The organism is Dyadobacter sp. BE31 (genome assembly GCF_031457695.1).
Taxonomy (GTDB): Bacteria; Bacteroidota; Bacteroidia; order Cytophagales; family Spirosomataceae; genus Dyadobacter.
This window is the reverse complement of record NZ_JAVDXA010000001.1, coordinates 459813-690498: the sequence shown is the minus strand read 5'-3', so window position 1 is coordinate 690498 and position 230686 is coordinate 459813. Positions and strand designations below refer to the sequence as shown.

The window sequence follows — 230686 nt, the reverse complement described above, 5'->3', positions numbered from 1 at the left end:
TATCAGGAATGGGAGTGCAAACAGGAACAAACCTGCCAGTACCGCGGCCCCTATTGATTTTAGAATGACGATGAACATGATCTTTTCTGGTTTTGATGAATGTTGGCGCATCGTTTGCACCTACAATCATGCAGACGTGCAGTTCGAAAAAATACTTTAACTCAATGCAAAAAAATAAACCCGGCTGTCGGGCCGGGTTGGGTATAAGTTACATATTCTCAGGGGGCTTTCTCCACCGGTTTCGCATTTCCTGGCGGAAGCGCCGACGCTCCTCGTCGGTCATTTGCATCCATTTATTTTTCCACGCCAGCATTTCCTCGCGCCCCCCACGACCAAAGCGCCGGTTGAACTTTTGCCATTTATGATGATGCCGGTGTTGACCCGGCCCGCCGCGAAAGCCGCCGAAAAGTATTTTGCACAAAACAAACAAACCTACTGCCTGCCAGTAGTTGATCGTGTTAAAGTTCGCGGCAGCAGGCAGAATGGCGTTCCAAAGCCATTGTACAATTGCTCCGAGTCCGAGGGCTGCGATCAGGATAAAAACCGGTAGCGCAAGCCGAAATCTCCTACCTCTGTTTTGCGGGTTCATCATGGTCAACAAATTTAATAATTTACAAACTCCCGGTACACGCTTTCGAGCCGTTCACGAAGGTGACGGACCGCATAGCGCTTACGGGATATTAAGGTTTTGATATTTTCTCCGGTACGGTCGGATATCTCCTGGAATGTCTGGTCTTCAAGCTCATTCCAGATGAACACCTGGCGCTGGTTCTCAGGCAGCTCGTCCAGGGCAATGTTCAATTGCTCCCAGAAGAGATCTTTCAAATAGGCGGTTTCGGGTGTATTGTCGTCGGCTAGCAGGATGTCTTTGAAATGAAACTCGCCATCCTCGTCTTCGTACCCGAAATCTTCCAGCGATTCGGGCTTTTGCTTGCGGTATTTATCGATGATCCTGTTGCGGGCCACGCGGTAAAGCCAGCTGCTCATCTGCTCGATCGCCTCAATCTCCGGCACTGTACTCAGCTGGTACCAAACGTCCTGCAAAATATCCTCCGCATCCTCATCGGTATTCACGCGCTGCCGGATGAACCCGAGCAATTGCTTACCATAGGATGTGACGGTTTGGATGATATTTGGCTTTTTCTGCGACAAACGGACTTTTAAGCTATTATAGATTGGCAGACGGCTGGACTTTGGAAATACTTTAAAGGGTAATAAGTTTTTTTAGCCACGAAGACACCGCAGCGGCGGACCGCGAAGATACACGAAGTCAGAGTATTCGCGGTCCGCCGCTGCGGTGCCTCTTCGTGCCTTCGTAGCAAAACCCACTAACTAAGTATACTATTTAAATATATAAAAATAGTACAACAATATATAATTTGTACTATTCTAATAGAACTGGCAAATTTCAAACGACTTGCTGTACTTTTCCTATAAACATATGATTATTCCAATATTTATACATCAATGAAAAAGGAACTTTGCCCAGTCTAAATCGTTCTTATTGACTTTTAAACACAACGTTGGGTACCTTTGTAATGTCCAAAGAGCAAAAAGCGGAAACGTAAAGCTGCTCAGAGAACTTGATCAGGGAAATGCCTGAAAAGTACAAATTGGTAACATTGAATCAGACATTAAACATTAAGAATAAAATGAAAAAGACTATCTTGGCAATCGCAGTATTGGTGGGAGTATCAACTGCAAATCTTTCAATCGCTGCTGATAAAGTAAAAGAGAACAACGCTTCTATCGAGCTCGTTTCAGGTGCAGAATTGAAATTCAAATTGTCTCTTGAAAACGTAAAAGAAAGATCTTCACTGGTTATCAAAGACTACACAGGAACAATCGTTTACAGCACATCGATCCCTAAGTCTGAAAACTACACTAAGATCTTCGACCTGTCGAACCTGGCAGACGGCAATTACAGCTTCATTATCAACAATGGCAGCGAAATCTCTACAAAGCCATTCGCGATCTCGACTGAAACAAAACGCCAGGTAACAGCAGTTATCAAATAATATAAGCCCCTTGCGGGTATGAAAAAAGGCAGTCTGGATATTCCGGACTGCCTTTTACTATTTTACGATGGCCGTTTAGTAAGCCAATACTTTCTTTTCGTTGCTGCTCTGGAATGCGAGGTCTATCACCCGGCAGGTGCGCAGGACCTCTTCCGGTTTCACCGCCAGTTCGGCACCATTAACGATCGCATCATACACATTCTGGTAGAACGGCATATAATCGCCTGCTTCGCTTTTCACAACTCCGGTAAATGCAGCGCTGTACAGCTTGCCCCAGCGGTCTTCGGGTTCCACACCCCAGGGTTGTTCGGTAGGCAACACATTTTTGCGTAATGTCTCTTCCTGCGGATCCAGGCCACCTTTGATGAATGAGCCCTTGGTGCCGTGCAATACGTAACGCAAATGGTTTTCATACACCATCAGGCTCGATTTTACGATCACCGACTTGTCGGCATAACCCAGGCGAATATCAAAATAATCGTCGATCTCGCTGTTCGGACGGACGATGCGGATGTCGGCTGTGACGGTTTGCGGTTCACCGAAGAGTACCAATGCCTGGTCGATCAAATGCGGGCCGAGGTTGTACACATTACCGCCCACGGGTACTGCACGTTCTTTCCATGAGCCGGCCACAGCTTCGCGGTAGCGGTCGTAGCGGCATTCGTATTCGATAACATCGCCCAGTTTTCCTTCGGCAAGCAATTTCTGAATCGTCAGGAAGTCCGAATCCCAGCGGCGGTTTTGGTAGGCGGTCAGTATCAGGCCTTTTTCTTTGGCTACTTTCACTAGCTCGCGGGCCTCTTCTTCGGTCGCTGAAAACGGCTTTTCGATCACGACGTGTTTCCCGTTTTGAAGCGCATCCATTGCGTACTCGAAATGCGTGTCGTTAGGCGTGCATATGAAAACCAGGTCGATTTCCTCGTCGCTGAGCAGCTCTTCCACCGACCGCGCATTGCCAATGGTAGGGTCAAATTCCTGCGCCTCGTTTTTGGACCTTTCGACCACCGTTTTGATCTTGAAATTCGGATTGGTACTCAGGAACGGCGAGTGAAAATACCGCCCCGACAAACCGAAACCGATTAAACCGACATTGAGAATTTTTGAAGGCATAGTTTTAGATTTTGCTTTGTCACAAAGGTAGCCTTCCTCGAAAACTGAGCAAGGAACCATTGCAGGATGTTTAGGATTGATAGGAGATTTGACTCATTAAACATTATATTCGACTAGTATCAAGGTGTTTTGCCATGACAACCTAGGAAAAGAAAATCGAGATTATCCGGAAATCGCGTAGCGATGCAATATTGGTAGCAATATCAAATAGTATATCATGCCAAATCCGTCAGGGATATAACAACCGAGGCAATCAATGCGCTGTTGTTACATGCCCAAGGGCATTTACCGAACGTTGCCGCCGTGTTTTTGCTACCTACGTTGCATGCCTAACGGCATTTTCTTACACTGAATACTTTTATGGCAAAGCAAAAGCCACATATTTATCCCCAGACTTCGTATTCAACTTCCCGCCGCCGCAAGCTATGACGACATATTGCCGGCCATTCACTGAATAGGTACTTGCCGAGGCATAGCCGGCTGCCGGCAACGGGGCTTGCCATAAAATCTTACCCGTTTCCTTATCGAATGCCCGGAATTGTTCGTCGCGGCTCCCTGCAATGAATAGCAAACCACTGGCCGTTACCAGCGGGCCACCGTAGTTGTCGGTGCCGGTAGGTGGGATGCCTTTGGCAGTGAGTTCCCGATATTCTCCCAGCGGTACCTGCCATTTTCGTTGTCCGGTGTTAAGGTCAATGGCCGTCAGGGTGCCCCATGGCGGCCGACTTACCGGATAGCCGTTTCGGTCGTACCAGCGGTTATAGCCGGTGTGCTGGTAGGGAACTTGTGTTTTAGAATCGACTTTAATGCTTCCCTTGCTGTCCTGATTACTGAGGTAAGCGATGATCGACTTTCGTTCCGCCTCCGAAATGTGCGTAAATGAAGGCATCATGCCGCGGCCATTTTGCAGTATAGCCTCGATTTGCGCCGGTTTTAACCTCTTTTCGAGGTTGGCGAGCGAGGGATAGGAGCCGTCGTGGTTGCCCATTTTGTCAGCGCCGTGGCAGGCCGCACAGTTCATTTGGTACAATTGCGCGCCGGTTACGCTCGCCGCGTTTTGGGGGACTTCTTTTTTTACGAGTGAAGTATAAACAGGTATTTCCTTGGCAGGAACATACATAACGCCACTTGGATCCGTTGCTGCGCCGCCCCATTGTGCGCCGCCGTCGGTACCGGGGTAGAATATCGTCATGCTGGAAGTAATAGGAATGTAGGCGCTGCCGGTTTTGGCTTTGGAAAGCAAATCGACAAGCGAATCCCGGTCGGCAACGAATGCATTGAAGTCACTTGCATTAAATGTCTGTCGCGTAAATGGGACCGGCAATGTGGGAATAGGCTGCGTGGCGCTGACTTTTTCACCATCAACGCCCGGGAAATTAAATGTCGTTTCCTTGATCGGGAACAGCGGCTTTCCGGTGATCCGGTCGAGAACGAAGACATAACCTTGCTTGGTCACCTGCACGATCGCATCCATGTGCTTGCCCTTGTGCGTGACGGTCACCAGGTTCGGAGGGCAGGGAGGATCGCGGTCCCAAATGTCGTGATGCACGAGCTGGTAATGCCAAAGGCGCTTGCCGGTCGCGGCGTCGAGGGCAATGAGGCAATTGGCAAAAAGGTTGTTACCCGGCCGGTTACCGCCGTAAAAATCATAGGCGGCCGAGCCTGTCGGGATGTAAACGATCCCGCGGCGGCGATCGACGGCCATGCCAGCCCATGCATTGGCGCCGCCGAAACGCTCACGCGCGTTTACGGGCCACGTTTCGGCTCCGAACTCCCCTTTGGCGGGAATAGTGCGAAACGTCCAAACCAGCTTGCCCGTGCGCACGTCATACGCGCGCACGTCCCCGAGCAAGGCAGTTTCGTTTTCATTGACGCGTGCGCCGGTAATCAGCAGGTTTTTGTAAATGGTATTCGGCGTGTTGGGTGTGACGTAATCGTCCGCGCCGGGCCGTTCTATGCCGGTTTTAAGGTTGATGCGGCCGTTTTCACCAAAGGCTGGTATTAGTGAGCCATCGGCCGCATTCAATGCATAAATCCACTTTCCTGCTCCGAAAAATATACGCTTCTCCCTGCCGTCCGACCAATAGGTGACCCCGCGGCTGGTGGTACCACCGTTATCGGTGATATGGGTTTGCCAGATTCGTTGCCCCGTCGCGGCATTCAATGCAAATGCCTGCGTCCCTGCCGATACGCCGTACAAAATGCCGTCGATTACGATCGGGTTGCATTGCATTTGCGTGCGGTTACGCGTCGTATCCGCGCCCCCCGACGCGTACGTCCACGCGACTTTGAGCTGGGCTACATTATCCTTGGTAATCTGATTCAGGGCGGAATAATGGCTGCGCGCGCCGTCCCCGTTGTATTCCGGCCAGTTCTGGTCGGCAGAATGCGTGCTGATCACAAAACCGCATAAAGCGGCAAAGGAGGCCGATAAGAGGATGGGCGTTAGCTTCATGGATGCACGATTGTTATGCGGCTGCCCAGAGTTCTTTCAGCTTCTGCAAATCACGTTTCATCGCATCGAAAACCACTCTTTTATCCACAGTAATCTGAAATGCGCCCTGATCGGCACCGCCCAGCGGATATTCCAGGTGCAGGCAGATCGGTACATCCACTTTCAAGTCTTTGAGCAGTTTGAAATAGGTTTTAAAATCCACCATTCCTTCGCCCAGCGGCACGCTTTTCACCGCCCATTTACCGCTGCTGTTTTTGTCCCAATAAAAATCTTTGATCACGATCGTCTTGATATGAGGGCGGATCAGGTTGAAACCGGTTTGCCACGAAAGACCACCTTCGACAGTGGCGTGGCGGATATCGTATTGCGCGCCCATTGTTTTTGGATTCGCTTTTTGCAAAATCTGCCAGATTTCGAACATCGAAGCACCCACCATCCGCCCCGAATGGTTCTGATAGCAGCCATGAATGCCCAGTTTGTCATTCAGCTGACTTAATCCAGCCATTTTGGAGCTGAACTCATTGAGCTGTTCGGGAATCGCTTTTTGCTCATTGTAGCGGTACCAGTTCATGCGGTAATATTTGAAACCCAACTTGGCTGCTGTTTCGAGCAGTTTTTTGTCAACCGGGTTTGTGGCGTCTTCAACCGCTGTGCAGAACATTTGTGGTGCTAATCCCACTTTTTTCATCGCTTCCACGGCTAATGGAAGGTCCGTTTCGACTTTTTCGGGCAAAACGTGGCCTTTGGGACGCACCGTGAGGTCGATACCGTCGAAACCGAGCTCTTTGGCCACTTCGGCCATGTCCTGGTAGTTCAGGAATTGCAGGTGTTTGGAGAAAATATTGACCTTCAAATCATCTGCGACCCTGTTCGCGGGCCTTGCGAATGTCTCCTGGGCCAAAGTAGGTATAATGCTGCCTGCGAGGGCGCTGTTAATGAGGAAATCTCTGCGGGATAAGTTCATGAGGAATAATCAGGATTTGGTGATAACAAAACTGTGTTTGCCTTTGGCTTTCAATGCCTTACTGGTGAGGATAATGCGGGTAACCGGAGCGCCGTCCCATTTGGTTTTGAAACTGTTGTATTCCATGCCCTCGGTAGACGGCAGTTCCGTTGAAACTGTCCAGCTCTTTGGGTCATAAGAGAGCGAGACCGTTTTTTTACCAGAAGTCGTCAGGATAATTTTGCCTGGTACGCTGGTATCGACTTTACAGACGGTCATGAATATTTGCTGCAATGAGTCGGGCTTCTGTTTCAGGATGTAGTCGTCGGAGACCTCTACGATATTTTTACTGCGATTGAGCTTTACCAGCCGGTTCCAGTTTTGAATGCCGGCTTCCTGCGGATATGCCGGCGCGATGTCCATGGAGAGCGAAACTTCTTTTTCAGAAACATTACTCTTAACATTCCTCGCATTGAACTGCTTCCCGGCCGGTTGCCCGAGTCCGTTGATTATCGGGAGGTTGTGGTACTTCGATTGTGTAAACCAAAGCTCATATCGTTTCGAAGAAAACGTCCGCGCCGTATAGTTGCCGCGGCCGGCATCGACTATCACCGGTTCGCCGTCTGCATATACAATGAAATCGCCCACGTCATTATGGTTGTGGCTTTCGGCATTGTGGCCGGCGTGGGTTGCCAGGTACAAGCCATTGTCGGAACGGGCGGTGAGTACTTCAATATCCGAAAGCCACGATTGCGCTACTTGCGTGTAGGTTTTGGATGGATCTGGCTTCAACTCGGAGGTTGTGAGCAGGTTCCAAACCTTTCTGGGGCGCTGGTAGCCATTGCCGCCGGTTACCGCACCAAACTGGCCGTAGGCCCATTCACCAAGCGCAACCAGTTCCGGGTCCTTAACTGCCTTGCCGAAGCGGTAAAGCATTAATCCATCCGGTTTTAGTTTGGGGTCCGCATCGGCGAAGTTGACAAAATAGTCGTTCGCAATGTGTACTTTATAAACATAGGCGGCCATTTTACGGATCAGATCATTGTCATAAATATTAACGCTCCCGGCGGTGGCGCTTTCGAGGATCGCGAGCGCGTCATAGGCGCTCGCACCCGCAGCGAACCAGTAGCTCGGGCCTTCGTCGCAGCCACCGTCGTCGCCCAGGCTATTGAAATACCGGTCGAGGAACACCATATACTGATAGGCATTATCTCCACGCTTCTGGGTATCTTTTTCGAGCAAGAGATCGGCAATAAGCAGGTTTGATACGATCCAGGGGTTCCAGTTATTAACAGGGTTTGTGGTGCTCAGCCAGCCGTACCGTTTGGCATCTTTTAGCGGCTCGAATATCTTTTTGTTGGTTTCAAAGTAAATGCGGGGACGGATCAACGGCGATATTTTATCCAGCTTTGTTCCCAGGAAATAATCGGTAAGCGCGAGTACTCCCGCGGTTTCGGCGCCGAAGAGGTCGACGGTTGGATCTTGGACATCGGGCAAGCCGTTTTTGGCCTTTTGCACGCTCAAATGCGCGGGTACGCCCCAGTAAGTTTCTTCACAAATAGCCCATACCGAGTTGAGGACAGCTTCCATGAATCGGTCTTTGCCTTCCGCTGCTTCGGCAAGGACAAGGTTCATCAACTGGCTTCTTCGCCCGAACGACGCTGTTGCATGTCGCTCACGGTCGCCGCTGCGGGTGAAATCGAGCAGAAGGCTTGCCGTAACCATTGGGATAGGCTTTTCTAATGCCTCTTCACCAGCTTTGATAATCTTCGCGAGCTCGGCCGGGTCGGTTTTACTGCGCCATTCTTCCGGGGTTCTGGGATAAGGGGCCCATTTGTCGAGCGGTATGAGGGCTTCTTTAAATGCATTCTGCGTGTACTTCTGTGCGAGAATGTTTCGCGGTGTGATTTGCGCGCTGGCAGGCCGGGCGGCCCCGGACCACGCGATCGCCAGGGCAAATGCCAGTAGTAGTCGGATCATAACGGCTGTGGTTTAGGAAGTTGAATGTAACCGAATATAAGACTCCAATATCCAGTAGAATCACTGACTCCGGTCTTTAATTTAAATTCAATTAGTATAAATTCCTGAAAAAATATGAATGCTAAGCGTCTGAACCGCCGCGATTTCCTGAAAGCAGGTGCTGTTGTCTCTTCTTTTATGATCGTGCCCCGGCATGTGCTCGGGCGTGGGTATCAGGCGCCCAGCGATATGATCGCCTTGGGTTTCATCGGTTGCGGGCGCCAGAGCGGAGGCCTGCGAAACCGCTTCCTCGATACTCAGGAAACACGCATTATCGCTGCTTCGGATGTATATGTGGTCAAGCAGGACGCTTTTGTGAATGCTGCCAATAAATGGTATTCCGAAAAGCTTGGGCAGGGCACTTACAAGGCTGCGGCTGGTATAAAGGACTTCCGGGAATTGCTTTCGCGAAAGGATATTGATGCCGTGGTGATCGCTGCGCCGGACCATTGGCATGCCGCCATGGCCGTACGTGCGGCCGAGGCGGGTAAGGATATTTATTGCGAAAAGCCGCTTTCACTAACCGTGAAGGAAGGGCGGGCGATGGTGAATGCGACCAGAAAGCACAACCGGGTTTTCCAGACGGGCAGTATGCAACGTTCGGCTCCGGAATTTACAAAAGCTGTGCAGCTGGTGCGCAGCGGTGCCATTGGAACCATTAAGAAGGTGTATGTCAATGTAGGCGGCCCGCCGAAAGTCTGGGATTTGCAAAGCGAAACCAAACCGGAAGGCCTCGATTGGGATCTATGGATGGGCCCTAACACCATCGAAAGGCCTTACAACAATGAGCTCGCGCCGGCAATGGATGCGAAATTCTGGCCAAAATGGCGCGATTATGTGGAGTTTGGCGGTGGCGGTATGACCGACTGGGGCGCACATATGTTCGATATTGCGCAATGGGGGCTGAATATGGACGCCGGCGGCCCTACTGAGCTGGTATATTCCGAACCAGGCAAAGGTTTGATTTACAAATATGCCAATGGTGTCGAAGTCGTTCACCGTCCCATGGAAGGCAAGCAGTATTGCCATTTCGTGGGCACTGACGGCGAAGTATTCGTAGCACGTGGCGAGTTGAGAACTACGCCGGAACTGTTGAAAGACAAGGTTTTCAATGCGGGCGAGGCTGGCGTTTACGTCAGTACCAATCATTATAAAGACTTCCTGGATGCGATCCGGACGAGAAAGCCGCCTATCTGCGATGTCGAGACCGGCCATCGCACGGCATCTGTCTGCAACATCGGGAATATCGCGTACGGTTTGGGGCGTTCGCTGAAATGGGATCCGGTGAAGGAAGATTTTGAAGGGGATAAAAAAGCCAGTCAACTGCTGGGCAGGCCGATGCGAAAAGAATGGAAAGTCTGATGTTGTCGGACACATAAAATTGTCACGGGTTTTTCCAAATTGTGTATTTTTGTAACATGATTGGACAGCCCACGGTTATTCGTTTTAAAGAACTCAGCGAGCTCGGAAATGTATCCGAAGCACTTCTGAGGCTTGGTGCAGAAACGCCCGTCTGGCTCTTCGAAGGTCAGATGGGGGCAGGTAAAACGACGCTCATTAAGGCACTATGCAGCCATCTCGGGGTTACAACCCATGTGCAGAGCCCCACTTTCTCGCTGGTGAATGAATATGATGCGGGGGGCAGAACAATCTATCACTTTGATTTTTACAGGATTAAGGACGAAACAGAAGCCCTGGATATGGGCGTGGAGGAGTACTTCGATTCGGGGGACCTTTGTTTTGTCGAGTGGCCGGGTAAGGTGGAGAACCTTTGGCCGCTGAAATATATGCAGCTGCATCTGGAAGCGGATGAAACTGGCATGAGAATATTGGAAGTCACCAAGGTATAAGAGGTCACATTTAGTTAGTTACAGTTTCACTTTCATTTTGCTAGTCAATGGCACAACCTCAGATTACCGGTTTTGAAGAGCTCGCCAAGCAGTCGGTGCTTTACCCCCAGGAATCGTTAATGGCGGTCCGGAAGGACCAGAATTCGCTGCATATCGGCTTGCCGAGGGAGGTTTCGTTACAGGAAAACCGCATAGCGCTCACGCCCGACGCGGTCGCGATACTGGTCAGGAACGGGCACGAAGTATGGGTAGAAAAAGACGCCGGCAAAGGAGCCAATCTGTCGGACCATGAATACAGCGAAGCCGGTGCGAAGATCGTGCACAGTCCCGAGGAAGTGTACCAGGCCAATGTGATCCTGAAAGTGGAGCCGCTGGTGGAAGAGGAGTTTCGTTACGTGAAAGCGGGGACGACGCTGATTTCGGCGCTCAATCTCCCTGCGTTGGAAAAGCAATATTTTGAAAAGCTGAATGAACTGAAAGTAACCGGCATTGGCTACGAACTGATCGAGGACAAGGTAGGAGGGAAGCCGATCATCCGTGCCATGGGCGAGATCGCCGGAAGCACGGTATTGCTCATCGCTGCCGAGTACCTTTCGACACCAAATGGCGGCCGGGGCATTATCCTGGGCGGGATTACGGGCGTACCGCCAACCAAAATCGTAATCCTCGGCGCGGGTACCGTTTCGGAATATGCCACACGCGCAGCCCTTAGCGTGGGCGCGGACGTGAAGGTTTTCGATAAGCACATTTACCGCCTGCAAAGGCTCAAATACTCGATCGGGCAAAACCTGTACACATCCATTATAGAATCCGAAACGCTGGCGGAAGCCATTGGCAGGGCGGATGTGGTGATCGGTACCATGCGGGCCGAGAATGGCCTGAGCCCGATGGTCGTAACGCGTGAAATGGTGTCGAAAATGAAACCCGGCTCGGTGATCATCGATGTTAGCATTGATCAGGGCGGGTCGTTTGAGACCTCGCGGATGACGACGCATAAAAACCCGACGTTCAAATACAATGAAGTGATCCATTATTGCGTGCCTAACATCCCCTCGCGCGTGGCGCACACGGCGAGTACGGCGCTCAGCAATGTATTTTTGCCCTTTTTGCTCCAAACCGGCACAATAGGCGGCATTGAGGAAATGATTTATGCCAATCGTTGGTTTATGAAAGGAGTGTATTGCCACAAAGGCACGCTCACCAACTCCCACATCGCCCGGAGCTTTAATATGAGATATAAGGATTTGACGTTGCTTTTGGCGGCGAGGATGTGAGGGTTACTTCGGCTGTCGGCTATCGGCTGTCAGCCTTTTTGAGTTAGAATAATATTATTTATAAAAAAGCCGATTGCCGAAAGCCGACAGCCGAGGTATAATTTAAAAAAGGCCGACCGCCGAAAGCCGACGGCCGAAGTACATTATGATTAACAACAGCAATGAAAACACCCTGATGGACGATGCGAATTCTCCGGATTTGAATCAGAAATTGATGGGTTATATATCGCAGGATTTTGTCAAGGTCGCCGACCAGTTGAAAGAAGCTTCATACCAGATCCGTAAACGTGGCTTTTCGGAATACCCGATTTTCGCGGTTACTAACAACGAGCTCGATCTGGGCGTGTTGCTGATCGATGCGAGAGAACTTACAAATAACTATATTTACAAGGCGTCGTACATGCAGGAGTTTGTCGATCGCAAACTGATCGGACCGGAATCGGTGCTGCTTTTCACGGAAAACTATAAAAACCCGGAAGAGTTCTGCTGCCTGTTTGCATTGATCGGCGAGTTTTCGGGTTTTGTGTACGTGCCATATCCCGAAGATTAGCGGCTGGATGTCGTTTGGAAAGTTGCGTAGGGCCGCTTAATAAACAGTTGGAACGCTTACTAGGTCGTGGGGATCGGGTTCCTGAATTTTATTTTAGTTTTAGAAATTAATTGTTTGAAATTCAGCTAAAAAATCCCCAGTCTATGGAATCTAAACTACTTCTCGAAAAGGAACTCGAACCCATTTTCCTTCAAAAATTCCCGCCATTTTCCGAGAGCGTCAAAGAATTTCTCGTGCAGTATGGCCCTTACATTATCCTGGTACTCTCTATTCTCGGGGTGTTGGGCTTGCTCACGGCGCTGGGCGTAGGTGGTGCGGTTTTGGGTGCGGGGGGACTTACGGCAGGTATTGGGTTCAATGCTTACATTGGGATTGCGCTAGGGATCGTCACGCTGGTGATGTATCTGATGGCGTTTTCGCCGCTTAAAGCACGCAAAAGAGCGGGATGGAACCTGCTTTACTACGCACTGTTGATCGGCCTGATCAGCAACCTGATCCAGTTGAGCATTTTGGGCTTTATCATCGGCGGGATCATCGGTTTCTGGGTCCTTTTCCAGATCCGGGAGAAATACGCATAAATATTAACCGGCCTGTGCCGCGTAAAGCGGGCGGATTATTCCGCCCGCTTTTTATTTTTGCCATTGGTCAGTCAAATAAGGCTTTTATACCTGCGGTTACCGCGACCAGGAAAATTACTTCGCATATTTGCGACTACATCGTTTTGAGATTTATGAACATCATAGAGGTAAGGAATGTAACGAAGGAATATTCCAGCCACACCGCCCTGGACAATGTCAGTATATCTATTCCCAAAGGCTGCATTTTTGGGCTGCTGGGGCCAAATGGCGCGGGGAAGACGTCGCTGATCCGGATTATTAACCAGATCACCGGTCCCGATAGCGGAGAGATATTGTTCGATGGCGTGCCGCTAAATCCCAATCACATTTCGCGGATCGGCTATTTGCCGGAGGAACGGGGACTTTATAAGAAGATGAAAGTAGGGGAGCAGTTGCTCTATCTGGCGCAGCTTAAAGGGCTTTCGCAGAAGGAGGCAATGGAAAAGCTCAAAAGCTGGTTCATTAAGTTTGATATTAAGACCTGGTGGGACAAAACAATCGGTGACCTCTCGAAAGGAATGCAGCAGAAAGTGCAGTTCGTTTCGACTGTCCTGCACGAGCCCGACCTGATCATTCTCGACGAGCCATTCTCCGGTTTCGACCCGATTAATGCCAATCTGATCCGTGATGAGATCCTAGAATTGAAACAGAAGGGTAGCACGATCATTTTCTCGACCCACCGGATGGAAACCGTGGAGGAACTTTGCGACCATATCGCATTGATCCATAAGTCGCGCAAGGTGCTCGACGGTGCGAAAAGAGAGATTAAAGAGCAATTCAAGACACATACCTATTTTGTCGAATACAAAGGCCATCTCGACGAACTGGACCCTATATACCAAATCCTCGACCAGAAGATCCTCGAAGATGGCTACCTGCGCTCCAATATCCATCTGGACGGTGAAGCGAATTCCAATGCGTTGTTGCTCAATTTGTTGTCGAAAGTGGAGATCCGCGCGTTTGGAGAGAATATCCCGACGATGAGCGATATTTTTATGAAGGCGGTCAATGAAGTGCCCGAGGCATAACCCGGGCGCATTCCATTCACAGTTATTAATCCGATTCCCATGCGAAATATATTTCTGGTTATTAGAAGAGAATACCTGGTAAGGGTCAAAAAGAAGTCGTTCCTGGTGATGACCGTGCTGGGGCCGTTGCTTTTTGTGGCTTTCTATGGGACGGTATTCTGGGCCGCGGTGAGCTCGGTGGATATCAAAACGGTGCAGGTACTCGATGAAAGCGGATTATTCCGGAACAAATTCAAGGATTCGGAAACCTTAAAGTTCGAACTGACAGATACGAGTATCGACTCCGCCAAAGCTGCATTTCCAAACAGCGATGCCAATGCGCTGGTTTATATTCCGGCCAATGTGATCAAATCGCCCAAAAGCGTCCGCATTTACGCAGCCAAAAATGTGAGTTTAGAACTGAAATCCGAGATCGAAAAGGTGATCGAGAAGGAAATCGAAGACATCAAACTCGCGGAGGCGGGTATCACGCATAAGATTCTGGAAGATTCACGCGTGAATGTCAATTCGGAAACGATCAGCCTGAGTGAAGAAGGAGAGAAAACCAGCAGCTCGGGCGCGGCCACTGTTATCGGTGGGATTTGTGCATTCCTCATTTATATGTCTGTATTCATCTACGGAACTCAGGTAATGCGCGGAATCACCGAGGAAAAAACCAGTAGGATCGTGGAAGTGATCATTTCTTCCGTGAAACCGTTCCAGCTGATGCTCGGCAAGATCATCGGCGTAGCGTTGGTCGGGCTCACCCAGTTCGTGCTCTGGATTTTACTGACTACCGCATTGACAAGCGCCACATCGGCTGTAATTGCCAGTAAGATGTCGAAAGAATCGGCGCAGATGGCGCAGGAAATGAAGAAAGCGCAAATGCCGAACCAGGGCCTGCCTGGTGGCAATGTCGATAATCCTGTTGCGGAAGTACTCGGCGCAGTGTCCAGCCTGAACCTCCCGCTGATCATCGGCTGCTTCCTGTTCTACTACCTGGGTGGATATTTACTGTATAGCGCGCTATTCGGCGCCGTTGGGGCGGCCGTCGACAATGATGCGGATACACAGCAATTTATGCTACCCATTACATTGCCCATTATATTCTCCTTTGTATTTGCCCAATTCGTCCTCCGCGACCCTGATGGTACGCTGGCGTTCTGGACATCCATTATCCCATTCACCTCGCCAATCATCATGATGGTCCGCATTCCGTTTGGCGTTCCGGCCTGGGAAATCGCATTGTCGATGGTGCTTCTGGTATTAGGTTTCATGGGTACCACCTGGATCGCTGCCCGCATTTACCGCGTAGGTATCCTTATGTACGGGAAGAAAGTTAGTTATAAGGAATTGGTGAAGTGGATATTTTATAAGTGACGTCGGCCGTCGGCTTTCGTACTTCGGCTTTCCGCTATTGATGGATTATTCTTTTAGGTAATTAAGCCGACTGCCGATAGCCGAAGGCCGACAGCCCCTTTAACTTTTTTTAAGATTCACAAACCGTTGCCGTTGTGGTTATTTTGCTAATTTTGGCCGATCATTGATAGAACTGCTCAAAAAGAGTCGCCATCTTTGCGCATTGTGCATATAACTTTTTCAAATTTACCGTCTTTCAGATGACCCGTTTCAGCCGTACAAACAACCTTACGGGTTGGATTGTCTTTGCTATTGCATTCATCACCTACGCCCTTACCGTCGAACGTACCGCCAGTTTCTGGGATTGCGGGGAGTTTATTGCCTGTGCATTCAAATTGCAGGTTCCTCACCCTCCGGGCGCGCCTTTCTTCCTGCTAATCGGCCGTATTTTCTCCCTTTTTGCCATGGGGGACCTGCTGCAAGTAGCGTATTGGATCAATATGGTATCGGTGCTGAGCAGCGCATTTACCATCCTCTTCCTTTTCTGGACCATTACCCTGCTGGTTCGTAAACTGGTTGCCAAAAATGACGAAGAGCTGACACAAGCTGATACGCTTCTTGTAATGGGAGCCGGTATCGTTGGTGCATTGGCCTATACTTGGTCCGACTCCTTCTGGTTCTCGGCAGTGGAAGCTGAGGTTTACGGTTTGTCGTCCTTCTTCACAGCGATTGTTATCTGGGCGGTATTCAAATGGGAGCGCATTCAGGACCCAGCTGCGGAGAACCGCTGGTTGATCCTGATCGCCTATCTGGTAGGATTATCTATCGGTGTTCACTTGTTGAACCTCGTTACGATTCCGGCGCTTGCACTGGTTTATTATTTCAAGAAGTATCAGAAAGTCAGTGTTTTCGGAGGTATTATGGCTTTCGTTGGCGGTCTGGTGGTTTTGGGGATCATCAACTCCGGTATCATCCCGGGCTTGCCGAGCATTGCAGGTAAATTTGAGATATTCTTTGTAAATACTTTGGGATTGCCTTATAAATCAGGGGTGATCTTCTTCATTATATTGTTCATCGGCGCGCTGATCTGGGGAATCCGTTTTTCTCAAAAGAAAGGCAATGTGCTGCTCAATACGAGCTTGCTTTCATTGGCATTTGTATTGATCGGATATGCCAGCTACCTGATGGTACTGGTGCGTGCCGAGTATAACCCGCCGATCAACGAAAATAACCCGAATGACGTATTGAGCTTCGTGTCCTACCTGAAACGCGAGCAGTATGGCAGCCGCCCGTTGTTGTACGGGCCGTCGTTCGTATCACGTCCGGTAAGCCAGAAACGTGGTGCGCCGATGTACCGCAAGCAGGATGGTAAGTACGTGATTTACGACTACCGCCCGGAGTACGAATATGAGCCAGGCGCAAATATGCTGCTGCCACGTATGTATAGCACGCAGCCGGGGCACCCGCAATTGTATATGCAAATGACCGGTCTGGCGGAAGGTCAGAAACCCACCATGTCGCATAACCTCTCTTTCATGTTCTCGTATCAGATCGGGCATATGTATTGGCGCTATTTCCTTTGGAACTTTGTTGGTCGTGAGAGTGATGAGGAAGGCGCCGGTAATATGACACCCTGGGATGTTTCTACCAAATATCCTGAGCCGATCGCCAATAATAAGGCTCACGATAACTATTATATGCTACCGTTCCTCCTTGGATTGTTCGGTATTGTGATTTGCTACTTCCGCCAGAAGCGCGACCTCCTTGTATTAGGTTTGTTGTTTATCCTGACCGGTGTGGCGTTGGTGGTTTACCTCAACTCCCCACCTACCGAGCCGCGTGAACGTGATTATATTTATGTAGGTTCGTTCTACATTTTCTGTATCTGGATTGGCTATGGTGTCATTGCCATCGCGGATGCAATCAGCAAGTTTGTGAAAAGCGGTACCGCCCGTGCCGGCGTTGCTACTGCATTGGGTTTGGTAGCTCCGGTTATTATGGGTACAAAAGGCTGGGATAACCACAACCGCGACCATCGTTACCACTCGGTTGATTTCGCTAAAAATCTCCTGAACTCTTGTGCGCCGAATGCGATCCTTTTCACAGGGGGGGATAACGATACATTCCCGTTGTGGTACGTGCAGGAGGTAGAGGGCTTCCGTACGGATGTGCGTGTGTGTAACCTGAGCCTCCTCGGTACCGACTGGTATATCGACCAGATGAAGCGCAAGACTTACCTGTCGGAAGCGCTGCCGATTTCACTCGACAAGAACAATTACGCATTCGGAAAGAATGATATCGTGCCTTTCTATGAAATCCCAAGCGTGAAGGCAGGTATCAACCTGAAAGAATATCTTGGATTAGTAAAACAGGAAAACAAGGCTATTCAGGTGCCGTTAACAAGCGGCGATATGACGTCCATCCTGCCATCGTCGGTATTGTTCCTGCCGGTGGATGCAGAGGCTGTTAAAAAGATGAATATCATCAAAAGCGACCTCGTTCCATTTGTGAGCGATTCGATCAGCTGGACGATCGGTAAAGGCGATTTGTACAAATCCGACCTGATCATGCTCGATATCATCGCCTCCAACGATTGGAAACGCCCTATTTACTTCTCGTCGACCCTGGGCGGATCGAGCTACCTGAACTTGAAAGAGTACATGCAGCTGGAAGGCTACGCTTATCGCCTGTTGCCGGTGAAAGTGCCTGGCGCCAGCGACGGCTACGTGAATGCCGATGTGATGTACAATAATATGATGACGAAGATGTTCTGGCGCGAGCTCGACAATCCGAACACTTATTATGACAATACCTACCTCGGCTCACCGGTAGCAACGGCACGCATCGCATTCCTGCGCCTCACCGGCCAACTCATCGCCGACGGCCGTAAGGAAGAAGCGAAAAAGGCTATCGAGCGCTCGTTGACCACCATGCCGGATAAGAGCATTCCATACGATCAGTTTTCAGCCAATTTCATAGGCCCGTTGTTCGACTTGGGTGAAACGAAGAAAGCGCTGGAAATAGCCGAAACAATGGCTAACCGCGCCGACGAAGTGCTTACCTGGGCGAAGAACAATTCTACGACACGCCGCCGCGACAGCAATGTGTACCTGTACATCATGCAAGTGATCGTCCAGGAATGCCGCGACGCGAAACAGGAGGCCGCCGCGAAGAAATACGAAGCGATTTTCCAGAAGCATCTGGCTGCGTTTAATATGTATGGTGGAGGGCAGTAAGATATAAAAAAGAGAAATACGAAGGGCGGCATTTGCGAGAGCAGATGTCGCCCTTTCTCTTTGTGCCTTTGATATTTATTAACTTCTTCTACACATTGAGTGGCAAGTAATTATCAAGCAACGGCAAAAATTAGTTGCCGGTGGGTAGATTCTATTGGTTGAAAATCAGATGGTTATGGTGCCATGTGCCGTAGGGTAATGCTATTGCCGCTAGAAGTTGCCAGAGCGCCCGTTTTTAAGGTGAATGTCATTTGTATATCTCTCTTCGAATCCCAACATTCACCAAAATCAAAACCCCGCCGTAAGCTTGGTACCTGACGGGCGGGGTTGCGGTTTGAGTCAAGTTTTCAACCAAAACCTTTCAAATTTATGAAAAAATGCATTGTCCGGCGCTCCGCGCTGGTGATTGCTTTTGCCTTTGTGTTTGGGTGTAAAGACACCGGTGAAAAAGCGAATGTGTTGCCCTCTGATGACTTCACCGTCGGGCAAGCTCAGAAATGGTATTCTGACTTTCGCAAATCATCCCGAAGCGTCGGGCAGCCTTATGACAAAGTGATTTGGGGAGCTGCGACGCAGCGGAAAGTGGCGGAGGACGATGAAATCGTGGTAGTGCCGGTGTTATCGGGCAATTTCCTTGGTTGCCGCATTAAAGACGGCCGAAAGGATAAGCGGAAGCCTGACGAAGAGAATGTAGCTGGAAGGATCCAGCGAAGCCTCGTTGTGCGCAAGGTACGCGGTAAAATGGAAGCCATGGAAATGCGGACGGTATTCGATGCAGATTATGAGCCAAGAATAAAGAACGGCCAGGTCGACCCCTCCAACTTTGAAGGGAAGGTTTACTTTTTTGACATGAATGGCAAGCTCGTGAATGGGCTGATTTACGAAGCAGGAAAGCAGGTAGCCACATTCGGGCCAAATAAAGGCGGCCGTACGTCGGACATGGTGGAAGTCTGCACGGACTGGTACCATCAAGGGTGCGTGGCTGGCTATGGTTGCTCGGGTTGGGTTTATCAGGAGACTACTTGTGAGATGGTGTATATAAGCTCGGGTTCTAGTGGTAGCGGAACAGTGTGGTCGAATTCTCTGGATGTATCGCTGAGCAGCGGAAGCGCCGTGCTCTTCAATGAATTGATGCAGTTGCCCTATATATCCAGTTTTTGGGGTGGGATCAATGACACGGAGAAAGATTACTTCTTGAATAGAATATGGATGATACCGCAGGCCGCCTCCGCAACGGCTGCGGCAATGTCCTTCGCAGAATGGTTTTACTGCAATCTTTCGGACGATGGTAACTGGAATGCATATAAGCATGCGGTGTTGTCCGCAATCCTGTGCATGGAATTTGGAGTGTCAACTGCACTTCAAATCACCAATAACCACGAACTGGAGTCGCCGCCGAATCAGATGGAAATGGATTTGCATAATAATGATCTCGGGGTTAAGATATACAAGAGCGTCAGCGCTTCTTTGGCGACCATACCCATACACAATCCCGGCCTAAAACTAGCCTTGATAGCAGATACTGCTCTGAAAAAAATCGCGGCTGGGGAGGGCAAGAGGCTAATGCCTGTAAACGTGTCCATTGGTACACCTCAAACATTTTTTTGGACAAACGGAGCCAACAGATGCCATTGAGCTATATGAATCAATTTCAAATCGTTAAAAAATATGTGGCCGACAGGCTGTTTCCAAGTCTGCTAGCCACAATAACGATCACTGGATGTTTATTTGAAAGAGGAGAATTTCAAATAGCTGACGTATCTCAAAACCATTATTTTACGGATTCGGCGTGGTTTCACCCCAGATGCTGCGTGGCAACATTAGTGACTGGTAAGTTGGATGCACCAGCCCTGGTGGTTGTTCAGAGCTATTTAATTGGTGGACTCAACGATAGTCTGTATTTGCCGAAGGGTAACGTGTACGTCAAGTCACAGCAAGATCTCTATGTGTATAGGAAAATCGTGATCAAATATTTCCCCGGCGAAGCGAAGAAAGGAAGTCTGACAATCAAAACATCAATCTATTGAGATGAAAGGTTTTAAGGCGTTTGCCAGCTTGCTGTTCATCGGAATAGCCGCCGGTTGCTCATATGAAAAGGGAGAGTTTTACATCGCGGACGTGTCGAAAGAGCACACATTTACCGATTCCACTTCGTTCCATCCCGACTGTTGCGTTTCCACTTCCGTGACCGGCATGTTGGACGCGCCGGCCTTGATAATTGTCGAAGGTTATTTGATCGGTGGGTTTATCGATAGCCTGCATTTGCCGAAGGGTAAGGTGAATATCGAGAACTCGCACGGAGATTTCTATGGGTATAGAAAAATTGCTATCAAATATTATCCGGGCGAAGCGAAAAAAGGTAGCCTAAAAATTAAGACTTTGATCTTTTGAAATGACGCAAATGAAGATGGAAAGGAAGAGATATTTGGATAGTAGGTTATTTATCAGCCTGTTGTTTATCCATATAGCCGTAGGTTGCTCATTCGAAAAGGGCGAGTTTCACATAACGGATGTATCAAAAAGCATTACTTCACAGACTCGGCTTCTTTCCACCCTAGCTGCTGTGTCGCAACCACCGTGACAGGGACATTGGACGCACCTGCGGTGGTAGTAGTTCAGAGTTACTTGATCGGAGGGCTTAACGATAGTATTCATTTGCCCAAAGGCAAGGTAAATGTCAAGTCGCATCAGGATCTCTATGTGTATAGAAAGATAGCCATCAAATATTTCCCGGGGGAGGCGAAAAAAGGGAATCTCACAATCAAGACTTCAATCTTTTAAAATGAAATGGCAAAACATATTTAACGTCCATAACATAGCCAAAGCGATCATCCTGTTCTTCATTGGCTTTGCCCCATTTCTGCTAATGTGGCCGTACTGGATGGAAGATGAACGCGTATTCGAAGTTCCCGATCCTTCTCAGATATATATGTTTGAGGATTCTTCCCGCTCCCGCCATGCGGACGTCGTAGAAGCATCCATCAGCGGATATTTGGATGGTACGGCCACGGTGGAGATCTACTATCCGGATACGATACACCGCGTATGGACCTTTGAGCTTCCCGCCGGGCGCATTGATTCATCAGGCCGTTGGGATTTCTATGACAGGGAGGTTCGGATTGACTATATTCCCGGGACGGCCAAAAAAGGTCATCTAACAATCAAGACAAAGGTCTTTTAAAATACCAAACGGCCCGGAATAGTTCGGGTCGTTTGGTTATTGATATTGTTGCTTTAACCGGCTCCCCTTGCTGAGGATGCGCCCATCACTCAACCTTCACCCTAACCCAAACCAACCTATGATCCGAGCTCGACTCCCGCTTCTCCACCAACTCCGCCATCGGCTCGCCTTTGGCAGGCCAGAAAACGCCGCTGTCGATGATCTTAAAGCCCTTGCGCGAGGGTAGCACGTAATCCGCGCGCATGCGCCAGAAGGCAGTGTGGTTCTTGGCAAATGCATTGGCTGGGGAATGTTCGGTACCGCCCTTGCTGGCTGGGGCCGTGGTACCGTTCACAGCCGGGTTAGCGATGAGCTGGCGGATGCCGTCGGGGATGGCGTTGCCTTCGTCGGGGGAGGCATTCTGGTCACCAAGGATTACGAACGAGGTATTGGAGGCGAGGCCGCCTTTTTTGCCTTTGTCGTCGTAAATGTAGTTGCCTCTGCCAGCCGTTATATAATCGTTCCAGAAGCGGATTTCGTCGTGGTTACGCTTGCCATTGCGGTCTTCCTTGCCGTCGAACGAAGGCGGGGTAGGGTGGCTTGCGAGTACGTGGATGGTTTTGTTCCCGACTTTCACCGGAATATCCCAATGCGATTTGGAAGAAAGGGGGAATTGGGCCCAGGCTTCCGGGGCGTACCAATCGGCGCCGTCCTCGGTGGTGGTTTTCAAAGCATCAGGCATGTCCTTCCATTTGAAGTGCTGGAATGTGCGTATGGCCTTGGTGTCGATTGGGAAGCGGGATAAAAGTACCATTCCATACTGGCCCGGATAGTTGCCGAATCCCCAGGCGTCGGAGCCGTATTGCTCTGTTTTGCCGTTCCTGTCGAGGTCATAGGGCGTCGGCTGGCCGGTGTTCACGGTCGAATAATAGTAGTAAGGGTAGTCGATGCCCTTCGCGCCATTCGAATCCGCTTTGAGATAACCCTTTATAAACTGGCCGACGCCTTCCGCGGGGTTTTTCACATAGTCGAACTCATTGAGCAGAATGACATCGGGACGGACGGTTTTGATGATCTGCGCGATATTTTTGATCTGTTGGTTCGCGCCGGAAGCAAGTTCCTTGATCAATACCTTTTCGGAGTTCCCCGGCGTGCCGCGAGGGATGTAGTTCTCGGCTTCCATACTCACATTGTAGGTGGCGAATGTGATTTCGGAAAGTGGTCCGGCGGCCGGCGCAGTTTGTGCCTTAAGAAGTCCCGGACTCGTTAGCCCGAGGCATAGCAACGAACCGGAGAGCAATAGCGATTTCATTGAGTAATGTTTTTGGTTATGGAATGATCGATGATGAATGGCGGTAACCCGCTATTGGTGTCAAGCAAAAAGAGCCGCTCCGGCGATGGAGCAGCTCTTTTGGAATATTTATTGAACAGGCATGATCAATGGAAGAAATCTTTCATTTTATCAAAAAAGCCTTTCTCGTTCTTGCCGGGCTTCGGCTGGAAGTTCGGCGAGTGACGGAGCGATTCGAGGGTCGAGCGCTCGTCGGAGGTCAGCTGCTGAGGTGTCCATACATTGATATGTACGAGCTGGTCGCCTTTTCCATAGCCATTCAGGTCTTTGATGCCCTTGCCTTTGAGGCGTAATATCTTGCCTGCCTGTGTTCCTGATTCGATGTTAATGCGGGCTTTGCCGTCGATGGTCGGTATTTCAACCGATGTGCCGAGCGCCGCATCGATAAAGCTCAAATGCATATCAAATACCACGTTGTTACCGTCTCTTTTGAGCAATGCATCCTCCTCTTCTTCGATGACGATCAGCAGGTCACCTGCAACGCCTCCGCGTGCGGGAACGTTTCCTTTGCCCGACATCGAGAGTTGCATGCCTTCGGCCACACCGCCCGGAATGTTGAGGGTAATCAGGTCGTCTTGCAGCAAGCGGCCTTCGCCTGCGCAGGAGTCGCAGCGTTCGCTGATGATCTTGCCATCGCCATTACAGGTAGGACAGGTGGTGGTTGAAACCATCTGACCAAGCATGGTGCTCACTACTTTGCGCACCTGGCCTGTTCCGTTACAACCGTTACAGTTGGTGAGGGAGGTGCCGTTTTTAGCACCGTTGCCGCCGCAGGTATTACAGGTAACGTGTCTTTTTACTTTAATTTTCTTCTCAACCCCGTTTGCCACCTCTTCAAGGTTCAGTTTCAGCTTGATCCGAAGATCGGAGCCTTTACGTACCCTGCGGCCATTTCCGCCCTGGCGGCCGAAAATATCACCGAACGGGCTGCTATCCCCGAAAATATCCCCGAATTGCGAGAAAATATCGTCCATGGAGAAACCGCCGCCGAAGCCGCCTGCTCCGCCGCCTGAAGCACCACCTACACCGGCGTGCCCGAACTGGTCGTAGCGTTGACGCTTGTTCTCGTCGCTGAGTATGCTGTATGCCTCCGCTGCTTCTTTGAACTTGTCCTCCGCCGTAGGATCGTCAGGGTTCTTGTCTGGGTGGAACTTGATCGCGAGCTTGCGGTAAGCCTTTTTAATATCATCCGCGGAGGCGCCACGATCCACGCCAAGGACTTCGTAATAATCTCTTTTCTTTGCCATTTTTAATTACTGATGTATCCTGTAAGGAAGGTTGAGAGCATTAGGCGCCTACGATTACTTTGGCGTAACGAATGACCTTGTCGTTCAGATAATATCCTTTTTCAATTTCATCGATCACCTTGCCTTTCAGGTCTTCCGACGGTGCAGGGAACTGCGCGATGGATTCGTGGATTTCAGCGTCGAAGTCGGTGCCCTTGGATTCCATGGCTTTCAGGCCTTTGGATTCGAGGGCTTTATAAAGTTTGTTGTAAATCAGGTCTACACCTTCTTTCAATGCTTCGGTATCGGTAGAAGAATCAAAAGAAACCTTGGCGCGTTCGAAATCGTCGACAATCGGAAGGATGAGCTTTACCATGTCGGCACTTGCTCCGGAGATCATTTCCAGCTTTTCCTTGGCTGTGCGGCGGCGAAAGTTTTCAAAATCTGCGTAAAGGCGCAGGTATTTGTCTTTCAGCTCGGCGATTTCAGCTTTTGCAGCGGTCAGCGGGTCAGCAGCAGGTGCTTCTCCCGTAATCTCCTGGCCTGCATTATCTAACGGCACATTGTTAGAAATTTCGGAATTTTCTTCGTTTACCAGATTGTCAGTTTCCAATGAAGCTTTATCCTCGTTCATTTCGTAATTTTTGTCTTGATCTATGTTGAATTCTGTATTTTCCGGCATAATTCTTCGCGGTTACGTGACTTTTGCAACAGCCATTCTTCTCCTAAATTACTTTGCCAGGGCTAAATTACTGACAAGATGGCATTTTACAATCAATTTGTAACTTTGCAATATGACGGCAGCAGATATCGTAAGGCAGGAGCGAAGCAGGTTTATCAAGGCGAAAGCACTTGAAAACGGCTTTGATTTTTGTGGTATCTCTAAGGCGGAATTCCTCGAAAGCGAAGCCCCGCGCCTCGAAAAATGGCTTTCGCTCAATCACCACGGCGCCATGGCCTACATGGCCAACCACTTCGATAAACGCCTCGATCCCACCAAACTGGTAGAGGGTGCGAAGAGTGTTATCTCCGTGTTATTAAATTATTATCCCGAAGAACGCCTCCCGGAAGGCGACGACGACCTCAAACTTTCCAAGTACGCCTACGGTACCGATTACCATTATGTCTTAAAGGAGAAGCTTGGTGCGCTGCTCACGGCCATTCAGGAGGAAGTAGGTGAAGTGAACGGTCGTATTTTCGTCGACTCGGCACCGGTAATGGACAAGGTTTGGGCTGCGAAAAGCGGACTGGGGTGGATCGGCAAGCATTCCAACCTGCTCAATCGCGAAATGGGCAGTTTTTTCTTCATCGGGGAGATCATTTGCGACCTCGACCTCGCGCCCGACAGCGCAACCGGCGACTACTGCGGCACCTGCACCAAATGCATCGACGCTTGTCCGACGGACGCCATTACCGGCCCGTTTGTAGTGGACGGCAGCAAATGCATCAGCTATTACACCATAGAGTTAAAGGACGCCATACCGGAAGAAGTGCGGGGGAAATTCAATAACTGGATATTCGGCTGCGATGTTTGCCAGGACGTTTGTCCGTGGAACCGCTTCGCTCGCCCGCACACGACCCCGCAGTTCAATTTACCGCAGGAGCTTGCCGGTTTTTCAAATGGCGACTGGCAGGAGATTACGGAGGAAATATTTCGCGAAATATTCCGCCGATCACCCGTAAAAAGAGCCAAATACGCCGGTTTAAAGCGAAATATCGAATTTGTCATATCCGATGGATAAAAAGCACAATTATATCTGAAACCTCTTATATTTGGGCCGGGGAGTTCCTTTCGATGACTGAATAAAACACTCAATACAATGAGAAAACAATCTGTCAATCTTTGGGCCGTGCTAGTATGCGTAGTGATAGGTCAGATAGTACCAGCGTTGTGGTACAGCACATTTTCAGAACAATGGATGGCTTTGAATGGCTTCACCATGGAGCAGATTAAGTCAGCCACCAGCCCGATCCCTTATCTTGCCAGCATTGTCTCCACTTCCTTCATGGCCTACACCATGGCCTGGGTATTCACCAAAGTCCCCGTCAAATCCCTCGTCATGGGTTTTCTCATCGGATTGCTGTTTGGTATCGTCTTCGTGTTGTTCGAAACGATCGTTAAGGACATGTTTTCGATGCGCGCGCTGGCGCTCTCGCTGATCAACGGCGGCGTGAGCGTGATCGTATACGCACTCACGGGCGCTATCCTCGGCGCGTGGCGGAAGTACGAGTAGGCGCTTATCCGCTATCTTGCTTTTATACTAGTTGACGGCCGACGTTACCATCGGTGTGTAGTACTTTTTTGTCGTCGCAATTCTCTTTTTTGTCGACAAGTGATTGGGTTTCTAACATTATCTGCAAAAAAATAAAAATGCCGAATATGCAATTGTGTTTCGAGCACGCAACCAAATCTTGTGCCGTTAGATAATTGTGCTTTCGACAAATAATATTTCAAAATTGTGTAAAATGTGCATTTTATATGCTTTTAAAAGCCGTTTATCCGAAATATTAGTTTAGTGCAATTAAAAAAGGTAGAATAAGTTGCTTATTTGTGTGAATAGATTTAAATTTCTTGGAATTCCAAAATAAACCCAACTTACCTATGCGCAAAACTTTACAGTTCGTGCTGCTGACATTTCTGTCGGTAGTACTATTAGTTAACACATCGCACGCCCAGGACCGACAGGTCACCGGGAAAGTGAATGATGAGAATGGCGTCGGTCTCCCCGGAGCCAATGTCCTGGTCAAAGGGACCACGAGGGGAACAAATACGGATGCAGACGGAAATTTCAGTTTGAATATCAATGGAGCGGCGACACTCATTATTTCTTCCGTGGGCTACACATCCAAGGAAGTGGCGGTATCGGAGAGTATGACGAGTATTACGGTGTCTATGGACGCTGATGTCCGTAACCTCGGAGAAGTAGTAGTTACCGCGCTGGGTATCACCAAGGAGCAGAAAACGCTCAGCTACGCTACCCAGATGATCAATACCGACAACTTTTCGAAAGCGAGGGAATTGAATGTAGCGAATTCCCTGTCCGGTCGCGTGGCGGGGTTGGATATTGTGCGGTCGTCGTCCGGTGTGGGCGGTTCAAGCCGGGTAGTGTTACGCGGTGATCGCTCTATTACTGGTAACAACCAGGCATTGATCGTCGTAGACGGGGTGCCGATCGATAACTCCAATTTCAGCCCTACGACTGCCAATGGTGGCCGCGACGCCAGTGACGGGCTTTCGAGCATTAACCCCGACGACATCGAATCAATCAACGTATTGAGAGGTGCGTCTGCGACGGCGCTGTACGGTAGCCGCGCGGCAAACGGAGCATTGTTGATCACCACCAAGAAAGGTGCGGTGAGAAAAGGAATCGGTGTGAACATCAACAGCACCTTCCAGGTCGAGAAGGCCATGGAAATGCAGAATTTTCAAAACGTATACGGACAAGGTGTAGAAGGCAAGTTCTTTCCGAACAGCGAATTTAGCTGGGGGCCTAAAATGGATGGTCAGCAAGTAGCAGCCTGGGGGCCAGATCCTGCGAACAAAGGCAAAACTTACGCATATTCCCCGAACCCTAATTCTTATAAGGATTTCTACTCGACGGGTACTTCACTGGCCAACTCGGTTTCGCTAACGGCGGGTAATGAAAAGGTACAAACCTACTTCTCCTACACCAACACGCATGCGAAAGGCGTTGTATCAAACAACAAATTGGATCGCCATAACTTCAACCTGCGCCTTTCCAGCCAGGTTACCAGCAAGCTGAGCTTCGACGGAAAAATCACTTACCTGAACGAAAACATCGAAAACAGGCAGCAAACCGGTGAGGCATTTGCCAACCTGCAACGCCATATCCTGCGTTTACCAAGAAGCATTTCCCTGGAACAGGCTCAGGATTATGAGTATGTGGACCCATCGTCGGGTAAATTGCTGCAAAACTACTGGAATCCCGGCTCAAACGGCGGCCAGAACCCGTACTGGATCAAAAACCGGGTTTTGGCGGACGATACGCGTGACCGTATTTACGGATTTACCCAGTTGAGCTACAAATTCATGCCCTGGTTGACTGTCATGGGACGTGCAGGATATGATAAGTACATTGATAAGTTTGAAGGTAAATGGTATACCAATACTTACACCATTGCCGATTTCGGGGACTACCAAACCAACTGGCGCGACAACAGTGAGCTGAACCTGGACTTGTTTGCATTGATTAATAAGCAAATCGGAGAAGATTTTAAGATTGATGCGACAATAGGAGGTAACGTGCTGAAACGCGATTACCTCAACCACCAGACTTTGAACAATGGCTTGAACCGTGACAACCTGTTTGTAACAACCAATGCAAGAAACTCTGTTACCAACCGCACGGTAACGCAGACGCGTAAACAAGGCGTATTCGCGCAGGCGGACTTTATCTGGAAAGATGCGTTGACGCTTTCTGCATCGGCACGTAACGACTGGTCTTCGACATTGCCTAAGGCGAACCAATCGTACTTCTTCCCATCAGTAGGTGCATCGGCAGTGCTTTCGAGCCTGTTCAACATGCCGCAGGCGATTTCTTTCATGAAAATCCGGGGTAGCATTGCACAAACCGGTAACGACGCGTCGCCTTACCTGCTGACGCAGACCTACTCCTACATCGCGGGTGGTGCGAACGGGTACATTATCCGCGACGACACAAAGCCGTTCCCGGATCTGAAACCTGAGCTGACCAACGCGCAGGAAGTCGGTTTGGAGGCGAAGTTCCTGCAAAACCGTATCGGATTTGACCTGACATTGTATAACAGTAATTCCAAAAACCAGCTGTTCCGTGTATCGATTCCACCAGCATCGGGATGGAGCTTCCAGTATATTAATGCGGGTAATGTTAATAATAAAGGTATCGAGCTGACTGTGAATTTGGTACCTGTGAAAGCTTCGTCCTTTACCTGGAACCTGGATTTCAACTATGCAAGAAACATCAACAAGGTGATCACGCTGGCGCCTAATCTTCAGACGTTGCCGCTCGCTAATGACTTCATGAACTTCATGCGTGCAGAAGAAGGCAAGGCGTTGGGTCAGATTTACAGCCGTGGTTTCCAACGCGATGATCAGGGACGCATTAAAGTGGGTAAAAATGGTATCCCGCTCGTAACATCTGGTACCACTGTGCCTTTGGGTACATCACGCCCGACCTGGACAGGTGGTGTTACTAACCGTTTCTCTTACAAAGGCATTAATCTGAGCTTCCTGGTCAGCGGACGTATCGGCGGTGTGGTGACATCTTTCACCAATGCGGTCATCTATGCCGATGGTGTGACAGAAGAAACGCTGGCTGGTCGTGACGGAATGGTGGTGGACGGTGTGCAGGAAGACGGAAGCAAAAACACGGTTTCGACCACTGCTGAGGCTTACTGGAAATTCGTAGGAGGCCGTAATACGCCAATTGGTGAGGTATTCACTTATAGCGCGTCCAACATCAGGCTGCGCGAGCTGACCTTGGGTTACAGCCTGCCACAGAAATTGATCGGCAAATCGCCATTCCAGAATGTGTCGCTGTCGCTCGTGGGACGTAACCTGTTTTTCATCATGAATAAGGCAAAAGGTTTTGATCCTGAATTGGTTGCCGGGTCTGGGAATACCACTGTTGGTTTGGAGTCCTTCTCTATGCCGACCACCCGTTCGCTGGGTTTGAATCTTAACTTATCCTTCTAATTGCTAAAATTCTGATACAAATGAAACGGAGATATAAAATACTATCGCTGGCTTTGATCACCGCATTGGCGGGGAGTACCTACTCCTGTACGGACAACTTCGATGAGATCAATACCAACAAAACAAAACTGACGGCCCTGGACGGTTCTGCGATCGGTAACGCCTTCGCAGCGGCCCAATACCGGTCGATCCAGGCAAGCTGGCAGACATTCCAGAGTTTGTTCGCCGACTTGCAAGGGCAGTATTTCGCGAACATCGCGCAAAACTTCTCGTCCGATCGTAATGTGATGGTAGGTAACTGGCTGAACGGCGCCTGGAATGGCTTCTATGGAACGGCCATCCCGCCATTGCTCGGCGTGTTGGAGAATACCAAACCCGGAGGACCGAACGAAAACGCGGCCATGTACGCGATCGCCAGTATCTGGAAAGTGTATATGTACCTTCCGCGCACCGACTATTGGGGCCCGATCCCTTACAGCCAGGTGGGGAATGGAGAAGCTAGTGTAGAATACGATACGCAAGAGGCCATTTACAAGGACTTTGTCAAAACACTGGCTGCATCTACGGCGTCGCTGCAAGCTTTTAAAGGAACCAACGTATTCGGCAACAACGATCAGATTTACGGCGGAAGCGTTGATAAATGGATTCTGTTTGGGAATACCCTTCGGCTGCGCGTAGCAATGCGTATGTCGAAAGTAGAGCCTGCGCTCGCTAAAACGGAAGCCGAAGCGGCTGTGGCAGGCGGCGTACTTTCGACCAATGCAGACGATGCATTTCTGAAAGTGACGGCCAACTCATTTAACCCGATGAACCAGGCTACCGCCTGGAATGAGTTCCGGATGAGTGCGGCCATGGAAAGTGTACTGAAAGGTTATGTCGATCCGCGTATCAGTAAATACTATGCGCCGGTACCGGGAACTGTAAACAATTTCAAAGGTCTGAGGAATGGATATACGCAGGGTGAGTTGGGCGCTCCTGAAAACAATGCGAATGCAACCTCCAACGTAGCCGACCAATTCTTGCCGGCTGTTCAGGCGACCAACCCATTCGCGATCATGTATGCTTCGGAGGCTTATTTCCTCCGGGCGGAAGGCGCATTGAAGGGATGGAACATGGGTGGTACTGCCAAGGAATTCTATGAAAAGGGGATTGAAACTGCATTTAAACAATGGGGCATCGCAGATGCCGCGGTGATTACAGCCTACACCAATGGAACCACCACGCCGGTCGCACTGAATGACATGGTGAAGACGCCTGCACTGTCGGATATTCCGGTTAAATTCTCTGCGGATCCGGCGAAACAGTTGGAGCAGATCATCACGCAGAAATGGCTGGCGAATTATCCGAACGGCCACGAGGCTTGGGCCGAATACCGTCGTACAGGTTATCCGAAGTTGTACGCTCGCATTAATTCCGACAACCCGGACTCACCGAAGGATGCGGTTGTGAGAAGGACGCCTTTCGTGATCGGCGAATTTCAGGCAAATGCGACGGCGGCGAATGCGGCCATCGGGAAACTCGGAGGCGAAGATAAGTCCAGCACCCGCCTGTGGTGGGATAAACCGTGATCCGGAGTTTTTTGGAGTAAAATATCTTTATTAAAAGCAAAAAGGCAGACCCCGCGTCTGCCTTTTTGCAATACCGTATTTCATATCTTTAGCAAAGCATTATCCCGTTCCATCCATGCGAAAAATTCTACTGCTGCTAATCCTCATTTCGGGCTGTAAACAAGATAATACCCTATTTACTTTGCTCGATTCGGGCAAAACGGGTGTCGATTTTAACAACTATATCGATGAGGACGAAGAGAACAATGTGCTGCGATATGGCTATTTCTACAACGGCGGGGGTGTAGCGGCGGCGGACTTTAACAACGACGGGCTGATCGATCTGTATTTCACCGGCAATATGGTGGCCAACAAATTGTACCTCAACCGGGGCGATATGGAATTCGAGGACGTTTCGGAGAAATCGGGAACGGGGCTGAACGAGGGATGGAAAACGGGGGTGTCGCTGGTGGATATCAATGACGACGGATGGCTGGATATTTTCGTGTGCCGCGCAGGCGCAGCCGACCCGCGCTTACGCACGAAGCTGCTTTACGTCAACAATGGCAAAACCGCCGACGGGATCCCGACTTTCACCGAAAAAGCAGCCGAATACGGACTGAATGACGCTTCCTACACCACGCAAGCCGTGTTTTTCGACTACGACCGCGACGGCGATACCGATTGTTTTTTGCTTAATCACTCATTGCAGGAATATGCGGGGTTCAGCAACTTACTGGCCAACTACCGTCAGCAGCGTAATGAAGCCTACGGCAACAAGCTCCTGCGGAACGATAGCGGCCGTTTTACGAATGTTACCGATTCGGCAGGGATCGTTTCCAATGTGCTGAGCTTTGGGTTAGGGGTGAATGTCAATGATTTCAACAATGACGGCTGGCAGGATCTCTATATCGCCAACGACTACAATGAGAACGACTACCTCTACCTGAATGAAAAGAACGGCAAGTTTAAAGAGGTAATCCGCGAGTCGATGGGGCATGTGTCGCTTTTCTCGATGGGTACCGATGCCGCCGACATTAACAACGATGGCCTGATGGACGTCCTAACACTGGATATGCTGCCGGCGAGCAACGAGCGCATTAAACTCACTTCGGGCGACGACAACTATGACAAATACCAGCAATTGCTCCGGGCAGGTTTCCACGACCAGAGCATGCGCAATATGTTGCAACTCAACAACGGTGTGAACCAGAATGGCGTCCCCGTTTTCAGTGAAATAGGACAGCTGGCAGGTGTTTCGAACACCGATTGGAGCTGGGCTGCATTAATGGCGGATTTCGACAACGATGGGTGGAAGGATATTTTCATTTCAAACGGCTATGCGCGGGATTATACCAACATGGAGTTCCTCAAATACTCGGCCGATAAGCAGGTACAGAGCAATCGGGGAAGCGATGCACCGAAACAAATGGAGATAATCGCCCAGATGCCGCCGATCAACGAGCCGGATTATATTTTCCAGAACCAGAAAAACCTCACGTTCGCGAAAAGGACCAAGGAATGGGGATTTGAGAAAAATAACCAGTCGAACGGGGCGATTTACGCAGACCTTGATAATGATGGAGACCTGGACCTGGTGACGAGCAACGTCAGCCAAAAGGCATTCATTTACCGCAACAATGCCGAGCAAATGCGGGCGGGTAATGCCTCGCTCCGCGTTAGACTGGACTCTCCAAAGTATGCCCATCTGGCGGGAGCGAAAGTGACGGTATACGGCGATTCCATTACCCAAACGCAAAATTTCATTCCCGTGCGCGGGTTTCAGTCGGCCCAATGGGACGCGCTGCATTTCGGCCTGGGCGGTAATTCACGCATTGACTCGCTGAGCGTAACCTGGGCGGACGGCAGCCGGCAAGTGTTAAAAGGCGTGAGTGGGAAAGAGGTAACCCTTCACTACGCGGATGCGCGCAAGGGAGACGATAGTCCGGCCGCTTTGCCGGCATTGTGGGAGCCGACCGCGCTGATAGACTTCACGCACACGGAGGATCCGCGCAACGATTTTCGGATACAGACATTGCTGCCGACCATGCTCACCTACCAGGGGCCGCATATGGCGCAGAAGGATATCAATGGCGACGGTGTCGACGACTTTTACATCGCCGGTGCGCGCGGCCAGGCGGGGGCGTTGTTTTTGAGCAGCAACGGCACCTTCCGCAAGTCCGGACAACCTGTATTTGAAGCCGATGCTGCATTCGAGGATGCCGATGCCGTGTTTTTCGATGCGGATGGTGATGGGGACCAGGATTTAATGGTTACCAGCGCCGGCTACGAGCTCAATGCCGGCGACCCGCTGCTGCTGCCGAGGTTATACCTGAATGAAAAAGGCGGCTTTAAAAAAGCATCGTTTCCGGCTGTGGGAGCTAATGCGTCTTCGGTTGCTGTGGCTGATATTGATGCAGATGGAGACCTCGACATTTTCCTTGGTTCACGCGTTACACCGGGTCGTTTTCCGGAGAGTACGGGAGGTGTACTGATGGTTAATAATGGTAAAGCCGGATTTTCAGATCAGACCGCCGAACTCGCCCCTGGACTCAGACAGGCCGGAATGGTGACCGATGCGGTATTTGAAGATCTTGAAAAAGATGGTTTTCCGGAGCTGCTGCTAACAGCGGACTGGATGCCTGTGCGGATTTTTGACAATAGTAAAGGAAAATTGATCGATGCGGGTGAAAAGTGGGGAACTGCCCATTTACATGGCTGCTGGAATGTGATCCGGCCTGCCGACCTCGATGGTGATGGAGATACGGATTTCGTCGTGGGAAATATGGGCGGAAATTGGCAATGGAATATCACTTCTCCGAACGGGTTAGTACTCTATGCGGCTGATTTTGATAATCTTAACAGGATTGTGCCGGTTGTGGCAGTGACCGAGAATGGCAAGCAGTACCCTTATGCCAGCCGCGACGAACTGCTCGATCAGATACCCTCATTAAAAAAGAAGTACACCGACTACGTCAGCTATTCCAAAGCGACATTGCCGGAGATGCTCCCCGCTGAAAAATTGAAGGATGCTAAGCAGTTCACTGTCAATGAGTACCGGACGGGGATGTTGGAGAACGCGAACGGGAAATTCGTGTTTCACGCATTGCCTGTTGAGGCTCAGTTTGCGCCGGTGTATGCCATTGCCGTACATGACATGGATGGGGATGGCAAACCAGATGTTGTTTTGGGGGGCAATACCCGGCAGACCCGAGTGAGGATGGGTAAAAACGACGCCAGTCTTTTACAGGTATTTTCCAATAAAGGTGCGTTGAAGTTCAGTCTTTTACCCCAGCATAGGACGGGCTTTTATGTACAGGGCGACGTGCGGGCTTTGGCTGTTTTCCAAGCCGGGGGCACGAAGTATTTAGTAGGTGCGATTAATAATGCGCCCCTGATCAGTTATAGATCGAAAGGCACAAGTAATTAATTTTTCATTAAAATATTCTGCTGCCCGGAAGGCCCTTTTTGGCGCTTTTCGGGCATTTTTTGTGATGTTTTAGAAATAAAACGAGGGCGAATTGCATTAATCGACTGTGTGTGCGCACCCCTAAACCTAACGGAGTAGAAGGCAGTCATTTGTAAAATGCATTTCATAACTTATTAAAGAAATATTAAAAAAATAAGGTAAATACAAATCGTTTTTAAAATTATTTAATTATAATTTATTTTATGATATTTGCTCAGAACGGATTTTGGCTTCGCTAAAATTCGGTATTTACCAAATTTAACCTATTTAAAATTTACTAATTTTTCGACCTATGAAAGAAAAGCTACGCATGGTCCTGGGGAAAGGGATTATCCCCCTAGGGCTATTTCTGCTTTTTGCATCGTTGACCTCCTTTGCTCAGGAACGGACTGTTACTGGTAAAGTCATCGATGAAAAAGACCAGGGCCTCCCTGGTGTCTCAGTAACGGTGAAGGGAACAACGCGGGGTACCAACGCAGATGCGGACGGTAACTTTTCGTTGGCTGGAGTGAAAGACGCCGACGTCCTGGTATTTAGCTCTATCGGCTATTTGAAGCAGGAATTGACAGTTGGAAGTCGAAGCACAGTGGATATCAAAATGGTTCCCGACGTGGCGAACCTCGAAGAAGTGGTCGTGACCGCCCTCGGCATTTCCAAAGAGGCGCGTAAGCTTGGCTACGCTGTGAGCACAATCGGCGGCGATGTGATGACCAAAGCGAGAGAGACCAACATCGGTAACTCGTTGGCCGGGCGTGTGGCTGGTTTGAACGTAAAAGGAACCAGCGGTGGCCCTGGAGGTACAGCGAAGATCCTCATGCGTGGTATGCCCAGCATGAACTCGGGCGGATCGCCGCTGATCGTTATCAACGGGGTGCCTATGGACAACACGCAGCGCGGAAGTGCCGGTGAATGGGGTGGTGCCGATGGTGGCGACGGTTTGGGTAACCTTAACCCCGACGATATCGAGTCCATGACTGTGTTGAAAGGTCAGGCTGCATCGGGTCTTTATGGTGCGCGTGCTTCCAACGGGGTTATCCTCGTGAAAACCAAAGCGGGCAAAAAGGGCGATTTTTCAGTGGACTACAACCTGAACTACTCTCTTGACGCGCCGCGCGACATGACCGACTTCCAATACGAATACGGACAGGGAATCGGCGGTCAGAAACCTACCACGACCGCATTGGCACAGCAAACCGCACGTATGAGCTGGGGCGGGAAACTCGACGGTTCCGATATAGTTCAGTTCGACGGTAAAACTTACAAGTACTCGGCGCAGAAAGACAATGTGAAGCATTTCTATCGTAACGGCAGCAACTTCACCAATAGTGTTTCGGTAACTAAGGGCGGAGACAATGGGTCTTTCAGATTGTCGCTTGCCAATCTGGATAACAAGTCGATTATCGAAAACAGCGGTATGGTAAGAAGGACAGTCAACCTTACGGCTGATCAGAACATTACCAAAAGGCTGAGCGTGAATGTAATGGCCAATTATATCAATGAGAAGATTACAGGTAAACCGATTCTCAGCGATGGCCCTATGAATGCTAACAACGGAATGTTTCTGGCTACGAACATTGATCAGCGCATTCTCTCGCCTGGTTACAACCCAACAACCGGTAAGGAAATCGTGTTCTCGGATGATGAATACGTGACGAACCCTTATTTCGTGGTCAACCAGTTTGTAAACGACGTTTCCCGCAAAAGAATAATTTCAGCCGTAGCGACCAAGTACCAGTTCGCAGACTGGATCTACGCGCAGGCCCGTATGGGTTACGACAATGCCAACGACCGTATTTTCAAGGTTACGCCTTGGGGAACCGCCTACTCGAATGGTGCGAAAGGTGGTTTGGATGAATTGTCCAATGCACAGCGTACCGAGTTGAACTTTGACGGTTTGATCGGCGTCAACAAAACCTTCAGTGACTTGTCCCTGGATGCGATCGTGGGAGGAAACATACGTAAGAATCAGTATGAGAAACTGAGTATCGGCGGTAGCCCGTTTGTATTGCCTTACCTGTACAGCTGGAACAACGTGGTGAATTTCAACCGTAACTACGAGGTTGCGAACACCGAGGTACAATCGGCCTATTATAGCGTGGATCTGGGCTACAAAGGCATCCTTAATCTGAGCACTACCGGCCGTTACGATGTGTACTCGACCCTGCCGAGCGCAAACAGAAGCATTTTTACACCTTCGGTTACAGGTTCATTCATCTTCACCGATTTGATGAACGTATCGAGCCTGAGCTTTGGTAAAGTGCGTGCTTCTTACGCCAAGACAAGTGGTGAGCCTACTACCGCTTATGGTACGGCTATTTACTACGGTGTTGGAAACGCATTCAATGGAGTGGCAACCGGTAATTTCAGCGATGCATTACCTAACCTTTTCCTGAAACCATTTACCAAGGATGAAGTTGAAGTAGGTCTTGAATTGAAATTCTTCGGAAACCGTCTTGGTTTGGATGCGTCGTATTACAGCCAGAAAACCAAAAACGAAATCATGCCTGCCAATTACAGCAGCGCTACCGGTTACGTGAGCGGTGTGGTAGGTACAGGTTCAGTTCAAAACCGTGGTCTGGAATTGATGTTGACAGGTACGCCTGTAAGATCTTCGAAATTCGAGTGGAACGCATCTTTCAACCTGACTTCGGTTAAAAACAAAATCCTCGAAACAGACGCTGACAACAATCCGATTTCACTCGGCCAAAACCGCGCCACCCTGGGTAATGCGATTACGGCATTCGTGGTGGGGCAGGCTGGGCCGCAGATTCGGGCATATGATTATAAATATGCTTCCAACGGACAGATTGTCGTAGATGCGTCTGGATTGCCGGTTCGTGGCGAGCTCAAAAACTACGGAACTGTGCTGCCAACCCTTTACGGTGGTCTCAATAACGATCTCCGTTTTGGTGACCTGAGCCTGTCGTTCCTGATCGATTACAACTTTGGTAATAAAATCCTTTCTGCAACTGAGAACTACGCATACCGTCGTGGTTTGGCGAAGGAAACCCTGGTGGGACGCGAAGGGGGTATCACTACCGGCGTAACAGAAAGCGGTGCGGCTAATACCGTTACTGCAACCGCGCAGGATTACTATACCGCGCTCGCTAACAACGTAACCGCGATCAGCGTCCTGGATGGAGACTTCATCAAATTGCGCCAGGTTACGTTGGGTTATAACCTGCCTGCTAAGATGTTGGAAAAATGGCCTCTGATCCGCGCGGTAAACATCTCGCTGGTTTCACGGAACCTGTTCTACTTCATGAAGAAAACCAACAACATCGACCCGGAAGCTACTTTCGGCGCCAACCTGAAATACTCCGGTATCGAAGGTACAAGCTTGCCTGCAACCCGCAATTACGGTGTTAACGTAGCCTTCAAGTTCAAATGAGCATTAATATGAAAAAGAAACTAATCAATATGATCGTCCTCGCAGGCCTGCTTCCTTTGGCTTGTACGGACAAATTCGATGAACTGAATACTGACCCAACCAAGTCGTCGGGTGAGACTTTCGACCCGAACCTGCTATTGCCGACGATTCAGTTCAACCACGCCAATGCGACGGCGGGCTATAATGGTACGATCCTTTTCCAGAGCATGTGGGTGCAGATTCTCTCTTCGACCACTTCTGGCGCTGCCAACTATTATTCCAATGCTGACAAATATGTGATTTCGAGCAACACGAACTCCTATCTGGCAAGCTCATGGAATACGGGTTACCGGGCAGCCAGCCTTGCCTACGAAATGGAGCAGTTGACGAAGGACAAGCCAGCCCTGGTGAACCTGACCAACATCGCGATCATCATGCAGGTGCAGGCGCTGGCGACGATCACCGACATTTACGGCGATATCCCTTACACCCAGGCATTGCAGGCGAAAACGGGCATTACATTGCCGGTTTATGACACGCAGGAAAGTATCTATAAATCCTTGCTGGCGCGCCTTGACGCTGCCACAGCTGCATTGAACCCTGCCGCTGCCATTCCAGCCAACGATTCATTCGCAGGTTACAAGGGTGATATTACCAAATGGAAGAAGTACGGTTACTCGCTGATGTTGAAATTGGCGATGCGCCTCACCAAAGCCGACCTCGCTACTGCTAAAACCTATGCGGAGAAGGCTGCTACAGGCGGTGTGTTTACCAGTGTGGCTGATGACGCCTACATCGTAATGGACGACGCCAACGGCTACACGAACGGTAACGGCGCTGCATTGTCTACACCTGCGGATATTTACCAGGTAAGATGGAGCAAAGTTATGATCGACTACCTGAAAGCCGGTAATGACCCGCGTTTGGGTAAAATCGCAGAAGTACCCGCAGCAGGTCTTGCCGCCAACCAAAGCATTACCATTGCCGGTGACGCTACTCCTGCCAATCAGCTCGGACTGCCGAATGGCTACGATATGAACGGCGGTGCTACCGATATCACCAAGTCGGCGGGCTATCCCGGCGGAACCGGTACCGGAGCCGACGTAACGCCCATCGGTAAATATTCACGGCCGACAGCTATTTATCGTTCAAGAAGCGGACCGATTACGGTGCTTACTTATGCGCAAACCGAGCTATTGCTTGCAGAAGCTGTAACACGTGGATTCGCAGTAGGAGGAACTGCCGCCGCTCACTATAAAAACGGACTTTCGGCAGGTATTCAATCACTGGGTAAATACGGTGCGGCTGCGGTTATCGACGCAGCAACGGCTGATGCTTACGCAACAGCGCATCCGCTGGACGCTGCCAATGCGTTGAAACAGATCAACGAGCAGTACTGGGCAACGACCGGTATTCTTTTCAACTTTGTGGAATCTTGGAGCAACTGGAAACGTTCGGGCTTCCCCGTGCTAACGCCGATCAACTATGTGGGTAATTTCTCGAACGGAACCATTCCGCGTCGCCAGCCTTACCCGACCACTGAGGCTACTCAGAACAGCGCCAACTACAACGATGCCGTAGGGCGTCTGGCAAGTGGTGACAACTGGGTTTCGCGCGTTTGGTGGGACAAATAAATCATACAAAAGCGCCAGGAAATATTAATTTTCCTGGTGCTTTCTTCCCAAAGCACTGCACTAAGTTTTAACTTCAACTTTTGGTTGAAGTTTTTTATTTTAGTACTAAATCTTCCTTTCTAAATCGGTACTGCACTTTCAATGAATCACAAAGGTCGCCTTTTTTGCCTGCCTGCCTTTTTACTGCTGACATTACATTTTACCGGCGTCAGGGCACAGAACACCTTGTTCCGTTTCCTTGAAGCCAAGCAGACGGGGATCGATTTCGTGAACCCGATCAGCGAAACCGAAAGTCAGAACGTAATGTCGTATGAATACTATTACAATGGCGGCGGCGTAGCGGTGGGGGACATCAACAACGATGGTTTCGACGACCTTTTCTTTACGTCCAATATGGGTTCCAACAAGCTTTACCTGAACCTGGGCGCGAAAGGGGAGAAAATGAAATTCAAGGACATTACCGGGGCGGCTGGCAAGGGGCTCGAAGGCCGGAAGGGCGGCTGGAAAACGGGCGTGACGATGGCCGATGTGAATGGCGACGGGTTGCTCGACATCCACATTTGCTACTCCGGTAAAGTGAAGGACGAGGACCGCAGGAATCAGCTTTTTATCAATCAGGGCAACCTCAAATTCATCGAACAGGCGAAGGAGTACGGGCTCGACAATATCAGTTACAGCACCCAGGCCGCTTTCTTCGATTACGACAACGATGGCGATCTGGATATGATGTTGCTCAACCATACAACCAAGAAGATCGACAACATGGAGCTTGCGAAGTTCCGTACGCAGACGGACGAGCTCGCGGGTAACAAGCTTTTTGAAAACCAGAAAAATCATTTCGTAGAGGTTACCCAAAAGGCGGGCATCCACCAGTACCCGCTCACATTCGGGCTCGGCATTGCCATCGCGGATGTGAACCAGGATGGCTGGCAGGACATCTACGTCACCAACGACTACAACGAACCCGACTACCTTTATATCAACAACCACGACGGCACGTTCAGGGACGTGACACGCCAGTATTTCCGGCATTTGGCTCAGTTTTCGATGGGTATCGACATTGCCGATTTCAACAACGACGGTCTGCCGGATATCATGTCGCTCGACATGCTGCCGGAAGACAACCAGCGCCAGAAACTGCTTCAATTGCAGGAAAACTACGAAGCCTTCGAGCTGATGGTACGGCAGGACCTGCAAAAGCAATATATGCGCAATATGTTGCAGCTCAACAACGGCGACGGCACATTCAGTGAGATTGCCCAGTTTGCCGGCGTTTCCAACACCGATTGGAGCTGGACACCACTCTTTGCCGACTTCGACAACGACGGGTTCAAGGACCTCTTCGTTTCAAACGGCTATCTGAGGGATTATACCAATAAGGACTTTTTGAAATACTGGGGCGATTACAAGATCAAACGGGCGGTCGATAAGGAGCCGTTCCAGCTCATGGATCTTGTGAAAGCAATGCCTTCAACGGCGTTGGCCAACTATATTTTCAAAAACAACCGCGACCTCACGTTTTCCAAAACGCAGCAGTCCTGGGGCCTCGAACACGCGTCGGTATCCAGCGGAGCAGTATATGCTGACCTGGACAATGACGGTGACCTGGACCTGGTCGTGAACAATATCAATGAACCGGCATTTGTATACCAGAATACTGCCAGTGAGTCTCAAAACGGGAATTGGCTGCAATTGAAACTGAAACAAAACGGTGCTAATGCCGGCGGAGTAGGGGCGAGGGTGTATGTTAAAAGCAAAGGCGCACTTCAATACCAGGAGGTGAATCCCAACCGCGGGTACCTGTCTTGTACGCCATTACGCCTGCATTTCGGGCTTGGTGAGGCTGCGGCGATGGATACGGTAAAAATCCTGTGGCCGGACGGCACGAGCCAGATCGTCGAAAATGTAAAGGCTAACCAGTTGCTGGTGGTCGAAAAGTCGGGTAAGAAGGCTGACAAGTCCGGAAAGGAGAGCATTCCCGCGCCATTGTTTCAAAAGCAGGCCCCGGCAATCACTTACCAGCACGAGGGTTTCAGCGAAAATGATTTCAAGCGCCAGCCGCTGATGCTCTCGATGTATTCGCAGACAGGCCCTGTGGTGGCAAAAGGTGATGTGAACAAGGATGGCCTGGACGATATTTTCGTGAGCGGTGATCAGAACAAGCAGGCCAAAATATGGTTGCAGCAAAAAGACGGAACGTTTCGAGAAATGCCCGGCTTCGCGATCGGCGATGAAAATACGTCGGCCATTTCGGCGGCCGTGTTTTTTGATGCCAATGCCGATGGTTACGACGATTTGTACATTGCCAAAGGCGGCTATTCGCTTTTTGAGCCGAATACGGTTTCGCTGCAAGATGAGGTTTATCTGAGCGACGGAAAGGGCGGGCTAAGCTTGTCGGTGCTCTCCGTACCGAATTTGAAAGCCAGCAGTAAGTCGTGCGTACGTCCGTTTGATTTCGACAAAGACGGCGACTTCGATCTGTTCGTGGGCGGGCGCATTATCCCCGGCCGGTACCCCGAGGCACCGGCGTCGTTCTTGTTGGTTAATGATGGAAAAGGACGTTTCGAAATACGGGAATCGCCGTTTTTCAAAATAGGCATGGTTACCGACGCACAATGGGGCGATTTGAATGCCGACGGTAAACCGGAACTGGTGATAGCGGGTGAAATGATGCCGGTGAAGGTTTTTACCTACAATGGAAGAGACTTTGACGACAAAACAGCTGATTTCTTCCAGACGGAGGAGAGCGGTTTTTGGAATACCATTCATATAGAAGACCTGAACGGCGATGGTAAGCCTGATATCCTGGCTGGTAACCTGGGACAGAATTCGCAGATCAAAGCCTCTGAAAAGGAGCCCGCGGAACTGTATTTCGCCGATTTTGACAAAAATGGCTCGATAGACCCGTTCTTCAACTTCTACGTGCAGGGCAAATCGTACCCGTTCGTAAGCCGCGACGAGCTGAACGACCAGATTTATCCTATGCGTAAAAAATTCGCTTACTATCGTGACTATGCCAATGCGACCATGCCCGAAGTGATCCCGGCTGCCGAGCTTGCGAAAGCCGGCAAGCTCGAAGTGCGTGAGCTTCGTACCGTTTGTTTTATGAACCGTAGTGGCAAATTTGAGAAGTTAGCCATGCCTGCACGCGCGCAATTCGGGCCTGTATGCACGATCCTGACGGGCGATTTTAACCACGATGGATTGAAAGACCTGCTGCTGTTGGGCAACAAAACGGATAACCGCCTCAAACTGGGTAGTATGGATGCCAATTACGGCAGCCTTTTCGTTGGCGACGGCAAGGGTAGCTTCCGTTTTGTGGAGCAGCCGGAGGCCGGGTTGTCGGTGATCGGGGATGTGAAGACGGCTGTGCAGGTCAATATCGGTAACCAACCTTTTTTAGTGATTGGCGCATTCAATGAGCCATTGCAGTTTTATAAAAATTCCAGAAAGTAATGCGCCGTACCCTTCTTTTCCTTTTGATTTTTGCCCAATCAGTTTTTGCAAATCCTGCCAAAGAGGAGTTGCGGAAACACTTGCAGCCGGCTGTTTTTTCGGTAACCATGGTGATGATCCATGATGTGGTGAACCCGCCCGCAGCCAGCCGTTTCTACACTTATTGCCTCCTGGGCGCGCACGAGATCGTAGCACGGAATAACAAGCAGATTGTCGCACCGACGGTTTTGACCAAAAGCATTAACCCGGTGAGCATCGAGGCGAAGAGCTATGATTACCAGATTGCCGCATTGTATTGCATTTTGGAAACGGGTAGGCTGATCATCCCGTCGGGGTACATGCTTGAAGAAGATCAGAAAAAACTGATTATCGCATTGCTGCGGGAAGGGCATTCGCAGGCGACGATCGATCAATCGATTGCCGTGGCACAGGATGTGGCCAGGAAAATCGCCGCCGACGCTTCTACCGATGGGTATCTCAAACTCAGTACTCGCCTTCGGTACCGGCCGAAAAAAGGCGACGGGTTCTGGTATCCGACTCCTCCGGGCTATATGGAGGGTGTTGAACCGCATTGGAAAACGATCCGCCCGGTGCTGATCGACTCATGCAGCCAGTTTATACCCATACCGCCGGTGGAGTTCAGCAAGGACAGTACCAGTACATTTTACAAGATGGCGAAAGAGGTATATGATGTGGGTAAAAATCTGACAGAGCAGCAGCGTTTCATTGCCTCATACTGGGATTGCAACCCGTTCGCGATCAATACCTCGGGGCATATGAATATTGGTTTCAAGAAAATCAGTCCGGGAGGGCATTGGATGAACATCACCGGCATTGCCACGACCAAGGCCAATCTCGACCTCGACAAAGGCATTATGGTGCATTCGCTGGCCGCCGCCACGCTGATGGATGCATTCATCAGTTGCTGGGACGAAAAGTATCGCAGTAGCCGGGTACGGCCCGAAACGGTGATCAACCGGAGCATCGATCCCCAATGGCAACCGCTTTTGCAAACGCCCCCCTTCCCTGAGTATACCAGCGGGCATAGCGTCATTTCAACGGCAGTTGCCGAAATATTAACCTATTTGCTAGGTGATAATTTTGCATTCCGTGACGATACCGAAGTGATATTCGAACTGCCGACGAGAGATTTTCGGTCGTTCCGGCAGGCTTCGGAAGAGGCTGCGATTTCGCGGCTTTACGGCGGAATCCACTACCGCGACGCTATCGAAAACGGCCAGGCGCAAGGCAAGGCATTGGGAGCTTTTATTATTGAAAAACTCAAAAAAGCGGGTGTCAAAGCCGCAATCTGACAATTTCTGACAGGGCGGAAGCTGAATATGGCCTGAAAATAGTAGTTTTGAGTTCTTAAAAACTCGCGCGTTCCGCAGATAATGATCAGATATTTTGCCGCTTTCTTACTGATTTTGGGTATGCTCGGCCATAGCGCCAGCGCTCAGGAAGCTTCCATCACCGAATGGAGGAAGGACCGCGAGGAGGCGTTTGACCAGCCTTCAAAACCCACGCCGCGTGAAAAAAAAGCGACAGAGCCCAGCCTTCCGCGTTGGAGTGCGGGCCTGAACGGCGGCTATGCTTACCGGCTGTTCCGTGCGGGCCGGGTGTATAGCCACGATGAGCAAGAGTATATCAAAGACCTCAAATCCGGTATCGCATTTGGCGGCGACATTGCCTATTTTCCCTGGAAGCATGTCGGCTTTGGCCTGCGTTACGAAATGTACAAAGGCAAGGCAAACCTGGATAGCCTGCAAAGCGAAAAAGTGACAATCCAGCACCTGAGCGGCGCGTTGATCCATCGTTCCTTTCTAAAAAACGGCAAAACGGCTATTCTCACTTCCCTGCTGCTCGGCTATCAGCCCTACGAGAATAAGAGTGCCGTAGGTGCACAGCAGTTCACTTTTTCGGGCAAAACGATGAACTGGGGTGTTAGTGTCGGCATCGAGCAGCCTATAAGTCCCAAATTTGCCCTTAACCTCACCGGCACTGCCATGATGGGTGCCATCTACCGCCTCCAGCGCAAAACCGAATTCAGCACGGAGACATTACATTTGTCGAAGGACGACAGTGTGGATCTTTCAAGGTTTTCGCTGACGCTTGGGTTTCGGTTTTTGTAAAACTGTTTAGAGGCTATTTTCTAGTCGTTGGGGTTAAATTATATTTGCTATCATTACACACCTAACAAAATCGAAGATGGCAGGCAGCGAAAAAGAGGTTTCGGATCTTTGTATGAGTTGCGGATTGTGCTGCGACGGTACGTTGTTCCCCTACGGATTTATCCGGGATGAGGCCGACAAGAAAGTGGCGGATGACCTCGGGTTACCGGTTACCGAGATCAAGGAGAAACTGTTGTTTAAGTTGCCCTGCACGTGCTTTTCCGGTAGCTGTACCGCGTATGACAAGCCCCGCCCGTATACCTGCTCGGCGTTTTTTTGTCCTCCCATCAAGAAATACCGGAGCGGTGAGCAAGCATTCGAAGAGGCGGAACAACAGGTCCGGCTTTTCAGAGAGCATCGCGACAAACTGGTGAAAGCCGCCTCGCAGTTCCCCGAACTGGCCGGTTTGAGTTTTATTGAGTTGCGGGACTTGCTCGAAGAATCGGCGGAGGACGAGACATACGTGAGTAAATACCGTCAGCTCTACCTTATGCTCTTCATCTTCCGCGACATCTACTCCCGGTATTTCAAACCCGCCGACAGAGATAAACTCGTCGTGTGAAGCAGGAATATTCATATAAGGCCCTTATATGTGCCCTTAAACAGGACATCACAGGATGCACTATAATTCGTTTATAATTAACTAGGGGAAAAATTGCATTAAACAGTCTTCCAGATATACCCCTTTACTTACAAAGCTTGAACCTTAATCCTTTCATCATGAAATTGAAACAGTTCTGCATTTGCTTCCTTTTTGCGGCATTTGCAGTAGTGGCCGTTGCACATGTCGCGACGGCGCAATCGTCTAAAAAAGACAAAAAAACTCCGCTTGTCGTATTCGTTACGGGCGATCATGAGTACAGCGGCGAGGAAACGCTGCCGATCGTCGCGGCGGAACTCGAAAAAAACTACGGAATGCGCGCGATTGTGCTCAAAGCCTATCCCGATCACAACAGCGAAAAAAATATTCCCGGTCTGGAAGCATTGAAGGATGCGGATCTGGCCGTGTTTTACCTCCGCTGGCGTCAGTTGCCGCCCGACCAACTGGCAATGATCGAAGCATACCTGAAAACCGGAAAGCCGGTGATGGGTTTCCGGACGACCACACATGCATTCAATTTCCCGAAAGGGCATGAAAGCGAAAAATGGAACGCTTTCGGCGAGTTTGCCCTGAATGCGCCTCCGGGATGGGGCGGTGCGGCCAAGCACACGCATTATGGTCATAACAGCAGTACCGATGTGACGGTGATTCCCGAACAAGCTAAAAACCCGATCCTAACCGGCGTAAAGGGGCCGTTCCATGCCCGCTCGTGGTTGTACCGCGTGCTACCCGATTACCCTACCAAAGGCTCTACCTGGCTGCTGATGGGTAAATCGGTGAATCCCGATAAGGAGGCGATCGAGAACCCTGTGGCATGGACAGGTACCAACTCATTCGGCGGAAAAGTGTTCATGACCACTCTGGGCCACCCCGAAGATTTCCGGCTGGAACCTTTCCAACGGCTTGTTATTAATGCAATCCATTACGAGCTGGGTTTGAAAATCCCGAAAGAATGGAAGGGGAAGATGGATATCCAGGTACCCTACCGCGAGGCCAAATAACTTTCACATAACGCTACCTCAAAACCCAATCTAAAACCTTTTCAAATGTCTAAACCCAAAAAAATCAGCGTTTATTCTTCGCTCATTGCCTTTGGACTGGCAGTCATTGCATTCAGCGCATTCCAGTTAAACCGGCCGGTGCCGGTGAAGATCGCTAAGGGCACGCACATTTCACTAATCGGTAACAACCTGGGTTCCCGGATGATGAATTATGACAACTTCGAAACGGAGTTGTACATGCGTTACCCGGACGACAACCTCATTATCCGCAACATGTGCGACGGCGGCGACACGCCGGGCTTCCGCCCGCATGCGAGCCGCAATACGCCCTGGGCATTCCCCGGAGCTGAGAAATTCCAGACAGAGCTGGCTAATCCTTCCGAAAGCGAGGGACATTTCGAAACGCCCGATCAATGGCTCACTCGTTTGAAAACCGATGTGATCGTTTCGTTCTTTGGTTATAATGAATCGTTTGAAGGCAAAGCTGGTCTGGCGAACTACAAGGCGGAACTCGATGCGTTCATTAAATGGACATTGCAGCAGAAATACAACGGTACTTCCGCACCGCAGCTGGTAATCGTTTCGCCGATCGCCTTTGAGGACCTTTCGGCTAAATATGACCTGCCAAACGGCAAGAAGGAGAATGAAAACCTCCTGTTGTATACCAAAGCAATGAAGGAAGTCGCCGACCAGAATAAAGTACTGTTCGTAGATGCATTTACACCATCTCAAAAATGGTATGCTGAAACGAAAGAGGACCTGACGATCGACGGCTCACAGCTGAATGCGGAAGGTTATAAAAAGCTGGGCGTATTATTGGTAGATAAAATTTTCGGGAAAGCACCGCAAAAAGGTAAAAACCGGGAGCTGGTACATGCGGCTGTCGATGAAAAGAACTGGATGTGGCATAACGACTTCAAAATCCCGAACGGGGTACACGTGTATGGTCGTCGTTACAATCCTTTCGGCCCGGATAACTATCCTGCCGAAATCGAGAAGATCCGCCAGCTGACCGACATTCGCGACCAGGCGATATGGCTGGCAGCTTCGAAGGGGGAAAAGACCGACCTGGCTGTGGCTGATAAGAGCACCCGCACATTGCCGCAGGTAAAAACCAATTTCAACCCCGACAAAAACGGTAGCCTGACCTATCTGTATGGAAATGACGCGTTGGCAAAACTGAAAGTGCCGGCAGGCTATAAAATTGAGCTTTTTGCTTCCGAGCAGGAATTCCCGGATCTGGCCAAACCTATGCAGATGTCTTTCGATAACAAAGGACGCCTGTGGGTAGCCACAATGCCGAGCTATCCGCATTACAAGCCGGGAGATTCGAAGCCGAATGATAAGATCATCATTTTTGAAGATACCAATAACGACGGCAAGGCCGACAAACAGAGTGTTTTCGCGGACGGCCTGCATTTGCCGTTGGGCTTTGAAATTGCCAAAGAAGGTGTTTACGTTTCGCAGGGTACTAACCTGAAATTGCTGACCGATACAAACGGCGACGGCAAAGCGGATAAAGAAGAGATTCTGTTGAGCGGCTTCGATGACCACGATACGCACCACAACAGCCACGCATTTACGGTAGACCCGTCGGGTGCGATTTACTCCGGCGAAGGGGTGTTCCTGCACACCAATGTGGAGACGTCGTATGGTCCGGTGCGTGCTACCAATGGCGGTTTTTACCGTTATGCACCTCAGCTGAAAAAATTGGAACGTACCGCCCAGCTTTCGATCCCGAACCCGTGGGGTATTGCATTCGACGATTGGGGTCAGCCGTTTTTTGCTGAAACATCGAGCCCTGACGTGCGCTGGATGCTACCGGGTAGTGTTTTGCCGCGTTATGGCGAAGCAACGCACAAATCGGTGCAGCTGGTGGAGGATAAGCACCGCGTACGCCCGACTTCCGGCCTGGAATTTGTATCGAGCCGGCATTTTCCGGATGATATTCAGGGGGATTTCCTGATTAACAACACGATCGGCTTCCTCGGAACCAAAGAGCACACGCTCACCGACGAAGGCACCGGCTACAAAAGCCACCATCGTCAGGATCTTGTGGTGAGCGAAGACCGCAACTTCCGCCCGGTAGATATGGAATTTGCACCGGACGGCTCGTTGTACGTGATCGACTGGCATAACATCCTTATCGGGCACATGCAGCACAATGCGCGCGACCCGTTGCGTGACCACTCGCACGGACGTATTTACCGCATTACTTATCCGTCGCGCCCGCTGGTTACGCCTGCGAAAGTGGATGGAGCGAGCATCGAAGAATTGCTCGATAACCTCAAATTGCCCGAATACCGGACACGCTACCGCACCCGTCGGGAGCTACGCGGCCGCGATGCGTCTCAGGTTTTGGCCAAACTGAACACCTGGGTGGCTAACCTCGATAAAAACGATCCGCGTTACGAACATCATTTGCTGGAAGGTTTGTGGGTAAGCTGGGGAATGGACAAAGTGGATCAGAAGCTGTTAAAAAAGGTGTTGAAAGCAAAAGACTATCACGCACGCGCAGCAGCTGTGCAGGTAGTGCGCTACACGGGCCACCAGGTGCCCGACCAGGCGGATCTGCTGATGCAAGCGGTACGCGACGAGAACAGCCGCGTGCGCCTGATGGGTATTGTAGCGGCGTCGTGGATTGGTAAGGAAAAAGGCCTGCCGATTTTGGCGGAAGCCAAGAAAATGCCGCTTGATGACTGGACGATCCACGCATTCGAAGCAGCAGAGGCACATTTAAAAGGAGAGAACGTCAAAAAAGAAAAGCAGACCGTTGCGGCGACTAACCTGAAAGGCAAGGACCTGATCCTGTTCAATCAGGGACGGCAGATTTACGCGAAAGAGGGCTATTGCGGCACTTGCCACCAGCCCGACGGCAAAGGTCTGGAAGCATCGGGTTTCCCACCGCTTTCGGGCGCATGGGTTACCGGAAGCGACGAGCGGTTGATCAAGATCGCATTGAAGGGGCTACTCGGACCTATTGAGGTGAATGGGAAGAAATACCCCGGCCAGGTTCCGATGACGCCGTTCGCAGGTTTACTGAAAGACGATGAAGTAGCTGCCGTGCTGACCTATGTCCGTAATTCATTTGGAAACAAGGGTGGGGCCATTTCGCCTGAAAAGGTGAAGCAGGTACGCGCTGCTACGGAGGCTAAAAAGGATTTTTACTCACCCGAGCAACTTTTGAAGGACCATCCGATGGAAAAGTAATGGGGCTGGTACGATAATTGCTGTACACTTAGAGAGCGGAGAAAAATCTCCGCTCTCTCTGTTTTTATCGCAATTTATTCGTTGATTTTCGGTTACTAAGAAAAGCAAACTATCTTACGAATCGAGGCGATAAAGATTTAGATTTGCTTATAACTCATCCGAATCTATCACATACCACACGTTACGGCTTTACCATGCTTCGATTTTTACCAATTGTCGCCATTATTACCGTTATCCTGTTATTTTTTCTTTATAATCTCCATTTTTCGGTCGATTTCCCCTATCAGGACGATTTTTTGTTTATTCAATTCATTGAAGCAATCACAAGGGACGATAAAAGTTTTATCAAAGTGATTGAGGAAATGTTCCGCACATTTAATGATCATAAAGCGGCGGTTCCAAGATTTGTTTCTTTAATTGATTATGAACTTACGGGGCATTTGCATTTTCGTTTTTACATTGCCCTGGGGACATTAGCGCTGATTTATATATGCTATTTTCTTTACGTCAACTTTCGTAAAGCGGGGCTGCCGCTCTACTATTTTATTCCGGTTCCTCTCGTGATCTTCCAGCCGATGTACTACGAGGTCTCGAACTGGGCGCTTACAAGTTTACAGCATCCTTTCCTGACGGCTTTTCTGGCCGCTGCCATCCTGCTGGTTTCCCGCGGGACAAAACCCGCCTTTTATGGCGCTATACTGTGCTGTTTCCTGGCCACTTTCACGCATGGTAACGGGATTCTCACATTTCCCGCGGTCATTTTCTTTTACCTGTGCCACAAAGACTTCCGTAGTGCGATCCTGACGGCCGTTTTCATGTTCGCGTGCCTCTGGATCTACATGTCGGGCTATGAGTCGGGCCAGGCGGTGAATCTGCCCAAAAACGCATTGCAGTTCTTCACGTCGCTGTTTGGCTTTGTCGGTGCTTCAATGTCGATGTGGGCTATGCCGGAGCTGTTTTCGGCTATCTGGGGTTTTCTCATCACGATATGTATGGTGCTGGTCACCGTCCGGGTTGCAAGTGTTTATTTTAAAAAGCCGATGGAAGTAAAGCCTGGTACAATCGAGTTGCTTTCTTTTTTCGCATTCATTTTTATTTCAAGTACTGTTGTCGCGTTATTCCGGTCCTGGGCGGGTAGCACATTAGCCAGCCGTTTCCAGATGTACGCGGCGCTTTCAACGGCTATTTTTTATGTTATCCTTTTGTTTTATACCCATTGGTTGCGGACGAAATGGGTTTTCAGGGCTGTTCTCGGTTTCAGTGTTTTTTATTGGGCTTATTGTTACTACCGGTTTACCGGAACGGTAGCACGCCAAAGAACGGCGCTGCTCGCTGATGTTTACAATTGGCAAAACAATAGGAGTATGTTCTCGGTGGAGAAATCCATTGTCAATTATGGAAGTTTTTATCTGATTCCTGGATATGAAAAAGGTTACTTCCGGCTCCCGAAACCGGTGATAGAAAAAAAAGAACTCGACGCAATGTTTGCAAAAAAAGGGCCGGTAAAGGATAATGAGCTCTACCTCGAAACCTGGAACATTCATCGGGTAGCGCGGGAAAAAGTGGAAGAGCTGACTCACTATTTTGTGTCCAGTAATGTTTCACCGCAGCGGAAGCACTTTTGGGATGATCGCTTCCTGGCGATGAAAAATACCACTACCGATTCCACCTACCTCATTAGTGCAAATCCCAAAATAGAAGCGCGGAAGAATATCCTCACAGAGGGGCATTACTACAAGGGAGGTTTCAATACCATGCTCCGCGAAAACGATCTTGGTCCGGGTACTTACGAGCTCGGCATCCTGGACGTGTCGGGGGATGGCGGGAAGACTTTCTACCGCCTCGACAGGAACCTCATTTCGACCGGCGACGGGTACTCGCTGCGCTAAATTTCGGACGCCGGGTGCTCATCCGGCTGAGTCACTGGAGAATACGTATTACGAGGCTTTCACTGATATTCTCTAACACAGAAATGTCATATTTCGGCATCTCGCGCGCCTTGGCCGGTATTCGCTCCGAAGGGCGCGTCGGACGGCAGGTTTGCGATAGGTTTTGCTAGGTAAAACCACAAAAAATTCGTATCTTTACGTGCTTAAAAAGCCAGATAATGGTTCTTTTTATCCAAGTGTAAAACAAACTATATGTCAAACGAAGCAGTGCTAGAAGTAAACAGCTATTCGGCTGAAAATATCCAGGTTCTTGAAGGTTTAGAGGCCGTTCGTAAACGTCCGGCGATGTATATCGGTGACACTGGCTTCAAAGGCGTTCACCATTTGATTTGGGAGGTTGTCGATAACTCAATCGACGAGGCGATGGCGGGTTACTGTGATACCATCAACGTCACCGTAGAGCCCAATAATTCAATCACTGTAAAAGATAACGGCCGCGGTATCCCCACCGGAATGCACCCCAAGGAGAAAAAATCCGCTTTGGAGGTAGTATTGACGGTATTGCACGCCGGTGGTAAGTTCGACAAAGACACATATAAGGTTTCCGGTGGTTTGCACGGGGTAGGGGTATCCTGCGTGAACGCGCTTTCTACGCACCTGCGTGCGGAAGTGCACCGCGAAGGCAAGATATTCGAGCAGGAATTCAGCGAAGGCAAGCCGCTTTACCCGACCCGCGTGATCGGTGAGGCGGAAGATACCGGAACGATCATCCACTTCCTGCCCGATGCAACGATATTCTCCGTAACGGAATACAAATACGAAACCATCGCAACTCGCTTGCGCGAGCTTTCTTACCTGAACAAGGGTATCCGAATTACGCTGGAAGATAAACGTGAAGAGGACGAGAATGGCAAGTTCCGCGGCGAAGAGTTCTATTCCGAAGTAGGTCTGAACGAATTCGTGACATACCTGGATGCTACCCGCCAGCCTTTGATTCCCGAGCCGATTCACATGGAAAGCGACAAAGGTGCTATCCCCGTAGAAGTGGCGATGATGTACAACACATCGTACAGCGAGAACGTGTTCTCGTACGTGAACAACATCAACACGATCGAAGGTGGTACCCACGTTTCCGGTTTCCGTGCCGCATTGACACGTACATTGAAAAACTACGCTGAAAAATCGGGTATTCTGGCGAAAGAAAAAGTGGAGATCAGCGGGGACGACTTCCGCGAAGGTCTTACAGCGGTTATCTCGATTAAAGTAGCGGAACCGCAATTCGAAGGTCAAACCAAAACCAAGCTCGGTAACGGTGAAGTAACTGGTGCCGTGAGCCAGGTGGTGGCTGAAATGCTCGAAAGCTACCTTGAAGAGCACCCGAAAGAAGCCCGTGTGATCATCGATAAGGTGATCCTTGCCGCAAAAGCCCGTATCGCTGCGAAAAAAGCACGCGAAATGGTGCAGCGCAAGAACATTCTTACCGGTACAGGCTTGCCAGGAAAGCTTTCCGACTGTTCCGAAACCGACCCGAATGTTTGCGAACTATACCTCGTGGAAGGGGACTCGGCGGGTGGAACCGCCAAGCAAGGCCGTAACCGTGCATTTCAGGCGATCCTGCCATTGCGTGGTAAGATCCTGAATGTGGAGAAAGCGCAGGAATACAAGATCTACGAAAACGAAGAGATCAAGAACATGTTCACTGCGATGGGCGTGCAGATCGGTAAAGACGGCGACGAGCGCGCATTGAACATTGACAAGCTGCGTTACCACAAGATCGTAATCATGACCGATGCCGATATCGATGGTAGCCACATCCGTACGCTGATCCTGACGTTCTTCTTCCGCTATATGAAGATCCTGATCGATAACGGTTATATCTACATCGCTCAGCCGCCATTGTACCTCGTGAAAAAAGGCAAGGAAGAGCGCTACTGCTGGACCGAGCAGCAACGCGAAGAGGCTGTGCGTGAGATTGGAGGCGGTAAGGAAGACTCGGTGAACGTGCAGCGTTACAAAGGTCTTGGTGAAATGAATGCCGAGCAGCTGTGGGAAACAACGATGAACCCCGAGCGCAGAAGTTTGAAACAGGTTTCTGTTGAATCTGCTGCCGAAGCCGACCACCTGTTCTCCATGCTGATGGGCGACGAGGTAGCTCCCCGCCGCGATTTCATCGAGAAAAACGCGAAATACGCCCGCGTCGACGTGTAGTCATTAGCTTAAACCGCGATATTGAAACGGATGGCTGTGAAACACGGTCATCCGTTTCTTTTTGGAACGAAAATTTAACACAAACTTCATCGACCCGAAAACAATAGATTGTTTAGATTCGTTGAATTTTTATTGCCATCCTGATACACCTTTTTAATAGCATAACGTTATGTCCGGCTCATCCGACAATATATATAGCAATGAAAAACGAAGTAAGCTGACCAATTTGTTCGCATTGTTCAAAAGTCCGAAGGAACCGGCGGCGGCAGAGGATGCCAAAGCGGTCAGTTCGTCGGAAAAGGCCAATACCCAAATGCAGCAAAGTGACCTGATCAGCAGGGATCTCAGCTGGATGAAGTTCAACGACCGCGTGCTCGATCAGGCGACTAATGAAGAGCGCAACCTGTTCGATCGCCTCAAATTCCTCGCCATTACTTCATCCAACCTCGACGAATTTTTCACGATACGTGTAGGAAGCCTTTATAATTACCTCGATTTCGGCAAGGAGCGCCTCGATTACTCGGGCCTGCGCGAGATTCCTTTTCGCAAGGTACTGATGAAGGAAGTGCATGATTTTGTGCGCCGGCAGAACGAATGCTACAAAAACCAGCTGTTACCGCATTTCGCGAATCACGGCTTCCGCATTATCGGGATGGACGAGATTACCCACGATGAGCAAATTGCCGTAGAGGAGTACTTTGATCGCACGGTGTACCCGATGCTGACGCCGATGCTCTTCGATTACACACACGCATTTCCCGTCCTGCTTGCGAAAGTGCTTATACTGGGTGTGATCACGCAGGTGAAAGGTACTACTTCCGAAGAAGACAGAAAGCTCTCATTTGTGCAGCTTCCACCCAACTTGCCGCGTTTTTACGTGATCGAGCGGGAGGAAGAACTGCTGTTCCTGCCAATTGAAAACATTGCCAAGGCGCATATCAACAAATTGTACAGGAATGTCGATATCGTCTCGGCGAACCTGTTCCGCATTATCCGCAACGGTGATTTCACCTTGGAAGAAAGCGACGATATCGAAGCGGATTTCATCGACGAAATCAAGCAAAAGATCAAAAGCCGTCGTTTGGGAAGGGTAGTGCAGGTCTCGATCGAGCCGGATGTGAACCCGGACCTGCTGAACCTGATCAAAAAGCGTTGGGAGATCGACGACCATAATGTGTTTATGACCGATGGGCTGATCGACTTCACGGCACTTTGGGGTATTATCAAACATCCGGAGTTCAAAGATCAGATACCGTCGACCCGCCCGCCGGTGCCGCCGCTGGGGTTGGAACGCGAGCGCATTCCCGATATTTTTGAAGTAATGCGTGAGCGGGATATCCTGTTGCACCATCCATACAACAACTTTGAGCCGGTATTGCAGCTGCTCGAACAAGCGGCCGAAGACCCGAAGGTGCTGTCCATTAAACTGACGATCTACCGCCTCGCGAAAAACTCGCGCGTGACTGAGGCGCTCCTGCATGCGGCCGAGAACGGCAAGCACGTAGCGGTGTTGTTCGAGGTGAAAGCGCGTTTTGACGAGGAGAACAATATCAAGGAAGCGCAGCGTCTGCAAAAGGCCGGCTGTTTCGTGATTTATGGTATTGGTTTGCTCAAAACGCACACCAAGCTGCTGCTGATCGTCCGGAACGAGGGTAACCGGGTACTGCGTTACGCGCATTTGTCGAGCGGTAACTATAATGAGGATACCTCCCGTTTGTATACCGATACTGGTCTTTTGACATCCAATGAAGAGTATACCCACGATATTTCGGAGTTCTTCAACGTCATCACGGGGCATTCGATCCCATCGGAATACCAGAACCTGATTACCGCCCCGCGCTACATGCGTGCGAAGCTGATTGAGCTCATTCAGCAGGAAGCGGAGAATGCGAAAGCAGGTTTGAAGAGTGGTATTTGTATTAAAATAAACTCCCTCGAAGACCGGGATACCATTTACGAGCTGTACAAGGCTTCCGAGGCGGGTGTACCGATTAAACTGATCGTCCGCGGTATGTGCTGTTTGCGGCCGCAGCGAAAAGGATTGAGTGAAAATATCACGGTGCGATCACTGGTAGGCGACTTCTTGGAGCACTCCCGCATTTTCTACTTCCACCAGAACGGCAACCCGCTGGTGTATGGAGGTAGTGCCGATGCGATGGTGCGTAGCTTCGACAAACGCATCGAGTCGCTTTTCAAGCTCGTCGACCCGCGCGTGCGCCAGGAAGCGATCCACATTTTGTATTACAGCCTGAAAGACAATGTGAATGCCTACGAATTGCAAGAAGACGGCAATTACGTCAAATGCGAGATTGAAGAAGGCAGTGAACCGTTGAACGTGCACCAGGCATTTTACGATGTTACGCTGGATCAGGTAATGGCTACGCATTTGTTCGAAGAAGAGGATCTCCGGGTGGAAAACAAGGAGAAAGAAAAAAGCGCTACTCCCGAATCTGACGGTGCAGATGCCGAAGTAGCGCAGCAAGCCGAGGCTGGCCAGTAAGTATTTTATTCTTTGAAAAATACACGCTTGACGCGGTCGCCAATACCCGTCAGGATCTCATAGGGGATGGTGTGGATGGTTTTCGCGAGTTCTGTAATAGGGACTTCCCTACCGAAAACAATCACTTCATCCCCTTCTTCTACCTGGGCATGTGTGACGTCGATCATGGTCATGTCCATGCACACATTGCCGATAGTAGGGCATAATGTGCCATTTACCCACACCTTACCTACGCCATTGCCCAGGCCGCGGTCGTAACCGTCGGCATAACCGATCGCGAGTGTCGCAATGGCTGAATCGTGGTCGACGACGCCTTTGCGGCTATATCCCACGGTTTCGCCCGATGTGAGGTACTTCACCTGCGAAACAATGGTTTTCAATGTGCCCACCGACTGTAACGAACGCTGGTCTTGCCCGGTAGCTTCTACGCCGTACAGGCCAATGCCGAGCCGCACCATATCGAGGCGGTATTCCGGGAAGCGAACGATTCCGGCGGAGTTGAGGATGTGTTTAATGGTTTTATAGCCCAAAGTCTGCTCGATCAACTCTGCGCCTTGGATGAACTGTGCATATTGTTTTCTTGAAAACTCATTGTGTACACCTTCATCAGCACCAACCAAATGGGTGAAAATACTCGCCACTTTCAATGCGCGGTTCTCGCGAAGCTGCGCTACCAGCCATTCGTAGTCATCTTTCACGAAACCGAGGCGATGCATACCCGTATCGAGTTTCAAATGCACCGATGGCGTATTGGCCGGTTCGCCTTTTCGCGAAATGTATTCGAGCCAGTCGGTGAGGATGCGGCGGCTGTAAATTTCCGGTTCAAGTTTGTACTGCCATAGCAAGTCGAAAGTAGGCAGCGTCGCATTCATAACCATAATAGGTAATGTAATGCCGCTTTGGCGCAGCATCACACCTTCGTCGGTATAGGCTACGCCGAGGTAATCCACGCGATGATATTGCAGCAATGCGGCCACTTCAGAGCTGCCGCTGCCATAGGCGAAGGCCTTCACCATGGCCATGATCTTGGTGCCTTGTCCGGCTCTCGCACGGTAATAGTTCAGGTTGTGCACCAATGCGTCGAGGTTGATTTCGAGCACGGTACCATGCGCTTTCTGCTGAATACGGTGCACGATTTTCTCAAACGAAAAAGGTCGCGCGCCCTTTACGAGCACGAGCGTGTCGGCGAGGGTGTGGAAAGCAAATGTTTTAAGGAAAGTGTCGGTGTCGTCATAAAACTCCTGCTCGGGAATATCGAACAGCGATGCCTGGCTGCTGATCTGCTTGCCGATGCCGATGAGGCGGTCAATGCTTTTTTCGCTCAGCAGGCGGGACACCATTTTGTACAGCTCGGTCGGCGTCTGGCCGGTTTGGAGCACATCTGATAGAATGACGGTTTTGCGGTTCCGCTGCTCCTGCTGCGCCAGGAAATTGAGGGCCATCGAGAGGCCCTGCAAATCATTATTGTAGGCGTCGTCGATGATATAGGAGTGGTTAATGCCCTCTTTGAGCTCCAAACGCATGGAAACGGGTTTGAGCAACAGCACTCTTTCCTGGATTACGGCTGCTTCCAATCCGAAATCGAGCAGGAAAACAATGCAATGCGTGAGGTTTTCGAGTGAGGCATCGTCACGGAAGCCGGTTTCGAAAGTATGGCTGCCGAGCTTTCCGGTGAGGGAAATCACGGTTTTATCTTTTTGTGGGGTGTACGTCACCTGCACGTGCGAGCCTGAATAGTTGCTTCCCCAGCTCAGCGTTTCAAGGAATGCATTCACCGGTTTCAGGATCAGGCTGATCTCCTCGTCTATTTCGTGGTAGTCTTTCCGGTAAATCAGCTTTTTGACCTTCGTGAAAAGGCGCAGCTTTTCGGTGATCTTCTGTTTGCGGCTCCTGAAACCGTCGTCATGGGCTGGCCCGATATTGGTGAAAATGCCAATCGTAGGCTGCATAACCGGTTGCAGGTACTCCATTTCATGTGCTTTGGAAATGCCCGCTTCGAAAATCGCTAATGAATGCTCCTTGCTCAGGTTCCATACCGAAAGCGGTACGCCGATCTGCGAATTGTAGCTCTTGGGGCTCGCCACAATGCTCCGGCCGGGCGAGAGGAGCTGCACAAGCCATTCTTTGACGATCGTTTTGCCATTACTTCCCGCAATGCCCACCACCGGAATATCGAATTGCTTTCTTTTGGAAGCCACCAACTGCTGCAATGCACGAATGCTCGAAGCTACTACCCAGATTTGCGCGTCGTCCCAGGCGGCGGCGGTTTCGCGGAGCTCTCCGGTGAATGCGGCTTCTTCGACAACAAACTCGCGTACGCCGGCGGCATACAGCTCGGGCAGGAAACGGTGGCCGTCGTGGCGCTCACCTTTGATGGCAAAAAAGATACTCTGGCCGGGGAAAGAAACCTGACGGCTGTCGGTCAGGATGTACTGGGCTTGTGTAGTTACAATGGGGGATGTATTGACGGTAAGACTCATTCCAATGCTCGTTAATCAGAGCACAAAGGTATCAATCTACATCCATTTTTTAGTTTTGAAATAAAATATCATCCCTATCGTGACAGCGACCATCAGTCCCCACACATAGTAGTAGCCGTTGGGGTCTTTCAGTTCGGGCATAAACTCGAAATTCATCCCGTAAACGCCTACTATAAACGTCAGCGGCATGAAAACAGCCGAGAAGATCGTGAGCGTTTTCATGACCTGGTTCATTCGGTTGCTGATGGTCGATAAATGCACGTCCACCAAGCTCGCCACAAGTTCGCGGTAGGAGTCGATGGTATCAAGCACCTGCATAATGTGGTCGTAAAGGTCACGGTAATAGGGGATTGCCTCTTTGCTGATTTGCATATTATCCTCGCGGATGAGCTGGTTTACCATATCGCGCAGGGGCCATATCTGCCTGCGGGCCAGCGTGAGCTCGCGTTTGAGGGCATACATATCTTTGAGGGAAAGCTCCTGCACGCCGCGGATCACCTGGTCTTCGGTGGCGTCGAGGGCGTCGCCGAGTTTTTCGAGGACGATAAAATAGTTGTCCACCACGACGTCCATCAATGCAAACAGCAGGTAATCGGGCCCATTGCGGCGGGTTTTGCCCACGGAAGCTTCGAGCCGGTTTTCGACGGTCGTAAAAATGTCGGAAGTGAGCTCTTCCTGGAACGACAGTACGTAATTTTTGCCCAATACAAAACTCACATGCTCGGACGAAATGCTGATCGGCGATTCCGAATCGACGTGCAGCATTTTCAGGGTCAGGAACAAATGCCCGGTGTCGTACAATTCCAGCTTCGGCTTATGCTCTGTATTCACTACGTCTTCCAGCAGCAGCGGGTGCAAATGGTACAATTTTCCCAGTTTCTCGATGAGCGGGACCTCGTGGATGCCGTCGATATTCAGCCAGGTGGTAAAATTTTCACCATTTTCGGCAGACCGGCATTCGTCGAGCGATTTTACGGCCTCTTCTTTGTACATATGCTCGCTGTACCTGATCCGGCGGATTTTGGTCTTCAAACCAATATCCGGACCGATGTAGGTAAGCGTGCCCGGCGAAGTGAGCAGGCCACGCTTACGGTACTTTCTGGATTTTCTGCCGCCGTTCCGGGTGCTGCTGCCCCCGGCGGATTTGCCGCTTTCTGTCCCGTTCAAACCGTTTTGTTATTTGAGGTGAAACACCAGCAAAGGTACGTGTGTATCCACAACGAGCTTGCGTGTAATGCTCGGATTGATCAGATATTCTTCAATAAATGACCGCTCGCGGGTAGACATGATCAGCAGATCGGCCTGTACTTCATCGCAATAGGCCTCGATGCCGTCGAGCACGTGCTTCGCTTCCCGGATCACAATCTGGCCTTCACGGATCGTGAAATGCGATTTGATTTCGGTAATATACTGGTTGTCCGGCTGGATGTCGGGCTGCGTGTCCGAATTGATTTTCAGCAATGTAAGGTCGGCACCGAGGTGGTTCATCAGTACAAACACCTCGCGGAGGATATTGTTTTCCTCGTATTCGAACTGGGTGGCATACACCACTTTCTTAAACTTAGTTGGTTCGGTTTGCGGCGGTACTACCAGCACGGGGCAAGGTGAGTTGAGCGCAATATGGGTGGCCGAACTGCCGATCAGCTTGTCGAGGAAGCCGCCGGTACCGGTCCGCCCGATCACGATCATATCCGGCACATGGTCGTTAATTGCCTCTTCAATCGCCGATTGCACGGTGCCGATTGTCCAGATGGTTTTGGCATTGTATCCTTCCGCTACCAGGCGGGCCGCATATTCATCGAGCCGTTTATGAAACTCTTGTTCAAGCTCAGAGGTCATCGCCAGAAAATCGGCGCCGCCGATACCGGGCATCACATTACCGGGTGTTACGTTTACATCGGCTATATAAGGCTGATAAGCGTGCAGGATCAGTAGTTCGGTCGCATCTTTTTCGGCGATCAGTTTTGCTGCGGCCAATGCACGCTCGGCATTTTCGGAAAAATCGATGGCAATCAGGATACTTCTCATGTCGGGTTGAGTTATGTTTTGGGTATGGATTGTCCTAACATATCGATTTTAGGAACCTGAACCAAGGATTTTCGTCATCTTTTGGTCGGGATGCGGCGCCAGGCGGCATCCCTGATCCGTTCCGGATGAGATTTAATGCTGGGGTAATCTTGGAGGTTTCAAATTTTGTGCCAAATTGTATCCTGATTAGCCGCTATCAGCCTGTTCCGCACAGGCGACTCTCAGTACATTTTGTATTTGTCCAATGTGTTTACTGAATTGAAGTAAACGATTGTTTGTTTTAGTTTTTCTCTTCTGTTTAGTACAAACATTCACTCTTATTGTTCAAAGCATAAATTAAATTCTGTGTTTTGAGTAAAATGCATTGGTTGTGTTGACAATCATTAATTTGATTTTTTATAAGTTTACCGTTACAAACTAATCTAGGATACCAAATTCCCTGTATGAAGAGCAAGATTACCATTATCAATATCGTGCTGGTTACCATTGCTGCGATAGCCTCCGTTTTAAGTGCCTACGGTCTCCTGCCGTTATCTGATAGTGTGCTCATCGGCCTGCGCTGGCTGGCGCTGGCGAGCCTGATCGTGTATGCGATCCTGAAAAAGAACCTCACTACCTCGATCCTGATCTCGATGCTCGTAGGAACGGAGATCGGCTACGACTTCCCGAAGATGGGCACCGAGCTGCACTTCCTGCGGCAGATATTCCTTCAAATGATCAAAACGGTGATCGCACCGCTGCTTTTTGCTACGCTTGTGACGGGTATTGCCGGGCATTCCGACCTGAAACAGGTGGGCCGCATGGGCTGGAAATCGCTGTTGTATTTCGAGGTCGTCACCACATTTGCATTGGTCATCGGGCTTGTGTTTGCCAACTGGTTCAAACCGGGCGTCGGTATCGTACCGCCTGAAAGCCTCAACGCGACATTGCCGAAAGTGAACCAGCAGACGTGGCAGGAAATCGTGCTGCATTCATTCCCGGAGAACGTGGCCAAATCCATTTACCACGGGGAAGTGCTGCAAATCGTCGTTTTCAGCGTGCTTTTCGGCATCAGCCTTGCACTATTGCCTTCTGCGAAGAAAGAAAAATTCGTGCATGGCGTGGAGCTGCTGGCAGAGGTAATGTTCAAATTCACTAAAATCATCATGTATTTTGCGCCGATCGGCGTGGGGGCAGCCATTGCCGAAACGGTAGGCCATATGGGGATCGATGTTTTGAAAAACCTCGCATTGCTGCTCGCTACATTATATTGTGCATTGATCGTCTTCATTCTGATCGTGTTCGTGCCGGTGGCAATGATCGCCAGAATCCCGGTGATCAAATTCGCGAAAGCCATTTTCGAACCGGTATCCATTGCATTTGCTACGACCAGCTCGGAGTCCGCATTGCCCAAGGCGATGGAGAAAATGGAGAAATTCGGTGTGCCGCGCCAGATCGTATCGTTCGTAATGCCAACGGGTTATAGTTTCAACCTCGATGGTTCAACATTATACCTCGCACTCGCTACGGTGTTCGTTGCGCAGGCGACGGGTACCGAAATGTCGATCGGGCAGCAATTCACGATGGTGTTGCTATTAATGCTTACCAGCAAAGGCGTGGCGGGTATCCCTCGGGCTACTTTGGTGATATTGTTGGGCGCGATCGCTAACTTTGGCATGCCCGAATGGCCAGTATTGCTCATCATGGGGATCGACGAACTGATGGATATGGCGCGCACGTCGGTGAATGTGACCGGTAACTGTCTGGCAACCGCCGTTATCGCCCGTTGGGAAGGCGAACTTGATGATGAGAAAATGCATAATTCGGACAAGGTTGTGGAGGAACCCGCAGCTACGGAAGTCTAATCCAGTCATTTTCAGAGTAAATTTTTATGTTGACCCTTTACGGAATCCCGAATTGCGATACCATTAAAAAAGCCCGCACCTGGCTCGACAAAAACAAGGTGCCCTACCAGTTCTACGATTACAGAAAAGACGGGATCAGTCCGGAAAAAGTAAGCAGCTGGTTCAGCGAATTCCCCTGGGATAAGGTCCTGAACAAGGCTTCCACCACCTGGAAAGAGCTTAGCGAGGAAGAAAAAGCGAAAGTAACCGACGCGAAATCCGCCGCTAGACTGCTCTCGTCGAACCCTACGGCCATTAAGCGTCCGGTGATCGAAGATGAAAACGGCAAGGCGCTCACGCTGGGTTACAACGAAAAAATCTACGAAGAAACTTACCTTAAATAGGTTTCACACAAACGATCACGACTTTCGACTGATCGGCGAGGGTGGTGGCGAACAGGTAATGCTCGCCGCCATCTTTGATTTTCCACTTCTTCCTTAATTCTTCGGGCTTTGCGGGAAAATTGCGGGTGGTGATGTTCGCTTTATCGCCTGGAATATGCTGTACAATCTCCCGGATATCGGGCTTGCAGACGGCCACGATCTTGAAACTGCGGCCCGGGAATGCGCCGACATAATCTTCCGAAGTATATAGCTGGCTGTGCATGGCCAGTTTCTGCACATCAAATCGCGTGCAAAGCGTTTTAAATGCACCTGCTTTCAGCACCGCGGCGTGCGGTTCATACAAATAACCCAGTGGTTTGGAATAACTTACGAATGCATTCCGCTCTTCCTCGCGGTCGAAATCGAGCTGGTGAATGGGTTGGCCGGCAGCGTCGATGATGCGGACTTTGATTTTGAAATCCCGCTCCGGCATTTCGCGATCTAGTACGAAAAGCAGCTCCTTACATTCCTGTTCATAGCCCATTACGTGCACCTCTTTCAGTTTTTGGAGCTCTTTGGATGCCAGGTCGATGTCGAGCAAGGGGGAGGTTTTGATTAAAATGTTTGGGGCTGCATTTAAAAGTAGTGCTGCGTTTCCCGCAACGTCGGGTGTGCAATCGGCCAGCCGCACTACTTTTTCCTTGTTGGCGTCGCGTCGGGCAGGGTCGGCATAGAGCCAGTCGGCGGTGAGGCCGTCCTGCAATGCGGCCAGCGATTCTCTCGCGTGTACGTGTATGCGTGTAGCGCCCAGTTGCGCGAAGTTGTACGCGGCCGAGGATGCGACCTGGGGCTGTTGCTCGAAATAGTGGGTTTCGGCAAAGCCGCGGCTCATGTAGTAGCAATCGATACCCATGCCCCCGGTGATGTCGATCAGCGTTTCGCCGGAAACCATGCCGGCCTTGTAATGCGCTGTGGCTTCCGATGAGCATTGTTCCACAGACAGGGCAGGCGGGAATATCAGGTTTTCGTTGGCCGACCATTCCGGTAATTTTTTCAGTGCTTTCTGGCGCGACTGAATTTGGGCTGCGAGCTTTTTCACATCCAGTCCCCTGAACTTGCCGGCTTTCAGGATCAGCTCGCCCGGATTGTCGTGCAGATGCTCGCGGATAAATGCGATCTCGGTTTCCGTTAATCCATTGTGTGCATTGCCTTCCGCAGCCATTTCATGCCCTTTGCTCATTTGTTCAATTAGTTCGAAGCCCGAAAGTACATCTTTTTTACCCAGCGGCGGTAATAGCGGTTCCCCGGGGACGGATTTTGAAATATTATTAGAATGATAACAATTGCTGATCTTTCGCTATCGATTGATTATCAATAAAATGGCCTGCAAGTGTCCGTAATACAGTTTCTGTGCAAGTAGGACTAACCAAATGAAAATTATAACTTCACAGCCAAATCCTAAATTTCCTGTTAAAACCTTTATTTATCATGAGAATTAAGACCTTTGAAGAGTACAAGGTTGCTTACCAACAAAGTGTAGACGATCCCGAAGGTTTCTGGGCGGAAGTAGCCCAACAATTTCAATGGCGTAAACCGTGGAAGAAAGTGCTTAGCTGGGACTTTCAGGAAGCGCGTACAAAATGGTTCGAAGGCGGTGTGATGAACATCACCGAGAACGCTCTCGACCGTCACCTGGCCGAACGCGGCGACCAGCCCGCGATTATCTGGGAGCCTAACAATCCCGAAGATCAGGCGGTGACGCTTACCTACCATGTATTGTTTGAACAGGTTTGCCGTTTTGCCAACGTGCTCAAAAAGCACGGGGTAAAAAAGGGCGACCGCATTTGTATATACCTGCCGATGGTACCCGAGCTGGCGGTTGCCGTGCTCGCCTGTGCACGCATTGGCGCGGTGCATTCGGTGGTTTTCGGTGGTTTTTCCGCCAAATCGATCGCCGACCGCATTAATGACGCCGAATGTTCGATGGTGATCACTTCCGACGGTGCATTCCGCGGATCGAAAGTGATTCCGATGAAGGATACCGTGGACGAGGCATTGGTACAATGCTCGACGGTGCAGAAAGTGATCGTGCTCACCCGTACCCGCACCCCGGTGCATATGCTGAAAGGCCGCGACCTGTGGTGGGAAGATGAAATGAAACAAGTAAACTCCGTATGCCCGGCCGAGCCGATGGATGCGGAGGATATGCTGTTCATCCTTTATACTTCCGGCTCAACCGGTAAGCCGAAAGGCGTAGTACATACCTGCGGTGGTTACATGGTGTACGCGACTTACACATTTGCGAATGTATTCCAGTACGAGCCGGGCGAGGTGCATTTTTGTACTGCCGATATCGGTTGGATCACCGGGCACAGCTACATCGTGTATGGGCCGCTTTGCTACGGCGCTACTTCCGTGGTATTCGAGGGCGTTCCTACTTACCCGGATGCAAGTCGTTTCTGGAAAATCGTTGAAAGACATAAAGTTAATATCCTTTATACCGCACCAACCGCCATCCGCTCGCTGATGGGCTTTGGTTTGGATTATGTAAAAGGGCATGATTTCTCTTCATTGAAAAAATTGGGTTCCGTAGGTGAGCCGATCAACGAGGAAGCATGGCATTGGTACAAAACCAACATCGGCGGCGATCACTGCCCGCTGGTAGATACCTGGTGGCAGACCGAAAACGGGGGCATCATGATCTCCCCGCTGGCAGGCGTAACGCCCGAGAAGCCGACATTCGCGACATTGCCATTGCCGGGTATCCAGCCGGTGTTGGTGGATGAAAGCGGTAATGAAATCGAAGGAAACGGAGTGAGCGGTAACCTTTGTATCAAATTCCCTTGGCCGGGTATTATCCGCACGACCTACGGCGACCATGAGCGCTGCCGTCAGACCTACTTCTCGACTTATCCCGGAAAGTATTTCACCGGCGACGGGTGTTTGCGCGATGAGGACGGCTACTACCGCATTACCGGCCGCGTCGACGACGTGTTGAACGTGTCAGGTCACCGTATCGGCACCGCCGAAGTGGAGAATGCGATCAATATGCACCTGGGTGTGGTGGAGTCGGCCGTGGTAGGCTACCCGCACGACATTAAAGGCCAGGGGATTTATGCGTTTGTTATTGCCGAGCAGACGTCGGAAGACCCTGATATGTTCCGCAAGGACATCGCGGTGACTGTTTCCCGCATCATTGGCCCTATTGCCAAGCCCGACAAAATCCAGTTTGTATCCGGTCTGCCCAAAACGCGTTCGGGCAAAATCATGCGCCGGATTCTGAGGAAAATCTCGGAAGGCGATGTGAGTAACTTAGGAGATACCTCCACATTGCTTGATCCTGCCGTTGTGGAGGAGATCAAGGCAGGGAAGTTGTAACATTAAGAATACATATAAGTCAAAAGGCCCCGATCGGGGCCTTTTGCATTTTCTCTGAACGAGAAATCTATTTGATTTTAACCGAATTCACTTTATCGGCAGCGCAACCGCACCCTTTGGCGCACCCGCCGCTGTTACGCCGGTCGAATGCTTTCCAGATCCGCCAGCCCATGTAACCTGCCGCGGTCAGAAACAATGCCCAAATGATGATCTGCTGCTCCATGGTTCTTTAACCGTATTTTACTGCCAATTGTTCCGCTGCGCCAGCCTGAATGCGTGCTGGTAGTGGTGCTCGCTATGCCATGCATAGTTGGCGATCACCTCGTCGAGACGGTACAATTTCTGGGAACCGGGGTGGAAATAGGTTCGTGCGAGGTCATTTTCATCCAGCGAATTCAGGAGTAATACCCAGCGCAAATGCACGTACCGGAGCAATTGGAGCGACAATTCGACCTGCGCAGTTTTGGCATCCGGCAATTCGGCCCACAATTGTTCCTCGTAAGGTCTGATCGTCGGGTTATCCTCAGTCAGTGCCAGCCTGCAACGGGTATAAGCATTAATATGGCTGTCGGCCACATGGTGGATCAGCTGGCGCACCGTCCAACCGCCGGGGCGGTAGGGGGTATCCAGGCGATGATCGTCCCAATTGCCCAGCAGGTTGATGAACTTTGAAGGCAATGCGCTGATAATCTGGATGTTTGATTTGATCTCGGAAGGCGTATAGCTTTCCTGTGATTGAAATTCGCCGATAGGGTATTTGAGTTCGTGCAAGTCCATGGTGCGGTATTAATTATGACCGGGTCGCCGGTGCGATGAGTGAATGGTTATGGGTCATTTATGGTCAGGTGTAGTCATTTATGGTCAGGTGTAGTCATTTGTGGTCGGGTGTAGTCATTTATAGTCGGGTGTAGTTTCATTTTGAATACTAATCATGACTACAAATAACTACCCCTGACTATACATGACTACCAATGACCATTCCTGACCTCCTGACTTTTAATCGTTCAGAAATTTTCGCTAATGACCTGAACGAGTTCGGGATGCGCGCCGGGGGCCGCTGCGATAATGTCGCCTCCGAAAAGGTAGTTGTCGCCGCCGCTGAAATCCGTCACGATGCCGCCCGCTTCTTTAATGAGCAACGTTCCCGCCGCCATATCCCAGGAGTTCAGGTTGTATTCGTAAAAACCGTCGAAACGGCCTGCTGCCACATACGCCAGATCTACTGCCGCTGCGCCCATCCGGCGAATGCCGTGCGTCCTTTGCATGAGCAGTTCGAGGATATACATATAGCGTTTCTGCTTCTCGAAGCGATAATAGGGGAAGCCGGTTGCCACCAGGGCGTCGGCCAATTGGGGTACCGTCGATATTTTGATATTCTTTCCATTGCACCAAGCGCCTCCGCCCTGCCAGCCGTAGAACATTTCGTTCAGACTCGGTTCGTGGATCACGCCCAGGAGCAGCTCCTTTCCGCGCGCGAGGCCTACGCTCACGCAATACACGGGAATGCCATGGATGAAGTTGGTGGTACCGTCCAGCGGGTCGATGATCCAGTTCAATGCATCGGGGTCGGGTTCCTGGCCGGTGGTACCTTCTTCGGTGATGAAACTGGCTTCCGGGAGAACTTCCTTCAAGCCTGCAACAAGCAGTTTTTCAGCTTCCTTGTCGACATAGGAAACGAGGTTGTTGAGGTCTTTGTACTCAATTTTGTCACGAGAAAAAAGGGCAGCTTCCTGCTGGATAAATGAGGACGCCTGCCTTACTATTTCAATGGTTTTTTGTGTCAGCAACTCCAGATCCATACGCAATTTCCTTTTGGGGAATTTTTGAAAGTGAATTGTTAATATAGTAAACCCTGATGATCAGCGTCGCCAGGATGGGAATTAACACCAGATTATGCTTTGCGAGGTTACCCGTTGCGCAAAGTAAGAGGAATGCATAAAAAATCAACAGAAATTGAAACCAGCTTGGTTTCCGCTTTTTCGAAAGCGAGAAAATGAGCGGCATCCACAGCGGAAATGCCCAGAGTACATCGTAATTCCAGCTGGTAACGCCGTGGTTCGTACCAAACCATAGTAGTAAGAGAATCCAGCCGGCAATGCCTGCAATGCCGAAAAGCACTTTATCGAACACAAAATTGACCCGTTCGGTACGGATTTGCCAGTAGGTAAATGCTAATGTCAGGATCGCCAGCGACCAGAAAACGACGGTGGGCGTTATCGGACTCACCGGCGGAGGAGGACTGGCGGTGAATATGGGTCTCGTTGCGGATACCAATGGCGCAGTGCCGGTAGCCGTTTTTACTTTGGCATCGGCAAATGCCGTGGCGAGGTTATCGGGCAGAAAAGTGGCTTGCTCGGGTGTCGCGATTTCGTCGGAAGGAGCACCTATCGCCAGGTCCATTCCGAAATCAGCCCACGGATTTTGCTTGAATGCGTACAGGTCGATCCACTGGCGGAAGCTCCGTTTTTCTTTGGTATAACCATTGTAAATTAGGCTGTCGCCGACGGCCGCCTTCAATGCGACGGTCATGCGGGTGGCACAATTGTCGTAAAAGAACTTGTACTGGTATTCCCGGTTCTCGGGCAGGTAGTTATTTTCGAGAAAGTTGTAAAGCCTTTGTTTTTGGGGGATTGAAAGATTCAAAACCTGCTCGGAAATGGAGCGGTTTTCTTCCTGATAATGCGCGACCTGATAGGAGAGGGGCGAAACAGAAAGGCTGTAAGGCAATGTCCCTCTCAGGAATTTAATGTAAAAATTCCCTTCCTGAAAACTGAATGTGCCATAGTTGAATGCACGGTCGACGCCCGTCATGGGGTCGTAAACCCACAGGACGCTATGCCCGAAGCCGGAATAGAGCTCCTGTCCGGGGGCTACCGTAACCAGACTGATTTTTGCCGAAGGACTCAAAATACCAAACTGCGCCCGGGAAACGACCGGCATGGCTACCCAGACAAGGCAGATTAATAGGGCTAATCTTAAATGTTTAATCCTCATCTTCGTCGTTCGATTTTCTCTTTTCATCGGCTTTACCAGCCACTACAATTACGATTTCACCTTTTACAGGTTTGTCGCCAAAATGCGCGATGACCTCCGTCACGGTCCCGCGCACGTTTTCTTCAAACATTTTACTCAATTCCCTCGAAACACAAACCTGCCTGTCGGCACCGAAATGCTCGGCGAACTGCTGCAAAGCCTTGACAAGCCGGTGCGGCGATTCGTAGAAAATCATTGTCCGTTCTTCGTTAGCGAGGTTTTGCAGCCGTGTTTGACGGCCTTTTTTGTGCGGTAAGAAACCTTCGAATGTAAACCGGTCGCTCGGTAGGCCGGAATTGACCAGCGCAGGCACGAATGCGGTGGGCCCGGGCAGGCATTCTACGGGTACGCCCTCGCGTATACAGGCGCGCACGAGCAGGAAGCCGGGGTCGGACACGGCGGGTGTACCCGCATCGGATACAAGCGCCAATGTCTCGCCCTTGCGGATGCGCTCCACCACGCGCGCGACGGTCTGGTGCTCGTTATGAATGTGGTAGCTCTGTAATGGCTTCGAAATGCCCAGGTGTTTGAGCAGGTTCCCCGATGTACGGGTGTCTTCTGCAAGGACCGCATCAACGCTTTTCAGCACGTTGATAGCCCTTAATGTAATGTCTTCGAGGTTGCCGATCGGCGTGGGTACTATGTAAAGTTTCATGCGTTGTAAATCCGGTCGATCGCCGCAGCCAGCTTATGGTCCTTTTCGGTTACGGTGTCGCCGGCATCGTGGGTATTCAATTCAAAACTGACCTTGTTGTACATATTCGTCCAGTAGGGATGATGGTCCATTTCGTTCACAACATCGGCCACTTTGTTCATAAAGGCAAAAGCCGCGCGGAAATCCTTGAATGAAAAGCTCTTTTTGAGTTTGTTATCTTCTTCCTGCCACATGGTTTTCGGTGTTTTGTTGAGTTGGTTTTGCCAAAATACTTATGCCAGGGCTTGCCGTATTGCGGGCGGCAGGCTGGATTTCCGCACCCGAATATAAGGCTATTCTTCGTGAAATTGCACGCCGACTTAGCCCTTTCAAGACCGATCGAGTATATTTGAACTTTGGCCGGGGTTAAAAGCTTTAGAGAGTATACGTGCCGATTGAGCATGCAGGCCAGAGGCCTCCGAATAGTCGGTACGAAACAGGAGCTTCGCACCATATTGATAAATTAACGACAGCCTGCGAAACAGCAGGCAAACATTATGAAAGTAGAACTAGTCCGCGTAGATGACGCCTTCCATTTCGAAGGCACCGGTTCCTCCGAAGTAAAAGTACATACCGACGGCTCGCCTGAAATCGGCGGCCAGAACCTCGGCGTGAGGCCGATGGAGCTGTTGCTGATGGGCCTCGCAAGTTGCAGCGCTATCGATGTGGTGCTTATTCTCAAAAAGCAGCGCCAGGAAATCACCGATTTCCGCATCGTAGCCGATGGTGACCGCGAGCAGGAGCCGGATACCCAGCGCAAGCCGTTCCGTAAAATCCATTTGACATTTAAATTCGCGGGTGTGAACCTCGACGAGGCCAAGATCCAGCGCGCGATCGGTCTTTCGATGGAGAAATACTGCTCCGCAACCGCTCAGCTGGAAGCGCTGGCGACCATTACTTACGACGTTGAAATTGCCTCAGCTTAAATAACTCATGCAACAATACCACGACCTGCTGCGCCACATTCTGAAAGAGGGCGTCAGGAAAACCGACCGGACCGGCACCGGCACGATCAGCGTGTTCGGCTACCAGATGCGTTTCGACCTTAAAAAGGGCTTCCCGCTGGTGACGACCAAGAAAGTGCATACCAAATCGATCATCCACGAGCTGTTGTGGTTTCTGCAAGGCGATACCAATATCGGTTACCTGAAAGAGCACGGCGTGTCGATCTGGGACGAGTGGGCTGATGAAAACGGCGACCTCGGACCGGTTTACGGCAAACAATGGCGGAGTTGGGAAGGTGCCGACGGCAAATCGGTGGATCAGTTGCAGGAGGTTTTGAAACAACTCAAAAACTCGCCCGACTCGCGCCGCATTATCGTTTCGGCATGGAACCCGTCGGAACTGCCGCAAATGAAACTGCATCCATGCCACGCATTGTTCCAGTTTTATGTAGCGCCGCCCGATACCGAAGCTGGTGAAACGAAAGGAAAACTCTCGTGTCAGCTATATCAACGCAGCGCGGATGTGTTCCTGGGCGTGCCCTTCAACATTGCGAGCTATGCATTGCTCACGATGATGATCGCCCGCGAATGCGACCTCGATCTGGGCGATTTCGTCTGGACCGGTGGAGACACCCACATTTACCTCAACCATTTGGAGCAGGTAGAAACGCAGCTGAGCCGTGAACCGCGCGCATTGCCGCAAATGATCCTGAACCCGGAGGTGAAAAACGTGCTGGACTTCAAATTCGAGGATTTCGAGCTCGTGAACTACAACCCGTGGCCGGGTATCAAGGCTCCGGTAGCGGTGTAATATTCGTCGCGGGATGAGCATTCAATATATATTAGAGATCGTCGGGACATTCGCATTCGCGATTTCCGGCGCATTGGCTGTGAAGGATCAGAAGCACCAGGATTGGTTTGGTGCGAGCTTCACAGCCTTTATTTCTTCCATCGGCGGCGGTACGCTGCGCGATGTGTTGCTGGACAGCTACCCGTTGGTGTGGATCAGCGATATCACGATCATCCACGCCATTATCCTGGGTATTTTAGTCACATTCATTTTTTACAAATTCCTGCTCAGGCTTCGGAAAACGCTATTCCTGTTCGACACTTTCGGAATTGCGCTGTTTACTTTGGTGGGGACTGAAAAGGCATTGAACCTGGGCGTAAGGCCGGAAATCGCCGTGATCATGGGCGTTTTTACCGCCACCATGGGCGGGGTGATCCGCGATATGATGACAAACGAAATCCCGATCATTTACCGGAAAGAAGTATACGCTACCGCGTGCTTCAGCGGTGCGTGCGTGTACCTGATCCTCGATGGGCTCGGCGTAGAGCGAAATACAACATTCATCGTTTCGGCCCTCGTGATCATTGTGCTCCGCATTCTGGCGGTGCGCAATGGATGGAGCGTTCCCCGCTTTTTCAGGTAAAAAAAGAGACCGCCGGATAATCGCCGGCGGTCTCTGCATTCAAAGAATACTGTCTTATTTCTTCTTCTTTTTAACGGTCGAAACAGCTTCTTTCACCGGTGCGGCTTTGGCTTGCATATCTGCGATGGCCTTTTCAACTTGCGGCTTGTAGAAGTTGTAAGCACCGTCGGGAGCGGCTGCGCCTACCGTCAATGCTTTTTGAGCCACAGGGATCGCTTCCGCGGTTTTGCCCAGTTTGTTGAGGATTTGCGCTTTGGTCCATAATGCACCGAATGATTCCTTTAAGCCAATGGCCTTATCAGCCAATGACAATGCTACCTGCAAATCCTTGCCTTTTGAAAGCATATAAGCAGCCGTGCTTTGTAATGTAGCTACGTCCTCGGGCTTCTCGGCAACGGCTTTGTTCAAAGCGGTCATGGTGAGCGACTCGGTACTTACCGCAAGAGGAACGGGTACAGTCACCGACGACCACGAAAGGTTCAGCAATGCGGTGCTGTCCGTCACCGGCTCGATTTCGATTTTGAATGCTTCATTGTATTCGCTGGAAGTAGGGACAACCATTGTACGCGCTACGTCTTCCGACTCTTTATAGTTATCGGTACCGCCCTGCTCATAGTTTTTATTCAAAATAACCGTCCACGCAGCGCCATTAGGGATCGAAAACAATGCATACTTGCCGGCAGGCACTTTTTTGCCGCCGAATGTAAACTCTGTGCTAGACTCGAAGATGGTCGCCATGTTGGCACCGGTGCGCCAGATCTGGTCGTACGGAGCGAGCGCAGAGGCATCGGCGAATACTTTACGGCCTTTAATGAACGGACGGGAATATTTAACGGTGAAATCGGTTACACCTACGGTTTGCATTACGGTGGCTGCGGGGCTGGGTGCCGGCACGCGCTGTGCCATTGCACTGGTTGCCATGAGGGCAGCGAGGGACATGGATAATAGATACTTTTTCATTGATTGAATAAGGTGGTTTATTGCTTTCAGTGTTAAACTTGTGGTGAAATTAGAACGAAAAAACCAGATAGTCTAAATGAATAGGGACAGTTTGCTCGCATTGCTCGCATCGTACGAACCGGAGCAGGGCTTAGAGGCTGAAATGCACAGCGATACGGTCAATTTTGTGAAACAACATCCCGAATGTTTCGAACGTAGCCTGCTGATCGGGCACATTACGGCCTCCGGCTGGGTGCTTTCGCCGGGGAAGGATGCGGTACTGCTTATGCATCACCGCAAGCTCGACCGCTGGTTCCAACCCGGCGGCCATTGCGACGGCGATCCCGATGTGCGCGAGGTAGCGATGAAAGAGGTAATGGAAGAAACCGGTATTACCAACCTGCAAGCATTGAAAGACGGGATTTTCGACGTCGATGTGCATTTAATTCCTGCTAACAAAGAAATACCGGAGCACTACCATTACGATATCCGCTTCGCATTCAAAGCAGCCGAAGGGCAGGAAATTGTATTAAACAGCGAATCCAAGGACGTGCAATGGGTGCCTGTCTCCGAGGTACAGCATTCGAACGACTCGGAGTCGATTATGCGGATGGTCAGGAAAACTAGCGCTTTATAAATTTCAGCGTTCTTTCCTGGTTGTCCACTTTGAGGCGAACCAGGTAAAGACCGGATGCCAACTGGCCGGTAGCAATGGTATGTTTGCCGGTAAGGCGTGCCGCTGCTGCGTGCATGGTCGCGCCGTTTGCTGCGTACACGCTCACATGGGCTGTTTTGCCGATCAATGTTTGTGGAATGGTCAGCGTCACTTCATCCTGTGCCGGATTGGGCGAAAGAATGACGGAGCTCAGGAGCTCTCCTTCGGTACCCAGCGGGGAAAATTCGTTTTGAGCTATTTCCTGGGCTTTGATCAGGTTGGGGACGCCATAACCCAGCATATTGTCGGGTGTTGCCGCCAGGTGCCCCGATTTTTTTAGTACATAAATAATCTGCTGCGCCGTCAGATTCGGAAACGCCTGCCAGAGAATAGCAGCTACCCCGGCGATTTGCGGAGCTGAAAATGAAGTGCCATAGCCGCTGGATGCGCCGCCGTTCAGATCTCCGATGGTAGCTCCCGCACCGACCGCCGCAACGTCGGGTTTCCGCACGCCTGCGGAGTTGGGCCCCACCGAACTCAACGAGGCATAGCTGCGATCATAGTTCGTCGCCCCGACGGTCAGTACCGAATCCACATCGGCCGGTGCTCCGATGTAGTGCCAGCTGTTGTTTCCGTCATTACCAGCCGAATTTACAACCAGAATACCCTTACGTGTCGCGTAACGCGCAGCGCGGCTCACGATCGTCGTTTTGCCGTCCATGTCCTTATAGGTATGGTTGTAGGCAGGGGAGTCGAACTCGTCCTCGAATGTAGTGTAGCCGAGCGAGGAGTTGATCACGTCCGCGCCGAGGCTGTCGGCACGTTCGGCAGCCATGAGCCAGGTGATTTCTTCATAGGGCGATTCGCCCGCATTATTTTCTGTTACATACAATGCAAATGAGGCTTTGAATGCGGTGCCTACCAATGTGCCGGGCAAGTAACCGGCTATGGTCGACATGACATTCAGGCCGTGGAAGCCGTCGTTGTAGATATTCCCGTCACGCGCAACGAAATCGTGGGTGTCGATAATTCGTTTTTCGTCACGCAGCTGTTTGAAATAGGCTACTTCATCAGCTTTTGCAAAACCATTGTCGAGAATGGCAATGAGCATGTTTTCACCCTGGAAGCCTTTTTTGTGCATATCGGCCACTTCCATGAGGGCGAGCTGGGTATTCATTTTACCGTAATCGATATCGGCAGTTGTGCCGAGCTTCTGATGCGTGGCTGCGGTGCGGGCAATGCCGGGCGATTTGGAGGTGATATTAGCTACCGGAAGGTTCAACTCAATGCCTTTGTAGAAGGGCATTGCCTTAATTTGGGCCAGCTGGGCGTCGGATGCCTCGATTAATGCACCATTGAACCAACGGGTAGGGTAGATGACTTTCGCGCCCGTCTGGCGTATGAGTGAAAGATGGATTTGTTCTACCGGCAGGTCATTTTCCGTGATGGGGATATTTTGCTTTTTGCGGCGGTCGACGGCACGTGGCGACAGGAACTCGGTAGGTTTATCCAGAGAATATGTACCCTCCGATTTTTGTTTAAACAGGACCAGGTATCTCGGATAACTCTGTGCGAAAACGGCAGCCTGGACTATAACGAATGCAAATGCGGTAAGCAGTAAAGTTTTTTTCATGGACACGGTTTTTTGAAAGCAACGTTCATTGCTTCTTTTTCCATATACTTCTCCAAAGGCAAAATTGTGGCGGTTATCCTGTGGTTAGGCTACTTTTTCGCCCGGTATGTCTCGGCCGCCGAGATGGTCGCATTCGAGCAATGCTTTGATGCCGGGGAAAGGTACGACGGTTTTGAGATAACCATAATTATCAGCCAATGTAATGGTGCGGTTGTTATCGCCCATCGAAATGTCGATATCCGCCATACCGAATTGGCAAGGGTGCTCGTAACCCGAAGCGTGGGTGATTTCGATGATCTCCTTCGCCAGGGTTTTCATGTAATTGTTGAACCGCTCGCTTTTCAGTGCCGGATCAATGCCCGATTCCAGCCATTTGTTGTTGGTGGCAATGCCGGTAGGGCAGCGGTTGGTGTGGCAGCTCTGCGCCTGAATGCAGCCGATCGAAAGCATGGCCTCGCGGGCTACATTAATGATGTCGGCTCCCATCGCAAATGCCATTACGGCCTGCGCAGGCAAACCAAGTTTGCCCGAAGCGATGAAGGTAATTTTGTCGTTGAGGTTATGTTTCTGGAATATTTTATAAACCGTGCTGAATGCAAAAACGAGTGGCAGCGACACGTGGTCTGCAAATGACGGAGGGGCCGCGCCGGTACCTCCCTCGCCCCCATCGATGGTGATAAAGTCCGGCCCTTTGCCGGTTTCGACCATGAGATCGGCGAGCTCTTCCCACATTTCCGTTTTACCCACGGCTGATTTAATGCCCACGGGCAAACCAGTTTCGGCAGCCATTGCTTCGATGAAGTCGATCATCTCACGCACATTCGAGAATGCGCTGTGGTAAGGTGGCGAAACAACGTCCTTCCCGATGGGTACACCGCGGATTTCAGCAATTTCGGCCGTGATTTTGCTCGCCGGCAGCACACCGCCCTTGCCGGGTTTGGCGCCCTGCGATAGTTTCAGTTCGATCATCCGAACCGCCGGATTGCTCTGCATCAGTTGCACCAGCTTATCCATCACGAAATTCCCGTCCTCATCACGCACGCCGAAGTACGAGGTTCCCATATTGAAAACCACATCCGCTCCATATTTGTGGTAAGGAGAAAGTCCGCCCTCGCCGGTATTATGGTAGTTGCCGAATTTGAAGGAACCTTTATTTAAAGACTCAATAGCCCGTGCCGAGAGCGATCCGTAGCTCATCGCGCTCACATTCACGATCGAGCGCGGACGGTAAGGGCGCTTGCGTTGGTGGTACGCGCCAATGACCTTGGCGCTCGGAATGGTGTAATGGTGCGGATCGTTGCCGTTTTTGACGTGGTGGCTGTGCGTCGAATCCACGCGATAGGGAAGCATGGCGGGTTTGATGAGCACGTAACCCGCTTCCTGCATATTCTGGTCGGTGCCGAAGCCCTGGTAGTTGTTCTCCTTTTTGGAAGAGGCATAAATCCAGGAGCGCTGCCGGCGGTTAAATGGCAGCTCCTCCCGGTTGTTGGCGACAATGTACTGGCGCAGTTCCGGCCCGATCGTCTCGATCATGTACCGGAAATGCCCTACCAAGGGAAAGTTATGCTGAATGGTGTGCCTCTTTTGTAATACATCCCGGAGGGCAATAATGATGGCAATAACCAGAATGATGTAAAGCCAAACAGGCACCGATGCCAGGAACGACCAGACAGTTTCCATAAACAATTCCAGATGGTGAATATTCTAAACTTCTTCCCAGGTGGTAACCTTCGCGAGGTCTTTCCAGTAACCAGGGTAGGATTTCACGACCACGCCCGGCTCTTCGATCAGGATGTCGCTCACCATGCCCACAGGCGCGAACGCCATCGCCATACGGTGGTCGTCGTAGGTGTGAATGGACGGTATCGGGTCAGTCGGGATGTCGGTAAGGGTCGTAACTTCGTATAAATGATCTTTTTCGACCTCTTTCAGCTCCGAGCCGAGCTTTTTGAGCTCCTGCTGCAATGCAAACACACGGTCGGTTTCTTTGATTTTGAGGCTTTCGATGCCGGTAAGCGACAGGCGGATCTTTTTAACGGCAGCAACAACCGCTACGGTCTGGGCCAAATCAGGGCAATTAGTGAAATCCCAGCCGAGGGATGCTTTCGCAGGGATTTTAGTCAAAAGTACGCCGCGGTCGGTGAAAACGCTTTCCACGCCCAGGTGGCGCATAATGTCGACAATGGCGCTGTCGCCTTGCAGCGAGTTTTTCTTCAATCCGAGCAATTCCACTTCCGCATCTTTGGCTAATGCCACAATGCTGTACCAGTAGCTCGCACCCGACCAGTCTGATTCGATCGCGTAAGGTTTGGGCTGGTATTTAAATGCAGGGATAGTCAATGTATTGTGCTCCCAGTCGGCGATGTATTCAATACCGAAATGCGCCATCTGGTTCAAAGTCATTTCAATGTAAGGTCTTGAACCTACCTCGCCTTCGAGTTTGATTTTCAAACCGGCAGGTAATTGCGGTGCGATCATCAGCAATGCCGAAATGTACTGGCTGCTCACGTCGCCGCGCATGGTCAGCTCATTGTTTCCCGAGTAATTAAAACCATTCAGTTGGAGCGGCGGGTAGCCTTCCACTTTTTCGTAGGTAATATCCGCCCCGAGCTTGCGCAGCGCATCCACCAGGATCCCGATCGGGCGCTCGCACATACGAGGCGTGCCGGTCATGGTTTTTTTCTGGTTAGTCACCGCGAAATAGGCTGTCAGAAAGCGCATCGTCGTTCCTGCGTCGATCACGTCCGCCACAGCGTCGTCGGAATTGAGCAGGCGAAGCATGGTTTGCGAGTCGCGGGCTTCGGAAATGTTGGTTAGCTCGGACTGGAAGCCGGTAAGCGCATTGATGATCAGCGCGCGGTTACATTCACTTTTGGATGCGGCAAGCTGTATTTCAGCACGTATGGATTGTTGGGGGGGATGAACGAGAATGGATTTCACTTTTCAGATATGGTGTTTCGCAATTAATAGGTTTCAAGCACTTTCAGCTTATTCCTGGAATTGATTTTCAGGGAAGCGAATGTGAATTTATAACAAATATACCCCGCAGCCATGAGCGAGCCGCCGATGACGAGCGTCGAAGTGTCGGTCGTGTAGCGTTTGTTATCGACGCCTTTGTTGAAGAAATCGGCCCCGATGAAGATCAAACCGGCCAGCGGAAGCAATGGGGCAGCCTGGGAAACGAAGGGTATCCTTCTGGAAACTTTCATCAGGCGGATATCTTCGAGCAATATGCGCTGATAATCCATCCGGCCAACAGCTTCATTGACTACCCCGATGGTAAATGCGGAGTCGTCCACGGACGCTATCGTTTCGTTGAAGCGTATTGTTTCGTTTTTCATCCGGAATTTGATATTGTCTCCCGGAAAGAAACGGTACCGGTGGAAACCGCCGATCACGGGTGATGCGTCGAGTACCAGATATTTTTGTCCCGGCGTAGCAATTACCCGGCTGCTGTTGCCCTGTTTCAGAAAGAGTTCTTCGCTGGAAAGGGTTTTTTTAGGGTCATAATGGTCTTGCGACCATGCTTTGATATTCCCCAGGAACAGCAAAACGACAATGGGAAGGAGTTGTCTCATAGTACTAAAAGAATGGTTCAAATATAGGGAATCATTCTCTTAAACGGGCACAACTGTTGCATTGTTGCTCATTAAAAACGGGTTAAACTAGTCGTCCTCAGCCGTTTCTTCCTTCGAAACCTTTACAGATACACCACCGGATACAAGCATCTTCATCACATCCGTCGCTTTGGCGTCAACGGGCGTTACATTATCGGCGGGTACAATGAAAAGTTCGCCCGAAAGCGAATAGGAGAGCGGCATATACACGGCTACATGGTCCGCGATTTTGAGGTGGCTGAGGTCCGTCTGGGTGATGAAGCCGATCTTTTTGATATCAGTATCCTTATACATCGTCACCAGTACGGGCTGGTTGAATTTCTTTTTATCCCCTACAAATGCGAGAATGAGGTCCTTAATGGAGTAGTAGATCAAACTCACCAGCGGAATGCGGCGCATAATGCTTTCGGTGAACTTGAAGAAAGACTGCGGGACGATCGTCGAGAACAGGAAACCGAGCAGGATAATGCCGAAAATGATGATCAGCACGCCCAGGCCGGGCAGATAGACCATCTGCTGATTCGAGATCGGGATTTCAATGGGAAGGATATTGTCGAGATATTCGACGCCCGACCAGATAATGAGGACGGTCGCGTAGAGCGGCGCCACCAGCACAAGCCCCCGGATGAAGTAGCTGATGATGCGTTTGAGGAATGAGTTTTTAATTTCCATATTTGCACGCCGGGCGCTGCGCAGGACGCGTTGGCTGGCGGTAGGGCAAAATTAGCAAGAAGTTCATTATTTGACGTATATGTATCAGGCCAGTTATTTAAAACATTTTACTGAGCAAGTTTTTCTGGCAATAGGGTGTTCTCAGGAAGAGGCCCGGCTGGCTTCAGAAGTGTTGGTCAGCGCGGATTTGCGGGGTGTGGATTCACACGGAATAGCCCGTTTGGCAGGGTATGTAAGGCTCTACGACCACGGTCGCCTGAACCCGAAACCGAATGTAACCATCGCCTATGAAACGCCGAGCACGGCTGTGGTGGATGGAGATCGCGGATTGGGATTGGTAGTGGCGCCCAAAGCCATGGAAATTGCGATGGAAAAGGCCGAAAAAGTAGGCTCGGGCTGGGTATCGGTGAGAAACTCGAACCATTTCGGCATTGCGGGCTATCACGCGATGCTCGCATTGCAAAAGGATATGATCGGCTGGACGATGACGAATGCCGCGCCGCTCGTTACCCCAACCTTTTCATTGGATAAATTATTAGGTACAAATCCCATTGCCGTTGCAGTGCCGGCATTGACAGAGCCTGCCTTTGTGGCAGACTTTGCATCGACGGCAGTAGCCTATGGCAAATTTGAAATATTGCAAAGAAAGGGCCTTCCTGCGCCGCTGGGATGGGCACAGGACGCGGATGGTAACCCTACTACGGACTCCAATGCCGTGAAAAGCGGGGGCGGTTTGCTGCCGTTGGGCTCTGACCGCGAGCATGGCAGCCACAAAGGTTATGGGCTGGGAGCGATCGTGGATATTTTTTCCGGAGTGCTTTCCGGTGCTAACTTTGGACCGTGGGTGCCGCCGTTCGCTACCGCCGGTTTCATGGGCGTGCAGCAGAGCGTGGGATTGGGGACCGGGCATTTCGTGGGTGCGATGCGTGTAGACGGTTTCCGGCCGGCCGACGAGTTTAAGGCGGATATGGACAAATGGATCGGTGCATTCCGTAATGCGCGGGCTGTGGATGGCGAAAAGGTGCTTATCCCCGGCGATCCTGAACGTGAAATGGAAGCGGTACGCGGCGTGAATGGCATCCAATTGCTCGAACCGGTAGTTTTGTCACTCGATGAGCTGGCGAAGCGTTTCGGCATACCATTTGAAATCAATTTGTAAACAAGAAAAAACAAAAGCCGACGGCCGACTGCCGAAGGCCGACAGCTAAAACATATGTCGCGCAATTTTAGAATAGGATTGTTCATCACGATCGCGATCCTGGTCACCACCTTCACTTTCTATTTCTGGCAGATCTTCCGGACGCCGAATTTGCAGGTCGATAAAAAATCGAGCTTCGTGTTGCTCGTGCCTGAAAACGCTACCTACAAAACGGTGCTGGACTCTTTGAACCGTTACGAGGTTATCAACGACCATATTTCGTTCCAGTTTCTGGCCAAATTTTTGAAATACACTGAAAAAGTGAAGCCAGGCCGGTACGTGATCAAGCCTGAAAGCAACAACTACGAGGTGATCAAAAAGCTCTCATCGGGCAGCCAGGATGCGGTGAAGCTGACATTCAATAATATCCGTTTAAAAGAAGACCTGATCAAGCGCATTGGCTCCCGTTTCGAGTTTGGTGAAGACAATTTCCGCAAGGCATTAAATGACCCGACGGTTTGCAACAAATATGGCCTCGATACATTGACGATCGTCTCGATGTTCCTGCCCAATACTTACGAAATATACTGGACCACCGGCACCGAGAAATTCCTCGATCGCATGCATAGCGAATACAAGAAGTTTTGGACCGACGAGAAGATCGCGAAAGCCAAAGAAATCGGCTTGACTCCGGTTCAGGTTTCGATCCTGGCTTCGATTGTGGAAGAAGAGCAGGCTCGTAAAGTCGATGAGCGCCCGCGCGTGGCAGGCTTGTATATCAATCGCCTGCACGCCAATATGCCGTTGCAAGCCGACCCGACCATCAAATTTGCATTGCAGGACTTTGCGATCAAACGGATTCTTAACCAGCAGCTGATGATTAAATCGCCTTACAATACCTACATTAACACCGGTTTGCCTCCGGGCCCGATCCGTGTCGCGGATTTCAACTCGCTGGACGCGGTTTTGAATTACGAAAAGCACGATTATACTTATATGTGTGCCAAAGCCGACCTTTCGGGGTATCACGCTTTTGCCACCAATTATACCGACCACCTCAACAATGCGCGCCTCTATCAGGCTGAGTTGAACCGGTTGAAAATCATGAAGTAAGGATGTTTGTTCACGAAGTTAAGGGCATCAGGGTGCGGTATGCCGATACCGACCAGATGGGATATGTGTATTACGGAAATTATGCGCGGTACTACGAGATCGGCCGGGTAGAGGCGTTGCGCAGCCTGGATTTTCATTACAAAGCGATGGAAGATTCGGGTGTGATGATGCCCGTTTATGAATGCCATTACAAATACCTGAAACCAGCCCGTTATGACGACGAGCTGAATATTCTGGTCAAGATAGAAGAATTGCCTGGTGTGCGGATCCGGTTTGCCTATGAAATCCGTAATCAGGAACGTGTTTTGCTCAATACCGGGGATACCACATTGGTTTTCCAGCGAATGGATACCGGCAAATTATGCCCGGCGCCCGATAAACTGCTGGAAAAACTGAAACCCTATTTTGAATCAAAGGGATAACACGCGGCCGGTTATGCTTGAAAAACTGCTGATAAACCGCCACATCAAGCGCCTTATTATCTGGTTGCAGCAAACGATGCTCTTCCGGGGGACGGTGTCGTTGTATGATATTCTCCTGAACCTGGTCAACAGCAACAAGAAGCACGAGATCGATCAGCGGGCTTCGGCAGTGGCTTACAGCCTCACGTTGGCCGCATTTCCGGGAATAATCTTCCTCTTTACGCTCATTCCCTACATCCCGATCGAAAACCTGGATCAGATGATCTTCGCATTGCTCCGTGACAATATGCCGCGCGGCACGTTCGAGGCCGCCGACCAGACGATCCTGGACATTGTGAGCCGGCCACGTTCCGGAGTGCTCTCGCTCGGTTTTATTTTCGCGATGATTGCCTCCACCAACGGCATGATGTCGCTCATGCGGGCGTTCGATATGGTGTATGATGATACAGAAACGCGTGGTTTTCTGGCCATCCGGGGCATCGCGATGATGCTTACGTTGCTGCTGATCGCGGTACTTTTTCTTTCAGTCGTTTTGTTGATCGTCGGAGATGCCGTGATGAATATCATAGGCGACTGGCACATTATCCGCGATAACTGGCTCATTGCCTTGCTTAATATCCTGCGTTATGTGATCAGTTTTGGTTCGCTGATGCTGACGATCTCGATTATCTACCGGTTTGCGCCCTCGCACGGGCGCCAGTTCACGTTCGTGAATGCGGGCTCGGTGATCGCCTCCATTCTCATTCTCGCAGCTACGTACGGATTTTCCTTTTATCTATCCCGTTTCAGCTCCTACAACAAGCTCTACGGGTCTATCGGCACGATGATCGCCCTGATGATCTGGATTTATCTGCTTGCATTTGTGATTATTCTGGGTTTCGAAATCAATGCGAGCATTAACCGGGCGCGCGGGCGGCTTACTTCGAAGCGCGTTGTAAAGCGGTGATTTGCCGGATAATAACATTATCGGCATCTCCGGTTTGTTGTTGGTAATTTTGTGCTGCGGTGCCCTTATCCCCCTCCGAATGTACCACCGTAAATGAAGGGACCGCATGGAGCGCACGACATGACAAACTTGGAAAAACCACTCGTTACAGTTATCCTGACGGCATACAATCAGGAGAAGTACATTGATGAAGCTTTGACTTCCGTTTTTTACCAGACTTATCCATACATCCAGCTGATCGTCATCGATAATGCGAGCAAAGATAATACGCTGGGTGTGATCGAAAGTTTCAAAGGAAAGGCGCCCGCCTTCCAGGTAATTCGCAACCACCACAATGTGGGCCTTTGCCGGGCTTTCAATCAGGGCTTAGCCATTGCCCAAGGCAAATACGTAATTGATCTTTCAGGCGACGATGTGATGATCGCCGATCGGATCGAAAAGCAGGTGGAAGCTTTCGAAACACTTTCTGAGGAATACGCCGTGGTGTTTACCAATGCTCGGTACATCGGAAAGGCCGGTCAGCAGCTGCATTACCACTACGAAACTGATAACAGGGGTAAGGCAGCCTGCAAGGTGCCGTCGGGCGACGTTTACAAAAATATCCTCGAAAGGTATTTCATTTGCACGCCTACCATGATGATGCGGACGGCCGCATTGCAGCAGCTCGGCGGCTATGACGAAACCCTGGCATTTGAGGACTTTGATTTTTGGGTCCGCTCGTCGGTTCGTTTCAAATATTTCTACCTGGACGAAATCCTGACCAAAAAGCGGGTACTGAAAACTTCGCTATCAACCGGCGTTTACAAAAAGGGAAGCGGAATGTTGCAGTCCTACTATGCCGTTTGCAACAAAGCCTATGACCTGAACCGCGATCAGAAGGAGTTCGATCTTTTGGCCGCGCGCATACGTACATTCATACGTAAATGTCTGTACGCGCAGGAGTTCGAGCTGGCCGTGCGGTTTCGCCGGTTATTGAACTATATCGAGAATCCGGGCTTGCAGACAGAGCTGATCGTACTGATGTGCAGGCTGCATTTGCCGGTGAATTTTGCTTACAGGTTCTACATCGAAAACTTAAAAAAAATAACACCGCAGGAAGGATTTGCGTTTTGATTTTGTTAGGTCAAAAAGTTAAATTTCCCTTATGCCTGCTGAGTTTGTTAAAATTTATCCCCAAAATCCTGACGAGCGTCGAATCCGTCAGGTAGTAGACTGCCTTCGCGACGGAGGTTTGGTGATTTACCCGACTGATACGGTGTACGGTCTTGGCTGCGACATTTACAATACCCGCGCAGTCGAGAAAATAGCGCGTATCAAAGGCATCAAGCCTCAGAAAAACGACTTTTCATTTATCTGCTACGACCTGAGCCATATTTCCGACTTCGCGAAAGTGGGGAATACTGCCTTCAAAACGATGAAAAGGGTACTTCCGGGACCGTATACCTTCATTCTCGAAGCAACCAGTAATGTACCTAAGCTTTTGAATACCAATAAAAAAACGGTCGGAATCAGGGTGCCAGACAACCTTATTCCCCGTTTGATCGTAAAAGAGTTAGGGAACCCTATCGTGACGACTTCCATTCGCGACGACGACGAAATTATCGAGTATTCCACCGACCCCGAACTGATCTTCGAGAAGTTTCAGCACCAAGTGGACATGGTGGTCGACGGCGGGTACGGGGGCAATGTGGCGTCTACGATTGTGAAGGCCGACGGCGATGATTTTGAGATCATTCGGGAAGGTTTGGGCGATGTAAGTATCTTTCTCTGAGGTCAAAAATTGTAATGATTTAAGTTGCTGTTGAACATTGTTGACTGTGCAAAATAATTATTATAAATTTTTTGATAATATCATAAGCCTTTACCATATTTGATAGTGTCGGATTTTTTAGTTAAAGAGGATCAGTCCACGGAAGTACGGATTGAATTGCAGTATCTGCCTTGTTTAGAGTATTTTACTTGTATATTACAGTACGACCGGGTCTACATTGACGTTGAGGAGAGGTATGTGAAGCAGACTTACAGAAATCGCTGCAATGTACTCACTACCAATAAAATAGATACGCTGACGATCCCTGTGAAAGGATATGAGGCAGCGAGCTCCACGAAAGATATTTTGATCGACTATAACCAGGATTGGACGCGGCGCCATCTGGGTTGCCTGCAGTCAGCCTACGGAAAGTCTCCTTTTTACGAGTATTACGCCCACGAGTTCAAGCGTGTTTACGAAAAGAAGCTGGCATACCTCGTCGATCTGAACTATGAATTGTTGACAATTTGTCTTAGATTGAGTGGTATAAAAAAGGACATTCAGTACAATTTGTCAGGAGTCAAAATGGATGAAAATGCGGTTGTAAACGCTATTTCACTCATTAACAACCGAAAACAGCCTGATTTGCATAAATATTACAGCCCTGCACCTTATTACCAGACCTTCGGGAATGATTTTGTGGGGAATTTAAGTATTGTTGATTTACTGTTTAATATGGGGCCGGAAGCAAAAAGTGTTTTGTTAAGATCCTGTAAGTCTCAATAAAAGCTATTTTGAACAAACGGGGATCAAGTAGCGTTTAGAATACATAAACACTTTTTATTGCTACACAATGGAAGCAAAATTTTCGAATAGAGTGAAAGAGGTAATCTCAATGAGCCGGGAAGAAGCCCTCCGCCTGGGTCACGATTACATTGGTGCAGAACACTTGTTATTAGGAATGATCCGTGAGGGAGATGGTGTAGCCATAGGGTTGCTTAAAAAACTCGGCGTATCGCTGGACGACGTCCGCCAGACGATCGAGCAGGCAACCAAAGGTGCAGCCACAAACAACGTTAAAAATTTACAAAATATCCCTCTGACGAGGCAGTCGGAGAAGGTATTGAAGATTACATATCTGGAAGCTAAAATTTTCAAAAGCACGCTCATCGGCACCGAGCATTTGCTTCTTTCGATATTGCGTGACGAAGACAATGTAGGGACCCAGATATTGCATAAGTTCAATGTTAACTACGAAGTCATCAAGGAAATGTTAGAATATCAATCATCCGGATCCAGACCTCATATGGGGCCGGAGACCGAAGACGGGGATGATGAAGCCAGAGGCGGAATGTTTGGTGGTGGAAGTGGCTCTTCTTCCGGTAAAGAATCCAAAGGTGCTGAAAAATCCCGTACACCTGTCCTGGATAACTTTGGAAGGGATTTAACCAAAATGGCGGAAGTAGGCAAGCTCGACCCGATCGTCGGACGTGAGAAAGAGATCGAGCGCGTAGCCCAGATCCTTAGCCGCCGTAAAAAGAATAACCCGATCCTGATCGGTGAGCCGGGGGTTGGTAAAACAGCCATCGCAGAAGGTCTTGCATTGCGGATCGTTCAGAAAAAAGTATCACGTGTGCTTTTCGGCAAGCGCGTTGTGACGCTCGACCTTGCTTCGCTGGTGGCCGGTACCAAATACCGCGGCCAGTTTGAAGAAAGAATGAAGGCGGTCATGAACGAGCTGGAAAAATCACCGGATGTGATCCTGTTCATCGATGAGCTTCACACGATCGTGGGCGCAGGTGGTGCATCGGGCTCGTTGGACGCTTCGAATATGTTCAAGCCGGCGTTGTCACGCGGGGAAATCCAATGTATCGGAGCTACCACACTCGACGAGTACCGCCAGTACATCGAGAAAGACGGCGCTTTGGCCCGTCGTTTCCAGATGGTAATGGTGGATGCGACTTCGATCGAAGAAACGATCCAGATTCTGACCAATATCAAGGACAAATACGAAGATCACCACCACGTGAACTATACGCCTGAGGCGATCAGCACAGCGGTGAAACTGTCCGAAAGATATATCACAGACCGCTTCTTGCCGGATAAGGCCATCGATGTACTCGATGAAGTAGGCGCTCGTGTGCATATCAGCAATATAACGGTACCCGAGGATATCTTGATGCTCGAAGAACAAATTGAGAATATCAAACAAGAGAAAAACCGGGTTGTAAAAAGCCAGAAATATGAAGAGGCTGCCCAATTGAGAGATCGTGAGAAAAAACTGATCGATCAGCTGGAAAGGGCTAAACTCGCGTGGGAAGAGGAAACCAAGCAGAAACGTTATACCGTTACAGAACAGAATGTAGCTGAGGTAGTTGCGATGATGACGGGTATCCCTGTGACCAACGTATCAATGGATGAAGGCAAGAAATTGCTGAACATGGCCGATGAGTTGAAAGCGAAAGTTATCGGTCAGGACCCGCCGATCGAGAAACTGGTGAAAGCGATCCAGCGTACCCGTGTGGGCTTGAAAGATCCTAAGAAACCAATTGGTTCATTCATTTTCCTTGGACCAACCGGTGTAGGTAAAACCGAGCTTGCAAAAGTATTGTCGACTTATCTGTTTGATAAAGACGACTCGCTGGTGCGTATCGATATGAGCGAATACATGGAGAAATTCAGCGTATCGCGCCTGGTAGGAGCGCCTCCGGGATATGTAGGCTACGAAGAAGGTGGCCAGCTGACCGAGAAGATCCGCCGCAAACCATACAGCGTTGTATTGCTCGACGAGATCGAAAAAGCGCACCCGGATGTGTTCAATATCCTGTTGCAAGTACTCGACGACGGTATTCTGACAGACGGTTTGGGCAGAAGAGTCGATTTCCGTAACACGATCATCATCATGACTTCGAATATCGGGGCGCGTGATTTGAAAGATTTCGGAACAGGAATCGGTTTCTCTACCAAAGCAAGAGCTGAGAACCAGGACGACATTATGAAAGGTACCATCCAGAGCGCATTGCGTAAAGCATTCTCTCCGGAGTTCCTGAACCGTCTCGACGATGTGATCGTGTTCAACTCGCTGCAACGCGAAGATCTGCACCGCATCATCGACATTTCACTGGGCAAACTGTTCAGCCGCGTGAAAGGTCTGGGTTACGAAATAGAATTGACAATCGCTGCGAAAGACTTCCTGTCCGACAAAGGCTACGATCCGCAATACGGAGCACGTCCTTTAAACCGGGCGATCCAGAAATACCTGGAAGATCCCGTAGCGGAAGAAATATTGAAAGGCGACCTGCGTGAAGGCGATGTATTGGTGGCCGATCATGAAGAAAAGAGTGAACAACTCGTTATTAGTGTTCGCAAGAAGGAAGAAGAGCTCGCAAACTAGATTTGCAATGCTCCGAAAGCACAAGTAGCTAAAAAGGCAGGTCGAAAGACCTGCCTTTTTTATTTATATTTAGCCATCGAAAATTCGTATAACTAATGGGATCTAACTGGAAAAACGCTGTACTGAGTCTAACGCTCAGTCTTGCAGCCATTCATGCCGACGTTCTTGCACAGAAATTGCCTTCCGGCCCTCAGGTCCTCACATTTTTCTCCGACGCCGACGATACCGAGCAGCCCTACGGCCTATATCTTCCACAAAACTTTGACGAAAACAAAAAGTACCCGCTCGTGATCATGCTGCACGGTGCCGGTTCTAATCATCGGCTTGCATTGCGCCGGGTTTTTGGCAAGAGCAATGCCGAAGGCGAAACCGACGTAGAAGCTACCCGCTACTTTCCGAAATGGGACAATGTGGACTACATTGTGGCCTCACCGTACGCACGCGGAACAGCCGGTTACCAGGGCGTTCCCGAACAGGATGTGTACGATGTGCTGGCTGATGTCAAAAGGCGCTTTAAAATCGACGAGGATCGTACTTATCTAACCGGCCTGTCCATGGGCGGCGGCGGTACATTATGGATCGGCCTCACGCGCCCGGATATATGGGCGGCCATCGCGCCCGTGTGCCCCGCACCACCCGCAGGTACATTTGAGCTCGCGCCTAACGCGACCAACTTTCCTGTGCATTTCTTCCACGGCGATGCCGATCCGGTGGTGCCGGTGGCGGGTACCCAGAAATGGGTAGCGACTTTGCAGGACCTGGGCGCAGAAGTGAGTTATAAGGAGTTTGTCGACGTGAAGCACGACAGCTGGGTGAATGCTTACGACAGCGAATACATTTTCCAATGGTTTGATGATTACAAGCGGAACCCGCACCCCGATCACGTGCGGTTTGTGAGCAAGCAATACAAGTATGATAAGGCGTTTTGGGTAACGTTCAACAGAATCGCGGCTGGAAAACTGGCTGAAATCGATGCTAAGTTTACGAAGGAGAATGCATTGGATATCAAGACGCAGAACCTGGAAAAGTTTACCCTGAACCTGAAAAATCATCCGAAATTCAAGCCGGGTGCTGCATTAACATTGAAAATCGACGGCTCGAATGTGAATGCGAGGACGGATAGCGTGGTAACCTTGTTCCGTGAGTCGGCAGGTGGCAAATGGGCCGTGGAGGGTGCGACCATCATGTCCATTTACACAGGCAAGAAAAAGGGCGCCGAGGGGCCGATATATGCCGCATTTGCTTCGCGTCATGTGTATGTGTATGGGACGGCGGATAACCCTTCGCCTGAGGAGCTGAGAAAGCGCGTCGACATTGCTACGCAGGCTGCGAGCTGGTCGCAGTACAGGGGCGAGTTTTTGGGGCGGATCATGTTCTTCCCGCGCGTGCTGGCGGACAAGGAAGTGCGCCCGAGCGATATTGAAAGCTCAAATCTCATATTGTTTGGCACAAAAGAAACCAATGCATTGATCGCAAAGCATGCGGATATGCTTCCCGTGCATTTAAAGAAAGGCGATACAGCGCATGGGCTGTTTTATATACTGCCAATGGAAGGCCATTACATAGCTGTAAGTTCGGGTTTACCTTGGTGGACCGGGGTGAAAGATGAGGGTTTTCCGTTTGTATCGATTGTGCACCGCAAGCTTCCGGAATTCAAAGACATTATTTTTTTCAAAGATTCAGCTGCCAACCTGCTGATCGATAATTACTTCACACAAGAATGGAAACTGGACGACGATACCAAGCGCAAGCTTTCGGCATCCGGCGCCGTTGATATTACCCCGTAGTTTATTTTTTACTTTTTTGATCATTAACCCAATGGATTACAACGAAAAGATTTCCCGGAAATCGTTCCTCAAAGCCGGCGCATTCATGCTGGCTACTCCCATGCTCTCGAAATTGAGCCTGGACGTGAAAGCCCCCTCGCCAATCGGTTTGCAATTGTACACGCTGCGTAATGAAATATCGAAAGACCTCTTGGGCACGCTGAAAAAAGTGTCGGCGATCGGTTATAAGGAAGTAGAGCTTTATGGCTACTCTGATGGCAAATTCTTCGGCAAAACGCCTAAGGAATTCAAGAAGATCCTGGGCGACCTGGGCCTGAATCCTGTAAGCGGCCATTATGGCGCCGGGGTGGAGAACAAGACCACCAAAGGTACATTGAGCAATAGCTGGCAGAAAGCAGTCGACGACGCGGCAGAACTGGGCCAGAAATATGTAAACTGTGCTTACCTGACCGAATCGGAGCGCAAGACGATCGATCAGTACAAGAGCTACGTGGACCTGTTCAACAAATCCGGTGAAGTAGCGAAGAAGGCGGGCCTTCAATTCGGTTACCACAACCACGATTTCGAATTCAAGAAAATCGGCGGCGAGCTGCCTTACGACTACATTGCCGGCAAAACCGATCCGAAGCTCGTGAAGCTCGAACTGGATTTGTATTGGGCTGTGAAAGCGGGCGTTGACCCGGTTGCATTGTTCAAGAAATATCCGGGCCGTTTCCCGCTGTGGCACGTGAAGGATATCGACAAGAAGGATGGTTCATTTGCAGAGGTAGGAACCGGTTCCATCGATTTCAAGAAGATCTTCGATAACCGCAAACTTGCGGGCATGACGCATTTCTTCGTGGAGCAGGACGTAGCGAAAGTACCGCCGGTACAAGCTATCGAAACCAGCTTCAAGAACGTCGTGAAGATGAAAGTTTAGCATAAAAAAAGACCCGGCCGCATAGCAGCCGGGTCTTCCAAATTATGCAGATAAAAATTTCAGTTTACTAACTGTAATTTGAGTTCGTTCAAACGGCTGCGTAGCGAAGCGTCGATCTGGCGGTCGCCCACTGTCAACACATATCCGCCGATCAAAGTATTGTCTACTTTCTCGGCAAGCTGAACCGTTTTTCCGGTTGCTTTGGCAACAATATCGGTAAATTGTTTACGAAGCTCGTCGGTCAGCGGGGTAGGAGTTACCACCGTCGCCTTTTCGATTCCCTTGTAAACATTATAGGCTTTAATGAATTCCACCGCGATTTCGTCGAGGATAGCCTCCCGGTTTTTCTTGGTGATAATATCGAATATCGCGAATGAAACCGGGCTTACACGCTCTTTGAAAAGGCCTTTCAAAATGCCTGATTTCTTCTCGTGACGCACCACCGGGCTTTTCAATGCAAGCATCAGGCCGCGGTTCTGGTCTGCTGTTTCTTTGAACAGCAGCATGTCCTGATAAACCGTGTCCAGAACGTTCTGTTCTTTCGCGAGCTCGATCAGCGATTTTGCATATCTGGATGCTACAATACTTACTGACATCGGAATTAGATTTTAAATGCTGATTAGTTAAGACGCGCAGATGAAGCAAGGTCAGCGATCAGTTTTTCCTGAGCTCCTTTGTCTTCCAATTCACGGTGCAATACTTTTTCAGCGATTTCCAATGAAAGCGTAGCAACTTCTTTCTTGATTTTGCTCACGGCTACCGCTTGTTCGTTGCGGATCGTTTCGCGTGCGCTTTCGATGATTTTTTGTGCTTCCACAGCCGCTTTGTCTTTCGACTCGGCAATGGTTCTGTCAGATGCATCTTTCGCGTCACGAAGGATCTGGTCACGGATTGCATTGGCTTCTGCGATCAGTTTTTCGTTGTCCGACTTCAATTGTGCCATTTCAGCACGGGTTTTTTCTGCGAGGTCCAAAGCACCCTGAATTTCGTTTTCGCGGTCTTTCAAACCTTTGAGGATAGGTTTCCATGCGAATTTGGACAGGATGAACACTACCAGCAAAAATACTACCAGCATCCAGAAAATAAGGCCTGGGTTTGGAGTAAGCAATGACATAGTTAAATGAGTTTTTGAGTGTAAGAACGATCTAAAATCTTCTCTCTTCTTATTAAAATTTCGTGGAAGCCTAATGCTTCCACGAGCATGTTTTTTACACCGCACCCGGGCCTAGCGCGCCGGGGCAGCGTTACCCTTTCGGGAAGCTCTATTAAAGCTTGAAAGAGATAAGCAGACAGATTACCGCTGCGAAAAGCGCTACCGCTTCGATAAGAGCCGCGATGATCAACATAGCAGTTTGGATTGCACCAGCAGCTTCCGGTTGACGGGCGATACCTTCAACAGCGCTACCACCGATTTTACCAATACCAAGACCTGCACCGATAGCAGCAAGACCTGCGCCGATAGCAGCACCGAAAACTGCAAGACCTGCACCACCTTGTTCAGCAGCTTGAAGCAAAATTTGAGCGAACATAATTTGTTTGTTTAAAATATAAATTAATAAAAAAGAGATTCAGAATCAGTGGTGTCCGTGATCGTGGCTATGCTCTTCGATAGCAGTGCCGATGTACATGGACGACAATAGTGTGAAAATAAATGCCTGGATGAACGCTACCATGATCTCGATGAAGTTCAGGAACAACGCGAACAGGGAGATTACCGGGGCGATCACGAAGCTTTGGAAAATGAAGATCAGACCGAACAAGCTCAGAAGGATAATGTGACCTGCCGTGATGTTGGCGAACAACCGGACCATCAGGGAGAATGGCTTCATGAATACACCTACGATCTCAACCGGGATCATGATCAGCAACAGCGGACCAGGCACGCCCGGAGGGCTCAAAAGGTGCTTATAGTAGTTGCCATTCGCATTCAGGTGAACGATGATGAATGTCAGCACTGCCAATGTCATGGTTACGGCAATGTTACCGGTAAGGTTAGCCGAGCCCGGAAGCAGACCCATGATGTTGTTGATCAGGATGAAGAAGAACAACGTAAGCAGGTAAGGAAGGTATTTTTCGTATTTCGGTCCTACGTTTGGCTTCACTACTTCGTCGCGGATGAAGAGGATGATTACCTCCATCGCAGATGCGAAACCTTTCGGCGCTTTGCCTTTGCTGTTTTTGTACCAGCCGGCAACGCTTGTGAAAACGAGGATCAGGATCACCGCGCTGATGAGCATCGAAGCTACGTTCTTGGTGATCGAGAAATCGTAAATTTTACGGGCTTCGTCAACCGGCACGATTTGCTCCGACTCTCCGTGTACCAGGTGGTAGCCGTTGTATTCGTGGTGCTCGTTGTGGAAGTTAGAAGAAAGGAAAACCTCTAAACCGCGGTCTTCTGAATAAAGAATCACTGGAAGCGGCAGAGAAACACCGTGGGAGAACTCCCATTCGTGAGAGTCTGCAATGTGGTGCATGATCATCTCACCGATGTTGAACTTCGCTTCGTGCTCTTCAAGCTTATGTTCAATTTTATGCTCCTCCTCATTCACAGCCTGGGCGACCTTGTCAGTCTCGTGCTGAGTAGGTTCGTCGGCGCGGGCCGGGAGGTTAAAAACGCATGTTGCCGCTATAAGGGCGATAGTAAAAAACCGTCTCAGATGGGTATACATAAATGCTTGAAATACTATGCTTTGTCAATCGCGGCGCAAGTTACGATACAAACCATATATTTCAAAGCATGTATAAAATAAATAGAGTGCAAAAAAGTTGATAACGAATAGGAATGAATCAGTTAGCCCTTTATACAAAAATAAGCCAATGAAAATGATGCTCAGAATGATCCGCGCAACGATGCTTGAAATGTAAAATGTGACAAATTTCTCACGCTTGTTCCGCATTCCGAACTCCATCAGCCGGTGAACCAGAAAAGCGAGCCCGAAAAAGAATACGAGAATGTACCATATATAAGGATGCAGGAAAGAATCGGCGTGGAATCTTTGAGCAAGGAAAAATACAATTCCCAGCGAAATGGTTGCGATCAGGGTACGTAACATACGCGTGTGTCGGGGAGGAGCAATTATTGTTTGGTAAAACTTCTTATTAAGAGGTAAAGCGATGCGGCAATCGAGGTTAGCGAAAGCACAAGTGTCCACACCGGTACCTTGTTTTGCTGCCACTCGTCGAGCCTGTAACCGCCGTAGGTGAACACCAGGATCGTGCCCAGCATTTGCGTCGCCATCCCCGAGTATTTCAGGAAGCGTGATGACTGGTCTTTGCCGGGAAGCTTTTTCGGATTTTCCATAATGCAGCAGTTGCCCGTTTCGGTTGAGAACCCGGTTGGAAATCCGGGTGGAAACCTTGTTGGAAAACAATGGTAGAATATCGGGGTAAAATTGCTTCAAATTTTGCAAATGGCATTATCTTCGATACGTATTTATTGAAAATACCGTTTTAGGTTTGCAACCTGACACAAAGACGAACACCCCATAAAGTCAATTTCGTGATCGACCGTTTTACCTCCCATATCCGACGCACATTACCGCTACTTGTCATGATTATCGTCGCGGCTGCCTGTTCGCAGTACAGCTCACGGCCGGGTGCAATCACTTTTCACAACGTAGCAGCGCGGTATAATGCCTATTTCATGGCCGAGCAGGATATGGCAGAGGCGGAGTTTGAAATGAAGAAGGCCTATAAAGAAAACTATAACCAGCTGCTGCCGATATTGCTCCCGATGGATTCGATCCTCGCCCAGCCCGTGAAGCCAAAGTTGCAGGATGCGATTAAAAAGGCCTCAATTGTAGCCGAGAAGCATCAGAACAGTAAGTGGATCGACAATAGCTATATCCTTCTGGGTAAATCGAGGTTGTACCTCGGGCAATGGGCGGATGGCCTGGAAGCGTTACGTTACGTATATGCCAACGGACGCGACGAGAACGACAAAAACAACGCCCTGATCCTGCTCATGCGGGCGTACATCGAGCATAAGGATTATTCCAATGCATTGGGCGTGGCCGAATACCTGAGCCAGCAGCCGCTGGGCAAGGCTTCACAGCGTGATTTTTACCTTACCAAAGCCTATTTGCACCAACAGAACGGAGAATACCTTACCTCCGTTGCCATCCTGGAAGAGACATTCCCGCTTTTGAAAAAATCGATCGAGACGGCCCGTATTCACTTCGCGGCAGCGCAGATGTACGACCGCCTCGGACAGTATGCTTTGGCCAACAAACATTATAAAAGCGTAAACAGGAACAAGCCCAATTACGACCTCGGCTTTTATTCAAACATGAATTCCCTGCAAAACGAGGTGGTATTGGACCCGAAGCGTGATGTTACCAACGTAGGCTTTGATAAAATGCTCCGCGATCGTAAAAACGACGATTTGAAAGACCACGTATATTTCACGATGGGCTTGCTGGCCGAACATAAAAAGCAGATCCCGGAAGCGGTGAAGTACTTGCAAATGGCAGCATCGGCGTCCAAAGGAAATATGCAGCAAAAGGCCTACACTTATCTGCAACTGGCGAGGATAGAATATGAAGCACTCGAAAATTTCGAAATGTCCAAGGCCTATTACGACAGTGCATTGGCCATTCTGCCGCAGGAAGCTCCCGAATACCGACTTGTCGCCGACAGAAAACGTGCACTCGACAACTTTGTGACGCAATACACCATTGTTTCAGCCGAGGACAGTCTCCAGCGACTGGCGAAAATGAACCCGGCGCAACTGGACAACAAGATCGACCAGATCATCGAAGCGAAGGAAAAGAAGCGCTTGGAAGAAGAGGAAAAGGCCAGAAAGGCGCAAATTGCTGCACAAAATGCAAGCATGCAGCAAGGCGGAGGAAACCCGCTGGTGACTGGCGGCGAGCGCCGTTTCGAGCTGTTCGACCCTGCATTGGTTAACAAAGGTAAAATAGACTTTAAAAGGGCCTGGGGTAACCGTCCGCTGGAAGACGACTGGCGCCGGAGCAGTCGCCCGTTGCGTACGCTCTCAGGGAATAATGCAGCGGGTGGCGCGGATAGCACCAATGTCGCGCAGGCAACGCAAGAGAATACCGGCCTGAAAAAAGGTACACCGGAATGGGATCAGGTGCATGCATTGCTTAAAAAAGATGTTCCGCTGTCGGATACGGCATTTGCGGTATCCCAGAAGAAGAAAGAGGATGCGCTTTATAACCTGGGCAAGATCTATCGGTTTGACCTCAAAGAGTCCAGCCGTGCCATAGCGGCATTTGAGCGCGTGCTGACGGAGTACCCTAAAACGCAGTATAAGGATGAAATCTATTACCTGCTTTTCCTGAGTAATGAAGAGAATGCCGCTCAGAAGGAATCCTGGAAATCGAAGTTACTGAGCGAATATCCAACATCCACGTATGCGCGCCTGGTCAACAAAACGACCGACACGGGAGGCACATCCGGAAACGCGACGAAAGAGTATGAAGCCATGTACAAGCTGTACGCGGACGGCAACTACACCAAAGCGCTGGAAGATATCGAGAAAAACCTGCCGTCCTACAAAGGCAGTTCTATGGAAGACAAGTTCGCATTGCTGCGCGTATTTCTGATCGGCAAAGTGAGAGGTAAGGAGGCCTATGCCCAAGCCATTACCGAGTTTATGCGACTGTATCCTACCAGTATTTACCTGCCCCGGCTGAAAGAAATGCAGGAATTCAATTCCCTGTCCATGGGCAAGAGATAATAGGCTGAAATTGTATATTTGCCTTTTCCAGTAACCTATCACCCCACATCTATGATTGAATTGCAACCCGGAAAGTATCGGCGCACCATTGTTCGTCTCTGGCGGATAGTTGGCCTGGGACTGGGTCTGATCATATTCTACATCGTTGCCGTCAGTTTTAATTTTTTGTGGTTGTTCGGCGGTATGCCGGACCTGAAAACGCTCGAAAACCCGAAGAGCGAACTGGCATCGGAGCTCATCAGCGAAGACGGCAAATCGCTGGGCAAATACTTCTTCGAAAACCGGACGCCGATCGACATTGCACAGATTTCCCCCAACCTCATCGACGCGCTCGTTGCTACGGAGGATGCACGTTTTGTAAACCACTCGGGTATTGATCCTCGAAGCCTTGCACGGGTATTTAAAGGCGTCGTTTCGGGGAGTTCCAGCTCCGGGGGCGGCAGTACGCTTACACAGCAGGTCGCCAAAAACCTTTTCAATACCCGTTCGGAAGAATATGAAGGATTGCTCGGTAAGATTCCGGTAGTACGCATTGTCATTGCCAAAACGAAGGAATGGGTGCTGGCAGTCGTATTGGAGAGAAAGTATACCAAACAGGAGATCATGCAGATGTACCTCAACACGGTTTCTTTTGGTAACAATACATACGGTATTAAAGTAGCTTCCAAAACTTATTTCGATAAGGAGCCCTGGGACCTGAACGTCACCGAAGCTGCATTACTGGTAGGCATGCTGCAAAACCCGACGCTATTTAACCCGCTGCGCTTCCCGACCAATGCATTGAACCGGAGAAATACGGTTCTGGCACAGATGTATAAGTATGATTACATCCGCGAAGAGGATTTTGAGAAATACAAAGAAAAGTCGCTGGGACTGAATTTCACGGTCGATAGCCACAACACCGGCCTGGCGCCCTATTTCCGCGAGTCTATGCGCGGGTATCTTAAAAGCTGGGTGAAGCTGTACAATGAAGAGAATGACACCGATCTCGACCTGTATACAAGTGGGCTGCGCATTTACACGACGATCGATTCGCGCATGCAGCGCTACCAGGAGGCTGCATTGACCGAGCACATGAAAGCCCAGCAAAAGCTGTTCGACGAGCACTGGAAAGGCCGTAACCCCTGGACATTCGACAACGGCAAGGAAATTCCCGGCTTTATCACCACCGCTGCAAAGCGCTCCCCGCATTTTATTTCCCTGAAAAGAGACCTGGGCGAGGAGGAAGCGTGGAAAATCATGAAGAAACCTTACAAAATGAAGGTTTTTACCTGGAATGGCGAGAAGGAAGTGACCATGAGCCCGCTCGATTCCATTGCCTATTACAAGCGCTTCCTGCGCGCAGGTATGATGTCCATGGACCCGCGTAACGGGCACGTGAAGGCGTGGGTAGGAGGGATTAATTTCAAGTATTTTAAATACGACCACGTAAAACAGGGGTCGCGGCAACCAGGGTCCACTTTCAAGCCGTTTGTATATGTTTCGGCTTTGGATAAAAACTTCCTGACACCGTGTGACCATGTGACGGACCAGCCGGTTTATTTCGGGCTTTCTGATGGCGTGCCGGGCGGATGGTCGCCGAAAAACTCGAACAACAAGTACTCGTATCAATCGCTGTCGCTGCGGCAGGCTTTGGGTAAATCGGTAAACACCGTGAGTGCTTACCTGATGAAAATGGTACGGCCGAAAGCGGTGGTCGAATATGCACATAAGCTAGGTATAACGTCCAAATTACAGGAAGTACCATCGCTCTGCTTGGGGATCAGTGATGTTTCGGTGTATGAAATGGTAGGCGCTTATTGTGCATTCGCGAACGGCGGCCACAGGACGGAGCCAATGACGATCCTGCGTATTGAAGACCGTTACGGTAACGTTTTGCAGGAATTCTTCCAGAAACAGAACCAGGAAATCAGTGCCAATATGGCCTATAATATGTTGTACCTGATGCGTGGCGCGGTGGAAGATCCGGGAGGAACAGCCGGCCGTTTACGTCAGTACGGCGTGACCGAAGGGAATGAGATCGCAGCCAAAACGGGTACTACTTCGAACTACTCGGATGGTTGGTTTATGGGTATGACACAAAATCTGGTGTCGGGAATCTGGGTGGGCGGCGAAGACCGCAGCATCCACTTCCGGACCATTGCCTATGGACAAGGCGGCCGCATTGCGATGCCGGCGTGGGGGCTGTTTATGCAAAAGGTATACGCTGATCCGACCCTGGTGCAGTACCGCAAAATGCCATTTACCAAACCTGAAAATTACGTCCGTGAGTGCGGAGGCGTAGCGACGGATAGTACCGATACTTATATTCCGCCATCAAGGTCCGACGACGAAGGCGTTCTATTCTGACCCATTTAATTTTTTGCCCGTGAATATTCTCGTTGCCCCTGACAAGTTTCGCGGTTCGTTGGAAGCTGCGGAAGTATGCGATGCCGTTACCGATGGCGTGAAAAAGGCATATCCCAATGCGAAAGTGACGGCCATACCGCTGGCCGACGGCGGCGAGGGGACTTCGAAGATACTGACACGGCAGGCCAGGGGTGCGGAAGTGACGGTAACCGTAATGGATCCGCTGAACCGGCCGGTCAAAGCTACCTACGGACTTTCGGAAGATCATCAGGTTGCGTTTATTGAAATGGCCGCGGCTTCGGGTCTCGGATTGCTTAAAACAGAGGAACGTAATCCGCTTCGTACAAGCACATTTGGTACAGGCCAGCTTATTGTGGATGCATTGGACCGAGGTGTGAAAAAAATCATTCTCGGAATCGGCGGGAGCGCTACTACCGACGGCGGCATCGGAATGGCCGAAGCACTTGGCTATGCATTCAAAGATGCCGCGGGGCATACATTGCTGCCAAATGGCGAGTCGCTGGCAAAAATCGCGTCGATCGACACGCATAATGCTGATCCCCGGCTTGCGTTGGTATCCGTAATAGTGGCTTGCGATGTGACAAACCCATTGTTTGGCAAAGAAGGTGCCGCATTTGTTTATGGTCCGCAAAAAGGAGCCGACCCTGAAATGGTAGCGCAGCTCGATCATGGACTCGAAAACTTCACGCAGGTAGCCACGCGCGCATTCAGGCGGGACGTGAGCCTGGTGCCGGGCGCGGGTGCAGCGGGCGGCCTCGGTGCGGGTTGTATGTGGTTTTTGAATGCGGAACTGAAAGATGGGATCAGCATTGTAATGGAGCAATGCAACATTGCCTCGCTGGTAGCCCATGCGGATTTGGTGATCACGGGTGAAGGAAAAGTGGATGAGCAGACGCTGGCTGGGAAAGTCGTAAAAGGACTGGCAGGGCTATGCAAAAGCCACCATGTGCCGCTGGCCGTGGTTTGCGGCACTTTGCAAATCACCCCGGAACAGGCCCGCGCAGTGGGTATTACCTACGCTGTTTCCGTTTTGAACAGGCCCATGGACCTGAATGCCGCCCAAAGCGAGGCATTCCAGCTCGTGAGCGACGCAACTTTTCAATTGATGCGGTTGTTTTTCTTCAACAGGGGCGCCGTTTAGTCCTAAATCTCAATCAATGTCTGAATTCAATTATAAAGAAGAACTCGCCAAAATTCCTCTCGATCCCGGTGTGTACCGGTATTTCGATGAAACCGGTGAGGTGATATATGTAGGAAAAGCCAAAAGCCTGCGTAACCGGGTTTCGAGCTACTTTTTGAAGAATAACCAGCACGACCGTAAGACCAAACGACTCGTGAGCCAGATCCGTCGGATCGAATTTACCATCGTTTTGAGCGAATGGGACGCATTGCTGCTGGAAAACCAGCTGATCAAGCAATTACAGCCCAAATTCAATATCCTGCTTAAAGACGATAAGACCTACCCATTCATTTGTGTTACCGACGAGCCGTTTCCACGTGTGTTCCCGACACGGAACATGGACCGTACTAAGGGCACTTTCTACGGCCCGTTTGCCAATTTACGCTCGATGCACACGCTGCTCGACATGTTTAAGGCATTGTACCAGATCCGCTCGTGCCAGCTGCCGCTGACGAAGTCGAATATCGAGGCCAAAAAATTCAAGGTTTGTCTGGAATACCACATTGGTAATTGCAAAGGGCCGTGCGAAGGTTTGCAAGGAGAGGACGAGTACAACGCGGAGATCGAGCAGGTACATAATATATTGAAGGGCAATTTGTCGTCGCCACAGCAGTATTTCAAAGAGAGAATGCTGGAAGCTGCTGAGCAAATGGCCTTTGAAAAAGCCCACGCCTGGAAAACGAAAATCGAGCATTTGTCTAATTTCCAAAGTAAGGCGACTGTCATCAACCCACGCATTGGTAATATCGACGTGCTCACGATCGTATCCGACGAGGAGGCGGCCTATCTGAACTTCATGAAGATCAAGGAAGGCTACATGGTGGCGACGCAGACGCTGGAAGTCAAGAAAAAGCTCGACGAAAGCGATATGGAAATTCTTGCCATGATGATCGTGGAAATGCGCTCTACTTATGGTTCGGAGGCGAAAGAACTGGTTTCAAACCTGAAACCGGACCTCGACATGCGACTGGAAGTGACGGTTCCCCAAATCGGCGACAAGAAGAAGCTGCTGGATATGTCGATGAAAAATGTGATGTATTTCAGAAGGGAGAGAACCGAGCGCCGCGAGGTGGAAGCATCTGCCACAACTTCTAAAAAAGACCGGGTACTGATCCGCTTGAAAGCCGATTTGCAGATCAAAACGCTGCCAAGGCATATCGAATGCTTCGATAACTCCAACATCCAGGGTACTAACCCGGTAGCGTCGATGGTGTGTTTCAAGGATGGAAAGGCGTCAAAAAAGGATTACCGTCATTTCAATATCAAAACAGTAATAGGCCCGAACGACTTTGCTTCGATGAATGAGATCGTTTCGCGCCGGTACCTGCGCCTGATCGCCGAAGAGCAGCCATTGCCTGATCTGATCGTGATCGACGGCGGCAAGGGGCAGCTGGGTGCGGCCTGCGATGCATTGAAAAGCCTTGGCATTTACGGGCAGGTGCCTATTATTGGTATTGCCAAAAGGTTGGAGGAAATCTATTTTCCGGAAGACCCGCTTCCATTATACATTGACAAGCGATCCGAATCGCTGAAACTGATCCAGCAGATTCGTGACGAAGCACACCGGTTTGCGATCACTTTCCACCGCGACAAGCGTAGCAAGGCAAGCCTGGTAAGCGAGCTGGAAGGCGTTGTGGGTGTTGGAAAAGTGACGGCTACGAAGCTTTTGAAACATTTCGGCTCTGTGCGCGCGATACGCGAGAGTTCCGTCGAAACGCTCACGGACCTGATCGGCCTCGACCGGGCGAAAAAGGTAAGGGCGTACTTCGATACAATGGCCGGCGATTAAATGCCAATGTTTTTTCCAACAATATAACCCGTCGTCCAGGCATTCTGGAAATTAAAGCCGCCAGTAATGCCGTCGACGTCCATTACTTCTCCCGCAAAGAAAAGACCGGGTAGGGAACGGCTTTGCAATGTTTCCGGGTCAATATCTGGTAATGCAATACCGCCGCAGGTCACGAATTCTTCTTTAAAAGTGGTTTTGCCTTTCACTTCATACTGGCTGTTGGTGAGCAGTTCGGTCATTCGGTTCAATACCTTATGGCTCGCATCGCCCCAGCGCAGCGTATCGGGAATTTCTGCTTTTTCGGTGAATGCTTTCCAGAGCCGCGAAGGTAATCCGAACTTGGCGTGGGAGGTGATTTGCTGCTTGGCCGTATTCGTTTTTTCGGCCAGTAAAAAGTCACGCACTTCCTGCTCCTTCATGTCCGGCAGCCAGTTGATCCGGGCCGTAAAATGATAATCCTTTTCGGCGAGGTCGCGTGCACCCCAGGCTGAGAGTTTCAGCACCGCCGGCCCACTGAAACCCCAATGCGTGATGAGCAGTGGCCCGCGCCATTCATGCTTGGTGCCCGCTATTTTAACCAATGCATCCTTCACGGCAACACCTGCCAGCGGCAGCAAGTAATTGTCGGGAGTATTGAATGTAAAAAGCGAAGGCAGGGGCGGTACGATCGCGTGCCGGTGTTCCGCCAACCAATCGAAACTTTCCGCTCTCGGATAGCCTCCGGTGGCAATCAACAGGCGATCGGTTGAGATGGGTTCGCCGTTGACGATCTTCAAATGGAATGCATCGCCCGTTTTCTCAAAAGAATCTACATGCACGCTCGTCCTGATCTCGATATTCAGGTTGCGGGCTGTTTTAACGAGGCATTCAATAATGGTATGCGATGAATCCGAGGTAGGAAACATGCGCCCGTCGGCTTCGGTTTTGAGTTTAACACCTCTTTTTTCAAACCACTCTACCGTTGCGTCGGCATCGAAATGCGGCAGGAGTTTGCGGAGGAGCTTTTCGCCTCGCGGGTAATTTTTGATGAAATGGCGCAACTCGTGGGGCCGATGTGTGACATTGCACCTGCCGCCGCCGGAAATGCGGACCTTGTTAAGGACCGTCCTGCTCTTTTCAAGAATGGTAATGCGAGCGTCCGGAAACGTCTCTGCCGCGGTAATCGCCGCCATAAAACCCGAAGCGCCGCCGCCCACAATGGTAATCGTCATAATGCCTGATTTGTCCTACAAAAATGACATGCAAGTTTTAAAAACTGCAATTTCTTTTTCTATCTTTCAAAATAGCTTCAAAAATTTCAACTAAAACCATTTTAAACTATACATGCAAAAAGTACTTGTGATCGGATTAGGAAAAGTAGGCTCGCTCGTCGCGACTTTGTTGAGCAAACGTTTCCAGGTTACCGGGGTCGATAAGGCCCAGCCGGCTGTGCAACTGCCCTTCAATGTAGTGGCCGGCGATGTGAACGACGGCGCATTTCTGGATAAGGCATTGGCCGGTTTCGACGCGGTGGTGTCCTGTATGCCCTACAATCTTAACCTGCCCATCGCGCAGCGCGCACACAAGGCGGGTATCCATTATTTCGACCTCACCGAAGACGTCCCTACCACCGCCGCCATCCGCGAAATGGCCAAAGACAGCCGCAGCGTACTCGCGCCCCAATGCGGGCTCGCGCCAGGCTTTATTGGTATTGTGGGCATGGATCTGGCCAAACGTTTTACCAAAATCCGGGACATTGAGCTTCGCGTAGGCGCCTTGCCGCGCTACCCGAACGGGCAGATGGGTTATTCGTTCACGTGGTCGCCCGCCGGTGTAGTGAACGAGTACCTGAACGACGCCGAAGTGATCCACAACGGCGTCCGCAAGATGGTACCATCGCTCGAAGGCATTGAAATGATCAATATCGAAGGGCAGGAATTCGAGGCATTCAGCACTTCGGGAGGCCTTGCCACCATGTGCGAAACGCTCGAAGGAAAGGTGGATACATTGAATTACAAAACCATTCGTTACCCTGGGCATTGCAACCTGATGCGTTTCGTGCTGTACGAACTGTGCCTGAAAGACAAGCGCGCATTGGTAGAGGAAATCCTGACAGAGGCCAAGCCGCCCGTGCAGCAGGATGTGGTGTATGTATACGCGGTGGTGGAAGGCTGGAAAGGCAACCACCTCGAAAGAGAAGAGTTTTACCAGGCCTATCATCCTATTCAGATAGACGGGCAGCATTGGCGGGCCATTTCCTGGACCACGGCGGCATCCATTGCGTCGGTTGTGGAAATGGTAGCCGATGGGGTGTTGCCCGGAAACGGGTTTATCCGGCAGGAAGACATTGGGCTGGATGATTTTTTCAAAACGATGAATGGACAGTTTTTTAAGAATGTAGACTGAGGAAGTATGAAAGGGATAGGTGTAATTCTTGAAAAACTAGGCATTGAGGACGTCAATCATGGCGTAACTACCGGGCAGTCGAGCTGGGAAAGCGGCGGTGCGTTGCTGGAATCGTTTTCCCCGGTGGACGGCCGTAAAATCGGAGCGGTAATGCAAGCCTCGCGTGGCGATTACGACCGTGCGGTGGAAACCGCTTCGCTCGCATTCAAAAGCTGGCGGAGCATACCTGCCCCCAAACGCGGCGAAATTGTGCGGCAAATGGGGATGAAACTTCGTGAATATAAGCAGGAGCTGGGCACGCTCGTCAGCTACGAAATGGGTAAGAGCTTACAGGAGGGGCTCGGGGAGGTTCAGGAAATGATCGACATCTGCGATTTCGCCACCGGGCTTTCCCGCCAACTTTACGGCCTTACCATGCATAGCGAGCGCCCGCAGCACCGCATGTACGAGCAATGGCATCCGTTGGGCGTCGTAGGCATTATTTCGGCATTCAATTTCCCGGTGGCCGTGTGGTCGTGGAACTCGATGATCGCCTGGGTGTGCGGGAATGTGTGCGTGTGGAAGCCTTCGGAAAAAACGCCTCTGACGGCCATTGCCTGTCAGCATATTATTCAGGATGTTTTAAAAGACAACAGCGTACCGGAAGGCGTTTCATGCATTGTTTCCGGCGGGCGCGATGTGGGCGAATGGCTTGCGCAGGATCCGCGGGTTGCATTGGTATCTGCTACCGGCAGCATTCCGATGGGCCGTTCGGTAGGAGAGACCGTTGCCCGCAGATTAGGTAAGAGCCTGCTCGAACTGGGTGGGAACAATGCGATTATCGTAACTCCTACGGCCGATTTGAAAATCGCCATCCCGGCGATCGTTTTCGGCGCAGTAGGGACGGCTGGCCAGCGCTGTACTTCAACGCGCCGGTTAATCGTGCATGATTCGATATTTGAGGAGGTAAAGAATCGTCTGGCAAAGGCATATGGCCAGTTGAAAATCGGGAACCCGCTCGATCCGGGTATTCATGTGGGACCTTTGATCGATCGGCAGGCGGTAGCGCAATACCAGAATGCCGCAGAACAGATCAAACAGGCCGGAGGCTCATTTGTGGTAGCACCTGGCGTGCCCGAAGGAGATCAGTATGCATCAGGTTGTTATGTTACGCCTTGCATTGCGGAGGTAGAAAACCATTGGGCGATCGTTCAGCATGAAACATTTGCGCCGATCTTGTACCTGATCCGTTATAGCGATGCCGACGAAGCCATCGCGCTGCAAAATGATGTACCACAAGGACTTTCATCCGCCATTTTCACCAACGATCTGCGTGATGCCGAGCGGTTCCTGTCGTTCGGGGGCTCCGACTGCGGCATTGCGAATGTCAACATCGGGACTTCCGGTGCGGAGATCGGAGGTGCATTCGGTGGTGAAAAGGAAACCGGTGGCGGGCGTGAATCGGGCTCGGATGCCTGGAAAGCTTATATGCGGCGTCAAACTAATACGATCAATTACGGCACCGCATTGCCCCTGGCGCAGGGAATAAAGTTTGAGATTGAGTGATTAAAATGCCTAACTTTGTACAATTCGGTTGCACATTATACTTTCAGATTTAATTTTTCAGAATGAAATACCAGCTTACGTCAGAACAGATATCGTCCAAAGTTGCAGGGGAAACTGTCATTCTCAACCACAGCAAAGGAGCTTATTACGGTCTGGATGAAGTGGGGGTACTCATCTGGGAAACATTAGAGAAAGGGCCGCAGACGATCGAAGCATTGTGCGACGTGGTGATCGGCGAGTATGATGTCGATGCCGACACTTGCAAGCGCGATATCGAGGGGTTATTGAAAGATTTGATCTCCGAGAGACTGGTTGAAATAATCAAATAGATTTTGGGTAAAATCGGTAAGCTGATAGGGAAATGGCGGAGCTTGTCCGGGCCGGAGAAATGGATATTCCTGCGGGCCGTCTGGTGTCTGCTGTGGATCAAGGCCGGGCTTCTTTTCCTTCCTTTTTCGCTATTTAGAAAATGGTACCATAGGCTCAGTCGCCCGAGCAGGGTTCAGGAAACCGCACCGGAAACCATGGAGCGCACCGTTTGGGCGGTGGATACCGCCGCGAACTTGCTGCCATTTGAACTTTTGTGCCTGCCGCGTGCCCTTGCTACCAAGTACCTGCTTCGCAATTCACCCGCATTGACCCTGGAAATAGGAATAGAGATCAACCCTGCCAAGCAATTCGAAGCACATGCCTGGGTGGAGCAAAACGGTAACATCATAATCGGGCGTTGGCCTGATACCGTTTCCTACAAACGGCTCTGGGTTTGGGAATGATTTAATTTGTACTTTACACACATGCACCATTACACCGCCTTCGGGCTCCATATCCATTCAGAAATTTCTCTGCCCGAACTCGCCGAAGGCAACCCGCATTCCACCGCTGACGTTTATATCCGCCAGGGCAACGTGGAGCTGCCCGCCATGCGCCCGACGACGATTTACAGACGGGGCGTGAAGGCATTTTTCGGCCAGGATGAACAGCAGGCACTGTTTCTGAACTGGGCTGGTGTAGCATCTTATAAGGCTTCCGGCGGTAAGGAGCTGATTGTTTCGCCCGTGGCTTCGGAGGCTAATATCATCAGCCTGTTTACGGTGAGCGAAGCACTAGGCCTCATTTTGTTTCAAAAAGGATATTTTTTGCTTCATGCCAGTGCGGTGGAGGTAGGCGACGAGGCCTGGTGTTTCATGGGTATGCCCGGGGCCGGGAAATCCAGCACCGCAGCAGCGTTTATGAAAGCGGGTTGCAAGTTGCTGAGTGACGATCTCACTGCGATTACATTTGATGAAACCGGCAAACCGATTATCCTTCCTGCTTATCCCCAGCTCAAAATCTGGGAAAAGACTGTCAGCGGTCTGCATTACGCCGAATCCGACCTGGAACCCGTCAGTGAGGGCGTTAAGAAATTTGCATACCATCCTCGGGAGCAGTTTCCCACAGAGCCAGTTCGGTTGAAAAAGGTATTTTTCCTGCATAAGGCCAGAAATAAGCCGGCTGTTCAACAGATGAATCTGGCTGAAATACCCGGCGAATTGCTGCGTAATTTTCCCCTCGCGACGGAGCTTATGAATGGCGACAACCTCAAAAAGCACTTCTTTCAAAGCATTCAATGTGCCAAAGCTGCGGAGTTGCTTCGTAAAAGAAGGCCCGAAGGTTTCGAAAACCTGGAAAAGTGGGTGGAAGCGAGTATCCGTGAACAACTAATTGCGGAATAGGATGCAACGGCCCAAAGTTTCCCGCGAACTGGCACATCTGATAGAAGCGGCGGTGTTCCCGTCGGGGCGTCAGTCGTTCGAAATTGAAGACAAACCCTTTGATCCGCAAAGATTTTCAACCCTTGCCAACTGGCACCAGATCAGGCCACTTGCCTTTGAATATGTGCAAGCGAAGGCGTTGGCGCTTCCTGATAATGTGCTTAAAATGTTGCGGGAGTTCACGCTGGGGCAGGCTGTTACGAATATGGCTTTTCTGGGGATTTGCGTCCGGTTGTATAACCGACTGATTGAAAACGACGTGCGTGCCTTCCCGATGAAAGGGGCATTATGGGCCTGGATGCTTTATGACAAGCCCGTATTGCGGGAATTTGGTGACATCGATTATTTTATTGGTAAAGAAGATGTTTCCAAAAGCCTGGATATCCTTCTCAGCGAAGGTTTTGCCGCGGATAACTATCGCCATTATTTGCTGAAAGAGAAAGCTGTTGTCGAGGATTACCTGAATACCGATTACCAGCTTCCCCTCACGCCCGTAGAAGAGCACGCATTGCAGTCATTGGAAATACAATGGAACTGTACTTATCCGCGCTATTGCTACAATTTTACATGGGACGAACTGGCCGAAAATCGGGTAGCGTTCAATATGATGGGGAAACCTGTGCTGGTTCCGGGAATGGAAATCCAGCTGATCATGATGGTGATCCACCACGGGGGCGTCGAGCAGTGGGACAAACTGAAATACGTGGCTGATTTGCTGAGATTGCTCGATAAAGCGGCGGATTCGATGGATTGGGCATATATTAATAAGATCACCAAAGCGAAGGGCTTCCATAAACTGTTGCTGGAATCGCTGGGCGTAGCCGGGTATTTCCGCGGCAGGGATTATGTGAAATATACGGGTGCGGCTGAAAGCTATCCTTCGGAGCGTTTTTTAACGGATATACTCACGCATTGGGAGAATAAGCGGCCGTCGTTGAAGACCAAAACCTGGCGTATTTTTCTTTACAATATAAAATACCGCGACAAATGGTCGGATAAACTTTCCATCGTCGCGGCACATATTGGGTATCTGACCCATTGGAAACTGCTATGGCATAAGATCAGCTGGTATCGAAAGGGCTCCTCAGGTGAGGCTGACCGTGATCGTGCCGTCAATGCCGTGTCCGGGCGCGAGGATATTTAAGCCTTCACCGGTATTAAATGCATCTACATTGGCTGTTAGCGCCTCGATGGCGACGCAATCACGCGCCGGCGGCGTGTATACGACGAGGTAGTTAAACTTCCCTTCCCCGGTTTCCTGCTCTATCCGCAGGGTAACATCCTGGTTTTTTGAGATCAGTTCAGTCACTGCGTGCGGGCCGTTGGCTTCTACAATGAAACAGTTATCAAACTCTTTTCGGTGCAGTAACGCCGGCATGGCCATGTCGAATGGCTCGGTACCGATCGGGATCAGGTTTTCATTGAAGGTAACCAGGCGTTTCGACGGAATATTGATCTTCCAGGCTTCCACATCTTCGTTGCCGAGCATCCAGTAGGGGTGCCAGCCAAACATCGCCGGGCAAGGTGATTGCCCATTGTTTTTGGCCTCATATTTCAGTTCGAAGCGGCCATCGGCATGCAACGTGTAACGTACCGAGAAATGCACCTGGAACGGATAACCTTCCGCGTTATCGATCGCGTAGGATAGCTGGATGGACGCGTTATCCTCGTGAATGACCTGCTCGTCGAGGTGGAAATGGTTTTTGCGTACCAATCCGTGAATGGCATTCAGGCCTCCGTCCTCGTTCTTGCGCAACTGATATTCTTTACCTAAAAACTTGTACTTACCATCGGGAATGCGGCTTGCGAATGGAAACAGGAGTTCGCTTGCGCTCTTGGTGTCGGCCACGAGTGCCGCCGGGGTAGGGGGCGTTTTGAGAACGGAAAAGAGCGTCAGTCCTTTGCGCAGGGAAAGCTGCCGCACAATGCCACCTAGTTCCGGAATGACTACGCAGCGGTTTTCAGTAGTTGTTTCGTGTATCACATATTCGGTAAGGTCACCGAATTGTTGTTTGAAGATTTCAAAGGGCATATGCTTTGAAGGTTTAGGGTCAAACGATTTACTATATGTCGTAAAAATAATAGCCGGACAGGTTGAATTGTCCGGCTATCTGGTTTTTATTCGTTAAAAAGGTGCCTATTCGTTGTCGGCGCTTTTTTCGGCTTCCGCCATTTCTTCTTCTTTACGGTCCTTTTCGAGCGTTTGTTTCACCACTTCTTCGTGGATCGCAGCTTCTTCGTTCGAACGACGGTTGATATAAGCCTGGTAGCTTGTTTCCTTTTCGTACGGACGCTTGCCGATCAGTTTTTCGAGGTCTGCCTGGAAAAGGATTTCTTTTTCAAGAAGTTCTTTCGCCAGTACTTCCAACGCATCACGTTTTTCGACCAAAAGGTTTTTCACGAACTGGTACGCCTCGTCCACCAGCTTTCTTACTTCTTCGTCAATCGCCTGTGACGTCGATTCGGAATAAGGTTTGGTGAATGCGTAGTCGGTTTGTTTAGAATCGTAGAACGAAATGTTACCGATGCGCTCGTTCATACCGTACATGGTTACCATGCTATACGCCACTTTTGTGACGCGTTCCAGGTCGCTCAATGCGCCGGTAGAGATCTTTCCGAACACTACATCTTCCGCAGCACGACCGCCCAATGTCATACACATTTCATCAAACAGCTGCTCGGTACGGTACAGATACTGCTCGCGCGGGAGATACTGTGCATAACCCAATGCCGCCACACCACGTGGTACGATCGACACTTTCACCAAAGGATCGGCGTGTTCGAGGAACCAGCCTGCCACCGCGTGACCTGCTTCATGGTATGCCACGATCTGTTTTTCTTCCGGTGAAATCAGCTTGTTTTTCTTCTCCAAACCGCCAATTACGCGGTCCATTGCATCCTGGAAATCCTGCATGGTCACTTCCTCGCGGTTGCGACGGGCGGCGATCAGCGCAGCTTCGTTACAAACGTTCGCGATTTCAGCACCGGCAAAGCCGGGAGTTTGAGACGAAAGTTTCTGGATATTAACGTCGGTAGCCAGTTTCAATGGCTTTAAATGCACTTTGAAAATCGCCTCACGACCGATTACGTCCGGTTTGTCCACCGAAATCTGGCGGTCGAAACGTCCCGGACGAAGCAATGCAGGGTCGAGGACGTCGGGGCGGTTGGTAGCTGCTACGATGATGATACCAGAGTCGGTTGCGAAACCGTCCATTTCCACGAGCAGGGAGTTCAATGTATTCTCGCGTTCGTCGTTGGAACCGGGCATTGCGCCACGGCCACGTGAACGACCTACGGCATCGATCTCATCGATAAAGATGATACACGGCGCTTTTTCTTTCGCTTGCTTGAAGAGGTCGCGCACACGCGCTGCACCCACACCCACGAACATTTCCACGAAATCGGACCCTGACAGGGAGAAGAATGGCACGCCTGCTTCACCTGCTACCGCTTTCGCGAGCAAGGTTTTACCCGTTCCCGGAGGGCCTACGAGCAATGCACCTTTCGGTATTTTGGCACCCAGTTTTTTGAATTTATCAGGGCTCTGGAGGTATTCTACAATCTCCTTGATTTCTTCTTTCGCTTCATCGAGGCCGGCCACATCATTAAATGTGATTTTAACTTTGTTTTCAGCATCGAAAAGCGTCGCGCGGGAGCGGCCGATATTGAAAATCTGGCCACCTGGACCTACACCGCCCGACATTCTGCCGAGGATGAAGTACATCACCAGGATCATGACAATGAAAAAGCCCCAGGTTCCGAGGAAACTGGTCCAGTCGTTGCGGGTATCTACCACAAAAGGCACCTTGTCGTCGTCCGGAGTGCCTTCCTGCATCTTGTCAAAATCCTTCTTGAAGGTCTCCGCAGATGTTACCTGAAACTGGTAATGGGAAGCACTTTCCCCGCCGAAATAGTTATTTTCCTTTGCAACAACCCTGTATTTGTCGAGTTTGAGCGCCTCGGGCTTGAGCGTAACTTCCACCGATTTGTCATTCACAATGGTGACACGCTCCACTTCCTTGTCAGCCATCATTTTTTCGAAACGCTTCTGAGTGGTTTCGCGGATTGTCGATGTGCGGTTAAGGTACGTGATTCCGAGTATAGTAGCGATCAGAGCGGCTATTATCCAACCTTGATATCCCTTCTGAGGACTTTTAGGGTTGAGTGGCCCCCTTTTGTTATCGTTTTCAGACATTCGTTCGTTTTAATTAAGAGGAAATATATTAAACAACAATCCCGGCGGGGCTAATGTTCGCCCGGCGGGCCTTTATACCATGGAGTCTTCCAGGTATGTCACCTCTGCATCTCCCCAAAGTTCTTCCAGATCGTAATGTTTGCGGCGTTCTTTGTTGAAAATATGTGCGACCACGTCGACATAGTCAATCAAAATCCATTCACCATTCGCCTTTCCTTCTTTTTGCCAGGGTTCTGTTTTGGATATTTTATAAACTTCATCTTCGACCGAGCTGGCCAAAGCATCTATTTGAGTGTCGGAGTTCCCCGAGCAAATCACGAAAAAGTCGGTTATTGAATTTTTTACTTTTCTGAGGTCTAATATGGCAATGTCCAAACCCTTCTTTTCTGTCATGCCCTTCACAACCAGTTCGGTGAGATCTTTTGAGGATAGTTCTTTATTTTTGCGTTCTTTCATGCGTTGTTATTTCCTTTTCTAAAACCCTAAAGTAAAACAAAAAAATTGTACAACTCTACACAGGACACGCTAATAATTGGTAAAAAAGTTATATACCTGCCAACTTGTCATTCCACCAACGACATAGCGGCTGAAATAGTACATGCGGGGCTGTTTGAGGAAGGAACGGTTGTCATTACCGATAATCAGGTAAAGGGAAGAGGCCAGCGCGGGACAGTCTGGAATGCCAATGCGGGCGAAAATCTTACATTTTCCGTCATACTTAAACCTGCATTCCTGCGTATTCAGGACCAGTTTTTGATCAGCCAGATCACGGCACTCGGGATACGCGCATACCTGGGCAGCTACGTGCCCGACACGAAGGTGAAATGGCCGAATGATATTTACATGAACAACCATAAAGCGGTAGGGGTACTGATTGAAAATTCGCTTCAGGGCGCTAGGTATGCGCATTCCATTGTGGGCATTGGCGTCAATATCAATCAGCCGCGATTCGAAAATAGCCACGCCACGTCGCTGCGCCGTGAAACCGGGTCGTCATTTGTGTTGGCGGAGGAATTTCACAAACTGCTCAAATGCCTGGATGCCTATTATGTCCGGTTGAGGTCGGGAAACCAGCACGATGCGATCCGTGCCGAATACTTGGGCCATTTGTATGGTTATCAGCAGAATGTGAAATTTTTGTACAAAGGAAATATAACAAGCGGCTCGGTAACCAACGTGACCGAACTTGGGAAGTTGCGGGTCAAATTGGCTACCGAGCCGGAAGAACTTGAGTTCGGTTTGAAGGAAATCGAATGGGTCAGAGATTGATCAGCCCCATTTGCCGATAACGGCCATCACCACAGCACAAATGCCTAGTCCGAGCGACTCACGTGCGAGCTCGATGTTGAGGCTTCTCATAGCAGTTTCACCAAAGAAAATACCCTCGAATTCTGGCGGCCATTGGAGTATCGCACCGACCACGTAACCCGCTGCAAGCACATAAAACACCCAGGAGGGCCAAAGTTCGCGGATGCTCATGAAGCAGGCGAGAGCAGCGAAGCTGTAAATCGCAATCCAGGTGCCCGAATCCGGGTCGTTGAGTTGCAAATAGGCGAAGATCACGAAAAGGATCCCGAAGAATATCTTTAAAAGTCTCATGACAAAGTGGGTTAAGAATACGAAAATAAAAGACTACGTTAAAAAGGCGTCACCGCTCACTTATTAACCGTCGGTGTTACCCTTTTAACATATCTTTTACTGACAAAATTGCGCCAATGCATTCGCGGCATCGCTATATCCCAGGTTCAGAGCCTGTTTCAGACTCGTGCACCCGAGATCTTTTTCACCGTCGTTATACTGCGCAAGGCCCAGGCCGTAGAACGCCTTTCCGTATTGTCCGTCGAGTTTCACAGTCTGGCGGAAGGCCAATGTCGCTTTTTTGAAATCCTGCGTCCGATAATAGGTATTGCCGAGATTGTACCAGGCTTGTTTGTTGTTGTCGTCGAGTTGGGTAGCTTTTTCAAAATCCTTGATGGCATCCGGCGTCTTGTCCATCAGCACGAGAAGCTGTCCGCGGTTCAGGAAAACGTCGGCGGTATCGGGCGCGAGTTCGGCGGATTTGTTGTAGTCGGCAAATGCGGAATCGAGCTTGTTTTCGTCCGTATAGAGCAATGCGCGGTTGAAATAGGGGCGGTAAGAGCCGGGTTGTAGTTTAATGGCCTGGGCGAAGTCCAGTAACGCATTGTCGTTCTCCTTCAGTTCATAATAAGCCACGCCCCGAAGATTGAATGCGTCGGCATTGGTGGTATTTTTTTCAATCGCTTTGTTGATGAACTCAATGGCTTCGCGTGTCTTGCCCTGTTGCATGAGTTCTTTGCCTTTTTGGAGAAATGCGTCGGAAGATTGGGAGCAGGAGTAGAGGAAAATCAGAAAAAATAAAAAAAATAATCGAGGCATACTGGTTCATTTCTAGTTGATTCGCACAAAAGTAAGGGGAAACGTTACACGAATGTTTTCTTTTTGTGAATAAAATGTCCTTATCTTTGCACCCGGCAAATCGGAACTACCAGCTCCTTCCGAATCCCCCAGGTCCTGACGGAAGCAAGGGTAGGTGGTCGATGCGGTGAGATTCTCGGTTTGCCTTTTTTTATTTCTTCGCCTCAGGTTTTTCCGTCTTTCTTTCTTTTTGCTTTTGTTCAGGGTTTTCTACTTTTGTGGAATATTCTAACCAATAAATTTTCAATATGAAATTTTTCATTGATACTGCGAACCTGAACGAAATTCGGGAAGCGCAGGCACTTGGTGTTTTGGACGGTGTTACTACCAACCCATCTTTGATGGCGAAAGAAGGAATTACAGGTAAGGATAATATAATGCGTCACTACAAAGCTATCTGCGATATCGTGGATGGTGATGTAAGTGCGGAAGTAATCTCGGTTGATTTTGAAGGAATGGTTCGCGAAGGCGAAGAGCTGGTTGAAATCGACGAGAAAATCGTGGTAAAAATCCCGATGATCAAAGAAGGTATCAAAGCGCTGAAATATTTCTCTTCAAAAGGTATCCGTACCAACTGTACGCTGATCTTCTCGGCAGGACAGGCGCTGGTAGCTGCAAAAGCGGGTGCTACATACGTTTCTCCTTTCGTAGGCCGCCTGGACGATATCTCAACAGACGGTATCGGCCTCATCGAGCAAATCCTGACTATTTACAGAAACTACGGTTTCGATACGCAAGTATTGGCAGCCTCAGTTCGTCACCCAATGCACATTATCCAGTGCGCAGAGGTTGGTTCGGATGTTATGACAGGCCCATTGAGCGCTATCGAAGCATTGCTGAAACACCCATTGACTGATATCGGTCTTGAAAAATTCCTTTCTGACTACAAAAAGGGTAACGCTTAATCACGGTTATATCATCTACAAATCTTGCGGTGCTCTGCACCTCAACAAGAGAGGGGCGGAGCACCGCAAGATTTGTAGATGATTTGTTGCATCGCGATAATTGTCGACGACAATCCAATCATTACATTTAACACATTATGACCACCGATTCGACGGAGCCAATAATCAGACTGGAAAGGGCAGATATTTATCAGGGTGAGAGGCCTGTTTTGAACGACGTTCATTTTGAGATCAATAAGGGCGAATTTGTTTACCTCATCGGTCGTACCGGTAGCGGTAAGAGCTCGCTTTTGAAAACACTATACGCCGATTTATGGCTGCATACCGGTTCTGCCAAGGTGGCCGGGTATGAGCTGCACAATATCAAAAGGGCTGATATCCCCTTCCTTCGCCGCCGCATAGGTATCGTTTTCCAGGATTTTCAATTGCTTTCCGACCGTTCTGTTGAGGATAACCTGGCGTTCGTACTCCGTGCCACAGGTTGGGAAGACAAGGGTAAAATTTCGAAACGCATTGCCGAGGTACTCATGCAGGTAGGGCTGGGAACGGCCCAGAAAAGAATGCCGCATCAGCTTTCCGGTGGTGAACAGCAACGCGTGGTAATTGCCCGCGCCATGCTCAACGAACCGCAAATCCTGATAGCCGATGAGCCAACGGGTAACCTCGATCCCGAGGTAGGTGACCAGATCATGCAGGTTTTCCGGACGATCAACAATGCCGGAACTGCGATATTAATGGCAACACACAACCACGAATTCCTGAGACGCTTCCCGGCCCGCGTGATCAAATGCGAGAATGGCGGCGTTACAGTGAGCGAATAAGGTATTAAACCAAACAAAAAGGGCGCCTGAGTTAGTCAGACGCCCTTTTTGTATTTCTATACTTCCTATTTCGCCTTCATATCGATCACCGGAATGATCATCTCTTCGAGCGACACGCCGCCGTGTTGGAAAGTGTCGCGGTAGAGGTTCACATACTGGTTGTAGTTGTTCGGGTAGGCGAAGAAATAATCCTCTTTCGTGAACACGTACGAGGTCGAAACGTGTGGTTTCGGCAGGAAAATACGCTCCGGCTTGCGGCATACCATCAAGTGGTTATCGTCGAAGCCCAGATTTTTACCATGTTTGTAACGGAGGTTCGTATTCGTTTCGCGATAGCCGATAATTTTCACCGGTTTCTGCACGCGGATCATACCGTGGTCGGTGGTGAGAATAAGGCGGCCTTTTTTCTCAGCCACTTTGCGGATGAAGTCGAGCAGGGGAGAATGCTGGAACCAGGAGCGCGTAATGGAGCGGTAAGCCGCCTCGTCCGGGGCCAGTTCCTTGATCATCTGCACGTCCGTACGCGCGTGGGAAAGCATATCCACAAAGTTGTAGACAATCACATTCAGCTGGTTGGTCAGCAGGTTGTTGAACGTGTCTACCAATGCTTTACCCTGGTTGGTATTCAATATCTTGTTATAGGAGAACTTGATATTCAAGTGGTTCATTTCGAGCTGCTTTTGAAGGAAATCCTGCTCGTGGTTGTTCAAACCTTCTTCACCTTCCGGGGTATTTTCGTCGCTTACCCACCATTGCGGGTGCTTGCGTTCCATTTCGCTCGGCATAAGGCCGGAGAAGATCGCGTTACGCGCGTAACCAGTTGTGGTTGGCAAAATGGAGTAGTACGACGATTCTTCTTCGATATTGAAAAACTCCTGCAAAATAGGCTGGATCATTTTCCACTGATCATAGCGGAAGTTGTCGATCAACAGGAAAAATACCGGCTCGCTCGATCCTTTCAAATGGGGGAACACCTTTTGTTTCATCAATTGGTGCGACAGGATCGGCTTATCGGAACGCGGGTCGTTCAGCCACTCTTCGTACTCATCCTCAATGAATTTGCAGAAATTGGCATTCGCCTCGCTTTTTTGCATGCTGAAAACCTCGGCCATTCCCTGGTCGTCGGAGCTTTCGAGTTCCAGCTCCCAGTAAATGAGTTTTTTGTAAATATCCGCCCATTCCTCGTGCCCGATGCGGTCCTGGTATTGCATGGCCAGGCTGCGGAATTCCTGCTGATAGCTGAGCGTCGTCTTTTCTGTCACCAGGCGTTTGTTGTCGAGGATCTTTTTAACGGAAAGTAGTATCTGGTTGGGATTCAGCGGTTTGATGAGGTAGTCATCGATTTTGGAGCCGATGGCGTCTTCCATAATGTGCTCCTCCTCGCTTTTCGTGATCATTACCACAGGCAGATTAGGCTGCTGTTGCTTGATCTGCGCGAGAGTTTCAAGGCCGGTCATACCCGGCATCATTTCGTCGAGGAAAACAATGTCAAACCGGTCATTCTCAATGCGGTCCAGCGCATCCGCACCGCTGTTGACGGGCGTCACATTATAACCTTTATTGGTGAGGAACATGATATGCGGTTTGAGAAGATCTATTTCGTCATCGGCCCAAAGGATGTTATATTGCATAAGGCTCTTTTTTCAAGTGGTAATTAGTTTAAAACAATAAAAGGCTAACGCATCGGAAGAAGCTGGTCGTATACGTAAAACGGTTTTAACGTTTTTTAAGAAATATACGGCTAATCCTTATACGTTAACCTTCCTTGTAAAAAATGTATTCCACAAAGGCCTGTCACAGCAAAAATTTTCTTGTGACCCGGTCGAGGTCATCAGGCGTGTCCACACCATGCGAATCGTCAGAGGTAACTACCGCCTTGATCGCGTAGCCGTTTTCGAGCCAGCGCAGTTGCTCCAATGCTTCGGCTTTTTCCAGTGAGGACACCGGAAGTTTTGTTATTTCGGCTAAAACATCGGTTCTGTAAGCGTAAATGCCGATGTGTTTGTAAAAAACATGAGATTTCAGAAAGTCTTCCTGGCTCTGCGCATTACGCAGGTAAGGGATCGTTTGCCGGCTGAAATACATAACTTCATTTCGCTTGTTCAGAACCGCTTTTGGCACATTCACGTTGAAGAGAATGTCGTCATTGTCGATCACTTTGACCAACGTGGCCAGTTCGGTTTCGCCATTCAGGACCGAGGCGAGGTGGTCGATCGGCTCCGGGCTGATGAACGGTTCATCGCCCTGGATGTTGATCACGTAGTCGTATTCGCCTTCTGTTTTGTTGAGGGCTTCAAAGCAGCGGTCGGTGCCGCTTTGGTGGTCCTGCGAGGTCATTACCGCGGTTCCGCCGAATTCGCGGACGTGGTTCAATATCCTTTCATCGTCCGTCGCTACGATGACGTGATCGAGTTGAGTAGCTTTGGATGCTTGTTCGTAGACCCGCTGGATCATGCTTTTGCCGCCAATATCCACCAAAGCCTTGGCAGGGAAGCGGGTAGAAGCGTAGCGGGCCGGTATTATTCCTAGAATGCGCACGAGGTCGTTGTCAGTTAAATTCGAATTCAAAATAAAGGTAAAAAATTGCAAAATCTTTTTTCGTTCCGGTTTTCGGAAAACATCTGGCGGGTAATGCCCGATGCCGATCCGTTCAGTTCGCTGTGGGCCATCGAGTTACGTAATCCGGATAGTCGTGAAGTGTCGTTTGCGGTGATCGATACAGATAACCTCGCCGTAAAATGGCAGCGGCACGTGGAAGGTACGGATTGGTGGACATCCCTGACTGCTTTTTCAGACCACCACATTTACTTACACAACTACCGCTACCCCGAGGTACCCGAACCGACGGACCTGCTTGCCGTGAATGTGGAAACCGGATTGCTATCATGGATTTTACCCAACCATTTGCTGGTCAGCAATGCAGGAAATGGCTTGCTGGAAATAGCTACCAAGCAGGGAGATTCATTTAAACATCTGCATTGCAACGCCGCGACTGGGGAGGTGCAACCGTTGATGGCGGCGCCGACCGAACCGGGCGAAGAAATAATTTTAACGGAGCCAGTTCGTTACAACGAAGGGAACAGGTACTTCGGACAGCTCGCGCAATTTATTAACAACGCAACCGGCGGTCACAACCCCGCAGCCATTGATTATTTGGAGAAAAGACCCTATATAATCTTTTCTTATTATATTTACGAGCAAGATAAAACAGTGCAATACCTCCTTATAGTAACCGATCAGAAGCAACAGGTTTTACACGAGAAACTATCGGAAGAGCGGGAAGGAACGGGCCGCTCGACGATGATGCTGAAAGCGTCCACACTGGTTTATCTGAAAAATAGCAACGAGTTTTCGAGTTTAACGCTTTCATAATAGATGAAATACATTTTTTGCCTGGCCCTTTTGGCAGGATTGATGACAGGTTTGACGAGTGCCCGGGCTAAGGGATTGAATGCTGTTGACTCCGTGGGGGTTGAAAAGGTAGGGGGGAAGATCTTCATTATACATAGGGTTAACCAAGGCCAGACGATGTTCGCCGTCGTACGGCAGTACGGAACGACTATCCATGCCTTGCGCGAAGCCAATCCCGGCATGAGCGATCAAATCCAGTCGGGGCAGACGATCCGGGTGCCTTACACGCCTAAGGTCACCAAGAAAGAAGCCAAAAAAGACGAAAAGAAAGAGGAGAAAAAGGAATTGGTGAAAGCAGAGGTGAAGGAAACCAAGCCTGTTGCCGACACCCCGTCCGTAGCTACCAGTACTACTGCTCCATCGGCATCTTCTGCCACCGCACTTCCCGCCAATGGCATTCATAAAGTAGAACCCGGCCAGACATTGTACCGAGTAGCCGTGAAATACGGTGTGCTGATGGCCGATTTGCGTAAGTGGAACAATCTGACAGACGATAACCTCAAAGACGGTCAGGAGCTGATCGTCAGCGAAAAAGGCGCAGAAAAAGCAGCCGCACCCGCGGCGACACCGCCTCCGGCCAAGGTTGCTACGACGGTGGTGAAAGACTCGGTGAAGGCCAAAACGGCCGTTCCGGAGAAAGTGGTGAAACCCGTGGAAGAAGTAGCTCCGCCGAAAGTAGTGAAAAGCAAGAAAAAGTCGGAATCAGGCCTTGCAGAGGTGATTGAAACAGACGAAAGCACCAGCAAATTCCTGGGCTTGCACCGCACTGCGCCGATTGGCTCGCTGGTGGAGGTCCTGAATGAATACAATCAGGAAAAAATCATCGTCCGCATTATCGGCCGCATTCCCGACACGAGCGTAAACGACGACATTGTAATCAAGCTGTCGTCACGCGCATTCGAAAAAGTTTCCCCCAACAGTAAACGATTCAGGGCCGTAGTGAGTTACCTTGAGTAATTACAGAAGAAGATATTATGAAACACTCACCACAGTTTCGTTCGAAAAGAGAGGAAGAGCGGGAAGCCCTTAAACATACCACAGGATACAAAGTTTGGAGTGTGATGTTCACGCTTTTGTATCCGTTTATCGCCATTTTTACATTCCTTTTTTCAGGGATAGTGATGATTTTCTCAGGTATCTCCCGTGTGCTGGCTTACCTGTTCGGAGGTAGCCATGCCCGACGTTAGCCAAACTGCCTACCCGCCATCCTTCGTGGCCGAGTTGCTTGATGAGAAGGTGGCGCAATACAATCAGCCGGATTTCATTCCTTTCGACCCGATCAGCATCCCCCACCGGTTTTCGGTGAAGCAGGATATTGAAATCATGGGTTTCTGGGCCTCGGTGCTCGCCTGGGGCCAGCGCAAAACCATTATCAACAAATGCCTCGAACTGGCCGCATTAATGGACAACGCGCCCTACGACTTTGTGCGTAACCACCACGACAGCGACCTGAAACCATTCCTGCATTTCAAGCACCGGACCTTCAACGCCACCGACACCCTCTATTTCCTGCATTTCTTTCAGGAATACTACAAAATCCACGATTCGCTGGAATTCGCATTCAGCAGCCATATGAAGCCGGGCGACGTTACCATCGAAAGTGCGCTTACCGGTTTCCACGACTTTTTTACCCAATCCGAAAACTTCCCCGCACGTACGCGCAAGCACATTGCCACGCCCGCACGCAAATCCTCGTGCAAACGCCTGAACATGTTCCTGCGCTGGATGGTCCGCAAAGACAATAATGGCGTCGATTTCGGCATCTGGAACACGATCCGCCCTGCACAGCTCGTCTGCCCCTGCGATGTACACGTCGACCGCGTCGCGCGCGTCCTGGGCCTCATCAAACGGCCCGTTACCGACTGGCAGACTGCTACTGAGCTCACCGCATCGCTACGCCTGCTCGATCCCCATGATCCCGTGAAGTATGACTTTGCTTTATTCGGGTTGGGGATTGAGGGGTTTGCGAAATAAATCGTTCTGTTTTTAGTTCAATTTCGAGCTAATTTGAGATTGGCTTCAAAGATTATTCTCCGTCTTGTGGAAGTATGTTGAATGTGGCTCTTTGAAATGATTATTCACGTTCCGTTTGCTGGTTTTGCTCGGCCTGTGGCGTATTGTTTTCTCTTTGTGATATGATAAAAGTTCAAATTGGATGTAGTTCATTATTTGGGATTTTCTCCCTTTCACACTTTGACTAACATTCTATTATGGAAAACTTTTTCAAATCAGGTGGATTGATGGCACTTTCACTGGGAATGGCAATTTCGGTAAGCGCTCAAACACATTATGGCACCGGAGCGGGAACACTTGGGCCGGAGCATGCTTTCTTCGGGACGGATGCTGGTAAGGCAAATGGGACGAATGGTACCGTTGGAGGCTTCAATACTTATATAGGGCATTTTGCTGGGAAGAATGCTTATGGGCAGTGTAACACTTTTATAGGAAATTCCGCCGGCCTTCAAACCACCACAGGACAGTCCAACACATTCGTGGGTTTTCAAACCGGCCAAAATAACGGAGAATATGTCCAAGGCACCTTTGTTGGAGCGCGCGCCGGAAAGTTATCAACGGGTGATCAAAACTCCTTTTTCGGTGATCAGGCCGGGTCTGAAAGTTCTGGGTCCAACAATGTTTTCTTGGGTTTCAGAACAGGAAACTATAACAACAATGGCAGCGATAATAGTTTTCTGGGAGCAAAAGCAGGGTATCTAAGCAAGAATAGTAGGAACGTCTTTATTGGCACTGAGGCCGGCTATAATAACCAGCAGAATGAAAATGTCTACATCGGTTGGAAATCGGGGTACATGAGTACATCGGGTTTTGCTAATACTTACATAGGTACTAAATCGGGCTTCAACGCAAAGGGTATGGCCAATACAATTATCGGGCATCAGGCGGGTTCAAATTTAGAAAAACTTGATTTTAGCACCTTTGTTGGCGCTGGCGCGGGGGCAACTGCCACTGGTTATGGAAATGGCTATTACGGGTCTTCTACCGGTGTTGAAAGTGTAGGTGATTATAACCTGTTCCTTGGCTGGGAAACAGGGGCTCTTAACAAAGGAAGTGGTAATATCATGTTGGGAACCAAGGCGGGTTACTACAATAATGGCAGCGACAATACTTTTATCGGAAAGGAGTCTGGCTATTTGAATACGACCGGAATTGGAAATGCGTTCATCGGCGAAACTTCCGGACGCAACAACGACAGCGGGCTCGGCAATGCTTTTTTGGGAAACAAAACCGGATATTCTAATAAAAGTGGTAGTCTGAACACTTTTTTGGGCTACGGAGCCGGATATAGCAATACTACTGGCGAGAAAAATACTTACCTCGGTTATGGTTCCGGAGGAAAAGCAGATATCATCAATGCCACAGCAATCGGCGCTTCTGCAAAGGTGACTGCCAGTAACTGTCTCGTTTTGGGAAGCAATGCCAACGTAGGAATTGGCGTATCCGCGCCCGTTTATCAACTTCAACTTAGTGCCGAAACAGCTGCAAAACCGGGTTCGTCAAGTTGGGCCGTCATGTCAGATCAACGATTGAAAAGGAATATATCCGAGTTCACCGAAGGGCTCGATGTTTTGAAACAAATCAAACCCGTGTGGTTCCAGTATAATGGAAAAGCAGGCATCGAAACAGGCGACAAGAAGTTTGTAGGCATTATCGCTCAGGAAATGCAGAAAATAGCGCCTTACACCATTGGCACCTTCACACATCAGGATTCATTGGGTAACAAAACAGATTACCTGGATTACGACGCCAATGCAGTCACCTATATTCTGATCAACTCTGTGAAGGAGCAGCAGCGCATTATCGAGGATAAGGAAGCCCAAATACAGAATCTGGAAAGTCGGCTAGAAAAGTTGGAGCGCTTAATGAGCGCCACGCCAGGGGTTTTCAACAGCGCTGGAAAAGAGGCTGGCAGTTTGGAGCAAAATGTTCCCAACGGCTTTTCGAATAAGACTTCCATTAAATATTTTATTCCTCAATCCGTGAAAACGGCTGTGATTGATATCTATACAGTAGCGGGCGTGAAGGTCAGTTCGCACCCTATCTCGGAGCGTGGGGCAGGTGAATTGGTGATTTCAGCCGATAAATACCGGAGCGGAGTGCATGTTTATGATCTGGTTATGGATGGTAAGAGCTTGGGTGCTAAAAAGATGGTTGTGGAGTAGGGGTTATGATTAGTGAACTAAAACAGGCTTTGGTGACGGAGTTCTGTTTGGTTAATGAGTAACCGGCGAAACGGATTGAATGACTAAAAATGAATTCTTATCAAGTAACGGAGCGGGGAGCGGGGCAGTTGACGATTTCAGCCGGTGATTTTCAGGGTGGTGTCTTTCTTTACGACCTGGTAACAGACGGCAAAAGCAATGGCGTGAAGAAAATGGTGGTTCAAAAGTAAGCCATCACCCATTGTATAAATGCAAAAGCGGGCTCCCGTAAAGAGGCCCGCTTTTATCGTTTTTATGAAAAATTACCCTTACAACGCAGTATTCTCAAATCGCACGGATTCAATCGAGAACAACGGCTTGTTGCCTGCTTCTGCATTTTTAAATACAAAATACACCTTGTGCAACTTGCCGTCGGCTGGCGCCTTCACAGGAACGCTGATGGTCTCCGTCTTATCGACCTTGCCTTCGCCGATTTTGGCTCCTGAAATGCCGTCGAGACGAACTTCGAGCGTGCCGCCGGCAGAGCGGCCTGCACTGCTCCCAACCGAAACGGCCAGTTTCGAAATATCTGTCAGGTCGATTTCATCAAAAGCGATGAAACCGCCATCCTTCATGCCGATCACCAGTTCATTGCCATTGTCGCCCTTGTATTTGAAGGCATTTTTGGTGGTGTCTGCCATGTTGGCCATTACGGTCGAAGGACGCAGCACCACGGTTTTCGAGCCGGTTAGTGGGCCCATATTGCCGTTACCCTTATCGGTGTAGCTGGCCGTGAAGATGTATGAACCCTCTTTTTTCTTAGCCTGGGTTACATACGAGCTCTTCAATGGCTTCTTTTCCACAGCTTTAACATTGTTGAGGTCCAGAATGTACTTCACCATTTCCTCGATTTCCTCCGGCTTGTGCTGCGGGTGGCCGGGCATTGCCTGCTCTCCCCAAACACCGCTGCCGCCCTTCAATACCTTGTCTGTCAGCGTTTTCAAGGAGTTGCGTTCTCTTGCGTATTTCTTCGCTACTTCGCGGTACGCTGGGCCGATGGACTTTTTATCGATCGAGTGGCAAGCCTTGCAATCACTCAGTTCGATCATGCGCTTACCGGTTTCGAAGCCGGTATTAGCCTGATGGCCTTGTGCGAGCTGAGTTTTGTCAAACCCTTCGAGATAGTTGATGGTCAGCACCACTTCGTCCTCCGGAATTTTCTTGTTCGCCAGGCTGCCGTCTTCCTTATCCGAAACGGAAACTTCGTAGTTCACGGGCTTATCGTTCCAGTAGAAGGTCTTGTTGCCTTTGATAGCGACATCTACTTTTGGAATCGCGTTACCCACACGCACGATCACGTCCGAGGTGTTGGAGTTGCCTGCATTGTCGGTCACTTTCAAAGTCGCGGTGTACTCACCTGGTTTAGCGTACGTGAAGCTTGGGTTAGCCAGCGTGCTCTTAGGCAGGCCTTTTCCAAACGACCATTCGTATTTGATCGGGTCCCCGTCATAATCCAGTGAACCTTTGGAAGAGAAGTTTACTTTCAAAGGCGTTGCGCCGGTGGTGTTGGTAGCGCTCGCAACGGCTACCGGCACACGGTTGCCTGCATTAAAGGTAATGTGCGACAGGCTGGCTTCGTCGTTTTGTGCGAACCAGTTAGGGCCGTATTCCAATGTGTACAATGAACCGTCATTCGCAAACTGCATGTCGATCGGGTGGCTGAATTTGGTGCCCGGCATGAAGCGTTCGATGCTTTGCAGGTCGCCTTTTTCGTTCATGGTCACAATGTTGATGTAATCACGGATCCAGTCGTAGGCGAAGAATTTGCCATTGTAGTAGGAAGGGAATTTAACCTTGCTATCCTGAAAGTCAGCAGCATAATATACCGGCCCGGCCATGGCATTACGTCCCCCTTTGCCGACGATCGCCCCGAATTCCGGAGAATCGGCATATGGATAATAAATGAATGCAGGCTGAGCAGGCGGCAATTCCTGCAAGCCGGTGTTATGCGGTGAGTTATTGATCGGCTTCAATGGATCGAACGGCTTACCGGAGGTGCTGTCGGCGAAGTTGAAATCGATATAAGGCCTGTTGTTGCCGATAAACAGCGGATAACCGAAATAGCCCGCTTTTCTCGCTTGGTTCACTTCGTCATAACCTCTTGGTCCACGCTTGGGATCGTCATTGGACGCATCCGGACCTACATCACCCCAGTACAAATAGCCCGTATGCTGATCGACCGAAATACGGTAAGGGTTACGCGTACCCATTACGTAAATCTCAGGGCGGGTTTTCTCCGTTCCGGGAGGAAACAGGTTGCCTTCGGGAATGTCGTACAGATTCGTGCCGCCCGGCATGTTCGCACGGCGGTCGCCGTAGCGAGGCTTAATGCGCAATACTTTCCCTCTCAGTGAGTTGGTGTTGGAGGAGGTATGCTGACCATCCCAGCCTTCACGCCCCGGGCGTTCGTCGATGGGGCCGTAACCATTCGATTGGAACGGGTTCACATCATCACCGGTGGATAGATAGAGGTTACCTTTGGCATCCCACGCAATGGAGCCGCCGGTGTGGCAGCAGTCGGTGCGTTTTACAGGAACTGTCAAAAGCACTTCCTCGGTGCTTAGCAACACTGTATCCTTCACATCGTCGTATTTAAATCTCGACAAATGCTGTGCGGTATCCGCCTCCGTTGATGGCGGCGAATAGTACATGTAAATCAATTTGTTGGTCTTGAAGTTCGGGTCGATGTTCAGACCCATTAACCCATATTCCTGTTTCGTATAAACGGGTACTTCGCCAACGAGTTTAATCTTGCCGGTTTTAGGATTGTATAGCTTTACTTTTCCCTTTCTTTCAGTGAAAAGTACACGCTGGTCATCCAGAACGACCAGTTCGGTCGGCTCGTCGAGCTTGGAAGCCAATACTTTTTTGGTGAAACGGTTTTCTTCCGGGCGGGATTTGGCATAATCCAGCTTCGACGCCATGGCCCAGTTGAGGCCGCCGGTAAGGTGTTTTACAAAAACGGGATTGGTATAAGTAGCGTCTTCATGCCCGAAGTTGGTATAGAATGCGCGGCCGCCGTCGAACTCGTGGTACCATGACATCGGGTGGTTATCGCCCATTTTGCCATCCTTGTAAGTCTTCTCATCGATCTTTACTAGGACATTCACCTTCTCGTTGAAGTTTTTAAAATCATAAAACTCGTCTTTGATCTTCCATTTTTTCGGAAAACCATCCATCGAAGGGTGCTGGTCATTCACCACAAATGCCTCGCCCTCCTGCACGTTCGGGTTACCCGGGTGGCTCAGGAATTGCGCGCCTGCGAGTTTGTTGTACCATTGCCAGTCGTATTCGGTGTCGGTTGCCGCGTGGATACCCACATAGCCGCCGCCCGCCTGGATGTAGCGCTCAAATGCATCTTGTTGCTTGTCGTTCAGTACATTGCCGGTCGTGTTCAGGAATATGACTGCGCTGTATTTTTGCAGGTTTTTGTTGGTAAAAACAGCCGCATTTTCAGTAGTATCTACCGCGAAGCCTGTCTCTTTACCCAGTTTTATGATGGCAGTTTTACCTGCCGGGATAGAAGAGTGCCGAAAGCCGGCGGTTTTAGAGAATACCAGCACGCGCTTTTCCGGCGTCACCGTCTGGGCCGTAGCTACCAGACCGCAACATGCCAGGGCCATCACGCCGGCAATCCTGAAACGTTTCAAAACTTTTCGAAAAGGGGATTCATTCATTAGATTGGTTGGTATTGGTTAACGTAGAAAAAACCTACCTTCCAAAAAGGAAGATAGGTTTTTAATATACTTGTAAGATCGACAATTATAAACCCAGCACCTTGCGATTAAATGCCTCATCTGCACCGGTTCCGGCGAAATCATCAAATGCTTTTGTAGTTACTTCGATAATGTGGCTTTCGATGAACGGTGCGCCTTCCGCCGCGCCTTGTACGGGCGACTTAATGCAGCATTCCCATTCCAGAACCGCCCAGCTGTCGTAATCGTATTGAGACAGTTTCGAGAATATGGCTCCGAAATCTACCTGTCCGTCGCCGAGTGAACGGAAACGTCCCGCGCGATCGGCCCAGCCTGCGAAGCCGCTGTAAACACCTTGCTTGCCGCTAGGGTTGAATTCCGCGTCTTTTACGTGGAATGCCTTAATGCGATCGTGGTAAAGATCGATAAATTGGAGGTAATCCAACTGCTGCAACACGAAGTGACTAGGGTCGTAGTTGATGTTCGCACGGGTATGGCCGCCGAGGTAGTCCACAAACATCTCGAATGTAGAACCATCGAAAACGTCTTCGCCAGGGTGTAATTCATACGCTACGTCCACGCCGTTCTCGTCATACACGTCCAGAATTGGCTTCCAGCGGGCCGCGAGTTCTTTGAACGCGGTCTCAACCAAGCCGGCAGGGCGTTGAGGCCATGGGTACAGGAAAGGCCAGGCCAATGCACCGGTAAATGATGCGCTGGCTTTCAAACCCAGTCTGCGGCTTGCCTGCGCCACATATTTCAAATGCTGCGTAGCCCATTCAGCACGTGCTTTCGGGTTCTTGCGAACTTCCGGCACTGCAAAATTATCGTACATTTCGTCGTACACAGGGTGCGAAGCCACCAGCTGGCCGATAATATGCGAAGCCAATTCGGTGATTTGTAGTCCTTTGTCTGCCAGTTTGCCTTTCAGTTCGTCGGCATAAGTCTGCGACTCCGCAGCTTGCTTCACGTCGATCACGCGCGGGTCCCAGGTAGGAAGTTGGAGGCCTTTGTAGCCGAGCCCGGCCATGTAGTCGGCAATGGTATCCAGTGAGTTGAACGGCGCTTCATCGCCAAGGAATTGGGCGAGGAAGATACCGGGGCCTTTTATTGTTTTCATAAATTTTAATGATTGAATGACTGAATGATTGAATGACTGAATGAAAAATGATTGAATGACTGCGGGTAGTTACTTGGCGTTTTTGCGGGCCTTGGAGAGAATTTTGATGAGTTCTTCTGCTTCGTCCATCAGCGCTTTCAGCTTTTCGGAGGGGAGAATCCCTGCTTCGGATATTATCTCCATCCAGAAGAGTGATTCATCCGCTTCTTCAACAGTTACGCTCATCTTGGCAAAGAACTCATTCCGACTTCTTGCCCTGCACACAGCTCGATAATTGGCTCCGACAGACGACGCTGATCGTAGAAACTGCTTCCCAACAACCCGTGCTTCCTCTGTCGGCGGCAATGCTTTAAAGACTCTAATGCTCCTCAATACAAACTGCTTAGTGCGCCCCTGCAACTGAGAGACAAAATCCTTTTTATCATCAGCCATATTCATAGTGTGTTTGCAAAAAGCACAGACGCCCTATTCAATCATTCAGTCATTCAATCATTCAAAATTAAATTGTTACCCAAGCCTCCTTCTTATTGCTTTCCAAAATCCTCTCGCAAATCAGCAATTCACGGTAGCCGTCGGCGAAGGTTGGGAATGTTGGATTCTCCGGCTGCTTACCGGCTGCAATGGCCGCGTAAACTTCCTTGAACATTTGTTTTGAGGTATCCGGGAAGCCTTCGTTGTGGCCGCCTGGGAAGGTGATCGTCGAGCGTACGTCCTCGTTCACGAGCGATGGGTCGCGCATGAGGATTTCGTTCGCCTTGTCGCGGTTACCGATCCACATTTCGTTCGGAGCTTCTGAGCACCAGCTGAATGTCTTTTTAGAACCCGAGATTTCCAGTGACATGCGGTTTTTACGGCCGGCCGAAACCTGTGAAACGGTGATTACCCCTTTGTTTCCATTGTCGAAACGTAGCAATACGTTCGCGTGGTCCTCGGTATTGATAGGTACATCGGCGTAGTCTTCCGGTTGCAGCAATTTACCCGAATAAGTCTCAACGGCTTTCAAGGGCTTTTTGCGGGTTTTGTGTACGGTATTGAAATCCGCCAGAACGGCAACGGTTTTCAATCCGGTAATGTATTCCAGAATGTCCATCAGGTGGGAGCCGATGTCCGCGATCGCGCGTGAATCGCCGGATTTGTCCGGTTCGAGGCGCCAGTTGTAGTCGGTTTCGTAGAACAGCCAGTCTTGCAGGTACGAACCGATGAACGAATAAATCTCGCCCAGTTCGCCTTTTTCACGCATCGACTTCATCTGGCGCGCCAGCGGATAGTAACGCAGGTTGAAGTGAACCGCATTCACTAGGCCTGTTTTCGCAGCCAGTTCCACGAGTTCTTCCGCTTCCGCGAGGTCTTTTGCCAATGGTTTTTCACAAATCACGTGCTTACCGGCGAGCAATGCCGCTTTCGACTGTGAGTAGTGTAAGAAGTTAGGCGTACAAATGTGGACAGCCTGAATGTCATCCTGTTTCAGCAGTTCATCGAACGTGTAGGAACGTGCAATGCCAAGCGCGTCAGCTTTTTCCTTGGCCAGTTCTGCGGTCACTTCGCAAAGTGCGGCAACTTCTACATTAGGAAGACGTCTCAGTGCTTCAATATGTGCAGGGCCAATGAAGCCTGTTCCGACAACGCCAACTTTGATTTTGTTCATAAATGGGTATGGAATGATTGGTGAAAAACAGTCCGCTCTCGCGGGTTAAATTGAGATGTACAGTAATTGATTGCGTATTCAGGATCAGAAGTTGGTCCATTTCGTTTCCGTCTTGTTCGAAGCAATGACGGCGTCGATGAACTTCATACCTCTCAAACCATCTTGTGCGGTTGGGAAATCGTACACCGGATCGGCCGTTTTACCTTCCCAGTAAGCCCTCACATGAATGGCGAAGTTGCGGTAGAGATTGGCGAAGGCCTCGAAATAGCCCTCGGGGTGGCCGGCCGGGATGCGGGTATGCACCTGTGCAGCCTTGGACAGGTTACCCACGCCCGTACGGATGATGCGTGTGCCCTGGTTGGTTTTGTGAATCAGCGTATTAGGCTCCATTTGCTTCCATTGCAGGCCGCCGGTTTCGCCGTAGACGCGGATATTCAGGTCATTTTCCTCGCCGTTGGCGATCTGACTGTTTTGTAGAATGCCTTTGGCGCCGTTGTTGAAGCGGAGTAGAATATTGGCATCATCATCCAGCAAACGGCCTTCCACAAATATTGTAAGGTCGGCGCAAATCTGGGTGATTTTGAGTCCGGTGATATATTCAGCCAGGTTTTCGGCGTGGGTACCGATGTCACCGAGCCCCCCCGCGGCCCCCGAACGCTTCGGATCGGTGCGCCATGCGGCCTGTTTGTTGCCGGTAACTTCCACCAATGTAGCCAGCCAGCCCTGCGGATATTCCACAATTACCTTCCTGACTTCTCCAATGGCGCCCGAGGCGATCATCTGGCGGGCCTCCTTTACCATCGGGTATCCGGTGTAGTTATGCGTGAGGCAGAAAACGAGGCCTGATTTCTCAACCACAGCCACTATCTCTTCCGCTTCTTCGGTATTGAGTGTAATCGGTTTATCACATACGACGTGGAAGCCATTTTCCAGCGCAAGCTTCGTAGGTGCAGCGTGCATATGGTTGGGTGTAACAATGGAAACAAAATCCATGCGTTCCCCTTCCGGCAGTTGCTTTTCTTTCAGGATCATCTCCTCAAAGTCGTTATAAACCCTGTTTTCAGGCAGATATAGCGCTTTTCCGGTTTCCTTAGACTTGGCAGGATCGGAGCTGAAAACTCCGCAAACCAGCTCAATTTCTCCATCCATGATCGCTGCACGGCGATGGACCCCACCAATAAATGCATCCAGGGACCCGCCTACCATGCCCATTCTGATCTTTCTTGACATTCCAGTTGGTTTAAGGTTTTTGTAATAGATTATACAGATAAGAAAGTGCCTTCGGAGAGACTCTTACTTCCTACAAATATAAATTTAAGACATAAAAAACATTGCTTAGGAATAGCGAAATGCAGTAGAATTCCCCGGACTTTGTTTTTTTTGTGAAATCTTTGAATAAAAATAGTATCCCGAAATCAATCATCTAATTCAAATAATCAAACCCATTTAGTCACATGTCCCAATCAGTTAACAGCGGCAGGCTCTTCAATGCAAGTTGTTTTGCGCTCATAACCACTGCATTCTCATTCAGTATCCGTGCAGGGATTCTGCCCCAGCTGGGCACCGAGTTCAACCTCACGGCCGAGCAACTGGGCTTTATCAACTCGATGTGGTTCTTCGGGTTCCCGCTCGCAATGATCATCGGAGGGCTCGTTTACCACACGATCGGTCCGAAAACGATCATGCAGGTGGCATTCGTTTGTCACGCGATTGGTATCATCATGACGATTTATTCGGGCGGCTACACAGGTCTTCTGATCTCCACATTCCTGATCGGGGTAGGTAACGGCTGTACCGAAGCTGCTTGTAACCCGATGATCGCGGATTCTTACGAAGGGTTGCAAATGAGCAAAATGCTCAACCGCTTCCACATGTGGTTCCCGGGCGGTATCGTAGTAGGTTCTTTGATTTCGAAATTCATGACGGATTCGAACCTCGGCTGGCAGGCACAAATCTGGGTTATTTTGATCCCTACCATCATTTACGCGTTCCTTTTCTGGGGACAGGCATTCCCTAAACCACACGTGGATGGTGTAACTTCAATCGGCGAGAACCTGAAAGCGATGGCTTCGCCGCTGTTCATTTTCATCTTCGTTTGTATGGCATTTACTGCAATCAGCGAGTTCGGTCCGCAGCAATGGACAGGCTTGATCATGAGCAAAAGTGGTGCAAGCCCGATGCTGATCCTTGCATTGGTAACGGGTCTGATGGCGATCACACGCTTCTTCGCCCACCCGATTGTGGCGGCAATAGGCCAAACCGGTATTCTGTGGGGTTCTTCGATCCTCGCTGCGGCTGGGATCTACCTGTTTAGCACTGTAACCGGTCCTGCGGCTTATGCAGCGGCGGTGATCTTCGCGATGGGTGTAGCGTTGTTCTGGCCAACCATGATCGGTTTCGTCGCTCAGAACGTGCCTTTGAGCGGTGCATTGGGAATGTCTATCGTGGGTGGTATCGGAATGTTCTCGACGGCTATCTGGCAGCCGGTGATCGGTAAATGGCTGGATGACGCCAAAGCAGAGAAACTGGCGGCAGGTCTTACCGGCGACGAAATGGAGTTGGCAGCCGGTCAGGCGACGCTCAGTACGATGGTGATGTTCCCCGCATTGCTGATCGTCGCATTCGCTATCCTGTATTTCTGGATGAAAGGACGTAAAACAGTAACTACCTCTTCGGCGGCAGTTCACTGATTTTAGCTGATATAACAATACAAAACGGGCGCTCATAAGGCGCCCGTTTTGTATTGGTGGCATTTTAAAAAACATTATCTGAGCTTTACGATCGTCACGCCCGCCCCTCCGCGGTCCGCGTGCTCGTCGTACATCCCTGCAACCTGCTTGTACCCGCGCAGGTGGTTGCGTACGAGCGTACGCAGGATGCCGTCGCCTTTGCCGTGTACAATGCGCAGCTCGTCATAGCCGAGCATAATGGCATTGTCCATAAACTGATCGACTAGCCCGAGCGCCTCCTCGCCGCGTTTACCACGCATATCGAGGTTGAAACTGAAATTGAGCATCCGCTCGTTCATGTCCACACCTTTGGAAGTTGTTTTCAGCCCTTTTTCCCCGGTAGCGGCACGGTAGGTTTTGCGCGATACTTTTTCGAGGCGGTTGAGCTTCACATTCGATTTCAGGTCGCCAATGCGGATTTCTGCATCCTTCCCTTTGATCGAAAGTACTTCACCAATGGCCGTCTGCCCGCTGATACGCACGTAGCTGCCCGGCGTAATGTCGCCGCCTTCCGGTTCATATTCCTCTTCGACGGGCTGCGTTTCGGTCACTTCCGCCAGTTTCAGGTTGTTTTTACCAAAATTTTCGAGCGTAGTCCGCACGGTTTTGGTCTTTTCCTTCTCGGCTTTATTTTCCTTGATCTCCCTGATAGTGTTCTCGATCAGCTGATTCGCATCCGAAAGAAGGTTTTTAGCCTTTTGCTTGGCCTCATTGACGATTTTCTTCTCGTTGTTTTCGAGCTTCTCCTTCAATGCGGTATAATCGGCTACCTGCTTGGTCAGCTTACGCTCTTTGATTCCGATCTCGATGTTCTTTTCCGCAAATACGCGCCGTTCGATATCGAGCTCTTTCAGCAGTTTTTCAAAATTCACCTGCTGCGTGCCGAGCTTCTCTTTCGCACGGGCCACTACCGCTTTCGGCAACCCTATTTTAGAAGCAATTTCAAATGCAAACGAGCTGCCCGGTCGGCCGATTTCCAGTTGGTACAGCGGCTCCAAATGCTCGCCATCGAAGCGCATGGCCCCATTCACGAGTCCTTCGGTTTTATCGGCAAGTACTTTCAAATTGGTATAATGCGTGTTAATCATCCCGAAAGCACCCGATTTGGTCAGGTTTTCCAGAATGGCTTCCGCAATGGCCCCGCCGAGGCCCGGTTCCGTTCCGGTACCGAACTCGTCGATCAGGAACAGCGTCCTTTTGTTGGCCATCGATAGAAAATGGCGCATATTGGTCAAGTGCGAGCTGTAAGTACTCAGGTCGTTTTCCAGCGACTGCTCATCGCCGATATCAATGAAGATATTCTGGAAAAAGCCCATGGAAGAGCCTTCGAGCATTGGTACCAGCAATCCGCATTGGAACATGTACTGAATCAATCCCACAGTCTTCAACGCCACCGACTTACCACCGGCATTCGGCCCGGAAACGATGAGAATGCGCTGTTTTTCCTGCAATTCAATATTCAGCGGGATTACTTTCTTGCCCTGCTTCTGGAACGACAAATGCAGCAGCGGATGCCGTGCCTCGCGCCAGTCGATAAACTGGCGGTTTTCGAACGGTGGGTTAATGGCCCCCATTTCGCCGGCTAATCTTGCCTTCGCGCGTAGGAAGTCCATTAGCCCCAGGAAGCCGTAAGCCTTTTGCAAATCGGGTACGAAAGGACGGATATAGGCCGTCAGTTCGAGCAGAATGCGGTTGATCTCCCGGCGTTCTTCATATTCGAGCTCGCGGATTTCATTATTGGATTCGAAAACGTCCGTGGGTTCGATGAAGACGGTCTGGCCTGTCGCTGATTCGTCGTGGATAAACCCGCGTAGCTTCCGTTTGTGCTCGGCGGCAACGGGAATTACCATACGGCCGTTGCGGACGGTCAAAGAGACATCGTCGCCGATCCATCCATTGCTTCTGGCCGATTTCAAAATCGTATCCAATTTTTTACGAATACCGGCCTGTTCGGAAATCAGCCGCTTGCGAATGCGTGCGAGCTCGGGCGAAGCCGAATCACGGATCTGGCCTCGATCATCGATGATGCGATCGATGGCGTCGGTAACCGCCTTTTCAACCTTGATCGTTTTGGCATATTCACCCAGAATAGGAAATGCATCGGGCTCCTGGCTTTCGAAAAAGCGCAGGCAAAGGCGGATTGTCAGCAACGACACTTTCAGGTCCGAAAACTCGGGCTGTGTGAGCAGCATTCCTTCAATGGAAGCGCGTTTCAAATAGGGCGTCGCATCGATGTAGTTCTGGGAAGGGAAATTCTCTCCCAGTTCGAGTATGCGCTGCATTTCGGCGGTCTGGCTCACCAGCTTCTCGACCATGCCGAAATTCTCTGAAAACCGTATTTTTTCGACAAAGCCCTGTCCCAAAGAGCTGATACAAAGCTCTTTCAAACGTTCCCTCAGCTTGTCAAATCCCAGTTTTTGTTCTAATGTATTGGGGTAAAGCATTTCTAATGGCTATCGGCTGTCGGCGATCGGCCGTCAGCACGGTGATTGAATGGCAATCGGCTGTCGGCAATCAGCCGTCAGCACTGTTAGTTAATGTAAATTTTTGGATCCTGAGTAGCCGACTGCCGATAGCCGACAGCCGACTGCCGTTCTAAAAAACGTTCCGTATCTCCTCTTTCAAAACCTTCAAAGCGTGCGTCGACGGCTGGATTTCCTTCTCGATCACGTGCGAAAAAACTTTTTTGGCGAGGTCTGCTGCCGGGGCGTCAGCGCTGACTTCTGCCGCAGCCTGATTCACAATTGCCACAGTTTCATTCATCGCATTCACGATTTGCTCCCAGGCATGGGTACTCACATAGAGCTGCTGCGCCACATTGTGGTTGTACTCCTCCCGGATCTCGTGCAGGATAATCTGTTGCAGTTCCAGCGCGCTTATCGCCGAAGGTACCAATCGAAGTAACAGGTTATTAGGGGTAATACGTTCCAGAAAGAGGCACATACGCTCGTACGCCTGCAAGCGCAGAGGCAATGTGATTTCGATGTTTTTGCTACGGATATCCCAGCGCTGCTTCTCAAATATCTTGTTGGCAACGGTCGTAATGGTGAGGTAAACGCCAAATGTTACGATAACGCCGAGTACCAGAATTGTCAATATCCAGATATATTCCATGGTGTGAAATTGTAATTTTATGCCAAAATGAGGCACAAAATTAAAGGATTAGCTGCATTTGGCAGATATTTTATTTCAAAACGCGAATGGAACAGCGGCAGTTTGCGTTAACTGGTTTATCGCAACCAAGAATAACGAGCAGGAATGGATAACCCGATTCAATTGACCGAAGCAGCAAGGCTGGAAATCAGGACGACACTGGAAGCCAATAAAATTCCGGATACCTACGGACTTCGGGTAGGGTTAAGAGGGGGTGCGTGCAGCGGATCTTTTCTGCTTGGGTTCGACACAGCCACAGAGCATGACCAGACATACCTTATCGAGGGAATTAAGGTACTGATAGACAAGCGCCATCTGATGTATGTGATCGGCGTGTCGGTGGACTTTGAAGAGGGGGCGAACGGCAGCGGTTATACGGTTTCCGCCGCTGAAAAACTCAAATAAGTGTTTTGATCAATCTTCAACGGTTACATGCTTCCAGTTCTCTCCCGAGCGAATCCGATTGAGCTGGGTATGTGTAATTCCGAACTGTTTCGCGATCATTTTTAAACGGTTATTATCGTTTTTCAAAAGCTTCTTGATGATCCGCACTTTGCTTTCCGTCAGCTTGTAATTTTTGGTACGCCGTGGGATTACCCGGTTGATGAACGCAGGGTTTTCACGGTTGTGATCGATCATTTCAGCCTTTGTAACCCATTTCAGGTTTTCGTAGTGATTGTTCTGCTTATCGAAATCCAGGTGGATCACGAAGTTATGATCGGCATCCGGCTTTTCCGCAAAATGCTCAGCAACAAGTTTATGTACATAGCGGTTGATGGTCTTGCCACCTGCTACGCGAATATTCAATGACCTATATCCCTGAATGACAGAGCCTTTGATTACGACACCTTCTTTTGGGTTGTTTTGAAAACTTTTCAACCTGCCATAGTTGGATACTTCGTAATGGGGAGCGTTCTCGATCTCGTCGAATATAATTTTTGCCCACTTTTCGTTCCAGAAGCTCCGGCTTACATTTGATTCATTCATTTTGATAAAAGCTGTTATTATAGTTTCTTAACGTTGTACGATCGATCATGCCTCCGGGGCTCTCCGGGAATCGGGAACGATCTTTTGGTGTTTCAAAAAGTGTGTGTGGCTGTTGCAGATACTGCTTTGCAGCCCTTATTTGTTTTATTAAATTGATTTGGCATGAAACGTACACTCATCATAGGAGCGACTTCCAATCCTTCCAGATACGCTTACCTGGCTGCACAGAAACTCAGGCATTATGGTCATCCCATTTTACTCATCGGACGCAGGAAAGGTTTTGCATTAGGAGAGGAAATCAACACAGACAAAACTGACTGGAAAGACGTAGATACTGTCACACTGTATATCAATCCGAGCCACCAACCTGAATACTACGATTACATCGTTTCTCTAAATCCTAAACGCGTTATCTTCAACCCTGGTACAGAGAATCCTGAATTTAAGGATATTTTAATTGATAAAAATATCATACCAATAGAGGGGTGCACTTTGGTAATGCTGTCGACCGGACAATTCTAGTCCGGGTACCTTACCATCTGATTAGTGCCGACGCCCACGTAAACCCGCTTCCGAATGCCGCGAGGCAAACCAGGTCGCCTTCTTTTACTTTTCCAGTCTCCCATGCTTCCGTCAAAGCGATCGGGATGGACGCGGCCGTTGTATTTCCGAAACGTTGTAAGTTGTTGATAACCTGCGATTCAGAAAGGCCAAGCTGCTGGCGGACGTAGTCGCTGATCCGGATATTTGCCTGGTGCGGAACGAGCAGATCAATATCGCCGGCCGTATAGCCATTAGCCTCCAACGCTTCCTGGATTACCTCGCCGAAGCGCACGATCGCATGTTTGAAAACGGCATTGCCGTTCATGTATACATTGTGCCCGCCTGCTTCGATCACCTCCTGGCTCACGGGCCGACCTTCGCGGCTGCTGCCCGGATCTTTTACAAAGAGCTCCTCGGCAAACCGGCCGTCGGCGTGGAGGTGTGTAGATAATATACAATGTTGGGGATCGTCCGTGGCGGAAACCACAGCAGCACCAGCGCCATCCCCAAAAATAACTGCCGTATTACGTCCCGCCGTGCTCTTGTCGATCCACGAGGACTGAATTTCCGAACCGACGACCAATGCCGTTTTGTACATCCCCGATTTGATGAACTGGTCGGCAATGGAAAGCGCGTACACAAATCCCGAGCATTGTTCACGGATGTCGATCACCGGTTTGCCGTCCATGCCGAGCTCGCGCTGCATCAGAAATGCGGAGCCCGGAAAAAAGTAGTCGGGGGTGATGGTAGCGTACACGATCACGTCAATATCGTTCGGCGTAAGCCCTGCCCGGTCCAAGGCCTGTCGCGATGCAGCGGCAGCCATGCTGTAATTGGTGTCCTTTCCGTATTCGAAATACCGACGTTCCTGAATTCCGGTCCGCTCGCGGATCCATTCATCGGAAGTTTCCATCCATTGGGTAAGGTCGTCGTTGGTGATGATATTGTCGGGAACGTAAAAGCCTAAGCCTGTAATGCGGGAGAATGCCATGCTAGTGGGGATGGTTCAAAACTGCTGAGGGTTAAAGGCAGAAAAGAACGGTATTTAATACTAAAATGATAATAATAAGCAACATACGTTGCCGCAAAGACTACAAAAATGCAAAAAAAAGTCTTCGGTACCAATTCAAGCCTGCTTTTTAGTGACGTTCGCGGCAATGGAAAGAAGTACGTAAACGACCAGTATTGCCGGGATAGCGAGGAATTTCAATGTAGCAAGCAGAACCACGACAGCACCGATTAGAATGAAGCGTGCCTCGTTACCCTTCCACCCGAAATTCTTGAATTTGAGCGCGATCAGCGGAAGCTCCATCACCAGTGCATACGACATGACCACACTTAGTATGAGTAGGTTATTGGTGTTAATAATGATATTCTTCCACATCTCGCTCTCCGTATGGACGATCAACGGCAAAGAGGCGATCAGCATCGCATTCGCGGGCGTGGGTACACCGATGAAGGAGTCCGACTGGCGCGGATCGTTGTTGAATTTCGCCAGGCGGATCGCCGAGAAAATCGCGATGATGAATGCAGGGTAAGCTTTCCAGATACCGAACAAGTCGGGAATACTTTGCATCAGCAACTGATACATTATAATCGAAGGAAGCAACCCAAATGTGACCATATCAGCCAGCGAATCGAGATCGCGGCCAATGGGAGAGGTTACTTTCAGCAGGCGGGCGATAAAGCCATCCAGAAAGTCGAATATCAACGCGACGCCGATGAGCACGCAAGAAAGCAGCAGGTTGTTGTGGAATGCTTCCACCACGCCAATGCAGCCGCAAAGCAAATTTCCGCAGGTGAGGGCATTAGGGATGTTGCGACGGATCATAGGGCGCTATTTGAAGAAAGGGTTGTTTCTTTTCTCAAAACCAATGGTAGTAGGCTCCATATGGCCGGCGTACACCGTGTAATCGTCGGGTAATGTAAACATTTGCTCCCGGATGCTCCGCAGCAGTGTGGCATGGTCGCCGCCCGGGAGGTCGGTACGCCCGATGCTCATGCGGAACAGCACATCACCGCCGATGACGAATTTTTCGGCATCGTTCACCAATGCAACGTGGCCGGGCGCGTGGCCGGGTACGAATATGATTTTCAGGGATGTATTGCCAAACTCAATGGTTTCGCCCTCTTTGATAAAGCCGTCGATCTCCGGCTCTTCAAATGCTGAAAAGCCGTAGTTGGAAGCATATGTTTTGACAGCCTTCAAAAGCGGCTCATCCAACTTGTGCAACACAAACGGAATACCGTATTTCCTTTTGAGTGCTGCTACGCCCAACACATGATCGATGTGCGCGTGGGTGTTCACGATCTGCACGGGTTTCAGGCCGTGTTGTTGCACAAAATCTGTGAGTTCGTTGACTTCCGAGCGGTCGTAGCAGCCCGGATCGATGATGATCGCCTCGCCCGTTTCGTCGTATAGGAGATAGGTATTTTCAGAAAATGGGTTAAATACAAATGTTTGGACCTGTACCATTCCGGTAGGGATATGAGGATTAATGAATGGGCGCGAATTTACTAAACACTTTACAGTTCTTTGAACCGCGCTATGATGCGGTCGAAGTAAAATATGGTGGTATCCTTGTAATCTGAGTCGGTCCCGGCGTAAAACCATAGCTCGCCATTGCCGTTGGCGGTTACAGTAATGGGCTGTCCATCATTGGAATACCTTAGTAGTGTATAATAGCGTGTGTCGAGATTGGTACTGGCAATGCTGCCGCTCAGCAGAACATCTTTGCCTACCTGAGTGCCTGAACCCTTGTCGAGGTTGAATGCATAGACACCCGACGTCAGTTTCGTAGTTAAAGGCTCTTTGGTGGACACTCCCGATTTGAACGTCACCTTGTCGACAACGGCGCTCGCGGTGTATTTAGTTGCCAGATCTACTTGAAGCGTCATTTCATAGGGCTTATTGGGCTTAAAACCGGTTACGCGCTTTTTGATATAACTGAACATATTGCCTTTTGAATACCTCGACAGGATCCGAAAACCATATTGGGTCGTATCGAGGCCCCGCGGGAGCAGCGCCGTAGCGGCTACCGTATCCAACTGGCTCGAATCCGCAGTTGCAGCATATCCGGCATATCCGGGAATCCAGCCATTTTCCCCGCCGGCTCCCGACTGGAAATTGGAATCGACGGTAATGCTTGCATCGAGACTGTCTTCATTACAGCTCCACAATCCGGCTGCGGCCACGATGGCTATCAGAATATATTTTTTCAACATGAATAGCAGTTTGCAAAGAGAACGAAAGACCCTGAAATAGCCTTATGCGTTGTAACTGGTAAAATTAAAACAGCGTTCGCCAAAAGCCTATCCAATGAGGAAAATAGCTGGAATTTTATGCAAATCAGGCTTTTGTGCCTTCCATTTCCTGACGGGCATGGTCCTGATCAGCTCGTCTGGTGCGGTGATATTGGCCGCAATGCATAATGCCAGGTCGGGTGAGCATGCTTCAATTACCGCTTCGAGCAACTGATTGTTACGAAAGGGCGTTTCCATGAATATCTGCGTCTGCTGATGTTGCCTCGCGTTTCTTTCAAGGTTTTGTAATGCCTTTTTACGCTGCACTTTATCAATAGGCAAGTAACCGTGAAATGCGAACGACTGCCCGCTCATTCCGGAAGCCATCAATGCGAGCAGAATGGACGATGGACCCACCAACGGCACCACATGTATCCCCAGCTCGTGCGCGATGCGCACTGCCACCGCGCCGGGGTCGGCGACACCCGGGCACCCTGCCTCCGATATAACCCCGGCACTTTTTGAAAGGCTTCGCAGCGACGCAACGGTTTCCGTTTCCGTGGTATCCTTGTTCAGTTCGATGAATGTCAGTTCGTCGATCACTTTGCCGAGTTTCAGGCTGCTGATGAAGCGCCGGGCAGTGCGGACATTTTCTACGAAGAAAACATCCAGATGCGCTACGGTATCTGTGATCTGCGGCGCGAGGACGGCATTTTGGGTGCCTTCTGCCAGTACTGTAGGGATTAAGTACAGGGAAATCCCGGAATCGTTCATAGGTGTCTCATTTTTTCAATCCTTTCCAACCAAATGCCCTGATTGTGAATCTACGGAGTAAATAAAATTATTTAATAAGTATGAAAAGACTATTATACATACCCTTGGTCCTGGTGTGGTTATTGTCTTGTAAAAAGGATAGTTTCAATGACCTTTCACCCAACTATGCTTTCACGACAGTGTCGGGCATTTGGCATTCCATCGAAGTTGAAAGGTCTTCGCTTGATAATAAGAGTACCTGGGAGCCGATTGAAGCTGCCAAGTCTGATTCGCTGATATTTCGTGCCGATGGCGTGGTGCTCAATGCCAACGGCACACCTCGCTGCTGCGCACCTGCCACGATGATCATCAATGGCACCCTTCTCGATGTGAAACCCGCAACCGCATTGCCCAATAACCCGCAATGCGAACTGCTGAATTGCATTACCTGTCCCACTTGGGAGATATCGATCAGCGATGATCAGCTTATTATCGCTACGTGCAACTCGCCCAGGATGAAATACGTCAGATAGCCGTATTCAGAAATTCCAGCAGGGTGCTGACGAACGCTTTCGGCTGCTCAGCCTGCACCCAGTGCCCTGCTCCTTCAATTGTTTTCAGCTGTGCATTTGGAAACAGGTCGAGAATACCTTCCAGGTCTTCATCCAGAACATAATTGGAATTGCTTCCCCGCATGAACAGCGTGGGCGTTTCGACCGGGTGGTCGGATTTGATCTGTGCGCCTACATTTGCCATGTCGGTTGTGAGCAATGGTAGGTTGAAGCGCCACGCGAACCCGCCTTCTTCCTTTCTATAAAGGTTTTTCAATAAAAACTGCCGCACACCCACCAGCGGCTCGTATTCACTCAGAAGCTCATCGGCCTGGTTACGGCTTTCGATCTCATCAATGGGAATCGCATTCAGGCCTTTCAGGATTTTGGTATGGTGAATAGGGTAGGCTTTGGGGCCGATGTCGACCACCACGAGCGCATCGAATGTGTCCGGATAGGTCACTGCATACTCCATCACCGTTTTTCCCCCCATCGAATGCCCGATCAGGATCGGAGACTCGATGTTTTGCTGCTCGAGAAACTCCTTTAAATCGGCAGCTAGCGTCGGGAAGTTGAGCGGGCCCTCGTGCGGGGAGCGCCCATGGTTGCGCTGGTCGACCAGATAAACCCGGTAACCGTGTTCTGAAATGGTTTTTCCGATGGTAAGCCAGTTGTCGAGAAAACCAAACACACCGTGAAGGATGATCAGGGGCTTGCCTGTTTCGCCTATTTGTTTGAAATTGAGTTGCATAGGATAATTAATGTAGTACTTCGGCAGTCGGCAGTCGGCTGTCAGCTATTTATTTCAACAGGCAACCAGCCGAAAGCCGACTGCCGATAGCCGAAAGCCGAATAATGCAAAGGTTGTAAGGATTTCCGGGAAGGAAAAAAATCCCGGCTTTCTAAAATTTAACAATTTGTTAAATGCCGGTTACGTCTTGGTACAATAATTGCTGAATTTATAGATAAAAAATCTTTTTTTTCTGCCTCCATTCCGCTCTTCAAAAGCCTTTGGCCCTTCTCGCGATTTGTTAATGATTTGATAAAATGAAAAATATTGAAGTATTGGTGCACGAATCTGCATTATTTCAATAGATCAGTCAGTTACGAACACTAGTATTGTATTTTAGTAGGATTTAGTCTTTTGTTTGTAAATGTAAAAAGCTATTATTTTGCGTCAATTATTCATCCTCCTTGAATGAATCCGCTAGTATTCTTACAAACCAAATCACCAAATTTATGAACGGGAAAAGTTTACTCTTCCGGGCGGTGTGCCTCGCGGTTACCGCATTTCTATTCTCTCTATTTGGACCAGCGGCGCAAGCCCAGGTTACTTCATCAGCGATTACGGGACGTGTTGCAGACGGCAAAGGCGAGGTGCTCCCAGGCGCCACGGTCGTAGCGATCCACGAACCGTCAGGCACAAAATATGGCTCTGTAACCAACGAGCAGGGACTTTACACGATTCCCGCGGTGCGCGTGGGTGGTCCTTACAAAGTGACTGTTTCCTTCGTGGGATTTAATGAACAATCTCAGGAAAACATTTTTGCTAACCTTGGTACTGCTGCCAACGTCAACTTCGAACTGAAAGACGGCTCTACCGACCTCGCGGAAGTGATTGTTACCGGTGCAGGAAGCGACATTTTCAGCTCCGACCGTACCGGTGCCGCAACGACTTTCAACAAAGGTCTCATCACCAGCCTGCCAACACTCGGACGTACGCTGAACGACATTACCAAGTACAATGCGTACAGCAATGGCCGCTCATTCGGCGGGCAGGATAGCCGTTATAACAACTTTACCATCGACGGTTCGGTGTTCAACAACGGTTTCGGTCTCGGTAACGAAGCGCAAGCAGGCGGTCGTACCGGTTCTACGGCGATCTCCCTGGACGCGATCGAAGAGGTGCAGATCAACATCGCTCCTTACGACGTACGCCAGTCGGGCTTCGCGGGTGCGGGTATCAACGCGGTAACGCGCTCAGGTACCAACGAATTCTCGGGTTCGGTTTTCCACTTCTTCAAGAACAAGAGCCTGGCAGGAAAGAAAATCGATGGTACTGAATTCAAGGTTGCCGAATTCAATGAAAAAACAACCGGTTTCCGTCTGGGGGGCCCGATCATCAAGAACAAATTGTTCTTCTTTGTAAATGGTGAGTTTGTAAAACGTTCGAGCCCGGCGCTCGACTTCGTATTGAACCGCGGGCAATCGGGTAGCAACGTGTCGCGTACCACGCTTGCGGACATGCAGGACCTGGCTTCTTTTATGCAAGAGAAGTTCAATTACAATGTAGGTGCATTGGACGGCTTCAATAATGAGAACAAAAGCAAGAAATTCCTCGGCCGTATCGACTACAACATCAGCGACAAGCATAAACTGACATTGCGTTATTCGCACCACGATTCGGATTCGGACGTGTTGATCAGCCAGTCGAACAGCTCCAACACGGCAGGTTTCGGTAACCGTACCAACTCGCTTTCGGCGATTTCTCCTCAGAACACAGGCTACATTATCCAGGATAACACCCGTTCACTTGTAGCGGAATTGAACTCGAACTTCGGCGGCAAATTTGCCAACAACCTGATCGCAACTTACAATAAGCAGATCGAAGACCGTAAATACAAGGCGCCGATCTTCCCGACGATCGAAATCCAGAAAGACGGATCTACTTACACTACCATCGGTTCAGATCCATTTACGCCTAACAACCGTCTGGATTACGCGACATTCAACATTACCGACAACCTGACATATTTCGCAGGCAAGCATACATTTACAGTAGGTGCGTCATATGAGCACTTCAAGTCGAACAACTTGTTTTTCCCCACTTCAAATGGCGTTTGGGTATTCAAATCGATTCAGGATTTCAAGAATGCAGCGAATGCATACCTGGCTAATCCTAACCTGACAACCGCTCCTGACACCGTAGTTCGTTTCAACTACCGCTACTCATTGCTTCCAGGCGGTGCTGCTCCATGGCAGACGTTCAAGACGCAAACGATCAGCTTGTATGCGCAGGACGAGTTCCAGGTTACGCCTAATTTCAAGCTGACTGCCGGCCTTCGCGCGGACTACATCAATATGCCTAACACTTCCAAACAGTATTACAATGCTGTTGTGGATACCATCGTATTCAGATCGCCAAATGGTGACCCTTACAATGTGAATACAGGTAATGTTCCAAAATCACGCATTTACCTTTCACCACGCATAGGCTTCAACTGGGACGTAAAAGGCGACCGTACCACGCAGGTTCGTGGTGGAACCGGTTTGTTCCTTTCCCGTATTCCTTATGTGTTGATTTCGAACCAGTTGGGTAACAATGGGGTGAACTCCGCAACGGTTGTAGGAGCCAATACTACCGCGTATCCTTTCACGCTAGATCCATCGCGCTACAACCCCGATCCGAAAGACACCAAGCCGCTTAAAGGCTACCAGGTTAATGCATCGGATGAAGACCTGAAATTCCCCCAAATCTGGAAAAGCAACATTGGTATCGACCAGCAACTCGGTTGGGGCGTGGTAGCAACTGTGGAAGGTATTTTCAACAAAAACTATAACTCGCTCCGATACATCGACGTGAACCTGAAAGCGCCCAATGCTCAGTTTGCAGGTCCTGATACCCGCGATCGTTTCCCGGCTTCCGGTCTTAGCGGTAGTGCGGCAACGGCAGCGCGTATGATTTCAAGCCAGGTTTCGAACACTTACGTGCTGACCAACACCAACAAGGGATATTCCTACTCTTTGACGGGTAAACTCGAAAAACCTGCTACACGCGGCTTCGGTGGAATGGTGGGTTATACTTATGGTATGGCTAAGGACATCGCTTCGGTATCTTCTACCGTGGAAGGTAACGTGCCGGGGGTAAATGGCTTGAACTACCTCGATCTCGCTTATTCAGGTAATGACGTTCGTCACCGCTTTGTAGGTTATGTTTCTTACCGCAAAGAATATGGCGGTAAATTCGGTGGTGCTACGATGGTAACATTGGGTGGCGTATCTTCAAGCGGTACTAAAATCTCTTACATCAGCTCTACCGATATGAATGGGGATGGTCAGAACAACGACCTGATCTTTGTGCCGAACAAGGCGACCGACATTACTTTCGCGACTTTGACTACCACTGCAAACGGCAAAACATACACATTCTCGCCAGAGGAGCAGGCAGAAGCATTCCAGAAATACATCGACAATCACCCTTATCTGAAAGAAAGAAAAGGCAAATATGCAGAGCGTAACGGCGGCGCATATCCATGGCTGACCCGTTTCGATCTTACTGTGGAGCAGGATTTCTACGTGAAAGTGGGCAAGAAGGATAAGAAGAACATCATTCGCCTGCGTGCCGATATTTTCAACGTTGGTAATATGATCAACAATAAATGGGGTGTAGCCAACCAGGTAACTGCCTCTTCGAACAGTACTCAATCTAACCCGCTCAACTTTGCAAGCGTAAATGCGCAGGGTGTTCCTACCTACCGCATGGGTACGCAGGTAGTGAATGGAGAGACAGTCCTTTTGCGTGACGCATTCGTGAAGTCAAGAACGATCAACGACGTTTGGCAGGCGCAGTTGGGTATCCGTTATATCTTCAACTAAGAATAGCAAGCCTTCTAACAGCAACGAGCCCGCAGCAATGCGGGCTCGTTTTGTTTTATACCAATCCTTTCCTCCATTCTCCTTCCTCCATTCTCCCTTCAATCCTCAATCCTTCTTATAAAAAATACTCTGCACCAAAATCGGATTATCGGTGCAGATAATGTCGGGCCCGCCGGAATCCCGGAGCTTTTGGTACAATGGCCTTGACTCGGCAACTTGAAGTGTATCGATATTGCCGTTGGTACCGAGTGAAGAGGTGACGTTCAAGTCGTGAATGCGTTGGTAAAAAGAGCTTTCCTGCAATTCCCGGGGCGTGAGCGCTACAATCTGCTCCAATGGTAGCCCCGATTGCTCGACGGCGTCGATATGTTCCGGGCTGTTGAATCCGACCGCCAGCATGAGCTGCGGGGCTAGCTGATGCGCCAGTTGCGCTTCTTTTAATGAATAGCAGATTAGTACGGATTTGTAGAGATTTCCCGTCCCTTGCAGCATTCTGATGGTCTGGGTAATGCTTGTTTCAGGCTTTTTGTCGACAATCAGCACGAAATTCTTACCGGCCGACCAGTTTAATACTTCCTGAAATGTGGGTATGAGATATTCCGTCATGGAGCCGTAGGGATCTTTTAACCTCAGTTTGCTGACTTCTTTCCACTTCTTTTTACTCAACAAACCCTTCCCGTTGGTTTTCAATGCCAGCTCATCGTCGTGTGAGATCACCAGCAGGCTGTCGGCGGTTGCCCGCACATCAATTTCCAGGAGCACGCAAGGCACTTTGGAATATGTCCGCTCGAAGGTGGCCATGCTATTGCCGGGATAACCGTCTTCCGTACCACCCTGGTGTGCCATAATCAACGGCGTGGTGCGTTTGCCCGGTTTCAGATAGCTTTTAAGTGCTTCGGCGTCTTTGAACTGGCAGTCGCCGGTTTGGGCCGGAGCAGTGTGTGAAAGGGCAGCCAGAAGCAGTAGTGTAAGGGCCTGCCGGGTTTGTTTTCTCATTGTTTATGTCACATTATTTGATTCGGTATGGAGCGGTCCGTGCCTGGAAGCGTCGCGGATGGCGGAACCGTTGATGGCGGGGTCGGTGACCGCCGAGTCGCCGCCCTTCTCGGCTTTCAAAATTGATTCCACCCCCGCGCGGTAGCCTTCGATGATCAGCCGTGAAATATCCTCCGAATTGAAATGCTGTAAGTCGAGGAAGAGTGGTGTCAGCGGCCTCACTACCGTCAGTTTCATAGGCTTTCCCCGCAGGTTCGAGCGGTCGACGTACGACTCGGCCCATTGGATATTGTTGTTCACGATCTGGTTTACGGTAATGTCGCGCACACGTTCGATCAACGTAATCAGGTTGCGGGTGTTGATGCCTTCCGGCTGGTAGAGCAGGGGAGAGTGGCAGCCGATGAGGATGATCTCCGTCGCGCCGTCCTCGATGGCCTCGCGTATGGGCGCAACCTCGCGCAAGCCGCCGTCGAGATAAAGCTGGTCGTTGATTTCGACTGCCGGCATCAGCATGGGTATCGACGAGCTGGCGTATACAAAATCCACATAATGCGGGTCCTGCGTGGAAACATATTTCATTTCCCCGGTTTCGATATTCACGGCCCCGGCTTTCACTTTAATGGGCGTATCGCGGAGGTAATCGTCGTTGAGGTGCTTACGGATAAGCTGGTGCAGCGGCGACGGGTCGACGATGCCGTCGAAACGGCTCATGAGCGTATTCATTCCCAGCATTACCCGGGAGCGCAACGTGGAAATATCCTGTGGTTGGGTAATATTCTTGATCCAGAATTCGAGCAGCTTTCGGCCCGCCAATGGCCAGTCTATCTTCTTATTTTCGGCCATTTGCTTGCCGGTTTCATTCGCCAGGAACGTGGCGTTCAGCGAGCCTACGGAAATTCCGTAGACCATTTCAGGCTCAAAGCCGTTTTCCAGGACTGCCTGGATCACACCTACCTGAAATGCTCCTTTCATGGATCCGCCGCCGAGAACGAGTGCTTTCATATCGACTGGGTTACGTGGTTTAGTTTGTACTTCGGCCGCCGGCTGCCGGCGGTTGGCCGTTTTTGGCGCCCAGGCCTTTGTCCAATTCTAAACATTTTCGCTTTAAAATTGATGTAAACAGAAGATTTTATTCCAAATTTGAAGATCAGAGTTCAGAGGGTTAAACGAACATATTCACAAACTCATGCCCCTGTTCGCGTCCTTTTATTATCAGGAGGGACCTTTTAGCCCTCGTACATGAATATGACCCTTTCAATAAAGGATATCCAGGCTCCTATTGCGGATGAAATGAAAGCTTTCGAGCAGAAGTTTCGCCAGTTTATGAAAAGCGAAGTAATGCTTTTGGATCAGATCATGAATTACATCGTGAGGCGGAAAGGCAAGCAGCTGCGCCCGATGTTCGTGTTCCTGTCCGCGGGAGTTTGTGGTGATATTGCCGAATCGACCTACCGCGGCGGAGCGATGATCGAGCTGCTGCACACGGCCACTCTGGTACACGATGATGTGGTCGACGATTCGAATTACCGTCGTGGATTCTTCTCCGTGAATGCATTGTGGAAAAATAAGATTGCCGTATTGGTAGGCGATTATCTGCTGTCACGCGGGTTGTTGCTTTCAGTTGATCACGAAGAATTCAAAATCCTGAAAATAGTTTCTACCGCCGTTCGCGAGCTCAGCGAAGGCGAGCTGCTGCAAATTGAAAAGGCCCGCAGGCTGGATATTAATGAAGAGGTTTACTACGAAATCATCCGGCAGAAAACGGCTTCGCTGATCGCTTCATGTTGCGCGGTCGGAGCTAGCTCGGTCGGGGCAACGAAGGAAGTGGTGGATAAAATGCACGCGTTCGGTGAGAAGGTGGGCATGGCATTCCAGATCAAGGACGATCTTTTCGACTACGGCGAAGACGAGATCGGCAAGCCGCTGGGAATTGACATTAAGGAGAAGAAAATGACGCTCCCGCTCATTTATGCGCTAAACCACGCGCCCTGGCTCGAAAAGCGCCGTATTATCAATATTATCCGCAACGAAAGCCATAAACCCAACAAAGTGAGTGAAGTAATCGCATTCGTGAAAGAATCGGGCGGCTTACGCTATGCGCAGGAGGTGATGGAAAAATACGTGAAAGAAGCGCTCACCCTACTGAACGAATTCGCGGATTCACCGCACCGACGGTCACTGGAACAGCTCGTTCAGTATACGATTGAAAGAAGCAAGTAAGGCAATGAGTAACCGGGTCGCCGGAACGATGAGTGAATAGTCAAGTGACTACTTATATACTCATTCGAAATCCACGTATTTGACAGAAAATATATAAGTAAGTATAATAATATAACTAGCTTTTTAGTTATGTTTGTGTGCTCACTTAATGCTGTCTGTCATGAGAATATTCCTAACTATTTTTCTTCTTGTCGCCAGCCTTGGGCTGTCGGCCCAGCCCGTAGTTCTGTTACAGAAAGATGTCTCCAAAGAGCTTGCACAGAAATTAAATCGGGAATACCAGAATAACGAAGGTCCGGTGAATCAAACCCCGCACAGTGTGCGGACGGTATTCGATAATATTTACAGGCAAATCCTTCAAACGGATAAATTCAAAGAATACATGGCCTGGAACAAGCTTTACCTGAATGCGGAGGGTAAAATCGACTACCTCGTTGTGAGTGTTACGAAAAGCTTTCAGTTAGCGGACGGAAAGAAAAAGGAAGATACCTCCGTGGCCGACTCGCTCGCGGCGGCCGTTTCGGCGCAGCTCACACCTTATCTCAGCGATTTTGTATCGCGCAGGACGATCGGCACCAAAACAGCCATCACTGTCTTCGTTAGTTTCTATAACCGGCCCCTCACGGAACCGCAGGCCAGAAAAGACAGCGTTGTGAACGGATTGGCTGAGGCAATGGCGACGAAAGACACATTAAAAGTGAAGACGCTCGCGCTCGGACAAAATTTACTTACAAGCATTCCGGAGGTAATATACCGCTTTCCCAACCTAGAAGAGCTGTTTTTGGGAGATAACGACCTTGAAACCGTAAACATCGACATGGCGCGCCTGCCCAAGCTACGGCAGCTGGACCTGAGCAGAAATATATTACGGGACAACAGCATTGCCATTAGTAAAAACAAATCGCTGGAACTCCTTAACCTGCAAATGAACCTCATTACTGATGTGCCACGGGCCGCCCGGAACTGCAAAAAGCTCGAAACCCTCTGGCTGGGTAATAACCGGTTGAGCGGATTGACTAATGCCAGTTTCAGAAAGCTGAGACAAGTCAAAGATCTCAACTTTTATAAGGCGGAATTGGCTGTTTTACCCAAAGGGATCCGCAAAATGCGCGGCCTGGAAGTGCTGGATTTGTATTATAACAAACTGGAAACCCTTCCAAAATCGATCACCAGGTTGAAGCGCCTGACGCATTTCGCGGTCTCCTATAATCAGCTTACGGCATTGCCGAAGCGCATGGATAAACTGAAAAGCGTGCATACCATATACGCCCATCATAATCACCTTAGCAAACTTCCCGAACGTATTACGCGCATGAAGAAGCTGCGGATCGTGGATTTGGGGTACAACTGGCTGACGACATTCCCAGCCGAACTCGCATCATTTACCAACTTGGAGGAGCTGGATCTTTCTGCGAACAACTTCCCGGAGTTTCCGATGCAGCTTTTGCAGATTCGCAAGCTCGATAAGCTGCATTTACGCGGCAACCCGTTTTTGGGACAGGATGCCGAACGTAAATACAGCGATCAGTTGAGCCAGCTCAAAAGCAAGAATATCGAGGTGTTTTATTAGAGATTCCACCAGTAGGTGAATTTCAGAACGATTGCGCGGTTTTTGACCCTGAAATTCTCGGGCAGATAATTGTCTGTGTACACGATAAAAAGGTCGGAAGCCGGCTTGTAGCGCCATTGCAGACGGGCATTCAGGTTGATGTTATCTGCCTGATTGTTGTACTGCATGAATGTCGTGAAAAAGAGGCTGTTCGTAAAGGTCACGTCAACACGCGGCCCTACGAGCCAGAGTTGGGTGCGTTTCCACGGCTCAGGAAGTCGGATATCGTTATAATTACCGGCCATCGTAATGGCTACGTAAGGCTGCACGCGGTAACCGAGTTCGGCTTTGAGGTTGTTGCGCTTGCCATTTTGGTAATATCCGCCCAGGATACCCGATGCGAGGTAAGTAAAGCGGTTTTGCGGTCCCGAAACGATGTCGAAACCAACGGCTTTCCAGTTGTGCTCGGTACCGGTAGCGAGCGTAAAGCCGCCGAGGTTGGTAGGATCGAACGGCCGCAGCAGGCGCACATAGTTGCTCGAACCCCACACGGCCACCGTGGCGCGGTTGATGAAATTGATGTTGTAGGATAAAATGAATTCCTTATCGCTCACATCAAACTTCTTGTCCCAGTAAACATTGCTCACGAGCTTGGGCCCGTGGCTGATGATTTTGTTGTGCTTAATGAAAAACAGATAGGCTACATTAGGGCTGATCTTGTAATAACCCATCCGCACGGCATTGGGCACATAACCTACTTCCGCATTGTAATTCTTGCCCACGTACTCATGCTGCCATTGCCATATTAAATTCGCTTTGGTGAATTTCAGGTCGGCGGCATGCGTGAAATCGTCGGACGATTTGCCCGGCGTGAAGGATTTGAGGAACATTACTTTCCCGGTCCAGAGGTTTTTGGCGCTCGCCAGGTTAAACTCCGCACCGATGTTCCGGTTGTAACGGTTGGTGGCGGAATGCCTTTCGAGGGTGTAATTCGTGGCATCCTTGTTCACGAATATGAACCGCACATTGGAGCGTGCCAGCAATTGCCGCTGCAATGCAAACACGGCGTAATTGTTGTGGGGTGTCAGCGTATCGTTGGCGCCGGTTTGCACATCGAGCACGCCTATCCGCCAGTTTTTATTGATTTTTCCGCTCATTCTGGCTCCAAACTGAATGGGTACACCCAAACCGATGCGTCGCGAGAAGAACGGACGAATGGTAGCGTACCCGAAATTGGCGAAAAGGTCGGCGTTTTCGAGGAAGAACTGCCGGCGCTCGGGAAAGAACAGTTCGAAACGGTCGAGGTTGGTTTGCTGCACATCCACATCGACCTGCGAGAAGTCCGGGTTGACAGTCAAATCGAGGTTGAGCGACGGCGTGAGGCCGATTTTTACATCACCCCCGATTGTCGGTTTGTATTTGGTAGGAAGGTCGTTCTGGTGGTCTTTGGTCATGCGCATGGCTGCGTAGGGGATCACCGAAATGTTCGGGCCGGGCGTAGGCGGAGGCGTGTCCCACACGAGTACGCCCGTGTACGCGAGCGAGGCCGACGGAAATTGACGCGGAACCGGTGCCCACGACGATTTTTCGGAGATCGTCAGGTCCTGGCGGCTGAAATTGATTCCCCAGCGCGTAATACCGGGCTTGTAACGAATACTTTTAAACGGAATGGCAGCTTCCCAGACCCATTTGTCGTCTTCGTTCTTCACAGCGCTTACCCATTTGTTGTCCCAGCTGAGATCGACGGTACCGCCGTCGCCCTGCTGGCCGTCCCAGGGCGCACCCGCCGCATTGGCGCCGAATGAAAAGCCGTTGGTCTTGTCATCGAACGTGTCCATGAAAAGCAGGAAATTATCATTCTTCCCGAAGGCAAAATCACGTTTGAGGGATTCGACGATCAGCGAGCCATTGATGGGCTTGTAGTTGACAACCAGGATATACAGGTTGTGTTTGTCATAACACAGTTTCACGTCCGTCAGCGCCTTGGAAAAGCTGGTGTCCATCGGCGTGATCATGAAAAAGTCTTTGGCAGTTTCGGCTGCCGACCACGCGGGATCGTCCGCTATCCCATCGACTTTGACGGGCGAAGTGGCTGAGTGGATGTGGTACTGGTAGTTTTCGTTCGGTTTCTGGGCAATGCTTTGGAAAATGATGAAACAGAAAATGAAAGGGGTTAGGATAAAGGTACGTAGCACTTGGTTCAGGGGATGTTTAGGAATATAAAAGGTTCAAGGGTACTCAGTTTCTGAACCAGCGGGAATCAGCATAGAAAGTCCCGAATGGTACCAGCGAAGAAAGAAACGATAAAGCCGACTTTTTGAACGACCAGCTTTTTTCAGTAGCAACCTGGATAAGCAGGAGCACGAAAAGCACAAAGAGTACACCGTGTGCCATGCCTACGATGCGTACAGCCTGCGGGATACCCGCAAAATATTTAAGGGGCATTGCTACGCCCAGGAGTAGAATAAAAGAAATGCCTTCAAGAAATGCAATGATGCGCAGGCGGCCTAATGCCGATTTGATCAGTTCGGATACCATAAGAAATCAGGATAGGGAAATACAATTTACCGGCAAAGATACACATCAAGCTCCTTGAAACGCAGGAAGTTCGAAAAAGCTTTTGCCCGGAAATGTTACATTTTGTATTTATGTAACTGGTGGTTTAGATAAATTCCGTGAAATGGTATTTTTGAAAAATTTTATTCTGAATGATATTTGTTTTAAGGTTAAAAATTGCATTATTGGCAATAATAGCACCTTATTTCGATATTATGAAACTAATCTACCAAACATGGCTTTTCGTGTTCCTCTCCTGTTATTGTTATGCGCAGGGCCTGAAAGTAACCGGGAAGGTTACCGATGAAAAAGGGGACCCGCTGATTGGTGCTTCCGTTCTGGAAAAAGGCACCGGCAATGGTACCGTTACCGACGAAAACGGCGCATACAGCCTCACAGTGGGCTATAACAATGCAACACTCGTGGTAACCTTCGTGGGTTACAACAAAATGGAAAGGGAATTGAACGGCGCCGCCAGCCAGGATTTTGCGCTTGCCGACGCCACGGTACTGAACCAGGTAACGGTAGTGGGTTCCCGTAACCTGAACCGCTCTTCGACCGACACGCCCGCGCCAGTGGATGTGATCGACATCCGCGAAGTAACTACCAAGCAGGGACAGCTCGATGTGAACCAGCTTTTGCAGTTTGCCGCACCTTCTTTTAACTCCAACCGCCAGACGGGCTCCGACGGCGCCGACCACGTCGATCCGGCGTCGCTTCGCGGGCTGGGACCCGACCAGACATTGGTGCTCATCAACGGCAAGCGCCGGCACCAGTCAGCATTGGTGAACCTTTTCGGTTCGCGCGGGAGAGGCAACACCGGTACCGACCTGAATGCAATCCCGGCCGCCGCCATCGAACGTATCGAGATCCTGCGCGACGGTGCCGCAGCACAATACGGCTCGGATGCCATTGCGGGGGTCATCAATATTGTGCTGAAAGAAACGACCAACCAGCTGGCTGTGAACGCCAATGCCGGCATGTTCAAGGCCAAGTACCGGTTTGACGATAAGAAGTTCGATGGCCTGAATTACAATATCAACGCAAACTACGGCGTGAAAATCGCGAAAAAGGGTTTTCTCAACGTGACGGCCGATTACAATTCCCGCGACCACACCAACCGTGCCAACACCGTTACCAGCGAGTCGGACCTCGCTAGGCGGCAGTATGGCGACCCGGAAATCCGCAATGCCGCGGTGTATTACAATGCGAAAATACCGTTGGGTAGCAATTTTCAGGTTTACAGTTTTGGTGGCCTCAACGAGCGCAAGGGCGATGCGTACGCATGGACGCGCTTCGCGGACGACGACCGGAATATCCCCTCCGTTTACCCGAATGGCTTTGATCCGATCATTACCAGCGAGATCAAGGACCGCTCCGTGGCTGCAGGTATTCGCGGGGTCTGGAAATCATGGGATATTGATTTAAGCAATACCTATGGTTTCAACAAGTTTCATTTTGGAGTTAAAAACTCGCTGAATAGGTCGCTAGGCGAGCGTTCGCAGACTTCGTTCGATGCCGGCGGTTTTCAACTCGGGCAAAATGTGGTCAATCTGAACGTCAGCCGGTATTATAAAACGTTTATGCAAGGCCTGAACGTCGCATTCGGCGGGGAATTCAGGAAGGAGCGCTACAAGATCTTTGCGGGTGAGGAGGCTTCCTATCGCAACTATGATCCCGAATTTGCGGGCGGCTCGCAGGGCTTCCCCGGTTACAGCCCGGCGGATGCGACCAACCACAGCCGTTCCAATATAGGAGCATATGTGGATTTGGAAGCGGATGTTACCAAGCAATTCCTGGTGGATGTGGCTGGCCGTTTTGAGCATTACAGTGATTTTGGAAGTACTTTAAATGGTAAACTGGGCTTGCGGTACAAGGTTACCGAAGCGCTTGCGCTGCGCGGGTCGGTGAGTACAGGCTTTCGTGCGCCGTCGTTGGCCCAAAAGTATTTCAATTCCACATTTACCAATTTCGTGAACGGCCAGCCGGTGGAAGTGCTGCTGGCGAACAACAACAGCGCCGTTACCAAAGCATTGGGCATTCCCCAGCTGAAACAGGAAACGTCCCTGAACGGCAGCCTCGGGATCACCTTCACACCAGCGGCCGGGCTTTCGGTGACCGTGGACGGCTATTACGTGAAAGTCAAAGACCGCGTGGTGCTTACCGGGCAGTTCAGCGACGACGATGAGGATATTGGCGATCTGCTGAAAGCGCTTCGGGTAGGGAAGGCGCAGTTCTTTACAAATGCATTGGAATACACCACTACCAAAGGGCTGGACGTAATTGTGGCGCACTCCACACCGCTGGGCGCCGGGAGGCTCAGTACCACCGTGGCCGCTAACTTCAACTGGATGGAACTGGGGCCGGTGAATACCGTGCCTAAGCTGGCTGGCAAAGAGGATATTTATTTCGACGAGCGCGAGCGTCATTTCGTACTGGCATCGGCACCGCCTTCGAAGATCAACCTTACCTTCGATTACGCTGTGAGCAAGTTCAGCGCGATGTTGCGGTTTATCCGTTTCGGTGAAATCAAGCTGGCGAATTGGGATTATATGATCGATACATACAATCCCAAAATCCAGACAGACTTTACATTGAATTACAAATTCACCAAAAACATATCGCTCTCCATCGGAGGAAGCAATATCCTGAACGTGTACCCCGATAAGTTCCAGCCCGCATTAACCGAATCGGGCGGAGCCTGGGACCCTGTCCAAATGGGTAGCAACGGGGCGTTTTTCTTTACCAGGTTGGGATTACGGTTCTAAACCGCAATGATTTCCGCCGCTGCCATTTCGCCGGTGACTACCGCGCCTTCCATGAACCCTTGCCAGTCGGCGAGGTGTTCGCCGGCGAAAGAGGTATGCAGGAAAGGTTTCTGCAATGCGGGGCGGGTCGTGTACCACTGGTTCAGCCCGTACATCGCGTATGCGCCTTGCGAAATCTTGTCGGTTCCCCAGTAATAATTGGCTTGCGATTCAATGAGTTTTTGGGCCTTGGGAAAATACGGGCTAAGCGTTTGCCCCAGCATTTTTTTCTTCCAATCGTCGTTTTGTGCGGAAATGAGTTCAGCTTTTTCTCCGATCGTGTAAGAGATTAGCACGCCTTTTTGCGATGGCTGGTTTTTGGTAGCGTGGTAAAAGTAATGGGGCGTCTGGTCGGTAATGAGGTCGAAGCTCTCGTCTTTCCAGAAGCGCTTTTTGAACAGAATGGCGTTCTTGTTGATGCGGGCATATTGCAGCTCGTTAATCGCCTGTACCTTTTCAGCCGGTAATCCCGGTTCCCACTGAATGTTGCGGATAGCAAATGTGGGAATGGCGCAGATGAGCTTGTCGGCTTCGAAAGTCTTGCCGTTTTCGCAGGTTACTTTCACGGTATCTTTCTGTTCGATGCGTTTCACGGCGTGGCCGGTCAGTACGCGATCATTTCCTATCCCTTCCGCAAACTTCTTCGCGAGCATCGCATTGCCACCCTGCATTTTCAAATCCATCTCGTTCTTCTCGCTGCTTTCCGCGAATGTGGCCAACGCAATGTAAGCCGACACGTGCCGGATGCTTTCACCGAAATCAGTACTGTCGAGCAGTTCCCGGAAGACAAGGTCCTTGCCTTCGCAGCCATTGTTGACGAGGTAGCGCCACCAATCGATGCTGTCGAGTTCGACTTTCTGTTTCTCGTCCAGCCGTTTGTAGCCTTCGAGCAGCGTCTTCATTTTAGCCTTCCAATTATCCGTGAAATCCCAGGCATTTGCTTTGGAATATTCGTTCTGGTAAATGAGGTGGGTATCGAACTGGTTGTTCAGCAGTGGTATTTTGAACTGGTCGCACAATGCACGCACGCGCTCGTGGGAGTTGCCTACCCATTCGGCGCCGAGTTCTACGACCAGGTTTTCTTTTGGATCAATGGTATGGGAGAATACCCTGCCGCCAATGCGGTTGCGCGCTTCGAGCACCGTCACGTCCACATTCTTTTGTTTGAGGGCGTAGGCGGCGGCCAGCCCGGCGAACCCGGCGCCGATCACGATCACGCGGGTCTGTTTGCCAATGTGGATGTTCCCGAAAGAGCGGGTTGAAATGAGTGAGGCACCCGCGAGCAGGGCGGATTGGCGCAGAAACTCGCGCCGGGAGGATTGTTGCGGCTTGTCCATGATGTAATGAGGTCGATTGAGTACCTCAAATTACTTACCTATATACGCAGCTCAAACAAACCTTTAGTGAGAGGCAGATTTACTTAGTTTCTGGTTTCCAAAAGAAAAGCGGTCCGGCTTTTCGGGGCCGGACCGCTTTGTAATGTATTTCAGATGAATCGCTTACGCAGTTTGCACTTTCGGCTTTACTTTGGGCCTAGGTTCCGTGGCGGCACTTTCCTTGTTACGCATTTTGACAAAATCCCTGAACCTGCGGATGGTTGCCATTACAAAGCCGATAACCAGCACAAATGTACCCAGCCACAGGATGTTGATCAATGGCTTTTCAGTCGCTTTCATCACGATGAAATCACGCTGGGTGGTATTTACACCGAATGTGAACTGGCCTGTCTGCGGGTTGATTTCGTTGAATTGAATGCGCATGCCCAGCTCGTCGCTTACCTCCGGCTTGCGTGCTACCATGCGGTCGCGGATCACGAACGATGGGGTTACTACAAACTCCTTGTCTTTATCCAGCACGCGGATGATCGCTTTCACAGCTGCATCGCCCGGGCCGAGTTTGATACCTTCTACCTCTTCGGTGCGGACTACATTATCCAGAATGGCCACATAGTCGTTTACGAAGAATGTGTCGCGCAGGTTGATCGTAAAGTTCTCGCTCTGGCTCCAAACCGGCTCTGCGGTAGGATTGGTCACCATCGAAACGTAGGTGTACAAATCCTTGTCAACTTTACGCTGAATATCCGGCGAAGACACGATTCCGCCCATGCGCGGGTTGATCTGCACACGCGGGAACAATGTGAATATTTTGCCCGAAGGTTCGCGGTACTCGATCTCGTAATAGAAGTTTTCAGGAAAAATTTCGAGGGTATCGCCCTTTTTATTGTACTTCTGGCCGTTTACCTCGATGTCGCGCAATGCAACTGCGTGGAAATCACCTTCTACGATATCGACCCAGCTCTTCGGAATGTAACCCGGAATGTGGCGCGGCTCTACGCGCACATCGCGCCAGGTGAGCATGTAATCGCCCATTTTCTCGGGCTTGTTGAGCCAGAGGGTGATATTTTCTTTATTCTCCTTGTTATCATTGGCCGTAAATTCCTCACTGCGGGAGATCATCAAACCGGAGTTGTTGATCGAAACAACTTTGGTGTAAGCCGAGGAGAACAAAATACCGATCAGCATCAGCGCCACACCAATGTGCGTGATAGCACCGCCCGAGAGGTTATAGTTACCACGGATAATATTCAGCAGGATATTGCCATTGGCTACGATTGCGAAGATCGAAGTGGTCAGCAATGCGATGTACTGAATGTCGCGCACCTGCTTGAACGTGATCACCGCGGCACTGATCAGCAATGCGACCAATAGCGGGTTGTACAATGCCTGCAACTTGCCTTTGCCGGTTTTTTTCCACCAGAAATACTGGCCTATGCCGGTCAAAACGATGATCAATGCGAAGAACCAGAGCTGGAACTTGTTGTAGTGCGCCACCTGGTCGGCAGGTAGTGCCATATTCAACACGGTACCGAATGCTTCCGCGATTTTGTTATAAACCGGAATGGAAGTGGTTGCGATGATCTGGAAGCCCGAGAGGCAAAGTAGCGTCGCACCGATGAAAATCCAGAATTCCTGCGAGTAGGTCGAAACCTCTTCTTCGTCGCTCGGTAGTGATTTCCAGCGCGCGACCAGCAGGCCGATCGACACGATCATGAACGTGAAAAGGTAGATCAGCAACTGACCGGAAAGGCCCAGATCCGTAAACGAGTGTACCGAAGCATTGCCGAGTACCCCGCTGCGGGTCATGAATGTCGAGTAAAGGACGAGAATGAATGTCGCGATCGTGAGAATGAACGACGTTTTCAACGCAGTCGCATTTCTTCTCGCGATGATCATCACGTGTACCGCCGCCACGAGCACGAGCCAGGGCACAATAGAAGAATTTTCAACGGGATCCCAGTTCCAGTAGCTACCGAAGTTGAGCGTTTCGTAAGCCCAGTAAGCACCCATTAATATACCCACACCCAAAACCAGCGCCGAAAACAACGACCATGGCAATGCAGGGCGGATCCATTCATGGACACGCTTGCTCCAAAGGCCGGCAATCGCGAACGAGAACGGAATGAGCGTGCTCGCGAAGCCCAGGAAGAGGGTAGGAGGGTGGATGACCATCCAGTAGTTTTGCAACAGCGGGTTGAGACCGTTACCGTCTTTCGGGATGAAATTCGGGTCCATTTTGTAAACCGGCAGGTCGGGCATTACCTCTTTCAGCAAAAGGAATGGCGTAGAACCGATTTTAAGATCGAGGCCGGGGATTACCACACCGAGGATCATCGAGGTCAAAAATGCCTGTACCAATGCGAAAACCGTCATTACCGGCGCTTCCCATGAGCGATTGGTGAAGATCAGCGTCGCACCGAGTACCACGTTCCAGAATATCCAGAGGAGGAAGCTGCCTTCCTGGTCCTGCCAGAAGCTGGAAATGGTGTAGCCCGTCGGCAGGGAAAGCGAAGAGTTTTTCCAGGCGTAATGGTATTCGAAATAATGGTTACCGATGATCCAGTAGAGCGAGAACACGACGCCGATCACCGCTGCCAAATGTACCCAGAAAACGCCGCGCGCAAACTTTTTCCAGGTTTGCGTTTCTTCTACCGAACCTCCTGCGATACCCGCTTTAAAATAAGCGAACGTCGCCAGAATGGCCGTTACAAACGCGACTATAACCAGCAGGTGCCCTGCACTTCCGATCGTACTGTGAATCATGATTGTTTTGCAGTATGTTCCGTGGTTTCCATTTTACCGTTTTCGTATTTCGACGGGCATTTCATGAGGATTTTTTCGGCTGAAAACGAGCCGTCATGCATTTTGCCCACCACTACGACCTGCTCGGATTTGTCGAAATCCTGCGGTTTGGTGTTTTTGTAGACCACCTTTTGTTCCACATTGTTGTTATCTACCAATGTGAAAACGAACAGGTTAGGGTCGATTTCCGGGCGATATTCCATTTCAAGGATCTGGCCCGCAGCATCTTTTTTGAGCTTACCTACTACGTGAATGCTCTCATTGTCACCATCCGCAGCCATTTCTTTGGCTTTGGTAAAATCGACGTAAGTACTTGCATCACCGGCAGTTGAAACGATAATACCAATTGCAACCGCGATGATCACCAATCCGAATATCTGTATCTTTTTCATAGGGGCTTACTTGATATTGAGGTCTTTTTCAATCTTTTTCAACTTGGAATCAATGCGAAGCATATTGATCGCTATGCCGGAGAAAATAACGGCCACTACGGCCACTACGACCCAGATTTTACCGTCTTCACGAAGCTTGTCGGCCATTGCTACGGAGGTGTCTCCCGCCTGTGCGAACAGATTGCCGGAGATCGCCAGCAATGTCAGGAGGATGAGGGAAATTCTTTTCATTGTATATATGAATGGACTAAACCTTAACGAAATTTTACTTTGAAACGTTTGTAAATGGCTCAAATCAGGCCAGAATGCTTTTTTATTTGCCCGTCTTAATCGACTCTTCCTCGTGGAACCGCCTTATGCGCTTAATGCGTATTCTTAGCTCCGCAACCCAAAGGCCGAGCAGAATGTAGCCGATTACCGCAGGATATAATACCTTCCGGATGTCGTTGTCGATATCGTAAGAACCAAATGTGCTGTTACCGCCGCTTCCGGGGTGCAATGAGTCCGTCAGACGCGGAAGAATGTAGATGATCGGAATGAATACCGCGAAGGCAAAAATGTTGTAAACCGATGAGATTCGTGCTCTGCGTTGCTCGTCTTCGAAAGAACTTCTGAGCAGCAGATAGGCCATATAAATAAGGATACCCACCGCAGCGCCATTGAGTTTGGGGTCGTTCGGCCAGGGATCTCCCCAGGTGAAATTAGCCCAAACCGAGCCTGTCAGACAGCCCAAGACGCCGAAAAAGATGCCCGATTTGGCGATCTCGCTGGCAATATCGTCATCCCCGATTCTTCCTTTGCTGAGATAGCGGATCGAGTATATCATGGACGTGAAAAGCAGGATGGTCATCGCGAACCACAGCGCTACGTGAAAGTAGGTATTGCGGATACTTTCGTTAATAATTGGAAGGCGTGGAACGGGACCGATAAATCCCATGATGATCACGTAGAAGATGATCACAATACAGAGGATTTTCCACCAGATCTTTCTCATTTTAAACTAATACTTTAAAAGTTATGCCCTGTAACCTGCTGTTTTTCAGCTTCTCCATAAATATGGAAAAAGCAGGTAGGAGAGCGTAATTACTATCAGATCGATCGATAATAGTGTGGTGATTTCATCCGTGCTGACCGACCAGTCGAGGCCGTCCAGGGCATTTTTGGCCAAACGGATCGTCATTAAAAGCATCGGCAGGATGATCGGGAAACTGAGCACGGCCATGAGCGTGGCGCTATTGTCGGCCTTGGACGCGATGCCGGCTATGAGTGTAAGAACGGAAGCAAAACCAATGGAAGCCAGCAGGATACAGATCGTGAACAGGCCATTATCCTGGATCGGGTTGCCCATTACAAATGCGTAGAATACAAATCCAAGTACCGATAATACCGCCATAACCAGCGAGTTATAAATGATTTTGGAAATGATAATCGCTTGCGGGCTGCATAGGTTGTAATAGTAAAGCAATCGGCCATGGCGTTCCTGCGAGAAACTTTTAGCAATGGCATTCACCGCCGTGAAGAGCAGGATAATCCAGAATAATGTGTTCCAGACGATCGGCGTCAGCTGATTCCTGCGGAGGTTGAAACTGAGGTAGCAGACGAACACCGTGCTGACCACGTAAAGCAACATCCCGCTCAGGGCGTATTTCTGGCGCCATTCGAGTGTTACTTCTTTCCAGATCAGGGTCTTAATCTCGTTCAAGGTGATTGGTGTGGGCCATCGGCTTGCAGCTTTCGGCTCTCGGTTTGCTGTTATAATGTAACCAGCGTCACTTTTTTCCGGCTTCGGTACTTCGTTTCGCGCTGCAAAAGTACGACACAAAGCCCGAGGGAAATAATAAAACGGTCAGGATTTTGAATGATTTGGCGAACGGTAGGCACATTAGGAGAAGTAAAGTTTGATTTACCGTCTGAGAGTGCTTTATTTGTACTTTAAATAAAATGAATCTAAATAAGGAACGTATGTCGGCTCGTACCGTTTCCCACCTTAAAAAGGGTGAAAAAGGCGTAATCAAATCATTCACAGACCGTGCAATGTCCCTCAAACTGCTCGAAATGGGCTGTTTGCCAGGTTGTGAGGTGCGGCTGGATGCGATTGCGCCATTCGGTGACCCGATCTGCATCAACGTCGGCGGGAATTACAGCCTGTCTTTGCGTTTGAACGAAGCCGCAGTGATTGAATTAGAGTAAAGATTGCGTTCCGCATACAGTCTCTCCATTGAAACAGGGAAATATTAAAGTTGCGCTGGTAGGTAACCCGAATGCCGGCAAGTCTACGCTATTTAATGCACTCACCGGAATGCGCCAGAAAACAGGCAACTTTCCGGGGGTGACCGTCGAGAAAAAATCCGGAACGTTCCGCATTGCAGGCGATAATGGGCACGACGCCCATGTAACGCTGGTCGATTTGCCGGGTACATATAGTATTTATCCCAAATCGAAAGACGAGACGGTGGTGATGGACATCCTCGCCAACCCGCAGCACCCCGATTTCCCCGATGTAGTGGTGATCGTAGCCGACGCCTCCAACCTGCAACGGAACCTGTTGCTTTTTACCGAAATCAATGATTTGGGCATTCCGTCGGTACTCGCATTGAACATGCTCGACGTGGCCGAAAGCATGAACCTGACCGTGAATGCGGTGCAGCTCGCGATGCAGCTCAACGTGCCTGTCGTACGCATCAATGCGCGTACCGGCGAAGGCATGAAGGGATTGAAAGAGGCTGTGAAACAGGTTGTGGGACGGACCGAGAAACCCGCTCTGCGATATTTCTATGAGCCCAAGGAGAATGAAATAGGGCTGATTAACGAGGTGAAAGAAATCCATCACCTGGATAATGACTATGTGGCGCTGCAATATGTCTGCCAGCACGACAACTTCTCTTTCCTCGAACAGCCGGTACGGGCCAAACTCGATGCCCTGATCGAGAAATACGGCTTCGACGAAAACAACTTCCTCGCGAACGAAACCATCGCCCGCTACGAAAAAATCAAACCGATCGTATCCAAAGCCGTCAAATCCGAAGGTGCCACCGAGCAGCCTTATTGGACGAGAAAGCTGGATAGCATTCTGCTGCACCGGGTTTGGGGGTATGTTACGTTTGCATTGGTGCTGCTGGTCGTATTCCAGGCCATCTTTGCCTGGGCATCGTACCCGATGGATATGATCGACGCCGGTACTGCCGCTGCCATCGAATGGGTAAAAGGTACATTACCCGCAGGCGTGCTGAACGACCTCATCACCGACGGTATCATGGCCGGTATCGGAGGTATCATTATATTCATCCCGCAGATAGCGATCCTTTTTGCATTGGTCGCCATTCTCGAAGAATCGGGTTATATGGCGCGGGTTATGGTGATCATGGACAAGCTCATGCGCCGTTTCGGGCTCAATGGCCGGAGCGTGGTCCCGCTTATTTCGGGTGTAGCCTGCGCCGTTCCCGCCATCATGACCACCCGCAGCATTAGCAGCCGCTACGAGCGTTTGCTCACGATCATGGTGACGCCCTTGATGAGCTGCTCCGCCCGTCTCCCCATTTTTACGATATTAATTGCATTGGTAGTGCCTGAAACGAAGGTGCTGGGCATATTCAATATGCAGGGAATCGCATTGTTCGGGCTTTATTTGCTCGGGCTGCTCGGTGCGTTGGGCTCAGCGTGGTTCCTGTCTTTGTTTATTCCAAGAAGGGAGCCGAGCTACTTTATGCTCGAAATGCCTTCCTACAAACTGCCGCGCTGGGGGCATGTAGGGTTTACTATGTACGAAAGCGTGAAATCCTTCGTGCTCGAAGCCGGTAAAGTTATTATGGCAATTTCCATTATCCTTTGGGTGCTGGCATCCTACGGCCCGGGAGATAGCATGAATGTGGCCGAGCAGCAGGTAGTAGCCTCTATGACCACCGCGCCGCAGGAAGAAATCGACGCAGCTGTTGCGTCAGCCCGTTTGGAAAGCTCCTATGCGGGCCAGTTCGGCCGTTTCATCGAGCCGGCGATCAGACCGCTGGGCTATGATTGGAAAATAGGGATTGCGTTATTGGCATCGTTTGCCGCCCGCGAAGTATTCGTCGGCACGATGGCTACGATTTACAGTATCAGCGGCGACACAGAGGACGTTCTTACCGTTAAACAGCGCCTCGTTCAGGAAAAGAATCCCGAAACCGGCGGGCAGATGTTCACACCGGCCGTCTGCTATTCGCTTTTGATGTTCTACGTATTCGCGATGATGTGTATGAGCACGATCGCCGTCGTCTACCGCGAAACCCACGGCTGGAAATGGCCCATGATCCAGCTGGCTTACCTGATGGTACTGGCATATGGATCGGCGTTTTTGGTTTATCAGGTTTTGAGTTAACTCAAATCAAACGAGTTACCAACCCAGGTGCTCTATCACGTCCGAGGCGATCAGCGCCGTTTGGCCACGGGCTTCGGCGGCGCGGTCGCCGGCGAGGCCGTGCTGGTAGACGCCCAGAATGGCGGCGTCGGCGGGGTCGTATTTTTGGGCGAGGAGGCTGGTGATGATGCCCGTGAGTACATCACCGGTACCGCCGGTGGCCATGCCGGGATTGCCGGTTGAATTGAAATGGACTTCACCATTGGGAAGAATAACAGCGGTGTTGGCGCCTTTCAAGCAGATAATCGCTTTGTATTTGGCAGCAAATGCCTGCGCTTTTTCCAGCCGCTCATACTCGTTGCTGCTTTCGCCTGCAAGCCGCTGAAATTCCTTTGGATGAGGGGTTAGGATCGTGTTTTGGGGCAGCTTGTAAAGTAAATGCCGGTTTGTAGAAAGAATGTTCAAAGCATCCGCATCGACGATGACGGGTACCTTGGCTTGTTCCAGTACTTTTTCCAATGCTTTCACCGTCGCCGGCTCCTGGCCGATGCCCGGGCCGATGCCGATAGCAGTCGCCGAAGCGAGATCCGGGAGCTTGCTAATGTATTTTTCTGCTTCATCGACGGTGGTCATAGCCTCCGGAACGGAGATTTGCGTGATCTCGTACCCGCACGTGGGCACGTGCATCGTGAGCAGGCCCGCGCCCGAGCGCAGGCAAGCCTTTCCCGAAAGTACGGCGGCGCCCATTTTGCCATAGCTTCCGGCAATGATCACGGCGTGACCGTAGGTGCCTTTGTGTGAAAATTTCTGGCGGGGTTTAATGCGTTTTTCGGCTTCAAACTTATCGGTGAAAAAGTAGGTAGTAACTGTATCGGTAATATAACGGGTGCTCAACCCAATGTCGACGACATGCCATTCGCCCACGTATTCCGCATTTTGTGGAAGCAGGAATGCGAGTTTCGGCAGCTGGAATGTAACGGTATATTTCGGTTTGATGATCACATCATCCGGCCCGTTGGACTGGTCGGTGTAAAGCCCGCTGGCGATATCCACGGACACAAGCCTGTTGGGCAGTTCGTTCAGATATTGAATGACAATGCTGAGTAAACCTTCAACCGGACGCGACAGGCCGGAGCCGAGCAATGCATCGATACAAACAACTTTACTTCCCAATTTTGGAAGATCATTTTCGGAATGAATGCGCCGCGGCGTGAGGTGGTTACCAAGCCGGGCGTAGTTGTGGCGGAAATCGTCGGTAGCATTGAGCGTATATTCTACGATGAAAACCTGCACATCGTAGCCGCAGGCGCCCAGAATGCGTGCGATGGCCAGGCCGTCGCCGCCGTTATTTCCCTTGCCGCAAAAGATGGCGATAGGCCGGGTATTGACATATTGATTACAAAACCAGCGTACAAAAGCCTGCGAAGCGCGCTCCATCAGATCGATGGAAGCGATAGGTTCGTGTGCGATCGTGTAGGCGTCCATCGCCCGGATCTGTTCTACATTGAAAATCTTCATGATAATAGCGTGAAAAGCTTTTTGTTACCGACAAATAATGCTAGATTTGCACTCGTTTTCTCAAAAGCTGTTTTGAATGAAGGGGCGTCACCCCGTCCGCTGGGAGCAAGCTATCATTTTAAATCCATAAAATCACTCGTCATGAGCGAACTTATTAAACTCGTAGAAGCTACGATTGAAAATCGTAAATCCGAGTATCCTGATTTCAAATCAGGCGACACGATCAACGTTCACGTGAAAATCCGTGAAGGTAACAAAGAGCGTATCCAGCAGTTCCAAGGTACCGTTATGCAGCGTCGTAACGTAAACGGAGCTGGCGAAACTTTTACAGTACGTAAAATTTCAAACGGTATCGGTGTTGAGCGTGTTTTCCCAATCCTTTCACCAAGCATCGCGAAAATCGAATTGATTCGTCGCGGTAAGGTACGTCGTTCACGTCTGTTCTTCTTGCGTGGCCGTCAGGGCAAAGCAGCTCGTATTAAAGAGCTTAAAACCACGAAGTAATCCAAAAGATCTTCGGGACGAAATTTTAAAACCCTGCAAGCGAATTTTTCTTGCGGGGTTTTGTTGTTTTGAACAAAATCAGTCTGATTTTGTTCAAAACAACAAAACCCCGCCGTCAGTTGAAACTGACGGGAACCGATTATTTCTATTTCCGTCGGTTTAAACCGACGGCTAACGATCGCTACTTATGACTATCGCCTTTTTTAAATACCAGGGCACCGGCAACGACTTCGTGATGATCGACGATCGCGACTTGCAATTCCCGGTTTCCAAAGAACTGATCGCGTCGATCTGCCACCGCCGGTTCGGTGTCGGCTCCGACGGCCTTATCCTGCTCCAAAATGCGGAAGGTTACGATTTCCGCATGGTGTATTTCAATGCCGACGGCGGTGAAGGCAGCATGTGCGGCAATGGCGGCCGCTGCGTGGTGCGCTTTGCCAGCGATCTGGGGCTTTTCAAGGGTAGTACCAAATTCATAGCGGTCGACGGTGAGCACGAAGCAACGGTTTCGGACGATACCATCCGCCTCAAAATGTCGAACGTGAATGGCGTGGAGCAATATGAGGAATACGATTTCATGAATACCGGCTCACCGCATTATGTGACTTACGTGGAAGACATTCACGAAGCCGATGTGGTGAATATCGGCAGCGAGATCCGCTACGGCTCGGTGTACGGACCCCAAGGCGGTACCAATGTGAATTTCGTGGAAGTAATCGAGGATAACCACCTGAGCGTGCGTACCTACGAGCGTGGGGTGGAAGACGAAACTTATTCCTGTGGCACGGGCGTAACTGCCTGCGCATTGTCCGCGCACCTACGCGAGGGCTGGGAAGGTCCCGTGCAGGTAGAAACGATCGGCGGAACGCTGGCGGTAGAGTACCAGGATGCGGGTGAAGGCCAGTTTAAAGACATTTATCTGATCGGCCCCGCAGTGCGTGTTTTTGAAGGAACTTTGGAAGTTTAGAGCTTAAAGTTTAGAGTTTAAATTTAAAGTAAAAAGCAAAAGCCTTGCAAATCATCGACTTGCAAGGCTTTTGCTTTTTACTTTAAACTTTCTACTCTAAACTTCAAACTCTAAGCTCTGTTACTCCGACTCGATAATGCCGCCTCTTACATGATAAATCTGCTTGTCGGTCCACTCCGGGACGCGGCAGTAATCCATTGCGGCTACTTTGCTGCGGACGCCGTTGGTACAAATGACGACGATCGTTTGATACGGCGCTACCAGCGGGCGTTTCTCCCTGATCTCAGCCAGCGGAATATTGACGCCTCCTTCATTGAATTCCTCAAATTCCCAGTTTTCACGTACATCCACGAGCACCGCGTCCGGGCGTTTGGTCAATGCGAGCGCCTGAGGCAGGTCAATGTCCGAGTAAGTCTTTTTTGACATAACACCAATTACCTGCCCAGCGCGTAAGGATGGTCGTTCACAACCGGGATATTCTTCGCGATCAGCTTGTGAATGTCTTTCAGGTATGGCTTTTCCTCCTTGTCGCAGAACGACATCGCGATGCCTTTCGCGCCCGCGCGCCCGGTACGGCCAATGCGGTGAACGTAGGTTTCGGGAATGTTCGGGATTTCGTAGTTGATCACGTGCGTCAGATCATCCACGTCGATACCGCGTGCGGCGATGTCGGTCGCTACGAGGACGCGTGTAGTCTGGCTTTTGAAATTCTTCAATGCATTCTGGCGGGCAGTTTGCGACTTGTTGCCGTGAATGGCTTCGGAAGTAACACCAGCTTTGCGCAATACTTTTACCACCTTATCGGCCCCGTGTTTGGTGCGGGTAAATACCAGCGCCGTTGCAATCGATTCATCTTTCAGAATATGCAGCAGCAGCGAGTTTTTGTCTGATTTATCTACAAAAAACACCGACTGGCGGATGGTATCGGCAGTCGAGGAGACTGGTGTAACCTCCACTTTTACCGGGTTTCTCAAAATGGTACCCGCCAAAGTCACGATCGCGGGAGGCATGGTGGCCGAGAAAAACAGCGACTGGCGCTTGTTGGGCAACAGCTTAATCACCTTCTTCACGTCATGCACAAAGCCCATGTCGAGCATACGGTCGGCTTCGTCGAGCACGAAAAATTCCAACTGGTTCAGTTTAATGAATCCCTGGTTGATCAAATCCAGCAAACGGCCCGGTGTGGCGATGAGTACGTCAACACCTTTTGCCAATGCATCGGTTTGCGGTTTCTGGCCTACACCACCGAAAATAACGGTATGTCTCACACGCGTGTGACGCCCGTACGCAGCGAAGCTCTCGCCGATCTGGATCGCCAGCTCGCGGGTAGGGGTCAAAATCAAAGCTCGGATACGACTTTTTTCAAATTTCCCGACCGGGTTTTCGTGCAGCAGTTGCAGCATCGGAATCGCAAAAGCGGCTGTTTTACCGGTACCTGTTTGTGCACAGCCCAGCAAATCTTTATTTTCTAAAACAACCGGAATAGCTTTGGCCTGGATGGGAGTGGGAGTGGTGTATCCTTCTTCTTGGAGAGCCCTCTTGATTGGCTCTATGAGTTTTAAATCCTGAAATGTCATTTGGTCTTTTTAATGGCTGCCATTATTTTAACTTGATAAATGCAGCCCGGATAATATATTTGGCCATTGCGGCCGATTGTATAACAGAACTATATTTTTAAACGTTCAGTGGATATACTGGACAAAAGTACTCAGTAATACTCTAAATTTGACTATTAGCCATCAACACAACTACATTATGGGCAGAATTCTTACTCTCACACTCTTACTCTCGCTTTTCTTTGCTGCCGCTCACGCACAGGATGTCATAGTCCGGAAAAACGGTTCCACCATCGAAGGGAAGGTGGTCGAAGTGGGTATCGACAAGGTATTATACAAGATCAGCCAGGAAGCCAATGCCGCCAATTTTGTGATCAGGAAGAACGAATTGCTGCGCATCGAGTTCGGGAACGGCCAGACGATCTGGTTTGATAGACGTGCCGAGCGTAGTAATGCAAAGGTACGCGAGCGAAATGAGCCTATTGTTCAGGATGAAGAACTGGGTAAAAACAAAATCGATTTCTCACCTTTCAAGGCTTTGGACAGTGGCCCCGGCTTTGGGATCAGTTACGAGAGGATTCTCGACAAACGCGGCTATTTCGGGCTGCTGTTGCCATTTACATTGACCATTCCCGACAGTTACTACCTTCCCTCGATCGGCGAAAATTCCGACGACCAGATGTATTATTTCTCCCCCAGTTTGAAAGTTTATCCATTTGGCCAGAAACGCGTTACCTATGCGGTGGGCCCGACGCTTTTCACCGGGATTGGTACAAAATGGCAGTACACCAACAAATATGATCCTTTAAGCGGTGTTACCACCAGCTCTGAGGAAGGGCGCCAACGTTTCCGAATGGGAATGATCGTCAATAATTATGTCAACTTCCAGATCACCCCGCATTTTCAGATTGGCCTCAACGCCGGAGTTGGCCCGCGGTATCTGGATCGTGAGAAATATCATTCGAGTACTTACCGCAACGGACGCATGGAAATCACCGGGGAGTTCAACTTCAACCTGGGCTTGCGGTTCTGATCATTTCACGACGCGGAAAACGGGATAGCGCATATATTCTTTTTCCGCGTAATCCGAATTCTGATAGATAAAATCCAGCTGTGCATTGCCGTTCTTCGCAAACTCGGGATCGGCTTTGCGTTTTTCGTCGAGCTTCGCTTTCAGCCCGGGCGATTTTTTCAGTAAATCCGCAGCCAGGTCTTCGAACACGTAACCCGAGTAATGCTCCTTGGCTTGTAAAATGGTATCGAAGAAATTCCATTTAAAGAACGAATCCACTGCTTTCGGTTCGAGGGTTTCGATGATGTACCGGTTCGCGGATTGATTGACCGGAACATACCAATCTCCTTTTTTGAACGGCAGCTTCTGCTTTTCGGCCCGTACTTTCACCGAAGTGTGCCAGTAGTGCCCTTCAAAGGGTTGTTTCGGCGTTTCCAATTCTTCGATATAGTACGTTTCCACCTGCATTTCCGAGTCCTTTTCGAGGGCTTTCATTTGAACACCATTCAATTGCAGCAGCGCAACGATATTATGCCAGCCTTGCGGGATTATGTAAGCTTCCGGCCGTGTCACTTCATCCAATGGAACGTAGGTGTCATAGAAAGGAATATCTTTGGTAAAAGGCCTCGAACGGTCGTAATGCAGCCTGGGCAGCCCGCTTACCTCGCTGGAAATGTACTCCGGCTCGTAGCCTTTGAATGCAATCGTGGATTGTTTTGATTTATCCACTTGCCAGGTAATGGCAAATTTCTCCTGCTTTTTAACCGCTTCCTTCGTCTCATTCCGCAATTTCAGCAGGGCCTTCCGATGTGCGGCGAGGAACTTGATATTGCCTTGCAAATAGGCGTAGGTCGATTTGACGCGCTGATCATACGGTTTCAGCATGTGCGTTTCGGTCATCACGCCGATGGTATGAAACAAGGCGGCATAGCCGGTAGAATAGCGCGGCCAGTCGGGAAACTGGACAAAACCTTTGTCGGGCGTCTGCCCGTAAGCATTCACATAAGGCGTCGCCTCGAAGCCGGCTTCTTTTAAATGCCGGTACATGTAGGGCAGGAAAACCTTGTCGTTGAATTCCCCGAGCGGACCGCCGAGCTTGTCTTTTTGGGCGTAATCGAGTGTCATCACATATTGGTAGTCGGAGCCGTTGCTCACGTGCGTATCCGCGAAGAGATCGGGATCGAGTTCGTGGAAAATCGCGGCGAAGCTCCGTGCGTTGCGGGTGTCGGCTTTGATAAAATCACGGTTCAGGTCATAATTCCGCGCATTTCCCCGAAAACCATATTCCTCCGGCCCGGCCTGGTTGGTACGCGTGGTGCTGTTGCGGTTCAATGCGCCGCCGATGTTGTAAAAGGGAATGATAGCCACTATAATGCTGTCCAGCTCGGGAAATCGGGTCGGGTGCACGAGCATGTCGCGCAGGAGCATCATCGACGCATCCACGCCATCCGGCTCTCCGGGGTGGATGGCATTGTTGATAAACAGAATAGCCTTACCCTGCGCTTTCAGTTTTTTGATGTCAAACACCTTATTTTTTGAATACAACACCAAATGCAATGGCCTGCCGCTATCGGTAAGACCTTTTTCCTGCATTTGCACCTGTGGGAAATTTTGGGCGAGCTGCCGGTAGTAGGCAATGCCCTCCTCGTAAGTGGGCGTTTGCTTGCCGCCGCTTTTCTCGAAACGGGTCTGGTACTGGGCGTTTGCGGTCAATGCGATGCCCGGCAGGATGCCCAGCAGGATGCCCAGCAGGAATAGTGTTAGTTTGGAGCGCATGAAAAGAATGAAATGTCAGTATTTATATTGTTCGAGCAAGTGAAGGTAGGGGTGAAGGCCGTGGTGAATGAAAACATTCTGATCCGAATCTTCAAACTGCTTGTAGTACGCATCATCGGCCAGAAGTACGACCGTCGGTCCGGTGCGGACGTAATTACTGCTTTTATAAAAGGCTGGCGACTGGTATTCGGGCAGGTTTTTGGATACAATCTTACCCGCAAACCGTCCGAGGTACTTCTCGTAGTTGCGCTGTGCCTTTTCGCTCGGCTTTTTCATGCCCTTGTAAGCGTGCCGCATGCCGATGCGCGCAATGAGTTTTTGCTTCTTGATAATGCCGTCGATATTCTTGAAAGGGTTCGTATTGTTAAAATCGCTGAGGGTTTGCACCGAAAACGGCACTTCGGGGACCCAGTCGGCCGAATTGACCACATTATAACCCCAGCCCCCATCGACCATGTGCTCATACTCGTACGCGAAATAGGTATTACCCACTTTCGGCGCGGCACTGGCGTAGGTTTTGAAACGGATATCTTTGGGCAATGCTCCCTGCTTTTGAAGCGAATACAAATGCGCCGTCATCAGGTAACTGAGTGCGCCGCCCTGGCTATGGCCCATAATGAGGAAATCTTTTACACCGGTTTTGTACAGTGAGTCGATTTTGGGAATAATATCCCTGGCCAGATAAGCCGTGCCCACCAGCCAGCCAATGTGCACAGCGGCTTTGGGGTTGTCGGCCAAATGGTATTTAAATGTATAACCTTTGGCAATTTGCAGCTCCCCGCGGGCCGGTACCATCGCGGCATAGAAGTTTTCGAGCCAGCCCACGGCATTCATGGTCGTACCGCGGAGATTGATCACGCCTACGGAGGACTTGCTCTTCCAAAGTCCCCAGCGGTTGTCGAGGCCCATCACGGGAGAAGTGTAAACGGAGTCGAATTTCGTGGGCCGCGGAAGTTTGAACTTTTGCCGGTTGGTCATGGCAGTATCGTACAGCAAGGCGTGCATATACACGAGTTCCTGGTACTCGGCTTTATCGAAGCCGGGTTTCAATCTGCTTGTTTGCGCCCATGCGGGCTGCATGGCGAGTGTACTCAGGATAAAGACAATGGCCGCATGCCTGACCAGGCACGGTTTGAAACTTGTCAGGGACTTTTGCATGAGTGATAGCGAAGCGTTGAATAACAAGGCAACCTTTGGGTTACTAATGTAGGAAAACAATCGATGCAACCGGATTTTCGTACTTTCAAATCGTTTTCGGCCCCCGTTTTCAGACAGTTCTTTCAAATTAGAATACTATTAGAGTTTACCCGTGCAAGCCGTTTCGCCTTGAATGCGAGCCCGGAATTTCTTATTTTTGGTTAGTCTAAAAAATATTTTCATGGAGCTGTATTATTCTTTTTCTGCGTTAATCGTCCTCTCTGCGATATTTTCCTACCTCAATTCCCGGTTTCTGAAATTGCCACCTTCCATCGGCGTCATGGTGATCGCATTGATGGTTTCGTTGGGGCTTATCGCTACCGATAGCATATTTCCGCGCACATTCATCCGCATTTCCACGCTGATAGCAAGCGTCGATCTCACGGAGATACTCATGGGCGCGATGCTCAACTTCCTGCTGTTCGCCGGGGCTATCCATTTGCATTTGGAAGATCTGCGGGAGCAGCGCTTACCGGTCATTATTTTTTCCACCGTCAGCGTCGTGATATCCACATTCGTGATCGGTTTCCTCATTTATTATATCCTGCCGTTGATCGGCATTAGCATTCCGCTCATTCAATGCCTCGTTTTCGGCGCATTGATTTCGCCTACCGATCCCATTGCGGTGCTCGGGATTCTCAAACAGGCCGGCGTTCCCAAATCGCTCGAAACGAAGATCGCGGGCGAGTCGCTTTTTAACGACGGTATGGCGGTGGTGGTGTTCATCCTGATGCTCGCGCTGGCGAGGGGAGAGGAAGTGAATACGTCGTTTGCGGGCATTGCCGGGCTTTTTGTAAAAGAAGCATTGGGCGGTATTTTGCTCGGGCTGCTGCTCGGCTTTTTAGGTTCCAAAATGATGTACCGGGTAGACGGCTATAACGTACATGTGCTTATCACGCTCGCGATCGTGATGGGCGGGCACCTGGCCGCGCAGGCATTGCATATGTCGGGCCCGCTGGCGATGGTGGCGGCAGGTTTGGTAGTAGGGAATTATGGTAAAAACCCGGGTGCGGTTTCAGATACCGAGCGCGACTATATCGATAAATTCTGGGAGCTTATTGATGAAATCCTGAATGCGATCCTGTTCCTGATTATCGGCTTCGAGTTGCTCCTGATCCCGGACATGAAGCAATACGGCTGGGCGGGCCTGGTGGCGATCTTAGTGGTGCTTTCGGCGCGCTTTATTTCGATCTACATTCCCGTCAAACTGATCCCATTCAAGACGCGCTTCGGGAAGAAATCGATCACGATCCTGGTATGGGGAGGCTTGCGCGGTGGTGTTTCCATCGCACTGGCATTGTCCATTGACCAGCATCTCAACAAAGACCTGCTGCTGGCGATCACCTATTTCGTGGTACTGTTCTCGATCATCGTGCAGGGGCTCACGGTGGGCAAGCTCACCGACCGCCTGCCCGACGACGCGGAAGCTGCTTAGGAAGCCGGCCCGGCAACGAGCTGGTTGAGCAACGCATTGATTTTGTTCAGCCAGATCGTTTGCCCCTCGCAAGTCCAGTGCGAATCGCCTTTCATGTACGAAGAACGGCCCATGCGGCGGAAATCTCCAAGGACATCGATGTAAGGGATGTCGAGTTTGGCATGGTTGTACACCCGCTCGATGAGGTTGTTATAAACACCGTAGTCGGGGCTGAGTACGGAAACCTTGTTGGGGATAATACTTAATATCACATGATCGAAACCCAACGAATCCGCAAAATCGCGGCTGGCATTTACATTGGTGATGATGGAATCGAGCTCGGTCTCGCGCATCGGCGTGAAGGACGACGTAACTTCCGGGGTGTCGGTATCCATGTAATACACAACATCGCGGTCGTTGTTCACGAGCGTAACACCCGAAGCAGTCCTGTCGAAAAAACGGTGGTTGAAATCGGATTTCCATTCTTTAATCCGTAATGCGAAGTCGTTTTGGAACAGGAAGCCGTCGAGCCTGTCGGCGGTATGCGAGCCTTTGAAAGCTTCGTCGAGCTGGTGCATGAACTTGCTGGAAGCCCCGTTTTGAATAAATGTCGCTGAGTCCGGCACGAGCACGGTAATGGCTGACGAAGCGAATTTCTGGCGGAAATGCCGTTCGACGCTTTCCATCAGCAAGATATTATGTTGGGTGGTGTCGAGTTTGATATGCAGGAAATCGGACCATTTTACCCAGGTATATTCGTCTACCGGGAAGTCGCTCAGGCCAACCCTTCCTTTTTCCGTAAAACTATCGCCGATAATGTACAAATGTACTTTTTTTGCCGACTTCGGCCGGGCTGGCGGCACATAGTCAGTGCATTGGTGACGCGGATCACGGAATTCTGACAGGGTAGAGAGTTTGTATAAATCGCCGTATTGATAGCCATCTTCCACAATCTGCTCTTTCCACAGCCAGGGTAGTATGGTCGGGCTGAGCCCTACGACCCAGATCAGGCAGCAAGCGGCCAGAACGATATATCTTAAAATTTTCATAGCATTATCTCAACTTGATCGACCAGACCTGTATTTTCTTCTCCGACCGGCTGAATATCAATAATTTGTAATAACCCGGCTGATAGGTAAGCTGCACCGGCATTTCCGACGGGATCGCTTTATCGCCGAGGCGCCTTCCGTTCATGTCAAAAACGGTAGAATAACTGCCCGATTTAATGGTGATAAACCGGTTGTCGACACCAAAGAAATGGTATTGGATCACCGAATTTGGCAAAATATCTTTGATCTCGAACAGCTCGCGGCCATCTTTGGTAATAATAGCCGTTTTGGAATTGACCGACCGCACCAATATCCAGTCGAGTGAATTGCGGTCGAATAGGATCCGGAAACGTGAACCCGGTTCAGGGCGGAGAAGCTGCCGCCGCGATGTGATTTTACCATCCAGGCTGATGCGGATCAACTCGCCGGATACGCTCACGCCCGCGAGCTCGGGCTGGCCCGTTTGAGGGTTTTGCGCCCAGGTGAACGGACTTTCGGTACGCGTCAGGATATCGACGGGGAAGCCGGGGCGTACCGTGCCATTTTCCTTCAATAAATAGATCTTTCCGTTCTGCTGCGTTACGATGAAGCCCCGGTTGCCGATCTGGTTCAGCGCCACCACCGGACCCACGATCTTTTCGAAGCGTACGGAATGGTTCAGCCTTTTGAGCGGGCGGGTGACACTTTCCCATACAAACAGCTCTTCCGCCGAGCTCTTGACGATAAACCGGTTACTGCCGTCTTCGCCGCCATCGATGAGGTACAATGCCGAAATGAGGTCGGAGGTTGGTAAATGGGCCTGGAAAGTCGAAACATTGGAGGAGTCGTCTTCGTCCAATGCGTATACGGTGCGTCCCGTGGCAAAAATGCGCTGCTGACGGCCAATATTCAGGAAGTCGACTTTGTAAGCAGCCGTGCCGATCGCTCCGTTCAGTTTGGCGATGGTTTCGGTTTTTCCTTCACGCAGGTTGTTTGTTCTGAGCAGGTTATGTTCCTTGTCGGTCAGCAATATTTCAGAGCTTCCGTCGATCGGGTTTTGCAATGCGGCTAGTTCCGAATCGTAAATATCCGGCCACTCGATGTCTATGTTCAGGAAAGTGCGGTTGAGCACCTTGCTGGCGGTCTGCCGTTTTTTAGGATGGAATGTAAGCTCGGGGAATGCCTCGCTGCCTTCGAAACGGCATTGCAGCGTGATAGACTCCATTTTAGCCGTGAGGTCGCTGTACTTTTTGCTCACCTGCGTTTCCTCGCCCGATTGCGCTTTCCGCAGGTTAACGATCATCGAAAGCTGCGCTTCATTGTTGGCATTGGTCAGCACGCTGTCGTATTCCGGCGATTGTTTCCAGGTGATCTGGTTTTCGTAATCGACAATGTAGTTCTGTAAAACCTGCGAGTTGTTGCTGATCACCAGGTAGGGCGCGATGTAAGTAATGTAGCTGCGCGGAAAGCCGGTGAACATCGGCCCGTAAAGACCTGCTGGTAGCTCGGGCACAGGTACCGAGTAAATGTCGTAACCCTGATATTGATCGTTCGAAACGTTGCTTTCCTGATTGGCCAGTTGCGCGAGCTTTTGCAGCACGGGCCTCACTTTATCATAATTGGAGAACTCCGCGAGCAGGATTTTGCCGTCGGTAATGCTGTTGTTTTCTTCCAGTTGGCACAGTACTAATTCCGAACCGATATTGTCGATGAGCACATTGCTTTCACCGGCAATGTAATAGGTGAGCTTATCCCAGGCGGGCGACTTGTATTTTTTATGCCATTTCAAAAATGCTTCCTTGAATGCCGCTTTGTTGGAAGCTGCCGCGCGGTATAGAAACGACGTCTGCTGCGATACATGCTTGTGCCCGATAAACGGTGTGCCTGGGTTATCTTTCAGGATTTCGGCCAGATAGTAATCCGGCGCATCCGCCCCGTCGGATTTTACGACCAGGTTTCCCTTGTTTTCTGCTTTTTCAATGTGAAAATCCTGGTAAGCGGGGAAGCTTTTTCCAAACTCGGCCAGCGTAGCCACATTTTCCATCGACATCACCGATTTCCAAGCATCTGTGCGGAGGTAAATGCTCGTGCCATAATCGGAGTCGTTGAAATTCGAAAAGCGCGAACGCAGCCTGAACGAGCTGATATTGAGCGACGATGCACGCACGGCGTCTTCAATCAGGTCGCCGTAGTAGCTCACGATCAGGTAATGGTCTTTTACCAGGTAGGAAAACAATGGCCGGGAGTTGGCGTCGATGGCGTCGGTAATGCGGTGATCCTGGAAATTGTGGTGCAAAAGCCGGATGTTGGCATGTTGCGGGCTGGCGAGCCATTTGGTTTCTTCCTCGGTGACAGGAATGTACATAATTACCCCCCATTCCGTGCTCGTGCGCGGGTGGTACGAGTAGGAGAGGGCTTTGCCTTTCAGGAATGTTTTGAGCTTTTTAGCGTCTTTCGTCAGCAGGTTGAGCAAAGTAAGGTTATCGCTGGCGATATCGAGGAGAGGAAGCCGTTTGAGGTCAAGGGCGGCTTCTGTGGCCGTATAAGCCGAATCTTGCAGGTGCTCACTGGTGATCACCACCACGGCATTGGAGGGGATGAATTGCCAGGCTGCCGACGAACCCCTCGACCATTTGAACAGGAAATATCCTGCTGATGCGATAAGCACGACCAGCAGGATAGCAATCAGTTTTTTTTTCGACACAAGCCTGTTTTTTAAGCGCGGATCGCTTTCACTTTATCATTCAGTTCGAGGCGAAACCGCAAGAGTTCTTTAAAGCTTCGGATACAAACTTTCCACAGGTTCCATTTCACAATTGAAACGGTGCCGGTTTCCCGGTCTTTATGGGTGATAGGGATATCGAACAGCTGCTGTCCTGATTTTTTAGCCATTACCGCCAGGAAAATGTTCGGTGCGAATGGTTCCGGGTTGGGCAGCTGGTTCATCAGTTTTTGCAGGAATGTTCCTTTAATCAGACGGAACGGGATGTTGCTATCCATGATGAATGTACCATAAACAGCGGAAATCGTGCCGCGGAGGAATTTCGTGATAAAGAGGCGTACGCCGGCATCATGCCGCACCTGGCGGTAGCCGAGTATGAATTGTGACTGGGAGCGCTTGTCCCACAGTTTGTCAAAATCTTCGGAAACGAACTGGTCGTCGCTGTCGGTCTGGAACACATATTCCGAACCTACTTCCAGCGCCTTGCGGTAGCCGTTCACGACCGCATTGCCATGCCCGCCGTTTTTCTGGTGGACGACCGTCAGATTGTCGATCTTTTTGTCCAGTTCATCCAGTAATACCTTCGTATTGTCTTTCGATCCGTCGTTGATGACGATCAGGGTAGTGTTATCGTTGGGGAATTTAGTTTTGAGGAAGGAGGTCCAATTATAAACTACTTTTTCGATACAATCCTGCTCATTGTATGCGGGCATTACTATACTCAGAAGATATGACATGCAAAAGCGTATTTGGTATGTTGCGCGAAATTAATAAATAAAGCCTGTAACCGGGCTATGGGGTTTCATTATTTAGTAAGCGTACTTGTCTTTCAGAGCGTTAATCGGTTTCTCGAAAAAGTGCCAAGAAACCGACGCTACTAAGACAGTGAGCGCCACTACGACCGTTGCTTCGAACGCGATATTGCCTTCGAGGCTAGGTATATATTGATAGATTTTCCGGAAAAGCCTGACCGTCGGGTGCATGGGACCGCTGTGAAAATGGTTGTATACAAAATTGTGGTACAGGTACAGGCCATAGCTGATTTTGCCAAGATAAATACACACCGGATTTTCGAGGAACGCGGCCATCCAACCCTTGAAACCCATCACAGCGCGTCCTATCAAGGTAAACCCGAAAATGGACGACATGGTTCTGTCGAGTACCACGTATGGGAAGTTGAAAGGCTGTGCCAGCGATTTGGCCCACCATTGGATCAGCACCCACCCCAGCAAACCAAGCAATACCGGCCACGATTTACTGAAAAATTTAACAAACAGATCATTCTTGTAAAGCTGCATCCAGGCCATGAGGCCACCTAAGGCGAAAGAATCGAAACACGTGGGCGTGGATACATACGTTACGGTCCATTCACCCATCGTGACGAAGTTGGTACCTGGTATTCTGCCCGAATAGAAAATGTAGGCGCGCAGGAGAATGCTGAAAACACCCATCAGGCCCAGCACAGGCACCAGTTTATTCTTGGAAATGAAGAAAATCAGGAACGGGAAAAATAGGTACACCTGCTCTTCCACCGCCAGCGACCACAAATGGTCTACTGAACCCAGCCAGGTTTTGTGGAGGGCAATGTAGATGTTGGTCCCGTACAATGCGAGCCAGGGCAGCTTGTCCCGAACTGGCGGCACATTGAAGATAAATAGCAATGCAATGATGAGGTAGTAAACCGGGAAAATCCGGATAGTTCTGCGGATGAGGAATTTGCGCAGGTATTTTTTGAAACCTCCCTGTGTGCCGTAAGTTTTTTCCTTGCTTTTAAGCAAAATACGAGAGATCAGGAAACCGCTGAGCACGAAGAAAATCGTTACCCCCAATGCGCCGAATGGGATAATGTTGATCTCCACGATCAGGTGGTCGAGCAGAACCAGCCCCACCGCAATAAAGCGCACGCCGTCAAGTTGAATAATGTGTCCTTCCGAATTGGTGCGCATGGTTACCAGTTAACTTTCACTTCTTTTTTACGCGATTCTTTCACCGTCACACGCTGGTCCTTGAACAGAATGCCGGTGTCGTCGCCCTGCTGGCGGATAAGTGCCACTTTATAAATTCCCTTATCCATTTCGGAGAAAGGGATGTCGGCGTAAAAGCCCGGGGCGAAATAATATTGTTTTAGGAACAACTGCTTCCGGCTCGTGTTACGCGTGCGAAGCGCGGGGAAAATGTAGTAGCATTTATCCGAACTCAGCAGCACATACACCCCGCTATCCTGCAACCGCTGGCTGGTGAATGTAGTGTTGCTCACCTTAATGGACATCGTGTCGGCAGAAATCGTGGTTTTATCATACAAATCGACCATCCCCCGCGAACTTCCCGCATAATTCTGATGGTCTGCAACGGCGATAAGCGGTAACCATTTGTCGTAAATGACGGGCGTTTTCGCCATGATATTAGCCGCGAACGATGTGTCTGCCGGATATTTCAGCGATTTGTCCGTAAATGTCCAGTTAAATTGCCACGTTACCAGCTGTTTCCTGAGATTATAGGCATCTACCAAGTGATAATGGTAGCTGAACACATTGAATGTCACTGCCAATGCAATAATAGCAGTAATGTAAGGCGAAAGAAAACTGCCGCGGATTGGTACCACTACATAAATGTAAGCGATGATCAGTAATAGTACCGAATAGATTTTGTAACGACTCGTGATTAGTCCTTCCAGACCAAAACCGGCACGGGTATAAACGACGATCAACGCCGTTCCCAGAATAAACAGGACGGCACCGAGGCAGAATAGGTCGGTTGTGCGCTCGAACTTGACGGAGTATTTATTTCTGATAATGCGGAAGAGGGTGGTGGAAGCGATTGAAACCGCCACAAGAAACAGTACGATGCCAAGAAAAAGACAAACCTTAAAATGGTCGAGCACAGGGATGGACTCCGCAAATGAGCCCAGGAATGCCATATAGCCTTTCGCAAGTTGTATGATGCCCGCTTTCGATTCTGGATTGGACTCAGGTTTGGTATACCAATAAAAATAGCAGAAGATCTCTGTAATGCTGATAATGATCCAGAGTGCAAACCGCTTTCTGTTACCGCTCAGAAACAGCAAAACCGCGCCTAGCGGCAACACCATCAACCCATTGCCACTTGTAAGCACCGTTACAACACTTAGGAGGATAGCAATCGAAAAAGGTAGAACCTTGGGATTGATAACCAGATACAATGTCCAAAGTACCAGTGTTACGACGCCCAGGTTCTGCACCGCGGCCATTCCCCAATACATATTTTCCCAGAATGCGAGCGTCATCCACAGGAATGGAATGGGTATCAATGCAAAGAGCGGCTTTTTGTTCTTTTTAAGCAGGTCATACCAAAGCGGAATGGCGGCCAGGAGCAAAATGTTGCCCGCGGTCATCAGATGCCGGTAGTTGAGATGCCCGAAAATGGCATAATCAATCCACGCGAACAGGCGGGTCAGCGCAATGCGGTGCTCGTTATGCTGCCTGAAAAGCGCCAGGATCTTTTGTTTCCAGTTATCGGCCTGCGCGTATTCGGCGATGAAATTTTTCAGCGCGTGGTCGTCCCATTTGGGAATATTAATGGCATAGTAATCCCAAACCGTGAAATAAATGGCAACGGGTAACAGTAGGATCAGGCTCAGGATAATGGTGAAAGCCTTTTTCGTCATGCCGGGATCATTAGTTGGCTGATGCTCGACAGGATCGAATCTGCGTCAAGTCCGGAAAGCTTCTGGTGATAGCTCTGGCTGCCGTAGCGGCTGTTGGGATACCCCTCAGCTTTGAGACTCTTGAATACCGACGGGAAAATGCCTTTTTCCAGCAACTGAACGGAAAGCTGCTGAGCGAGCCCGCCTGTGCTGATGTGTTCTTCGGCAACGAGTATCGCAGGAGCTTTTTTCACCAGTGTGATCAGCTCGTCCGTCAGTTCCAGCGGAAAATGCAGGGCAGTCACCACGTTCACCTTTTCGGCAAGCTCGGGAGCCAGCGCCAGTGCGGATAGCACATTGTTGGCAATAGGTCCCAGTGCAAAAACGGTCGTTTCGGCATGGGCAGGCTGGTGGATCACTTTAAATGAACCCGTGAGGTAGCTGTTTGCAGGAGTGGTTTTTCCCGCTCCAAGGCGCAGGTATGCAGGACGGGCGTCAGCGGCGATCTGCCGCACAACCGGAACCACTTCATCAGCAAATGCAGGTACCCACACCTGGGCATTCTGCTGGCCGCTCAAACACGCCAGGTCTTCGATCGTATGGTGGCTGCTGCCCATAATCCCGTAGCCATATCCGCCGCCATTACCCACCAGGAACACCGGCAGGTTGTTGAAGCACACGTCGTTACGGAACTGTTCGAGGCAGCGGTACACGATAAATGGTGCAATGCTGTAACAGAACACTTTATAACCTTTGTGCGCAAAGCCGGCAGCTACTCCCACCATATTCTGCTCCGCAACACCGGCATTGATAAACCGCTTGCCCATTTTAGCCTGCAAGTTTTCCAATGCATTATATCCAAGGTCGCCTGTGATGAAGATAACGGAGTCGTCTTCGACCGCAAGCTCTTCGATGGCTGTTGAAAATTCTTTTCTCATCGTTAAGTGGGCGCTACGCCGATTGATTGCTTAACTTAAATGGAATGGCCGCCTAACCGGCTGATACCATGCAATTTATTACTTTCTCAATTGTTTTACCAAGGCCCGGATTTCATCGGCGGTTTTATAGGCCTTCGGTCCCCGGCGAATTCTGGTGCGAATATATTTGGGCCGCTTTTTAGTCTCTTCGAATATCTTGGTAATGTATTCTCCCAAAAACGAAATGCCCAGGATAGTGAGCCCGCCGAAGAATACGATCAGGATAATTACGGTGCTGAGGCCTCTTGGCGTATCCGGGAAGAAAAAGAATTTGGCCAGTATCTGCCAGATTATCCCCAGAATGGACAGGGCAGTGAGCCCGAATCCCGCATAACTCATCAGTTCCAATGGCGCAAAACTGAACGAGAAGATCGCCTTCTTCGCCCACCAGATGTTTTTCGTCCAGTTGTTGGTCGACACGCCGAACATTCTTTCAGGACGCACATAAGGTACCCCGGTTTGTTTGAAACCTACCCATGCACGCAAGCCGCGCAGGAATTGCTCGGTTTCGGGCAAGTCCACAAGCTCCTTCACCACCTTGCGGTCGATCATCGAGAAATCGCCGGCGTCGCGCGGGATAGGGATGTAGCTCAGCCCCTGGAATACTTTATAGAATGTCTTATAGAAGAAGTGGATATGCGGCTTCATCTCGCGCTGTACGCGTACACCGTACACGACGTCGTAGCCGTCCATCCATTTTTCGTAAAATGCCGGGATAATTTCAGGCGGATCCTGCAAGTCGCCGTCCATGAGCACCACGCAGTCGCCCGTTGCGATCTCCATCCCGCTCAGGAATGCCGATTGCGAGCCGAAGTTTCGTGAGTGGCTGATGCCGACCACATTAGGGTCTTTATCGCAAATCGCGTTGATAACTTCTTCCTGGTTATCAGGTGAGTTGTCATTGACAAATATGATCTCGTAGCGGACTTTCAGTTCATTGAAAGTCTTCACAAGCCTTTCGTACATGAACGGGATCGCCTGGGCATCCTTGTAACATGCGATAATGGCTGTGATAACCGGGTTAAGTTTCGGATTTTCAAAAGCAGGGATCAGCCTCGACTCATATTGCACGGCATCCTGCCATTGGCTGTAACGGATCAGGCCGTCTTCCAGGGAGGTTCTCGCTTTCCAGCCAAAGTCGTTTTCAAATGCCGACGGGTCCCCAAACCATTCGGCCAGGTCCCATTTGCGGTTCGACATGCTGCCCCATTCCGGCTCTTTGGCGATGGAAAATGCCTTGCGCGTCACGTCCACGAGGTCGCCCATCGTGGTTTTGCGGCCGGTAGCGATGTTATAGGAGCGTCCCGATTTTTCGTCGTCGATTTTCAAAGCCGCATCCAGAAATGCCTCCACGCAATCTTCTACAAACACAAAATCGCGGCTGATATCGGGCGATACCAGGGAAGGTAAGCTCTTTTTACGCGCATTTTCGATCAGGCGCGGGATCAGCCGGTCGGGCTCTTCCCAATAGCCGTAAATTGAGTATAAGCGCAGGTTGAGCGTTTTCAACCCTGCGACTTTGGCATAATATTCGAGCAAATAAGCAGCCGAAACCTTCGAAACCGCATAATGGCTGTTCGGTTCCACGCGGTCGGTTTCTTTGGGCGACGTGCAATTGAAACCATATTCGGAACTGCTTCCGGCATGGATGTAAACCATATCCTTCGTGCAGTTTTGCAGGATGTTCACCGTTCCAAGCACGTTGGTCTCGTAAGTAAGGTTCACATTGCTCTGCTTGCTGTACGCACCGTACGCCGCAAGGTTGAAAATCGTTTGCGGTTTATATTTTTCAAATACCTCCTTGATGGAGTTGTCGGAAAGAATGTCGCAGTGAATAATGTTTTCAAACGGGACATTCAGCAGTTTCAAACGCCAAGCTTTGGTGGCGTCGTGGGTTACTGCGTAGCAATCCTTCCGGATTTTAAATATATCATTGAAGAGATTGGCGCCAATGAAGCCGCTGGCACCGAAAACAAAAACTGGCCCTTTTAATTTCTCTATTTTATCGCGGTAAACCGGTAAATGGTCAAGCATTCGTCAATTCATTAAGATAGCGTTCCTTTACTTCCAGTGTAGCTTGCTCATACTGGTCTTTATTCATGGGCAGGTAATGCCATTCCAATTTGTTTTCCATATAGGAAACCCCTTTTCCTTTCACGGTATTGGCGATAATGGCTTTCGGGAGCCCGTTTTTGCTTTCTTTCAGCTTGCTGATTGCCTCGCTGATGGCCGCAATGTCGTGGCCGTCCACTTCCACCGTTTCGAAACCGATCGCTTTCCATTTTTCAACCGAAGCGGTTTCTCCCAGAACTTTATCCGTAAAACCGAAACCCTGCAAGCCATTTTTGTCGATGAGCATGATGAGGTTGTCGAGCTGGTTTTGGATGGCATAGTGCGCAGCCTCCCAGGTGGTGCCTTCGTTGGTTTCCCCATCAGACAGCAGCGTGAACGAATACGTTGCATCGTCGGCGACCTTTGCAGCGTGGGCGATGCCCGTTGCAATGGGCAGGCCGTGGCCTAATGAACCGGTAGCAAAAGGAATGCCTTTGTACTGGCGCGGTGCAGGGTGGGCGGGTAACGTGGTGCCATCCAGGTAGAATGTGTCCAGCTCCTCGTCGGTAATTTCTCCCAGCGTATTCAGGCACGCATAAAGCGCGGCCGCGGCGTGGCCTTTGGAAAGAATGAAGGTATCATCGACCGATTTTTGAAGGAAAAGGACTGCAATCATCAGGTCGATGCAGCTGAGCGAGCAACCAATGTGGCCCGCATTGGCCTGGTGGTAAAGGCCCAGTATTTTAAGGCGAAGCTCGCCGCTCAACTGTTTCGGGTCTTTTAATATCTCTTCTGCTGTCATGCCTGATGTTGTATGTCGATGTAAGGAATTGCCTGCAAAATAACGGCCAGATCTCTGGTTTTAAGTCCGCAATATACAAAATGTTATTGGACGGCTCTGCCAAAACCACCTTGCCGCTTACTCAAAACCGTAACGTTTGCCGGTCAGTTTCATGATTTCCAGGGGCTCGGAGCGTCCCTGTTTTTTGATCCAGATCCGATCTGCCTGATTCATATCCATGACCTGCACATATTGCGCGTCTTTGGGGAAATACAGGTTGGTAATCTGCGCATCGTGGATCGAATAGGGCAGGAATGTGCGGTCCATTTCGGAAAGCACCTCGTAGCGTGGGGCCGGATAAAAGATGGTGTCGCCCGGCTGGTAATTCGCTTCTATCTTCTTTGCAGCCTCCCAGTAGGGGTTAGGCACGCGCGGAACGGCAAAATAGCCGTACTTCGGTGAGCGGTCCTCGTAGAATTCTTTTAATCTCAATCCTACGAAATAGAGCTGGGCGGCAAGGAACACAAAAATAAGCACCCGGAATTCCACCTTCAAAGTCGTATAGAATTGGAGCAGCAGACTTAGCAGGATAATGACGTAAGGGAACGAAAAGCCCGAGTATCGCTGCATAATGCCATAAGTATGCCCATTCTTGAACGACATCAGGATGAGGAACAGCGTCGGAACGAGCGCCATCATGTAAAGCATCCACAGGCGTGCTTTTTGCTGGCGATCCGCATTTTTGTGCAGATCGGGAATGAAGGACAATGCAAACAAACTGACGCTTAGAATGCAGAATTGCAGTTTGTGATTATTGTAAAAAAACGCGACGATGATGACGAGCAAATATGGGAAACGAGGCGTAAGCCACGCGGGCGTGTTAATCTTGTCTTTGAAACGATACCAGCAGATCAGTATCAATGCCACGGCCAGTGCCACAGCCACATTCTTTTTACCTCCCAGGGCGTCAGTAAGGCCATTGGTGAAAATCACGAGATCAGCGAAAATGGGCAGCGATTTGTTGAAGACATTCAATGGCGTTGCAGGCAGAATATTCCCAAATGCCTGTCCACCGGTTTCAGCCATTCTTTTATATAAGGCAGCCTGGTGTTGCAGGGAAGACAACGTGTAAACGCCACCTCCAAACATCAGCCACCAGGCCACGCCGGAGAGCGCAAACACCGCCGCAATGGCCATGCGAATCCAGCCTTTGAGCGTTCTCAGGAAAAACAATGCATATAATGCGTGCGCCAGCAGTACTGCGATAACCAGAAAATGACTGAGCAGTCCGAGCCCGGCGGAGAGCACATAGCCGACGTAAAGCCAGAATGTGTTTTTATTGGCCTTGTTTTCTACTATTTGTAAAAAGAAATACGTCGCGGCAAGCGTCAGGAAGAATGTCAGCGAATAGTTGCGCGCCTGGTGGCTGTAAGCGATGAAAAAAGGTTCGATGGCTGTAATGCCGGCTGCTATCAGCGCCGTGTCGGTTCCGAAGAAGCGTTTCGCAAACAGGTAGGTTAACCCGATGATCAATACACTGAAAATGACCGAAAAAAGACGAATCGAATAGTCCGAAAAGCCGAAAATGTCGATCCACGGATGCAGAAGCACGTAGTAGAACGGGCTGTTGCCGATATCGCTGCGCGTCATGGCCTCATAGTAGTCCTCAATGGACTTCGGAGCCCAGAACTCGGCAGGCGTGAATGCCTTGGGCGTGTAGATTTCGTTTGCCGTAAATGAGCGGAGCACCTGTTTTTGCGGGTGGGCCGGTGTTGTCCAAAAACGGGAATCGGACAGTTCACAGGTAGCAAAAGCTTCTTTCTGATTAGCCCCTTCCAACACGATGCCCTGGCTGACGAGCAGTGTGCTCACTTCATCGAAGAAAATACTGTACCGATCGAGGTTGTGAAGTCTTAATGCAAGACCTGCAACGAGAATGAGGGTGAGTATAAGCCTTGACCGCAGGGTTTCTTTGGTTTGGTTGGGAGACATTAGTGCGTTCGCTGATGGACGCCGCGAAAATAAGGAAATTTCCTGTTATAGGATATTTTTTAGATTTTAAGAATCGTAAACTCTACTCTGCGGTTCTTTTGGCGTGTCTGCTCGGTGAGGTTGCTGGCAATAGGGCGCGTTGGTCCCCAGGCTTTGGTCTGAATGCGTTTGCCGTCGATGCCTTTGGACAAAAGGTATTTTTTTACCTGTTCTACGCGGTCCGAGGAGAGCTTGATATTCTTTTGCACTTCGCCCTGGTTGTCGGTATGGCCTTCCAGCAATATCTCCATCGTAGGGTAGGCTTTCATCGTTTCGGCGATCTTGTCGAGCTCGGTGAAGGACGACGGTGTCACTTCCGCACTACTTTGGGAAAACATCGTGTTGCTGAGCCGGATCTGCTGGCCCGCCTTAATGGGTTGCAGGTAAATATTCTTCCGGATCGAGCGGAAACCGGTTTCTGCGCTCAGGTCCATATCTTCCGAAACGGGGAAAAAACCTTCGCCGGAAGCAGTAATGCGGTATATTTCTTTCAGCGGGAGTATCAGCCGATATTCGCCGGTTTCGGGATCAAAGCTTGCCGTCGCGAAAGAGGCATTTGTGCTTTTGATGTCAGCGGTAATGTCGGATTTTACCGGCTTATTGGTCTCCGCTTCCAGGACGTTCCCACTCACAACCGCCACGGGGTCCGGCTTGATCTCGGGCGTCATGCGGATGCGAAAAATATCTTCCTGGCCTACCACCTTGTCGCTGGCGCTGAAATAGGCATAATCTCCGGTAGCGGGGATATTGATGAATGCATCCCAAAGCGGCGAGTTCACCGCCGGGCCGAGGTTCTCGGGCGTCGACCAGTTGAGCCAGGTATCGTCGAGCCGGCGGGTAAGAAAGAGGTCACCCTGGCCGTAGCCGGAATGCCCTTGCGAGGAAAAATAAAGTGTTTTGTTATCCAGCGCCAGAAAAGGAGTACCTTCATAATCGGCGCTATTGATGACGTTGCCGAGATTTTGCGGCTCCGACCAGCTGTTGTCTTTTTGAAGAAAAGAGATATACAAATCCTTTCCGCCTTCCGAATCGGCGCGTTGAACAGACAATATCGCGACGTTTTGGTGTGGTGACACCGCTATTTCGAGACTCGTTTCCGGCCGCACGGTGTTGATCATTTTGGACTCCTTCGGAAAGCTCCACCCTGTTTTTGTCTTAAATGATCGCGAAAAGCCAAAAACCATCGTCCCGTCGGGCTTGTAAACATTAATAAGATAAATGGTCTTGCCATCTGCTGAGATGCTGGTAATGGCGTTGTTGGCGGCATTATTGATCGGTGGCCCCATATTTAGAGCCTCCGTCCACTGGCCTTTATCATTAAGGGTCGAATACCAGACGTCCTGCTGCGATGGCGAGCCGATATTACCTTCATAATTACTACGCGTAAAATACAACGTCTTACCATCCGGCGAGATAATGGGCGCTACTTCCTGGCCTTTCGAGTTGATAGCCTTTCCCATATTCTCCTTTTGCGCTTTCAAAAGCGACGCCACAAAGTTGATTTTCGCCTCGATGGGTGCCGTGTCCGAAGAAATACCGATCGCATCGATCTGATTGGAGCCCGAAACCTTGCCCGGTTGGAGGACTATTTTTACCGCATTGGCCTCAATATTTTGTTTGGGGAATATATGCAGCATCCTGCCTTTCACGGTTTGCTGGGCAGCGGGCGTATCCAAAACAAGGTATTCTTTGCCTGCCGGGTCGTATGCATACACGCGCACGACCGCCCCGGGGTTGAAATTTTCGGCAATCGCGATCTGCTTCAACGGAATGGCTTTGTCGAAACCTACCTTGATCCATTCCTCATTGCGCCCGTCGGCGTCGGCCGGTGACCATGCACAGGGGCTGTCGCCAAAATCGGGAAGCTTGTTGGGAATACCCAGGATCTGTTTGGAACGGTATGCGTGGCCTATTTGCGAAGGCCTGTACTCGGAAGAATACCCCAAAACCTTGTTGGCCCATAACACCTCCTGGCAGTACGCGAAAACCGGCATTACTGCCATTAATATGCTCAAAAGGGTGTTCTTAAATCTCAAATGCATGGGGTGATCAGATACCGGCCGGGCTATTCTATATCTGGTAATATATTAATAATACAAAAAAAAGCCAAACTTACTGCTTGGCACCGATGAGGAGTATCCAGTCCCATTCCGGTTGTAGCTCGGGCGGCTGAACGATCGCTTCCTCGTCCAGTTTCAAATCCTTGCCGTTCCATCTTTTGCCCGTGCGGGGACTGTACCAAACCGCACCGAACTGGCTTCCTTCCAGATGTTTGAGATCCAGGCGCACCGGTCGCGAGGTGGGAATGTACAGCATGGCCATCTTTTTGTTAGAAAGCGAAACAATGCCTATTTCGGCCTTGTCGAGCGAATCCACCAGCAAATCGGGCGTATCCGGCTGCATATATTCCCAGGGGATGCCTTTCAGGATTTTTACCAGTTGGTGAATGTATTCGGCACCGTCTTTGGTAATGTTGAGCTTCCAGGTAGGGTTGAAGTTCTTAATCGTACTCATATGGCAGAAACCCGCGGCCGAGCTCAGAATGGACTGGTAGGCCTGGTTGCGGATCAGCGTCGACTGGTCGGTAATTTCTTTGGGGAATTCCGAATTGGCGATCAGGAATGGCCGTAATGCAGCCTCGGCGGAATTTTTCTGCCAGTTGGCCAATGCGGCATATTCGGCCGGAGTCACCGTGGAATCGGGAATAATGAATTTGAGATCCGAATGGTTGGGAGAATTGTCATTCACGCTCGTGGGCGAACAGGTATTGAGCGACGCCACGATCTGCCCATCGGATTCGCCACGGATACCCTCCGAAATGGCTTTGAATTGTGAGGCACTCTGATACTCTTCTTCACTGACGATCCAGATGATGTTGGCGTATTTGGCAAAATGCTTTCCCACATAAGTTCCGTAACTTCTCCACGCATCTTCCTTTTGCGCGTCGAAAACCGTGTTCCAGCTCTGCCGGGACACCACAATCCCGACTACGAGATTTCGCTCCCGGGCGGCTATCACTATTTTTTCGAGATAATCGAAGTAGGCTTTGTTAGGTTTGGTCAGGTCGTTATTGTCGAGAAACGGCGAGACCTTGTTGAAATTCCGCTGATTGGGCAATGCGGGAAGCAAATGCACGAGAAATGTATTGAACGACTGCGACTTGCGAATGTCCATGTACTGCACCGCCTCGGCGTAGCTCAGCCTGCGCAGCATTTGCCAGGCCACGTCGGCTACCATCAGAAACGGTGTTCCGTGGTTATCGGTAATGTGTCTGCCGTTCGGGCTGATTTTCAGCGGGAACCTGGGCGGGGCCTGGTCCTCCTTCTGAAATACCAATCCCATCGAAAGCAGGCAAGCCAGCATGAGTCCTGCGAGCATTCTGGTGCCTGGCGATTTGGAAATATTCATGGTGTCAGCTCAATGGGTGCTAGCTATTTCCCAGCTCGGCGATCGTTTGTACGGGGTCGGGCGAGCTGAAAACAAAGCTGCCTGCTACGAGGATATCCACGCCTTCGCGTACAAGCCTGGGCGCATTGTTGAGATTAACGCCGCCATCGACTTCTATCTTGAAATTGTAACCGAATTTTTTGCGGTAGCCATCCAGTGCCGCAATTTTCCGGTAGGTATTTTCAATGAATTTCTGGCCTCCAAATCCGGGGTTCACCGACATGATCAGAATGAGCGAAACATCGCCCATAATCTCACTCAGAACTTCCACCGGCGTATGCGGATTAAGCGCCACGCCAGGTTCCGCGCCAAGTTCTTTAATGTGCTGGATCGTCCGGTGCAAATGCGGGCAGGTCTCATAATGTACGGTAAGCCCGGATGCGCCTGCATTACGGAACGCTTCGAGGTAACGGTCGGGCTGTTCGATCATTAAATGCACATCCAGCGGCTTTTGGGCATGCCGGTGAATGGCCTCGCACACAGGAAGCCCGAACGAAATGTTGGGGACGAACATACCGTCCATGATATCAACGTGAATATAACCTGCGGAACTGCGGTTAATCATTTCGACGTCGCGTTGCAGGTTTGCAAAATCCGCGGCCAGTATGGAAGGGGCAATTTCAGCCATGAAATCAGAAGCTAGTAATGATTAATGAGGCCGAAATTAGTGAAATTATGGGCAATGCGGGTAAGCGCGCACCTTTCTGTTGATTAAGTTATTCAAAATCACCTGACATAGCACTCGCGGGGAACGACAGCGCCGGTAGTACTTTCGATTGTACCTTTTGCTCATCTGAAAATACGCCGTACAACTCGTACCTGCCTTCCACGAGTGTAAATACTTCAATGCAAACTTTTTCCGGAAACACGATCCAGCATTCAGGTACGCCGAAGCGCTCGTAAATACCCTTTTTGATAATGGTGTCTAACTTTTTTGAGCCGGGAGAAACAATTTCGATGACAAGTTCGGGTATACCCCTTACCCACCCTTGCACGATTTTCAGGTTGTGCCTGGATATGAATAAGATGTCCGGTTGCAGGCGATTGATTTCTTCTTCAAAAATTACGTCGAATGGAGCATAGTAAATACGTCCCAATTTATTGGCCTTGACGTGGCTTGTCAGCACGAATCCTAGTTCAGACGACACCAGCTGATGTAAATCTTTTGGACTAGGCGACATGACTTCCTCCCCGTTTATAATCTGCGTCAGATCGGGATTGTAGTGAATGGTCGGTTCCAGGGTTTTCATAAGCTTTGCCGTTTTGAACGAAAATACAAAAAATACGTGACATACTGAGCGTGTGACGAATAGGTGAATGTGACCTTGATACGCTCCGATGTGCAATTGGTAACACATTAATTATCCAATACCCAAAATTTGAATTAAATCTTAAATTTGGGCCGAATCATCAAGCCGCCGTGACCATTATGAATCCCCAACAACGAATCCAGGAGCTCTCCGAAAAGCTACATTATTACAATGACCGCTATTATCAGGACAGCGTGTCGGAAATATCGGATTATGAATTCGACCAGCTACTCAAAGAGCTGCAAGCCCTGGAAAATGAATATCCCGAGCTGAGACAGGAGGATTCACCCAGCCAGCGGGTTGGGGGCACGGTTACCAAGTCGTTCAATGCGGTATACCACCGGTACCCGATGCTGTCGCTGGATAACACCTATAATGAGGACGAGCTTCGGGCCTTCGACGACCGCGTGCGCCGCGGACTTGACGGCGAGGCTTATGAATACATTTGCGAGCTGAAATTCGACGGGATTTCCCTCAGTTTTACATATGAAAACGGCGTCCTCGTACGCGGCGTGACACGCGGCGACGGTACGCGCGGGGACGAGATCACGAACAATGTCAAAACGATCCGCTCGCTGCCTTTGCGCGTGAAAGCCGAAGGCATCCCACCGGTTTTTGAGATCCGAGGGGAGGGTTTTATGCCCATTTCGTCGTTTCAAAAACTGAACGAGGAAATGGAAACGCTGGGCGAGAACCAGTATGCCAACCCGCGTAATGCGGCTTCCGGCTCATTCAAATTGCAGGATTCGGCGGAGGCGGCGCGGCGCGGGCTCGATTGTTACCTTTATTCATTTCTCTCGGATAATGAATTTTTCAAAAGCCATGAAGAAAGCTTGCTGGCTTTGAAATCATGGGGTTTCAATGTGTCGCCGGGCTGGAAAAAAGTATCGAATATCGACGAGGTGATCGAGTACATTCATGAATGGGAGGAGAAGCGGGCACATTTGCCACTGGCTACCGATGGGATCGTGATCAAGATAAATTCTTTCGAACAGCAAAGAGAGCTCGGTTTCACGGCCAAGAGCCCGCGCTGGGCTATTTCCTATAAATATAAGGCTGAGAACAAACCGGCAGTGTTGCGCATGGTTACCTACCAGGTTGGCCGCACGGGCGCGGTGACACCGGTTGCCAACCTTTGCGATCTTTCGGAACGTGCATTGCCCTACAACCAGGTGAAAGGCGTGCATTTGTCGGGTACGCGGGTGAAGCGCGCGACTTTGCACAATGCGAACGAGCTGGAAAGGCTTGGTATCCGTATTGGGGATACCGTTTTTGTGGAAAAAAGTGGAGAGATTATCCCCAAAATCACCGGTGTGGATGTTTCGCAGCGTGAGAAATATGAAACCGAAGAAATCGTCTTCCCGACGCATTGCCCCGAGTGTAACTCCGAATTGCAGCGAAATGAGGGCGAAGTGGCATTTTTCTGTCCGAACGACAGCCACTGTCCGCCGCAACTGAAAGGCCGCATCGAGCATTTCATCCACCGTAAAGCAATGAACATTGAAAGCTTGGGCGAAGGTAAAATAGAGCTCCTTTTCGATCTCGACCTCGTGCGTACGCCTGCGGACCTGTACGACCTCAACTACGACAAACTGCTGGGCCTCGAAAAGAACCTGCTCAACGAAGAAACCGGGAAGGTTAAAAAGATCAGCTTCCGCGAAAAAACGGTGGATAACATCCTGAAAGGCATTGATTTATCGAGAACCGTGCCATTCAAGAACGTGCTTTTTGCGTTGGGTATCCGCTTTGTGGGGCAAACTGTGGCCGAAAAACTGGCCGCTTACTTCAAATCAATGCAGGCATTACGGGCCGCGAGTTACGAACAACTCACGGCTGTCCCGGAAATCGGCGGGCGCATAGCAGTGAGCATCGAATCGTTTTTCAACGTTCCGGAAAACCAGTTGCTGGTTCAGCGATTGGAGCAAGCCGGCTTGCAGATGGAGAGCGACGAAAAACCGGTGGAAATCGAAAGCGACCTGTTGGATGGCAAAACGTTTGTGATCTCCGGTGTTTTCGAAAATTTCGAGCGCGACGAACTGAAAGAGAAGATTGAAGCGAATGGAGGAAAGGTGCTCAGCGGCGTGTCCGGAAAGCTCAATTACCTGCTCGCCGGGGCCAATATGGGGCCTTCCAAGCTCGAAAAAGCACGGAAACTGGGCGTTACGATCATCTCCGAGGAAGAATTTTTAGCAATGATTGGAAATTAAGTAAAGAATATAGCCCCGGAAGGCTAACTTTGTGTTTTAAAATCTAACAATTATATAAGTAAATAATGCCATTGGACCAACGTTTCAAAGGGGTAGGGGCCGCGCTCATCACACCTTTTGATGAACAGAATGAGATTGATTATCCGGGTCTGAAAAGACTGATCGACCTGGTGACGGAAGGTGGTACAGACTACCTTGTAGTACAAGGGACAACTGGCGAGTCGCCGACAGTTACTTCCAAGGAAAAACGTGATATCCTGGCATTTACAATAAAGAATAACTACAAGAAGCTGCCGATTGTTTACGGCATCGGAAGCAATAATACCCAGGAAGTACTGAATACAATTAAGGAAACCGACTTCACAGGCGTGGATGCGATCCTTTCAGTTTGCCCGTATTACAATAAGCCGACTCAGGAGGGTATTATCGCGCATTTTACGGCCATTGCCGACGCTTCGCCGGTGCCTGTTCTTTTGTACAATGTACCTGGCCGTACTGTCATCAACATGAAGGCGGACACGATCATAAAACTGGCGGCGCATCCCAATATCATCGGTATCAAGGATGCAGGCGGCAGCATCGAACAAAGCATGGAGCTCGCTGCCCGTGCACCGGAAGACTTCTTGCTGCTTTCGGGCGACGATAACCTGGTAACCACCATGGCAAGCGTAGGCTGGCATGGCGTTATTTCGGTGATTGCTAATGCATTCCCGAAAGAATTCCATGATCTTACCTGGGCTGCGCTCGAAGGCCGTTTCAAAGACGCCGCAAAGCTGCAACTCGCATTCCTGGAATTTGATACATTGCTTTACATCGAGTCGAACCCGGTAGGGATCAAGAAATGCCTCGAAATTAAAGGCATTTGCAGCTCGGACGTTCGTTTGCCTTTGCTGAAAGCTTCGAAAGAGCTGGGCGAGAAGCTGGAAAAGGCGATGGTAAGGGAAGGGTTTATTTGACATTTGTAGTCAGGAATAGTCAAGTATGGTCAGGTTTTGTCAAGTGCGGCCTGGTCAGGTTTAGTTAGTCATTTGTAGTCAGGAATGGTCGGGTGTTGACATTGGGTGTTCCGGCTTCTAATTTATATTTCATGCATCACAGGTTTGGGGATTTAATTCCGGCCTGTGATGTTTTGTTTTAAATCAAAAACGAAATGCTATGATCACGTTTTACCCAGGGCCTAGTAAGGTTTATCCGCAGGTCGAACAATATATTTCCGAGGCATTCGCCAGCGGACTGATCAGCTCCAATCACCGTAGCTCCGGTTTCATGCATTTGCTGGAGCAGACGATCGCAGACCTGAAGGACAAGCTGGACGTTCCGGCGGGCTACGAGGTCTATTTCGTGTCGTCGGCAACGGAATGCTGGGAAATCATCGCTCAATCGCTGTTGATCGATTCCAGCCTGCATATTTACAATGGCGCATTCGGCGAGAAATGGATGGAATATACCCACCGCATTTCGCACCGCGCCACCGATGCGGCCTTCGGACTGAACGAAACGCTGCTGATGGACCGGTCCGCTATTTTCTCGCGCAACGAGCTGATTTGCGTAACCTACAATGAGACGTCGAACGGTACCAAAATTCCCGAAGGCTTCCTGCTCGATATCCGAAAAAAAGTGGATAATCTCATTGCAGTGGACGCCACATCGGCGATGGCCGGCGTGATTTTGCCCTGGGAGAATGCCGATATCTGGTACGCCTCGGTACAAAAGTGCTTTGGCTTGCCGGCAGGCCTGGCGGTGATGATCGTTTCGCCCAAGGCCATTGAACGCGCGATACAGGTAGGCGAGCGGAAGCATTACAATAGCCTGCTGTTCATCCGCGACAACTTTCTGAAATTCCAAACGCCATTTACACCGAACATTCTCGGTATTTACTTGATGGGCAAGGTGATGCAGCAGGTGCCGGCGATCGAGGAGGTGGATGCGCAGACGCGCCAGCGTGCGCACGACTGGTACGCATTCTTGCTCGAAAATGGTTATGAACTGGTGGTGGAAAATACGGCCGTGCGGTCGGACACGGTGATCGCCGTTCGTGCAGAGAAAGAGCGCATTGCATTCCTTAAAAATGCGGCGCAAAAGGAAGGGATTACGCTGGGCAACGGTTATGGCAAAGAGAAGGATACGAGTTTTCGCATTGCCAATTTCCCGGCGATCAGCGATGAGGAAATAGCTATATTGAAGGCTTTTTTGGTTAAAATGGCCCCAAATTGACAGAATGAGTAGTAAATGGCCCTCCTTGTATTTATAACTAAAAAACAAATCTACTCACCCGCGGATTTCTAGATTGTGCGATTAGATATTTTAAAGCAATACCAGGCCCAGACCAAATGTCTGGTCGCGTTGGATTCAATTATTTTTGGTTTTGATGGTGAAGAACTGAAATTGCTGCTGGTAAAACGGGGCATCGAGGATGAACACCACACCTGGTCGCTGATGGGCGGTTGGGTACAGCCCGACGAAAGCCTCGAAGGTGCCTCGTCCCGCATTCTTTTCGAGCTTACCAACCTGACAGACATTTACCTCGAACAACTACATACTTTCGGGAGCCCTCACCGCGATCCCGTGGAGCGCACGGTGTCGGTGGCCTATTTCGCACTGATCAATGTGGAGGATTACGATCATAAGATCTCCAAAAACTACGAAGCACAGTGGTTCTCCATGCAGGAATTGCCCAAATTGCTTTTTGACCACGGTGCGATGGTCGATATGGCGATCCAGCATTTGCGCTACAAGGCCTCACAGCACCCGATCGGCTTTGAATTGCTGCCGGAAAAGTTCACGATCCCGCAGTTACAAAAATTGTATGAAGCGATTTTCGGAACGGAGCTCGATAAGCGGAATTTTAGCCGTAAATTGTTGTCAACCAATTTGTTGATCAAGCTGGATGAAAAGCAGAAGGGCTATTCCAAAAAGGGTGCATTCTTTTACAAAATCGACGAGGAGAAGTACAAAAAGCAGTTCAATACATTCCTGAACTTCCTGCCGGGAAGCGCTTCCTAGCCGCCGTTATTTTCACGATCATCGGCTTTTGAGGTTGTGTAAGCAGTCGGTTTTGAGCAACTTTGCGGGATCAAAACGCCCCAAAGTGTAAGCCCATGTTCAATTTCAAGGAAATAATTTCCGTCACGCTGATCCTCTTCTCGGTGATCGATGTGCTTGGTTCATTGCCGATTATCGTCGATTTCCGGCGCAAGCTCGGCAAGATAGAGTCTGAGAAAACGACCATCGTAGCGGGGGCGATAATGGTGATATTCCTGTTTCTGGGAGAAAGGCTGCTGAGCCTCTTTGGCGTCGATATTGCTTCATTTGCCATCGCAGGGGCCATTATCCTGTTCTTGCTCGGGCTGGAAATGATCCTGGGACGCGATATTTTCAAACATGGCAATATCGATGTGGGCGTGGCGTCCATCGTGCCGATCGCATTCCCGATGATCGCCGGTGCAGCCACGATGACCACGTTGCTGTCGCTTCGTTCGACGTACCAGATCCAGAATATTTTGGTAGGCATCGTGCTGAACCTCTTTTTTATTTACCTCGTATTAAAATCATCGAACTGGCTGGAACGGAAGCTGGGGCAGGGCGGTACGGATATTCTCCGGAAGGTTTTCGGCATTATCCTGCTGGCAATCTCCATTAAATTGTTCAAAACCAACCTTTCGATGTAAGTGGCGCCCCGGTTGCCGCTTTTTATGTCAAGACAAATTTTTAAAACCATATCACAATGCAACAACTGGATAGCCTTAATCAAGTCGCGGATTTTCACAGAACTTTCAAACACCCGATCCTGGAAACGCCGACGATCCCCTCCGAAGAAAGAAGCCGCCTGCGGGTGGCGTTGCTGGCCGAGGAGTTGAAGGAGCTGGAAGTTGCGATCCTCGAAAAGGACATTGTGGAAGTGGCCGACGCGCTTTGCGACCTGCAATATGTATTGTCCGGCGCGGTGCTGGAATTCGGGCTGGGCGAGAAGTTTCGTACGTTGTTCGACGAAGTGCAGCGCTCGAATATGTCCAAGGCCTGCAACTCGGTGGAGGAGGCCGAAGCAACCGTGGCACATTACCAGGCGAAGGGCACCGAGTGCTATTTCAAGGAGGATAATGGCAAGTACCTCGTGTACCGCACCGCCGATGACAAGACTTTGAAGAACATCAATTACTCACCTGCCGACCTGGCGTCGATCATCGGTTAATTTACACTTTACTAATTCAATCGGTTCATTATGAGCTCTGTTCTTGAACGATTCCTGCGTTACGTGCAAATCGACACGCAGTCGGACCCCAATTCGGAGACATTCCCCAGCACGGCCAAACAGCGTAACCTGAGCAACCTGCTTGCCGAAGAGTTACGCGCGTTGGGCGTGGCGGACGCGCACGTGGATGAGCATGGGTATGTGTATGCGACGATTCCGTCGAACTCCGAGCGGACAGATATTCCCGTGATTTGCTTCTGCTCGCACGTCGATACGTCGCCGGATGTTACAGGTGAAAATGTAAAACCGATCGTTCACCGGAATTGGGATGGATCGCACATTATCCTGCCGGACGATCATTCGCAGGTTTTGAGAGTAGGGGAGCTGCACGACCTCGATCAGCAGATTGGAAATGATATTGTTACTGCCAGCGGTACCACATTGCTAGGCGCTGATAATAAGGCCGGCGTTGCTGAAATTATGGCTGCGGCGGAGTATTTGCTGGCTAATCCGCAGATTAAGCACGGCGATATCAAAATTCTTTTCACGCCGGATGAAGAAGTGGGAAGAGGTACTGAGAAAGTCGATTTGCAGAAGCTGGGTGCCGATTTTGGCTATACTGTCGATGGTGAGGCGATTGGTACTTTAGAGGATGAAACGTTTTCGGCCGATGGCGTTAAAATCACCATTCACGGTGTGAGCACGCACCCGGGCTACGCGATCGGCAAGCTGGAAAATGCATTGAAAATCGTTGCCGAAATACTGGCGCGGCTGCCGAAAGACAAACTTTCGCCTGAAACTACACAGGATAAGGAAGGTTTTATCCACCCCGTGCAAATGGAAGGCATTCAGGAAAAAGCCGTTTTGAGCTTTATCATCCGTGATTTTACTGTCGCAGGCCTGCACGAAAAAGAGGCATTCCTGAAAGGCATTATGGAAGAGGTTCTTAAAGGATATCCCAATTCTTCCGCTGAATTTAAAGTTCAGGAGCAATACCGGAACATGAAGGAAGTGCTCGACCAGCACCCGGAAGTGATCCAGAATGCATTGACAGCCATGGAGCGGGTCGGTTTGAACCCGATCCAACGCAGCATCCGCGGCGGTACCGATGGCTCCCGGCTCTCATTCATGGGCCTGCCTTGCCCGAATATCTTCGCCGGTGAGCATGCGTTTCACTCCAAGCTGGAATGGGTATCGGTGCAGGATATGGAGAAGGCGGTCGACGTTATCGTGAGTTTGGCGGGCGTCTGGGCGGAAAAATAGTCAAGTGTGGTCAGTTATTGTCAGGTGTGGTCAGTTATAGTCAGGTGTGGTCAGTTATTGTCAAGTGTAGTCAGTTATTGTCGTAGGCTTGCCTGATATTGACTACAAATGACTTCTTGACTACAAATGACCTCCTGACTACAAATGACTTCCTGACTACAAATGACTTCCTGACCATAAATGACCTCCTGACCACACCTGACAAAACATAGTAGTTAATAAAATCGAACATTACATTCGTGTCGAAAAAGTCCAAGTTTTACGTAGTGTGGCAAGGCCGGAAGACGGGCGTTTTTACCGATTGGAAGGAATGCGAAGCGCAGATTAAGGGCTTCGAAGATGCGCGCTATAAGTCTTTTGATTCCTTGCAGGAAGCAGAGGCCGCCATTCAGCGGAATTATTGGGAATTTGTAGCCAAAAAGGATACCAAACCCGCGATACAGGAGCCGCCTGCGAATGTTGGAAGGCCCATTAAAAACAGCATTGCCGTGGATGCGGCGTGGAATACCGCTACCGGCGATATGGAGTACCAGGGGGTGTATTACGCCACCGGCGACCGCATTTTCCTGCAAGGGCCATTTAAGGACGGTACCAATAACATCGGTGAGTTTCTGGCGATCGTGCACGCATTGGCCTATTTGCAAAAGAAGGAAAGCGACTTGCCGATTTATACGGATTCGAAAACGGCGATGGCCTGGATCAAGAAAAAACACGCGAATACCAAGCTGGCCTTGACCCAACGGAACAAGCCGCTTTTTGAAATGTTACAGCGCGCCGAACGCTGGCTTGCAACAAACACTTACCCCAACAGGATATTGAAATGGGAGACGGAGTATTGGGGGGAGAATCCGGCTGATTTTGGAAGAAAATAGACCATAATATGCCCCGTAACGCCCATTTCCGGTTCAAGCAATTCACTGTCCGGCAGGACCAGTGTGCCATGAAAGTATGTACCGACGCCTGCGTGCTAGGCGCATGGGCGGATGTTGAGGGTGCCGACCGCATTCTCGACATCGGTGCCGGGACGGGTCTGCTGTCGCTCATGGTGGCGCAGCGTAACTCGTATGCGATGATCGACGCGGTAGAGATCGATGCGGAGGCATTTTACCAGGCTGGCGAAAACGTGGAGCAAAGCCCGTTTCACGACCGCATTACGTTGTTCCATTCGGCGGTGCAGGAGTTTGTTTCGGACCATTTGTATGATGTGATTATCACCAACCCGCCGTTCTTTCAGTCGGACCTGCTTTCGCCGATTGATAAGAAGAATATCGCGCATCATGCCAAATCCCTTGATTTTGAGGAGTTACTGATTGCTATACAACGACTTTTGAAGCCGGAGGGTAAATTCAACATTCTTTTTCCCGTAGACGAGGGCGAACGCTTCGCCGAAAAAGCGGAACTGGCCGGCTGGAAACTCACCCGTAAATTGACATTGTTTCACCAGGAAGATAAAAAAGCATTTCGTTTGCTAATGCTGTTTCAACGAACTGAATTTGCTCATAATGTGCACGTTGAGCCCAATTTGTACATTTATGGAACGGATGGTGTTACCCATGATCCGCGTTTCAGGGAGTTGCTAAAAGCTTTTTATTTGAAATTTTGATCAGGAAAAACACGAACTTTGCCGCAAATTACCGGCAAAGCATTGTCACTGAAACCGTACATGACCGACCAAGCTATCCAGATTTCTGTTGTTATCCCGCTTTACAATGAAGAAGAGTCGCTTCCCGAGCTCTGCGAGTGGATTGCGAGGGTCATGGATGAAAATCACTTTACTTATGAAGTGCTTTTTATGGACGACGGCAGCAAGGACCGCTCCTGGGAGGTGATTCAGCGGCTTTCGAAGGAAAATCCCAATGTACGCGGAATGAGTTTTGTGCGGAATTATGGCAAGACAGCTGCATTGCAAACGGGCTTTCAGGCCGCAAAGGGTGAAGTGGTGATCACCATGGATGCCGATTTGCAGGACAGTCCCGACGAAATCCCGGAGTTATACAGCATGATCGTCAACGACCGCTACGACCTTATTTCGGGTTGGAAGAAAAAGCGTTACGACCCGATCACCAAAACAATCCCCACGAAGCTATTCAACGCGGCGACCCGCAGTATTTCAGGCGTTTATCTGCATGATTTCAACTGTGGTTTGAAGGCTTACCGCAAGGAGGTCGTGAAGAATATCACTATTTACGGAGAAATGCACCGCTACATTCCCGTGATTGCAAAATGGAATGGTTTTGCGAAGATCGGCGAGAAGGTGGTGGTGCACCGGGCACGTAAATACGGATACACAAAATTCGGTCTCGAGCGGTTCATTTTTGGCTTCCTGGATTTGCTTTCGATCGCCTTTGTGAATAAGTTTGGACGGAGACCCATGCATTTGTTCGGCAGTCTGGGAACCCTTATGTTTTTTCTTGGAAGCCTTATAGCTGTGTGGCTTATCGGAAAAAAGATATATAACATTTACAATTTATTGCCCTATCGGAATGTTACAGAGAACCCGCTGTTCTTTCTGGCACTCGTAGCGATTATGGTAGGCTCTCAATTATTTCTCGCAGGATTTTTGGGTGAATTGTTTGTGAAGCAATCTGTTTCAAAGACAGGGGATTACACTATTGCCGAAAAGGCAGGATTGTAAGAAATCAAGATTAGTATTCAACGAAATTTAAGTTTAAAGTTATTACCTATTACACAACTAATGATCGCTAACGTACACAAAGCACATCCGTGGCACGGAATTCCAATGGGTGACAAGGCACCCGAATTAGTTACTGCATTTATTGAGATTGTTCCTACCGATACAGTAAAATACGAAATTGACAAGGCGACCGGTTACCTCAAAATCGACCGCCCTCAGAAATACTCGAACATCGTTCCTGCATTGTACGGCTTTATCCCAAAGACCTACTGCGCAGATAAGATCGCAGCGCTGGCTCGGGAACGTTCCGGTCGTGATGTGACCGAGGGGGATGGTGACCCGCTGGATATCATCGTATTGTGCGAGAAAATCATTTCGCACGGTAACATTATGTGCGAAGCGAAGCCTATCGGCGGTATCCGTCTGATCGACGGCGGAGAGGCGGATGATAAGATCATTGCCGTGCTAAAAGGCGACGAGGTTTACGGCCAGTTCAACGACCTGAGCGAGCTGCCGGACGGTATCGTGGAGCGTTTGAAGCACTACTTCCTGACTTACAAAAACTTGCCGGGTGAGAAGGCGCATATCGAAATCACCAATGTTTATGGTAAAGACGAAGCGCATGAAGTGATCCTTACTTCGGTAGAAGATTACAAGCATTCTTATTATTGAGCCGACGAAGCATGTGACGTCAGCTGACGGAATTTAGAGCCGCTCCTGCTAGGGGCGGCTTTTTTTAATTCGTATCTTTGCGCAAATTTTGACCAACCATTGGCACTCGTTGCCAGGCATATATGAGTAATTTACAAGAAATTAAGAAGCGCCGCACGTTTGCGATCATCAGCCACCCCGATGCCGGGAAAACCACTCTGACCGAAAAACTGCTCCTTTTCGGGGGCGCGATTCAGACAGCGGGGGCGGTAAAGTCCAACAAAATCAAGAAGACTGCGACTTCCGACTTTATGGAGATCGAGAAGCAGCGTGGTATCTCGGTGGCGACGTCGGTAATGACCTTCGAATACAAGGATCTGCTGATCAATATCCTCGATACGCCTGGTCACAAGGACTTTGCAGAAGATACTTACCGGACATTGACTGCCGTGGACAGCGTAATCCTGGTGGTTGACTGCGTAAAGGGCGTCGAGGAGCAAACCGAACGTTTGATGGAGGTTTGCCGCATGCGCAACACGCCGGTGATCGTGTTCATCAACAAGCTCGACCGCGAAGGTCAGAATCCATTCGAACTGCTCGACGAGCTGGAAAGCAAGCTGAATATCCGTGTTCGCCCGCTTACCTGGCCGATCAATATGGGGGCTAATTTCAAGGGGGTTTACAGCTTGTATGAGCAAATGCTGTATTTCTTCAAAATCAATAAAACTAAAATTGAGGCCGACGTCGCGAAGGTGAACCTGGAAGACGAAAAGCTTGAAGAATTGTTGGGCGAAAGAGATGCAAACCAGCTGACAGAGGACGTGGAGCTCGTGGAAGGTGTTTATGATGCATTCTCGGAGGAAGCCTACCAAAAAGGTCAGCTAGCGCCGGTATTCTTTGGTAGTGCGATTAATAACTTCGGTATCAAAGAGTTGCTCGATACATTTTGCGATATTTCGCCGATCCCGCAGCCGCGCCCTACGGACGTACGCGAAGTGGAGCCCACCGAGCCGAAATTCACTGGTTTTGTATTCAAAATCCACGCGAACCTCGATCCCCGCCACCGCGACCGCATTGCGTTTTTACGCATTTGTTCGGGCAAATTTGAGAGGGGGAAATTCTATAAACACGTTCGCTTAGGTAAAGATGTACGTTTTTCCAGCCCATTCACATTCATGGCCTCGGACAAGAGCGTGATGGAAGAGGGCTTCCCGGGCGATGTAGTAGGACTTTATGATACGGGCAACTTCAAAATCGGGGATACATTAACCGAGGGTGAAAACCTGCAATTCTCCGGTATCCCGAGCTTCTCGCCTGAGATATTCAAGGAGCTGATCAACATGGACCCGATGAAATCCAAGCAATTGGAAAAGGGTATCCAGCAGCTCACCGATGAAGGTGTGGCGCAGCTTTTCACCCTCGACCTTGGCAATAGAAAAGTCGTAGGAACCGTTGGAGAACTTCAATTCGACGTAATCCAGTACCGCCTCGAACACGAATACGGTGCGAAATGCCGCTGGGTGCCGATGAATATCTCCCGGGCCTGCTGGCTCACTGCCGACGACAAGCCGGCCATGGACCAGTTTATTCGCCTCAAAGGCAACCAAATCGCCTACGATAAGGACCGTAACCCGGTATTCCTTGCCGAATCGGAATGGATGATCCGCATGAACCGCGAAAACAACCCCGCCATTCATTTCCATTTCACGTCGGAGTTTAAGACTGAAATGGCGCTTTGAGGCTGATTTTGAGTGAGGTTAAAATTCGCTATATTTGTTTAGAAGCCAATTGAAAGAACCATGATACTCACCGAGACGATTCCAGCTAGTCTGATCTTCGAAGAACTCGACGGACGCCCCTTGTACCGCAAGGGCTACAAGAAGGTACTGGAAAATAATTTGTCTCCGGAAGAAGTTATGGGTTGTAGTTTTATTCAAGGGTTGATTATGAGAATTGTAAGTACTTGTATCAGCCGAATGTTAAAGGGCATGCCGTACTGGGTGGTATCTGGTGAAACTGGATTGCATGTTTCGCATGGAAATAACTTAGCCAACGATGTTGCTGTTTTTGACAAGGCGTTGATCAAGGATACATTTTCAAAAAGCTATCCTGATGTCCCTCCGAAAGTCGCCATTGAGATAGATGTGAAAATCGAGGCAGGCCAGTTCCCAAGCCCTGAGGATTACTTTTCTCGTAAAAGCGAAAAGATGATCGAGTTCGGTACGGAACGAGTGATATGGATTTTGACAGAAAACCGTAAGATCATGGTAATGGATCAGTCGCGCGAATGGTCTGTTTATGAATGGGATGAAACGGTTCCTGTTTTTGATCAATACCAGTTTTGTCTGACTGACCTTTTGAAGGAAGAAGGAGTGATCTAAGATCTGGACTATATAAATAAAACAGGCTGCCATATGTGAATGTGGCAGCCTGTTTTGCATTAACTGAGGTTAGTTTCTGGGTCCGCCTCCGCCACCTCCGCCGCCGCGATTATTCCGGCGATCTTCCAGCATGGTTTTATACTTCTCCTGCTGTTCTACGGTCAGGATTTTAGAAAGTTCGGTGTTGAATGTCTCCATCGAAGCGCGCATTTGTTCACGGTCCATGTTTTGAGAATCCCTTAGCTCCTGCATTTTCTTGGCGCGGGCGAGGCTAAGGTCGTATACTTTTTTCTGTTGATCGTCCGAAAGTTTGAGGTTTTCGGTTAAAGTTTTAGTCTGGTTGTCTGCGCGTTGCTCGGGCGTAGCGTTGCCGCCGCGTTGTGCGAAGGTTGTGAAGCTTACAAATGCCAGTAAAATGGCCAACAATGATTTCCTCATGGTCAAAAAAGTTTAGATACCCGGGTTAGATGTAAAAAGACGCGGCAAGTTTAATGCGCTATTTAAATTTTTGGCTGAGTATCTGAACCGCCAATGCGACGGCAATCGCGCAGGTGTAACTCATGAGCGTGCCTACCAGTACATATTCCGATTTCTTGCTGATGTATGCCGGCGGAATGCCGGAATCGGTCGCTTTTTCATTGTATCTCAGTAGCGATTTGGCGGCGATAAGAAAGCCAATTGCCGAATATTGATTGACTAACACAAAAACAAAAATGAGCAAACGCTCCGAAAGGCCTATCCAACGGCCGGCGTTAGCGAGGTTGTCGTCGGCCCCGGGTGCGAGTTTGGCGAGCTCTTCACGCCATGGTTTGGTGAGTATGCCTACAAAAAAGGAGATCGGATGGAGGATGAACAACGCGCCTGATAACGTTGCGAGGGTTTTAGGCTTGTTGAGCCACACGGCAAGCGCCTCAAAGCCAGGTAGGATATTGCTCGTGAGTATCAATGCAGCGAATGCAATGGTGGCCAGGTGCGCGGCCTGGTCGGCGATAAACCAGGCCAGAGAGCCCTTTTTGTCGAATGATATTTTGACAAGATCGATCACGCCATGTGCGATGCCCAGCGCAATGGCCGGAAACGGGTTTTGCCACTGGTGCAGGGCAATATAGGAGACGATTATGACGAGTAGTATGTGGAAATACAGATACCGGGATTTGTATTTTTTCTCCTTTTTGTCGGTTACCCATTTGGTAGGCTGCCAGTAAAAATCTACGAGAACGTGTGCTAAAAGGAGCAGCAGAAATTCTGTCATAGTGATTTAGCGTTTGGTGTATAGTGATAGTTGCTTTGGAAAGGTAGCAAGAAAACTGTCAATTGCCCACCACTTCGACGACGCTACCCGCTGGCTTGCTGCCGATTGGCTGATGGACAACATTTCGGCGATTTGCGTTATATTTTTGCCTTGTAGCAATGCTTCAATCACCTGGCTTTGGGCGGCAGTCCAGCTTCCAATGACCGTTTCCAGCAGATCCAGGGTCGCCGATAAGGGTTCCGATGGCTTGGAGAATGCAATGCCGATCCTGGCTTTCTGCTGGCGGATTTTATCGGCCAGGTGTCCCGAAAGCCTGAATGCCTCGCCGTCGGATGTACCAGGGCGGTTGGTGAGTTGCTCAGTATGACCGATGCCAATGGCTACGCGCATATCGGCGTTGGGTGCGTGCTTACGCATACATGCGCGCGCGAGGATGGCCATTCGCATGATCTCTTCGGTGTTTTTTAATACGGCCTGGAAGCTGTCCCCGCGGTAGATTTCGGGTTTTAGTGCCCATTTGAAAGACTGGTTTTGGTGCAAAACAATAAGCATTTCTTCCAGCCAAACGGCCGATTCTTCACGCGCAAACTGCGTATAATTGACCATATCAGCAGTTATGACAGCCCGGAGCGTTTTCATGAATATAAGGTTTTTTGCTTATAATAGTCAAATATAAGGTAAAAGCCTTATATTTTAAAGATATAAGCTAAAAACCTTATATTGGTTAAATATAAGGAAAAAGCCTTATGCTCTTTGGAGGAACAGATTCGCCAGATGAGCCCATTCTTCTTTCAGGCTTCCCTTAAATACTTCTGAACCAGCACGCCGGTACCAATACCCCGCATTGAATGTATCACCTTCGACGCGGTGAAGATAGGCGTGCAGGCGGTCATAGGCTTGCGTACCTTCTTTGCTTTGGGCGATATTATGAGCCGCTTCCCAATCGCCGTTGGCGTCGTGCCAAAGTGCTTCCAGAAGAACAGGGAGGCCTTTGGGAGGAGCAGGCTGGGAAACAGATTCCTGGAATTGTTCGAATGTCATGATCGATGGAAAGATGGTGAACAACGGTGAAAACAGCTGCAAGATACGCCTCAGAGCCCTGATTTACCGATTTTACTTGTATATTGTAAGGCACAATTGTAATTAAGACAACAATATATGTTTAAACAATTATCAACGATATTAGGCTGCATGACGCTGGCGGTATATTGCCACGCACAGGAGACTTTCCCGAGAAACGGCGCCTACGATGAAAGGACGGGACGCTACGCTTTCACAAATGCGACGATCGTCGTGGATCCGAAAACTACGATCGAGAATGCCACAATGCTGATCGAAGACGGGGTGATCCGGGAAACGGGTAAGCAGGTGAAAATCCCCGCCGGTACGGTTACAGTCGATCTGAAAGGGAAATTCATTTATGCATCGCTCATCGAGCTGGATTCGGATTACGGAATGCCGGAGGTGAGAAGGGCGCAAGGTGGCGGTGGCCGGCAAACCCCTCAGCTGGAATCGAACAAGAAAGGTGCATTTGGCTGGAACCAGGCCATTCAGCCCGAGACGGATGCCGGTACTCTTTTCACACCCGACTCCAAAAAAGCAGGCGATTTGCGGAAGATCGGTTTCGGTACCGTGCTGGTGCATTCGCACGACGGCATTGTGCGCGGAAGCGGCGCGCTTGTGACCCTTACCGACGAACCGGCTAACAAAGCGATGCTGAATGGCAAAGCGTCGGCCCATTTCTCTTTTGGAAAAGGGAGTTCATCGCAGACCTACCCGTCGTCGGGAATGGGCGTGGTGGCACTTTTGAGACAAAACTATTACGATGCCGACTGGTACGCGAAAGGCGGAAACAAAAAGGAAACCAACCTGTCGCTTGAAGCATTCAACCAGATCAAAGCGCTGCCTTCATTCTTTGAAGCAGGCGATAAATACAGCATTCTGCGGGCTGACAAGGTCGGGGATGAGTTTGGAATACAATACATTATCCGTGGAGGAGGGGACGAGTATCAGCGCATTCAGGAGATTAAGGCCAGTAAGGCAACGCTGGTGTTACCGCTGGTATTCCCGGATGCCTACGATGTGACCGACCCCTGGGATGCGGAAGTGGTAACCATGAGCCAGCTGAAACACTGGGAACTGGCGCCACGTAATGCCTCGGAAGTTGCGAAGGCGGAAATTCCTTTTGCATTGACTACCGCGGGATTGCGGAATAAGACTGATTTCTGGAAAAATCTGCGGACAGCCATTGAATATGGTTTGCCGAAAGAAAGAGCACTGGCAGCGCTCACAACCCTGCCTGCATCGTTGGTCAAGGCCGATAACAAGATCGGAAGCTTGAAATCGGGAATGCTTGCCAACTTCATCATCACTTCGGGGGACCTGTTTTCGAAAGACAACATCATCTACGAAAACTGGATACAGGGCAAGAAATTCGTGTTAACGACATTGGATGCACCGGATATCAGAGGCACTTACTCGCTGTCGCTGAACAACCAGCCAGCCGGAAAGTTACAGATTACCGGATCGCCGGAGAAGCCCGAGTATAAGATCACCGTGCAGGATTCGATCAAGATCACTCCCAAGGCTATCCTGGCGAATGCACTGCTTACATTGAGCTACCAGCAAGACAAAAAAGTGGGCGGCACGACGCGCCTCACAGGCTGGCTGAGCGGAAATGGGTTCAGTGGAGAAGGTGTGCTGCCTGATGGCACCGTTATTCCATGGAGCGCCGCGCTTACGGAAAAGAACACAACAGTGGCTGCCGCTGATACCACCAAGCCGAAAAGCAAAGAAACGGGGCCGATTGTGTATCCTTTTGTAGGTTACGGAAATGAAACATTGCCTGCGAAAGAAACGGTACTGATCAAAAATGCGACGATCTGGACCAACGAAAAAGAAGGTATTCTGCAAAATGCCGATGTGATTGTTCAGAATGGCAAAATTACCAAAGTGGGGAAGGGCCTCGCTGCACCATCGGAAGCGAGAACGATCGATGGGACTGGTAAGCACCTTACGAGTGGCATTATCGACGAGCATTCGCATATCGCGCTTTTCAGCATTAACGAAGGCGGGCAATCCAGCTCGGCGGAGGTGCGGATGAGCGACGTGATCAATCCGGACGATATCAACATTTACCGGCAACTGGCGGGTGGGGTTACGGCCTCGCATTTGCTCCACGGCTCGGCAAACTCGATCGGCGGACAAAGCGCGATGATCAAGCTGAAATGGGGTGCAAGCCAATCGGAAATGCTGATTCCGCAGGTGAAAACCATCAAGTTTGCATTGGGTGAAAACGTGAAGCAGTCGAACTGGGGCGACGTGCAGCGCGTACGCTTCCCGCAGACGCGTATGGGTGTGGAGCAAATTTATTTCGACCATTTCCTGCGTGCGAAAGAGTATGCCGCCAGTTGGAAGAGCTACAATGCAAATGCTAAAAAGACGAACATAGCACCGCCTCGCCGCGATATCGAACTCGATGCGCTTGCGGAGATCCTCGGTAACGAGCGCCTCATCACCTGCCATTCCTATGTGCAATCGGAGATCAATATGCTCATGCACGTAGCAGATTCGCTCAAATTCCGGATCAATACATTTACCCACATTCTGGAAGGTTATAAACTCGCCGACGGTATGCAGAAACGCGGCATTGGCGGTTCGACATTTGCCGACTGGTGGGCATACAAAATGGAGGTGAAAGAAGCGATTCCGTATAATGCCGCATTAATGTACCATGAAGGTGTGACGGTAGCCATTAACTCCGACGATGCCGAAATGGCCCGCCGCCTGAATCAGGAAGCGGCCAAAACTGTCGAGTATGGCGGTGTGCCGGAAGAGGAAGCCTGGAAAATGGTGACTTTGAACCCTGCCAAACTGTTGCATGTCGACGACCGGATGGGAAGCGTGAAAGCCGGCAAGGATGCCGACCTGGTACTCTGGAATGCGAGCCCGCTTTCAGTATATGCAAGGCCCGATTTCACGATGGTAGAAGGTGCCATTTATTTTGACCGCAAAAAGGATGAAGAGAAACAGAAATCCATTGCCGTGGAACGCGAAAGATTGATCCAGAAAATGCTGGGTGAAAAAGCGGAGGGCAAGCCTACGCAAAAGCCGGAAGCGACGAAGCCGCATATGTGGCATTGCGAAGATGTAGTGGGGATCCACGCAGAGCATGTAGATATCCACGCTGGTAAATAACTGTTTCGGGACATTCAAATTGATTTTTATGAAAAGATATACACTGATCGCCGGCCTTTTGCTGGGACTGACAGCCGGAACGCAAGCGCAAAATCCGGCACCGGCCAAGCCGCAAACCAAGCCGGTAGTGCTAACGGGTGCTACCATCCACGTCGGAAACGGCGAGGTGATCCAGAATGGCGCCATTGCGTTCGACAAGGGCATTATCACGCAGGTAGGACCGGCGGCTTCGGTAACAAGCCCCTCGGGTGCCGAAACCGTAGATGTGAAGGGAAAACACATTTTCCCAGGCCTGATTTCTCTGAATACGACTGTCGGATTGCAGGAAATCGCTTCGGTAAGAGCTACCCTTGACTACTTCGAAGTCGGTGAGATCAACCCTCACGTGCGCGCGCTTGTGGCTTACAATACCGATTCGGAAGTGATCCCGACATTGCGGGGTAATGGTATCCTGGTTTCGCAGGCAGTGCCGCAAGGCGGCGCGATCTCGGGCTCGTCATCCGTTTTTTACAGCGACGGATGGAACTGGGAAGATGCGGTACTGAAAAAGGATGATGGTATCTGGCTAAGCTGGCCCGCTTTTCTGGCAGGGAATTTCGATAACGAGACGTTTACGTATTCTATCAAACGGAACGAGAAGCGTCAGGAAGTAATTGACCTCTTCAAAAGGACATTCGCGGAGGCAAAAGCTTATGCGGAAATTGCTAATCCAAGCCCGGTAAACCTCCGCCTCGAAGCGATGAAACCCCTTTTCGCAGGTACGGCCAACCTCTACATCCGTGCCGACTACGCGAAGGACATTATCGAATCCATTCGTTTTGCACAGGAAGCGGGTGTGAAGAAGATCGTCATTGCCGGTGGTAATGAGTCCTATAAAGTGACCACATTTTTGAAGGAAAATCAGGTTCCGGTCATCATCAATACCACGCACAGGCTTCCCGAGGGTGTGGATGAAAACGTTTATCTTCCCTACGAGCTGCCCGGGCTGCTTCACAAGGCAGGCGTAAAAGTAGCAATCACCTACGCCGACGAATGGTGGCGCACGCGCAACCTGGGCTTTCTGGCTGGTACTGCCTCCGGTTTCAGCGGCGTAGCGCCCGAAGAAGCGTTGCAGTTTGTAACAAGAAATGCAGCCGACATTATCGGTGCGGGTCAACATGTAGGGACGCTCGAAAAGGGCAAGCAAGCTTCATTGCTCGTTTCCGACGGTGATATCCTCGACATGCGTGGTAATATGATTCAGGCAGCCTATATCCGCGGCGGGAAAGTCAATCTGGATGACAAGCAGAAGCGACTTTATGAGAAATACAAGGATAAATACGGGAAGAAGTAAGTCAGGAAGTCAATAGGTCAGAAATTGTAAAAGCCATCCGTTACAAAACGGATGGCTTTTGTTTTTAGTGATTTGGATTGACGTACTTCAAAATATCAACCTTGCCAAAATCTCTGTCATTGTCTGCTATCAATGTCAAATTGTTGACAATTGCGGTTGCGGCGATAAATGCGTCCGGAAGCTTTAAGCGGTATTTCTTTCGAATTACGATGGTCTGGTCTATGATGTCGCGGTTTAGATCAAGCACAACGGAGCCTTTTATAAAAGCCTCATAAATATCCTTATCAGCGGCATCGGTAGGTTCCCAAACACGCAACTCAATCTCTGTAATCAGCGAGATGATCGATTCGTCGTCTATAATTCCGTCCATTAGAATTAATCCGGGCGGAGGCAACGTGGCGTTCAGATACTTAATAACAGCGCTTGTGTCGATCAAATATCTCTTCTCCATTCATTTCTCAGTGTGTTCAGTTGTGAATCAATCTCCTGCTCCGTCATCGGCGACTTGATTTGTTTTCGCAACGCAGATAGCGGTGACCGGTTCCGGATCACTTTGATCAAATGCATTTCCTCCATATCCAATAGAAGTTTCAACGCTTTATCGTCCGTGATTTCTATTTCAATGGTTTTCATAATCCGACCAGTTTGTTTCAAAAATCAATTTACAAAAATACAATCAACTTTCCCCAACCAGGTAAATCCCGTCATCGGTAATGCGGATAATGCCCTGCTTGTACAATCCGCCAATCGCTTTTTTGAATACTTTCTTGCTGATTTTAAGTCTGTTATAAATATCCTCAGGCGATGAGCTGTCGGAAAGGTTCAGGAAACCCTTGCCTTTTTTTACTTCTTCCAGGATTTGCTTCGCCACCGGCTCTACCACCTCATAGCCGGTCTTTTGGAGACTGATATCCAGCTTATTCTCCTCGCGGATTTTTTTGACATAACCTTTCAGAGAATCGCCGATTTGCAGCGGCTGGAATACCTCGTTGGCGTAAATAAGACCCTTGTGGTATTGATTCACGACTACATTATAGCCGAGATCGGTTTTCTGCCAGACGAGCAAATCCACTTCATCGCCTTCCGCTACGGTGAGCCGCTCGCTTTCAAGGAATTTATCGATTTTGGCGGAGGCCAGCAGGCGTTGCGATTTCTGATCGAGGTAGAGGAACACGACGTGCCATTCGCCAATCTCCATGGGCTTCGGCTGTTCGCGGAACGGTACGAAAAGATCTTTAATGAGGCCCCAATCGAGGAATGCGCCGTATTCGGAAACATCTTTCACTTCCAGGAATGCAAACTCGTTGCGGATGATTTTGGGTGTCTGCGTGGTCGCCACCGGCCGGTCTTCCGAATCGAGGTACACGAACACCTTGATCTGGTCGCCGACTTGCATGTCGTCCGTGATATATTGGTTGGGAAGCAGCACTTCTTCACCCTCCACATCGCTCAGGAACATCCCTACGCTGGTAACCCGCTCGATGGTCAGGTAATTGTATTTTCCTATAAATAGCATTATTCAAATAACGAGGTTCGGATACAAAGGTAGCGCTTTCGCATCGATTTACTCTTCATCGTTCATTTCACGTTGCTTATCCATATTCTGTTTCTCTTTCGAACGGTTCAGGCGATAGGATAATGTGACCAGAAACTGCCGCGGGCGCCATTGGAATACCGAATAGGAATAATAGCCGGCATTTTCGGTAATGCTCCGGCGCTTTTGCGAATTGAGCAAATCCCGGACGCTCGCGGTGATCGTACCGCGACCTTTCAGGATGTCTTTGGATAAGCCAAGGTCAATAAAATAGATCGATAAATCCTTGCCTTGTGTGGTACGCCTTGGAGCACGGTAATTGAGCGAGGATTGAAAATCCACCGAACCGAACAGGGTAACGCGTGAGGATAACCGGCTGGTCCAGGAATAAGTATCGCTTTGGTACAGTTTGTCATTGTAATAACCCTCGTTCATTGCTCTGAAAACATTGGCATTGGCAGTCAGCTTCCACCACGGTGCAGGATCGTAGGTAAAGTTAAATTCAAAGCCATAAGAATCGCCTGTGGAGAGGTTAATGGGGGTGATAGTGGTAAAACCAGTGGAGTCGACGGACGTGATATTCTCCACGACGCCCAGCCTGCGACGGTAGTAAATGCTCGAAAGCAGCGTGCCCTTGTTCATATTCAGCAAATGTCCGGCTTCGAATGAATGCGTGAATTCGGGGTTCAAAAGCGGGTTACCTGCGCGGAAAACACGGGAATCGCTGAAATTGGAGAAGGGAAGCAGGTCTCGGAAATTCGGGCGGCTGAGGCGGTAGCTGTAACTGAGTTGTAATGTCTGGGCATCTTCCAGCTTGTACGATAAGTGAATGCTTGGAAAGAGGTTGAAATACTGCCGGTGATTGGTTTGGGCTGTTTTTTTGAGTTCGGTTAAAATGTCGGTGTACTCGCCACGTAAGCCAGCCTGCACGAAAACCTTCCCGAACTGATTACTGGCCATCAGGTAGGCAGCGTGGATTTTCTCATCGTATGCCAGCCGGTTGTCATAATCGGGCAATATCACCCAATAATCGGGTTCTAATTGCTGATGGACTGAGAAATCGTTATCCAGCAGCCTGACGGACGTTTTCAGACCTGCTTCCAGCTTACCATCCTTGCCCAGCGGGTGAATGTAATCCAGCTGGGCGAGGAAGTTCTTCTCATCTTCGGTATTATACGACCTCTGACGGGTATCGACGGTGAGGTTATCGGCGACTTCGTGGTATTGCGATGCTTCCGTTTCGTCGCTGAGAATGTATTTTGCATCGAATGTCAGGCTCTGTCCCTTCCTTTCGAAAGTCTTCCGGTAATTCAATGCGGCTTCGATGTTCGTCCGCGGCTCTGTCTCGTCCTCGCTGCGCGTAACCGTGCGTGTCAGGATGTTGTTCATGTCAAAATCCCGGTATTCAAGCCGCGATTTGTTGTCGTTTTGCGATTTGCGGACAGATAGCGTTGCAGTAATGGTGTTTTGGTTGTTCAGAAAATAATCCAGGCCCACGCGGACATTGTTCGAATAGCCTGCACGGTTACGCCGGTTGGTTTGCTCGTATACGAAACTGGTATCCGCGCTGTTATATTCCTGCCTCGAATGCCCGCGGCCGGGGCCATCGCGGTACATGAAGCCGTAGTTGGCGATCAGGTTGATCTTTTTCTTCCGGTAGTTAACATTGAACGAAGCCCCGAAATTGGAAGGGTAGCCAGCTGTCCCCGTGAACGTGCCATTCAGCCCGTACCGGATGTTTTTCTTCATAACAATATTCAAAATGCCCACCTCGCCCTCGGCATCGTAACGCGACGACGGGTTGGTAATAATCTCTACGCTCTCGATCAAATCCGCCGGAATCTGTCGCAATGCCTCGGCGGGATTGAGGCCCACCATACCCGACTGCTTGCCGTCGATCAGGATACGCACATTACCGCTGCCGCGAAGGGCCACATTACCTTCCACATCGACTGTCACCGAGGGCATATTATTGAGAATGTCCGACGCATTACCGCCGATATTGGCCAGGTCTTTGCCCACGTTGAAGACCCGCTTGTCTAGTTGCAGGTCCATTTGGCTCTTTTCGCCCTGTACCACGAGTTCATCGAGCAGGCGTGAGTTGGATGAGAGAGTGATCGTGCCTAGTGCCACCGGCTGTGCTGCCACACGGATGCTGGGGATAATCTTCTCATCCATGGCCAGAAAGGTGATTTTTATGAGATAGCTACCGGGTTCCGCAGGGATAGTGAAAAGCCCGTTTTCATCCGCAGTACCGCCGCCGATCAATGAGGAATCTTTCGCGGCAAGGAGTGCCACATTCGCAAAGGGTACCGGCTTTTTTTCAGAATCTTCGAGCTTGCCGGTAATAGGGTAGGTTGCCGAGGGTTCGTCCTGGGCATAGAGGTAAATGCACAGGAAATTGAGAAGTGAAGCGATGAGCAGTATTTTCTTCATGGCGGCACGGGCCATATCACCAGCGGGGGCTGGCATATGTGAGGTTGAAGGTGAGCCGGTTAGATTAAAAAGTCGGAGGAAGGTTTAATGACTTTTTAATCTTGCATGAAAAAAATGTGTGCCATCTAGCTAGTGTTGTGTAATACCTGCCTGGCTCAACGCTTGTGCCTTTTGAAGCGCTTCCATACTTCCGATATCGATCCAGTACCCCGATGTCTGAGGAATGCCCGCAACCTTCAAGTTCGCATGCAGCGCCGATTGGATGAGTTGCCAGCCTTCATAAGGAATGCCCTTGGGCAGGAGGTTGAGCGTATTTCGGTTAAACATATAGACCCCTGAATTGATCATAAACTCGTAGTCCGGCTTTTCGACAAAGGCCCTGACATGGCCGTCGGTAGCCATATCGAGCACACCATAGGGTATTTTGACGACGTTTGATACGGTCAAAATAGCCATATCTGCCTTTCGGGAGAAATACTCCGTGCACAGGTTCCGGACATCGAAATTGGAATACAGGTCTCCGTTAATTACCAAAAAATGCTCATGCGGCCAGCGCTGTTTCAGCGTCAAAGCGCCAATGCTACCCATCGGACTGCGCTCCTGAATATACCGGACCGAAATGCCGAATTCGTTCCCATCGCCGAGGTAACTAGTCAGTTGTTCCGCCAGATGCCCTACCGAAATGTGGATTTCCCGGAAGCCCGATACAGTCAAATGGTCGATTAAGTGCCGGATAATAGGCTTGTCACCCACCGTAATGAGCGATTTGTGCGTGTTGTCGGTCAGGGGTTTCAGGCGGGTACCTTTGCCGCCCGCCATAATGATGATATTTACAGGCCATTGGCCCGTTTCAGCGGTCCGCAGCATATTGCCTAGTTTTTAATCGTGACATTCAAAAAGCTTCCGATGACCTGACTGACCCTTTGCAGCTGATCGTCGGTAATCGACGTCGAGCAAGGTAGCATGATACCGCGCCTGGACACTTCGGAGGCAACACTGTTATGGGTGATATACAAATCCTCCCGAAATACCGGAAGCTCGTGAATGGGTGTCCACAGTGGCCTTGCTTCGATATTCTCGGCAGTTAATGCTGCGATCAGGCTTCGGCTTTCGTTCACCAGCATGGCGGAATGCCAATAGTTGGAATCGGTGCCGGGCGTTAATTGCTGAAATGTAACTTCGTAATCCGCGAATGCCTCGCGATAATGTGCGGCGACCTCTTTTTTCCTTTGTAGAAAATCAGGTAATTGCTCCATTTGCGCACAGCCTATCGCCGCAAGCGGGTTCACGAGCCTGAAATTGTAGCCAAGCGCGTCGTGAATGTATTCGGTTGCGTGGCTTTTGGCCTGGGTAATGAGGTGTCGTGCGCGTTTCGCCAATAGCCCGCTTTGGGTCAGGATGGCACCGCCGCCGGCAGTGGTAATGATTTTATTACTGTTAAAACTCATTGTCCCCAGTAAGCCGGTCGTCCCCGAATGTCGGCCGTTTTGGAATGATCCCAGCGAGCATGCGGCATCTTCCACCACGGCCAATGCAAATTGCTTCGCAATACCATTGAGTTGTTCCATTTCGCAAACATTTCCCAGGAGATGCACAGGTACCACCGCTTTTATGCGTCGGCCGCTTTCGCGGTGAAAACAGCCCGCGTTGTTTTGGTAGGTCTCGTTTTGCAAGAAACTTTGTAATAAGTCGAGATCCATCAACCAAGTACGTGCATCGACATCAATCATGACCGGTTTTGCGCCGAGGTATTTTACGGCATTCGCCGTAGCCACGAATGTCAGGTCGGGGACGAGTACCAGGTCCCCTTTTTCCACACCGGCGAGCGTGAGCGCTACCTGCAACGCGCTCGTGCCGTTGCACACGCCTATTGCATGCGCTACGCCTGTGTAGTCGGCCAACTGCTGCTCGAAGCGACGCAGGAAACTGCCGCCCGACAGCCAGTTGGAATCCACGGCTTCGGCCATGTATTGCTTTTCGTGCCCATTCAAATTAGGCTCGCAGAGGGGGATCACAGGGGGCCTAAATGTTTCCATAGCGCGCATTCATCGGTTCGCTGATCACCTGTTCGCGGAATAGCGAGGCTATTTCCGTGATGCCGTTCGGGACGGTTTTGGAAATAGTGAAACCGAGTATGTTTTTGATTTTATCACAATTCACCTTGTAATCGCGGGGATCGGTGACTACCGGGTGGTAATTCACTTTGAGCGAAGGGATGGCCTTGCCGATTTCCGCAGCCAGCATTTTCTTGGTATAGTTCTGCGAAGTGTCGCCCACATTGAATGCTTCTCCGTCGACCTTCTCGTGATCGGCCATGAGGGCGATTTTTACCGAGCGGGCGAGGTCGCTCACATGGCAATAGGGCCGCCAGAAGTTTTCGCCGTAGATCAGCAACGGTTTTCCCAAAGCAGCATCCCGAGTGAATTCGTTGACGGTGAGGTCAAAACGAGGCCGTGGCGATATACCGTAAACCGTGGAAAAACGAAGAATAGTGCGTGTGATAGTGCTGTTTCTCTGTTTAAGCAGGTATTTTTCAAAGTTTACCTTGGTCTCGGAATACAACGAAATGGGGTTCAGCTCAGCGGTTTCATCCAGCAGTGCATCGGCGACGGCCATTTTACCATAATTACTGCAAGTGGAAGCAAACACAAACCGCTCGATCCCGGCCTCTTCACAAAGCTCGTACAGGCGTACGGACGCGTGCCAGTTCACTTCCAGCGCCAGTACCGGATATTTCTTGCAAGGCGGCTCACCGACGATCGCCGCAAGATGGCATACATAATCCACGCCATTTAATGCTGTACGGATATCGTCGTCGTTTCGCAGATCGCCTTTGATAAAGCGGAATGCGGGGTTTCCCCAAAAACTCAGCAGCGATTCGCCACCGAATGAAAGGTTATCGAGTACGACCACCCGAAACTGATCCTCCAACAGGATTCGGACCAGCTCGGAGCCGATGTAGCCTGCACCGCCTGTTACCAGCACGGTTTTGGCTTGTTGCTTAGTCATATGCAGATACTTTATGAAAAGATTGAATAAGTTCTTCCGTGATGATATCTGGTGACCATTGATCGATGATCGCCTTGCCGTTGGCACCCATTTGCCTGAATTTTTCGGGATGGCTCATAAACCATAGTAGTTTATTGGCAAATTCTTCTTGATTGGAAGGGTCGAACCGGAAGCCATTGAGGCCGTCGATGACGAGGTCGGTGGCGCTTCCGCACCGTTCCGACACGAGCACGGGCATAGCGTAGACCATCGCTTCATTAGTCAGAAAGCCGAATGGCTCGAATGTACTCGGCAGCACGGCCACGTCGGCCAGCGTGTACCGAACAGGTACCTCGTACCATTCGCAGGGCTCCATCCAATGCACTTGTTCACAGCCCAGCGAGCGAACTAGTTCTTGTAGCCGTGGTTTCTGTCTTCCCTCACCGCTGAGGATCAATCCCCATTCCTTGCCAATCTCCGAGCGATTTTTGGCTTCATGAAAGGCCCTGATCAGCATGTCGAGATTTTTGCGCTCTACAAAACGGCCCGCGTACAGGAAGTTGTAGCGAGGCAGGCCGGCTTCTGCTTTCCTGCGGTCGCGCGACGCCAGTTCGCGCGTGAAGATTTCGAGCAAGGCATCGTTATCAACACCCACGTTTTTGGTGCTGAGAATGCGTTCACGGCTCACGTCCAGTTTCAGGGCATATTCGGCGGCCTTCTGTCCGAGGCAGACCAACGCATCGCATTGACCGAGGAATACCTTTTTCAGGCGCTCCTTCCACCAAACTCTGCGCCGGCTGATTTCGCTGCTTTCGAAATCGAGCACCACTTTTATTTTTCTGATTTTACAGTAAGCCAACACAAACCAGTAAGAGGGGTCGTAGTAGCCATTGAGGTAAACAATTCCGGGCTGGTGATGGCGAAGTGTGGCGAGTAACTTTTGTGTTTTTTGAATATGTCCGATCTGTTCGACGGCCTTGCCGGGAAACAGTACTTCGTAAGGATAGGTATGAATGCTGAGATCGGTTTTAAGACCGAGTCGGCTCAGCTCGCTGAAAGCCAGTTGCAGTACAAAAAAGTCGTGACCTTCCTGTTGCAACCGATGATGAAGTTCGGTGAAAATCTTGGCCTTGTAGTGCGACCAGAGGATATTATGGATAGCCAGTACCTTCATTGATGTCCGATTTCAGTCTCAAAAAGGCCGCGCTTTTCGGCCTTTACACTTTCGACAGGACTGTTAGGGAAATCAATGCACGTGCCCGGAAAAATTTTTATTCCGGGCACGTGAAATGGCTCTATTGAAGCGTATTACTAAGTCTTTTCAGTTCAATTTCAGCCGATTTGGCAGCGTAGTTGAGGTTAATCAGCCGGTAACCTGCTTCCTCGAAGCTGCGTTGCGCCTCGCGCACGTCTATGATCGTCGCCTGAATCAGTTCGAAACGTTGGAGCGTCAGGTCGAGAAGTTGTTTACTGAGCGCGTAGTTTTTCTTCTGATTTTCGAGCTGTTCGATAGAACTCTGATAGGTCTGGTACATTTTAACCGCGCTCGCGCTGTAATCGCGGAGCAGTGTGCTTTTTTGCAATTCGGCTGTTTTGGTGTCGATTTCGGCGGCCTGCTTCTGGCGTCTGAATGCCGTGCCGTTGTAGATCGGAACCGCCAGCGTGAGGCCTGCCTGCGGGCCCACCACGCGGTTGAGCAAGGTAAGACCGGCCGCCGTTTGGTTACGGCTGAAATTATAAGCGGCATTGAAACGAACCGTAGGATAACGGAGCGCAGCCGTTTCTCTGACAATCAGTTCATTGATTTTGATCTGATGGTCCGCCGCTTTGATGTCGGCATTGGCAGCGAGGCGGTCCATTACCGAAGCCAGTTGCATATTGTTGTCAACCGTAATGGTATCCTTGATGGTTAATGCCGATTTTGGATCGAGCGTAAGGGTGCGAAGCAATTCAGTTTTGGCCACTTGCGCCACCATTTGCTGGTTGAGCAGAGTTTGGTTGAGTGTATTCAAATCGATCTCCGCCTGGAAAATATCCGCATTGTTGGCCATACCCGCTTCCTTGCGCACGCGCAGGATTTCAAGTCGTTTTTCGGATGCGATAATGGACGTGCGGATTGTATTGATGTAGCTGAGCTGGCGAACCACATCATAATAGCTCGTCATCACCAGCGCGATCGTGTTTTGAATCTGCGAGTTTAGAACTTCGGAACTTTGGTATTGTAGTTCGGCCAATCGCTTTTTGGTAGCTACTACGCGTTTCCCATTGTACAGGAGCATTCCCACCGCGAGGTTTGCCTGCGTGTTATTACCCGCAGCAGCGTTACGACTGATCTCGACACCCGTATTCAGTTTCTGGTTCACCTGGGTGATCTGCTCCGTATTGGAAGCATTCAGGGCGACGGTCGGCAGGCCGCCGGCTACGCCATAATTGTTCAGAATGGTGTTCGCATCTACATTATTCTTGGCAATCTCGATTTCGTAGCTGTTTTTAAGCGCGGTAGCCACGGCCTGTTCGAGCGTCAGCGCCAGCGTATCGGCTGGTTGCACGGCGCCGGGATGTCCGGCCCAGCTGGTGCCGGAGCAAAGAAGCAAGAGTATGAAGGCGTATTTGTATTTCTTAAAAAAGGTGAGCGAGCCCATGTAAAAAACAATAGTTGATTTTGTATGAAAAAATATCCCTTAAGCCACCAGCTCCTCTGCCATTTTCTGCTCTTCCGTAACCTTGTGTTTTTTGGGTGAAATGAATGTGTAAATCGCCGGGATCACGAACAATGTAAGGATCAGCGAGAACATCAGACCACCTACAATCACCACGCCCAGCGGTACCCGGCTGGTTGCCGCAGCACCGAGGCTCAATGCAATCGGCAATGCACCGAATGCGGTCGCCAGACTGGTCATCAGAATAGGACGCAAGCGCTGTGTCGCCGATTCGACGGCCGCAGCCATCCTGCCCATGCCTTGTTCCCGTTTCTGGTTGGCAAATTCGACAATGAGGATACCATTCTTGGTCACAAGCCCTATTAGCATGATCATCCCGATCTGAGAAAAGATATTGATGGTTAATCCGAACAAATACAAGCTCAGTAAGGCACCTGCCAATGCTAATGGCACGGTGATCATGATGATGAACGGATCGGTGAAGCTTTCAAACTGGCCGGCGAGTACGAGGTACACGAGCAACAGCGCCAGCCCGAATGCAAAACTGGTATTGGAAGAACTTTCTTCGAAGTCGCGGGAAGGGCCTGTGAGCGATGTCTGGAAAGATTCATCGAGTAACTTAGCGCCAATCCTGCGCATGGCTTCCACACCGTCGCCAATGGTTTTGCCTTCTACGAGTGATGCGGAAATGGTGGCGCTTTTGTAGCGGTTGTAGTGGTAAATGGTCGGCGGACCGCTTTCTTCTTCCATATGCATCACGGCCGTCAGCGGAATGCTTTCGCCGCGGTTGTTGCGCACATATAATTTCTCGATATCGGCAGGCTTGTTGCGCTCCGAACGATCTACCTGGCCGATTACCTGATATTGCTGGCCATTCATGATAAAATAGGCCAGGCGGCGACCGCTGAATGCGGCCTGAATAGTGGCGGCTACATCGGTAGTCGAAAGTCCGAGGTCACGTGCTTTGAGCCGGTCGATGGTCAGGCGGACCTCAGGCTTGTTGAATTTGAGGTTAACGTCGACGTTCTGGAAGGTGGGATCTTGCCGTGCCTCGTCGAGGAATTTGGGGAGAACTTCGCTTAGCTTTTCAAAATCAAGGTTTTGTAATACAAACTGAACCGGAAGCGAACCTCTTGAACCGATACCCACGGAAATGGTCTGCTCCTGCGTCGCGAATATCCGCGCGTCGTTGAATCTCGATAATTTTTTATTAATGTCTTGAGCGATATCGTTCTGGCTCCTTTTCCGCTGGTCAGCCGGAACAAGGCCGATTCGCCCGGTACCACTGTTCACACCACCGCCACCGAAACCGGGCGTAGCGGAAAAGGTAAATGCTTTTTCAGGAATCGAATCATTCAGGAAATCGCTGAGCTGGTCTGAAACCTTCTGCATTTGGTCAAAACTCGTTCCTTCTGGTGCCGATAAGTTGAAACGGACACTGTTCCGGTCTTCCATCGGAGCGAGTTCGCTTTGCAAATGCGTGTAGGTAAACCAGATCAGCACACCGCATGCTACTACCAACACCCACGAGATCCAACGCGCTTTCATAAACCCTCGGAGCATCCGGTTGTAGCCATCTTCCATACCGGTGAAGAAGGGCTCCGTTTTGTTATAAAACCAGCCATGACCTGCGTCCTTGCGGTTCAGCACCACGTTTAGTACCGGAGTAATGGTGAGTGAAACGAATGCGGATATCAATACCGCCGAGGCTACCACGATCCCGAATTCACGGAAAAGGCTACCTACGAAACCTTCCAGGAAGATTACCGGAAGGAATACCACTGCCAGCGTTAGCGAAGTTGAAATAACCGCGAAGAAGATTTCCCGGCTTCCTTCCAGTGCCGCTTGCCGTATGGGTAGGCCGCTTTCCAGCTTTCGGAAGATGTTTTCGGTTACTACAATACCATCATCCACCACAAGCCCCGTCGCGAGCACAATGCCGAGCAGCGTCAGGATATTGATCGAGAACCCGCACATGTACATGACGAAGAACGTCGCGACGAGTGATATCGGAATGTCGATCAATGGGCGCACCGCTACGAGCAGGTTCCGGAAGAAGAAGAGGATCACGATTACCACGAGGGAAAACGCAATAATCAGCGTTTCTTCCACCTCTTTGATCGACTGGCGTACCAAACGCGTGTTATCGATGAGGACGTTGAAGGTAATGTCCGATTTATTGGATTTCTGGATCTCTGCGAGACGTTTGTTGAACTCGTCGGAAATTTGCACGTAGTTGGCGCCGGGCTGGGGAATTACTGCCAGCCCTACCGCGTACATGCCGTTGTATTTCCAGCTTTGTTCCTCATTTTCAGGACCCAGTTCTACTTTGGCTACGTTGCCGAGCCTTACGATGCCCGAGCTGTCGTTGCGGATTACCAGGTCATTGAATTCCTTTTCGCTTTTCAAACGTCCCATGGTCCGGATCGTTAGCTCGGTATTGTCACCGTAGATTTTACCCGCCGGCAATTCCACGTTTTCCGACGCGAGGGTGGTGGTAATATCGTTGAAAGAGATGTTGTAGGAGCTCATTTTATCGGGATTCAGCCAGATGCGCATGGCATACCGCTTTTGCCCGAAAATATTGATCGCACTCACGCCGTCGATTGTCTGCAAGCTCTGTTGGAGCACGTTTTCGGCATATTCACTCAATTCGAGCAAACCTTTCGACGGGCTTTGTACGGCCAGAAGGAGAATGAAATCCGAGTTGGCATCGGCTTTGCTTACCACCGGCGGGGCATCGATGTCCTGCGGAAGGTTCCGTACGGCCTGGCTCACCTTGTCGCGCACGTCGTTGGCGGCGCCTTCCAGGTCGGATTTAAGGTTGAATTCTACGGTAATGTTACTGGAACCGATCTGGCTGGAAGAGCTGATACTCTTGATACCGGGGATACCGTTGATACTCTTTTCGAGTGGCTCGGTGATCTGGCTCTCGATAATGTCGGCGTTGGCACCGGTGTAGCTCGTCCGCACGTTCACGATCGGCGGGTCGATGGCCGGGTAGTCCCTTAGTGAAAGAAAGTTGTATCCTACCACACCAAAAAGGATGATGAGCAGGTTCATCACGACCGCCAGAACGGGCCGTTTCAGGGATAGTTCTGAAATATTCATAGCAGGGGTTTCAAAGGAATGGTCACTGCAACAAGCGCCGCGAAAGCAGTTGTTACTTACTCGCTACATTCAGGTTTCTAACACTTCTCACTTTCACAGGAGCATCGGGACGGGCAAAAAGTACGCCCGAAACAACCACCGTATCGCCGACATTCAGGCCTTTGGTCACCTCCACTACATCCTCTCTGCGGTCGCCGGTTTCTACCTGCGCAAAAACAGCCTTGCCGCCTTTCACCGTCACGACTTTCTTGCTGCGCGCTTCCGGGATAATGCTGTTGGAGGGAATAAGTATGCTATTTTTATTGTTGCTGGCAGTGATATACACTTTTGCAAACGAGCCGGGGCTGGTATTGCCCGAACTGAGCACCGCGCGTACCGTCAGGTTACGGGTGGTTTGGTTCACTTGTGGTTCGATAGCCAGAATGCGGGCGGTTTCATATTTACCGGAAGCCTGGTCGAGCATTACTTCCACGGTGCCGCCTTTGTTTACGTATTGCTGGTAGCTTTCAGGAACCGTGAAATCTATGCGGAGATTGGAGAGCTGCTGCATGGTGGCGATAATGCTTTGGGGCGTTACGTACGCGCCGGCACTCACCTTGCGCAAGCCTACCACACCTGTGAATGGCGCCTTAATGATCGTCTTGTCAATCAACGCCTGGGTGTAAGCCATGTCCGCTTTGAGGGTATTGACATTGTTGGAGGCCAGGTCGTAGTCGGCCTGGTTGATGCCGTTGACGGCGAGCAGCTGTTTCAGCCTTTTCTCGGTCGTTTCGGCCAGGTCGAGCTGTATTTTCGACCGGTTGAGCTGGGCAAGGAGGTCGGCATTGTTGACCCGGGCAATGACGGTGCCTTTTTGGACCGTTTTACCTTCGGGCACATCCAGGAATGTAAGTAATCCGCTTACTTCGGGCCGTAATTCAGCGAATTCGTTGGCCACGATGGTACCATTCACTTCTACCTTGTCACTTACCTTCTCGGATTTCGCAACGATCACATCTACGATGGTGGGGCCTCCACCGCCTTTTTGTTGAAAGGTATCCTTTTTTTCTCCGCACGAAAGCGTAAATAAGAGCGAACCGGCAATGAAAAGTGAAGACAGAGGTTTGGTTAAGTTTGGCAATCCTTCTGCACGGGCAGATCTGGCGATAACATTCATAGGGTTGGTTAACCTGGGCTTAAATTGGTTTAGGAGTCTGACGGACTAAATGCGTCCTATTCAGAGGTTTGTTCAAAATTAGAGATTAATCTCGAACCGATTAGACTTTTCGCGGCTATAAAAGTTTAATGCCAGCTAATTTTTTTATAAGGAACTTCCTATCACTTTAAGCAAAGTATCGCATTTTAGCTCTGTTTCGAACCATTCCTGCTCAGGTACAGAGTCTTCCGTGATCCCGGCGCCTGCAAAAAACGTCGCAATGCCGTCCTTGAACCGCACGGTGCGGAGGTTAACGAACAAATGGGTATCGCCACCCACTTGCGCCGGCCCCAGGAAGCCACTGTAATAGGAGCGGTTATAGCCTTCCACGTCATTGATGAATTGCAGGCTGGGCGCTTTGGGAACGCCGCAAATAGCCGAGGTCGGGTGCAGGAGTCTGAGCATTACCGAGGCAAGCTCGGGGAAATTCAGCGCCACCGTATCGACCTCAAAAACAGTCCTGAGATGATACAAGTTACCCGCCAGCACAGTTTTAGGCCCCGTTTCCAGGTATTCGCGCAAACGGATTTTTTTAAAGCACTCAATAATATAGCGGCTTACAAGCGCCTGTTCTTCAATCTCCTTCTCGCCCCAGCGGATATCGTACTTGGGTATGAGCGCGCCCGACGCGTCGCGAGCGCCTTGCGTGCCTGCGAGCGACATGGTTTTGAAAGTACCGCCTGACATTTGTTCTACCAGCAATTCGGGGCTCGCCCCCAGCCACAGTTCGTTTTCTTCCGGCAGGTTCACCAACGAAACAAATGCGTGCGGATAGGCTTTCACAAGTCGCTGAAATGCCTGTGCCGGCTGGAATGCATCGGTGTATCGCAGGTCTTTGGTGCGCGAGAGCACCACTTTCTTGAATTGGTTCTGGCGGATCGCTGCCACGGCGAGTTCCACTGTTCGTTCAAAGCGGGATTTGGCATCGAGATGGTCGCTTAGTGGAAGGAGCGGGCTGGCGGGAACCTGTTGCTGATTTTGTCCGCTGCTTTCGGTTAATGCGATCTGAACGAGCCTTTTTACCTCGGGATGCTCTTCGCCGAGTTGGTTCTCGATGCGCGTGATCCGGTTGTCTTCGGAGAATGTCAGGATAATATCGCCTTCCAGGAACAGCACCTCCTGGTCGTTTTCCCAGTAGAATGTGCTTATCACAAAGCCCGGGCTCATTTTTTCAAGTTCAGGCATACATTTACGTGTACCGTCCTGAATGGAAATAAGCAGTTTGATTTCGTTGGTGTGAGGCAGGCGCCATAATGCGGACGGGAAACCCATCATTTTGGATGCGTGCCAAAGCTCCTCAATCTGTAATCCTTCAAATATCGAAATCCCGGTGTCGGTCTGTACTGATAGCATTTATAACGAATGGGCGTGTCCCGTTAGGTCAATTTTCTGCAAAATAATGTTAGCGGTCTGCATTCACAATAGCAACCGTCAGTCTGCTGATGCAAACCAGCTTGTTTTCTTCATTGGTGATCCTGATGTCCCAGATATGCGTGGTCCGGCCGATATGGATTGGTCGCACAGTCCCGTACACATAACCTTCCTTCACCGGCCTGAGGTGGTTGGCATTGATTTCCAGCCCCACGGCGTGCTTGTTCTCGTTTTCGGGAATGACCAAAAACGAGGCGATGCTTCCCAAGGTTTCGGCCAGCACAACCGACGCTCCGCCGTGCAAAATCCCGAAGGGCTGGTGGGTACGCTGGTCGACCGGCATTTTGGCTGACACATAATCTTTTCCGATTTCCGTAAACTCTATCCCGATGTGATGGGCGATGCTGTTTTTCCCAAAAGATTGCAGTGAATCGACAGTGACGGTTTTACTAAACATATCTAAAAAATGTATAAATTTGTATTGGCTTTGCGGATAAAAAACAAGGTTTTTGTAAATTTTATATTTAAATTATCCTATTACATTGAAAA

The 230686-nt window shown here is 50.0% G+C and carries 192 protein-coding genes and 1 pseudogene (2 of these 193 only partly in view); 95 read left to right on the top strand and 98 right to left on the bottom strand.

Translation table 11 applies throughout. The features are described from left to right. The 3 genes from J2Y43_RS02990 to J2Y43_RS02980 all read right to left on the bottom strand — a co-directional run. Window positions 1-78: the 5' portion of a hypothetical protein gene (locus J2Y43_RS02990; protein WP_309981329.1), read on the bottom strand. The gene continues 183 nt to the left of window position 1, outside the view; the window shows 78 of its 261 coding nt (coding positions 1-78); its start codon is at window positions 76-78; its stop codon lies beyond the left edge, outside the window. Window positions 79-208: 130 nt separating this feature from the next. Continuing rightward, a complete protein-coding gene (locus J2Y43_RS02985) occupies window positions 209-592 on the bottom strand; it encodes a hypothetical protein (protein WP_309981330.1) in 384 nt (127 codons plus the stop codon). 11 nt (window positions 593-603) lie between these two features. After that, a complete protein-coding gene (locus tag J2Y43_RS02980; RefSeq protein ID WP_223401244.1) occupies window positions 604-1152 on the bottom strand; it encodes an RNA polymerase sigma factor in 549 nt (182 codons plus the stop codon). A 500-nt stretch (window positions 1153-1652) separates the two neighbouring features. Here J2Y43_RS02980 and J2Y43_RS02975 point away from each other — a divergent pair, with 500 nt between their 5' ends. Further along, a complete protein-coding gene (locus J2Y43_RS02975) occupies window positions 1653-2018 on the top strand; it encodes a hypothetical protein (RefSeq protein ID WP_188933824.1) in 366 nt (121 codons plus the stop codon). A 75-nt stretch (window positions 2019-2093) separates the two neighbouring features. Here J2Y43_RS02975 and J2Y43_RS02970 read toward each other — a convergent pair whose 3' ends face one another. The 4 genes from J2Y43_RS02970 to J2Y43_RS02955 all read right to left on the bottom strand — a co-directional run bounded on the left by J2Y43_RS02970 (window position 2094) and on the right by J2Y43_RS02955 (window position 8506). Next, window positions 2094-3128, bottom strand: coding sequence for a Gfo/Idh/MocA family oxidoreductase (locus J2Y43_RS02970; protein WP_309981331.1), 1035 nt, complete (start codon window positions 3126-3128; stop codon window positions 2094-2096). 358 nt (window positions 3129-3486) lie between these two features. After that, window positions 3487-5583: a PQQ-binding-like beta-propeller repeat protein gene (locus J2Y43_RS02965; protein ID WP_309981332.1), complete on the bottom strand. Its 2097-nt coding sequence runs from the start codon at window positions 5581-5583 to the stop codon at window positions 3487-3489. Between the two features lie 13 nt (window positions 5584-5596). Then, the gene (locus tag J2Y43_RS02960; RefSeq protein WP_309981333.1) at window positions 5597-6547 is read right to left on the bottom strand and encodes a TIM barrel protein; all 951 of its coding nucleotides are present in this window, start codon (window positions 6545-6547) and stop codon (window positions 5597-5599) included. A gap of 9 nt (window positions 6548-6556) precedes the next feature. Beyond that, the gene (locus tag J2Y43_RS02955) at window positions 6557-8506 is read right to left on the bottom strand and encodes a heparinase II/III family protein (protein ID WP_309981334.1); all 1950 of its coding nucleotides are present in this window, start codon (window positions 8504-8506) and stop codon (window positions 6557-6559) included. Between the two features lie 114 nt (window positions 8507-8620). Here J2Y43_RS02955 and J2Y43_RS02950 point away from each other — a divergent pair, with 114 nt between their 5' ends. The 12 genes from J2Y43_RS02950 to J2Y43_RS02895 all read left to right on the top strand — a co-directional run bounded on the left by J2Y43_RS02950 (window position 8621) and on the right by J2Y43_RS02895 (window position 21619). Continuing rightward, on the top strand, window positions 8621-9907 hold the full coding sequence (locus J2Y43_RS02950; protein ID WP_309981335.1) for a Gfo/Idh/MocA family oxidoreductase: 1287 nt from the start codon (window positions 8621-8623) through the stop codon (window positions 9905-9907). A gap of 56 nt (window positions 9908-9963) precedes the next feature. Continuing rightward, complete coding sequence (tsaE, locus tag J2Y43_RS02945) at window positions 9964-10395, top strand: tRNA (adenosine(37)-N6)-threonylcarbamoyltransferase complex ATPase subunit type 1 TsaE (RefSeq protein WP_309981336.1); 432 nt, start codon at window positions 9964-9966, stop codon at window positions 10393-10395. 47 nt (window positions 10396-10442) lie between these two features. Next, window positions 10443-11669: an alanine dehydrogenase gene (locus J2Y43_RS02940; protein ID WP_223401251.1), complete on the top strand. Its 1227-nt coding sequence runs from the start codon at window positions 10443-10445 to the stop codon at window positions 11667-11669. 145 nt (window positions 11670-11814) lie between these two features. Beyond that, a complete protein-coding gene (locus J2Y43_RS02935) occupies window positions 11815-12219 on the top strand; it encodes a hypothetical protein (RefSeq protein WP_309981337.1) in 405 nt (134 codons plus the stop codon). Window positions 12220-12362: 143 nt separating this feature from the next. Continuing rightward, the gene (locus J2Y43_RS02930) at window positions 12363-12797 is read left to right on the top strand and encodes a hypothetical protein (protein ID WP_223401252.1); all 435 of its coding nucleotides are present in this window, start codon (window positions 12363-12365) and stop codon (window positions 12795-12797) included. Window positions 12798-12949: 152 nt separating this feature from the next. Continuing rightward, a complete protein-coding gene (locus tag J2Y43_RS02925) occupies window positions 12950-13864 on the top strand; it encodes an ATP-binding cassette domain-containing protein (protein WP_309981338.1) in 915 nt (304 codons plus the stop codon). A 39-nt stretch (window positions 13865-13903) separates the two neighbouring features. Then, window positions 13904-15223, top strand: coding sequence for an ABC transporter permease (locus J2Y43_RS02920; protein WP_309981339.1), 1320 nt, complete (start codon window positions 13904-13906; stop codon window positions 15221-15223). Between the two features lie 239 nt (window positions 15224-15462). Further along, the gene (locus tag J2Y43_RS02915) at window positions 15463-18438 is read left to right on the top strand and encodes a DUF2723 domain-containing protein (protein WP_309981340.1); all 2976 of its coding nucleotides are present in this window, start codon (window positions 15463-15465) and stop codon (window positions 18436-18438) included. A 369-nt stretch (window positions 18439-18807) separates the two neighbouring features. Beyond that, window positions 18808-20073 carry a DUF6973 domain-containing protein gene (locus tag J2Y43_RS02910; RefSeq protein WP_309981341.1) on the top strand — a complete coding sequence of 422 codons (1266 nt, stop codon included), beginning with the start codon at window positions 18808-18810 and terminating at the stop codon, window positions 20071-20073. Then, a complete protein-coding gene (locus J2Y43_RS02905; protein ID WP_309981342.1) occupies window positions 20064-20465 on the top strand; it encodes a hypothetical protein in 402 nt (133 codons plus the stop codon). Before J2Y43_RS02910 ends, J2Y43_RS02905 begins: the two co-directional genes overlap by 10 nt. Window position 20466: 1 nt before the next feature. Next, window positions 20467-20829 (top strand): hypothetical protein, encoded by a 363-nt coding sequence (locus J2Y43_RS02900; protein WP_309981343.1) that lies wholly within the window; start codon window positions 20467-20469, stop codon window positions 20827-20829. A gap of 391 nt (window positions 20830-21220) precedes the next feature. After that, window positions 21221-21619, top strand: coding sequence for a hypothetical protein (locus tag J2Y43_RS02895; RefSeq protein WP_309981344.1), 399 nt, complete (start codon window positions 21221-21223; stop codon window positions 21617-21619). Window positions 21620-21704: 85 nt separating this feature from the next. Here J2Y43_RS02895 and J2Y43_RS02890 read toward each other — a convergent pair whose 3' ends face one another. The 3 genes from J2Y43_RS02890 to J2Y43_RS02880 form a co-directional block, all read right to left on the bottom strand. Then, a complete protein-coding gene (locus J2Y43_RS02890) occupies window positions 21705-22910 on the bottom strand; it encodes an endonuclease/exonuclease/phosphatase family protein (protein WP_309981345.1) in 1206 nt (401 codons plus the stop codon). Between the two features lie 125 nt (window positions 22911-23035). Next, the gene (gene dnaJ, locus J2Y43_RS02885) at window positions 23036-24196 is read right to left on the bottom strand and encodes a molecular chaperone DnaJ (protein WP_223401260.1); all 1161 of its coding nucleotides are present in this window, start codon (window positions 24194-24196) and stop codon (window positions 23036-23038) included. A 40-nt stretch (window positions 24197-24236) separates the two neighbouring features. Then, entirely contained in the window at window positions 24237-24809 is a 573-nt protein-coding gene (locus J2Y43_RS02880; RefSeq protein ID WP_409014399.1) for a nucleotide exchange factor GrpE, read from the bottom strand. Between the two features lie 160 nt (window positions 24810-24969). Between J2Y43_RS02880 and queG the strand changes: the two genes are divergently transcribed. The 16 genes from queG (at window position 24970) to ppk1 (ending at window position 56926) form a co-directional block, all read left to right on the top strand. After that, window positions 24970-25917: a tRNA epoxyqueuosine(34) reductase QueG gene (queG, locus tag J2Y43_RS02875; protein ID WP_309981346.1), complete on the top strand. Its 948-nt coding sequence runs from the start codon at window positions 24970-24972 to the stop codon at window positions 25915-25917. A 78-nt stretch (window positions 25918-25995) separates the two neighbouring features. Further along, on the top strand, window positions 25996-26409 hold the full coding sequence (locus J2Y43_RS02870) for a DUF1761 domain-containing protein (RefSeq protein ID WP_106596045.1): 414 nt from the start codon (window positions 25996-25998) through the stop codon (window positions 26407-26409). 368 nt (window positions 26410-26777) lie between these two features. Further along, the gene (locus J2Y43_RS02865; RefSeq protein ID WP_309981347.1) at window positions 26778-29870 is read left to right on the top strand and encodes a SusC/RagA family TonB-linked outer membrane protein; all 3093 of its coding nucleotides are present in this window, start codon (window positions 26778-26780) and stop codon (window positions 29868-29870) included. 20 nt (window positions 29871-29890) lie between these two features. Continuing rightward, window positions 29891-31438: a SusD/RagB family nutrient-binding outer membrane lipoprotein gene (locus J2Y43_RS02860; protein WP_309981348.1), complete on the top strand. Its 1548-nt coding sequence runs from the start codon at window positions 29891-29893 to the stop codon at window positions 31436-31438. A 115-nt stretch (window positions 31439-31553) separates the two neighbouring features. Further along, window positions 31554-34847, top strand: a complete 3294-nt coding sequence (locus J2Y43_RS02855) for a VCBS repeat-containing protein (RefSeq protein WP_309981349.1) — start codon at window positions 31554-31556, stop codon at window positions 34845-34847. 331 nt (window positions 34848-35178) lie between these two features. Then, entirely contained in the window at window positions 35179-38277 is a 3099-nt protein-coding gene (locus J2Y43_RS02850; RefSeq protein ID WP_309981350.1) for a SusC/RagA family TonB-linked outer membrane protein, read from the top strand. Window positions 38278-38285: 8 nt separating this feature from the next. Next, the gene (locus J2Y43_RS02845; RefSeq protein WP_309981351.1) at window positions 38286-39890 is read left to right on the top strand and encodes a SusD/RagB family nutrient-binding outer membrane lipoprotein; all 1605 of its coding nucleotides are present in this window, start codon (window positions 38286-38288) and stop codon (window positions 39888-39890) included. Between the two features lie 141 nt (window positions 39891-40031). Continuing rightward, a complete protein-coding gene (locus J2Y43_RS02840) occupies window positions 40032-43346 on the top strand; it encodes a VCBS repeat-containing protein (protein WP_309981352.1) in 3315 nt (1104 codons plus the stop codon). Next, complete coding sequence (locus tag J2Y43_RS02835) at window positions 43346-44659, top strand: vanadium-dependent haloperoxidase (RefSeq protein ID WP_309981353.1); 1314 nt, start codon at window positions 43346-43348, stop codon at window positions 44657-44659. The genes J2Y43_RS02840 and J2Y43_RS02835 overlap by 1 nt, the downstream gene beginning before the upstream one ends. A gap of 81 nt (window positions 44660-44740) precedes the next feature. Next, entirely contained in the window at window positions 44741-45478 is a 738-nt protein-coding gene (locus J2Y43_RS02830; protein WP_309981354.1) for a hypothetical protein, read from the top strand. A 76-nt stretch (window positions 45479-45554) separates the two neighbouring features. Further along, window positions 45555-46079, top strand: coding sequence for a hypothetical protein (locus J2Y43_RS02825; RefSeq protein WP_309981355.1), 525 nt, complete (start codon window positions 45555-45557; stop codon window positions 46077-46079). A 158-nt stretch (window positions 46080-46237) separates the two neighbouring features. Next, window positions 46238-47119, top strand: a complete 882-nt coding sequence (locus J2Y43_RS02820; protein ID WP_309981356.1) for a ThuA domain-containing protein — start codon at window positions 46238-46240, stop codon at window positions 47117-47119. A 45-nt stretch (window positions 47120-47164) separates the two neighbouring features. Continuing rightward, a complete protein-coding gene (locus J2Y43_RS02815; RefSeq protein WP_309981357.1) occupies window positions 47165-50329 on the top strand; it encodes a PVC-type heme-binding CxxCH protein in 3165 nt (1054 codons plus the stop codon). 440 nt (window positions 50330-50769) lie between these two features. Then, window positions 50770-52218: a hypothetical protein gene (locus tag J2Y43_RS02810; protein ID WP_309981358.1), complete on the top strand. Its 1449-nt coding sequence runs from the start codon at window positions 50770-50772 to the stop codon at window positions 52216-52218. 252 nt (window positions 52219-52470) lie between these two features. Then, entirely contained in the window at window positions 52471-54426 is a 1956-nt protein-coding gene (gene gyrB, locus J2Y43_RS02805) for a DNA topoisomerase (ATP-hydrolyzing) subunit B (protein WP_291199269.1), read from the top strand. Between the two features lie 169 nt (window positions 54427-54595). Further along, complete coding sequence (ppk1, locus tag J2Y43_RS02800) at window positions 54596-56926, top strand: polyphosphate kinase 1 (RefSeq protein WP_309981359.1); 2331 nt, start codon at window positions 54596-54598, stop codon at window positions 56924-56926. 5 nt (window positions 56927-56931) lie between these two features. Here ppk1 and J2Y43_RS02795 read toward each other — a convergent pair whose 3' ends face one another. The 3 genes from J2Y43_RS02795 to J2Y43_RS02785 are packed head-to-tail and all read right to left on the bottom strand — an operon-like array spanning window position 56932 to window position 61434. Further along, window positions 56932-59406 carry a bifunctional UDP-N-acetylmuramoyl-tripeptide:D-alanyl-D-alanine ligase/alanine racemase gene (locus J2Y43_RS02795; RefSeq protein WP_309981360.1) on the bottom strand — a complete coding sequence of 825 codons (2475 nt, stop codon included), beginning with the start codon at window positions 59404-59406 and terminating at the stop codon, window positions 56932-56934. A 36-nt stretch (window positions 59407-59442) separates the two neighbouring features. After that, window positions 59443-60573 (bottom strand): magnesium/cobalt transporter CorA, encoded by a 1131-nt coding sequence (gene corA, locus J2Y43_RS02790; protein WP_309981361.1) that lies wholly within the window; start codon window positions 60571-60573, stop codon window positions 59443-59445. Between the two features lie 9 nt (window positions 60574-60582). Continuing rightward, a complete protein-coding gene (locus J2Y43_RS02785) occupies window positions 60583-61434 on the bottom strand; it encodes a universal stress protein (RefSeq protein WP_223401279.1) in 852 nt (283 codons plus the stop codon). A 443-nt stretch (window positions 61435-61877) separates the two neighbouring features. Between J2Y43_RS02785 and J2Y43_RS02780 the strand changes: the two genes are divergently transcribed. Next, window positions 61878-63278, top strand: coding sequence for a cation:dicarboxylate symporter family transporter (locus tag J2Y43_RS02780; protein ID WP_309981362.1), 1401 nt, complete (start codon window positions 61878-61880; stop codon window positions 63276-63278). A gap of 26 nt (window positions 63279-63304) precedes the next feature. After that, entirely contained in the window at window positions 63305-63661 is a 357-nt protein-coding gene (locus tag J2Y43_RS02775; RefSeq protein WP_309981363.1) for an ArsC family reductase, read from the top strand. Here the strand turns inward: J2Y43_RS02775 and J2Y43_RS02770 are convergent. Further along, the gene (locus J2Y43_RS02770; RefSeq protein WP_309981364.1) at window positions 63654-64880 is read right to left on the bottom strand and encodes a THUMP-like domain-containing protein; all 1227 of its coding nucleotides are present in this window, start codon (window positions 64878-64880) and stop codon (window positions 63654-63656) included. The genes J2Y43_RS02775 and J2Y43_RS02770 overlap by 8 nt on opposite strands. A 248-nt stretch (window positions 64881-65128) precedes the next feature. Between J2Y43_RS02770 and acs the strand changes: the two genes are divergently transcribed. Next, window positions 65129-67018 carry an acetate--CoA ligase gene (gene acs, locus J2Y43_RS02765; protein ID WP_223401283.1) on the top strand — a complete coding sequence of 630 codons (1890 nt, stop codon included), beginning with the start codon at window positions 65129-65131 and terminating at the stop codon, window positions 67016-67018. A gap of 67 nt (window positions 67019-67085) precedes the next feature. Here acs and J2Y43_RS02760 read toward each other — a convergent pair whose 3' ends face one another. From J2Y43_RS02760 to J2Y43_RS02735, 6 genes and pseudogenes are all read right to left on the bottom strand, one after another. Then, complete coding sequence (locus J2Y43_RS02760; RefSeq protein ID WP_309981365.1) at window positions 67086-67241, bottom strand: FeoB-associated Cys-rich membrane protein; 156 nt, start codon at window positions 67239-67241, stop codon at window positions 67086-67088. A 17-nt stretch (window positions 67242-67258) separates the two neighbouring features. Then, window positions 67259-67795: a YfiT family bacillithiol transferase gene (locus J2Y43_RS02755; RefSeq protein ID WP_309981366.1), complete on the bottom strand. Its 537-nt coding sequence runs from the start codon at window positions 67793-67795 to the stop codon at window positions 67259-67261. A 227-nt stretch (window positions 67796-68022) separates the two neighbouring features. After that, entirely contained in the window at window positions 68023-68817 is a 795-nt protein-coding gene (locus J2Y43_RS02750; RefSeq protein WP_223401286.1) for an inositol monophosphatase family protein, read from the bottom strand. Next, a complete protein-coding gene (locus J2Y43_RS02745) occupies window positions 68783-70012 on the bottom strand; it encodes a DUF4105 domain-containing protein (protein ID WP_309981367.1) in 1230 nt (409 codons plus the stop codon). The genes J2Y43_RS02750 and J2Y43_RS02745 overlap by 35 nt, the downstream gene beginning before the upstream one ends. Then, the gene (gene rsmI, locus J2Y43_RS02740) at window positions 70002-70706 is read right to left on the bottom strand and encodes a 16S rRNA (cytidine(1402)-2'-O)-methyltransferase (RefSeq protein ID WP_309981368.1); all 705 of its coding nucleotides are present in this window, start codon (window positions 70704-70706) and stop codon (window positions 70002-70004) included. The genes J2Y43_RS02745 and rsmI overlap by 11 nt, the downstream gene beginning before the upstream one ends. Then, window positions 70703-70954: pseudogene (locus J2Y43_RS02735) on the bottom strand (4a-hydroxytetrahydrobiopterin dehydratase); the annotation flags it as partial. The pseudogene J2Y43_RS02735 and the gene rsmI, both read right to left, overlap by 4 nt. A gap of 288 nt (window positions 70955-71242) precedes the next feature. On the opposite strand from J2Y43_RS02735, the gene J2Y43_RS02730 reads away from it, so the two are divergent. Genes J2Y43_RS02730 through J2Y43_RS02720 form a run of 3 tightly spaced genes read left to right on the top strand, consistent with a single transcriptional unit; the run spans window position 71243 to window position 73122 of the window. Further along, window positions 71243-71671 (top strand): OsmC family protein, encoded by a 429-nt coding sequence (locus tag J2Y43_RS02730; protein WP_291199239.1) that lies wholly within the window; start codon window positions 71243-71245, stop codon window positions 71669-71671. A gap of 7 nt (window positions 71672-71678) precedes the next feature. Continuing rightward, the gene (locus tag J2Y43_RS02725; RefSeq protein WP_309981369.1) at window positions 71679-72500 is read left to right on the top strand and encodes a thymidylate synthase; all 822 of its coding nucleotides are present in this window, start codon (window positions 71679-71681) and stop codon (window positions 72498-72500) included. Window positions 72501-72513: 13 nt separating this feature from the next. Beyond that, on the top strand, window positions 72514-73122 hold the full coding sequence (locus J2Y43_RS02720; protein WP_309981370.1) for a trimeric intracellular cation channel family protein: 609 nt from the start codon (window positions 72514-72516) through the stop codon (window positions 73120-73122). A 54-nt stretch (window positions 73123-73176) separates the two neighbouring features. Here J2Y43_RS02720 and J2Y43_RS02715 read toward each other — a convergent pair whose 3' ends face one another. Beyond that, a complete protein-coding gene (locus J2Y43_RS02715; protein ID WP_309981371.1) occupies window positions 73177-74082 on the bottom strand; it encodes a DUF2911 domain-containing protein in 906 nt (301 codons plus the stop codon). 76 nt (window positions 74083-74158) lie between these two features. Between J2Y43_RS02715 and J2Y43_RS02710 the strand changes: the two genes are divergently transcribed. Next, window positions 74159-74698 carry an NUDIX hydrolase gene (locus J2Y43_RS02710; protein WP_309981372.1) on the top strand — a complete coding sequence of 180 codons (540 nt, stop codon included), beginning with the start codon at window positions 74159-74161 and terminating at the stop codon, window positions 74696-74698. Here the strand turns inward: J2Y43_RS02710 and J2Y43_RS02705 are convergent. The 5 genes from J2Y43_RS02705 to J2Y43_RS02685 form a co-directional block, all read right to left on the bottom strand. After that, window positions 74685-76349 (bottom strand): S8 family peptidase, encoded by a 1665-nt coding sequence (locus J2Y43_RS02705; protein WP_309981373.1) that lies wholly within the window; start codon window positions 76347-76349, stop codon window positions 74685-74687. The genes J2Y43_RS02710 and J2Y43_RS02705 overlap by 14 nt on opposite strands. An 84-nt stretch (window positions 76350-76433) precedes the next feature. Then, entirely contained in the window at window positions 76434-78029 is a 1596-nt protein-coding gene (locus J2Y43_RS02700; RefSeq protein WP_309981374.1) for an FMN-binding glutamate synthase family protein, read from the bottom strand. Between the two features lie 24 nt (window positions 78030-78053). Further along, window positions 78054-79289 carry a 3-phosphoshikimate 1-carboxyvinyltransferase gene (locus J2Y43_RS02695; RefSeq protein ID WP_309981375.1) on the bottom strand — a complete coding sequence of 412 codons (1236 nt, stop codon included), beginning with the start codon at window positions 79287-79289 and terminating at the stop codon, window positions 78054-78056. 23 nt (window positions 79290-79312) lie between these two features. Next, on the bottom strand, window positions 79313-79927 hold the full coding sequence (locus J2Y43_RS02690; RefSeq protein ID WP_309981376.1) for a hypothetical protein: 615 nt from the start codon (window positions 79925-79927) through the stop codon (window positions 79313-79315). Between the two features lie 87 nt (window positions 79928-80014). Continuing rightward, window positions 80015-80638 (bottom strand): DUF502 domain-containing protein, encoded by a 624-nt coding sequence (locus tag J2Y43_RS02685; RefSeq protein WP_309981377.1) that lies wholly within the window; start codon window positions 80636-80638, stop codon window positions 80015-80017. Window positions 80639-80717: 79 nt separating this feature from the next. Between J2Y43_RS02685 and J2Y43_RS02680 the strand changes: the two genes are divergently transcribed. The 10 genes from J2Y43_RS02680 (at window position 80718) to J2Y43_RS02635 (ending at window position 92107) form a co-directional block, all read left to right on the top strand. Beyond that, window positions 80718-81797, top strand: a complete 1080-nt coding sequence (locus tag J2Y43_RS02680; RefSeq protein WP_309981378.1) for an Ldh family oxidoreductase — start codon at window positions 80718-80720, stop codon at window positions 81795-81797. 54 nt (window positions 81798-81851) lie between these two features. Then, window positions 81852-82889 carry an endolytic transglycosylase MltG gene (gene mltG / locus J2Y43_RS02675; RefSeq protein WP_309981379.1) on the top strand — a complete coding sequence of 346 codons (1038 nt, stop codon included), beginning with the start codon at window positions 81852-81854 and terminating at the stop codon, window positions 82887-82889. Between the two features lie 2 nt (window positions 82890-82891). Next, the gene (locus tag J2Y43_RS02670; protein WP_223401301.1) at window positions 82892-83311 is read left to right on the top strand and encodes a thioesterase family protein; all 420 of its coding nucleotides are present in this window, start codon (window positions 82892-82894) and stop codon (window positions 83309-83311) included. A gap of 13 nt (window positions 83312-83324) precedes the next feature. Beyond that, on the top strand, window positions 83325-84257 hold the full coding sequence (locus J2Y43_RS02665; protein WP_309981380.1) for a YihY/virulence factor BrkB family protein: 933 nt from the start codon (window positions 83325-83327) through the stop codon (window positions 84255-84257). A gap of 120 nt (window positions 84258-84377) precedes the next feature. Next, a complete protein-coding gene (locus J2Y43_RS02660; RefSeq protein ID WP_309981381.1) occupies window positions 84378-85370 on the top strand; it encodes a glycosyltransferase in 993 nt (330 codons plus the stop codon). 31 nt (window positions 85371-85401) lie between these two features. After that, entirely contained in the window at window positions 85402-86028 is a 627-nt protein-coding gene (locus J2Y43_RS02655) for an L-threonylcarbamoyladenylate synthase (protein ID WP_106596006.1), read from the top strand. Window positions 86029-86133: 105 nt separating this feature from the next. Beyond that, window positions 86134-86793 carry a WbqC family protein gene (locus J2Y43_RS02650; RefSeq protein ID WP_309981382.1) on the top strand — a complete coding sequence of 220 codons (660 nt, stop codon included), beginning with the start codon at window positions 86134-86136 and terminating at the stop codon, window positions 86791-86793. A 67-nt stretch (window positions 86794-86860) separates the two neighbouring features. Further along, window positions 86861-89401, top strand: a complete 2541-nt coding sequence (locus J2Y43_RS02645) for an ATP-dependent Clp protease ATP-binding subunit (protein ID WP_223401305.1) — start codon at window positions 86861-86863, stop codon at window positions 89399-89401. A gap of 95 nt (window positions 89402-89496) precedes the next feature. After that, window positions 89497-91188, top strand: a complete 1692-nt coding sequence (locus J2Y43_RS02640) for an alpha/beta hydrolase-fold protein (protein WP_309981383.1) — start codon at window positions 89497-89499, stop codon at window positions 91186-91188. 31 nt (window positions 91189-91219) lie between these two features. Continuing rightward, window positions 91220-92107 (top strand): sugar phosphate isomerase/epimerase, encoded by an 888-nt coding sequence (locus J2Y43_RS02635; RefSeq protein WP_309981384.1) that lies wholly within the window; start codon window positions 91220-91222, stop codon window positions 92105-92107. A 59-nt stretch (window positions 92108-92166) separates the two neighbouring features. Here the strand turns inward: J2Y43_RS02635 and atpH are convergent, their stop codons facing one another. The 5 genes from atpH to J2Y43_RS02610 all read right to left on the bottom strand — a co-directional run bounded on the left by atpH (window position 92167) and on the right by J2Y43_RS02610 (window position 95408). Further along, window positions 92167-92703, bottom strand: coding sequence for an ATP synthase F1 subunit delta (gene atpH / locus J2Y43_RS02630; protein ID WP_309981385.1), 537 nt, complete (start codon window positions 92701-92703; stop codon window positions 92167-92169). Between the two features lie 23 nt (window positions 92704-92726). Further along, the gene (gene atpF, locus J2Y43_RS02625) at window positions 92727-93221 is read right to left on the bottom strand and encodes a F0F1 ATP synthase subunit B (protein WP_223401309.1); all 495 of its coding nucleotides are present in this window, start codon (window positions 93219-93221) and stop codon (window positions 92727-92729) included. A gap of 151 nt (window positions 93222-93372) precedes the next feature. Beyond that, on the bottom strand, window positions 93373-93636 hold the full coding sequence (gene atpE / locus J2Y43_RS02620) for an ATP synthase F0 subunit C (protein ID WP_090150806.1): 264 nt from the start codon (window positions 93634-93636) through the stop codon (window positions 93373-93375). A gap of 45 nt (window positions 93637-93681) precedes the next feature. Continuing rightward, the gene (gene atpB, locus J2Y43_RS02615) at window positions 93682-94776 is read right to left on the bottom strand and encodes a F0F1 ATP synthase subunit A (RefSeq protein WP_223401310.1); all 1095 of its coding nucleotides are present in this window, start codon (window positions 94774-94776) and stop codon (window positions 93682-93684) included. Window positions 94777-95183: 407 nt separating this feature from the next. Further along, window positions 95184-95408, bottom strand: coding sequence for an AtpZ/AtpI family protein (locus J2Y43_RS02610; protein ID WP_223401311.1), 225 nt, complete (start codon window positions 95406-95408; stop codon window positions 95184-95186). Window positions 95409-95657: 249 nt separating this feature from the next. Here J2Y43_RS02610 and J2Y43_RS02605 point away from each other — a divergent pair, with 249 nt between their 5' ends. Genes J2Y43_RS02605 through uvrC form a run of 4 tightly spaced genes read left to right on the top strand, consistent with a single transcriptional unit; the run spans window position 95658 to window position 103150 of the window. Then, window positions 95658-97811: a tetratricopeptide repeat protein gene (locus J2Y43_RS02605; RefSeq protein WP_309981386.1), complete on the top strand. Its 2154-nt coding sequence runs from the start codon at window positions 95658-95660 to the stop codon at window positions 97809-97811. 51 nt (window positions 97812-97862) lie between these two features. Continuing rightward, the gene (locus J2Y43_RS02600; protein WP_309981387.1) at window positions 97863-100160 is read left to right on the top strand and encodes a transglycosylase domain-containing protein; all 2298 of its coding nucleotides are present in this window, start codon (window positions 97863-97865) and stop codon (window positions 100158-100160) included. A gap of 19 nt (window positions 100161-100179) precedes the next feature. After that, window positions 100180-101322, top strand: coding sequence for a glycerate kinase (locus tag J2Y43_RS02595; protein ID WP_309981388.1), 1143 nt, complete (start codon window positions 100180-100182; stop codon window positions 101320-101322). A 16-nt stretch (window positions 101323-101338) separates the two neighbouring features. Further along, on the top strand, window positions 101339-103150 hold the full coding sequence (gene uvrC / locus J2Y43_RS02590) for an excinuclease ABC subunit UvrC (protein ID WP_309981389.1): 1812 nt from the start codon (window positions 101339-101341) through the stop codon (window positions 103148-103150). On the opposite strand, the gene J2Y43_RS02585 is transcribed toward uvrC, so the two are convergent. Continuing rightward, the gene (locus J2Y43_RS02585) at window positions 103147-104361 is read right to left on the bottom strand and encodes an NAD(P)/FAD-dependent oxidoreductase (RefSeq protein ID WP_309981390.1); all 1215 of its coding nucleotides are present in this window, start codon (window positions 104359-104361) and stop codon (window positions 103147-103149) included. The genes uvrC and J2Y43_RS02585 overlap by 4 nt on opposite strands. A gap of 112 nt (window positions 104362-104473) precedes the next feature. On the opposite strand from J2Y43_RS02585, the gene J2Y43_RS02580 reads away from it, so the two are divergent. From J2Y43_RS02580 to J2Y43_RS02555, 6 genes are all read left to right on the top strand, one after another. Further along, a complete protein-coding gene (locus J2Y43_RS02580) occupies window positions 104474-105535 on the top strand; it encodes a saccharopine dehydrogenase C-terminal domain-containing protein (protein ID WP_309981391.1) in 1062 nt (353 codons plus the stop codon). Window positions 105536-105541: 6 nt separating this feature from the next. Then, window positions 105542-107080 (top strand): aldehyde dehydrogenase family protein, encoded by a 1539-nt coding sequence (locus tag J2Y43_RS02575; RefSeq protein ID WP_309981392.1) that lies wholly within the window; start codon window positions 105542-105544, stop codon window positions 107078-107080. 62 nt (window positions 107081-107142) lie between these two features. Further along, the gene (locus tag J2Y43_RS02570; RefSeq protein ID WP_309981393.1) at window positions 107143-107409 is read left to right on the top strand and encodes a PqqD family protein; all 267 of its coding nucleotides are present in this window, start codon (window positions 107143-107145) and stop codon (window positions 107407-107409) included. Between the two features lie 3 nt (window positions 107410-107412). Further along, complete coding sequence (locus J2Y43_RS02565) at window positions 107413-107853, top strand: lasso peptide biosynthesis B2 protein (protein ID WP_309981394.1); 441 nt, start codon at window positions 107413-107415, stop codon at window positions 107851-107853. A gap of 21 nt (window positions 107854-107874) precedes the next feature. Then, window positions 107875-108792, top strand: a complete 918-nt coding sequence (locus J2Y43_RS02560) for a serine kinase (protein ID WP_309981395.1) — start codon at window positions 107875-107877, stop codon at window positions 108790-108792. Window position 108793: 1 nt separating this feature from the next. Continuing rightward, window positions 108794-109975, top strand: coding sequence for a nucleotidyltransferase family protein (locus J2Y43_RS02555; protein ID WP_309981396.1), 1182 nt, complete (start codon window positions 108794-108796; stop codon window positions 109973-109975). Here J2Y43_RS02555 and J2Y43_RS02550 read toward each other — a convergent pair. The 3 genes from J2Y43_RS02550 to rsfS all read right to left on the bottom strand — a co-directional run bounded on the left by J2Y43_RS02550 (window position 109916) and on the right by rsfS (window position 113482). Next, window positions 109916-110863: an aldose 1-epimerase gene (locus tag J2Y43_RS02550; protein WP_309981397.1), complete on the bottom strand. Its 948-nt coding sequence runs from the start codon at window positions 110861-110863 to the stop codon at window positions 109916-109918. The two genes, J2Y43_RS02555 and J2Y43_RS02550, sit on opposite strands and share 60 nt — an antisense overlap. Before the next feature lie 105 nt (window positions 110864-110968). Further along, window positions 110969-113026, bottom strand: coding sequence for an ATP-dependent zinc metalloprotease FtsH (gene ftsH / locus J2Y43_RS02545; protein WP_309981398.1), 2058 nt, complete (start codon window positions 113024-113026; stop codon window positions 110969-110971). A 72-nt stretch (window positions 113027-113098) separates the two neighbouring features. Beyond that, a complete protein-coding gene (rsfS, locus tag J2Y43_RS02540; protein WP_019942432.1) occupies window positions 113099-113482 on the bottom strand; it encodes a ribosome silencing factor in 384 nt (127 codons plus the stop codon). A 45-nt stretch (window positions 113483-113527) separates the two neighbouring features. Between rsfS and J2Y43_RS02535 the strand changes: the two genes are divergently transcribed. Next, window positions 113528-114295, top strand: coding sequence for a biotin--[acetyl-CoA-carboxylase] ligase (locus J2Y43_RS02535; protein ID WP_309981399.1), 768 nt, complete (start codon window positions 113528-113530; stop codon window positions 114293-114295). Here J2Y43_RS02535 and J2Y43_RS02530 read toward each other — a convergent pair whose 3' ends face one another. Both J2Y43_RS02530 and J2Y43_RS02525 read right to left on the bottom strand, forming a co-directional pair. After that, window positions 114296-114625, bottom strand: a complete 330-nt coding sequence (locus tag J2Y43_RS02530; protein WP_223401326.1) for a transmembrane 220 family protein — start codon at window positions 114623-114625, stop codon at window positions 114296-114298. A 96-nt stretch (window positions 114626-114721) separates the two neighbouring features. Beyond that, complete coding sequence (locus J2Y43_RS02525) at window positions 114722-115423, bottom strand: tetratricopeptide repeat protein (protein WP_223401327.1); 702 nt, start codon at window positions 115421-115423, stop codon at window positions 114722-114724. 287 nt (window positions 115424-115710) lie between these two features. Here J2Y43_RS02525 and fsa point away from each other — a divergent pair, with 287 nt between their 5' ends. After that, a complete protein-coding gene (fsa, locus tag J2Y43_RS02520; RefSeq protein WP_106595983.1) occupies window positions 115711-116367 on the top strand; it encodes a fructose-6-phosphate aldolase in 657 nt (218 codons plus the stop codon). A gap of 137 nt (window positions 116368-116504) precedes the next feature. Then, window positions 116505-117188: a cell division ATP-binding protein FtsE gene (locus J2Y43_RS02515; protein WP_223401328.1), complete on the top strand. Its 684-nt coding sequence runs from the start codon at window positions 116505-116507 to the stop codon at window positions 117186-117188. A gap of 65 nt (window positions 117189-117253) precedes the next feature. On the opposite strand, the gene J2Y43_RS02510 is transcribed toward J2Y43_RS02515, so the two are convergent. Continuing rightward, window positions 117254-118819, bottom strand: coding sequence for a bifunctional response regulator/alkaline phosphatase family protein (locus J2Y43_RS02510; RefSeq protein ID WP_223401329.1), 1566 nt, complete (start codon window positions 118817-118819; stop codon window positions 117254-117256). Between the two features lie 163 nt (window positions 118820-118982). After that, window positions 118983-119726 (bottom strand): 3-deoxy-manno-octulosonate cytidylyltransferase, encoded by a 744-nt coding sequence (gene kdsB, locus J2Y43_RS02505; protein WP_309981850.1) that lies wholly within the window; start codon window positions 119724-119726, stop codon window positions 118983-118985. A 45-nt stretch (window positions 119727-119771) separates the two neighbouring features. Here kdsB and J2Y43_RS02500 point away from each other — a divergent pair, with 45 nt between their 5' ends. The 6 genes from J2Y43_RS02500 to J2Y43_RS02475 all read left to right on the top strand — a co-directional run bounded on the left by J2Y43_RS02500 (window position 119772) and on the right by J2Y43_RS02475 (window position 125007). Then, window positions 119772-120560: a DUF4905 domain-containing protein gene (locus J2Y43_RS02500; RefSeq protein WP_309981400.1), complete on the top strand. Its 789-nt coding sequence runs from the start codon at window positions 119772-119774 to the stop codon at window positions 120558-120560. 3 nt (window positions 120561-120563) lie between these two features. After that, complete coding sequence (locus J2Y43_RS02495; RefSeq protein ID WP_309981401.1) at window positions 120564-121556, top strand: LysM peptidoglycan-binding domain-containing protein; 993 nt, start codon at window positions 120564-120566, stop codon at window positions 121554-121556. Window positions 121557-121573: 17 nt separating this feature from the next. Beyond that, window positions 121574-121786 carry a hypothetical protein gene (locus J2Y43_RS02490; RefSeq protein WP_223401331.1) on the top strand — a complete coding sequence of 71 codons (213 nt, stop codon included), beginning with the start codon at window positions 121574-121576 and terminating at the stop codon, window positions 121784-121786. Further along, window positions 121773-122573, top strand: coding sequence for a TIGR02757 family protein (locus J2Y43_RS02485; RefSeq protein WP_309981402.1), 801 nt, complete (start codon window positions 121773-121775; stop codon window positions 122571-122573). The genes J2Y43_RS02490 and J2Y43_RS02485 overlap by 14 nt, the downstream gene beginning before the upstream one ends. 236 nt (window positions 122574-122809) lie before the next feature. After that, entirely contained in the window at window positions 122810-124777 is a 1968-nt protein-coding gene (locus tag J2Y43_RS02480) for a tail fiber domain-containing protein (RefSeq protein WP_309981403.1), read from the top strand. A gap of 89 nt (window positions 124778-124866) precedes the next feature. Then, on the top strand, window positions 124867-125007 hold the full coding sequence (locus J2Y43_RS02475) for a hypothetical protein (protein ID WP_309981404.1): 141 nt from the start codon (window positions 124867-124869) through the stop codon (window positions 125005-125007). Window positions 125008-125085: 78 nt separating this feature from the next. On the opposite strand, the gene J2Y43_RS02470 is transcribed toward J2Y43_RS02475, so the two are convergent. The 5 genes from J2Y43_RS02470 to J2Y43_RS02450 form a co-directional block, all read right to left on the bottom strand. Further along, window positions 125086-128493, bottom strand: coding sequence for a ThuA domain-containing protein (locus J2Y43_RS02470; RefSeq protein ID WP_309981405.1), 3408 nt, complete (start codon window positions 128491-128493; stop codon window positions 125086-125088). Between the two features lie 85 nt (window positions 128494-128578). Then, window positions 128579-129631, bottom strand: a complete 1053-nt coding sequence (locus J2Y43_RS02465) for a sugar phosphate isomerase/epimerase (RefSeq protein ID WP_223401336.1) — start codon at window positions 129629-129631, stop codon at window positions 128579-128581. Between the two features lie 69 nt (window positions 129632-129700). Next, window positions 129701-130063, bottom strand: coding sequence for a four helix bundle protein (locus J2Y43_RS02460; protein WP_309981406.1), 363 nt, complete (start codon window positions 130061-130063; stop codon window positions 129701-129703). Window positions 130064-130130: 67 nt separating this feature from the next. Continuing rightward, entirely contained in the window at window positions 130131-131276 is a 1146-nt protein-coding gene (locus tag J2Y43_RS02455; protein ID WP_309981407.1) for a Gfo/Idh/MocA family oxidoreductase, read from the bottom strand. An 84-nt stretch (window positions 131277-131360) separates the two neighbouring features. After that, entirely contained in the window at window positions 131361-132488 is a 1128-nt protein-coding gene (locus J2Y43_RS02450; protein WP_309981851.1) for a Gfo/Idh/MocA family oxidoreductase, read from the bottom strand. Between the two features lie 242 nt (window positions 132489-132730). Here J2Y43_RS02450 and J2Y43_RS02445 point away from each other — a divergent pair, with 242 nt between their 5' ends. Continuing rightward, window positions 132731-133966, top strand: a complete 1236-nt coding sequence (locus J2Y43_RS02445; protein ID WP_309981408.1) for an MFS transporter — start codon at window positions 132731-132733, stop codon at window positions 133964-133966. A 74-nt stretch (window positions 133967-134040) separates the two neighbouring features. Here J2Y43_RS02445 and J2Y43_RS02440 read toward each other — a convergent pair whose 3' ends face one another. Next, window positions 134041-136449 (bottom strand): endonuclease MutS2, encoded by a 2409-nt coding sequence (locus tag J2Y43_RS02440; protein WP_309981409.1) that lies wholly within the window; start codon window positions 136447-136449, stop codon window positions 134041-134043. 151 nt (window positions 136450-136600) lie between these two features. Then, window positions 136601-137119, bottom strand: a complete 519-nt coding sequence (locus J2Y43_RS02435) for a hypothetical protein (RefSeq protein WP_309981410.1) — start codon at window positions 137117-137119, stop codon at window positions 136601-136603. 144 nt (window positions 137120-137263) lie between these two features. Between J2Y43_RS02435 and J2Y43_RS02430 the strand changes: the two genes are divergently transcribed. Then, complete coding sequence (locus J2Y43_RS02430) at window positions 137264-137563, top strand: iron-sulfur cluster assembly accessory protein (RefSeq protein WP_090373522.1); 300 nt, start codon at window positions 137264-137266, stop codon at window positions 137561-137563. Between the two features lie 9 nt (window positions 137564-137572). Here the strand turns inward: J2Y43_RS02430 and J2Y43_RS02425 are convergent, their stop codons facing one another. After that, window positions 137573-138145, bottom strand: coding sequence for an NUMOD4 domain-containing protein (locus tag J2Y43_RS02425; protein WP_223401341.1), 573 nt, complete (start codon window positions 138143-138145; stop codon window positions 137573-137575). Window positions 138146-138307: 162 nt separating this feature from the next. Here J2Y43_RS02425 and J2Y43_RS02420 point away from each other — a divergent pair, with 162 nt between their 5' ends. Next, window positions 138308-138667, top strand: a complete 360-nt coding sequence (locus tag J2Y43_RS02420) for a CoA-binding protein (protein ID WP_223401342.1) — start codon at window positions 138308-138310, stop codon at window positions 138665-138667. Between the two features lie 10 nt (window positions 138668-138677). Here J2Y43_RS02420 and J2Y43_RS02415 read toward each other — a convergent pair whose 3' ends face one another. The 5 genes from J2Y43_RS02415 to J2Y43_RS02395 all read right to left on the bottom strand — a co-directional run bounded on the left by J2Y43_RS02415 (window position 138678) and on the right by J2Y43_RS02395 (window position 142705). Beyond that, window positions 138678-139679, bottom strand: a complete 1002-nt coding sequence (locus tag J2Y43_RS02415) for a beta-ketoacyl-ACP synthase III (protein WP_309981411.1) — start codon at window positions 139677-139679, stop codon at window positions 138678-138680. Between the two features lie 135 nt (window positions 139680-139814). Further along, window positions 139815-140519, bottom strand: a complete 705-nt coding sequence (gene pssA / locus J2Y43_RS02410; RefSeq protein ID WP_309981412.1) for a CDP-diacylglycerol--serine O-phosphatidyltransferase — start codon at window positions 140517-140519, stop codon at window positions 139815-139817. A gap of 6 nt (window positions 140520-140525) precedes the next feature. After that, window positions 140526-141164, bottom strand: a complete 639-nt coding sequence (locus J2Y43_RS02405) for an MBL fold metallo-hydrolase (RefSeq protein WP_309981413.1) — start codon at window positions 141162-141164, stop codon at window positions 140526-140528. Between the two features lie 50 nt (window positions 141165-141214). Continuing rightward, window positions 141215-141913, bottom strand: coding sequence for a hypothetical protein (locus J2Y43_RS02400; protein WP_309981414.1), 699 nt, complete (start codon window positions 141911-141913; stop codon window positions 141215-141217). Between the two features lie 87 nt (window positions 141914-142000). Further along, window positions 142001-142705 carry an SAM-dependent methyltransferase gene (locus tag J2Y43_RS02395; RefSeq protein ID WP_309981415.1) on the bottom strand — a complete coding sequence of 235 codons (705 nt, stop codon included), beginning with the start codon at window positions 142703-142705 and terminating at the stop codon, window positions 142001-142003. Window positions 142706-142785: 80 nt separating this feature from the next. Between J2Y43_RS02395 and J2Y43_RS02390 the strand changes: the two genes are divergently transcribed. Continuing rightward, window positions 142786-143217, top strand: a complete 432-nt coding sequence (locus J2Y43_RS02390; RefSeq protein ID WP_309981416.1) for a hypothetical protein — start codon at window positions 142786-142788, stop codon at window positions 143215-143217. Here J2Y43_RS02390 and J2Y43_RS02385 read toward each other — a convergent pair. After that, complete coding sequence (locus J2Y43_RS02385; RefSeq protein WP_309981417.1) at window positions 143210-143986, bottom strand: alpha/beta fold hydrolase; 777 nt, start codon at window positions 143984-143986, stop codon at window positions 143210-143212. The genes J2Y43_RS02390 and J2Y43_RS02385 overlap by 8 nt on opposite strands. A 488-nt stretch (window positions 143987-144474) precedes the next feature. On the opposite strand from J2Y43_RS02385, the gene J2Y43_RS02380 reads away from it, so the two are divergent. Then, window positions 144475-147831 (top strand): carboxypeptidase regulatory-like domain-containing protein, encoded by a 3357-nt coding sequence (locus J2Y43_RS02380; protein WP_309981418.1) that lies wholly within the window; start codon window positions 144475-144477, stop codon window positions 147829-147831. 105 nt (window positions 147832-147936) lie between these two features. Here J2Y43_RS02380 and J2Y43_RS02375 read toward each other — a convergent pair whose 3' ends face one another. Together J2Y43_RS02375 and J2Y43_RS02370 are read right to left on the bottom strand one after the other, a co-directional pair. Continuing rightward, a complete protein-coding gene (locus J2Y43_RS02375) occupies window positions 147937-148827 on the bottom strand; it encodes a glycerophosphodiester phosphodiesterase family protein (protein WP_309981419.1) in 891 nt (296 codons plus the stop codon). Between the two features lie 3 nt (window positions 148828-148830). Next, on the bottom strand, window positions 148831-149829 hold the full coding sequence (locus tag J2Y43_RS02370) for a patatin-like phospholipase family protein (protein WP_309981420.1): 999 nt from the start codon (window positions 149827-149829) through the stop codon (window positions 148831-148833). Window positions 149830-150072: 243 nt separating this feature from the next. Here J2Y43_RS02370 and J2Y43_RS02365 point away from each other — a divergent pair, with 243 nt between their 5' ends. Together J2Y43_RS02365 and J2Y43_RS02360 are read left to right on the top strand one after the other, a co-directional pair. Continuing rightward, complete coding sequence (locus tag J2Y43_RS02365; protein WP_309981421.1) at window positions 150073-151047, top strand: polyprenyl synthetase family protein; 975 nt, start codon at window positions 150073-150075, stop codon at window positions 151045-151047. Window positions 151048-151207: 160 nt separating this feature from the next. Continuing rightward, on the top strand, window positions 151208-152617 hold the full coding sequence (locus J2Y43_RS02360) for a leucine-rich repeat domain-containing protein (RefSeq protein ID WP_309981422.1): 1410 nt from the start codon (window positions 151208-151210) through the stop codon (window positions 152615-152617). Here J2Y43_RS02360 and J2Y43_RS02355 read toward each other — a convergent pair. Both J2Y43_RS02355 and J2Y43_RS02350 read right to left on the bottom strand, forming a co-directional pair. Further along, window positions 152614-154791 carry a DUF5916 domain-containing protein gene (locus J2Y43_RS02355; protein ID WP_309981423.1) on the bottom strand — a complete coding sequence of 726 codons (2178 nt, stop codon included), beginning with the start codon at window positions 154789-154791 and terminating at the stop codon, window positions 152614-152616. The genes J2Y43_RS02360 and J2Y43_RS02355 overlap by 4 nt on opposite strands. A gap of 43 nt (window positions 154792-154834) precedes the next feature. After that, window positions 154835-155134: a DUF3817 domain-containing protein gene (locus tag J2Y43_RS02350; RefSeq protein WP_309981424.1), complete on the bottom strand. Its 300-nt coding sequence runs from the start codon at window positions 155132-155134 to the stop codon at window positions 154835-154837. Window positions 155135-155367: 233 nt separating this feature from the next. Between J2Y43_RS02350 and J2Y43_RS02345 the strand changes: the two genes are divergently transcribed. Beyond that, window positions 155368-157920 (top strand): TonB-dependent receptor, encoded by a 2553-nt coding sequence (locus J2Y43_RS02345; protein WP_309981425.1) that lies wholly within the window; start codon window positions 155368-155370, stop codon window positions 157918-157920. Here the strand turns inward: J2Y43_RS02345 and J2Y43_RS02340 are convergent. The 6 genes from J2Y43_RS02340 to J2Y43_RS02315 form a co-directional block, all read right to left on the bottom strand. Further along, window positions 157917-159296 (bottom strand): NAD(P)/FAD-dependent oxidoreductase, encoded by a 1380-nt coding sequence (locus tag J2Y43_RS02340; RefSeq protein WP_309981426.1) that lies wholly within the window; start codon window positions 159294-159296, stop codon window positions 157917-157919. The genes J2Y43_RS02345 and J2Y43_RS02340 overlap by 4 nt on opposite strands. A 162-nt stretch (window positions 159297-159458) precedes the next feature. Then, window positions 159459-162059, bottom strand: a complete 2601-nt coding sequence (ccsA, locus tag J2Y43_RS02335) for a cytochrome c biogenesis protein CcsA (RefSeq protein WP_309981427.1) — start codon at window positions 162057-162059, stop codon at window positions 159459-159461. Next, the gene (locus tag J2Y43_RS02330) at window positions 162056-162490 is read right to left on the bottom strand and encodes a cytochrome c maturation protein CcmE (RefSeq protein WP_291199061.1); all 435 of its coding nucleotides are present in this window, start codon (window positions 162488-162490) and stop codon (window positions 162056-162058) included. The genes ccsA (J2Y43_RS02335) and J2Y43_RS02330 overlap by 4 nt, the downstream gene beginning before the upstream one ends. Window positions 162491-162496: 6 nt before the next feature. Further along, the gene (locus J2Y43_RS02325) at window positions 162497-162721 is read right to left on the bottom strand and encodes a CcmD family protein (protein WP_309981428.1); all 225 of its coding nucleotides are present in this window, start codon (window positions 162719-162721) and stop codon (window positions 162497-162499) included. 82 nt (window positions 162722-162803) lie between these two features. Then, the gene (gene ccsA / locus J2Y43_RS02320) at window positions 162804-163484 is read right to left on the bottom strand and encodes a cytochrome c biogenesis protein CcsA (RefSeq protein WP_309981429.1); all 681 of its coding nucleotides are present in this window, start codon (window positions 163482-163484) and stop codon (window positions 162804-162806) included. 45 nt (window positions 163485-163529) lie between these two features. Continuing rightward, on the bottom strand, window positions 163530-164192 hold the full coding sequence (locus tag J2Y43_RS02315; RefSeq protein ID WP_309981430.1) for a heme exporter protein CcmB: 663 nt from the start codon (window positions 164190-164192) through the stop codon (window positions 163530-163532). A 260-nt stretch (window positions 164193-164452) separates the two neighbouring features. Here J2Y43_RS02315 and J2Y43_RS02310 point away from each other — a divergent pair, with 260 nt between their 5' ends. Beyond that, window positions 164453-164680, top strand: coding sequence for a FeoA family protein (locus J2Y43_RS02310; protein ID WP_309981431.1), 228 nt, complete (start codon window positions 164453-164455; stop codon window positions 164678-164680). 28 nt (window positions 164681-164708) lie between these two features. Continuing rightward, on the top strand, window positions 164709-166841 hold the full coding sequence (gene feoB / locus J2Y43_RS02305; protein WP_309981432.1) for a ferrous iron transport protein B: 2133 nt from the start codon (window positions 164709-164711) through the stop codon (window positions 166839-166841). A gap of 15 nt (window positions 166842-166856) precedes the next feature. On the opposite strand, the gene J2Y43_RS02300 is transcribed toward feoB, so the two are convergent. Next, on the bottom strand, window positions 166857-168338 hold the full coding sequence (locus J2Y43_RS02300; protein ID WP_309981433.1) for an NAD(P)H-hydrate dehydratase: 1482 nt from the start codon (window positions 168336-168338) through the stop codon (window positions 166857-166859). A gap of 141 nt (window positions 168339-168479) precedes the next feature. On the opposite strand from J2Y43_RS02300, the gene rplS reads away from it, so the two are divergent. Both rplS and dapF read left to right on the top strand, forming a co-directional pair. Further along, complete coding sequence (gene rplS, locus J2Y43_RS02295; RefSeq protein WP_015814531.1) at window positions 168480-168842, top strand: 50S ribosomal protein L19; 363 nt, start codon at window positions 168480-168482, stop codon at window positions 168840-168842. Window positions 168843-169029: 187 nt separating this feature from the next. Beyond that, complete coding sequence (gene dapF / locus J2Y43_RS02290) at window positions 169030-169809, top strand: diaminopimelate epimerase (RefSeq protein ID WP_309981434.1); 780 nt, start codon at window positions 169030-169032, stop codon at window positions 169807-169809. Window positions 169810-169929: 120 nt separating this feature from the next. On the opposite strand, the gene J2Y43_RS02285 is transcribed toward dapF, so the two are convergent. Together J2Y43_RS02285 and J2Y43_RS02280 are read right to left on the bottom strand one after the other, a co-directional pair. Continuing rightward, window positions 169930-170235: a rhodanese-like domain-containing protein gene (locus J2Y43_RS02285; protein ID WP_309981435.1), complete on the bottom strand. Its 306-nt coding sequence runs from the start codon at window positions 170233-170235 to the stop codon at window positions 169930-169932. A gap of 8 nt (window positions 170236-170243) precedes the next feature. Next, a complete protein-coding gene (locus J2Y43_RS02280; protein ID WP_309981436.1) occupies window positions 170244-171386 on the bottom strand; it encodes a DEAD/DEAH box helicase in 1143 nt (380 codons plus the stop codon). A gap of 178 nt (window positions 171387-171564) precedes the next feature. Here J2Y43_RS02280 and J2Y43_RS02275 point away from each other — a divergent pair, with 178 nt between their 5' ends. Beyond that, a complete protein-coding gene (locus tag J2Y43_RS02275) occupies window positions 171565-172398 on the top strand; it encodes a hypothetical protein (RefSeq protein ID WP_309981437.1) in 834 nt (277 codons plus the stop codon). Here J2Y43_RS02275 and J2Y43_RS02270 read toward each other — a convergent pair whose 3' ends face one another. Next, the gene (locus J2Y43_RS02270) at window positions 172399-174153 is read right to left on the bottom strand and encodes a M14 family metallopeptidase (RefSeq protein ID WP_309981438.1); all 1755 of its coding nucleotides are present in this window, start codon (window positions 174151-174153) and stop codon (window positions 172399-172401) included. It lies immediately after the preceding gene. Window positions 174154-174168: 15 nt separating this feature from the next. Beyond that, complete coding sequence (locus J2Y43_RS02265; protein ID WP_309981439.1) at window positions 174169-175311, bottom strand: lipase family protein; 1143 nt, start codon at window positions 175309-175311, stop codon at window positions 174169-174171. A gap of 220 nt (window positions 175312-175531) precedes the next feature. Between J2Y43_RS02265 and J2Y43_RS02260 the strand changes: the two genes are divergently transcribed. Beyond that, window positions 175532-176785: a sodium:proton antiporter gene (locus J2Y43_RS02260; RefSeq protein WP_309981440.1), complete on the top strand. Its 1254-nt coding sequence runs from the start codon at window positions 175532-175534 to the stop codon at window positions 176783-176785. Here the strand turns inward: J2Y43_RS02260 and J2Y43_RS02255 are convergent. The 13 genes from J2Y43_RS02255 to J2Y43_RS02195 form a co-directional block, all read right to left on the bottom strand. Beyond that, window positions 176782-177813 (bottom strand): hypothetical protein, encoded by a 1032-nt coding sequence (locus J2Y43_RS02255; RefSeq protein WP_309981441.1) that lies wholly within the window; start codon window positions 177811-177813, stop codon window positions 176782-176784. The genes J2Y43_RS02260 and J2Y43_RS02255 overlap by 4 nt on opposite strands. A gap of 4 nt (window positions 177814-177817) precedes the next feature. Then, window positions 177818-180496: a DUF3352 domain-containing protein gene (locus J2Y43_RS02250; protein ID WP_309981442.1), complete on the bottom strand. Its 2679-nt coding sequence runs from the start codon at window positions 180494-180496 to the stop codon at window positions 177818-177820. 11 nt (window positions 180497-180507) lie between these two features. After that, complete coding sequence (locus J2Y43_RS02245) at window positions 180508-181251, bottom strand: glycosyltransferase family 2 protein (RefSeq protein WP_223410507.1); 744 nt, start codon at window positions 181249-181251, stop codon at window positions 180508-180510. A gap of 72 nt (window positions 181252-181323) precedes the next feature. Beyond that, complete coding sequence (locus tag J2Y43_RS02240) at window positions 181324-182460, bottom strand: acyltransferase (protein WP_309981443.1); 1137 nt, start codon at window positions 182458-182460, stop codon at window positions 181324-181326. A gap of 2 nt (window positions 182461-182462) precedes the next feature. Beyond that, a complete protein-coding gene (locus tag J2Y43_RS02235) occupies window positions 182463-184157 on the bottom strand; it encodes a hypothetical protein (protein ID WP_309981444.1) in 1695 nt (564 codons plus the stop codon). Further along, window positions 184154-185074: a transketolase gene (locus J2Y43_RS02230; protein ID WP_309981445.1), complete on the bottom strand. Its 921-nt coding sequence runs from the start codon at window positions 185072-185074 to the stop codon at window positions 184154-184156. Before J2Y43_RS02230 ends, J2Y43_RS02235 begins: the two co-directional genes overlap by 4 nt. 78 nt (window positions 185075-185152) lie before the next feature. Beyond that, window positions 185153-187147 carry an NAD-dependent epimerase/dehydratase family protein gene (locus tag J2Y43_RS02225; protein ID WP_309981446.1) on the bottom strand — a complete coding sequence of 665 codons (1995 nt, stop codon included), beginning with the start codon at window positions 187145-187147 and terminating at the stop codon, window positions 185153-185155. Continuing rightward, on the bottom strand, window positions 187140-187967 hold the full coding sequence (locus tag J2Y43_RS02220; RefSeq protein WP_309981447.1) for a transketolase: 828 nt from the start codon (window positions 187965-187967) through the stop codon (window positions 187140-187142). Before J2Y43_RS02220 ends, J2Y43_RS02225 begins: the two co-directional genes overlap by 8 nt. 117 nt (window positions 187968-188084) lie before the next feature. Beyond that, the gene (locus tag J2Y43_RS02215; protein ID WP_309981448.1) at window positions 188085-189938 is read right to left on the bottom strand and encodes a glycosyltransferase family 39 protein; all 1854 of its coding nucleotides are present in this window, start codon (window positions 189936-189938) and stop codon (window positions 188085-188087) included. Between the two features lie 59 nt (window positions 189939-189997). Next, a complete protein-coding gene (locus tag J2Y43_RS02210) occupies window positions 189998-192019 on the bottom strand; it encodes an OmpA family protein (RefSeq protein ID WP_309981449.1) in 2022 nt (673 codons plus the stop codon). A 70-nt stretch (window positions 192020-192089) separates the two neighbouring features. Beyond that, window positions 192090-193385, bottom strand: a complete 1296-nt coding sequence (locus J2Y43_RS02205; RefSeq protein WP_309981450.1) for a DUF4038 domain-containing protein — start codon at window positions 193383-193385, stop codon at window positions 192090-192092. Between the two features lie 19 nt (window positions 193386-193404). Beyond that, window positions 193405-194052, bottom strand: a complete 648-nt coding sequence (gene rpe / locus J2Y43_RS02200; protein WP_309981451.1) for a ribulose-phosphate 3-epimerase — start codon at window positions 194050-194052, stop codon at window positions 193405-193407. Window positions 194053-194140: 88 nt separating this feature from the next. Next, window positions 194141-194674 carry a Uma2 family endonuclease gene (locus tag J2Y43_RS02195; protein ID WP_309981452.1) on the bottom strand — a complete coding sequence of 178 codons (534 nt, stop codon included), beginning with the start codon at window positions 194672-194674 and terminating at the stop codon, window positions 194141-194143. Between the two features lie 179 nt (window positions 194675-194853). Between J2Y43_RS02195 and ligA the strand changes: the two genes are divergently transcribed. The 13 genes from ligA (at window position 194854) to J2Y43_RS02130 (ending at window position 208060) form a co-directional block, all read left to right on the top strand. Further along, entirely contained in the window at window positions 194854-196941 is a 2088-nt protein-coding gene (gene ligA / locus J2Y43_RS02190) for an NAD-dependent DNA ligase LigA (RefSeq protein WP_309981453.1), read from the top strand. 65 nt (window positions 196942-197006) lie between these two features. Beyond that, window positions 197007-197897: a 4-hydroxy-tetrahydrodipicolinate synthase gene (dapA, locus tag J2Y43_RS02185; protein ID WP_309981454.1), complete on the top strand. Its 891-nt coding sequence runs from the start codon at window positions 197007-197009 to the stop codon at window positions 197895-197897. A gap of 199 nt (window positions 197898-198096) precedes the next feature. Continuing rightward, complete coding sequence (locus J2Y43_RS02180; RefSeq protein ID WP_309981455.1) at window positions 198097-199155, top strand: aminotransferase class V-fold PLP-dependent enzyme; 1059 nt, start codon at window positions 198097-198099, stop codon at window positions 199153-199155. A 75-nt stretch (window positions 199156-199230) separates the two neighbouring features. Continuing rightward, the gene (locus tag J2Y43_RS02175) at window positions 199231-199944 is read left to right on the top strand and encodes an NrtR DNA-binding winged helix domain-containing protein (protein ID WP_309981456.1); all 714 of its coding nucleotides are present in this window, start codon (window positions 199231-199233) and stop codon (window positions 199942-199944) included. A gap of 95 nt (window positions 199945-200039) precedes the next feature. Beyond that, window positions 200040-200609, top strand: a complete 570-nt coding sequence (locus J2Y43_RS02170) for a MarC family protein (RefSeq protein WP_015814556.1) — start codon at window positions 200040-200042, stop codon at window positions 200607-200609. Between the two features lie 56 nt (window positions 200610-200665). After that, window positions 200666-201130, top strand: a complete 465-nt coding sequence (locus tag J2Y43_RS02165) for a nucleoside triphosphate pyrophosphohydrolase family protein (RefSeq protein WP_223410450.1) — start codon at window positions 200666-200668, stop codon at window positions 201128-201130. 30 nt (window positions 201131-201160) lie between these two features. Next, window positions 201161-202393, top strand: coding sequence for a peptidase T (pepT, locus tag J2Y43_RS02160; RefSeq protein WP_309981457.1), 1233 nt, complete (start codon window positions 201161-201163; stop codon window positions 202391-202393). A gap of 239 nt (window positions 202394-202632) precedes the next feature. Further along, a complete protein-coding gene (locus tag J2Y43_RS02155) occupies window positions 202633-203265 on the top strand; it encodes a ribonuclease H family protein (protein ID WP_309981458.1) in 633 nt (210 codons plus the stop codon). Between the two features lie 8 nt (window positions 203266-203273). Next, window positions 203274-203996: a methyltransferase gene (locus tag J2Y43_RS02150; protein WP_309981459.1), complete on the top strand. Its 723-nt coding sequence runs from the start codon at window positions 203274-203276 to the stop codon at window positions 203994-203996. 60 nt (window positions 203997-204056) lie between these two features. Then, window positions 204057-205028, top strand: a complete 972-nt coding sequence (locus J2Y43_RS02145) for a glycosyltransferase family 2 protein (protein WP_223410527.1) — start codon at window positions 204057-204059, stop codon at window positions 205026-205028. Between the two features lie 60 nt (window positions 205029-205088). After that, a complete protein-coding gene (locus J2Y43_RS02140) occupies window positions 205089-205700 on the top strand; it encodes an inorganic pyrophosphatase (protein ID WP_229225596.1) in 612 nt (203 codons plus the stop codon). A gap of 122 nt (window positions 205701-205822) precedes the next feature. After that, window positions 205823-207418 (top strand): peptide chain release factor 3, encoded by a 1596-nt coding sequence (locus tag J2Y43_RS02135; RefSeq protein ID WP_106595916.1) that lies wholly within the window; start codon window positions 205823-205825, stop codon window positions 207416-207418. 60 nt (window positions 207419-207478) lie between these two features. Then, the gene (locus tag J2Y43_RS02130; RefSeq protein ID WP_309981460.1) at window positions 207479-208060 is read left to right on the top strand and encodes a Uma2 family endonuclease; all 582 of its coding nucleotides are present in this window, start codon (window positions 207479-207481) and stop codon (window positions 208058-208060) included. 69 nt (window positions 208061-208129) lie between these two features. Here the strand turns inward: J2Y43_RS02130 and J2Y43_RS02125 are convergent, their stop codons facing one another. The 4 genes from J2Y43_RS02125 to J2Y43_RS02110 all read right to left on the bottom strand — a co-directional run bounded on the left by J2Y43_RS02125 (window position 208130) and on the right by J2Y43_RS02110 (window position 210353). Further along, window positions 208130-208498 (bottom strand): hypothetical protein, encoded by a 369-nt coding sequence (locus J2Y43_RS02125; RefSeq protein ID WP_223410433.1) that lies wholly within the window; start codon window positions 208496-208498, stop codon window positions 208130-208132. A 58-nt stretch (window positions 208499-208556) separates the two neighbouring features. Next, window positions 208557-209312, bottom strand: a complete 756-nt coding sequence (locus tag J2Y43_RS02120; RefSeq protein ID WP_309981461.1) for a DUF3307 domain-containing protein — start codon at window positions 209310-209312, stop codon at window positions 208557-208559. A 6-nt stretch (window positions 209313-209318) separates the two neighbouring features. Then, window positions 209319-209951, bottom strand: a complete 633-nt coding sequence (locus J2Y43_RS02115; RefSeq protein WP_309981462.1) for a SatD family protein — start codon at window positions 209949-209951, stop codon at window positions 209319-209321. Window positions 209952-210056: 105 nt separating this feature from the next. Then, on the bottom strand, window positions 210057-210353 hold the full coding sequence (locus tag J2Y43_RS02110) for a hypothetical protein (protein WP_309981463.1): 297 nt from the start codon (window positions 210351-210353) through the stop codon (window positions 210057-210059). A 117-nt stretch (window positions 210354-210470) separates the two neighbouring features. On the opposite strand from J2Y43_RS02110, the gene J2Y43_RS02105 reads away from it, so the two are divergent. Both J2Y43_RS02105 and J2Y43_RS02100 read left to right on the top strand, forming a co-directional pair. Continuing rightward, the gene (locus J2Y43_RS02105; protein WP_309981464.1) at window positions 210471-213509 is read left to right on the top strand and encodes an amidohydrolase family protein; all 3039 of its coding nucleotides are present in this window, start codon (window positions 210471-210473) and stop codon (window positions 213507-213509) included. 28 nt (window positions 213510-213537) lie between these two features. Further along, window positions 213538-214842, top strand: a complete 1305-nt coding sequence (locus tag J2Y43_RS02100) for an amidohydrolase family protein (protein ID WP_309981465.1) — start codon at window positions 213538-213540, stop codon at window positions 214840-214842. 64 nt (window positions 214843-214906) lie between these two features. On the opposite strand, the gene J2Y43_RS02095 is transcribed toward J2Y43_RS02100, so the two are convergent. The 13 genes from J2Y43_RS02095 to J2Y43_RS02035 all read right to left on the bottom strand — a co-directional run bounded on the left by J2Y43_RS02095 (window position 214907) and on the right by J2Y43_RS02035 (window position 230594). Next, complete coding sequence (locus J2Y43_RS02095; protein ID WP_309981466.1) at window positions 214907-215293, bottom strand: type II toxin-antitoxin system VapC family toxin; 387 nt, start codon at window positions 215291-215293, stop codon at window positions 214907-214909. Continuing rightward, the gene (locus J2Y43_RS02090) at window positions 215275-215475 is read right to left on the bottom strand and encodes a hypothetical protein (protein ID WP_309981467.1); all 201 of its coding nucleotides are present in this window, start codon (window positions 215473-215475) and stop codon (window positions 215275-215277) included. The genes J2Y43_RS02095 and J2Y43_RS02090 overlap by 19 nt, the downstream gene beginning before the upstream one ends. 43 nt (window positions 215476-215518) lie before the next feature. After that, complete coding sequence (locus tag J2Y43_RS02085; protein WP_309981468.1) at window positions 215519-216358, bottom strand: S1-like domain-containing RNA-binding protein; 840 nt, start codon at window positions 216356-216358, stop codon at window positions 215519-215521. Window positions 216359-216406: 48 nt separating this feature from the next. Then, window positions 216407-218848, bottom strand: coding sequence for a TonB-dependent receptor domain-containing protein (locus J2Y43_RS02080; protein WP_309981469.1), 2442 nt, complete (start codon window positions 218846-218848; stop codon window positions 216407-216409). Between the two features lie 93 nt (window positions 218849-218941). Then, window positions 218942-219679, bottom strand: coding sequence for a sugar phosphate nucleotidyltransferase (locus tag J2Y43_RS02075; protein ID WP_309981470.1), 738 nt, complete (start codon window positions 219677-219679; stop codon window positions 218942-218944). A 5-nt stretch (window positions 219680-219684) separates the two neighbouring features. Beyond that, on the bottom strand, window positions 219685-220848 hold the full coding sequence (locus J2Y43_RS02070) for a LegC family aminotransferase (RefSeq protein WP_309981471.1): 1164 nt from the start codon (window positions 220846-220848) through the stop codon (window positions 219685-219687). After that, window positions 220835-221821, bottom strand: a complete 987-nt coding sequence (locus J2Y43_RS02065; protein ID WP_309981472.1) for an NAD-dependent epimerase/dehydratase family protein — start codon at window positions 221819-221821, stop codon at window positions 220835-220837. Before J2Y43_RS02065 ends, J2Y43_RS02070 begins: the two co-directional genes overlap by 14 nt. Further along, a complete protein-coding gene (locus J2Y43_RS02060) occupies window positions 221814-222974 on the bottom strand; it encodes a glycosyltransferase family 4 protein (protein WP_309981473.1) in 1161 nt (386 codons plus the stop codon). Before J2Y43_RS02060 ends, J2Y43_RS02065 begins: the two co-directional genes overlap by 8 nt. Window positions 222975-223095: 121 nt before the next feature. Beyond that, a complete protein-coding gene (locus tag J2Y43_RS02055; RefSeq protein ID WP_309981474.1) occupies window positions 223096-224442 on the bottom strand; it encodes a TolC family protein in 1347 nt (448 codons plus the stop codon). 39 nt (window positions 224443-224481) lie between these two features. After that, entirely contained in the window at window positions 224482-227571 is a 3090-nt protein-coding gene (locus J2Y43_RS02050) for an efflux RND transporter permease subunit (protein WP_309981475.1), read from the bottom strand. Window positions 227572-227623: 52 nt separating this feature from the next. Beyond that, window positions 227624-228727 carry an efflux RND transporter periplasmic adaptor subunit gene (locus tag J2Y43_RS02045; protein ID WP_309981476.1) on the bottom strand — a complete coding sequence of 368 codons (1104 nt, stop codon included), beginning with the start codon at window positions 228725-228727 and terminating at the stop codon, window positions 227624-227626. Window positions 228728-228871: 144 nt separating this feature from the next. Then, window positions 228872-230119, bottom strand: a complete 1248-nt coding sequence (locus J2Y43_RS02040; protein ID WP_309981477.1) for a chorismate-binding protein — start codon at window positions 230117-230119, stop codon at window positions 228872-228874. A gap of 49 nt (window positions 230120-230168) precedes the next feature. Further along, complete coding sequence (locus J2Y43_RS02035; protein ID WP_309981478.1) at window positions 230169-230594, bottom strand: hotdog fold thioesterase; 426 nt, start codon at window positions 230592-230594, stop codon at window positions 230169-230171. Between the two features lie 85 nt (window positions 230595-230679). Between J2Y43_RS02035 and J2Y43_RS02030 the strand changes: the two genes are divergently transcribed. Continuing rightward, window positions 230680-230686, top strand: partial view of a histidine phosphatase family protein gene (locus J2Y43_RS02030; protein ID WP_309981479.1) — the 5' end (the start) only. The gene runs 638 nt beyond the window's last position; 7 of the gene's 645 nt are visible here — the first part of the coding sequence; its start codon is at window positions 230680-230682; its stop codon lies beyond the right edge, outside the window.

Coding starts and splice junctions, on each gene's coding strand:
- J2Y43_RS02655 (WP_106596006.1), top strand. CDS start 85,402: ATGCCTGCTGAGTTTGTTAAAATTTATCCCCAAAATCCTGACGAGCGT.
- dapF (WP_309981434.1), top strand. CDS start 169,030: ATGACTATCGCCTTTTTTAAATACCAGGGCACCGGCAACGACTTCGTG.
- ftsH (WP_309981398.1), bottom strand. CDS start 113,026: ATGTCTGAAAACGATAACAAAAGGGGGCCACTCAACCCTAAAAGTCCT.
- pssA (WP_309981412.1), bottom strand. CDS start 140,519: ATGATCCGTCGCAACATCCCTAATGCCCTCACCTGCGGAAATTTGCTT.
- acs (WP_223401283.1), top strand. CDS start 65,129: ATGAGAATTAAGACCTTTGAAGAGTACAAGGTTGCTTACCAACAAAGT.
- J2Y43_RS02375 (WP_309981419.1), bottom strand. CDS start 148,827: ATGAGAAAACAAACCCGGCAGGCCCTTACACTACTGCTTCTGGCTGCC.
- J2Y43_RS02360 (WP_309981422.1), top strand. CDS start 151,208: ATGAGAATATTCCTAACTATTTTTCTTCTTGTCGCCAGCCTTGGGCTG.
- J2Y43_RS02670 (WP_223401301.1), top strand. CDS start 82,892: ATGTTTGTTCACGAAGTTAAGGGCATCAGGGTGCGGTATGCCGATACC.
- J2Y43_RS02385 (WP_309981417.1), bottom strand. CDS start 143,986: ATGCAACTCAATTTCAAACAAATAGGCGAAACAGGCAAGCCCCTGATC.
- J2Y43_RS02415 (WP_309981411.1), bottom strand. CDS start 139,679: ATGGCATTCTCCCGCATTACAGGCTTAGGCTTTTACGTTCCCGACAAT.
- J2Y43_RS02840 (WP_309981352.1), top strand. CDS start 40,032: ATGAATCACAAAGGTCGCCTTTTTTGCCTGCCTGCCTTTTTACTGCTG.
- J2Y43_RS02815 (WP_309981357.1), top strand. CDS start 47,165: ATGTCTAAACCCAAAAAAATCAGCGTTTATTCTTCGCTCATTGCCTTT.
- J2Y43_RS02225 (WP_309981446.1), bottom strand. CDS start 187,147: ATGCTTGACCATTTACCGGTTTACCGCGATAAAATAGAGAAATTAAAA.
- J2Y43_RS02745 (WP_309981367.1), bottom strand. CDS start 70,012: ATGAGGATTAAACATTTAAGATTAGCCCTATTAATCTGCCTTGTCTGG.
- J2Y43_RS02880 (WP_409014399.1), bottom strand. CDS start 24,809: ATGAACGAGGATAAAGCTTCATTGGAAACTGACAATCTGGTAAACGAA.
- J2Y43_RS02785 (WP_223401279.1), bottom strand. CDS start 61,434: ATGAGAAGTATCCTGATTGCCATCGATTTTTCCGAAAATGCCGAGCGT.
- dnaJ (WP_223401260.1), bottom strand. CDS start 24,196: ATGGCAAAGAAAAGAGATTATTACGAAGTCCTTGGCGTGGATCGTGGC.
- J2Y43_RS02750 (WP_223401286.1), bottom strand. CDS start 68,817: ATGGATCTGGAGTTGCTGACACAAAAAACCATTGAAATAGTAAGGCAG.
- J2Y43_RS02450 (WP_309981851.1), bottom strand. CDS start 132,488: ATGGGCATGGTAGGCGGGTCCCTGGATGCATTTATTGGTGGGGTCCAT.
- J2Y43_RS02950 (WP_309981335.1), top strand. CDS start 8,621: ATGAATGCTAAGCGTCTGAACCGCCGCGATTTCCTGAAAGCAGGTGCT.
- ligA (WP_309981453.1), top strand. CDS start 194,854: ATGAATCCCCAACAACGAATCCAGGAGCTCTCCGAAAAGCTACATTAT.
- J2Y43_RS02170 (WP_015814556.1), top strand. CDS start 200,040: ATGTTCAATTTCAAGGAAATAATTTCCGTCACGCTGATCCTCTTCTCG.
- J2Y43_RS02930 (WP_223401252.1), top strand. CDS start 12,363: ATGGAATCTAAACTACTTCTCGAAAAGGAACTCGAACCCATTTTCCTT.
- J2Y43_RS02755 (WP_309981366.1), bottom strand. CDS start 67,795: ATGGACTTGCACGAACTCAAATACCCTATCGGCGAATTTCAATCACAG.
- queG (WP_309981346.1), top strand. CDS start 24,970: ATGACGGCAGCAGATATCGTAAGGCAGGAGCGAAGCAGGTTTATCAAG.
- J2Y43_RS02770 (WP_309981364.1), bottom strand. CDS start 64,880: ATGAGCAAAGGGCATGAAATGGCTGCGGAAGGCAATGCACACAATGGA.
- J2Y43_RS02100 (WP_309981465.1), top strand. CDS start 213,538: ATGAAAAGATATACACTGATCGCCGGCCTTTTGCTGGGACTGACAGCC.
- J2Y43_RS02730 (WP_291199239.1), top strand. CDS start 71,243: ATGAAAGTAGAACTAGTCCGCGTAGATGACGCCTTCCATTTCGAAGGC.
- J2Y43_RS02205 (WP_309981450.1), bottom strand. CDS start 193,385: ATGAATATTTCCAAATCGCCAGGCACCAGAATGCTCGCAGGACTCATG.
- J2Y43_RS02150 (WP_309981459.1), top strand. CDS start 203,274: ATGCCCCGTAACGCCCATTTCCGGTTCAAGCAATTCACTGTCCGGCAG.
- J2Y43_RS02870 (WP_106596045.1), top strand. CDS start 25,996: ATGAGAAAACAATCTGTCAATCTTTGGGCCGTGCTAGTATGCGTAGTG.
- J2Y43_RS02120 (WP_309981461.1), bottom strand. CDS start 209,312: ATGACAGAATTTCTGCTGCTCCTTTTAGCACACGTTCTCGTAGATTTT.
- J2Y43_RS02255 (WP_309981441.1), bottom strand. CDS start 177,813: ATGAAAATTTTAAGATATATCGTTCTGGCCGCTTGCTGCCTGATCTGG.
- J2Y43_RS02965 (WP_309981332.1), bottom strand. CDS start 5,583: ATGAAGCTAACGCCCATCCTCTTATCGGCCTCCTTTGCCGCTTTATGC.
- atpE (WP_090150806.1), bottom strand. CDS start 93,636: ATGTTCGCTCAAATTTTGCTTCAAGCTGCTGAACAAGGTGGTGCAGGT.
- tsaE (WP_309981336.1), top strand. CDS start 9,964: ATGATTGGACAGCCCACGGTTATTCGTTTTAAAGAACTCAGCGAGCTC.
- J2Y43_RS02835 (WP_309981353.1), top strand. CDS start 43,346: ATGCGCCGTACCCTTCTTTTCCTTTTGATTTTTGCCCAATCAGTTTTT.
- J2Y43_RS02605 (WP_309981386.1), top strand. CDS start 95,658: ATGATTATCGTCGCGGCTGCCTGTTCGCAGTACAGCTCACGGCCGGGT.
- J2Y43_RS02245 (WP_223410507.1), bottom strand. CDS start 181,251: ATGTCATATCTTCTGAGTATAGTAATGCCCGCATACAATGAGCAGGAT.
- J2Y43_RS02575 (WP_309981392.1), top strand. CDS start 105,542: ATGAAAGGGATAGGTGTAATTCTTGAAAAACTAGGCATTGAGGACGTC.
- atpF (WP_223401309.1), bottom strand. CDS start 93,221: ATGTCATTGCTTACTCCAAACCCAGGCCTTATTTTCTGGATGCTGGTA.
- J2Y43_RS02350 (WP_309981424.1), bottom strand. CDS start 155,134: ATGGTATCCGAACTGATCAAATCGGCATTAGGCCGCCTGCGCATCATT.
- J2Y43_RS02610 (WP_223401311.1), bottom strand. CDS start 95,408: ATGGAAAATCCGAAAAAGCTTCCCGGCAAAGACCAGTCATCACGCTTC.
- J2Y43_RS02075 (WP_309981470.1), bottom strand. CDS start 219,679: ATGCTGCGGACCGCTGAAACGGGCCAATGGCCTGTAAATATCATCATT.
- J2Y43_RS02905 (WP_309981342.1), top strand. CDS start 20,064: ATGCCATTGAGCTATATGAATCAATTTCAAATCGTTAAAAAATATGTG.
- J2Y43_RS02530 (WP_223401326.1), bottom strand. CDS start 114,625: ATGAGACTTTTAAAGATATTCTTCGGGATCCTTTTCGTGATCTTCGCC.
- J2Y43_RS02480 (WP_309981403.1), top strand. CDS start 122,810: ATGGAAAACTTTTTCAAATCAGGTGGATTGATGGCACTTTCACTGGGA.
- J2Y43_RS02145 (WP_223410527.1), top strand. CDS start 204,057: ATGACCGACCAAGCTATCCAGATTTCTGTTGTTATCCCGCTTTACAAT.
- J2Y43_RS02140 (WP_229225596.1), top strand. CDS start 205,089: ATGATCGCTAACGTACACAAAGCACATCCGTGGCACGGAATTCCAATG.
- J2Y43_RS02230 (WP_309981445.1), bottom strand. CDS start 185,074: ATGAGAAAAGAATTTTCAACAGCCATCGAAGAGCTTGCGGTCGAAGAC.
- J2Y43_RS02035 (WP_309981478.1), bottom strand. CDS start 230,594: ATGTTTAGTAAAACCGTCACTGTCGATTCACTGCAATCTTTTGGGAAA.
- J2Y43_RS02475 (WP_309981404.1), top strand. CDS start 124,867: ATGAATTCTTATCAAGTAACGGAGCGGGGAGCGGGGCAGTTGACGATT.
- J2Y43_RS02070 (WP_309981471.1), bottom strand. CDS start 220,848: ATGGAAACATTTAGGCCCCCTGTGATCCCCCTCTGCGAGCCTAATTTG.
- mltG (WP_309981379.1), top strand. CDS start 81,852: ATGTCGCGCAATTTTAGAATAGGATTGTTCATCACGATCGCGATCCTG.
- J2Y43_RS02580 (WP_309981391.1), top strand. CDS start 104,474: ATGCAAAAAGTACTTGTGATCGGATTAGGAAAAGTAGGCTCGCTCGTC.
- J2Y43_RS02115 (WP_309981462.1), bottom strand. CDS start 209,951: ATGAAAACGCTCCGGGCTGTCATAACTGCTGATATGGTCAATTATACG.
- J2Y43_RS02700 (WP_309981374.1), bottom strand. CDS start 78,029: ATGGAAACTGTCTGGTCGTTCCTGGCATCGGTGCCTGTTTGGCTTTAC.
- J2Y43_RS02780 (WP_309981362.1), top strand. CDS start 61,878: ATGAAGAGCAAGATTACCATTATCAATATCGTGCTGGTTACCATTGCT.
- ccsA (WP_309981429.1), bottom strand. CDS start 163,484: ATGAGAAAGATCTGGTGGAAAATCCTCTGTATTGTGATCATCTTCTAC.
- J2Y43_RS02110 (WP_309981463.1), bottom strand. CDS start 210,353: ATGACATTCGAACAATTCCAGGAATCTGTTTCCCAGCCTGCTCCTCCC.
- J2Y43_RS02195 (WP_309981452.1), bottom strand. CDS start 194,674: ATGAAAACCCTGGAACCGACCATTCACTACAATCCCGATCTGACGCAG.
- rplS (WP_015814531.1), top strand. CDS start 168,480: ATGAGCGAACTTATTAAACTCGTAGAAGCTACGATTGAAAATCGTAAA.
- J2Y43_RS02515 (WP_223401328.1), top strand. CDS start 116,505: ATGACCACCGATTCGACGGAGCCAATAATCAGACTGGAAAGGGCAGAT.
- pepT (WP_309981457.1), top strand. CDS start 201,161: ATGAGCTCTGTTCTTGAACGATTCCTGCGTTACGTGCAAATCGACACG.
- J2Y43_RS02490 (WP_223401331.1), top strand. CDS start 121,574: ATGAAACACTCACCACAGTTTCGTTCGAAAAGAGAGGAAGAGCGGGAA.
- J2Y43_RS02445 (WP_309981408.1), top strand. CDS start 132,731: ATGTCCCAATCAGTTAACAGCGGCAGGCTCTTCAATGCAAGTTGTTTT.
- J2Y43_RS02040 (WP_309981477.1), bottom strand. CDS start 230,119: ATGCTATCAGTACAGACCGACACCGGGATTTCGATATTTGAAGGATTA.
- J2Y43_RS02510 (WP_223401329.1), bottom strand. CDS start 118,819: ATGCAATATAACATCCTTTGGGCCGATGACGAAATAGATCTTCTCAAA.
- J2Y43_RS02795 (WP_309981360.1), bottom strand. CDS start 59,406: ATGAGTCTTACCGTCAATACATCCCCCATTGTAACTACACAAGCCCAG.
- J2Y43_RS02560 (WP_309981395.1), top strand. CDS start 107,875: ATGCACCATTACACCGCCTTCGGGCTCCATATCCATTCAGAAATTTCT.
- J2Y43_RS02275 (WP_309981437.1), top strand. CDS start 171,565: ATGGGCAGAATTCTTACTCTCACACTCTTACTCTCGCTTTTCTTTGCT.
- J2Y43_RS02395 (WP_309981415.1), bottom strand. CDS start 142,705: ATGAACGATTCCGGGATTTCCCTGTACTTAATCCCTACAGTACTGGCA.
- J2Y43_RS02430 (WP_090373522.1), top strand. CDS start 137,264: ATGGATAACCCGATTCAATTGACCGAAGCAGCAAGGCTGGAAATCAGG.
- J2Y43_RS02080 (WP_309981469.1), bottom strand. CDS start 218,848: ATGCCAGCCCCCGCTGGTGATATGGCCCGTGCCGCCATGAAGAAAATA.
- J2Y43_RS02460 (WP_309981406.1), bottom strand. CDS start 130,063: ATGGCTGATGATAAAAAGGATTTTGTCTCTCAGTTGCAGGGGCGCACT.
- J2Y43_RS02555 (WP_309981396.1), top strand. CDS start 108,794: ATGCAACGGCCCAAAGTTTCCCGCGAACTGGCACATCTGATAGAAGCG.
- J2Y43_RS02105 (WP_309981464.1), top strand. CDS start 210,471: ATGTTTAAACAATTATCAACGATATTAGGCTGCATGACGCTGGCGGTA.
- J2Y43_RS02215 (WP_309981448.1), bottom strand. CDS start 189,938: ATGTCTCCCAACCAAACCAAAGAAACCCTGCGGTCAAGGCTTATACTC.
- J2Y43_RS02850 (WP_309981350.1), top strand. CDS start 35,179: ATGAAAGAAAAGCTACGCATGGTCCTGGGGAAAGGGATTATCCCCCTA.
- J2Y43_RS02955 (WP_309981334.1), bottom strand. CDS start 8,506: ATGATCCGACTACTACTGGCATTTGCCCTGGCGATCGCGTGGTCCGGG.
- J2Y43_RS02705 (WP_309981373.1), bottom strand. CDS start 76,349: ATGAAAAAAACTTTACTGCTTACCGCATTTGCATTCGTTATAGTCCAG.
- J2Y43_RS02985 (WP_309981330.1), bottom strand. CDS start 592: ATGATGAACCCGCAAAACAGAGGTAGGAGATTTCGGCTTGCGCTACCG.
- J2Y43_RS02380 (WP_309981418.1), top strand. CDS start 144,475: ATGAACGGGAAAAGTTTACTCTTCCGGGCGGTGTGCCTCGCGGTTACC.
- J2Y43_RS02925 (WP_309981338.1), top strand. CDS start 12,950: ATGAACATCATAGAGGTAAGGAATGTAACGAAGGAATATTCCAGCCAC.
- J2Y43_RS02180 (WP_309981455.1), top strand. CDS start 198,097: ATGATCACGTTTTACCCAGGGCCTAGTAAGGTTTATCCGCAGGTCGAA.
- J2Y43_RS02050 (WP_309981475.1), bottom strand. CDS start 227,571: ATGAATATTTCAGAACTATCCCTGAAACGGCCCGTTCTGGCGGTCGTG.
- J2Y43_RS02045 (WP_309981476.1), bottom strand. CDS start 228,727: ATGAATGTTATCGCCAGATCTGCCCGTGCAGAAGGATTGCCAAACTTA.
- J2Y43_RS02345 (WP_309981425.1), top strand. CDS start 155,368: ATGAAACTAATCTACCAAACATGGCTTTTCGTGTTCCTCTCCTGTTAT.
- J2Y43_RS02890 (WP_309981345.1), bottom strand. CDS start 22,910: ATGAAATCGCTATTGCTCTCCGGTTCGTTGCTATGCCTCGGGCTAACG.
- J2Y43_RS02495 (WP_309981401.1), top strand. CDS start 120,564: ATGAAATACATTTTTTGCCTGGCCCTTTTGGCAGGATTGATGACAGGT.
- J2Y43_RS02935 (WP_309981337.1), top strand. CDS start 11,815: ATGATTAACAACAGCAATGAAAACACCCTGATGGACGATGCGAATTCT.
- rsfS (WP_019942432.1), bottom strand. CDS start 113,482: ATGAAAGAACGCAAAAATAAAGAACTATCCTCAAAAGATCTCACCGAA.
- J2Y43_RS02585 (WP_309981390.1), bottom strand. CDS start 104,361: ATGACGATTACCATTGTGGGCGGCGGCGCTTCGGGTTTTATGGCGGCG.
- J2Y43_RS02725 (WP_309981369.1), top strand. CDS start 71,679: ATGCAACAATACCACGACCTGCTGCGCCACATTCTGAAAGAGGGCGTC.
- J2Y43_RS02465 (WP_223401336.1), bottom strand. CDS start 129,631: ATGAAAACAATAAAAGGCCCCGGTATCTTCCTCGCCCAATTCCTTGGC.
- J2Y43_RS02435 (WP_309981410.1), bottom strand. CDS start 137,119: ATGGAATATATCTGGATATTGACAATTCTGGTACTCGGCGTTATCGTA.
- fsa (WP_106595983.1), top strand. CDS start 115,711: ATGAAATTTTTCATTGATACTGCGAACCTGAACGAAATTCGGGAAGCG.
- J2Y43_RS02400 (WP_309981414.1), bottom strand. CDS start 141,913: ATGTTGAAAAAATATATTCTGATAGCCATCGTGGCCGCAGCCGGATTG.
- J2Y43_RS02390 (WP_309981416.1), top strand. CDS start 142,786: ATGAAAAGACTATTATACATACCCTTGGTCCTGGTGTGGTTATTGTCT.
- atpB (WP_223401310.1), bottom strand. CDS start 94,776: ATGTATACCCATCTGAGACGGTTTTTTACTATCGCCCTTATAGCGGCA.
- J2Y43_RS02095 (WP_309981466.1), bottom strand. CDS start 215,293: ATGGAGAAGAGATATTTGATCGACACAAGCGCTGTTATTAAGTATCTG.
- J2Y43_RS02090 (WP_309981467.1), bottom strand. CDS start 215,475: ATGAAAACCATTGAAATAGAAATCACGGACGATAAAGCGTTGAAACTT.
- J2Y43_RS02165 (WP_223410450.1), top strand. CDS start 200,666: ATGCAACAACTGGATAGCCTTAATCAAGTCGCGGATTTTCACAGAACT.
- J2Y43_RS02570 (WP_309981393.1), top strand. CDS start 107,143: ATGAAATACCAGCTTACGTCAGAACAGATATCGTCCAAAGTTGCAGGG.
- rpe (WP_309981451.1), bottom strand. CDS start 194,052: ATGGCTGAAATTGCCCCTTCCATACTGGCCGCGGATTTTGCAAACCTG.
- J2Y43_RS02830 (WP_309981354.1), top strand. CDS start 44,741: ATGATCAGATATTTTGCCGCTTTCTTACTGATTTTGGGTATGCTCGGC.
- ccsA (WP_309981427.1), bottom strand. CDS start 162,059: ATGATTCACAGTACGATCGGAAGTGCAGGGCACCTGCTGGTTATAGTC.
- J2Y43_RS02960 (WP_309981333.1), bottom strand. CDS start 6,547: ATGAACTTATCCCGCAGAGATTTCCTCATTAACAGCGCCCTCGCAGGC.
- J2Y43_RS02910 (WP_309981341.1), top strand. CDS start 18,808: ATGAAAAAATGCATTGTCCGGCGCTCCGCGCTGGTGATTGCTTTTGCC.
- J2Y43_RS02340 (WP_309981426.1), bottom strand. CDS start 159,296: ATGGACAAGCCGCAACAATCCTCCCGGCGCGAGTTTCTGCGCCAATCC.
- J2Y43_RS02665 (WP_309981380.1), top strand. CDS start 83,325: ATGCTTGAAAAACTGCTGATAAACCGCCACATCAAGCGCCTTATTATC.
- rsmI (WP_309981368.1), bottom strand. CDS start 70,706: ATGAAACTTTACATAGTACCCACGCCGATCGGCAACCTCGAAGACATT.
- J2Y43_RS02405 (WP_309981413.1), bottom strand. CDS start 141,164: ATGGTACAGGTCCAAACATTTGTATTTAACCCATTTTCTGAAAATACC.
- J2Y43_RS02550 (WP_309981397.1), bottom strand. CDS start 110,863: ATGCCCTTTGAAATCTTCAAACAACAATTCGGTGACCTTACCGAATAT.
- J2Y43_RS02600 (WP_309981387.1), top strand. CDS start 97,863: ATGATTGAATTGCAACCCGGAAAGTATCGGCGCACCATTGTTCGTCTC.
- J2Y43_RS02680 (WP_309981378.1), top strand. CDS start 80,718: ATGTATCAGGCCAGTTATTTAAAACATTTTACTGAGCAAGTTTTTCTG.
- J2Y43_RS02920 (WP_309981339.1), top strand. CDS start 13,904: ATGCGAAATATATTTCTGGTTATTAGAAGAGAATACCTGGTAAGGGTC.
- J2Y43_RS02085 (WP_309981468.1), bottom strand. CDS start 216,358: ATGCTATTTATAGGAAAATACAATTACCTGACCATCGAGCGGGTTACC.
- J2Y43_RS02685 (WP_309981377.1), bottom strand. CDS start 80,638: ATGGAAATTAAAAACTCATTCCTCAAACGCATCATCAGCTACTTCATC.
- J2Y43_RS02285 (WP_309981435.1), bottom strand. CDS start 170,235: ATGTCAAAAAAGACTTACTCGGACATTGACCTGCCTCAGGCGCTCGCA.
- J2Y43_RS02895 (WP_309981344.1), top strand. CDS start 21,221: ATGAAATGGCAAAACATATTTAACGTCCATAACATAGCCAAAGCGATC.
- J2Y43_RS02425 (WP_223401341.1), bottom strand. CDS start 138,145: ATGAATGAATCAAATGTAAGCCGGAGCTTCTGGAACGAAAAGTGGGCA.
- J2Y43_RS02055 (WP_309981474.1), bottom strand. CDS start 224,442: ATGGGCTCGCTCACCTTTTTTAAGAAATACAAATACGCCTTCATACTC.
- J2Y43_RS02210 (WP_309981449.1), bottom strand. CDS start 192,019: ATGCATTTGAGATTTAAGAACACCCTTTTGAGCATATTAATGGCAGTA.
- J2Y43_RS02130 (WP_309981460.1), top strand. CDS start 207,479: ATGATACTCACCGAGACGATTCCAGCTAGTCTGATCTTCGAAGAACTC.
- J2Y43_RS02325 (WP_309981428.1), bottom strand. CDS start 162,721: ATGAAAAGAATTTCCCTCATCCTCCTGACATTGCTGGCGATCTCCGGC.
- gyrB (WP_291199269.1), top strand. CDS start 52,471: ATGTCAAACGAAGCAGTGCTAGAAGTAAACAGCTATTCGGCTGAAAAT.
- J2Y43_RS02420 (WP_223401342.1), top strand. CDS start 138,308: ATGAAACGTACACTCATCATAGGAGCGACTTCCAATCCTTCCAGATAC.
- J2Y43_RS02310 (WP_309981431.1), top strand. CDS start 164,453: ATGTCGGCTCGTACCGTTTCCCACCTTAAAAAGGGTGAAAAAGGCGTA.
- J2Y43_RS02260 (WP_309981440.1), top strand. CDS start 175,532: ATGGAGCTGTATTATTCTTTTTCTGCGTTAATCGTCCTCTCTGCGATA.
- J2Y43_RS02470 (WP_309981405.1), bottom strand. CDS start 128,493: ATGAATGAATCCCCTTTTCGAAAAGTTTTGAAACGTTTCAGGATTGCC.
- J2Y43_RS02280 (WP_309981436.1), bottom strand. CDS start 171,386: ATGACATTTCAGGATTTAAAACTCATAGAGCCAATCAAGAGGGCTCTC.
- J2Y43_RS02300 (WP_309981433.1), bottom strand. CDS start 168,338: ATGAAGATTTTCAATGTAGAACAGATCCGGGCGATGGACGCCTACACG.
- J2Y43_RS02710 (WP_309981372.1), top strand. CDS start 74,159: ATGAATAGGGACAGTTTGCTCGCATTGCTCGCATCGTACGAACCGGAG.
- J2Y43_RS02775 (WP_309981363.1), top strand. CDS start 63,305: ATGTTGACCCTTTACGGAATCCCGAATTGCGATACCATTAAAAAAGCC.
- dapA (WP_309981454.1), top strand. CDS start 197,007: ATGCCATTGGACCAACGTTTCAAAGGGGTAGGGGCCGCGCTCATCACA.
- J2Y43_RS02660 (WP_309981381.1), top strand. CDS start 84,378: ATGACAAACTTGGAAAAACCACTCGTTACAGTTATCCTGACGGCATAC.
- J2Y43_RS02440 (WP_309981409.1), bottom strand. CDS start 136,449: ATGCTTTACCCCAATACATTAGAACAAAAACTGGGATTTGACAAGCTG.
- J2Y43_RS02635 (WP_309981384.1), top strand. CDS start 91,220: ATGGATTACAACGAAAAGATTTCCCGGAAATCGTTCCTCAAAGCCGGC.
- J2Y43_RS02645 (WP_223401305.1), top strand. CDS start 86,861: ATGGAAGCAAAATTTTCGAATAGAGTGAAAGAGGTAATCTCAATGAGC.
- J2Y43_RS02865 (WP_309981347.1), top strand. CDS start 26,778: ATGCGCAAAACTTTACAGTTCGTGCTGCTGACATTTCTGTCGGTAGTA.
- J2Y43_RS02125 (WP_223410433.1), bottom strand. CDS start 208,498: ATGAGGAAATCATTGTTGGCCATTTTACTGGCATTTGTAAGCTTCACA.
- J2Y43_RS02485 (WP_309981402.1), top strand. CDS start 121,773: ATGCCCGACGTTAGCCAAACTGCCTACCCGCCATCCTTCGTGGCCGAG.
- J2Y43_RS02715 (WP_309981371.1), bottom strand. CDS start 74,082: ATGAAAAAGTATCTATTATCCATGTCCCTCGCTGCCCTCATGGCAACC.
- J2Y43_RS02855 (WP_309981349.1), top strand. CDS start 31,554: ATGCGAAAAATTCTACTGCTGCTAATCCTCATTTCGGGCTGTAAACAA.
- J2Y43_RS02820 (WP_309981356.1), top strand. CDS start 46,238: ATGAAATTGAAACAGTTCTGCATTTGCTTCCTTTTTGCGGCATTTGCA.
- J2Y43_RS02060 (WP_309981473.1), bottom strand. CDS start 222,974: ATGAAGGTACTGGCTATCCATAATATCCTCTGGTCGCACTACAAGGCC.
- J2Y43_RS02235 (WP_309981444.1), bottom strand. CDS start 184,157: ATGACGAAAAAGGCTTTCACCATTATCCTGAGCCTGATCCTACTGTTA.
- J2Y43_RS02720 (WP_309981370.1), top strand. CDS start 72,514: ATGAGCATTCAATATATATTAGAGATCGTCGGGACATTCGCATTCGCG.
- J2Y43_RS02525 (WP_223401327.1), bottom strand. CDS start 115,423: ATGCCTCGATTATTTTTTTTATTTTTTCTGATTTTCCTCTACTCCTGC.
- J2Y43_RS02915 (WP_309981340.1), top strand. CDS start 15,463: ATGACCCGTTTCAGCCGTACAAACAACCTTACGGGTTGGATTGTCTTT.
- J2Y43_RS02370 (WP_309981420.1), bottom strand. CDS start 149,829: ATGAAAGCACTCGTTCTCGGCGGCGGATCCATGAAAGGAGCATTTCAG.
- J2Y43_RS02065 (WP_309981472.1), bottom strand. CDS start 221,821: ATGACTAAGCAACAAGCCAAAACCGTGCTGGTAACAGGCGGTGCAGGC.
- J2Y43_RS02860 (WP_309981348.1), top strand. CDS start 29,891: ATGAAACGGAGATATAAAATACTATCGCTGGCTTTGATCACCGCATTG.
- J2Y43_RS02240 (WP_309981443.1), bottom strand. CDS start 182,460: ATGCGCACCAATTCGGAAGGACACATTATTCAACTTGACGGCGTGCGC.
- J2Y43_RS02270 (WP_309981438.1), bottom strand. CDS start 174,153: ATGCGCTCCAAACTAACACTATTCCTGCTGGGCATCCTGCTGGGCATC.
- atpH (WP_309981385.1), bottom strand. CDS start 92,703: ATGTCAGTAAGTATTGTAGCATCCAGATATGCAAAATCGCTGATCGAG.
- J2Y43_RS02845 (WP_309981351.1), top strand. CDS start 38,286: ATGAAAAAGAAACTAATCAATATGATCGTCCTCGCAGGCCTGCTTCCT.
- J2Y43_RS02900 (WP_309981343.1), top strand. CDS start 20,467: ATGAAAGGTTTTAAGGCGTTTGCCAGCTTGCTGTTCATCGGAATAGCC.
- J2Y43_RS02220 (WP_309981447.1), bottom strand. CDS start 187,967: ATGACAGCAGAAGAGATATTAAAAGACCCGAAACAGTTGAGCGGCGAG.
- ppk1 (WP_309981359.1), top strand. CDS start 54,596: ATGTCCGGCTCATCCGACAATATATATAGCAATGAAAAACGAAGTAAG.
- J2Y43_RS02135 (WP_106595916.1), top strand. CDS start 205,823: ATGAGTAATTTACAAGAAATTAAGAAGCGCCGCACGTTTGCGATCATC.
- J2Y43_RS02330 (WP_291199061.1), bottom strand. CDS start 162,490: ATGAAAAAGATACAGATATTCGGATTGGTGATCATCGCGGTTGCAATT.
- J2Y43_RS02265 (WP_309981439.1), bottom strand. CDS start 175,311: ATGCAAAAGTCCCTGACAAGTTTCAAACCGTGCCTGGTCAGGCATGCG.
- J2Y43_RS02940 (WP_223401251.1), top strand. CDS start 10,443: ATGGCACAACCTCAGATTACCGGTTTTGAAGAGCTCGCCAAGCAGTCG.
- uvrC (WP_309981389.1), top strand. CDS start 101,339: ATGTCTGAATTCAATTATAAAGAAGAACTCGCCAAAATTCCTCTCGAT.
- J2Y43_RS02455 (WP_309981407.1), bottom strand. CDS start 131,276: ATGAACAAAATCAAAGTTGGCGTTGTCGGAACAGGCTTCATTGGCCCT.
- J2Y43_RS02825 (WP_309981355.1), top strand. CDS start 45,555: ATGGCAGGCAGCGAAAAAGAGGTTTCGGATCTTTGTATGAGTTGCGGA.
- J2Y43_RS02760 (WP_309981365.1), bottom strand. CDS start 67,241: ATGGAGCAGCAGATCATCATTTGGGCATTGTTTCTGACCGCGGCAGGT.
- J2Y43_RS02690 (WP_309981376.1), bottom strand. CDS start 79,927: ATGAGACAACTCCTTCCCATTGTCGTTTTGCTGTTCCTGGGGAATATC.
- J2Y43_RS02640 (WP_309981383.1), top strand. CDS start 89,497: ATGGGATCTAACTGGAAAAACGCTGTACTGAGTCTAACGCTCAGTCTT.
- J2Y43_RS02970 (WP_309981331.1), bottom strand. CDS start 3,128: ATGCCTTCAAAAATTCTCAATGTCGGTTTAATCGGTTTCGGTTTGTCG.
- J2Y43_RS02975 (WP_188933824.1), top strand. CDS start 1,653: ATGAAAAAGACTATCTTGGCAATCGCAGTATTGGTGGGAGTATCAACT.
- J2Y43_RS02365 (WP_309981421.1), top strand. CDS start 150,073: ATGACCCTTTCAATAAAGGATATCCAGGCTCCTATTGCGGATGAAATG.